The organism is Streptomyces sp. PA03-3a (assembly GCF_033792735.1).
GTDB lineage: Bacteria > Actinomycetota > Actinomycetes > Streptomycetales > Streptomycetaceae > Actinacidiphila.
On the sequence record NZ_JARAVM010000001.1, the window covers coordinates 226,157 to 456,842 of the forward strand.

At 73.0% G+C, this 230,686-nt stretch carries 182 protein-coding genes and 2 pseudogenes; 89 read left to right on the plus strand and 95 right to left on the minus strand.

Translation table 11 applies throughout. The annotated features are described in order from the left end of the window. Nucleotides 1–64: 64 nt before the first annotated feature. From PV342_RS01010 to PV342_RS01025, 4 genes are all read right to left on the minus strand, one after another. Nucleotides 65–958 carry a carbohydrate ABC transporter permease gene (locus PV342_RS01010; protein WP_018563845.1) on the minus strand — a complete coding sequence of 298 codons (894 nt, stop codon included), beginning with the start codon at nucleotides 956–958 and terminating at the stop codon, nucleotides 65–67. A gap of 1 nt (nucleotide 959) precedes the next feature. After that, a complete protein-coding gene (locus tag PV342_RS01015; RefSeq protein WP_018563846.1) occupies nucleotides 960–1,922 on the minus strand; it encodes a carbohydrate ABC transporter permease in 963 nt (320 codons plus the stop codon). 9 nt (nucleotides 1,923–1,931) lie between these two features. Continuing rightward, nucleotides 1,932–3,203 (minus strand): extracellular solute-binding protein, encoded by a 1,272-nt coding sequence (locus PV342_RS01020; RefSeq protein ID WP_360999365.1) that lies wholly within the window; start codon nucleotides 3,201–3,203, stop codon nucleotides 1,932–1,934. 128 nt (nucleotides 3,204–3,331) lie between these two features. Beyond that, a complete protein-coding gene (locus PV342_RS01025) occupies nucleotides 3,332–4,354 on the minus strand; it encodes a LacI family DNA-binding transcriptional regulator (RefSeq protein WP_360999363.1) in 1,023 nt (340 codons plus the stop codon). A 436-nt stretch (nucleotides 4,355–4,790) separates the two neighbouring features. Here PV342_RS01025 and PV342_RS01030 point away from each other — a divergent pair, with 436 nt between their 5' ends. Next, nucleotides 4,791–5,510, plus strand: coding sequence for a GNAT family N-acetyltransferase (locus PV342_RS01030; RefSeq protein WP_500315581.1), 720 nt, complete (start codon nucleotides 4,791–4,793; stop codon nucleotides 5,508–5,510). 337 nt (nucleotides 5,511–5,847) lie between these two features. On the opposite strand, the gene PV342_RS01035 is transcribed toward PV342_RS01030, so the two are convergent. Both PV342_RS01035 and PV342_RS01040 read right to left on the minus strand, forming a co-directional pair. Continuing rightward, the gene (locus tag PV342_RS01035) at nucleotides 5,848–6,639 is read right to left on the minus strand and encodes a class I SAM-dependent methyltransferase (RefSeq protein WP_500315582.1); all 792 of its coding nucleotides are present in this window, start codon (nucleotides 6,637–6,639) and stop codon (nucleotides 5,848–5,850) included. Nucleotides 6,640–6,689: 50 nt separating this feature from the next. Further along, nucleotides 6,690–7,445, minus strand: coding sequence for an SDR family NAD(P)-dependent oxidoreductase (locus tag PV342_RS01040; protein WP_386993802.1), 756 nt, complete (start codon nucleotides 7,443–7,445; stop codon nucleotides 6,690–6,692). Between the two features lie 92 nt (nucleotides 7,446–7,537). Here PV342_RS01040 and PV342_RS01045 point away from each other — a divergent pair, with 92 nt between their 5' ends. Next, nucleotides 7,538–8,179 (plus strand): TetR/AcrR family transcriptional regulator, encoded by a 642-nt coding sequence (locus tag PV342_RS01045; RefSeq protein ID WP_500315583.1) that lies wholly within the window; start codon nucleotides 7,538–7,540, stop codon nucleotides 8,177–8,179. Between the two features lie 16 nt (nucleotides 8,180–8,195). On the opposite strand, the gene PV342_RS01050 is transcribed toward PV342_RS01045, so the two are convergent. The 4 genes and pseudogenes from PV342_RS01050 to PV342_RS01065 form a co-directional block, all read right to left on the minus strand. Beyond that, nucleotides 8,196–9,038, minus strand: coding sequence for an aldo/keto reductase (locus tag PV342_RS01050; RefSeq protein WP_500315584.1), 843 nt, complete (start codon nucleotides 9,036–9,038; stop codon nucleotides 8,196–8,198). Between the two features lie 78 nt (nucleotides 9,039–9,116). After that, nucleotides 9,117–9,814, minus strand: a pseudogene (locus PV342_RS01055) (hypothetical protein). Further along, nucleotides 9,811–10,215 (minus strand): TraR/DksA family transcriptional regulator, encoded by a 405-nt coding sequence (locus PV342_RS01060; RefSeq protein ID WP_500315585.1) that lies wholly within the window; start codon nucleotides 10,213–10,215, stop codon nucleotides 9,811–9,813. Before PV342_RS01060 ends, PV342_RS01055 begins: the two are co-directional and overlap by 4 nt. A 25-nt stretch (nucleotides 10,216–10,240) precedes the next feature. Beyond that, a complete protein-coding gene (locus tag PV342_RS01065; protein WP_500315586.1) occupies nucleotides 10,241–10,540 on the minus strand; it encodes a TraR/DksA C4-type zinc finger protein in 300 nt (99 codons plus the stop codon). Nucleotides 10,541–10,577: 37 nt separating this feature from the next. Between PV342_RS01065 and PV342_RS01070 the strand changes: the two are divergent. From PV342_RS01070 to PV342_RS01080, 3 genes and pseudogenes are all read left to right on the plus strand, one after another. Continuing rightward, a pseudogene (locus tag PV342_RS01070) lies at nucleotides 10,578–11,245 on the plus strand (SecDF P1 head subdomain-containing protein); the annotation flags it as partial. A gap of 226 nt (nucleotides 11,246–11,471) precedes the next feature. Next, entirely contained in the window at nucleotides 11,472–12,296 is an 825-nt protein-coding gene (locus tag PV342_RS01075) for an LLM class F420-dependent oxidoreductase (RefSeq protein ID WP_500315587.1), read from the plus strand. 29 nt (nucleotides 12,297–12,325) lie between these two features. Further along, nucleotides 12,326–12,754: a TIGR03668 family PPOX class F420-dependent oxidoreductase gene (locus PV342_RS01080; RefSeq protein ID WP_360999343.1), complete on the plus strand. Its 429-nt coding sequence runs from the start codon at nucleotides 12,326–12,328 to the stop codon at nucleotides 12,752–12,754. Nucleotides 12,755–12,781: 27 nt separating this feature from the next. Here the strand turns inward: PV342_RS01080 and PV342_RS01085 are convergent, their stop codons facing one another. Together PV342_RS01085 and PV342_RS01090 are read right to left on the minus strand one after the other, a co-directional pair. Further along, nucleotides 12,782–15,295 (minus strand): excinuclease ABC subunit UvrA, encoded by a 2,514-nt coding sequence (locus PV342_RS01085; protein WP_500315588.1) that lies wholly within the window; start codon nucleotides 15,293–15,295, stop codon nucleotides 12,782–12,784. A gap of 130 nt (nucleotides 15,296–15,425) precedes the next feature. After that, nucleotides 15,426–16,301 (minus strand): LysR family transcriptional regulator, encoded by an 876-nt coding sequence (locus PV342_RS01090; RefSeq protein WP_018563859.1) that lies wholly within the window; start codon nucleotides 16,299–16,301, stop codon nucleotides 15,426–15,428. 192 nt (nucleotides 16,302–16,493) lie between these two features. Between PV342_RS01090 and PV342_RS01095 the strand changes: the two genes are divergently transcribed. Further along, complete coding sequence (locus tag PV342_RS01095) at nucleotides 16,494–17,351, plus strand: aldo/keto reductase (protein ID WP_386993791.1); 858 nt, start codon at nucleotides 16,494–16,496, stop codon at nucleotides 17,349–17,351. Nucleotides 17,352–17,402: 51 nt separating this feature from the next. Here PV342_RS01095 and PV342_RS01100 read toward each other — a convergent pair whose 3' ends face one another. Then, nucleotides 17,403–18,170 (minus strand): NPP1 family protein, encoded by a 768-nt coding sequence (locus PV342_RS01100; RefSeq protein ID WP_386993790.1) that lies wholly within the window; start codon nucleotides 18,168–18,170, stop codon nucleotides 17,403–17,405. 282 nt (nucleotides 18,171–18,452) lie between these two features. On the opposite strand from PV342_RS01100, the gene PV342_RS01105 reads away from it, so the two are divergent. Both PV342_RS01105 and PV342_RS01110 read left to right on the plus strand, forming a co-directional pair. Then, entirely contained in the window at nucleotides 18,453–18,872 is a 420-nt protein-coding gene (locus PV342_RS01105; RefSeq protein ID WP_500315589.1) for a hypothetical protein, read from the plus strand. A gap of 170 nt (nucleotides 18,873–19,042) precedes the next feature. Beyond that, complete coding sequence (locus PV342_RS01110; protein WP_400797004.1) at nucleotides 19,043–19,915, plus strand: aldo/keto reductase; 873 nt, start codon at nucleotides 19,043–19,045, stop codon at nucleotides 19,913–19,915. Between the two features lie 71 nt (nucleotides 19,916–19,986). Here the strand turns inward: PV342_RS01110 and PV342_RS01115 are convergent, their stop codons facing one another. Continuing rightward, on the minus strand, nucleotides 19,987–20,433 hold the full coding sequence (locus PV342_RS01115; RefSeq protein ID WP_158689910.1) for a hypothetical protein: 447 nt from the start codon (nucleotides 20,431–20,433) through the stop codon (nucleotides 19,987–19,989). A 69-nt stretch (nucleotides 20,434–20,502) separates the two neighbouring features. Between PV342_RS01115 and PV342_RS01120 the strand changes: the two genes are divergently transcribed. After that, nucleotides 20,503–21,354, plus strand: a complete 852-nt coding sequence (locus tag PV342_RS01120) for a DUF3626 domain-containing protein (RefSeq protein WP_500315590.1) — start codon at nucleotides 20,503–20,505, stop codon at nucleotides 21,352–21,354. Nucleotides 21,355–21,774: 420 nt separating this feature from the next. Beyond that, a complete protein-coding gene (locus PV342_RS01125; protein WP_500315591.1) occupies nucleotides 21,775–22,218 on the plus strand; it encodes an HAD family hydrolase in 444 nt (147 codons plus the stop codon). 283 nt (nucleotides 22,219–22,501) lie between these two features. Here the strand turns inward: PV342_RS01125 and PV342_RS01130 are convergent, their stop codons facing one another. After that, nucleotides 22,502–23,347: a patatin-like phospholipase family protein gene (locus tag PV342_RS01130; protein WP_500315592.1), complete on the minus strand. Its 846-nt coding sequence runs from the start codon at nucleotides 23,345–23,347 to the stop codon at nucleotides 22,502–22,504. A 321-nt stretch (nucleotides 23,348–23,668) separates the two neighbouring features. On the opposite strand from PV342_RS01130, the gene PV342_RS01135 reads away from it, so the two are divergent. After that, nucleotides 23,669–23,956 (plus strand): DUF6480 family protein, encoded by a 288-nt coding sequence (locus tag PV342_RS01135; protein WP_158689911.1) that lies wholly within the window; start codon nucleotides 23,669–23,671, stop codon nucleotides 23,954–23,956. A 45-nt stretch (nucleotides 23,957–24,001) separates the two neighbouring features. Here PV342_RS01135 and PV342_RS01140 read toward each other — a convergent pair whose 3' ends face one another. Continuing rightward, complete coding sequence (locus PV342_RS01140) at nucleotides 24,002–24,970, minus strand: ion transporter (RefSeq protein ID WP_400796987.1); 969 nt, start codon at nucleotides 24,968–24,970, stop codon at nucleotides 24,002–24,004. Nucleotides 24,971–25,735: 765 nt separating this feature from the next. On the opposite strand from PV342_RS01140, the gene PV342_RS01145 reads away from it, so the two are divergent. Continuing rightward, nucleotides 25,736–26,002 carry a hypothetical protein gene (locus PV342_RS01145; protein WP_026251873.1) on the plus strand — a complete coding sequence of 89 codons (267 nt, stop codon included), beginning with the start codon at nucleotides 25,736–25,738 and terminating at the stop codon, nucleotides 26,000–26,002. 267 nt (nucleotides 26,003–26,269) lie between these two features. On the opposite strand, the gene PV342_RS01150 is transcribed toward PV342_RS01145, so the two are convergent. Both PV342_RS01150 and PV342_RS01155 read right to left on the minus strand, forming a co-directional pair. Beyond that, a complete protein-coding gene (locus PV342_RS01150; protein WP_500315593.1) occupies nucleotides 26,270–27,100 on the minus strand; it encodes an SAM-dependent methyltransferase in 831 nt (276 codons plus the stop codon). Nucleotides 27,101–27,173: 73 nt separating this feature from the next. Further along, entirely contained in the window at nucleotides 27,174–28,082 is a 909-nt protein-coding gene (locus PV342_RS01155) for a Sco1979 family transcriptional regulator (protein WP_500315594.1), read from the minus strand. Nucleotides 28,083–28,242: 160 nt separating this feature from the next. Here PV342_RS01155 and lplAB point away from each other — a divergent pair, with 160 nt between their 5' ends. The 4 genes from lplAB to PV342_RS01175 all read left to right on the plus strand — a co-directional run bounded on the left by lplAB (nucleotide 28,243) and on the right by PV342_RS01175 (nucleotide 32,518). After that, nucleotides 28,243–29,307, plus strand: coding sequence for a lipoate-protein ligase LplAB (gene lplAB, locus PV342_RS01160; RefSeq protein WP_392606440.1), 1,065 nt, complete (start codon nucleotides 28,243–28,245; stop codon nucleotides 29,305–29,307). A 138-nt stretch (nucleotides 29,308–29,445) separates the two neighbouring features. Continuing rightward, nucleotides 29,446–30,549, plus strand: coding sequence for an LLM class flavin-dependent oxidoreductase (locus tag PV342_RS01165; RefSeq protein ID WP_500315595.1), 1,104 nt, complete (start codon nucleotides 29,446–29,448; stop codon nucleotides 30,547–30,549). A gap of 40 nt (nucleotides 30,550–30,589) precedes the next feature. Continuing rightward, nucleotides 30,590–31,777 (plus strand): CE1758 family FMN-dependent luciferase-like monooxygenase, encoded by a 1,188-nt coding sequence (locus tag PV342_RS01170; protein WP_406273449.1) that lies wholly within the window; start codon nucleotides 30,590–30,592, stop codon nucleotides 31,775–31,777. Nucleotides 31,778–31,780: 3 nt separating this feature from the next. Then, nucleotides 31,781–32,518, plus strand: a complete 738-nt coding sequence (locus tag PV342_RS01175) for a CE1759 family FMN reductase (RefSeq protein WP_500315596.1) — start codon at nucleotides 31,781–31,783, stop codon at nucleotides 32,516–32,518. A 35-nt stretch (nucleotides 32,519–32,553) separates the two neighbouring features. Here the strand turns inward: PV342_RS01175 and PV342_RS01180 are convergent, their stop codons facing one another. After that, a complete protein-coding gene (locus PV342_RS01180) occupies nucleotides 32,554–32,931 on the minus strand; it encodes a hypothetical protein (RefSeq protein WP_500315597.1) in 378 nt (125 codons plus the stop codon). A 331-nt stretch (nucleotides 32,932–33,262) separates the two neighbouring features. Here PV342_RS01180 and PV342_RS01185 point away from each other — a divergent pair, with 331 nt between their 5' ends. The 4 genes from PV342_RS01185 (at nucleotide 33,263) to PV342_RS01200 (ending at nucleotide 36,134) form a co-directional block, all read left to right on the plus strand. Next, nucleotides 33,263–33,964, plus strand: a complete 702-nt coding sequence (locus PV342_RS01185; protein ID WP_400796959.1) for a TetR/AcrR family transcriptional regulator — start codon at nucleotides 33,263–33,265, stop codon at nucleotides 33,962–33,964. A 137-nt stretch (nucleotides 33,965–34,101) separates the two neighbouring features. Then, nucleotides 34,102–34,635 carry a hypothetical protein gene (locus PV342_RS01190; protein ID WP_400796956.1) on the plus strand — a complete coding sequence of 178 codons (534 nt, stop codon included), beginning with the start codon at nucleotides 34,102–34,104 and terminating at the stop codon, nucleotides 34,633–34,635. Between the two features lie 5 nt (nucleotides 34,636–34,640). After that, a complete protein-coding gene (locus PV342_RS01195; RefSeq protein WP_400796953.1) occupies nucleotides 34,641–35,339 on the plus strand; it encodes a DedA family protein in 699 nt (232 codons plus the stop codon). A gap of 63 nt (nucleotides 35,340–35,402) precedes the next feature. Further along, nucleotides 35,403–36,134 carry a hypothetical protein gene (locus PV342_RS01200; RefSeq protein WP_500315598.1) on the plus strand — a complete coding sequence of 244 codons (732 nt, stop codon included), beginning with the start codon at nucleotides 35,403–35,405 and terminating at the stop codon, nucleotides 36,132–36,134. 16 nt (nucleotides 36,135–36,150) lie between these two features. Here the strand turns inward: PV342_RS01200 and PV342_RS01205 are convergent, their stop codons facing one another. Beyond that, nucleotides 36,151–36,546, minus strand: coding sequence for a DUF2267 domain-containing protein (locus tag PV342_RS01205; protein ID WP_500315599.1), 396 nt, complete (start codon nucleotides 36,544–36,546; stop codon nucleotides 36,151–36,153). Nucleotides 36,547–36,828: 282 nt separating this feature from the next. Here PV342_RS01205 and PV342_RS01210 point away from each other — a divergent pair, with 282 nt between their 5' ends. Both PV342_RS01210 and PV342_RS01215 read left to right on the plus strand, forming a co-directional pair. Further along, entirely contained in the window at nucleotides 36,829–37,185 is a 357-nt protein-coding gene (locus PV342_RS01210; protein ID WP_386993767.1) for a DUF805 domain-containing protein, read from the plus strand. 96 nt (nucleotides 37,186–37,281) lie between these two features. After that, nucleotides 37,282–37,953 (plus strand): ATP-dependent DNA ligase, encoded by a 672-nt coding sequence (locus PV342_RS01215; RefSeq protein WP_500315600.1) that lies wholly within the window; start codon nucleotides 37,282–37,284, stop codon nucleotides 37,951–37,953. Between the two features lie 75 nt (nucleotides 37,954–38,028). Here PV342_RS01215 and PV342_RS01220 read toward each other — a convergent pair whose 3' ends face one another. Then, a complete protein-coding gene (locus PV342_RS01220; RefSeq protein ID WP_361013024.1) occupies nucleotides 38,029–39,480 on the minus strand; it encodes an aldehyde dehydrogenase in 1,452 nt (483 codons plus the stop codon). A gap of 60 nt (nucleotides 39,481–39,540) precedes the next feature. Then, nucleotides 39,541–40,392: an oxidoreductase gene (locus PV342_RS01225; RefSeq protein WP_500315601.1), complete on the minus strand. Its 852-nt coding sequence runs from the start codon at nucleotides 40,390–40,392 to the stop codon at nucleotides 39,541–39,543. Nucleotides 40,393–40,565: 173 nt separating this feature from the next. Between PV342_RS01225 and PV342_RS01230 the strand changes: the two genes are divergently transcribed. Next, nucleotides 40,566–41,111 (plus strand): TetR/AcrR family transcriptional regulator, encoded by a 546-nt coding sequence (locus PV342_RS01230; RefSeq protein ID WP_386994505.1) that lies wholly within the window; start codon nucleotides 40,566–40,568, stop codon nucleotides 41,109–41,111. Nucleotides 41,112–41,138: 27 nt separating this feature from the next. On the opposite strand, the gene PV342_RS01235 is transcribed toward PV342_RS01230, so the two are convergent. The 6 genes from PV342_RS01235 to PV342_RS01260 form a co-directional block, all read right to left on the minus strand. Continuing rightward, nucleotides 41,139–41,399, minus strand: a complete 261-nt coding sequence (locus tag PV342_RS01235) for a response regulator transcription factor (RefSeq protein WP_018560178.1) — start codon at nucleotides 41,397–41,399, stop codon at nucleotides 41,139–41,141. Nucleotides 41,400–41,630: 231 nt separating this feature from the next. Beyond that, nucleotides 41,631–44,507: a SpoIIE family protein phosphatase gene (locus PV342_RS01240; protein WP_500315602.1), complete on the minus strand. Its 2,877-nt coding sequence runs from the start codon at nucleotides 44,505–44,507 to the stop codon at nucleotides 41,631–41,633. A gap of 47 nt (nucleotides 44,508–44,554) precedes the next feature. Beyond that, nucleotides 44,555–44,815, minus strand: a complete 261-nt coding sequence (locus PV342_RS01245; RefSeq protein ID WP_400796931.1) for a hypothetical protein — start codon at nucleotides 44,813–44,815, stop codon at nucleotides 44,555–44,557. A 223-nt stretch (nucleotides 44,816–45,038) separates the two neighbouring features. Beyond that, complete coding sequence (locus tag PV342_RS01250) at nucleotides 45,039–45,692, minus strand: FMN-dependent NADH-azoreductase (protein ID WP_018560175.1); 654 nt, start codon at nucleotides 45,690–45,692, stop codon at nucleotides 45,039–45,041. A 776-nt stretch (nucleotides 45,693–46,468) separates the two neighbouring features. After that, nucleotides 46,469–46,669 carry a hypothetical protein gene (locus tag PV342_RS01255; protein WP_018560173.1) on the minus strand — a complete coding sequence of 67 codons (201 nt, stop codon included), beginning with the start codon at nucleotides 46,667–46,669 and terminating at the stop codon, nucleotides 46,469–46,471. Between the two features lie 214 nt (nucleotides 46,670–46,883). After that, nucleotides 46,884–47,276 carry a hypothetical protein gene (locus PV342_RS01260; protein WP_400796926.1) on the minus strand — a complete coding sequence of 131 codons (393 nt, stop codon included), beginning with the start codon at nucleotides 47,274–47,276 and terminating at the stop codon, nucleotides 46,884–46,886. 382 nt (nucleotides 47,277–47,658) lie between these two features. Here PV342_RS01260 and PV342_RS01265 point away from each other — a divergent pair, with 382 nt between their 5' ends. Further along, the gene (locus PV342_RS01265) at nucleotides 47,659–48,138 is read left to right on the plus strand and encodes a MarR family winged helix-turn-helix transcriptional regulator (RefSeq protein WP_037731965.1); all 480 of its coding nucleotides are present in this window, start codon (nucleotides 47,659–47,661) and stop codon (nucleotides 48,136–48,138) included. 104 nt (nucleotides 48,139–48,242) lie between these two features. On the opposite strand, the gene PV342_RS01270 is transcribed toward PV342_RS01265, so the two are convergent. The 3 genes from PV342_RS01270 to PV342_RS01280 all read right to left on the minus strand — a co-directional run bounded on the left by PV342_RS01270 (nucleotide 48,243) and on the right by PV342_RS01280 (nucleotide 49,977). Then, nucleotides 48,243–48,575, minus strand: coding sequence for a hypothetical protein (locus PV342_RS01270; RefSeq protein ID WP_400796923.1), 333 nt, complete (start codon nucleotides 48,573–48,575; stop codon nucleotides 48,243–48,245). 176 nt (nucleotides 48,576–48,751) lie between these two features. Then, entirely contained in the window at nucleotides 48,752–49,390 is a 639-nt protein-coding gene (locus PV342_RS01275; protein ID WP_400796920.1) for a DUF1345 domain-containing protein, read from the minus strand. 113 nt (nucleotides 49,391–49,503) lie between these two features. Further along, nucleotides 49,504–49,977: a carboxymuconolactone decarboxylase family protein gene (locus tag PV342_RS01280; protein ID WP_018560168.1), complete on the minus strand. Its 474-nt coding sequence runs from the start codon at nucleotides 49,975–49,977 to the stop codon at nucleotides 49,504–49,506. 109 nt (nucleotides 49,978–50,086) lie between these two features. Here PV342_RS01280 and PV342_RS01285 point away from each other — a divergent pair, with 109 nt between their 5' ends. Then, complete coding sequence (locus PV342_RS01285) at nucleotides 50,087–50,821, plus strand: class I SAM-dependent methyltransferase (RefSeq protein WP_400796917.1); 735 nt, start codon at nucleotides 50,087–50,089, stop codon at nucleotides 50,819–50,821. 74 nt (nucleotides 50,822–50,895) lie between these two features. Here PV342_RS01285 and PV342_RS01290 read toward each other — a convergent pair whose 3' ends face one another. From PV342_RS01290 to rpmG, 3 genes are all read right to left on the minus strand, one after another. After that, nucleotides 50,896–53,196 carry an esterase-like activity of phytase family protein gene (locus PV342_RS01290; protein ID WP_400796914.1) on the minus strand — a complete coding sequence of 767 codons (2,301 nt, stop codon included), beginning with the start codon at nucleotides 53,194–53,196 and terminating at the stop codon, nucleotides 50,896–50,898. Nucleotides 53,197–53,477: 281 nt separating this feature from the next. Continuing rightward, nucleotides 53,478–54,653, minus strand: coding sequence for a GTP-binding protein (locus tag PV342_RS01295; protein WP_400796912.1), 1,176 nt, complete (start codon nucleotides 54,651–54,653; stop codon nucleotides 53,478–53,480). 49 nt (nucleotides 54,654–54,702) lie between these two features. Beyond that, nucleotides 54,703–54,867: a 50S ribosomal protein L33 gene (gene rpmG, locus PV342_RS01300; protein ID WP_400796909.1), complete on the minus strand. Its 165-nt coding sequence runs from the start codon at nucleotides 54,865–54,867 to the stop codon at nucleotides 54,703–54,705. 64 nt (nucleotides 54,868–54,931) lie between these two features. Between rpmG and rpmB the strand changes: the two genes are divergently transcribed. From rpmB to PV342_RS01320, 4 genes are all read left to right on the plus strand, one after another. Further along, a complete protein-coding gene (gene rpmB, locus PV342_RS01305) occupies nucleotides 54,932–55,168 on the plus strand; it encodes a 50S ribosomal protein L28 (RefSeq protein ID WP_361013057.1) in 237 nt (78 codons plus the stop codon). Next, the gene (gene rpsN / locus PV342_RS01310; protein ID WP_400796906.1) at nucleotides 55,168–55,473 is read left to right on the plus strand and encodes a 30S ribosomal protein S14; all 306 of its coding nucleotides are present in this window, start codon (nucleotides 55,168–55,170) and stop codon (nucleotides 55,471–55,473) included. Before rpmB ends, rpsN begins: the two co-directional genes overlap by 1 nt. A gap of 64 nt (nucleotides 55,474–55,537) precedes the next feature. Next, complete coding sequence (locus tag PV342_RS01315) at nucleotides 55,538–55,804, plus strand: type B 50S ribosomal protein L31 (RefSeq protein ID WP_400796904.1); 267 nt, start codon at nucleotides 55,538–55,540, stop codon at nucleotides 55,802–55,804. Between the two features lie 160 nt (nucleotides 55,805–55,964). Continuing rightward, on the plus strand, nucleotides 55,965–56,204 hold the full coding sequence (locus tag PV342_RS01320) for a DUF397 domain-containing protein (RefSeq protein WP_391578522.1): 240 nt from the start codon (nucleotides 55,965–55,967) through the stop codon (nucleotides 56,202–56,204). 59 nt (nucleotides 56,205–56,263) lie between these two features. Here PV342_RS01320 and PV342_RS01325 read toward each other — a convergent pair whose 3' ends face one another. Then, nucleotides 56,264–56,419 (minus strand): DUF2283 domain-containing protein, encoded by a 156-nt coding sequence (locus PV342_RS01325; RefSeq protein WP_500315603.1) that lies wholly within the window; start codon nucleotides 56,417–56,419, stop codon nucleotides 56,264–56,266. 464 nt (nucleotides 56,420–56,883) lie between these two features. Between PV342_RS01325 and PV342_RS01330 the strand changes: the two genes are divergently transcribed. Further along, nucleotides 56,884–58,092: an acyltransferase family protein gene (locus PV342_RS01330; protein ID WP_500315604.1), complete on the plus strand. Its 1,209-nt coding sequence runs from the start codon at nucleotides 56,884–56,886 to the stop codon at nucleotides 58,090–58,092. 139 nt (nucleotides 58,093–58,231) lie between these two features. On the opposite strand, the gene PV342_RS01335 is transcribed toward PV342_RS01330, so the two are convergent. Continuing rightward, nucleotides 58,232–59,047, minus strand: a complete 816-nt coding sequence (locus PV342_RS01335) for an NADPH-dependent F420 reductase (protein ID WP_500315605.1) — start codon at nucleotides 59,045–59,047, stop codon at nucleotides 58,232–58,234. Nucleotides 59,048–59,269: 222 nt separating this feature from the next. Between PV342_RS01335 and PV342_RS01340 the strand changes: the two genes are divergently transcribed. From PV342_RS01340 to PV342_RS01360, 5 genes are all read left to right on the plus strand, one after another. Then, nucleotides 59,270–60,697, plus strand: coding sequence for a hypothetical protein (locus PV342_RS01340; RefSeq protein ID WP_500315606.1), 1,428 nt, complete (start codon nucleotides 59,270–59,272; stop codon nucleotides 60,695–60,697). A 75-nt stretch (nucleotides 60,698–60,772) separates the two neighbouring features. Continuing rightward, a complete protein-coding gene (locus PV342_RS01345) occupies nucleotides 60,773–62,026 on the plus strand; it encodes an AAA family ATPase (RefSeq protein ID WP_386994471.1) in 1,254 nt (417 codons plus the stop codon). Further along, nucleotides 62,023–63,282 carry a vWA domain-containing protein gene (locus PV342_RS01350; protein WP_400796889.1) on the plus strand — a complete coding sequence of 420 codons (1,260 nt, stop codon included), beginning with the start codon at nucleotides 62,023–62,025 and terminating at the stop codon, nucleotides 63,280–63,282. The genes PV342_RS01345 and PV342_RS01350 overlap by 4 nt, the downstream gene beginning before the upstream one ends. A gap of 121 nt (nucleotides 63,283–63,403) precedes the next feature. Beyond that, complete coding sequence (locus tag PV342_RS01355) at nucleotides 63,404–64,816, plus strand: APC family permease (protein ID WP_400796886.1); 1,413 nt, start codon at nucleotides 63,404–63,406, stop codon at nucleotides 64,814–64,816. Next, a complete protein-coding gene (locus PV342_RS01360) occupies nucleotides 64,813–65,835 on the plus strand; it encodes an acetamidase/formamidase family protein (RefSeq protein ID WP_500315607.1) in 1,023 nt (340 codons plus the stop codon). The genes PV342_RS01355 and PV342_RS01360 overlap by 4 nt, the downstream gene beginning before the upstream one ends. A 117-nt stretch (nucleotides 65,836–65,952) precedes the next feature. Here the strand turns inward: PV342_RS01360 and PV342_RS01365 are convergent, their stop codons facing one another. Then, nucleotides 65,953–66,426, minus strand: a complete 474-nt coding sequence (locus PV342_RS01365; RefSeq protein ID WP_018560156.1) for a carboxymuconolactone decarboxylase family protein — start codon at nucleotides 66,424–66,426, stop codon at nucleotides 65,953–65,955. A 93-nt stretch (nucleotides 66,427–66,519) separates the two neighbouring features. Continuing rightward, nucleotides 66,520–67,110 (minus strand): flavodoxin family protein, encoded by a 591-nt coding sequence (locus PV342_RS01370; RefSeq protein ID WP_018560155.1) that lies wholly within the window; start codon nucleotides 67,108–67,110, stop codon nucleotides 66,520–66,522. Between the two features lie 180 nt (nucleotides 67,111–67,290). On the opposite strand from PV342_RS01370, the gene PV342_RS01375 reads away from it, so the two are divergent. Further along, a complete protein-coding gene (locus PV342_RS01375; RefSeq protein ID WP_386994465.1) occupies nucleotides 67,291–67,899 on the plus strand; it encodes a flavin reductase family protein in 609 nt (202 codons plus the stop codon). Between the two features lie 98 nt (nucleotides 67,900–67,997). On the opposite strand, the gene PV342_RS01380 is transcribed toward PV342_RS01375, so the two are convergent. After that, a complete protein-coding gene (locus PV342_RS01380) occupies nucleotides 67,998–69,218 on the minus strand; it encodes a threonine synthase (protein ID WP_386994463.1) in 1,221 nt (406 codons plus the stop codon). A 67-nt stretch (nucleotides 69,219–69,285) separates the two neighbouring features. Here PV342_RS01380 and PV342_RS01385 point away from each other — a divergent pair, with 67 nt between their 5' ends. Both PV342_RS01385 and PV342_RS01390 read left to right on the plus strand, forming a co-directional pair. Continuing rightward, the gene (locus PV342_RS01385; protein ID WP_500315608.1) at nucleotides 69,286–69,678 is read left to right on the plus strand and encodes an alpha/beta fold hydrolase; all 393 of its coding nucleotides are present in this window, start codon (nucleotides 69,286–69,288) and stop codon (nucleotides 69,676–69,678) included. 43 nt (nucleotides 69,679–69,721) lie between these two features. Beyond that, complete coding sequence (locus tag PV342_RS01390; RefSeq protein WP_400796870.1) at nucleotides 69,722–70,243, plus strand: GNAT family N-acetyltransferase; 522 nt, start codon at nucleotides 69,722–69,724, stop codon at nucleotides 70,241–70,243. Between the two features lie 3 nt (nucleotides 70,244–70,246). Here PV342_RS01390 and PV342_RS01395 read toward each other — a convergent pair whose 3' ends face one another. After that, complete coding sequence (locus tag PV342_RS01395; RefSeq protein ID WP_386994461.1) at nucleotides 70,247–70,855, minus strand: TetR/AcrR family transcriptional regulator; 609 nt, start codon at nucleotides 70,853–70,855, stop codon at nucleotides 70,247–70,249. Between the two features lie 112 nt (nucleotides 70,856–70,967). Here PV342_RS01395 and PV342_RS01400 point away from each other — a divergent pair, with 112 nt between their 5' ends. After that, entirely contained in the window at nucleotides 70,968–71,993 is a 1,026-nt protein-coding gene (locus PV342_RS01400; protein WP_500315609.1) for a hypothetical protein, read from the plus strand. 13 nt (nucleotides 71,994–72,006) lie between these two features. Here the strand turns inward: PV342_RS01400 and PV342_RS01405 are convergent, their stop codons facing one another. Next, entirely contained in the window at nucleotides 72,007–72,207 is a 201-nt protein-coding gene (locus tag PV342_RS01405) for a hypothetical protein (protein ID WP_158689766.1), read from the minus strand. Between the two features lie 411 nt (nucleotides 72,208–72,618). On the opposite strand from PV342_RS01405, the gene PV342_RS01410 reads away from it, so the two are divergent. Both PV342_RS01410 and PV342_RS01415 read left to right on the plus strand, forming a co-directional pair. Then, on the plus strand, nucleotides 72,619–73,287 hold the full coding sequence (locus PV342_RS01410) for an EamA family transporter (RefSeq protein ID WP_500315680.1): 669 nt from the start codon (nucleotides 72,619–72,621) through the stop codon (nucleotides 73,285–73,287). Between the two features lie 50 nt (nucleotides 73,288–73,337). Next, nucleotides 73,338–75,194, plus strand: a complete 1,857-nt coding sequence (locus tag PV342_RS01415; protein ID WP_400796865.1) for an FHA domain-containing protein — start codon at nucleotides 73,338–73,340, stop codon at nucleotides 75,192–75,194. A 9-nt stretch (nucleotides 75,195–75,203) separates the two neighbouring features. On the opposite strand, the gene PV342_RS01420 is transcribed toward PV342_RS01415, so the two are convergent. Next, nucleotides 75,204–75,551: an ArsR/SmtB family transcription factor gene (locus PV342_RS01420; RefSeq protein ID WP_018560147.1), complete on the minus strand. Its 348-nt coding sequence runs from the start codon at nucleotides 75,549–75,551 to the stop codon at nucleotides 75,204–75,206. 110 nt (nucleotides 75,552–75,661) lie between these two features. Between PV342_RS01420 and PV342_RS01425 the strand changes: the two genes are divergently transcribed. Next, nucleotides 75,662–76,975 carry an MFS transporter gene (locus PV342_RS01425; protein ID WP_400796862.1) on the plus strand — a complete coding sequence of 438 codons (1,314 nt, stop codon included), beginning with the start codon at nucleotides 75,662–75,664 and terminating at the stop codon, nucleotides 76,973–76,975. Between the two features lie 651 nt (nucleotides 76,976–77,626). On the opposite strand, the gene PV342_RS01430 is transcribed toward PV342_RS01425, so the two are convergent. Together PV342_RS01430 and PV342_RS01435 are read right to left on the minus strand one after the other, a co-directional pair. Then, nucleotides 77,627–78,805, minus strand: a complete 1,179-nt coding sequence (locus PV342_RS01430; protein WP_400796859.1) for a GDSL-type esterase/lipase family protein — start codon at nucleotides 78,803–78,805, stop codon at nucleotides 77,627–77,629. 77 nt (nucleotides 78,806–78,882) lie between these two features. After that, a complete protein-coding gene (locus PV342_RS01435; protein WP_400796856.1) occupies nucleotides 78,883–79,452 on the minus strand; it encodes a TetR/AcrR family transcriptional regulator in 570 nt (189 codons plus the stop codon). 436 nt (nucleotides 79,453–79,888) lie between these two features. Here PV342_RS01435 and PV342_RS01440 point away from each other — a divergent pair, with 436 nt between their 5' ends. Beyond that, nucleotides 79,889–80,671, plus strand: a complete 783-nt coding sequence (locus PV342_RS01440; RefSeq protein WP_400796853.1) for a hypothetical protein — start codon at nucleotides 79,889–79,891, stop codon at nucleotides 80,669–80,671. 73 nt (nucleotides 80,672–80,744) lie between these two features. Here the strand turns inward: PV342_RS01440 and PV342_RS01445 are convergent, their stop codons facing one another. After that, nucleotides 80,745–82,871 (minus strand): SpoIIE family protein phosphatase, encoded by a 2,127-nt coding sequence (locus PV342_RS01445; protein WP_500315610.1) that lies wholly within the window; start codon nucleotides 82,869–82,871, stop codon nucleotides 80,745–80,747. A 328-nt stretch (nucleotides 82,872–83,199) separates the two neighbouring features. Between PV342_RS01445 and PV342_RS01450 the strand changes: the two genes are divergently transcribed. Beyond that, on the plus strand, nucleotides 83,200–83,781 hold the full coding sequence (locus tag PV342_RS01450; RefSeq protein ID WP_386994450.1) for a TetR/AcrR family transcriptional regulator: 582 nt from the start codon (nucleotides 83,200–83,202) through the stop codon (nucleotides 83,779–83,781). A gap of 24 nt (nucleotides 83,782–83,805) precedes the next feature. Here the strand turns inward: PV342_RS01450 and PV342_RS01455 are convergent, their stop codons facing one another. The 9 genes from PV342_RS01455 to PV342_RS01495 form a co-directional block, all read right to left on the minus strand. Next, on the minus strand, nucleotides 83,806–83,985 hold the full coding sequence (locus PV342_RS01455; RefSeq protein ID WP_500315611.1) for an SDR family oxidoreductase: 180 nt from the start codon (nucleotides 83,983–83,985) through the stop codon (nucleotides 83,806–83,808). Between the two features lie 126 nt (nucleotides 83,986–84,111). After that, nucleotides 84,112–85,134: a LacI family DNA-binding transcriptional regulator gene (locus PV342_RS01460; protein WP_400796846.1), complete on the minus strand. Its 1,023-nt coding sequence runs from the start codon at nucleotides 85,132–85,134 to the stop codon at nucleotides 84,112–84,114. Nucleotides 85,135–85,197: 63 nt separating this feature from the next. Continuing rightward, nucleotides 85,198–86,226, minus strand: a complete 1,029-nt coding sequence (locus PV342_RS01465; RefSeq protein WP_400796843.1) for an ABC transporter permease — start codon at nucleotides 86,224–86,226, stop codon at nucleotides 85,198–85,200. Beyond that, complete coding sequence (locus tag PV342_RS01470; RefSeq protein ID WP_500315612.1) at nucleotides 86,223–87,191, minus strand: ABC transporter permease; 969 nt, start codon at nucleotides 87,189–87,191, stop codon at nucleotides 86,223–86,225. The genes PV342_RS01465 and PV342_RS01470 overlap by 4 nt, the downstream gene beginning before the upstream one ends. Continuing rightward, nucleotides 87,184–88,800 (minus strand): sugar ABC transporter ATP-binding protein, encoded by a 1,617-nt coding sequence (locus PV342_RS01475; RefSeq protein ID WP_500315613.1) that lies wholly within the window; start codon nucleotides 88,798–88,800, stop codon nucleotides 87,184–87,186. Before PV342_RS01475 ends, PV342_RS01470 begins: the two co-directional genes overlap by 8 nt. Nucleotides 88,801–88,895: 95 nt before the next feature. Continuing rightward, nucleotides 88,896–89,987: an ABC transporter substrate-binding protein gene (locus PV342_RS01480; RefSeq protein ID WP_500315614.1), complete on the minus strand. Its 1,092-nt coding sequence runs from the start codon at nucleotides 89,985–89,987 to the stop codon at nucleotides 88,896–88,898. 140 nt (nucleotides 89,988–90,127) lie between these two features. Continuing rightward, the gene (locus PV342_RS01485; RefSeq protein WP_500315615.1) at nucleotides 90,128–93,439 is read right to left on the minus strand and encodes a LamG-like jellyroll fold domain-containing protein; all 3,312 of its coding nucleotides are present in this window, start codon (nucleotides 93,437–93,439) and stop codon (nucleotides 90,128–90,130) included. 424 nt (nucleotides 93,440–93,863) lie between these two features. Further along, complete coding sequence (locus tag PV342_RS01490) at nucleotides 93,864–96,278, minus strand: glycoside hydrolase family 32 protein (RefSeq protein WP_500315616.1); 2,415 nt, start codon at nucleotides 96,276–96,278, stop codon at nucleotides 93,864–93,866. A 129-nt stretch (nucleotides 96,279–96,407) separates the two neighbouring features. Beyond that, nucleotides 96,408–97,421, minus strand: coding sequence for a carbohydrate kinase family protein (locus PV342_RS01495; RefSeq protein ID WP_500315617.1), 1,014 nt, complete (start codon nucleotides 97,419–97,421; stop codon nucleotides 96,408–96,410). Between the two features lie 262 nt (nucleotides 97,422–97,683). Between PV342_RS01495 and PV342_RS01500 the strand changes: the two genes are divergently transcribed. The 6 genes from PV342_RS01500 (at nucleotide 97,684) to PV342_RS01525 (ending at nucleotide 104,313) form a co-directional block, all read left to right on the plus strand. Beyond that, the gene (locus tag PV342_RS01500) at nucleotides 97,684–98,685 is read left to right on the plus strand and encodes a sugar ABC transporter substrate-binding protein (protein ID WP_433427563.1); all 1,002 of its coding nucleotides are present in this window, start codon (nucleotides 97,684–97,686) and stop codon (nucleotides 98,683–98,685) included. A 3-nt stretch (nucleotides 98,686–98,688) separates the two neighbouring features. Beyond that, nucleotides 98,689–99,684: an ABC transporter permease gene (locus PV342_RS01505; protein WP_500315618.1), complete on the plus strand. Its 996-nt coding sequence runs from the start codon at nucleotides 98,689–98,691 to the stop codon at nucleotides 99,682–99,684. Next, nucleotides 99,681–100,565: an ATP-binding cassette domain-containing protein gene (locus tag PV342_RS01510; protein ID WP_018560136.1), complete on the plus strand. Its 885-nt coding sequence runs from the start codon at nucleotides 99,681–99,683 to the stop codon at nucleotides 100,563–100,565. The genes PV342_RS01505 and PV342_RS01510 overlap by 4 nt, the downstream gene beginning before the upstream one ends. A gap of 50 nt (nucleotides 100,566–100,615) precedes the next feature. Next, the gene (locus tag PV342_RS01515; protein ID WP_500315619.1) at nucleotides 100,616–101,644 is read left to right on the plus strand and encodes a LacI family DNA-binding transcriptional regulator; all 1,029 of its coding nucleotides are present in this window, start codon (nucleotides 100,616–100,618) and stop codon (nucleotides 101,642–101,644) included. A 216-nt stretch (nucleotides 101,645–101,860) separates the two neighbouring features. Further along, nucleotides 101,861–103,291: a cytochrome ubiquinol oxidase subunit I gene (locus tag PV342_RS01520; RefSeq protein WP_400796813.1), complete on the plus strand. Its 1,431-nt coding sequence runs from the start codon at nucleotides 101,861–101,863 to the stop codon at nucleotides 103,289–103,291. Then, nucleotides 103,291–104,313 (plus strand): cytochrome d ubiquinol oxidase subunit II, encoded by a 1,023-nt coding sequence (locus tag PV342_RS01525; RefSeq protein ID WP_386994447.1) that lies wholly within the window; start codon nucleotides 103,291–103,293, stop codon nucleotides 104,311–104,313. Before PV342_RS01520 ends, PV342_RS01525 begins: the two co-directional genes overlap by 1 nt. 266 nt (nucleotides 104,314–104,579) lie before the next feature. Here PV342_RS01525 and PV342_RS01530 read toward each other — a convergent pair whose 3' ends face one another. Then, nucleotides 104,580–109,121 carry a S8 family serine peptidase gene (locus tag PV342_RS01530; RefSeq protein WP_500315620.1) on the minus strand — a complete coding sequence of 1,514 codons (4,542 nt, stop codon included), beginning with the start codon at nucleotides 109,119–109,121 and terminating at the stop codon, nucleotides 104,580–104,582. A 150-nt stretch (nucleotides 109,122–109,271) separates the two neighbouring features. Beyond that, a complete protein-coding gene (locus tag PV342_RS01535; RefSeq protein WP_400796806.1) occupies nucleotides 109,272–110,282 on the minus strand; it encodes a helix-turn-helix transcriptional regulator in 1,011 nt (336 codons plus the stop codon). 608 nt (nucleotides 110,283–110,890) lie between these two features. Here PV342_RS01535 and wrbA point away from each other — a divergent pair. Next, complete coding sequence (gene wrbA / locus PV342_RS01540) at nucleotides 110,891–111,502, plus strand: NAD(P)H:quinone oxidoreductase (protein WP_361004489.1); 612 nt, start codon at nucleotides 110,891–110,893, stop codon at nucleotides 111,500–111,502. A 117-nt stretch (nucleotides 111,503–111,619) separates the two neighbouring features. Here wrbA and PV342_RS01545 read toward each other — a convergent pair whose 3' ends face one another. Both PV342_RS01545 and PV342_RS01550 read right to left on the minus strand, forming a co-directional pair. Next, complete coding sequence (locus tag PV342_RS01545) at nucleotides 111,620–111,925, minus strand: hypothetical protein (protein WP_386994442.1); 306 nt, start codon at nucleotides 111,923–111,925, stop codon at nucleotides 111,620–111,622. Between the two features lie 144 nt (nucleotides 111,926–112,069). After that, on the minus strand, nucleotides 112,070–114,370 hold the full coding sequence (locus PV342_RS01550; protein ID WP_500315621.1) for a SpoIIE family protein phosphatase: 2,301 nt from the start codon (nucleotides 114,368–114,370) through the stop codon (nucleotides 112,070–112,072). A 974-nt stretch (nucleotides 114,371–115,344) separates the two neighbouring features. Between PV342_RS01550 and PV342_RS01555 the strand changes: the two genes are divergently transcribed. Both PV342_RS01555 and PV342_RS01560 read left to right on the plus strand, forming a co-directional pair. After that, nucleotides 115,345–115,788: a VOC family protein gene (locus PV342_RS01555; protein WP_026251197.1), complete on the plus strand. Its 444-nt coding sequence runs from the start codon at nucleotides 115,345–115,347 to the stop codon at nucleotides 115,786–115,788. Between the two features lie 146 nt (nucleotides 115,789–115,934). Continuing rightward, a complete protein-coding gene (locus PV342_RS01560) occupies nucleotides 115,935–117,389 on the plus strand; it encodes a dihydrolipoyl dehydrogenase family protein (protein WP_400796796.1) in 1,455 nt (484 codons plus the stop codon). Between the two features lie 220 nt (nucleotides 117,390–117,609). On the opposite strand, the gene PV342_RS01565 is transcribed toward PV342_RS01560, so the two are convergent. Both PV342_RS01565 and PV342_RS01570 read right to left on the minus strand, forming a co-directional pair. Next, a complete protein-coding gene (locus PV342_RS01565) occupies nucleotides 117,610–118,062 on the minus strand; it encodes a universal stress protein (RefSeq protein ID WP_386994432.1) in 453 nt (150 codons plus the stop codon). A 191-nt stretch (nucleotides 118,063–118,253) separates the two neighbouring features. Continuing rightward, nucleotides 118,254–118,556: a putative quinol monooxygenase gene (locus PV342_RS01570; RefSeq protein WP_018560121.1), complete on the minus strand. Its 303-nt coding sequence runs from the start codon at nucleotides 118,554–118,556 to the stop codon at nucleotides 118,254–118,256. 163 nt (nucleotides 118,557–118,719) lie between these two features. Between PV342_RS01570 and PV342_RS01575 the strand changes: the two genes are divergently transcribed. From PV342_RS01575 to PV342_RS01585, 3 genes are all read left to right on the plus strand, one after another. Continuing rightward, nucleotides 118,720–118,896: a hypothetical protein gene (locus PV342_RS01575; protein WP_400796791.1), complete on the plus strand. Its 177-nt coding sequence runs from the start codon at nucleotides 118,720–118,722 to the stop codon at nucleotides 118,894–118,896. A gap of 80 nt (nucleotides 118,897–118,976) precedes the next feature. Further along, nucleotides 118,977–119,156 (plus strand): hypothetical protein, encoded by a 180-nt coding sequence (locus PV342_RS01580; RefSeq protein WP_400796788.1) that lies wholly within the window; start codon nucleotides 118,977–118,979, stop codon nucleotides 119,154–119,156. 70 nt (nucleotides 119,157–119,226) lie between these two features. Then, nucleotides 119,227–120,078 (plus strand): hypothetical protein, encoded by an 852-nt coding sequence (locus PV342_RS01585; protein WP_500315622.1) that lies wholly within the window; start codon nucleotides 119,227–119,229, stop codon nucleotides 120,076–120,078. A gap of 91 nt (nucleotides 120,079–120,169) precedes the next feature. Here PV342_RS01585 and PV342_RS01590 read toward each other — a convergent pair whose 3' ends face one another. Beyond that, entirely contained in the window at nucleotides 120,170–121,825 is a 1,656-nt protein-coding gene (locus tag PV342_RS01590; RefSeq protein ID WP_500315623.1) for a hypothetical protein, read from the minus strand. A 179-nt stretch (nucleotides 121,826–122,004) separates the two neighbouring features. Between PV342_RS01590 and PV342_RS01595 the strand changes: the two genes are divergently transcribed. Continuing rightward, nucleotides 122,005–123,858 (plus strand): MFS transporter, encoded by a 1,854-nt coding sequence (locus PV342_RS01595; protein ID WP_386994423.1) that lies wholly within the window; start codon nucleotides 122,005–122,007, stop codon nucleotides 123,856–123,858. A gap of 48 nt (nucleotides 123,859–123,906) precedes the next feature. Here PV342_RS01595 and PV342_RS01600 read toward each other — a convergent pair whose 3' ends face one another. Further along, a complete protein-coding gene (locus PV342_RS01600; protein WP_386994422.1) occupies nucleotides 123,907–124,893 on the minus strand; it encodes an ArsR/SmtB family transcription factor in 987 nt (328 codons plus the stop codon). A 94-nt stretch (nucleotides 124,894–124,987) separates the two neighbouring features. Between PV342_RS01600 and PV342_RS01605 the strand changes: the two genes are divergently transcribed. Next, the gene (locus PV342_RS01605; protein ID WP_500315624.1) at nucleotides 124,988–126,475 is read left to right on the plus strand and encodes an alpha/beta fold hydrolase; all 1,488 of its coding nucleotides are present in this window, start codon (nucleotides 124,988–124,990) and stop codon (nucleotides 126,473–126,475) included. A gap of 428 nt (nucleotides 126,476–126,903) precedes the next feature. On the opposite strand, the gene gap is transcribed toward PV342_RS01605, so the two are convergent. Both gap and PV342_RS01615 read right to left on the minus strand, forming a co-directional pair. Continuing rightward, nucleotides 126,904–127,902: a type I glyceraldehyde-3-phosphate dehydrogenase gene (gene gap, locus PV342_RS01610; RefSeq protein WP_400796773.1), complete on the minus strand. Its 999-nt coding sequence runs from the start codon at nucleotides 127,900–127,902 to the stop codon at nucleotides 126,904–126,906. Nucleotides 127,903–128,027: 125 nt separating this feature from the next. Then, nucleotides 128,028–128,978 (minus strand): GlxA family transcriptional regulator, encoded by a 951-nt coding sequence (locus PV342_RS01615; protein WP_400796769.1) that lies wholly within the window; start codon nucleotides 128,976–128,978, stop codon nucleotides 128,028–128,030. 219 nt (nucleotides 128,979–129,197) lie between these two features. On the opposite strand from PV342_RS01615, the gene PV342_RS01620 reads away from it, so the two are divergent. The 3 genes from PV342_RS01620 (at nucleotide 129,198) to PV342_RS01630 (ending at nucleotide 134,265) form a co-directional block, all read left to right on the plus strand. Next, a complete protein-coding gene (locus PV342_RS01620) occupies nucleotides 129,198–129,992 on the plus strand; it encodes an SGNH/GDSL hydrolase family protein (protein ID WP_037731958.1) in 795 nt (264 codons plus the stop codon). Nucleotides 129,993–130,333: 341 nt separating this feature from the next. Continuing rightward, entirely contained in the window at nucleotides 130,334–132,529 is a 2,196-nt protein-coding gene (locus PV342_RS01625) for a TIGR03767 family metallophosphoesterase (protein WP_500315625.1), read from the plus strand. A 308-nt stretch (nucleotides 132,530–132,837) separates the two neighbouring features. Continuing rightward, entirely contained in the window at nucleotides 132,838–134,265 is a 1,428-nt protein-coding gene (locus PV342_RS01630) for a M1 family metallopeptidase (RefSeq protein WP_500315626.1), read from the plus strand. Nucleotides 134,266–134,351: 86 nt separating this feature from the next. On the opposite strand, the gene PV342_RS01635 is transcribed toward PV342_RS01630, so the two are convergent. Then, a complete protein-coding gene (locus tag PV342_RS01635) occupies nucleotides 134,352–138,161 on the minus strand; it encodes a S8 family serine peptidase (RefSeq protein WP_500315627.1) in 3,810 nt (1,269 codons plus the stop codon). A 601-nt stretch (nucleotides 138,162–138,762) separates the two neighbouring features. Further along, on the minus strand, nucleotides 138,763–142,569 hold the full coding sequence (locus tag PV342_RS01640; protein ID WP_500315628.1) for a GH92 family glycosyl hydrolase: 3,807 nt from the start codon (nucleotides 142,567–142,569) through the stop codon (nucleotides 138,763–138,765). 400 nt (nucleotides 142,570–142,969) lie between these two features. Between PV342_RS01640 and PV342_RS01645 the strand changes: the two genes are divergently transcribed. Next, a complete protein-coding gene (locus tag PV342_RS01645) occupies nucleotides 142,970–144,121 on the plus strand; it encodes an SMI1/KNR4 family protein (protein ID WP_500315629.1) in 1,152 nt (383 codons plus the stop codon). 158 nt (nucleotides 144,122–144,279) lie between these two features. Here the strand turns inward: PV342_RS01645 and PV342_RS01650 are convergent, their stop codons facing one another. Then, complete coding sequence (locus PV342_RS01650) at nucleotides 144,280–146,316, minus strand: S9 family peptidase (protein WP_500315630.1); 2,037 nt, start codon at nucleotides 146,314–146,316, stop codon at nucleotides 144,280–144,282. A gap of 282 nt (nucleotides 146,317–146,598) precedes the next feature. Here PV342_RS01650 and PV342_RS01655 point away from each other — a divergent pair, with 282 nt between their 5' ends. The 3 genes from PV342_RS01655 to PV342_RS01665 all read left to right on the plus strand — a co-directional run bounded on the left by PV342_RS01655 (nucleotide 146,599) and on the right by PV342_RS01665 (nucleotide 150,670). Continuing rightward, nucleotides 146,599–148,104 (plus strand): esterase, encoded by a 1,506-nt coding sequence (locus PV342_RS01655; RefSeq protein ID WP_500315631.1) that lies wholly within the window; start codon nucleotides 146,599–146,601, stop codon nucleotides 148,102–148,104. 150 nt (nucleotides 148,105–148,254) lie between these two features. Next, complete coding sequence (locus PV342_RS01660) at nucleotides 148,255–149,139, plus strand: hypothetical protein (protein ID WP_500315632.1); 885 nt, start codon at nucleotides 148,255–148,257, stop codon at nucleotides 149,137–149,139. Nucleotides 149,140–149,761: 622 nt separating this feature from the next. Beyond that, nucleotides 149,762–150,670 (plus strand): GNAT family N-acetyltransferase, encoded by a 909-nt coding sequence (locus tag PV342_RS01665; RefSeq protein ID WP_500315633.1) that lies wholly within the window; start codon nucleotides 149,762–149,764, stop codon nucleotides 150,668–150,670. Nucleotides 150,671–150,860: 190 nt separating this feature from the next. Here the strand turns inward: PV342_RS01665 and PV342_RS01670 are convergent, their stop codons facing one another. The 3 genes from PV342_RS01670 to PV342_RS01680 form a co-directional block, all read right to left on the minus strand. Continuing rightward, nucleotides 150,861–151,253 carry a hypothetical protein gene (locus tag PV342_RS01670; RefSeq protein WP_361013575.1) on the minus strand — a complete coding sequence of 131 codons (393 nt, stop codon included), beginning with the start codon at nucleotides 151,251–151,253 and terminating at the stop codon, nucleotides 150,861–150,863. A gap of 199 nt (nucleotides 151,254–151,452) precedes the next feature. Next, complete coding sequence (locus PV342_RS01675) at nucleotides 151,453–152,172, minus strand: FAD binding domain-containing protein (protein WP_400796737.1); 720 nt, start codon at nucleotides 152,170–152,172, stop codon at nucleotides 151,453–151,455. A 193-nt stretch (nucleotides 152,173–152,365) separates the two neighbouring features. Then, nucleotides 152,366–153,187 carry a siderophore-interacting protein gene (locus PV342_RS01680; protein ID WP_500315634.1) on the minus strand — a complete coding sequence of 274 codons (822 nt, stop codon included), beginning with the start codon at nucleotides 153,185–153,187 and terminating at the stop codon, nucleotides 152,366–152,368. A gap of 102 nt (nucleotides 153,188–153,289) precedes the next feature. Here PV342_RS01680 and PV342_RS01685 point away from each other — a divergent pair, with 102 nt between their 5' ends. The 3 genes from PV342_RS01685 to PV342_RS01695 are packed head-to-tail and all read left to right on the plus strand — an operon-like array spanning nucleotide 153,290 to nucleotide 157,172. Further along, the gene (locus PV342_RS01685; protein ID WP_500315681.1) at nucleotides 153,290–154,138 is read left to right on the plus strand and encodes an ABC transporter ATP-binding protein; all 849 of its coding nucleotides are present in this window, start codon (nucleotides 153,290–153,292) and stop codon (nucleotides 154,136–154,138) included. Then, the gene (locus tag PV342_RS01690) at nucleotides 154,135–155,100 is read left to right on the plus strand and encodes an ABC transporter substrate-binding protein (RefSeq protein ID WP_500315635.1); all 966 of its coding nucleotides are present in this window, start codon (nucleotides 154,135–154,137) and stop codon (nucleotides 155,098–155,100) included. Before PV342_RS01685 ends, PV342_RS01690 begins: the two co-directional genes overlap by 4 nt. Before the next feature lie 5 nt (nucleotides 155,101–155,105). Beyond that, nucleotides 155,106–157,172 carry an iron ABC transporter permease gene (locus tag PV342_RS01695; protein WP_500315636.1) on the plus strand — a complete coding sequence of 689 codons (2,067 nt, stop codon included), beginning with the start codon at nucleotides 155,106–155,108 and terminating at the stop codon, nucleotides 157,170–157,172. Between the two features lie 182 nt (nucleotides 157,173–157,354). Here the strand turns inward: PV342_RS01695 and PV342_RS01700 are convergent, their stop codons facing one another. The 3 genes from PV342_RS01700 to PV342_RS01710 all read right to left on the minus strand — a co-directional run bounded on the left by PV342_RS01700 (nucleotide 157,355) and on the right by PV342_RS01710 (nucleotide 159,987). Then, a complete protein-coding gene (locus PV342_RS01700; RefSeq protein WP_500315682.1) occupies nucleotides 157,355–157,597 on the minus strand; it encodes a GNAT family N-acetyltransferase in 243 nt (80 codons plus the stop codon). 171 nt (nucleotides 157,598–157,768) lie between these two features. Next, a complete protein-coding gene (locus PV342_RS01705) occupies nucleotides 157,769–158,434 on the minus strand; it encodes a nitroreductase (RefSeq protein ID WP_500315637.1) in 666 nt (221 codons plus the stop codon). A gap of 209 nt (nucleotides 158,435–158,643) precedes the next feature. Beyond that, the gene (locus tag PV342_RS01710) at nucleotides 158,644–159,987 is read right to left on the minus strand and encodes a lysine N(6)-hydroxylase/L-ornithine N(5)-oxygenase family protein (RefSeq protein WP_500315638.1); all 1,344 of its coding nucleotides are present in this window, start codon (nucleotides 159,985–159,987) and stop codon (nucleotides 158,644–158,646) included. 82 nt (nucleotides 159,988–160,069) lie between these two features. Between PV342_RS01710 and PV342_RS01715 the strand changes: the two genes are divergently transcribed. After that, entirely contained in the window at nucleotides 160,070–161,017 is a 948-nt protein-coding gene (locus PV342_RS01715; protein WP_500315639.1) for a methionyl-tRNA formyltransferase, read from the plus strand. Next, entirely contained in the window at nucleotides 161,014–161,874 is an 861-nt protein-coding gene (argB, locus tag PV342_RS01720; protein ID WP_400796719.1) for an acetylglutamate kinase, read from the plus strand. Before PV342_RS01715 ends, argB begins: the two co-directional genes overlap by 4 nt. 486 nt (nucleotides 161,875–162,360) lie before the next feature. Here the strand turns inward: argB and PV342_RS01725 are convergent, their stop codons facing one another. From PV342_RS01725 to PV342_RS01735, 3 genes are read right to left on the minus strand one after another with little or no spacing between them, the layout of a single operon-like run. Further along, entirely contained in the window at nucleotides 162,361–163,218 is an 858-nt protein-coding gene (locus PV342_RS01725) for an ABC transporter ATP-binding protein (RefSeq protein WP_386994380.1), read from the minus strand. A 4-nt stretch (nucleotides 163,219–163,222) separates the two neighbouring features. Next, on the minus strand, nucleotides 163,223–164,284 hold the full coding sequence (locus PV342_RS01730) for a FecCD family ABC transporter permease (RefSeq protein ID WP_400796716.1): 1,062 nt from the start codon (nucleotides 164,282–164,284) through the stop codon (nucleotides 163,223–163,225). 2 nt (nucleotides 164,285–164,286) lie between these two features. Next, nucleotides 164,287–165,312: a FecCD family ABC transporter permease gene (locus PV342_RS01735; protein WP_500315640.1), complete on the minus strand. Its 1,026-nt coding sequence runs from the start codon at nucleotides 165,310–165,312 to the stop codon at nucleotides 164,287–164,289. Nucleotides 165,313–165,511: 199 nt separating this feature from the next. Here PV342_RS01735 and PV342_RS01740 point away from each other — a divergent pair, with 199 nt between their 5' ends. From PV342_RS01740 to PV342_RS01750, 3 genes are all read left to right on the plus strand, one after another. After that, on the plus strand, nucleotides 165,512–187,417 hold the full coding sequence (locus PV342_RS01740; protein ID WP_500315683.1) for a non-ribosomal peptide synthase/polyketide synthase: 21,906 nt from the start codon (nucleotides 165,512–165,514) through the stop codon (nucleotides 187,415–187,417). Beyond that, a complete protein-coding gene (locus PV342_RS01745) occupies nucleotides 187,414–187,620 on the plus strand; it encodes an MbtH family protein (RefSeq protein WP_018560086.1) in 207 nt (68 codons plus the stop codon). The genes PV342_RS01740 and PV342_RS01745 overlap by 4 nt, the downstream gene beginning before the upstream one ends. Nucleotides 187,621–187,838: 218 nt before the next feature. Next, nucleotides 187,839–188,849 (plus strand): helix-turn-helix domain-containing protein, encoded by a 1,011-nt coding sequence (locus tag PV342_RS01750; protein WP_500315641.1) that lies wholly within the window; start codon nucleotides 187,839–187,841, stop codon nucleotides 188,847–188,849. 114 nt (nucleotides 188,850–188,963) lie between these two features. On the opposite strand, the gene PV342_RS01755 is transcribed toward PV342_RS01750, so the two are convergent. From PV342_RS01755 to PV342_RS01780, 6 genes are all read right to left on the minus strand, one after another. Continuing rightward, nucleotides 188,964–190,094, minus strand: coding sequence for a DSD1 family PLP-dependent enzyme (locus tag PV342_RS01755; RefSeq protein ID WP_500315684.1), 1,131 nt, complete (start codon nucleotides 190,092–190,094; stop codon nucleotides 188,964–188,966). A gap of 32 nt (nucleotides 190,095–190,126) precedes the next feature. After that, entirely contained in the window at nucleotides 190,127–191,134 is a 1,008-nt protein-coding gene (locus tag PV342_RS01760) for an ornithine cyclodeaminase family protein (protein WP_361009714.1), read from the minus strand. Nucleotides 191,135–191,145: 11 nt separating this feature from the next. Further along, nucleotides 191,146–191,832, minus strand: a complete 687-nt coding sequence (locus PV342_RS01765; RefSeq protein WP_361009717.1) for a helix-turn-helix transcriptional regulator — start codon at nucleotides 191,830–191,832, stop codon at nucleotides 191,146–191,148. Between the two features lie 410 nt (nucleotides 191,833–192,242). Continuing rightward, nucleotides 192,243–193,322 carry an iron-siderophore ABC transporter substrate-binding protein gene (locus PV342_RS01770; RefSeq protein ID WP_500315642.1) on the minus strand — a complete coding sequence of 360 codons (1,080 nt, stop codon included), beginning with the start codon at nucleotides 193,320–193,322 and terminating at the stop codon, nucleotides 192,243–192,245. Between the two features lie 57 nt (nucleotides 193,323–193,379). Then, nucleotides 193,380–195,158 (minus strand): ABC transporter ATP-binding protein, encoded by a 1,779-nt coding sequence (locus PV342_RS01775; RefSeq protein ID WP_500315643.1) that lies wholly within the window; start codon nucleotides 195,156–195,158, stop codon nucleotides 193,380–193,382. Next, on the minus strand, nucleotides 195,155–196,837 hold the full coding sequence (locus PV342_RS01780; protein ID WP_500315644.1) for an ABC transporter ATP-binding protein: 1,683 nt from the start codon (nucleotides 196,835–196,837) through the stop codon (nucleotides 195,155–195,157). Before PV342_RS01780 ends, PV342_RS01775 begins: the two co-directional genes overlap by 4 nt. 250 nt (nucleotides 196,838–197,087) lie before the next feature. Here PV342_RS01780 and PV342_RS01785 point away from each other — a divergent pair, with 250 nt between their 5' ends. Then, nucleotides 197,088–197,213 (plus strand): hypothetical protein, encoded by a 126-nt coding sequence (locus PV342_RS01785; RefSeq protein ID WP_500315685.1) that lies wholly within the window; start codon nucleotides 197,088–197,090, stop codon nucleotides 197,211–197,213. Then, nucleotides 197,204–197,455, plus strand: coding sequence for a hypothetical protein (locus PV342_RS01790; RefSeq protein ID WP_500315645.1), 252 nt, complete (start codon nucleotides 197,204–197,206; stop codon nucleotides 197,453–197,455). The genes PV342_RS01785 and PV342_RS01790 overlap by 10 nt, the downstream gene beginning before the upstream one ends. Before the next feature lie 429 nt (nucleotides 197,456–197,884). Here PV342_RS01790 and PV342_RS01795 read toward each other — a convergent pair whose 3' ends face one another. Next, the gene (locus PV342_RS01795) at nucleotides 197,885–198,469 is read right to left on the minus strand and encodes a hypothetical protein (protein ID WP_500315646.1); all 585 of its coding nucleotides are present in this window, start codon (nucleotides 198,467–198,469) and stop codon (nucleotides 197,885–197,887) included. After that, complete coding sequence (locus tag PV342_RS01800; protein ID WP_500315686.1) at nucleotides 198,453–198,887, minus strand: substrate-binding domain-containing protein; 435 nt, start codon at nucleotides 198,885–198,887, stop codon at nucleotides 198,453–198,455. Before PV342_RS01800 ends, PV342_RS01795 begins: the two co-directional genes overlap by 17 nt. A 300-nt stretch (nucleotides 198,888–199,187) precedes the next feature. Between PV342_RS01800 and PV342_RS01805 the strand changes: the two genes are divergently transcribed. After that, the gene (locus tag PV342_RS01805) at nucleotides 199,188–200,030 is read left to right on the plus strand and encodes a phosphotransferase family protein (RefSeq protein WP_400796680.1); all 843 of its coding nucleotides are present in this window, start codon (nucleotides 199,188–199,190) and stop codon (nucleotides 200,028–200,030) included. A 16-nt stretch (nucleotides 200,031–200,046) separates the two neighbouring features. On the opposite strand, the gene PV342_RS01810 is transcribed toward PV342_RS01805, so the two are convergent. The 8 genes from PV342_RS01810 to PV342_RS01845 all read right to left on the minus strand — a co-directional run bounded on the left by PV342_RS01810 (nucleotide 200,047) and on the right by PV342_RS01845 (nucleotide 211,299). Next, the gene (locus tag PV342_RS01810) at nucleotides 200,047–200,298 is read right to left on the minus strand and encodes a YciI family protein (protein ID WP_400796678.1); all 252 of its coding nucleotides are present in this window, start codon (nucleotides 200,296–200,298) and stop codon (nucleotides 200,047–200,049) included. 110 nt (nucleotides 200,299–200,408) lie between these two features. After that, nucleotides 200,409–203,396 (minus strand): glycoside hydrolase family 2 TIM barrel-domain containing protein, encoded by a 2,988-nt coding sequence (locus tag PV342_RS01815; RefSeq protein ID WP_400796675.1) that lies wholly within the window; start codon nucleotides 203,394–203,396, stop codon nucleotides 200,409–200,411. Between the two features lie 68 nt (nucleotides 203,397–203,464). Continuing rightward, nucleotides 203,465–206,194, minus strand: coding sequence for a glycoside hydrolase family 38 N-terminal domain-containing protein (locus PV342_RS01820; protein ID WP_500315647.1), 2,730 nt, complete (start codon nucleotides 206,192–206,194; stop codon nucleotides 203,465–203,467). Between the two features lie 75 nt (nucleotides 206,195–206,269). Beyond that, complete coding sequence (locus PV342_RS01825; protein ID WP_051102105.1) at nucleotides 206,270–207,076, minus strand: carbohydrate ABC transporter permease; 807 nt, start codon at nucleotides 207,074–207,076, stop codon at nucleotides 206,270–206,272. 62 nt (nucleotides 207,077–207,138) lie between these two features. Further along, on the minus strand, nucleotides 207,139–208,089 hold the full coding sequence (locus PV342_RS01830) for a carbohydrate ABC transporter permease (RefSeq protein ID WP_386994358.1): 951 nt from the start codon (nucleotides 208,087–208,089) through the stop codon (nucleotides 207,139–207,141). Nucleotides 208,090–208,096: 7 nt separating this feature from the next. After that, nucleotides 208,097–209,434, minus strand: coding sequence for an ABC transporter substrate-binding protein (locus PV342_RS01835; RefSeq protein ID WP_400796669.1), 1,338 nt, complete (start codon nucleotides 209,432–209,434; stop codon nucleotides 208,097–208,099). A 277-nt stretch (nucleotides 209,435–209,711) separates the two neighbouring features. Continuing rightward, entirely contained in the window at nucleotides 209,712–210,716 is a 1,005-nt protein-coding gene (locus PV342_RS01840; RefSeq protein WP_391578596.1) for a LacI family DNA-binding transcriptional regulator, read from the minus strand. A 181-nt stretch (nucleotides 210,717–210,897) separates the two neighbouring features. Beyond that, nucleotides 210,898–211,299: a MarR family winged helix-turn-helix transcriptional regulator gene (locus PV342_RS01845; RefSeq protein WP_018560072.1), complete on the minus strand. Its 402-nt coding sequence runs from the start codon at nucleotides 211,297–211,299 to the stop codon at nucleotides 210,898–210,900. Nucleotides 211,300–211,506: 207 nt separating this feature from the next. On the opposite strand from PV342_RS01845, the gene PV342_RS01850 reads away from it, so the two are divergent. The 11 genes from PV342_RS01850 to PV342_RS01900 all read left to right on the plus strand — a co-directional run bounded on the left by PV342_RS01850 (nucleotide 211,507) and on the right by PV342_RS01900 (nucleotide 222,365). After that, nucleotides 211,507–212,280 (plus strand): RNA polymerase sigma factor, encoded by a 774-nt coding sequence (locus PV342_RS01850; RefSeq protein ID WP_500315648.1) that lies wholly within the window; start codon nucleotides 211,507–211,509, stop codon nucleotides 212,278–212,280. A gap of 202 nt (nucleotides 212,281–212,482) precedes the next feature. Continuing rightward, on the plus strand, nucleotides 212,483–213,631 hold the full coding sequence (gene tal, locus PV342_RS01855) for a transaldolase (RefSeq protein WP_500315649.1): 1,149 nt from the start codon (nucleotides 212,483–212,485) through the stop codon (nucleotides 213,629–213,631). After that, on the plus strand, nucleotides 213,628–215,178 hold the full coding sequence (gene zwf / locus PV342_RS01860; RefSeq protein ID WP_500315650.1) for a glucose-6-phosphate dehydrogenase: 1,551 nt from the start codon (nucleotides 213,628–213,630) through the stop codon (nucleotides 215,176–215,178). The genes tal and zwf overlap by 4 nt, the downstream gene beginning before the upstream one ends. Beyond that, nucleotides 215,175–216,209, plus strand: coding sequence for a glucose-6-phosphate dehydrogenase assembly protein OpcA (opcA, locus tag PV342_RS01865; RefSeq protein WP_392606158.1), 1,035 nt, complete (start codon nucleotides 215,175–215,177; stop codon nucleotides 216,207–216,209). The genes zwf and opcA overlap by 4 nt, the downstream gene beginning before the upstream one ends. Next, the gene (gene pgi / locus PV342_RS01870) at nucleotides 216,202–217,851 is read left to right on the plus strand and encodes a glucose-6-phosphate isomerase (RefSeq protein WP_018560067.1); all 1,650 of its coding nucleotides are present in this window, start codon (nucleotides 216,202–216,204) and stop codon (nucleotides 217,849–217,851) included. Before opcA ends, pgi begins: the two co-directional genes overlap by 8 nt. Before the next feature lie 89 nt (nucleotides 217,852–217,940). Continuing rightward, the gene (gene gnd, locus PV342_RS01875; RefSeq protein ID WP_400796654.1) at nucleotides 217,941–218,828 is read left to right on the plus strand and encodes a phosphogluconate dehydrogenase (NAD(+)-dependent, decarboxylating); all 888 of its coding nucleotides are present in this window, start codon (nucleotides 217,941–217,943) and stop codon (nucleotides 218,826–218,828) included. An 88-nt stretch (nucleotides 218,829–218,916) separates the two neighbouring features. Further along, on the plus strand, nucleotides 218,917–219,588 hold the full coding sequence (locus PV342_RS01880) for a histidine phosphatase family protein (RefSeq protein ID WP_386994339.1): 672 nt from the start codon (nucleotides 218,917–218,919) through the stop codon (nucleotides 219,586–219,588). A 187-nt stretch (nucleotides 219,589–219,775) separates the two neighbouring features. Further along, nucleotides 219,776–220,603, plus strand: coding sequence for an SDR family oxidoreductase (locus tag PV342_RS01885; protein WP_500315651.1), 828 nt, complete (start codon nucleotides 219,776–219,778; stop codon nucleotides 220,601–220,603). A 123-nt stretch (nucleotides 220,604–220,726) separates the two neighbouring features. Next, a complete protein-coding gene (gene nthB, locus PV342_RS01890) occupies nucleotides 220,727–221,392 on the plus strand; it encodes a nitrile hydratase subunit beta (protein ID WP_400796648.1) in 666 nt (221 codons plus the stop codon). Then, the gene (gene nthA, locus PV342_RS01895) at nucleotides 221,389–221,988 is read left to right on the plus strand and encodes a nitrile hydratase subunit alpha (RefSeq protein ID WP_392606144.1); all 600 of its coding nucleotides are present in this window, start codon (nucleotides 221,389–221,391) and stop codon (nucleotides 221,986–221,988) included. Before nthB ends, nthA begins: the two co-directional genes overlap by 4 nt. Then, complete coding sequence (locus PV342_RS01900; protein WP_500315652.1) at nucleotides 221,985–222,365, plus strand: nitrile hydratase accessory protein; 381 nt, start codon at nucleotides 221,985–221,987, stop codon at nucleotides 222,363–222,365. Before nthA ends, PV342_RS01900 begins: the two co-directional genes overlap by 4 nt. A gap of 31 nt (nucleotides 222,366–222,396) precedes the next feature. Here the strand turns inward: PV342_RS01900 and PV342_RS01905 are convergent, their stop codons facing one another. Beyond that, nucleotides 222,397–224,640, minus strand: a complete 2,244-nt coding sequence (locus tag PV342_RS01905; RefSeq protein ID WP_500315653.1) for an ATP-binding SpoIIE family protein phosphatase — start codon at nucleotides 224,638–224,640, stop codon at nucleotides 222,397–222,399. A gap of 236 nt (nucleotides 224,641–224,876) precedes the next feature. On the opposite strand from PV342_RS01905, the gene PV342_RS01910 reads away from it, so the two are divergent. Continuing rightward, nucleotides 224,877–225,782 (plus strand): NAD(P)H-binding protein, encoded by a 906-nt coding sequence (locus PV342_RS01910; RefSeq protein WP_400796638.1) that lies wholly within the window; start codon nucleotides 224,877–224,879, stop codon nucleotides 225,780–225,782. A gap of 498 nt (nucleotides 225,783–226,280) precedes the next feature. Beyond that, nucleotides 226,281–228,251: a multicopper oxidase family protein gene (locus tag PV342_RS01915; RefSeq protein WP_500315654.1), complete on the plus strand. Its 1,971-nt coding sequence runs from the start codon at nucleotides 226,281–226,283 to the stop codon at nucleotides 228,249–228,251. 70 nt (nucleotides 228,252–228,321) lie between these two features. On the opposite strand, the gene PV342_RS01920 is transcribed toward PV342_RS01915, so the two are convergent. Next, nucleotides 228,322–229,677, minus strand: a complete 1,356-nt coding sequence (locus PV342_RS01920; protein ID WP_500315655.1) for a mycothione reductase — start codon at nucleotides 229,675–229,677, stop codon at nucleotides 228,322–228,324. A gap of 155 nt (nucleotides 229,678–229,832) precedes the next feature. Further along, entirely contained in the window at nucleotides 229,833–230,435 is a 603-nt protein-coding gene (locus tag PV342_RS01925) for a CGNR zinc finger domain-containing protein (protein ID WP_500315656.1), read from the minus strand. Nucleotides 230,436–230,686: the final 251 nt, after the last annotated feature.

A 230,686-nucleotide genomic window follows, 5' to 3' on the forward strand; every position in this document is an offset into this window, starting at 1 on the left:
GGTCAGGCGGTAGGGCACGGTGGTGGAGCCGGTGGAGCCGGTGGTGCGGTCGTTCACAGCGAGTTCAGCCCTTCGTGGCGGAATCGAGGTCGGTGGAGTTGAAGCGGCTCTGGAAGACGAGGTACAGGGCCACCGCGGGCGCGGCCAGCACGCAGGCGCCGGCGAGGATGGCGCCGAACGGGTTGGCGGCGGAGGAGGAGACGGTGCTGATGTAGTTGGCCAGCGAGACGGCCAGGGGCTGCATGTCCTGCTCCTTGGTGACCAGGAACGGCCACAGGAACTCGTTCCACGGTCCGGTGAAGCTCAGCAGCACCACGGAGGCCAGCGCCGGCTTGCACAGCGGGATCGCGATCCGGAACAGGATCTGCAGCTCGCCCGCACCGTCGATGCGCGCGGCCTCGAACATCGCCTGCGGCAGCTGCAGGAAGAACTGCCGGAAGATGAAGACCGCACTGGTGTTGATGGCGAACGGCAGGATGATCCCGATGTAGGAGTCGGCCAGCCCGTAGTCGCGGACGATCAGCACGTACAGCGGGATCATCAGCAGCTGGAACGGGATGACCTGCACCAGCAGCACCAGCGCGAAGGTCGAGCCCTTGCCCCGGAAGTGGAGCCTGGCCAGGGCGTATCCCGCCAGCAGACCGAAGACGGTGGTGCAGACGATCACGCCGCCGGTGAAGATCCCGGAGTTGATCAGGGAACGGCCCAGCGAGATGGCCGAGTTGATCTCCGCGTAGTTGTGCAGGGACAGGTTGCCCGGTCGCGGGAAGGCCCCGGCGGGACTGCTGTCGGGCTCGCGCTGCAGCGAGCCGACGAGCATGTAGTAGAAGGGGAAGAGGAAGGCGAAGGCCCCGGCGAGCAGCGCCAGCCGCGACAGGATCCGGCGCGCGCGGGAGTGCGCGTGCGGGCCGTGCCCTGCCGGGCGGCGGCGGTGCGCCGGAGCGTGGACGTCGGTCATGTCAGTCCCTCTCCAGCACTCGGCGGTAGACGAGGGAGATGCCGGTGATCAGCACGACGAGGATCACGCCGATCGCCGCCGCCTCGTCCGGGTGGCCCTGCTGCAGACCGCGCTGGTACATCAGCAGCACCGGTGAGGTGGTCGCCCCGTCGGGTCCGCCGCCGCTGGTCAGCAGGTAGGGCTCGGTGAAGAGGTTCGCCCCGGTCACCGTCGCCAGGACCAGTACGAGCAGGGTGGCGGTGCGCACCGCCGGGACGGTGATCGACCAGAACATCCGCACCTTGCCCGCGCCGTCGAGCGCGGCGGACTCGTACAGTTCGCCGGGCACGTTCTGCAGCGCCGACAGGTAGAGCACGATGAAGAAGCCGAGCTGCTTCCAGGCGACGAACAGCGCGATGGTCGGCATCGCCAGATGCGAGTTGACCAGCCACGACGGGTCCGGTGCGAGCGGCCCGAGCGCCTTGTTGACCAGGCCGTTGGAGTTGAACAGGAACAGCCACACGCCGACGACCGCGACGCTGGCGGTGATGTACGGGACGTAGTAGGCCGTGCGGAAGAACGTGCGGGCCCGCAGCTTGGAGTTGAGGGCGGTGGCGAGCACGAGGGACGCCGCCACCGTCAGCGGAACGTTGATGACCAGGAAGACCGCGATGTTGAGGAACGACCGCCACACGTCCGGATCCGTGAGCACGGAGGTGTAGTTGGCGAACCCCACGAAGGGGCGGTCCACCTGGGCGCCGGGCGCGGCGAAGAAGTAGTCGTGGAAGGAGATCCACACCGCGAAGCCGAGCGGGTACAGGAAGATCGCGGCCAGGTACAGGATGTACGGGGAGACGAAGGCCAGGCCGATGGGCTGCCGGCCCGCGAACCGCGACCTGCGCGGCCGTGGCCCGCGGTCGGTCCGGGGGCGGGCCCCGCCCCGGGCGGACCCGGGGCGGAGGACGTCATGGTGCGTGGAGGACATGGCCGTGACTCACTGCTTCGCCAGGCCGTCGACCTTGCCCGCGGCCTCACGGAAGGCGCTCTCGACGTCGCCCTTCCCGAAGATCACGGACTTGGTGTAGGCGTCGCGGAACGTCTGCCAGATCTCGACGGAGTTCGGCACGTTCGGGGCCTCGACGGTGCGGTCGGCCTGCTCGGCGAAGGTCTTGTAGTCCGGGTGCGAGGCGAAGTAGTCGGGGTACGCGGCCGCGAGGTCCTGCCGCATCGGCATCTGGCCGGTGGCCTCCAGCAGCTTGCCGTCCTGCTCCTTGCTGGTGGCGAACTTCAGCACGTCCCAGGCCGTGCCCTTGTTCTTGCACGCGGTGAACATGCCGATCGACTTCTCGTCGCTGAAGGTGCCCTTGGCCTCGGCGCCGGTGGCGGTCGGCACCGGCACGGCCCCCCACTTGACCTTGTCGCCGTAGACCGAGACGGCCCACGGGCCGACGATCGCCATGGCGGACTTGCCGTCGGCGAAGGCGTCACCGTTGTACTGCTCGTTGGGGGCCAGGCGGTCCGCGTACATCGTCTTCCAGAACTCGGCGGCCTTCACTCCGTCGGGCGAGGCGAACTGGGCCTTGCCGTCCTCGACGAGCTGCTTGCCGGTCTGGGCCGCGAAGAGCGGGTAGAAGTCGAACCAGGACTGGTAGAACTCGGAGGTGGGCGCCGGCCAGATGGCGGCGTGCACACCGCCCTTCACCAGGGCGCGCGAGGTGGCGAGGAAGTCCTGGTAGGTGGAGAGCTTGGGGTGCTCGGCGTCGAGCCCGGCCTTCTTGAACAGGTCCTTGTTGTAGAAGATCATGACGGGGTTGCTCTTCCAGGGCATCTGGTAGTGCTTGCCGTCGGGCGACGCGTACTGGGAGAGCCGTTCGCCGGTCCGCTCCTCGAGGTACTTCTTCCCACCCGGGAAGTCGTCCAGGGCCACCAGGCCGCCCTGCTTCTGGAAGCCGGGCACGGCCGCGGGGGCGGTGTTGAGGATCAGGCACGGGGCGTTGCCCGCCGTGATGGCCGCGCCGATGACCTCCTCGGAGCTCTTGCCCGCGGGTATCTCCTGCGCCTTCACCTTCTCGTCGGGGTGGGCGGCGTTCCAGGACGCGACCATGCTCTTGCCCCAGGCGACCTCCTGGGCGTTGTTGGAGTACCAGACCGTGATCGGCCCGTGGGCGTCGCCGCCCGCGGCGGAGTCCGACCCGCCGCTGCCGCACGCTGCGAGCGGCACGGTCAGGGCGACGGCGGAGAGGACGGTCAGGACGGTTTTCTTCATTGCGGTGGCTCCGTGTTCTCAAGGGGTGGGAAGCGGCCGTTCCGGGGCGTCGTCCTGCCTCGGTGACGGCCCTCCGGGGAGCGGAGAACGTCGTGGGCGCGACGGGCGCGCGTCGGGGGGTGGGGTGGTCAGGGGCGGGCGGGGGCCGGGCCCGTGGAGTCGCGCACCATGAGCGCGGCCGGGTCCAGTTCCACGTGCGGGGTGGTGCCGTGCTCGATGGTCTCGATGAGGGCACGGGTGGCGGCCCGGCCCCAGTTGGCGGCGTCGGCGCGGCAGGTGGTCAGCGAGGGCCGGGTCCAGGAAGCCAGCGGTACGTCGTCGAAGCCGACCACCGACAGGTCGTCGGGCATCCGCAGGCCGGCCTCCTGCGCCACGGCCATGCCCGCGGTCGCGGAGAGGTCGTTGGCGTACACGATGGCGGTGGGCCGGTCGCCCCGCGTGATCAGCGCCTGCGTCGCGAGCGCGCCGCCCTCGGCGGTGAAGCCGCCCGGCAGCACCGGGCCCTGGGGCAGGCCCGCCTCCGCGAGCGCGTCCCGCCAGGCGCCGAGCCGCCGCTGGGCGTGCAGGTACTCCTCGGGGCCCGCGACATAGGCGATGCGGCGGTGGCCGAGTCCGACGAGGTGGCGGACGGCGCCCGCGACCACCGGACGGTCGTCCAGGTTGACCGTGGCGATCCCCTCGACACCCTCGTCGGCGCCGACGGCCACCGCGGGCAGGCCGAGTTCCCGCAGCAGCTCCGGGCGCGGGTCGCCCACCCGCAGGTCGGTGAGGAAGACCCCGTCCACACGCTGGTCGTCCACCAGGCGGCGGTAGGTGTCCATCTCGTTGCGCGGGCTCGTCACGTGCAGCATGAGGCCGTCGCCCGACTCGGATATGACCGACTCGATGCCCGCCATGAAGGCGGGGAAGAAGGGGTCGGTGCCGATCAGGTCGGGTTCGCGGGTCAGGACCAGGCCAACGGCCCTGGCGCGCCCGGTCGACAGCGCGCGGGCGCTGCGGCTCGGCGTCCAGCCCAGCTGCCCGGCCGCCGCGCGCACCCGTTCCTGGGTCGCGGCGGCCACGCCGGGGCGGTCGTTGAGAACGAAGGAGACCGTCGCCCGGGACACACCCGCCAGTTGGGCGACATCGGCGATCGTGGGGCGTCGGGCCATGCGGACTCTCCGTGTACGGCGGCGGAAGGAGGCCACATCCGCAGCCGCAGGTTCCGTCGACCGGCGTGCCCCCGCGGGGGCACGCCGTCCGGCGGCACCTTTGGCGCCGGAGGCAGCACGTTCTGGCACTCGCATACCGGGGCAACCAACGCGAAAGGATGATGTCATCTCGCGTTTGAACCGGTTTAAACGAGCGATGGGGGAACCATGAACCCCAGAGGGCGGAGTGTCAAGGGGCTGCTTTCGGTTGGGGAGTTGTATATGGCAAATGTGCCGATAAGTCTGAAATGCCGATATGCCCTGCCGTCACCGCGCACCGAGTGGGCGGCGACGCAGCGTCACGGCCCGTGAGGCCACGGGTGCGCCGTGCCGGGCTGCTGTTACCGTCTGGCCGACCCCGGGCCCACGGCGGACGGAGAGAACGACGGCAACGGATGTGTTCCCCGACACGGTCCTGCACACCGAGCGATTCGTCCTGCGCCCCTTCACCCCGGACGACGCCCACGACACATGGGCAAGCTGCGTGGACCCCCTCACCCAGCGGTGGCTGCCCCTGCCCCGGCCCTACACGCCCGAAGAGGCGATGGCCTGGTGCACGACGGGCTCCCACGCCCTGCGCGCGTCGGGCGACGGCATCCACTTCGCCGTCGCCGAGCGGGACGGCGGACGGCTGGTGGGCACCGTCGGTCTGAAGCGCACCGACTGGCGGGTGCGGACGAGCGAGGTGGGCTACTGGGTCTCGCCCTGGGCGAGAGGACGCGGAACCGCCGCGGAGGCGACCCGGGCGCTGGCGGCATGGCTGCTGACCGAACAGGGCTTCCACCGCCTGGAACTGCGCGCGGCGACGGGCAACACCGCGTCCCAGCGCGTCGCCGCGAAGGCCGGCCTGCGCCGTGAAGGCGTCCTGCGCGACGCGGGCTTCGTGCACACCGGCCGCGTCGACCTCGTCGTGTTCTCCCTGGTGCGCGGCGACCTGGCGGCCGCGCCGGCGGATGATCGGAGCGCGGCCGTGGACGGGGTCGCCGACGGAAGCGGAACTGGATGTGATGGCGGAGCGCGCCGCGAGTGCGTCGCCCGGCCCCTGGAGACCGCTGCCGCAGACCCGGGCGGGGAGCGACGGGGCGGGTTTCCTGCGAGGCGGGGCGGCCGGTGGTGAGGGCGGCGACGAGTGGCGTCTCGCCGGGGTCACCGCCGGGCGTGAGGTCGCCGGCCCGGACGAACGGATCGACGCCGAGCCCGACTTCGTGGCCGCCGCCCGCCGGGACGTGCCGCGGCTGGTCGCCGAGGTGCGCCGGCTGAGCCGCGCTTGCGGCGGAGAACTCCTGAAGGCGCCTCAGGCCCCCGCCGCGTCATTGCGGTGGGGGCCCGACTCATGGCGATGAGAACTCCGGCAGGGAGAAGCGGAGCCCTCCGACTGCACCACCGTCCAGCCTGGTCGCGGGACCGCGTAGGCGCATGTCGCGCTGGGCCGGACGGGTGATGTCCCGGCAGGCCTAGAGCGGTGACCGGCCCCAGGCCATGAGCATGCCGGGAGGCAGGTCGGCGCACTCCGGGGACTCCAAGTGACGCACCGCCTCGTCGACGAGGGTGTCGTCGACGAGGCCCGTGGCGATCATGGTCGATCGGCTCCGGTCCAACGTCTGTGCCCAGAACCGGCTGATCGCGCTGCCCGGCACGAGCGGCGGCACGTAAATCTCGGCCGCCACCGATCGCAGCCCCGCCGCCCTGAGCATCCCGGGGTAGCGGGGCACCCAGGAGACGTCGGTGCCGATCGAGTCGCGCAGCCCCCGCCACATCGCCCGCACGGCCAGCGTGAACGGCGTGTCGGGGGCGTCGGCGGTGGTGAGGTCGACGGCGTCGCAGACCACCAGGACGCCGCCGGGGGCGAGCAGGCGGCCGAGCGTGGCGATCACGCGTTCCGGCGACGGCAGGTGCATCAGCACGAACCGCGCGTGGACGAGGTCGAAGCGCCCCGGTGGGAAGCCGTCGGCGGTGACGTCCGCCTGGCGCACCGTCAGGCCCGGCGTGGGGCGTGCCGCAAGGAAGCGCACGTCCCGGTCGACGGCGAGCACCTCGGAGACCCCGGCCTCGCGCAGCAGCCTGCGCGCCACGGTGCCCGTGCCGGCGCCCACGTCCAGACAGCGCCATCCCGGACCCGCCCCGAGCTGCCGCAGGCGGGCGAGTGTCGTGTCGTCGAACGTGGCGGCGGCGAGGTCGACTCGGCCGCCCTCACCTGCGTCCTCGGGGCGGAAGAAGCACTCCCCGTAGCGACCGGCGCTCGTCATGCCCTCATTGTGGCAACGGGCGGGCGTGGCCACACCTTGGCGCCGGGACGCTACACCGCGGTGTACCCGCCGTCGACGGTGAGTGTGGCGCCGTGGATCTGCGAGGCCTCGTCGCTCGCCAGGAACACGACGGCCGAGGCCACCTCCGCCGGGGTGCCGGCGCGGCGCGCGGGCATGCGGGAGACGATCGGGGTCAGGTGCTCGCCCATCGCCGCCACCTTGTCGGTCAGGGTGGGGCCGGGGGCCACGGTGTTGACCCTGACCCCGTGCGGGCCGTACTCCGCCGCCCACGACGTCGTCAGCGAGTGCACGGCCGCCTTGGTCATGCTGTAGAGCGCCGAGTTCGCCGAGCCCCGCATGCCGTTGATGGACCCCAGGTTGACCACGGCGCCGTGTCCGCGCTCGGCCATCGGCGGCGCCAGCAGGCCGGTGAGCAGGAACACCGACCGCACGCTCACCGCCAGCGCCTGGTCGACGGTCTCCTGCGGGACCTCGGCGGTCGGCGTCGGCGTGAGCAGGAGCGCCGCGTTGTTGACGAGGACGTCGATCCGTCCGCCGGCCGCCGTGAGCGCGCCGGTGGCGAGGCGGCCGACGGCGTCGGCGCCACCCGACAGGTCGGCGCCGACGAACGCGGCCGAGCCGCCGTCCTTCTCGATGCGTGCCACCACGTCGGCGCCGCGGGCCTCGTCGCGTCCGCTGACGACGACGAACGCGCCCTCGGCGGCCAGGGCCGCCGCGATGGCGGCGCCGAGGCCTGTGGTGGAACCGGTGACCAGGGCCGTCCGCCCGGTGAGTCGCTGGGTCATGTGCCGTGCCTTTCTCCGTGAACCGGCTGGGAACGGCCAAGGTGCCACCCGAAAAATGGACCTGCAAGTCCAGAAAGTGCCACGATGGAGGCATGGCACCACGACTCACGGCCAAGGGCGCCGCCACCTGGCAACGCATCGTCGAGGGGGCCGCGGAGCAGATCCGCGAGCGCGGCGCGACCGAGACCACCCTGGACGACATCCGCGCCCGTACGGCCACCAGCAAGAGCCAGCTCTTCCACTACTTCCCCGGCGGCAAGGAGGAACTGCTGCTCGCCGTCGCCCGGCACGAGGCCGGCCGGGTGCTCTCCGACCAGCAGCCGCACCTCGGCGCGCTCACCTCGCGGCAGGCCTGGTACGACTGGCGGGACGCGGTCGTCGACCGCTACCGGCGGCAGGGGCAGCAGTGCCCGCTCGGCACGCTCGTCTCGCAGCTGAGCCCCGCCACGCCCGGGGCGCAGGCCGTCACCAGGGAACTCCTCGCGTCCTGGCAGGCCCAGATCACCAGCGGCATCCGGGCCATGCAGGAGAAGCGGGAGATCTCACCGGAACTGGACGCCGACCGTGCCGCGGCCGCTCTGCTCGCGGGCATCCAGGGCGGGGTCTCGATCCTGATGTCGACGGGATCGCTCACCCACCTTGAGGTCGCCCTCGACCTGGGCATCGAACGGCTCCTCGTCGCACCCGCACCGGTCCCCGCACCCGCACCGGCGCACGTACCGCCGGCCCGCTGACCCGGCACGGCGCCGCTCAGAGGACCTCCAGCGGCACCGGCCCGTGCGGCGGCGGGAAGGCCGCGTCCAGCGCCGCCAGCGCGTCCGGGGGAAGCCGGAGGTCGGCCGCGGCGCGGTTCTCCCGTACGTGTTCAGGCCGCCCCGAGCGGGGGATCGCCGCCACGCCCTGCTCCAGCACCCACGCCAGTGCGACCTGGGCGGGCGTGGCGCCGAGGCCGTCCGCCACGGCCCGCAGCGGTGCGGACCGCAGCAGCCGGCCCCGCTCGACGGGGGAGTACGCCATCACGCCGGCCCGGTTGCGCCGGCACCAGGGCAGCAGGTCCCACTCGATGCCGCGCCGGGTGAGGTTGTAGGGCACCTGGTCCACCGCCACCGCCGACCCGCCCGGGACGGCGACCAGTTCGGCCATGTCCCGGGCGTCCAGGTCGCAGACCCCCCAGGTGCGGATCCTGCCCCGTGCCATCAGCTCGGTGAACCCGGCGAGGGTCTCCTGCAGCGGATGCCGTCCCCGCCGGTGCAGCACGTACAGGTCGAGGATGTCGGTGCGGAGCCGTCGCAGGCTCGCCTCGCAGGCGGCGACGACACCACGGCGGTCGGCGTGGTCCGGGAGCACCTTGCTGACGAGGAAGACCTCGGTACGGCGTCCCGCGATGGCCTCCCCCACCAGTTCCTCCGACGCGCCGTCGCCGTACATCTCCGCGGTGTCGACGATCGGCATGCCCAGGTCCAGACCGAGCCGCAGGGCGGCGATCTCCTCGCGGCGGCGACCCGGGTCCTCGCCGAGGCGCCAGGTGCCCTGGCCGAGCGCGGGGATGTCCCGCGAGGAGAGCCGGACCGTACGCATCGACGCTGTCGCCATCCCTGCCTCCCCGGCGCGGCACACCTTCAGGCCACCACCCCGCATCCGGACCCGCAACCCGGTGGAGGGCGACGGACGCTACTCCGGAACCGGCAGGCGGGCGTCGCCCGTGGACGACGGATGGCGGCGGGCGGATCCGAGGAGTTCGGCGGCGCCCCGCACCGCCGCGGTGTCCGGTGCCGGTGCGACCTTGACGGCCACGTCGAGCCGGCGCGCGAGACGGTGGACGAACTCGGGGCGCAGCGCGCCGCCGCCGGCCAGGAGGACGCCCCGCGCCGGGAGGGACGGCGCGGCCGCCGTCCGGTCCTCGTCCGGCACGGACGCCACCACGTCTCCGTGAACCGCGCGCCGGCGTCCACCACGAGCAGCGGGCGGGACAGGTCCTCACGGGCCGCCACCGCCACCGCCCGCGCCGTCGGCACGGTCAGCACGGCGCGCGGCCGCAGGACCTCGACGGCGGCCCGTGCCGCGGCGCGGTAGGCCACGCCGTCCAGGACGGGCGCCGTCAGCACCACCAGCGGACGTTCGAGAGGGGGCGGCCCCTGGCGGAGCATCCGGTCGAGCGTCCGGGCGGTGCCGGCGACGTCGATGGCGCGCCGGCGGACGGGGTGGAGGGCGCCCCGGCCCTGACCCCGGCCCCGGCCGGCGTCGGGGAACGTCACCGTGGGGACGTCGAGCACCATGCCCTCGCCGGGCGCCCAGACCCGTGTGCGGGCGCTGCCGAGGTCGACGGCGAGAGCCGTCCATCGGGCCTCCTGCGGCCACGGCGCGCTCATTCCCCTGCCCCCCTCGCCTGCCGGCAGCGGCCGCAGTAGCGGGCCTGGGGGACGACCACCAGGTGGGTCAGCGGGATGGGCCCGCGGCACAGCGGGCAGATCCCGTACCGTCCCTGCCGCATGTGTTCCAGGGCCGCCTCGACGTCGGCCAGCACCATCCGGGCGGAAGCGGTGAGCGCGGCGCGGACCTCCTCCCGGGCCGCCGCCCGTCCGTCCGCCGCCCGTCCGTCCGCCGCCCGTCCGTGCGGCGGCCGGTGCGCGGGGGCCGGTACGGCCGCGCCGATCTGCCGCAACTGCTCCCGGCGGAAGAGGCGTTGCTCGTGGAGGCTCGCGCGCAGGGCGGCGAGGTCCTCGGCGGACAGATGCGCGGCGCGCTCGTCCGAGGTCCGGTGGTTCACCACGTCACCTCTCTCCCGCTGCCTCGGATCACGCGGCACGGCGCCCGCACGCCACGCAGCGCCGCGCGTACGGGAGGATCTCCAGGCGCTCGGCAGGTATGGGCCCGGCGCAGTCGGGGCAGACCCCGTAACTGCCGTCCTGGAGGCGCGCGAACGCGGCCTCGGTTTCCGCCAGCACCCGCTGGACGGCCTCCTTCTGCACGACCATGACGTGGTCGTCCGCCGCCCAGCCGGCCTCGGCGACGGCGCGGAGCTGGGTCAGCCGGGTGACGCGCTCGTGCTCGAGCCGCTGACGGGCCCCCGCGCCGCATGCCGCCGGGCCGCGCACCGACTGTGCCGCACCCGCACGGACGTGGCGCGACGCCGTGCCGGTCCGCCTCGGGCTCGACCTGCGCGGCGGCACCCAGATCGTCCTGGAGACCCGCTCGACACCCTCGGCGCCCGCCGGCGCCGAGGCCACCGCCCGCGCCGTCGAGGTGCTGCGGGGCCGCATCGACGCCCTCGGCGTCGCGGAACCCGCCATCGCGCAGTCCGGTGATCACCGGATCATCGTGGAACTGCCCGGCGTCGAGGACCCGGCGCAGGCCGCCGCCGTCCTCGGCCGCACCGCCCAGCTCACCTTCCACGCCGTGCTCGGCACGGCCGGCGACGCCTCCGCCCCGCAGTCCGGGGATCCCTCGGAACGCGTACTCGCGGACGAGTCCAGCCGCTGCGGCTCGGTGCCGCCTCGCTGACCGGCGGGGACGTCGAGGGCGCGCACGCCCGGTTCGACCAGGACACCGGCGCGGGCTGGACCGTCGAACTCGACTTCAAGGGGGAGGGCCGGGACAAGTGGGCGCGTCTGACCGGGGAGGCGGCCTGCCGCCCGGCGGGCGACCCCGCCCGCCGCGTCGCCATCGTCCTGGACGACAAGGTGATCTCCTCCCCGCAGGTCGACCCGTCGGTGGCCTGCGGGACCGGCGTCACCGGCGGGTCGACGCGGATCACGGGCACCTTCGACGACGGCGAGGCCCGCGAACTGGCGCTGCTGATCAGCACCTGGTCCTCCGTCTTCACCGCGGCGCCGCTCGCCGTGGAGCTGCACCTGCGCGAGCGGGCGCCGGTGGCCGCGCGCCGCGTGGCGGCCGGCTGAGCGGGCGCCCGGCCCGGCGGGGTCCGGTATCGATGCTCCGCCCGGGTGGTCGGGGGCGCACGGCCCTCCGGGCGGGGTAGGCAGCACAGCGGGGCCAGTCCTCGCCGCCGCAACCCACGGAGCCGTCGTGAAAATCGGGATCTCGACCTTCATCACCGACCAGGGCATCCGCCCCGCCCCGCTCGGGACCGCCCTGGAGGAACGGGCGTTCGACTCGCTGTTCATCGCGGAGCACAGCCACATCCCGGTGCGCCGCGAGAGCCCCTATCCCGGGGGCGGCGAACTGCCGGAGATGTACTACCGCACCCTCGACCCCTTCGTCGCCCTGTCCGTGATCGCCGCCGTCACCCGGCGCCTGCTGCTGGGCACCGGGATCGCCCTGGTCCCGCAGCGCGACCCGATCCAAACGGCCAAGGAGGTGGCCTCCCTCGACCTGGTCTCCGACGGCCGCGCCGTCTTCGGTGTCGGCGTCGGCTGGAACCGCGAGGAGATGCGGAACCACGGTGCCGACCCCACCACGCGGGGTCTGCTCACCGACGAACGCCTGCGGGCGATGCGCGAGCTGTGGACCGCGGACCAGGCCGAGTTCCACGGCCGGTTCGTCGATTTCGACCCCGTCTTCGCCTGGCCCAAGCCGGTGCAGCGGCCGCACCCGCCCATCTACGTCGGCGGCGGCGAGGGCGGGTTCCGCCGGGTCGCCGAATTCGGTGACGCCTGGATCGCCAACAGCGACGGGCCGGACGACCTCGGCCCGCGCATGGAGCGGCTGCGCGAGGTCGCCGGACGGGACGTGCCCGTGACGGTGTACGGGGTCCGCGGCGGCGAGGAGCACCTCGAGGGCTACCGGCGGCTCGGCGTCGAACGGGTCCTGCTCTACCTGCCGACGCTGCCCGAACCGCAGGCCCTGGAGCACCTGGACCGACTGGCGGCGCTCGCCGACCGGTTCCGCTGACCGGCGGGCCACGACGAGGGGAGGGCCCGATGCCGGTCCTGACGGGCGGCGAGGCGCGCGAGCGCTTCGCCGCGGCACGTGTCGCCCGCCTGGCCACCACCGACGCGTCCGGGACACCGCACCTGGTGCCGGTGGTCTTCGCCGTGGACGGCGACACGGTCGCGCTGGCCGTCGACCACAAGCCCAAGCGGACCACGCGCCTCAAACGCCTGGCCAACATCGAGGCCAACCCCGCGGTCTGCCTGCTCGCCGACCACTACGACGAGGACTGGGATCTGCTGTGGTGGGCCCGCGCCGACGGCACGGCCCGTGTCCTCCCCCCGGCCGGCGGATCCGCCGCGGCCGACCGCCTCGTCGCCCTGCTGACCGCCAGGTACGGGCAGTACACCGGCCGTCCGCCGGAAGGGCCGGTGGTGGAGGTCTCCGTACGGCGCTGGAGCGGCTGGCGGGCCGGGTGAGCCCTGGGCGGGCCGGGCGCTGAGCCGTCAGCCCGCCAGCCGGCGCGCCAGGTAGGGCGCCGTACGGCTCCCGTCCGACTCGGCCACCTGAGCGGGCCGCCCGGTGGCGACGACGCGGCCGCCCGCGTCCCCGCCGCCGGGTCCCAGGTCGACCACCCAGTCGGCGCCCGCCACGACGCTCATCTCGTGCTCGACGACGAAGACCGAGTGGCCCGCGTCGACCAGCCCGTGCAACTGCCGCATCAGCAGCTCCACATCGGCGGGGTGCAGCCCGGTGGTGGGCTCGTCCAGCAGGTACACGGTGTGCCCGCGGCGGCCGCGCTGCAGCTCGGAGGCGAGCTTGATGCGCTGCGCCTCGCCGCCCGACAGTTCGGTCGCCGGCTGCCCCAGCCGCAGATAGCCCAGCCCCACCTCCTGCAGGGTGCGCAGGCTCCGGGCGACCGGGGGGACGTCCGTGAAGAAGCCGGCCGCCGCGTCCACGGTCATGCCGAGCACCTCCGCGACGTTCCGTCCCCGGTAACGGACGGCCAGGGTCTCCTCGTTGTAGCGGTCCCCGTGGCAGGTCGGGCAGGGCGCGTAGGTGCCGGGCAGGAACAGCAGCTCGACGGCGACGAACCCCTCGCCCTGGCAGGTCTCGCAGCGGCCGCCCGCGACGTTGAAGGAGAACCGCCCTGCCTTGTGGCCGTGCCGCCGGGCGTCGTCGGTGGCCGCGAAGAGCTTGCGCACCGCGTCGAACAGGCCGGTGTAGGTGGCGAGGTTGGAGCGCGGGGTACGGCCGATGGGCTTCTGGTCCACCCGCACCAGGCGGTCCACCACCTGCAGCCCCTCCGCCAGGACCCCGGACGCCGGCCTGGCGCCGGTGCCTTCCCACGCGTCGGCGTCGTCGCCCTCGCCCGCGTCCGCGGGATCCGCCGCCCCGTCCGCCGTGCCGGCCGGCCCCAGGTGTTCGGTCAGCACCGCCGCGAGCACGCCCACCAGCGTGGACTTGCCCGAACCCGACACCCCCGTGATCGCCGTGAACACCCCGAGGGGCAGCTCGACGTCCACGCCGCGCAGATTGTGCCGGGTGATGCCCCGCAGGCCCAGCCATGACGACGGCCGCCGTGCGGTGCGGCCGGCGGCCGGATCGGGTCCGGAGGCGAACAGGAAACGGCGGGTGGCGGACTCGGCGACCGCCTCCAGCCCGTCCACCGGGCCGCTGTAGAGCACCCGGCCGCCGCGCTCGCCCGCGAGCGGCCCGACGTCGACGATCCAGTCCGCGCGGCGCACCACGTCCATGTCGTGCTCGACGACGAACACCGAGTTCCCCGCCTCCCGCAGCCGCACCAGGACCGTCAGCAGCGCCTCGCTGTCCGCGGGGTGCAGCCCGGCCGACGGCTCGTCCAGTACGTACACGACCCCGAACAGGCCGGAGCGCAACTGGGTCGCCAGGCGCAGGCGTTGCAGTTCGCCGGGGGAGAGCGTCGGCGTCGTGCGGTCCAGGCTGAGGTAGCCCAGGCCGAGTTCGGTGACGACCTCGATCCGGGCGACGAGGTCCGCGCAGAGCGTCGCCGCGATCCGGCGCTGCGGACCCTCGGGCAGGTCGTCCACCGCGCCCCGGGCGACCGGGCGCAGCACCTCGGCGAGCCGCGCGAGCTGCATCGCGTTGAGTTCGGCGATGTTCCGCCCGGCGAAGGTGACGGCCAGCGACTCCGGACGCAGCCGGCTGCCGCCGCAGTCGGGGCACAGCGAGCTCTCCAGGAACCGTTCCGCGCGGGCGCGCAGCGCCGGGCTCTTGGAGTCGGCGAAGGTGTGCATCACATAGCGCCGCGCGCTCTGGAAGGTGCCCTGGTACGGGCGCTGGATCCGGCCGGCCTCGCGGACCGGGTGGACGGTCACCACCGGCTGCTCGTCGGTGAACAGGATCCACTGCCGGTCCCCCGGGGACAGGTCGCGCCAGGGCCGGTCGACGTCGTACCCGAGGGTGCGCGTGACGTCCCGCAGGTTCTTCCCGTGCCAGGCGCCCGGCCAGGCGGCGATCGCCCCGTCGCGGATGCTCAGCGAGGGATCGGGGACCATCAGCTCCTCGGTGGCCCGGTGCACCCGGCCCAGCCCGTGGCAGACCGGGCAGGCGCCCGCGGCGGTGTTGGGCGAGAAGGCGTCGGAGTCCACGGATTCCGCGCCCCGCGGGTAGCGGCCCGCGCGGGAGAAGAGCATGCGCAGGGTGTTGGACAGGGTCGTCACGGTGCCCACGTACGAGCGGGAGGTCGGTGCCCCGCGGCGCTGTTCCAGCGCGACCGCCGGGGGCAGCCCCAGGACGTCGTCGACCGCCGGGGCGCCCACCTGGTGGATGAGCCGCCGGGCGTACGGGGCGACGGACTCGAAGTACCGGCGCTGCGCCTCGGCGTAGATCGTGCCGAACGCGAGCGAGGACTTGCCCGAGCCGGAGACCCCCGTGAACACCGCCAGCGCGTCCCGGGGGACGTCCACGTCGACGTTCCGCAGATTGTGCTCGCGGGCGCCGCGCACCCGGACGTACGGGTCGTGGGCCGAGGTGTTCATGCCCCTCCGGGGAACGGGCCGGCGGTACGGGACGGGCGCGCGGCACCGCGCCCCCGGCACCAGTGTGCGCGCGGGCGCGGGCGCCCGCAGGTCCACGGCGGGGCCGCCGGTGCGGGCGGGAAGGGCGACGTCACGGCAGGTAGGACAGCAGCTTGCGGGCGGCGGGGGAGACCCGGTCCTCCTGGGGAAGGGCGGCCGACACCTCCCAGATGTGGTCCTCGGCGCCCGCCAGGCGCACGGTGCGCAGGCCCGCGGCGTGCTCCTTGCGGGCGATGGGCTGCGGCACGACGGCGATCCCGAGGCCGTGGTGGACCAGGTCGATCAGGCTGTGCACGTCGTTGACCTCCAGGGCGACCCGGCGCTCCACACGGTTCGCCGCGAAGGCCCGGTCGGTGAGGCCGCGGGCACCCCAGTCGGGATGGAAGTCCACGAACTCCTCGCCGCCGAGATCCGCCCAGCCGGCCGTCTCCGCCCCGGCCAGCCGGTGCCCGGGATGGCACAGCAGGACCATCGGGGCCCGGGTGATCGGCCGCAGCCGCACCCCCTCGGGCGCCTCACCGCTCAGTGCCGTGAACGCCACGTCCAGTCGGCCGCTGGTGATGTCCTGCACCAGGGCGGCGGACCCGGCCTGCCGCAGCCGGACCTCGACACCCGGGTGCCGGGCGCGGAAGCGGGCCAGCAGTGCCGGCACGTCGACCCCGGCCAGGCATTGCTCGGTGCCGATGGTGAGCACACCGCGCATCAGGCCCTGCACCGCCGCAACCGCCTCCTTCGCGGCCCGTACGCTCGCCAGCGTGCGGCAGGCCTCGTCCAGCAGGGCCCGGCCCGCCGCGGTCAGCTCCACGCTGCGGGTGCTGCGCACGAACAGCGGCGTTCCGAGCTCCTGCTCCAGGGCCCGCACGGAGGCGGACAAGCCCGACTGGGAGATCATGAGGCGCTCGGCGGCGCGGGTGAAGTGGTGCTCCTCCGCGACCGCGACGAAGTACTCGAGATGGCGTAGCTCCATGATTCAGAAGCCTAGCTCCTGAATGTGTTCGCTTTCTTCTATTGGACGTGTGGGCGCAGCTCCGGCGAGGCTTGTTCCCGTGCCCGCACGGCCGCGGCCCGTATCCGGTCGTGCCGGCACGCCATCAGTGCGCAACCAGTGCGCCGTCGGTACGCAAGAGCCGAGACGCAAGCCGAGAAAGGCCACGGACACATGCAGACTCGCCGCATCGGGGACACCGAGGTCAGCGCGATCGGCCTGGGCGGCATGCCCATGTCGATCGAGGGCCGGCCGGACGAGGCGCGGTCCATCGAGACCGTCCACGCGGCCCTCGACGCCGGTGTCACCCTCATCGACACGGCGGACGCCTACCACCTGCACGCCGACGAGGTCGGCCACAACGAGGCCCTGATCGCCAAGGCGCTGGCGTCCCACGGACGCGGCTCCGAGGTCCTGGTCGCCACCAAGGGCGGTCACCTGCGCCCCGGCGACGGCCGCTGGACCCTCGACGGCTCTCCCGAGCACATCAAGCGGGCCTGTGAGGACTCGCTGCGGCGGCTGGGCGTGGAGGCCATCGGGCTGTACCAGTTCCACCGCCCCGACCCCAAGGTCCCGTACGCGGAGTCCGTGGGCGCGGTGCGCGACCTGCTCGACGAGGGCAAGATCCGCATGGCCGGCGTCTCCAACGCGAACCCGGAGCAGATCCGGCAGGCGGACGAGATCCTGGGCGGCCGTCTGGTCTCCGTGCAGAACCAGTTCTCCCCGGCGTTCCGCTCCAGCGAGCCGGAGCTCGAGCTGTGCCACGAGCTCGGCATCGCCTTCCTGCCGTGGAGCCCGCTCGGCGGCATCTCCCGGGCCGGCGAACTCGGCTCGGCCTACGCGCCGTTCGCCCGGGTCGCGCAGACCCACGGGGTCAGCCCGCAGCGCGTGTGCCTGGCGTGGATGCTCGCCAAGTCCCCGTACGTGATCCCGATCCCGGGCTCCAGCCGCCCGGAGACCATCCGCGACTCGGTGGCCGCGGCGGAACTCGTGCTCACCGCCGAGGAGATCGCGGAGCTGGACGCCGTCTGACGCGGCCGTGCCCGGGGTGGGGCGGTGCGCCGCCCCGTCCCGGCGCACGCGTCAGGCGTTGGGGTCGAACGGGATGCCCGCCGGCTTGGCCTTCGCCAGGTGGTCGTTGAAGTTGCCGTCCTTCAGCCCGAAGACCGCGCTGCCGAAGTCGGCCTGGCTCAGCTTGTCGCGCAGGCCCGCGGGGTAGCCGTTCCAGCCGATCAGGTCCGGGAACTGCCAGCCGTGGTAGTGGTTCTCCGGCGGCTCGTCGTTGGTGTTGGCGGGACGGAAGCAATGCGTGCTCACGCCGTCCTTGTGGTAGACGACCTTGGGATGGGTCCCGTCCCAGCGGATCTGGTCGCGGCCGTAGACGTTGAAGTTGCCGTGCGCCGAGGTGGACACGTACTGGGCCTGGTCGTCCTTCACCCAGACCACGACGTGCTCCCAGTCGTGGCGGTGGCCGCCGAGGCTGATGCCGGGTATGGCCTGGTCCTTCTCGAAGTAGAGGCCGTAGATGACGGCGCACCAGCCGTTGTTGCACTTGTAGCGGGCGTAGCCGTTGGTGTTGTCCAGATCCGACTGGTCGCGGCAGTTGCCGTTGAGGGCGCCGGTGGGGTTCAGGCCCGGGTTGATGGTGCCGTCGGGGCCGATGGCGGGGGTGGCGTAGCAGCCGTCCGTGTCGTAGTCGAACGCCGGCTGGAACGTCTGCTCCAGGCCGTCCGCGTTGGCGGGCAGGGCGGTGGGCGGGGCGGCGAACGCCGTCCCCGGAAGGGCGATCACCAGCGCGACCGCGCTGCCGACGACAGCCGGGACCCTGCCGATACGCGAGCTTCTCTTCACTTGCTTCCTCCAGGTCGACCGCGGTGGGGGCGTGCACGGCCTGATTGACATGCCCGGATCAGCCTGGCCGAACCGCGACGACGTGTCGAGCCTCGTCGGATGTCTCCTTGATGAAGCGTCAGCCAATAGTGGGGACAGGCCTCTTCGGGCGTGCCGTCCGGAGACTGTCACCGCCGGGTACCGATCAGGCCCGCTCCCGGGACGACGCGGGACAAGCGCGGGACGATGCCGTCGGACGGCGGCGACGGACGCCGTGGGGGCGTCCCGGAGGAGGGGGAAACCATGAAGTACGCAGTGCCCGCGACCCTGTTGCTGTTGCTCCTGATCGCCTGCGGGGGCAAGGGTGCCGAGGCCGGCGCGGGACCGTCGGCCAGTGCACCGGCGCCGGACGCGAGCGCGAGCGCGTCGCGGAGCGCCTCCGCGGCAGACCCGTCGCGCGGCGGTGAGGCCAACCCGGTCGACGCCGCCTCGTTCTGCGCCTTCCTCACCGATGAGCGGTCCAAGGTGGAGGACGTCGGCTCCGGCGTCGGCGCCCAGGCCGCGCTGGCCATCGACCTGGCCACCTGGCTCGCCGACCACCCGGAACAGCAGCCGCGCACCGCGGCGGACTTCGACGCCGCGGCGCTGGAGCGCTGCCCCGAGGCCCGCGAGTCGATCCTGGCCGCCACGGACCACGACAGCCTCAAGGAGGCGCTCGGCTGACGGGCGCGTCGGTACGGCGGTCCGGGCGGGCCCGGGCACGCCCTTCAGGCGTCCCGGTCGGGCGGGGGGTGAGGCGACGCGGCCGGTCGGCGTAGCCCGCCGCGCGGAGAGCGGGCCGCGCGTCGAGGCTGGTGAGCAGCCGTCCGCCCGCACGACCCCGAGGAGACCCCATGACATCCATGAGCGCGGGGGCCGACGCCCACGAGTCGGGCACCTTCGAGCTGGGCGGTGATCTGCCCGTTCACCGTCTGGGGTACGGGACGATGCAGCTCACGGGGGAGGGGGTCTGGGGCGATCCCCCGGACCCCGAGGAGGCCGTACGGGTTCTGCGGCGCGCGGTCGCCCTCGGTGTCACCTTCATGGACACCGCCGACGCCTACGGCCCCTTCACCGCCGAGCTGCTCATGCGCAAGGCCCTCCACCCGTATCCGCCGGACCTGGTGATCGCCACGAAGGCGGGCTTCGCCCGCCCGGGGCCCGGCGAGTGGGTCGCGGTCGGGCGGCCCGCGTACCTGAGGCAGCAGGTCGAGCTGAGCCTGCGCCATCTGGGCGTCGAGCGCATCGACCTGCTGCAGCTCCACCGCGTCGACCCCGAAGTGCCCATCGCGGACCAGGTCGGCGAACTCGCCGCCATGCAGCAGGAGGGCAAGATCCGGCACATCGGGCTCAGCGAGGTGACCACGGCCCAGATCGAGGAGGCATCGAGGACCGCGACCATCGTCTCCGTCCAGAACCGCTACAACCTCGCCGACCGCGCGTCCGAGGACGTCCTCGCCCACGCCGAGCGAAACGGCATGGGCTTCATCCCCTGGTACCCGCTCGCCACGGGAGGACTGGCCCGCAAGGGCGGTCCCCTGGACCGGATCGCCGAGGAGCACGGCGCCCAGCCGTCCCAGCTGGCCCTCGCCTGGCTGCTGCGGCGTTCACCGGTCATGCTGCCCATCCCGGGCACGTCGAAGGTCGCGCACCTGGAGCACAACATCGCCGCCGCGGGCATCCGGCTCACCGACCAGCAGTACGAGGAGCTGACGGCGGCGGTCTGACAGGCGTACGCGCAGGCGACGGCGCCCGATGGCGCGGGTACGCCGCCATCGGGCCGCCGCAGCGGGTCCCGTCAGGAGTCCTGGGTCTTCAGGCACTGCGCCTTGGGGTCGTGGGCGTCGATCTCGCCGCCGAGGTTCAGGACGCTGGCCTGGAGTTCCTCCTCGTCGTCCGGACCGTCGGACCGCGTGGTGCCGGCCTGCAGGTCGGCGAGGTCGAGGCTTGCCGAGGTCTGCTGCGCCACCCGGGAAAGGCCCAGAGCGAGTTCCTGCCAGTCGGAGTCGAGACGCGCGGCCTGGGCGGCCTGGCGGGCGCTGTCCTCGAGAGCGGGTACGACCCTTCGGTGGGCCGTCTTCCGGGCGTCCGCAGTGCTGAAGTCCGAGGTGAGGAACATCTCGTAGTTCGCGCACGCCTCACGGGCGAGTCCGCGTGCCCGGTCGGCGTCGCCCGACCCGCAGGCACCGACCGAAGCCGCCGCGGCGAGGACGAGGGCGCATGCCCTCAGGGATGATCTTTGCATGGTGCCATCATTCCTGTGGTCGGGGATATGCACGTGCGAACTCCCCGATTCCCGCGCCACACTGCGGGGATGACGTCTGACACCGACGCCCTGACTCCGCGGGAGCGGGCCCTGCGCCATGTGGCGGGGCTGTCGTCGGGGCCTCCGGTCGATCCGGCGCTGCGCGTGACGCTGAACTTCCACCCGGACCGGGCGGCGCGGGGCGAGACGGTGCTGGAGGCCCTGGCCGAGGCGGGGGTCTACCTCTCGCAGTTCGCCACGGGGACGAGCAACGGCGGCCTGACCGCCCGCCCGGGCGGCGACCGGTGGCGGTGGGAGAGCCGCATCTTCGACGGGGCGTACGACGCCGCGCCCGCCGCCGAACGCCCCGTGTACGGGGCGCTGGACTTCCGCCGCAGGACGGTCGGCGCCGCACCGCGCTTCGGCTCCGCCCACTTCCGTCTGACCGCCCGGGCCTTGGCGCGGACGACGTTCTGCTACCCCGACAGTTACTTCGAGCCCTCCGACTTCGGCGTCGCGGAGCGCATGGGGCTGATCGCGCTCGCCCTGGCCGACTCCAAGGACGCCCTCGACGACTACATCGAGGCGCAGGTCCACGGCCCGGTGCGCCTGGACGGGGTCGTCGAGGCGCTCGTCCTGGACCCCTGCTACCGGGGCACGGCCGTGGAGGCGGCCGCCCGGCGGCTGCCGTGCCCCCTGGAGTGGCACGGCGGCTTCCGGCTCACCGTGGAGGAGTTGCGCCTCAGGCCCGCGTACCGCGGTCAGGAGTACGTGGACCTGGGCGCCCGGATCGCGGTCGGCGGAGTGCTCGACCCGCGCGCGATCGGCCTGGCGGCCGCCACGGGGCGGCACGACGCGCAGGCACTCAAGAAGGTGTGGCACTGCGTCGCCCGCTTCGGGGCGGCCACCGCCGCAGGCTGACGCCGTGGGCAACGCGCCGAAGGCCGGGGCGTCCGGTGGTTCAGGCGGAACAACTGCGGTCGGCACGGGACCTGGTGGAGGTGGCAGGACGACGCCGCTTCGCCCGGAGCCGGGGTGCGTGCGGTAGGAAGATCGAATGACACACGCTCCCGTCTGCGGTCCCGAAGGTCCCCTGCGCGCCACGGCTGCCGCCCGAGGGCGGCTGCCGGTGCGCGCCGTGCTCTTCGACTTCTCCGGAACCCTGTTCCAGATCGCCTCGTACGCGGACCGCATCCGCGCCGCGCTCGGACGGTCCGTGGACGGAGCGGAGATGGAGCGGCTGCTCGACGGGCTGGAGGCGGGGCTCGCGGACCCCGAGGTGGTGCGCGCGCAACCGGGGCGGGACGTCTCCTCCAAGGCGCACCGTCACGCCTTCACGACGTGGTACGCCTCCGTCCCCGCACTCGCGCCTACGCCGACGCGCTCTACGACCAACTGCGGGCCCCCGCCCACTGGGTGCCGTACGCCGACGCCGGGGCCACGCTGGAGGCACTGCGGGACGCGGGTATCGCCCTGGGCGTCGTCAGCGACGTCGGCTGGGACCTGCGGCCGACCTTCGCCCAGCACGGGCTCGACCACCACTTCTCCGCGTGGGTGCACTCCTACGCGTACGACACCGAGAAGCCCGACCCCGTCCTGTTCGGGCACGCCTGCGGAGCGCTGGGCGTGGACCCGGCCGAGACGCTGATGGTCGGTGACCACCCCGCCAAGGACGGCGGCGCGGCCGGCACCGGGCTGCGCGCGTACGTCCTGCCCGCCGGCGCCGCCCCCGGCGCGCACCGCGGCCTGGACGCGGTGCTCCGGCTGGCCGGGCTTCGGCCCTGAGCGGGCGGTGCGGGACGCGGGCCGGTGCTTCTACCAGCGGTGCCACACCGCCTTGGGTGCGTTGTCGCGTGTGGTGGAGTCATCGTCTCCCGAGATGCGCTCACCCGGCTCACGACCCGCGTATTAGGGCGGTGGGACGACCGGCCGGGGCCGTGGCAGCAGGTCATCTCACGCCCCGAACTTCAAGGTTACCGAGGCTGAACCAGTGGGGCTGTGCCGTTGCTCAGCCGGGTCTGGCGGATGGGCAGGTCTCGGCGGGGCCTCCGCCCGGCCCGCCGGGCGGTCACGCCCGGGTCCACCGGAGCCGCAGCTCACGGCCCTGCGCCCGGCCGGCCTCGGCGGCGGGGCGGCGGGTGGCCGGGTCGAGGGGGTTCGTGCCCATCGCCGCCACTGACGCGTCGTCCGGTCCGACGACGGCGACCTCGGCGCCGGCGGCCCGCAGTTCCGCCACGGCGAGCTTCAGGGGGTGTTCGCTGGGGAAGAGCTCCGTGGCCCCCATCGGCACGATCGCCAGCACGCGAGAGGCGCCCCCGGCGTAGTCCGCGTTCGCGGCGGACCGTACCCCGCCGTCCACGAAGCGGCGACCGTCGATCGTCACCGGCGGCCAGATGCCGGGCACGGCGCAGCTCGCGGCGACGGCGTCCACGAGGGCCACCCCGGACGAGCTGTCGAAGACGCGCGGCTGCCCGGTCTCCGCGTCCACGGCGACGATGCGCACCGTCCGGGACGCGGGCCAGTCGTGGGAGGGGAGTCGGGACTCGATCACCCGCCGCCGTTCCGCCTCCGGCACGGTCTCGGCGCCGAGGGCGTACCGGCCGACCGCGCGCCGCATGCCGGGGACGGAGTCGATGCCCTGCAGGACGTCGGCGATGCCCGCGCCGAAGTTCGCCAGATCCACGTCGGCCATGATCTCGGCCGACTGCAGCTCCGGCTCGGTCTGCCGGGCGTAGAGCTCGGCCGGCGGCAGCCCGCTGCCGAGTTGCGCGGCGACCGTCGCCCCCGCCGACGTCCCGACCAGCACCCCGGCACCCGTCACGTCCTGCCCCGCGTCCGCGAGCCCGGTCAGCAGTCCGGTGATCCAGGCGATCCCGGCGACACCGCCGCCACCGAGCACCAGTGCGTCGGTCATCTTCAGTGCTCTCCCTCGGTGTTGCCCTCGTGAGCCCACCCCTCATCCTCTCCCATCCCGAAGGGTTCGTGCGGCTTCGCGAGGGGGACGAGTGCCGCCGGCCACCATGGGTGACCATCTGCTGACGCGCTTCGACGGGGGGTGTGAGCCCACTGAGCGTGGAACTCTTCGTACGGATATAAGATGAATTGCCCGGGCAGTGGACAGCGGAGCCCTCCGCGGATCGCGACGAGGTTCCGGAGCGTGCCGGCTGCCGCCGCCCGACGTGACGCCGTGCGGAGCGATCCCGTGTCCGCCAGAGGAACGTCCGGAGTGGTGAGCATGTCCGACACACTGATCCGTCCCCGGCCGTCGATCGGCCCCACGATCGGCCCGGGCTTCGTCGCCGCGGGCGGCGCCGCCGAGCGGCCCGCGCCCGCCCTGCGCCCGCACCGCGCCCGGGTGGCGCCGACTCCGACGCCGCCCTGCGAGGAGAGCACCACCGCGGGGATCTCGTACGCCGAGCCCCCCGAGGTCCCGAAGGCCTGGGAGGTCGTGGCCCTGGTGGCCATCTTCGCCGTCACGCTCCTGATCGCCGTGGGGTTGTTCGGCCGTGTCCTGACGCTCTGACCCCACCGGGGCCCGACGCAGGCGCCTGGCGTGCGGCGCGGGGACTCAGGTCGGTGCCGGTGACCCGGCCGGGCGCGCGCCGGACGAGGCGGGCTCGGGGGGCGGGACGGCCGCGGCGGTGACGGCTTCCGGGCCCGCGCTCCGTGCGCCGACGAGTGCCAGCCCCTCCTCCAGTTCGTCCAGGGCCCGCCGGGCGGTGGCGATGCGTTCCCGCAGGTCGCATGCCGGCTCTCCGTCTCCGTCAGCCGTGCGGTGCGGTGTCTCGCGCTCGCGCTCGTGCTCAAGCTGCCTGGCCTCCTCCAGCGAGCTGATGACCACGCCGATGAGCAGATTGACCAGGACGAACGAGCCGATCAGCACATACGAGGCGTAGTAGAGCAGGCTCCATCGCGAGATCTGCAGGCCGCCGTGGACGGCGTCGCCGATGCCGTCCAGGGTGATCAGGAGGAAGAGCGACAGGGCGGCCCGCCCGATGGACCCGTAGTGCTCGGGATCGGCGTCGGCGAAGAAGACCCAGCCGGTCATGGCGTAGACGTACAGCAGCATGGTGCCGACCAGCAGGAAGCTGAGCGTGCCCGGCAGGCTCTTGCCGACGGCCACGATGATGATGCGCAGCTGCGGCAGGAAGCGGGCCGCACGCACGACCCGGGCCAGCCGCAGCAGCCGCAGCACCGTGGCGTTCTCGCGCGCGAAGGGCAGGTACGCCAGCGTCACCACGGCCAGGTCGAAGAGGTTCCACGGGTCGCGGAGGAAATCCCGGGGGCGGTCGGCGTGGGCGCAGGCCCGTAAGACGACCTCGGCGGTGAAGACCGCGAGGAAGCCGTGCTCCACCAGCTTCAGGGAGTCGTGCCAGCGCGCGGTGATCCCGTCGTACGTCTCGACGCCGAGGACGGCCGCGTTGGCGAGGACGAGGGCGAAGACGGTGACGCCGAACCACTCGGAGTCGACGACGTCACGGCAGCGTACGGCGAGCGCGGCACGGCCTGGAGGAGGATTGGCGATCTGTTCGGCCATGTGCGTGTACCCGGTCCTCCGCTGCCGCCTGCCTGTTGACCCGACTGAAGTGGATCTTATTCGGACAGGCGGGCCGAGGGGCCCGGGAAGCGGCGGAACTGCCCTGTAAGAGTGGGTGGTTCGGCCCTGAGTGTTCCGCGTCGTGCCGCGCGCGGGCCGGCGGACCCCGTGCTCAGGCGGCCGGGGGCCCGCTCCGCCGGAGATCCGCCGGAACCGGGGCTTCGGCACCCGGCACGGGCGGTGGCGCGGGGTGCTGGCACGCGGAGCACACCTGGTGCCCCCGCGCCGTGATCCGGGTGCCCCACCCGAGGCGGAACGGGCAGTCGCGCGCCGAGGCGGGGTCAGGGTGCGGGACGGCGGGAGCGGAGTGTGCTCCGTGGGGCATCCGGTACTCCTCGAGGTGCGCGAAGAGCGGGCACGGCTTGCAGCCTTAGGGGCTCTTCATCCAGGTGTGAACGAAATCTTCCATTCGGTACAGACGTCCTGCGTCACGGAAGGGGAACCGTCGGTGACACCCGCCCTCGGCGGTCCCGCCCCCGGGACGGGAACGACCGCGTCCACCCGGCGGTTGCACCTCACGCGGGTGACCGGTGGCGGGAGTACGCCGCCTGGCGCCGTGGGGGCCGCGCAAGCGTGCGGTTCCCACGCGGACGCCGGCGACCGGCGACCGGCACCCGCCTGCTTCCCGGGCCGGTCCGGCTCCCTGCGGGCCGGCCCGAGCCGTGCCCCGGGGGATTGTCGGTGCCGGGTGGCACCGTGGAGGCCATGGACGAGCTGATGCGACCCAGGGTCTACGGTGCCGACGTCGACGATCCGGATCCGGGTCCCCGCCCCGGGCACCTCTACCGGGAACTGGTCGGCGGCCCGCTGGACGGGCTCCTGCTCGACGTGACCGGCTGGACGGATTCGCAGCACTCGGCGGGTGCCGAGCTGCGCACCGACGTCGGCCGGTTCGGCCCGGGCGGCCGCGCCCGGTACGCCCCTCGCGCGGAGGACGCCGTCCACTGGGACTGGCGCGGCGACAGCCGCTGACGGCGCGCTCGCTCCCGGCGCCCCGGACGGCCCGTCACACATGTGTCCATCGTGCTTCGTTGCGCGGGAACCCGGGTGGGTCAGTCCGGCTCGCCGGATCGCGTCGTTGGGTGTCTGATGAACACAGCGGACCCGGGGCCCCGGAGTGGCCCCCGGCGGTCCCGGGCCGCTCTTGCCGCCGTGCCCGGCGGTGCGGGCCACCGGCGCGCGCCCGTCGCGGAGTTGACGTGCGCGTGGGTGAGGCGGACGGCAGCGAGGAGCCCGCTGCTACGGCTTCCGGGCCAGCCCGGCGGCGATGAGACGTTCCCAGACGGTGAGTTCGCGCTCGGCGTCGCCGATGCGGGAGACGCCGTCGCCCGGGTCCGGGCGCCACAGCGACGCGGGGACGATGCCCGGCTCCAGGATCTCCAGGCCGTCCAGCAGGTCCTCGATCTCCTTGTCGGTGCGCCACCGGCCGCGGCCGAAGGTCTGCTGGAGGATGCGCTCCGCCTCGGCGGTCTCCGGGTTGTGGCCGGACCGGAAGTGGCTGACGAAGAAGTAGCTGCCGGAGGGCACTTGGTCGCGCCAGTAGTCGACGATGCCCGACGGGTCCTCGTCGTCGTTCACGTGGTGGAGGATCGCGCTGAGGACGACGGCGACGGGCTTGTCGAAGTCGATCACCTCGAGGGTGTCCGGGTGGTTCCGGATGACCTCGGGTTCGCGTATGTCGGCCTGGATGACCCGGGTGTCGTCGTTCTGCTCCAGCAGCGCCCGGCCGTGGGCGAGGACGATCGGGTCGCTGTCCACGTACACCACCGTGGAGCCGGGCACGTGCCGCTGGGCGACCTGGTGGACGTTGTCCGCGGTCGGCAGACCGCTGCCCAGGTCGACGAACTGCCGTACACCGGTCGTGGTGGCGATCTCCCGGATCGCCCGGATCAGCGCCGCACGGTTGGCGAAGGCGATCGCCACCGAGCCGGGCAGGTCCTTCTTGAACACGTCGCCGATCTCGCGGTCGACGGCGTAGTTGTCCTTGCCGCCGAGCAGGTAGTCGTAGACGCGCGCGATGCTTGGTTTGGTCTGGTCGACCCAGGAGACGTCGTCCGTCATGACATCCATCCTTCTCCGCGATGACGCCGGGCAACCGTCATCCTAGGGAAGGTCGCGCGCGGTTGACCCACGGCGGCGGTGCTCAGCCCAGCCGGTCGACGAGCCGGGTCAGGATCCGGCCGGCGTTGCGCGGCGGCTGCGACTCGGCCGCCAGCCGGTCCATGACGGTCAGGTAGTGCTCGACGTCGTCCTGCTTGTCCAGGTAGAGCGCGCTCGTCAGCTGCTCCAGGTAGACGATGTCGGGCAGGTCGGGCTCGGAGAAGCGCAGGATGGTGACGGGGCCGCCCGCGGCGGCCAGACCGCCGATGTCGAACGGGGCGATCTGCAGCGTCACGTTGGGGAGGGCGGCGACCTTCATCAGGTGCTCCAGCTGACCCCGCATCACCTCGGCGCCGCCGAGCGGCCGGTGGAGGCAGGCCTCGTCGAGCACCACCCACAGTTGCGGCGCGTCTTCCTTGGAGAGCAGCGCCTGACGGGTCATCCGCAGGTCGACGCGGCGGCTGATCTCCCGCTCGGAGGCGCGGGGGTGTCCGAGCCGGGTGACGGCCCGGGCGTACGCCTCGGTCTGCAACAGGCCGGGGACGAACTGCACCTCGTACGTGCGGATGGTGTGCGCGGCCTCCTCGAGGCCGATGTGCGTCTCGAACCAGCTCGGCAGGACGTCGGCGTACTGGTGCCACCAGCCGGGGTTGTTGGCCCGGCGGGCCAGCGCCAGCAGGTCGGCGCGCTCCTGGGCGTCGGTCACGCCGTACAGGGTCAGCAGGTCGGCGACGTCGCGCTCCTTGAAGCCCACCCGGCCCAGCTCCAGGCGGCTGATCTTCGCGTGCGACGCGCGGATCGCCTCGCCGGCCGCCTCGCGGCTGATCCGCCGGGACTCGCGCAGCCGGCGCAGCTGCGTGCCCAGGACGATGCGCAGCACGGTCGGTCCCCCGCGCTGCGCTGCGAGCGGTGAACCGGTGGCGGGCTGGTGGCCCGGCCGGGCGGCAGTCATGTCGGATCCCCCTGAACGACTGGTTGCGGATTCAGTGTTCCATCGCCGGGCCCCTCAGTACAGGCACATCCGCCCCGTGGCGGAGCGCGCCGCGCCCGTCCCGCCCGCGCCCTGCGCCGTCGCCGGGACTAAAGAGACGGCCGGGACGGTTGTCGTCGTCATGCACGGTGAGTACAAGGTGCCCGGTGGGAAGCTCGTGGTCGTGGACCTCGACGATCACGACGGGGTGCTCCGCAACGTCCGGGTGGCCGGCGACTTCTTCCTCGAGCCGGACGAGGCGATCTCCGCCATCGACCGCGCGCTCGAAGGCGCCCCCGCCGACACCGACGCCGCCGGCCTCGCGGCCCGGATCGAGGCGGCCCTGCCCGAGGGGACGGTCATGTACGGCCTGACCGCGGAGGGCGTCGCGGTCGCCGTACGGCGGGCCCTCGCCCAGGCCACGGACTGGACCGACTACGACTGGCAGCTGATCCACCAGGCGCCGCAGTCCCCGGCCCTGCACATGGCCCTCGACGAGGTGCTCACCGCCGAGGTCGCGGCCGGGCGCCGCCCGCCGACCCTGCGGGTCTGGGAATGGGGCGGCCCGGCGGTCGTCATCGGCAGCTTCCAGTCCCTGGCGAACGAGGTCGACGCCGACAGTGCCGCGCGCCACGGCCTGACCGTCGTACGGCGGATCTCGGGCGGCGGCGCGATGTTCGTGGAGCCCGGGAACACCATCACCTACTCCCTCTCGGTCCCCGCGTCACTGGTGTCGGGGCTGTCGTTCGCCGACTCCTACGCCTACCTCGACGACTGGGTCCTCGACGCCCTTGGCGACATGGGGATCAAGGCCTGGTACCAGCCGCTGAACGACATCGCCACCGAGGCCGGCAAGATCGCCGGCGCCGCGCAGAAGCGGGTCGTCGCCCCGGACGGCGGGGCGGGGGCGGTCCTGCACCATGTGACGATGTCCTACGACATCGACGCCGACAAGATGCTCGAGGTGCTGCGCATCGGGCGGGAGAAGATGTCCGACAAGGGCACCCGCAGCGCCCAGAAGCGCGTCGACCCGCTGCGCCGCCAGACCGGGCTGCCGCGCGAGGCGGTCATCGACCGCATGATCGAGTCCTTCCGGGCCCGGTACGGCCTCACCGACGGAAGCGTCACGGCCGAGGAACTGGCCCGTGCCGAGGAACTCGTCGCCGCCAAGTTCGGCTCCCCGGAGTGGACCGCCCGGGTGCCGTGACCCCGCCCGGGTACCGGCGGGACGGGCCGGGCCTCGGCTTGTGAGCCGCGTCCCGGGCGCGGATCACATGGCCACCCACTTGTTTGACGAGTCAATGATGTGCATATTCTTGACACGTCAAACACTTGGAGGTGCGCCATGGAGGCGGAAGCGTCGTTCCCCGTCGTCATCGGCATCGACAGCTTCGGGGACGTCACCAAGGACGCCGCGGGACGCCCCCACGGTCACCCCGAGAACCTCCGCGCGCTGGTCGAGGAGGGCGTGGCGGCGGAACGGGCCGGGCTGGACTTCTTCGGGCTCGGGGAGCACCACATCGAGGAGATGCCGCTCTCGGCCCCCGACCTGGTGCTGACCGCCGTCGCGGCACGCACCTCGCGGATCCGGCTGGGCTCCGCCGTCACCGTGCTCAGCTCCGACGACCCCGTGCGCGTGTTCCAGCGGTACGCCACGCTCGACGCGCTCTCGCAAGGGCGTGCGGAGGTGATCCTCGGCCGCGGGTCGAGCAAGGAGTCCTTCCCGCTGTTCGGCTTCGACCTCGCCGACTACGAGCGGCTCTTCGAGGAGCGGCTGGAGCTCTTCGCCGCTTTGCGCACCGAGCGCCCGGTCACCTGGTCGGGCACGACGCGGGCCGCGCTGCCCGGACTCCAGGTGTTCCCGCGCACCGCCTCCGGCGCCCTGCCGACGTGGGTCGGCGTGGGCGGCAGTCCGGCGTCGGTCGTCCGGGCGGCCAGGTACGGGTTCAACCTCATGCTCGGCGCCATCGGCGGCAACCCGGCCCGCCTCGCACGGCTCACCGAACTCTTCCGCCGCTCCACGGCGGAGGCGGGGTACGGACCGCGGCCGATCGGCCTGCACTCGCCGGGGCACGTCGCCGCGACCGACGCACAGGCGAGCGAGGAGTACTGGCCGTACTACGAGAGCTTCATGCTGGAGGCCCGCCGCGAGCGGGGCTTCCCTCCCATCACCCGCGCGTACTACGAGCACGAACGGGCCTACGGCTCGCTCTACGTCGGTTCGCCCGCGACGGTCGCCCGCAGGATCGTCAGGACCATGCGCGTCCTCGGCGCCACCCGGTTCGACCTCAAGTACGGGATGGGCCCGATGCCGCACGCGCACCTGATGGAGAACATCCGGCTCTTCGGCACCGAAGTCGCCCCGCGCGTAAGGGCGGAGCTCGCCTCAGGGGCGACGCGGCAGCCGGACGCGCCCACCGGCGTGCACTCCCGGACCGCGGACTTCTGAACCTCCCCCCATCCTCCGCACACCAGAAGGACGAACCACCATGCAATTCGGCATCTTCGGAGTCGGCGACGTCACGCGGGACCCGGTCAGCGGACGCACCCCGAGCGAGGCGGAGCGCATCGACGCGATCGTCCGCATCGCCCGGCGCGCGGACGAGGTGGGCCTGGACGTCGTCGCCATCGGCGAGCACCACAACCCGCCGTTCATCCCGTCCTCGCCGACCACGATCCTGGCCCACATCGCGGCGCTCACCGAGCGGATCACACTGAGCACCTCCGTGACGCTGATCACGACCAACGACCCGGTGCGCATCGCGGAGGAGTACGCGATGCTGCAGCACCTCGCCAAGGGCCGGGTCGACCTCGTCCTCGGCCGCGGCAACACCGCCCCGGTCTACCCCTGGTTCGGGCAGGACATCCACAAGGGCGTCGAGCTGGCCCTGGAGAACTACAACCTGCTGCACCGCCTGTGGCGCGAGGACGTCGTGGACTGGGAGGGCAACTTCCGCTCGACCCTGCAGGGCTTCACCTCCACCCCGCGCCCCCTCGACGACGTGCCGCCCTTCGTGTGGCACGGCTCCATCCGCACCCCGGAGATCGCCGAGCAGGCCGCCTACTACGGCAACGGCTTCTTCGCCAACAACGTCCTCGCGCCGTACGGGCACTTCGAACGGCTCGTCGCCTTCTACCGGCAGCGGTTCGCGCACCACGGCCACGGCACCCCGGAGCAGGCCATCGTCGGCCTCGGCGGCCAGGTCCACATCGCCAGGCGCTCGCAGGACGCGGTCGCGGCGTTCCGCCCGTACTTCGAGGGGTTCCCGCTGTTCCGCGGGAGCTCGCTCGACGAGTACCGCAAGCTCACCCCTCTGTCGGTGGGCAGTCCGCAGGAGGTCATCGACAAGACGATGGACTTCCGGGAGCGCTTCGGCGACTACCAGCGGCAGTTGTGGAACGTGGACGGCATGGGCCAGCCCCTCGAGGCCGTGCTGGAGCAGGTGGAACTGCTGGCGACCGAGGTGGTGCCGGTGCTCCGCAAGGAGATGGCCTCGCTGCGCGCCCCGGGCGTGCCCGACGCCCCCACGCACGCCGGCCTGGTGCGGGCGAAGTACGGTGACGCACGGCCGCGGCAGCCGCGGCCCAACCCCAACCGGGGGGACAACGTCACGGGCGCCTCGCCGTACCAGGACGGCGATCCGTCGGTCGGCGCGCGACGGCCCCTGGTCGGCTGAGCCATGAGCACCGAAACCCGGGCCGGCGACGTGTCCGCCGAAGGCCCGCTCACGCTCGTCGTGGTCGACGCGGGGGTGAGCGACCCCTCCTCGTCGAGGCTGCTCGCCGACCGCATCGCCCACCGGGCCGTCACCGCGCTGGGCGAGCAGGGCCGCACGGCCACCACCCGCTCGATCGCACTCGGCCCGCTCGCCGTCGACATCGCCCGCGCGATCGTCTCCGGACATCCCGGTGAGAGCCTGCGGGCGGCGATCGGCGAACTGGCCGCCGCCGACGGTGTGATCACCTCGACCCCGGTCTACACCGCGGGGGTGAGCGGCCTGTTCAAGTCGTTCTTCGACGTCCTGGACGACGACCTCGTCGTCGCCAAGCCCGTCCTGCTCGCCGCGACGGCCGGCAGCCCGCGTCATGCGCTGGTCGTCGAGGACCAGGTCCGCCCCATGTTCGCCTACCTGCGCGCTCTTTCCGTCCCGACGTCGGTCTTCGCCGCCCCCGAGGACTGGGGCGCGTCGGCGCTGGGGGACCGCATCGGCCGGGCGGCCGTCGAACTCGCGGCGCTGATGGCCAGCGGCGTCGGGGACGCGATCGCCGACCGGGCCTGGTCCGGCTACCGGCACCGGTTCGACGGCAACGCCACGCGGGCCGAGCACACCGCCGCCGAGGTCGACTTCGACACCCCGCTCATGCGCCTGGCGGCCGGGGGAGCCCCGTTGCGGAAGGACGCCTCCTCCGGCTCCTGAGCCGCCGCCCGCGGTCCGTGGATGCCGGTGTCCCGTCAGGAGCGGTCCGCGATCGGGCCCTTCGCCGCGGCGGGTTCGGCCGCGCCCCGGCGGGGCACCAGCCACGCGGCGAGGACCGTGCCCACCCCGGCGACGCCGAGCGCGGCGAAGCCGCAGGTACCCGGCCTCGGCGGACGGCCCGCCGTCGCCGGCGCGGGCGCCGACGATCCCTCCAACGACCGCCGCTCCCAGGGCGCCGCCGACGGTGCGGACGTTGGCGCTGACCCCGGCCGCCGCGCCCGTCTGAAGGCGGTCACGACCCACGTGAGGTGCGTCTGTGTGGTGCCCGGCTCCTTCCGCAACCGGGGCAGCACCGGGTTGCTCAGGGACTGCGGCAGGGCGAAGGCGAAGCCGCCCAGCAGGACGACGGCCACGATGGCGCGAGGCCGAGCGGGGCGCCCCGGGCGCGGGGAACGAGGGGAACGAGGGGCTGTGCGTGCTGGCATGGGGGCCTTCCCCGGGTTCCAGGACCACCCCTACAACCCGGACTTCCTCGACACACACGCTCATGACCTGGGTCGCGGCACGGACGAGCCGCCCGCGCGTCTTCGTCCGACGACGGTACGGCCGGACGATAGGCGCACGACCGGCCCCGCGGTCCCCCGGCGAGGAGCCGGGGGCCGATCGCCGGCTCCGCGCCGGTGCCCCGCCCGGACCCCGCGCTGCTCCATCCGGAGAGCCCTCTCCGCTTGGTAGCCTGGATGTATGGCAGCGACCGAGAGCCCCCGATCCGCCGAACGGGGACTGCGCGCGGACGCGCTGCGCAACAGGCGGCGCATCGTGGCCGCCGCGCGCCAGATCTTCGAGGAGCGGGGTCTCGACGCGCCGATGGACGAGGTCGCCGAGCGCGCCGGAGTCGGCGCGGGCACGCTCTACCGGCGCTTCCCGTCGCGCGAGGAACTGGTGGAGGCCGCCTTCGCGGAGGAACTGACGCAGGTCGGGGCCATCGCCGAGGAGGCGCTGCTCTGCGAGGACCCGTGGACGGGTTTCAGCACGTTCGTCGAGCGGCTGTGCGGCGCCATGGCGGCCGACCGCGGCCTCAGTGACCTGCTCGTCCTCAGGCTCCCCAACTCGCGGGTCGCCGCGGGCTCCTGCGAGCGCCAGAACCGTGCCGTGGCCGAACTCGTGCGCCGGGCACAGGAGGCCGGGGTCCTGCGGGAGGACGTCGTTCCGGAGGACGTCCTGCTGTTCCTGATGGCCAACGCGGGCGTCATCGAGGTGACCCGGGGCGCCGCCCCGCACGCCTGGCGGCGCCTGGTGGCCTTCCTGCTGGAGGCCTGCAGGCCCGTCCACGCGGGGCCCCTGCCGGCCGCGCCCACCCCGCTGCAGACCGAACGCGCGCTGCTGGGGAACGCCGAGGCCAAGGGCCTGCGGGCGCCGGGCCGCCCGGTTCACGGCCCCGGCTGACCGTATCGCCGGGCCGGCGGGCGCTGTTAGGTGCGTCACGGCGGAAATAAGTGGAGAGCCACGTCCGGTTGCCTGATCGGAAGACGATCTCGACGCGCCGCCGTGGCGACGCTGAACCGGCTGATCAGGAGGCCGCGGTGAACCCATCCCCATCCGCGAGTGATGGCTGGACGGCGCTGGGCCAGGACGCGGCACACGCGCTCGACCGAATCCACGCCGTGGCCCCCTGGCCGCTGATGGCGGTGACCCTCCTCTGGCTGGCCAACCGGCATCCCGCGGTCTACGTCCGGGTCGCCGTGGCACTGCTGCTGTCCAGCGCGGCCGGGCTCGCGCTCTCCGCGTCGATGGGCCGCGTGCCGGTGCGCGGGACGTCCCCCGCCCGTGACTACCTGGCGGACTACTTCGCCCTCCCCGGTGCCGGGGCGGGCTGGTACCTCCTGACGGCGCTCGCCGTCGTCGCCACCGTTCCGGCCGCCTGGGCGCGGATCGCCGTGGCGGCGGTCGCCGCGTCCTCGGTCGCGGCGGCGGTGGCGACCGCCGACGACCCGGTGGCCGGCTTCCTCCTCGCCGCGGGCGTGCCGGTGCTCGCCTGGTTGACCGCGCGCCTCGTGCCCTACCGGCGGCGGGTGCGACGCGCTCCCGAAGCGGCGCCGCTGCGGCAGGCGGGCTGACGGCCATGCACCTGGACGGCTTGATCGAGGCGGCCGGATGGTGGACGTACGCCGTCGTGTTCGCCGTGACGGCGGGGGAGACCAGCGCGTTCGTCGGTCTGCTGCTCCCCGGGGAGACGGTCATCCTCCTGGCGTCTGCCATCGCCGGCCGGGGGGACCTCAACCCCCTGCTCCTGGCCGCCGTCGTGGTCACCGGCGGCATGCTCGGTGACAGCCTCGGCTTCGCGCTGGGACGGCACTGCGAGCGGCACCCGGGCAGCCGCATGCACCGGATACGGCCCGACAGCCGGACCGGACGCGCCCAGCACTTCCTGGTGCGGCACGGCGGGGCGGCGGTGTTCACCGGTAGGTTCGTCGGTTTCGTCCGCACCTTCCTGCCCTTTGTCGCGGGCGCCTCTGGCATGCCGTACCGCCGCTTCTTCCTCTACAGCAGCGCCGCGTCGCTGGTCTGGGGCGTCGGCAATGTGCTGCTCGGCTACTTCGCCGGTGCAGCCGCCACCGAACTGCTCCACCGGGCGGGGCTCCTGGCGATCCCCGTGCTCGTGGTCGCGGGCGCCGCCGCGCTGGTCGCCACCCGCCTCCTGGCCCGGCGCCGCCGCGGGGCCGCGCGTTCGGCGTCACGGATCGTGGCGACGGGCGGTGCCGCCAAGCGCGCGCCGGAACAGGACCGGGCAGGCGCGTACACCTCCGCACGGGAGTCCTGAGCCCGGCCCGTGGTCCGCCGCCGTGCCGCGCGTCGCGCGATCGCCCTGGCTAGGATCCCCAGCGTGCCCGAGACCGAGACCGTGACGGCAGGCGAGCGCCCCGACCTTCGGGAGCAGGCGCGGGCCGCGCTCTGGGGCGGGTGGCCGGAGTTCATCCTGCACGCCCCGTCCTCGGCGGAGTACCGCCGCCGGGCGCGGGCGTACTTCCCGCGGTTCGACGTGCTGCTGCTGGACGGCGGCGAGGTGGTGGCCGGCGGAGCCGGGGTCGCGCTGTGCTGGGACGGGGAGGCAGGCACGCTGCCCGACGGGTACGACGCCGCCATGGCCGCGGCGGTGACCGGGCACGAGGCCTGCGTCGTGCCGGACACCCTCTGCGTCATGGTCGCGGCCGTGCGTCCGGACCGCCTCGGCGGCGGACTGGCCGCCAGGGTGCTCACGGCGCTAGGCGACCGCGCCGGGGAAGCCGGGCTGCGACGCGTGATCGCGCCGGTGCGGCCCACGCTCAAGGCACGGTACCCGCTGACGGCGATGGAGGACTTCGCCGGCTGGACCCGCCCGGACGGCCTGCATCTCGACCCCTGGATCCGCACCCACCAACGGCTCGGAGCGACCGTCCTCGCGGCCGCGCCGCGCTCCATCACCGGCACCGTGGCCGAGTGGGAGGCGTGGGCGGGCATGGCCTTCCCGCGGACCGGCGGCTACGTCGTCCCGGGAGCACTCGACCTCGTGGAGGTCGACCGTGAGCGGGACCGGGGCGTCTACGCCGAGTCCAACCTCTGGATGCGGCACCTGTAGCCCTCGCGGGCCTCCGTCAGGCGGCGCTGACGAGGTCGTTGCGGCCGAAGAGCGGGGCGTAGTCGCAGGGCAGTTGACGGAGGACGCGTGTCGTCAGGTCGCGTCCGGCCAGCCGGGCGACCACGGTCAGCACGGTGCAGCTGTCCCAGCGTGCCGTGGCCGTGGTGCCGCCGGAGCGGGCGGCCAGGTCCTCGACGAAGGCGCCGCAGGTGATGGGCCTGATCTCCGGGATCTCGGCGGTGAAGACGAGCGCCGCCTCGACGGGCAGGCACGCGGCAAGCGCGACGCGTTCGTCGCCGATGAGCCGGCGGCCCAGGGCGGCGAGCACCGCGCGCACGGCCTCCTCGGCCCGCTCCCGAGTGGGGTAGACGCCGTCGTACCGCACCCGCTCCAGCATGTGGTCGAACGTCATGGACGCCGTGGGCCGACCCGGTTGGGGCTGGGGGGACATCGGAGGACCTCCGCGGTGGGTGTGCGTGCCGGCCGGTTAATCCGGCTGTTCGCGCCGCGCCTACCCCGAAAGCGGCGGTGTATGACTGCCGGACCCCCATCGCGGCGGTACGAGCGGAACATCATGAAGCGGATCAAGGACTTTTACCGCCGGATATCTTGACCCGTGCACTACAAAATCGTACATTCCGCCTGCCCGACCGCACCGGACGGGCCTACGGTCGTCGACCTTGGGGGGTTCCGTATGCACTGGTACCTGGACGTGCTCAAGCAGTACGCCGTCTTCGGCGGACGCGCGCGCCGCACCGAATACTGGATGTTCGCGCTGGTCAACCTGGTGGTCAGCATCGTGCTCCTCTTCGTGGGGCGCGCCATCGGCTTCGACTACCTGCAGTCGGTCTACGCCCTCGCGGTGCTCCTGCCCACCCTCGGGGTGTCCGTCCGCCGCCTGCACGACACCGGGCGTTCCGGTTGGTGGCTGCTGATCGGCCTGGTGCCGATCGTCGGCGCGATCGTTCTGCTGGTCTTCTTCTGCATCGAGGGCGGGCCCTCGGAGAACCAGTACGGCGCGAACCCGAAGTTCGCCGGCACACCGGCATGACCTCCACGCGGCCCGCTCCCGGCCGGCCAGGCCGGGGCGGGTCCGCGACGCCCGGGCCGTGCGGTGTTTGATTCGCCGGTCGGGGGGTGTGGGGGGATGCTGGTGTATATGGGTACGCGTGTTCCTGCGGATTCCGTGGTTCGGGCCGATCTGCCTGCGTGGTCGCCGATGCTGGCGGTGGCGGGGCCGTTGCCGGGGGCGGCGGCGGAGGCGGAGTACGGGTTCGAGCCGTTGTTCAACGGGGCGCGGGTGCTGGTGTATCTGCCGGGGGACGGGCGGGTGCGGTTGGTGTCGGGGATCGGGCAGGACGTGACGGCGGGGTATCCGGAGTTGGAGGGGTTGGCGGGGGTGTTGCCGCCGGGTCTGGTGGGGGTGCTGGACGGGGAGGTGGTGGCGTTGGGGAAGCATGGCGGGGTGTCGGTGGAGCGATTGCAGCGGCGGATGAGTGTGCGGCATCCGGCGGCGGTGGCGGAGGCCGCGGCGGCGATGCCGGTGCAGTTGGTGGTGTACGACATCTTGCATCTGGGGGAGCCGGTGTTGCATTCGCCGTTCACGGCGCGGCGGGCGTTGCTGGATGATCTGGGGGTGTCGGGGCCGCATGTGGTGGTGCCGCCGTACTGGCCGGCGATGGCGAGTGAGGCGTTGCACTACATCCGGCAGGAGGGGTATGACGGGGTGGTGGCCAAGCGGTTGACCAGTACGTATCTGCCCGGTCGCCGCAGCCGTGACTGGATCAAGGTCAAGAACCTCCACGCCGACGGCACCTGACCCCCGCTCGCGCCGCCGCGGCCGGTGACCGCCGGGCCCGGGGCGCGCCACACCGTCCGGGCCCGGCCCGCCCCGTCACCGCCGGCGGGTGATGGTCTTGTACTCGACGTAGCCGGTCAGGCCGACCGCGCCGTACTCGCGGCCGACGCCGCTCGCCTTGTGACCGCCGAACGGGCCGTCGAAGCTCATCGGGGAGCCGTTCAGGGTGACGGTGCCGGTGCGCAGCCGGCGGGCGACCGCCAGTGCGCGCTCGGGGCTCGCGGTCCAGACGCCTCCGGACAGGCCGTACTCGGAGTCGTTGGCGATGCGCACGGCGTCGTCCTCGTCGTCGTAGGCGATCACGACCAGTACGGGGCCGAAGATCTCCTCCTGGGCGATGCGCATGCCGTTGTCGACGTCCGCGAACACGGTCGGGGTGACGTAGTAGCCCTGCTCCAGCCCGGGCGGCACCTCGGGGCCGCCGGTGACCAGGCGGGCGCCCTCCTCGATCCCCAGCCTGATGTAGTCGATCACGCGCTGCTGCTGGTCGCGGCGGATCATGGGACCGATGAAGGTGTCCGGCTCAGAGGGGTCGCCCACCTTCAGCGACTCCACCATCTCCTTCAGGGCCGTGACGACCTCCTCGTAACGGCTGCGCGGCGCCAGGATCCGGGTCTGCAGGATGCAGGCCTCGCCGTTGTTCGCCAGGGAGCCGAAGCGCAGCCCCTGCATCACGGCGGGCAGGTCGGCGTCCTCCAGGACGACGGCCGCGGACTTGCCGCCCAGTTCGAGGCTGATCCGCTTGAGCTGCTCGCCGGCGATCGAGGCGATCCGCCGGCCGGCGCGGGTCGACCCGGTGAAGGCGATCTTGTCGACGTCCGGGTGCGAGACGAGGTGCTCGCTGGTCTCCCGGTCCGCGGGCAGGACGCTGAGCACGCCTTCGGGAAGACCCGCCTCGTGGAAGAGGTCCGCCAGCAGCATCATGCTCAGCGAGTTCTCCGGGGAGACCTTCAGGACCACGGTGTTGCCCGCCAGCAGGGCCGGGGTGAGTTTCGCCGTGGCCGCCGAGAAGGGCGAGTTCCAGGGGATGACGGCGGCGACCACGCCGATGGGCTCGCGCCTGACGACGGTGTCGAAGTCCACCGAGGGGTCGGAGGGTTCGAGGACCTCCTCCCAGCCGAGCTCCGCCGCGGCCTTGAGGTAGGCCGCGACCTGGCGGGTCAGGAACGGCTGGCCGGCCCTGGTGAACCAGCCCGCCGAACCGTTCTCGGCGGATATGGCCGCGGCGATCTCGTCGGACCGGGCCTCGCGCAGCGCGTTGACCCGGCGGATCACCTCCTGCCGCTCCTTGGGGTCGGTGCGCGGCCAGGGGCCGTGGTCGAAGGCCTCGCGCGCCGCGGCCACGGCGGCGTCGACGTCCGCGTCGGCCGCCTGGGCCACCCGGCCGAGCACGGAACGGTCGTGGGGGGAGCGGATGTCGAGGAGGAGGTCCGGGTCACTGGGGGTCACCCAGGAGCCGCCGATGTAGAGCCTGTCGCGAATGATCATCAGTCATGTCCTTCCGGTGGGGGCGAGGGAGTGGGAGACGGCGGGGGCCGGGCCCGGGGGTCAGATGGAGCGGGGTACGGCCGGGTGGTCCGTGGAACGGCTGACGTCCGCCCACGTCCTGGCCTCCGCGAGCCGGGCCTCCTCGGCGCTCAGCGCGATCTCCAGGGCGTCGCTGCCGAGCAGCAGGCGGCGCGGGGGCTCCTCGGCGCCGACGACGTCGACGATCGCGCGGGCCATGCGGGCCGGGTCGCCGGGCTCGTGGCCGCTGTAGGCCGCGAACCGCTCGCCCCACAGCCCGACGGTCTGCCGGTAGTCGGCCGTGATCGGGCCCGAGGTCAGCGCGGCGCCGGCGGCCCAGCCGGTGCGGATGCCGCCCGGCTCCACGATGGTCACCTTGATGCCGAGCGGGGCCACCTCGTTAGCGAGGACCTCCGAGAAGCCCGCGACGGCGAACTTGGCGGTCTGGTAGGCGCTGAGGCCCGGCGTGCCGCCGACGCGGCCCCCGATGGACGAGATCTGCACGAAGTGTCCCGAACGCCGGCCGCGCAGCACGGGCAGCGCCGCCCGCGTCACGTTGACGACCCCGAAGAGGTTCGCCTCGACCTGCGCGCGGAACTCGTCCTCCGGGAAGTCCTCCACCGTGCCGTTGGTGGCGTAGCCCGCGTTGTTGACCACGACGTCGAGGCCGCCGAAGCGCTCGACCACAGCCGCGACCACGTCCCGGGCGCCGGAGGGCGAGGTGACGTCCAGCGCGAGGCTCTGCAGGCGCTCGGGGTGGGCCTGCGCCAGTCCGGCCAGTGCCTCCGGCCTGCGCGAGGTCACGGCGACCTGGTCCCCGGCCTCCAGCGCCGCAACCGCGAGGGCCCGGCCGAGACCCTGGGAACCACCGGTGATCAGCCACGTACGTGCCATGGAACGTTCCTCCTGTCCTGTGACGAGCGCTCCCGGGCCGATAGGTGGAACCGAGATCACTGTGGAAGCTCGTCGACTAACTGCAACACCAATGTAGCACTGATGATTGCTGATGCTGCGGTAGTGATGGTGATGTACGTCTAACTGCGACTCGCTGTTATCATGTCGCCATCATGAGAGCTGATGCGGCACGTAATCTCGCAGTGGTCCTGCGCACCGGGGCTCGGCTGCTGGCCGAGGACCCGGGCACCTCGATGTCGGCCATCGCCACCGCGGCGGGGGTGGACCGGACGACCGTCCACCGCCGCTTCGCCACGCGCGAAGCGCTGCTCAATGCGGTCTTCCACGCGAAACTCGACTCCGCCGAGCGCGTCCTGGACGAGGCGCGGCTGATGGAGGCACCCGTGCCCGTCGCCCTGCACCGCTACGTGGAGAGGATCGTCCCCGTCAGCCGCGAGTGGCCCGTCGACACGCGCCGCATGATGCGGCAGGATCCCGACGCGGACCGCCGGCGCGCCGAGCAGAGCGCGCGGCTGGACGCCTTCCTGCGGCGCGCCGCCGACGAGGGGTATCTGCGTCCCGACGCCTCCCCGGAGTGGGTGAGGGCGACCCTCGACCAGCTGGTGGACACCGTCGCCCACCGCTTCCCCGACGTGGAACCGCCGCGGGCGGCCGACCTCGTGGTGGACACGTTCCTCAACGGTTTCGGCCGGTCCTGACCTCGCGGGCGGACGGGGCCGTACGGCTCACAGTCCGAGTGCGATGGCGGTGCGGGTGAGTTCGGCGGTGCTGTGGATGCCGAGCTTGGCGCGGATGCGGCGGAGGTAGGCGTCGACGGTGTGCTTGGACAGTCCCATGTGGCGGGCGGTCTGGAGGTAGGTGCGGCCCGCGGCGATGTGGCGGAGGGTCTCGCGTTCGCGGGGGGCGAGTTCGGGGAGCCCGGTGCCGGTGTCGGCACCCGTCTCGGCGTCGGTGTCGGCGGGGGGCGTGGCGGGTGCGGGGCTCATGGGGGTGTCCTTCGGCGGGGCGGCTGTCGTGGCTGCTCGCGCCCTCGGAAGCGGGAGATGGATGTCCGTTTAGGGCGTTTTGCCCTACATCCACCACCTTCGCGCTGTGGCGTCTTCGCCCTGTCCGCCGACTGTCACAGACGTGTCACATCGCGGCCCCCGGCCGGCGGCCCCGCCACCACCGCCCGTGCGGTGCCGCTGTCCGCGAAGGGGAGCCGGACCGCCGGACGGTCACTCGAGGGGCGGTACGGCGTCCAGGTCGAACGGCTGCGGCGACGGCACGCGGACGTCGGGGTCGGGCAGTTGCTGTGCCGTCCAGATGCACTTGCCGTTCGGGGTGTAGCGGGTGCCCCACCGCTGGGACAGGGAGGCGACGAGCTGCAGTCCCCGGCCGCCCTCGTCGGTCTCGGACGCGTGACGGATGCGGGGCATCGTCAGGCTGTCGTCGGAGACCTCGCAGACAAGGTCGATGTCCCGCAGCAGCCGCAGTGCCATCGGGCCCCTGCCGTGGCGCACGGCATTCCCCACCAGCTCGCTGGCGAGCAGCTCCGTCGTCGGGGTCAGCTCCTCCAGGCCCCAGGCGGCCAGCTGGTCCCGGACGTGCCTGCGGGCGATCCCGGCCGCCCGCGGGTCCTCGGGGAGCGGCCAGCAGGCCATCCGGTCCTGGGCGAGCGCGTGGACGCGGGCGACGAGGAGTGCGATGTCGTCGCTGGTGGTCCGTCCGACGGGGAGCAGCCCCGAGATGAGGGTGTCGCAGAGCGTGCCCAGGTCGGCGCTGTCCGCGTCGGCCAGGAGCCGCGCCAGGTCGCCCAGGCCCTCGTCGATCTCGCGCTCGGAGGACTCGACCAGCCCGTCGGTGAACAGCACGAGCATGCTCTCCTCGGGGATCTGCAGCTCGACGCTCTCGAACGGCTGCTCGGCCGCCCCCAGGGGAGGGTTCGGCGCCGCCTTCGGGAAGCGCACGGTCCCGTCGGGATGCACGACCGCGGGCGGGGGGTGCCCGGCGCGCGTGACCGAACAGGTGCCGGTGGTCGAGTCGTAGAGGACGTACAGGCAGGTCGCGTAGGAGTCCGAGCCGAGTCCGCCGACGATGTCGTTGAGATGCCCCATGATCTCGTCGGGGGGCAGTTCGAGGCCGGCCAGGGTGTGCACCGCCGTACGCAGGCGCCCCATGGTGACCGCCTCGGACAGGCCGTGACCCATCACGTCGCCGATGACGAACGCGACCCGGCCGGCGGACAGCGGGATCACGTCGTACCAGTCGCCCCCGACGTCCGCGCCCTGCTCGGTCGGCAGATAGCGCGCGGCGAGCTCGCAGGACGGCAGCGCGGGCAGTTGCTGGGGGAGCAGGGCGCTCTGCAGCTCCCGGGAGCGGGTGTGCTCGGCGTCGTAGAGTCGTGCGCGTTCCAGGGCGTGGGCCACCAGGGCGCTGATGGCGCTCAGCAGGGTGCGCTCCTCGTCCGTCAGGCGCCGCGGCTGGTCGAAGGCGACCACGCAGACGCCGAAGGTGAGCCCGGAGGCGGTCAGCGGCAGGAAGGCCCACGATCCCTTCCCCGACAGGTGCGGGCGGTCCGCCATCGCGGGGTAGCGGGCCGAGTACTCCTCCGCGGAGGAGACAAAGACCGGCCCGCTGGTCGAGATCGCTTCCCACACCGGGTCGTTGGCGCCCCGGGGACGGCCGTGGAGGTTGTCGAGGAAGGACTGGGGGTAGCCGACCGACCCCACGTTGTAGGCCCTGCCGTCCTCGAGCGCCTGCACCAGCAGCCCGGTGGCGGCGAACGGCGGCAGCACGCGCTGGGCGACGGCGTCCACCACGTCGCGCGAGGTCGTCGCCTTGGCGAGGGCCGCGGTGAGTTCGGCGATCCGTGCCGCGCGTTCGCCGGCCGCGCGCTCTGCGGCGGCGCGTTCGGCCTCGTGCCTGCGCCGCTCGGTGACGTCCGTGAAGTAGAGCGTCACTCCGTCGGGCAGCGGGACCAGCCGGACCTGGTAGCAGGAGTCCGTGTCCGGCATCCGTACGTCGAAGCTCGTGGGCGCCGCCTTGGCCGCGGCCTCCCGGCAGCGGGACTCCAGCCCGGGGACCTGCCGCACCGAGGGCAGCGTCCAGAGCACCCGGCCGAACAGCTCCGCCTCGGAGGAGCCGAGCACGTCCTCCGCCTCCATGTTGACGAAGGTGATCCGCCAGTCCTCGTCGGCGGAGAGGAAGCCGTCGCTCATGTACCGCAGCGCGCGGCTCAACGCGTCGCGCGCGGACCGGGACTCGTTGCTCTCCCACGCCGTGCCGATCATCCGGTACGGCTCGCCCCTGTCGTCCAGGACGACCTTGGCGCGGGTCTCGGTCCACCCGTAGCTGCCGTCCGGGCGGCGCACCCGGTACTCGGCCTCGAACACGCCGTGGTCCCGGATCGCCTTCTCGGCGGCGGCGAGCGTCCAGCGCAGGTCGTCGGGGTGCACGACCTTCATCCAGCTCTCGACCCGGGGCACGAAGTCGGCGGGATCGGTGCCGTAGACGGCCATGGCCGCGTCGTCCCAGGCGAGTTCGCCCGTGCGGATGTTCCAGTCCCATGTGCCCACCTCGACGGCCTTCAGGGCCTGCCGCAGCCGGCTGCCGCTGGGTTCCTCGTGTGTGGGGCGGGTCGGGGGCGGGGCCTGGTCCACGCGTTCCTGCGCCCAGGCGGTCACCGCCTCGAGGAAGCGCCACTGCTCCTCGGTGGGCTCTCCGGCCGGGCCGGTCACGACGGTCAGCGACCCCACCGAGCTCACGCCGTCCGACAGCGCCACGGACGCCAGCCCCGTGCCGGGCCACCCCTTCCCCGCCAAGGGCCGGACCGCGCCCGCAGAGCCGTCGGCCGCCCACACGCGCCCGCGCCGCCGCACCGCGCGGGCCGGGACCGCGGGGCTCTCCTGGTCGATGATCTCCCATGGGCGTACGGACCCCGAGGACAGCCCGACCGTCGACACCAGGCGCAGCGCCGACATCGGCCCGCACAGGTGGACCGTGCCGCCCAGCCCGTCCAGCTCGGCGACCGCGTGCTGCAGTGCGAGCCGGAGCACCTCGCCTTCGGCGATGCCCTTCTCCACAGCGGCGAGCAGCGCCAATCGGTCGTTCACCATGTAAATGTACATTTCGTGAGGAAAGCTGGCAGGCGAGGCAGGCCTTACCTCGTAGCCCGGTTCCGCCCGGGTTCCGGCTCGCCGTCGGGCCGCGGGCCGCGCGAGGGTTCCCCCTGGACGTGCAGGCGGAAGAGGGCGTGCAGTACGTCGTCCGACATGCCGGCCAGGACGGCCTCCGGTGTGGTGGCCATCGCCTGCGCGAGGTCGTCGACCAGGTGTGCCAGACCGTCGATGACGGTCTCCTGAGCGCCGGAGGCCGGGCCGGGGGCGGCGGGGCCGTGGTGGGTGGTCGTCTGGTTGCTCATGCGCATCTTCCGAACGGGGCGCGGTCGCCGCGGCGGGAGGCCGTGCGAGGTGTGCTGGACAGGGTCAAGGCTGCGTCAACGCGGCGGCGCCGGCCACGGAACGCTGTTCCTATGCCTCCCGGTACCAGGCCCGGCGCGAGCCGGCCGTGTCCTGCCCGTCCCCGGTGGGGCAGCGGCGGACAGGGGCAGGACACGGGCGGGGCGCGGGCAGGACGGGCAGGCGTCAGGCGGCCCTGACGCGCTGCGCGACCTCCTTGCCCTTGGTGGTCGCGTCCTCCAGCGCCCGGGCCCAGGAGGCCTCGGCCAGCGGGACGAGTTCGGCCATGGCCGGGTTCGACGCCGCCGCGGTGAGTTCGGGGACGATGAAGTCCAGCTCCAGGCCCATGTACTCGCCGAGGATGGCCCGCAGGTAGTTCTGGACGTACTCGGAGGACTCCCGCGGGGTGCCGGGCGCGTACGAGCCGCCGCGGCTGGCGATGACGGTGACCGGCACGCCCTTCACGCTGGACGTGTCACCCGTCGTGCGGCCGACCATGAGGACGTGGTCGATCCAGCTCTTGAGCGTCGAGGGGATCGTGAAGTTGTACATCGGGGCGCCGAGGAGCACGGCGTCGGCCCGCTCCAGCTCCTCGATCAGGGTCAGCCGGCCCGCGAAGGCCGCTTCCTGCTCGGGCGTGCGGGACGGGGCGTCGACGAACGCCGCGGAGAATCCGTGCACGTCGAGGTGGGGAAGCGGGTCCGCGGCGAGGTCGCGGTAGAGCACCGTGCCGTCCGGGTGCTGCTCGCGCCAGGCGTCGCGGAAGGAGAGCGCGACGGTGCGGGAGCGGGAGTCGGAGCCCGGGTGGAGGGAGGAGTCGAGGTGCAGCAGGGTGGCCATGTGAAGTTCCAGTTGCGTCAGGTGGGTTCGTGTCCCCGTGGGGCGGCTCCCCGGCGTCATGGCGCCGGGGAGCCCGGTGGCCCGCGTCGCCGGGGGGTGCGAGGTGCGGGTCCCACGTCTCCACCGTGGAGCACCCGGCTGCCGCGACCCAAAGAGGGGATTAGCCGCTAACTTTTGGTAAGTGGGGTGGTGTGCGGCGGCGAACCCATCCGGACGGATGGGGAGTTGACATGCGAAGAGGGCGCCTGCCCGAGCTGCAGCGGGGGCGCCGGAGGGGGCGTCGGCGGGGCGGCGGATCGCCGCGTCGTTCGCGCGCGTGGGGGCGTGCCCCGGTGTCGCGCCGGACGGCAACCGGAGCCCCGACCGCGCGTTCGGCCGCCGGATGGCCGGCGCGCAGCGATCCGAAGTCGTCCGCGACGACGTTCACGGGGTGCGGATCGCCGTGGAGGCGGACCGGACGGAGCCGGTCCGTGAGGCTGGGGGCGGAGGCGGCGCCGAGTCGCCGCCCGGACGCGCGCGGCGGCGCGGCGAGGGGTGCGGGCCGTCTGCCGGGGCGTGTGGTGCGCGCGGGCTCGCGGCCGGCTCGCCCTGCAGGCGCCGGACTCTGTTGTCCCGTACGGGGGCGGCCCGGTAGGGGCGGAGGCCGGCGAGGTCCGGGAGCGGGTCCGGCGCTAGGGCGCGGACCGGCGGTTCGTCGGCGCCGGAGCCGGTCACGGAGCTCGGGGCACGGAGCCCGGGCCGGGGAGCCCGGTGACGCGCGGCGGCGCCGGGGTGGTTCAGTCCTGGCCGGAAGCGTCCAGAGGGCGGCGGTGGGTGCCCATGCCCGGGGCGCCGATGGAGGCGAGGTCCTCGCCGGCGGGCCGGCCGCGGTGCCGTCCGGTGCCGGAGGCGGTGGCCGGGGTCTGCCGGCGCCGCATCGCCACGAAGGCGCTGGTGAGCAGTCCGCCGGACTTCGTCGTCGGGATGGCCTTGAGCATGGTGCTTGTTCTCCGGGTGTTTCGGTGTGCCGGCGGGATCAGCGGGATCAGCGGCATCAGAGGAGGAAGGGGAGCGGGAGCCGGCCGGTGCCGGGCCGTGCGAGGACGGTGCGGCTCGGCACCGGTGCGGCTCCCTGCCCTGGCGGACGGTGCGTGGTCGTCCGGTCGCCGGGGCGCGCGTGGTCCGGCGGGGTGTGCCGGATGCGGTCGCGCCTCAGCGGACGGGTCCGTGGCCGTAGGACTGCCCGTAGTCGTCCCACTGCCCGTGGCCGTGGGACTGCCAGACGGTCACCCAGTGGCCGTGGGTCCAGCGGGCCAGGCGGTGGCCGTCGAAGCGGTAGAGCTTGCCGTCGTACCCGTGCCAGTACTGCACCTGGTGGTGGCCGTAGTCGTAGTGGTGGCGGGTGATCTCGTTGTTCCAGCGCCGGTCGTCGTTCCCGGCGCGGTCGCCGGTCCTGTCCCATGCCGTGTTGACGGACACGGTCTGCCGGTCCTGGCCGGAGGGCCGGGGAGCGGCCGAGGCCGAGCCGGTGGCTCCGAGCAGGGCGGTGCCGGCGAGTGCCACCGAGGCGGTGGAGGTGGCGATGATGCGCGTCCACTTGTTCATGACTGGTCGTCTCCTTGTTGTGCCCCTGTGTGGGGGCGTCGGACGACGGTCCGGCCGGTGGGCCGGTCCCGGTCGTGCGGAGCGATTCCGCGGGGCCGCCGGGGCGGGGCTCCTGGTTCGCAGGCGCTGGATCCGCTGGGATCGGCGTCGCTGTGAATCGCTGGTGAATGGAACCTAACAGATGATTGAGGAGGGTCAATCATTTGAGGGATGTGACGATCGCCTCGGGCAAGGAATCCGGAGAAGTGGAATAACTTGGGCCTGAGGTCCGCCGGAGCTGCGGCGGATTGTCCGTTCATGGGTGGAACGTGTGCACCGGAATCGTTGAAGGTCATGGATTAACCACCCCTCACGATGGTTGGTGGCGCGCTATGATGAGTCCATGGCAGTGAACGAGATCGCGATTGAGGGTGCTGCAGGCGGCGACCCGCTGGAGCAGCTCGGTTTCCTGCTGGCCCGGCACGGCGCCATCGCCGACAGCCGCGTCCGGCGCGCCTTCGGCTCGTGCGGCCTGGCGCCGCGGGCCGGAGCCACGCTGATGCTGCTCGGCGGGTGCGGGTCCATGGGGCAGCAGGGTCTTGTCTCGGCGCTCGAGGTGGATCCGAGCGTCATGGTCGCGATCCTCAACGACCTGGAGTCCGCGCAGCTCGTCGAGCGCCGCCGCGACCCGGCGGACCGGCGCCGTCACATCGTCGCCATCACGGACCGGGGGCGCGGCGTCCTGGCCGAGGCCCGGGCCGCGGTGGACGAGGTCGAGCGGGGGCTCTTCGGCGATCTCTCCCCGGAGGAGGTCACGGTGCTCCGCGGGCTCCTGGCCCGGGTGCGGACGTCGCCGGGCGAGGAGTTCTGCTCCGAGGGGTGACCCCGGGCTCCGTTCCGGCGCGCGTCCGTGCGCCGGAACGGGAACAGCACCTCCGGTGGCCGGAGGTGCTGTGGTCTTCGGGTCGGCGGGAGGTCGCCGGACCCTCAGTCGAGGATCACGCCGTTGTTGATGGTGCCGTTGTTGACGTTGGTTGAGTTGTTGTTGCCGACGACGATGATGATGCTGCCGTTGCCGCTGCTGTTCGGTCGGTTGCCGCCCTGGTTCCAGCGGCCGTTGTCCCGGTCCCGGTCCCAGTCGCCGTGCCCCCCGCCACCGCCGTGCCCGCCGCCCCTGCCGGAGGTCTTCGCGGCCGCGGCGTGCGCCTCGGACGGTGTGGTGGCGGCGAACGCGGTAGCGGGGATCAGTGCGCCTCCGGCGGCCAGGGTGGTCGCGGCGGTGAGGGTGACGAGGCGCTTGGTGAGGTGGGTGCGGGCCATGGTCGTCGTCCTTCGGGAGCGGTGGTGGAGGGGTTCCGGCGGTGTCCGGTGGGTTGCCCCTGGGGGGCGTGAACCCGATGCCTCCAGTAAGCCGGGCGCAGCGCCCGGCGTCATGTCGCTGCAATTCGGGACTTGACATGAATTCCGCACCCGGGGTACAAGCCCGCGGGTCGGCGTCAGCCGGTGACCATGCCGGCGACCAGGTTGATGGTGGTGGCCAGGATGCTGGTGCCGAAGACGTACGACAGCAGCGAGTGCCGCAGCACCGTGGCACGGATCGCCGGGCTGGAGACGTCCGTGTCGGAGACCTGGTAGGTCATGCCCAGGTTGTAGCTGAAGTAGAAGAAGTCCCGGTACGTCGGCGGGTGCGGGGAGTTGAAGTCGATCCCGCCCGTCGGGACCGCGTGGTACAGGTAGCCGTAGCGCGCGGCGTACATCAGGTGGAGCGCCGCCCAGGCCATGAACACCCCGCCCAGCGCGGTCGCCGCCGCGGCGTGATCCCTGTCGGAGCCGCCGCGCAGGAGCAGGACGACGATGGCGAGCAGCCCGCACAGGGCCGCGCCGACCACCACGAGTTCTTCGACGACCGGCCGGAAGTCCTCCCGCCGCGCGTTGCGGTGGGTGGCGGCCGCGTCCATCGGCCACAGCACGAGCCAGCCCGTCACGACGAACACCGTCTCCGTCGCGGCGATCCCGGCGAGCACCCCCAGCGACGCGTCCGACAGGACGCCGCCGACGAGCGCGCCGGCGGCCGCTCCGACGACGATCGCGCCTGCCAGTCGGGGGACCGCCGAGAGCGGCAAACCGGTGCTCATGCCGCATCACGCTACAACCCAGCCCCCATGGTTCACGGCAGCGGCACTTGGCACCGCGCGAAGGGGCGGCCGGCGGTGCCCCGGCCCGTGGGCACGGGCCGGGGCGTCCGTCCTCAGCCGAACTGGCCGGGCCGGTAGTCGCCCGCGGGCTGGCGGTTGACGACGTTGACGCGGTTGTAGGCGTTGATGACGGCGATGAGGCCGATCAGGGCGACGAGCTGGTCCTCGTCGTAGTGCTTGGCGGCGTTCGCCCAGACCTCGTCCGTCACGCCGCCGGCGGCGTCGGCGATGCGCGTGCCCTGTTCGGTGAGTTCGAGGGCGGCGCGCTCGGCCTCGGAGAAGACCGTGGCCTCGCGCCAGGTCGCGACGAGGTTCAGGCGCACCGAGGTCTCACCGGCCGCGGCCGCCTCCTTGGTGTGCATGTCGGCGCAGAAGGCGCAGCCGTTGATCTGGCTGGCGCGGATCTTCACCAGTTCCTGGGTCGCGGCCGGCAGCCCCGACTCCGCGGGCACCTTGCCCGCCGAGTTGAGGTGCTTGAAGAACCTGAGCGCGAGGGCGTTGCCGAACAGGTTCACGCGGGCTTCCATGGCGGTCTCCTCCTATGTGGTGACGGTTACGCAGCCATGACGGACGGGCCGGTGGAAATGTGACGTCCACGGATGTGACACGGGTCCCACCCCGGGTAGCGTCGCCCCCATGGCCGACGAGGAATTCCGGGACCCGCGGCTTGCCGCGCTGTACGACGCCCTCGACGACCCCGGCCGCGGCGACCTCGACGCGTACACCGCGTTGGCGCGGGAGTACGAGGCGCGCCGGGTCCTGGACATCGGCTGCGGAACGGGGGTGTTCGCCCTGCGCCTGGCCGGGCTCGGCATCGAGGTCGTCGCCGTCGACCCGGCAGGGGCCGCCCTCGACGTCGCCCGGGCCAAGCCGGGCGGCGAGCGGGTCCGGTGGATCCACGGTGACGCGACAGAGCTGCCGCCGCTGCGCGTGGACCTGGCGACGATGACGGCCAACGTCGCCCAGGCGATCGACGACCCCGGGGCGTGGCGGGAGACGCTGCGGGGGGCGTACGAGGCGCTGCGGCCGGGCGGCCGTCTGGTGTTCGAGACCCGGGACCCGGCGAAGCGCGCATGGGAGGGCTGGAACCGGGAGGCGTCGCACCGGGTCGTGGACGTGCCGGGCACCGGACCGGTGGAGTACTGGGTCGAACTGCTCGACGTCAGCGGGCCGCTGGTGACGTTCCGTTGGACCTACGTTCTGGCCGTCGGCCGGGAGACGCTGACCTCGACCTCCACCCTCCGGTTCCGCCGGCGGGAGGAGGTCGAGGCGGCGCTCACCGCGCAGGGGTATGTCCTCGACGAGGTGCGGGACGCCCCGGACCGGCCCGGCCGGGAGTTTGTCTTCCTCACGCGCCGTCCGGAGGCGTGACCGGCCCGCACGGGCCTGACGCGTACGGCCGCCGGTGGAGCCGGCGGCCGTACGGAGGAGGGCGGCGCGGACGATCAGCGCTTGCCGAAGACCTTCCTGGCGGAACCGAGGTCCATGAAGACCGTCTCTCCGGTGGCGTCGGCCAGGCCGTCGTTGTCGGTCACGGCGTAGACGTGGCCGTCACCGCCCACGGTGAGGCCCTCGAGCTTCTCCTGCGTCCACCCCTTCGTCGCCCGCAGGTCGGGCAGCACGTCGTGGGCCAGCGTCTTGGGCAGCACCTGGAGCGGTCCCGACGGGGCGGCGGACTTCGGCATGTCGACCGTGTACACCCGCTTGATCCTCGCGGCGGGGCCGTTCAGCTTGTCCCGCTCGATCAGGGCGAGCTTGTCGCCGACCGCCGTGATCTCGGACAGGCCGATCCAGTCGCCCGGGGTGTCCGTGGTGCCGATCCGGTAGCCGAACCAGCTCCACGTGCCCGACGCGACGTCGTAGCGGCCGATCCGGACGACCCCGGCCGGGTCGCCCTTGACCTCGCGCTGCAGGGTGGCCCAGACCACCTCGCGGCCACCCCGGTCGGTGGTGGCGGTGACGCCCTCGAAGCCCTGCTTCGCCAGGCCCGCGGCGACGTCGGCCGGGAGCGGGACGACCTGGCGGGTCACCCCGTCGCGGTCGAGGCGGACCAGCTTGTTGCCGTCGCCGGTGGCGCCCTCGACGGCGAGCCAGAAGCCGCCCTGCGGACGGGCGTGGATGCCCTCGGCGTCGTAGCCGACCGGCTTGCCGTCGGCGTCCTTGACGGTCAGGGCCCGGGTGATGACCGCCGGCTGCCGCGAGGTGTCGATGGTCATGATCTTGGTGACGGAGTACGCCGCGTCGGTGACCGTGTACAGCTCGTGCGGCCTGCCGGGGACGGCGGACAGCGCGCCGAGCGCACCCCAGCCGATCGGCGAGCCGTCGGAGTCCGTGGCCGAGACGACGCCCGGGAACGAGGGGGTGCCCTCGCCCAGCCGGAACAGGCTCACCGAGGCGCGCACGTTGACCGAGGCGTCGTCCTCCTCGCCGGAGACCACGAGCAGGTCACGCGACGGGATCGGCAGCAGCCCCTCAGGGCCGTTGGTGGTGGCCAGCATCTGGCGGAAGACCGGGGCGGTCGGGCGGCTGACGTCGTACACGGCGACGAAGTTGCTGCGCTCGGAGCCGACGAAGGCGTACCGCACGCCGTGGAAGGTGGCGACGACCACGCCCTCCGGCTCGGTGCCCTTCTTGGCCGCGCGGTCCTCGTTGTGCAGGCCGTAGCGGACGGCCAGGCGCTCGAAGCTGTTGCCCGCGTCCCAGACGACCTTGCCGGTGCGGCTGTCGAAGACGGTCCAGCCGCGCGTGCCGCCCTTCCAGTCGCCCTCGTTGGCGGTCGCGAAGTAGCGGTCGTCGATCCAGTTGACGGCGTCGGGCTCGCGCCGCACGTCGGTGATCGAGCCGCTCTGGTCGATGACGCCGTCCTTGACGGTGTCGATGCCGCGGACGGTGGCCGTGCCGGCGGTGAAGGCCTTGGTGATGCGGCCCGTCGGCAGGTCCATCAGGACGACGCCGTTGTTCTCCTGCAGCGTCACGGCCAGCTGGTCGCGGCCGTTGACGGCGACGTACTCCGGCTCCGGGTCGGTGGGCTCCACGATCCCGGCGGCGGACAGCACGCGCAGCGCGGTGCCGTCGGGGCGGGTCAGCGGCACCGCCCGGGTGCTCCAGTGCTGCGGCGCGGCGCCCTTGAGGTCGACGATCTGCACGAAGCCGGCCGGGGCCTGGGGCAGGTCGCCCTCCTCGCCGCCCGGCGGGGTCGCCTCCTCGTCGCGCTCGTTCTCGATCGCGATCGCGGCGTACCGCTTGTCCTTGGTGACGGTGATGGAGTCCGGCTGACCGCCCAGGTCGAAGCTGGTGACCCGCTTGCGGTCGCGCAGGGATATGACGTCGAGACGCCCGGAAGGCGTGGAGTAGCCGCTGCTGGTGTTCACCACGACCAGCACGTACTGACCCACCACGGCCACGGAGGTCGGCTCGTCCTCGGCGTCGCCCAGCTCCGCCAGCGACAGCGTGCCGATCCCGCGTGGGCTGCCCGGGTCGGCGATGTCGAGGAAGCCGATCCGGCGCGCCAGGGCGTCGGTGTAGACCAGGGTGCGGCCGTCCTCGCTGACCGCCGAGATCTCGGCGACGGTCGCCGTGGCCGGGTCCTCGCCCGCGGGGCGGTTCTGGAAGACCGGGTACGTGGCGGTGCGCTGGAAGGTGGGCGTCACGTGCGGGTGGTGGGCGCTCGCCGGGCTCGCGGCCACCAGCGTGCCGGCGGCGACGGCCGCGGTCGTGAGCGCGGCGTAGGTTCTCTTGGGGAGCATCGTCTCTCCGTTGCGCTGCGGTCGGAAAGGCGATCATCTCGCCGCCGGACCAGCGCGATCGGGCCCACAGGTGAACAACCGGCGAAGATCGCCCGCACGGTACGACCGGAGTGCCCCGGTCCGTACGCATGCGGGGGCGGCCGGCCCGTCAGGCGGTCCCGCCCGGCGGCGACGCGGCCTCCGCGATGTCCAGCCGCGCCTCCTCCACGTCCAGCAGGGACTGCACGCGGCGCAGCACGGTCGTCATGGTGCTGTCTCCGGTGGTCGTCGTGGGGTGCGGTTCAGGCCGCGTGGTCGAGGAAGCCGTCGAACGCGTGGGGGAGGCGGCGCCAGCCGTCCGGACCCGCCGCGTACTCGGCGTCCGTGAGCAGGCAGCGGTCGAGGGTGGCCACGAGTCCTTCGCGGTCCAGGCCGGGCGAGGTGAAGGTGAGGTGCTGGCCGCGGTCGCCGTGCTCCGGGTGCCAGTCCAGGGCGGCCGCCACCCGCCGTTCGGGCGGCACGATCTCCCATGCCGCGTCGGGGAGCGCGGCGAGCCACGGCCCGACGTCCTCGATGCACAGCGCACCGCCGGCGGCCTCCCAGGAGAGCAGGGTGTCGGGGTGGTCTGCCAGCCAGAAGCGGCCTCGGCTGCGCGCGGCGGCGCAGCTGAGGTCCTCCAGGGCCGCGTGCAGCCGGCCGGGATGGAAGGGCCGGGCGGAGCGCCACACGAGGGTGGCGACGCCGTGGGCGTCGGCCTCCTGGGGCAGCAGCGCACAGGCTGGATGCTGCCGGGCCGCGGCCGCGGCGACGTCGAAGCCGGACCGCGCGGCCGGGGCGAGCCGGCCGGTACCGATGGTGACCTGGCGTGCCGTCGGGTGGAGCTGGGTGAGCAGTTCGACGTCGCCGGGGTCTGCGTCCTCGCCCGGCGCGAGGGCGAGGACGCCGGCGTACTCCAGTTGCCTGGCCAGGGTGTCGGCGACCGTGCGGTGGTCGCCCGGAGCGAGGGCGAGGCCGTGTTCGGCGAGGTCGTCGCCGCAGCCGATGTGGTCGAGCAGGAGGGCGGGGTCGACGCAGGTGACCACCCCGGCCGCCGTCAGCAGGCTCCCCGAGAGGGTGCCATCGGGCAGCCGGGTGCCGACCAGGACCTCGGCCATCGCCTGTGGCTCCACCGAGTCCCACAGCTCGACGACGGCGAGCCGGCAGGACGGGTCCGCGGCCAGCGCCAGCAGTTCGGGGAGCAGGTCGGCGCGGAGCGCGCAGCAGGCGCAGTCGTTCACGAGTTCGGTGTCGGTTCGGGAGAGGACACCGGCGCGGTCACTGAGGATCCGCCGGACGGGTCCGCCGACGGCGGGCCGCAGGTCGTGGTGGAGGGCGAGGGCCCCGGCGGTGGAGTGCAGGAGTTCGCGCACCGCGGCCCGGCGGGCCTCGGCGTGCAGACCGCCGACGAGGACGACGGGCAGCTTGGGGCTGCTGTCCACGGGAGGTGCCTTTCGTGTCAGGGGTCGAGCGGGTGGGAAGGGGGGCGGGTCAGCGTTCCTCGCGGAACTCGACGTGGCGCCGGACCACGGGGTCGTACTTGCGCAGGACCAGGCGGGCGGGGTCGTTCCGGCGGTTCTTGCGGGTCACGTAGGTGTGGCCGGTCCCGGCGGTGGAGCGGAGCTTGATGACGGGGCGTAGGTCGGTGCGTGCCATGCCGGGTACTATACAGAACTGGTTTTCATTTCCAATAAGCTCTGAGCCGACCGAACGGACCGACATGCCCGCACACTGCCAACTCACCGGCCGCAAGCCCGGCTTCGGCAACTCCGTCTCGCACTCCCACCGGCGCACCAAGCGCCGCTTCGACCCGAACATCCAGCACAAGCGCTACCTGCTGCCCAGCGAGGGCCGCACCGTCCGGCTCACGCTGAGCGCCAAGGGCATCAGGACGGTGGACCGCATCGGCATCGAGAAGGCCGTCGCCGTCATCCGCGCCCGGGGAGGGCGGGTCTGATGGCCAAGGCCGGGAAGATCGCGAAGAACGAGCAGCGCAAGGCCGTCGTGGCGCGGTTGGCCGCGCGGCGCGCCGAACTGAAGGACGTCCTGCGCCGCCCCACCGCCACCCCGCAGGAGAAGGCCGCCGCGCGGCGGGAGCTGGACCGGCAGCCTCGTGACGCCAGCGCCACCCGGGTCCGCAACCGCGACACCCTCGACGGTCGGCCCCGCGGCCACCTGCGGGCGTTCGGCCTCTCCCGGATCACCATGCGCGCCGAGGCGCACGCGGGCCACCTGCCCGGAGTGCGCAAGGCCTCCTGGTGACACCGCCCCCCGGAACACCGCACCACCGGCCCCCGCGGCCCGTACGACACCTCACGGAGAACCCATGAGACCCGGCGTCCACCCGGACTACCGTCCGGTCGTCTTCCGCGACCGTGCGGCGGACTTCGCCTTCCTCACCCGCTCCACGATGACCAGCGAGAAGACCGTCGTCTGGGAGGACGGCAACACCTACCCCGTGGTGGAAGTGGAGATCTCCTCCGCGAGCCACCCCTTCCACACCGGCACCGCCCGCGTGGTGGACACCGCCGGCCGCGTCGAGCGGTTCCGGCGCCGCTACGGGAGCGGGGGCACGGCACCCGGCGGAAGCTGACGCAGGCCGCTGCCCCACGGCGGCGCTCCGGGACCGGCCCTGCCGGTGCCGGAGCGCCGCCTCACGCGCGCATGCGGCAGCGCGGGAGCGCGAGATGCACACGAGGCCCAATAGAGCGACGCTGAAAGGGGGAGTCCATCCGACAGCGACAGGAGATCCGATGATGGACGCGGGCAAGGCCGAGTTGTACGCGATGGACCTGACCGGTGCGGACTGGGTCGCGAGCAGCCACTCCAACAGGTGGGACAAGACGTGCGTGGAGGTCGCGGACCTCGGCGGTGGAGCGGTCGCCGTCCGCGATTCGCAGAACAAGGAGCTGCCGCCGCTGCGGTTCACCGCGCGGGAGTGGGCGGCGTTTCGACTGGGAGTACGTGACGGCGAGTTCGGCTGGGGACCTTGAGCCTCTTCCGGGCTGACGCACGTCGCACCGCGGTCGCCGCCAGGGCGGTGCCCCACTGATCAGGAGCCTTCGGTGTCCTGCCGCTCCGCGGACCGGAGAAGGTACGCGGGCAGCTTCGAACCGGCGGCCGGCACTTCGATGCCGATGAGGCGGCCCTGCTCGTCGAAGTCGAGGGTGATCGTGCCGTCGACGTCGACCGGATCGCAGGGATGCACTGGGCATGTGCGCGGACCTCACGCGGTCCTGCGGTTCGGTGAGGTACACGTACGCCGCGTTCACTTGTCCTGTCGCAGGTCACTCTGACCTTCGCCAAGTGGACGGGATTTTCTGCAATCGTTTGCCGGCTGGCGCTGTCCGGGCCGACGCCCCAGGTCGAAGGGGCGAAGTGGTGGTGCCGGTGATGCGGGTGGTGCCGCAACGGAGTTCACGTGGCGAGCCGCCAACTTTCCCGGCCGGCCGGCGTTCGTGATTGCCGACGGCTCGGATCCTGGCGTGGGTGGGGTTCACCGCCCGCTTGCCCCGCTGGGAACGTGCTCCATGGGCCCCGGTCAGGCACCCGGTCGTCCCCCGAGCTCCCTGACTTCCGCCGCCCTCGATGTGAGCGGAGTTCGTTGCGGGGGTGGCGCGCGGCGCCCGCGTTTCCAACACTGGTGACGTACAGGCGACGGGGGGCGCAGGCATGGCGACGCACGCAGGGCGGGCGCAGGCACCGTTGACGGAGCGGCGGCCGGAGCTGGACGCGATCCGGATGCTGGTCGTGATCGGGCTGGTCTTCTTCCACTCGGCGCTCGTATTCGCCGCCGACGACGACTACTACGTCAAGAACGCCGAGACCACCGAAGCCATCCTGATCATCGCCGGGTTCGGGGTCGTCTGGGCCATGCCGCTGCTGTTCCTCATCTCCGGCCTCGGTGCCTGGCACTCGCTCCAGCGCCGCGGCGCGGGCGGCTTCGCCGGCGAGCGGCTGCTGCGGCTCGGCGTTCCGCTGGTCTTCGCGACCCTCGTGTTGAACCCGCTGCCGCAGTGGCTGCGGCTGCGCTCGTCCGACGCCGACTACCACGAGTCGTACCTCGGCTTCCTGCCCCGCTTCTACGACGTGCACCTGGATCCCGAAGAGTTCCCCTTCCTCGTCCAGGGCGAGCACTTCGAGACCGGCCATCTTTGGTTCGTCGTGCTCCTCCTGACGTTCTCCCTCGTGCTGGTGCCGTTCCACCGGTGGTTGCCGCGCGAGCGCGTCCGCATCATCGGCGACCGGGTGGCGGAGGCGACCCTGCGCCGGCGGGGCCTGGTGCTCCTGCCGGCCCTCGCCTTCGCGGCGATCTGCGCCTTCGCACGGCTGGAGGAGGAGTACGCGGGCTGGCACCGCTGGTCGTACCTGCTGTTCTTCGTCGCCGGCTTCGTGCTCGCCGCCGACGACCGCTTCCGCACCGTGATGCGGCGCGACGCCGGGATCGCAGCCTGGCTCGGCGCCCTGCTGTTCGCGGCGGCCGGCCCGGGCTTCGCCCTGGCCGACGAGCCCTTCACGGAGATGACCGCCCTGGCCACCGTGTCACGGGCGCTGTTCGGTGCGGCCGGATGGTGCCTGGTGGTCGCCATCCCGGGCCTCCTCGACCGTCGGCGGCCGGAGCAGCCGCGCGCGGCGCCGAACCCGGCCCCGACGACGCGCCGGCGCCTCTATGATTATCTCGCGGCGGCCGTGCTGCCGCTGTACGTCCTGCACCAGCCGATCGTGGTCGCCGTCGCGTACTTCGTGATCGGCTGGTCCGCGTCGATCCTGGTCGAGTACGCCGTGCTCGTGGTGATCGCACTCCTCCTCACCCTCGCCGCGTACGAGTTGCTGGTCCGCCGCACTCGGGCGACACGCTTCCTGTTCGGGATGCGGCCCTAGGGGCTTCCCGAACGTGCCGGTCGCTGCTGCTCGTTGACGGCGCGCCCACCTCCGCCATCGGCCGATCACGGGCTCGTGACCTGTGCGAACGCAGGATCCCGCATGCCCCGCCGGCGGCGGACGCCGCGGGCCCCGGCCTTCAGCGGGTGGCGGCGGCGAGCGCGGCCCGGATCGTGTCGGCGGGCACAGGGACCCCCGCGACCTTCGAGAAGTCGGCCTCGTCGCCCGCGTACGGCAGACCGTAGACCGGGGTGCCGGGCTGGGAGCGCCAACTGTCGGCGAGGGTGCCGTAGTCGACCGCGTCGTAGCCGAGCACGTCGAGGAGGCTCGCCGCGTCCGCGACGGCGGCGGGGTCGTCGCCGGCGATCGGAAGGGCTGTCCGGTCGGGGGAGCCCTTGGGCCGGGCGAGCTCCGCGAGGTGGCGGAAGAAGATGTTGTTGAACGCCTTCACCACGTGGGCGTCGGGCAGGTGGCCCTGGAGCAGCCCGCTCTCCGTGGTCGTCCCGTCCTCGAGCGCGGCGATCCGGCCGTCGCGCTGGGGGTAGTAGTTGCCGGTGTCGATGACCGTCTTCCCGGCCAGCGGGGCCGCGGGGACCTGGTCGAAGGCCCCGAGCGGGATCGTCACCACGACCCAGTCGCCCGCCGCGGCCGCCTCGGCCGGGGTCGCGGCGCGGGCCCGGGGTCCCAGCTCGGCCACCAGGCCGTCCAGGGTCTCCGGCCCGCGCGAGTTGCTGAGCACCACGTCCAGGCCCGCGGCCACGGCGAGCCGCGCCAGGGTGCCGCCGATGGATCCGCTGCCGATCAGTCCGAGAGTCGCCATATAGAGCACAACCCCGTACCTCTCGGTTCTGTTTCCGGCGGGCCGCAAAAAGCGGGCAAAGGCAGCAAGCGAGGGGGCGAATCGGCGCGTCCGCCGGGAACGGACGGGTACGGCGGAAGGCCCCCCTACGGTCATGGGCAAGGCGTCCGCGCCGCCGGGCCACGGGAGGGCGCCCCCTCGCGCCGTACCGGACCGGCTGAGGGCCCGGACCTCGGCGCGGCGCTCCGGCGGGTTGGCCTACGGCACCCGTTGATCCAGGGGGGCCTGACAGATAGTGACGGTGAACGCTATGCTCCCGGCGATGACGACTGAATCCTCTTCCAGATTGGGGGACCCGTCCGCGCAAGGTGAGTGCTGATGCTCACTCAGACCGCGAACGAGGATTCCCGCCTCTCCTTCTGGCTGCGCGTGCGCGAGTTCGCCGTGCCGCCGTCCATGGTCGAGACCGCGACCGCCCGCCGCCGAACCGGTGACTGGGCCGGGGCGTGTGCCGCCGCCAGTATCGACGTCGACCTCGACCTGCGCTCCCTCGCCCGCACCCATGGCAGGGAACTCGCGGCCCGGGTCCGGGCCGACCTCCGCCATCTGGCTCCCGATCTGCTGCGCTGGCACATGCCGCGGGTCGCCCCCGACGGTCTGCTGCGCCCGGCACTGACCATCACCCTGGCCCGGTACGGGGCCTCGGCGCCGGGGGGCGGCGACCGGGTGCACCTCGTGGTCCGGACCCCGCCCGCGTGGGCGGACGGCGGGCAGCGGTTCAGCTTGGCGCTGTGGGACCCGGCCCGCCCCGGGGCGGGCGCCCGCCACCATCCGCACCACCGGCCCCACCGGCGGTTCCGCCTCGATCTGCACCGGCACCTGTGGGACGCGCGCAGAACCGGTGAGCTGCCGTTCCGCGCCGGAACCGGTGGCCGGCGGCCCGTCGATCCGCCCCTCCTCCGGGACCCGGAACCGACCGGGCCACTGCCGCCGCACCAGCGCTGCGCGGTCGACCGGTGGGAGGACGAGGCGCGGATGGTGCTGCGTGCCGAGGGCCGGACCTCCGGCACCGTCACCGTGCGCCTGGGCTCGCGCCACCGGCTGCTCGTGGACGTGACCGGCGCGGACGACGGCGCGGGAGGGCCCACCGCTCGGATCACGGAGGCGACCGGAGCCGGCGGCGGCAACTGGTCCCTGCCGGTGCTGCCGGACGCGGCGACCTGGGTGCCGCCGGATGTGGAACTGCTCGCCGCCGGCCTGATCGCCGCCGACGGACTGCACCCGCTGGTGGCGGCCGCGCTCGTGCCCGGCCACCCGCCGTCCGGGCCGTCCCTGCCGCGGGGCGGGCCGGGACGACCGCGCGTCGTGGAGTGCCGGGGCGCACCGCACCGGATCGGCCTGGTCGACGGTGTCCTGACGGCGCTGGACCACGAGCCGGAAGAGATCCGCCGGGAGGAGTTGCTGGTCGCGCTGACCGGCACCCCGCTGCCGTGCCTGCAGGCGATCGACCGGGCGCACCGGCGTCCGGAGTCCCTCTCCGACGTACGGGCACGCCTGGACCACGGCGACATCGGCGGCGCGCTGGCCGTCGTCGAGGGCCTGCTCGGTCCCGGCGCGGTGCTCCGCGACGGCCCGCTGCGGGACGAACTGGAGGCCGCAGCCCAACGGCGCATCGCCTACGGCTTGTTCCGGGCCGGCCTCGCCGGGCCCGCCCCCGGGCGGGTGCCGCCGCGCGCGTACCCCCCGGCGCTCCGCACCCGGCCCCGCCGCGGCCGTCCCGACCCGCGGTACCGCACCGCCCGCTGACCACGGAGTGTGCGCGGCGTCCCCGCGCACGCCCCTGCACCCCTTCGGCTTCACGAACCCCCGAGGTGATCACCCATGCCCACGCACGCCCGCTCCGTCCTGCCCTCCGACCCGGCCGGCGCACCCCAACTCGACGTCGCCGACGCCCTGTTGACCATGCTGCGCCGCACCACCACCGAACCCCGCCCCGACATCCAGCTGGAGGCCCTCACCCTGGCCGTCGCCGCCGACCTGCCGGTGCTGCTGTGGGGCGAGCCCGGGATCGGCAAGACCGCCGCGCTGACCCAGCTCGCCGCCGCGCTCGACCTTCCGCTGACCACGGTGATCGCCAGCGTCCACGAGCCGTCCGACTTCTCCGGCCTGCCCGTCGTCGGGGACGACCCCGCCGAGCAGGGCGTCCCGATGGCCCCGCCGGACTGGGCCGTACGCCTGGTCCGGGCCGGCCGTGGTCTGCTGTTCCTCGACGAGCTGTCCACCGCGCCGCCCGCCGTGCAGGCGGCCCTGCTCCGCCTCGTGCTGGAGCGGCGGATCGGCGCCCTGCGGCTGCCGTCCGGGGTGCGGATCGTGGCCGCCGCGAACCCCCGCTCGTCGGCGGCCGACGGCTGGGAGCTGAGCGCGCCTCTGGCCAACCGGTTCGTCCACCTCCAGTGGACCCACGACCACGACGTGGTGGTCCGAGGCCTGGGCGGGACCTGGCCCCGGGCGACGCTGCCCCGGCTCGATCCGGGCAGGCTGCCCGGTGCCGTGGACTTCGCCCGGCGCGCGGTGTGCGGGCTGCTCGCCGCCCGCCCCGGCCTGGTCCACCGCCTCCCCACCGGCGAGACCCGCCGCGGCGGTGCCTGGCCGTCTCCGCGCAGCTGGGAGATGACGCTGTGCCTGATCGCCTTCGCGACCGCGGCCGGGGCCTCCCAGGAGGTGCTCTCCCTGCTCGTCCGGGGCACCGTGGGGGACGGCCCGGGACTGGAACTGCTGGCGAGCATCGACCGGATGGACCTCCCCGACCCCGAGGAAGTGCTCGCCGACCCGGACGGTGCCGTACTGCCCGAGCGCGGCGACCTGCGCCAGGCCGTCCTGGACGGCGTGGTGGACGCCGTCCGCAACCGGCCGGAGAAGGCGCGCTGGGACGCGGCGTGGGCGCTGCTCGTCCGGGCCCTGGAGACCGGGGCCCCGGACCTGGTGGTCGTCCCGGCGACCACGCTCGCCTCGCTGCGCCGGGAGGACTGGGACGTCCCCGCGGCCATCGAGCGGCTGGCCGGAGCGGTGTCCCTGTCCCGGCGCGCCGACCGGGCGGCAGAGCGGTCCGGGCTCGTCGCGAAGGCCGGCCGGTGAGCGCGCAGGCGCCGGCGGCCCTGGACCGCGAGAAGCTCTTCGCCGCCCGGCTGTACGCCGCGCGGGTCCGCCCCTACCTGGCGACGGCGCTGTTCGCGCTGCACGTCGTGGAATCCCGGCGGGTGCCGACGATGGCCGTCGACCGGTACTGGCGGTGCTACGTCTCACCGGCGTTCGTGGACCGCACGCCGCTCGAGGAACTGGCCGGGGTGTGGGTGCACGAGGTGTCGCACCTGCTGCGCGACCACCACGGGCGCGGTGACCGCGTCGCACGGCAGCAGGGGCTGGAGGGCCCGGCGGAGCGGCTGCGGATGAACATCGCCGCGGACTGCGAGGTCAACGACGACGCCTTCGGGGAAGGGCTGGACACGCCCCGGGGCGCGGTGCTCCCGCAATCCCTGGGGCTCCCCGAGGGGAAGCTCATGGAGGACTACCTCGGACTGTTCGGGATCGGCCCGCTCACCCAGGACTTCGTCTGGCTGGACTGCGGCAGCGGGGCGGACGGCCTGGAACGCGAGTGGGACCTCGGTCCGGAGGGCGCCCACGGCCTGGGCGAGCAGGAACGCGACGCCGTCCGCTTCCGCGTGGCGCAGGCCGTCAACGGCCGCCCGGGCAACGCGCCCAAGAGCTGGCGGCGGTGGGCCGAGGAGGCGTTCCACCCGCCGCAGCAGTGGCGGGACCTGCTGGGAGCGGCGGTGCGCTCGGCGGCCTCCGGTTCCGGCGCGGGCCAGGACTACAGCTACGGACGGCCCTCGCGCCGGTCAGCCGGCGTGCCCGGAGTCGTCCTGCCGAGTCTGCGGCGCAGACCGCCCCGGGTCTGCGTGGTCATCGACACGTCCGGCTCCGTCAGCGACGCGGAACTGGGCAGCGCGCTCCTCGAAGTGGCCGCCATCTCCCGCGCGGTGGGCGGCCGCCGCGACATGGTCACCGTCGTTCCGTGCGACGCCGCGGCACGGATCGCCCACCCGCTGTGCAGCGCCGAGGACATCCCACTGGTGGGCGGTGGCGGTACGGACCTGCGCAGCGGCTTCGCGCGGGCGCTGCGCACCCGTCCGCGGCCGGACGTCGTCGTGGTGCTGACCGACGGTCAGACGCCCTGGCCACGGTCCCGTCCGGCGTGCCGAACGGTCGTGGGCCTGTTCCCCCGCCGGGGCGCGGGGCGTTCGTGGCGTGAGAACGACCCCGACTACGTGCCGGACACACCCCCGGACTGGGCCCGCGTGGTCGTCATCGGGTCGTCCCGGTCCGCCGGGTGACGGTCGCGGGAGGAGATCTCGTGTTCCGTCAGAATCCCTGTGCACAAGCGTTCCCCTGCGTCGGCCGCGGACCCTAAGATCACCCCGCCAGTCAGGGGACCGCGGCCGCCGGGGAGGCGACGTGAGCGACAGCGCACCTCAAGGGCAAGATCTCGGGAAGTACGGCTACACCCAGCAGTTGGCGCGGTCACTGGGCTTCCGGGACCTGGTGGTCTACGGCCTGGTCTTCATGGTGCCGATCGCGCCGTTCGGCATCTTCGGCGGCGTCTTCCAGGGCTCGGGCGGCATGGTCGCCCTCACCTACGCCATCGGCATGCTGGCGATGATGTTCACGGCGCACTCCTACGCCCAGATGTCCCGGGCCTTCCCGATGGCCGGGTCGGTCTACTCGTACGCGGGGCGGGGCATCGGCGCGCCGGTCGGCTTCCTGTCCGGCTGGATGATCCTGCTCGACTACATCCTCGTGCCGGCCCTGCTCTACCTGATCGCCGCCGTGGCGATGAACTCGCTGATCGCCTCGGTGCCGGTCTGGATCTGGCTGATCGGGTTCGTCGTCCTCAACACCGTCGTGAACTGGCTCGGCATCGAGATGACCGCGCGGATCAACAAGATCATGCTCCTGGCCGAACTGGTCGTCCTCGCGATCTTCCTCGCCTTCGGCGTCCTCGCGCTCATCGGGGGCAAGGGCAACGGCTCCGGCTTCCACGCCTTCTACGACTCCGGCACCTTCTCCTGGTCCCTGATCTTCGGGGCGGTGTCGATCGCCGTGCTCAGCTTCCTCGGCTTCGACGGCATCTCCACCCTCGCCGAGGAGAACCGCGAATCCGCCCGGGCGATCGGCCGGGCCATGGTGGCCGCGCTGCTGCTCGCCGGAGCGCTGTTCATCGTGCAGACCTGGATCGCGGCGATGCTGGTTCCCGAGGTGCCGACGCTGATCAAGGAGGGAGACCCGGACGGCACCGCCTTCTACGATGCCGCCCGGGTCGCCGGAGGCGAATGGCTGGGCACCCTCAGCGCGCTCGCCACCGCCATCGCCTGGGGCTTCGCCAACTCCCTGGTCGCCCAGGCGGCCACCTCCCGGCTGCTCTTCGCGATGGCCCGCGACCGGCAGCTCCCCGCCTTCCTCGCCAGGGTCGACGCCCGCCGCCGGGTGCCCGTCAACGCCACCTTCCTGGTGGCGGTGGTCTCGCTCGGCCTCGGTCTCTACATGAACTCCCGGGACGACGGCATCACGCTGCTCAGCTCGCTGGTCAACTTCGGCGCGATGACCGCCTTCCTGGTCCTGCACGTCTCGGTCGTCGTCCACTACGTCGTGCGCCAGGGCAGCCGCGACTGGTGGCGCCACCTGATCGCACCGCTGATCGGCTTCGCGATCCTCACCTTCGTGGTGGTCAACGCCAAGGTCACCGCCCAGCGACTCGGCTTCCTCTGGCTGGCGATCGGCGCCGTCCTGATGGCGGGTCTGCTCGTCGCCGGCCGGCGCACGGAGATACCCGACGAGCCCACCGCCGCCGAGGAGGCCGGACAGTCATGAACGACATCGACGTCGTACGGCTCCGCCCCACCCCCGAGCAGTACGCCTACGCCTTCGGCGGCCCGCGAGAGCCGCTGCTGCGCGTACGCCCGGGCACGGTCGTGGAACTGTTCACCGAGGACTGCTTCGGCGGTCTGGTCCGCGGCCCCGACGACCTGCCGAGCAAGGTGTGCGAGTTCCCGTACCTCAATCCCGTCACCGGCCCGATCCACGTCGAGGGCGCCGAGCCGGGCGACACCCTGGCCGTCCACTTCGTCGACATCGCCCCCGCCCGCGACTGGGCCGTGTCGACCACCTTCCCCCACTTCGGCGCGCTGACCACCACGCACTCCACGGCGATGCTCCACGACCCGCTGCAGGAGGTCGTCTGGCGCTACGGGATCGACCGCGAGCGCAACAGCTGCCGGTTCCAGGCCCGCTTCTCCGACCACACGGTCGAGCTGCCCCTCGACCCGATGCACGGCACGGTGGGCGTCGCCCCCGCGGCCGGTGAGGTCGTCATGAGCATCACCCCGGGCGCGCACGGCGGGAACATGGACACCCCGGAGCTGCGCGCCGGCACCACCCTCTACCTCGGCGTCAACGTGCCGGGGGCGCAGCTGGCGATCGGCGACGGGCACTGCCGGCAGGGCGAGGGCGAGGTGTGCGGCACCGCGGTCGAGGCCGCGATGGACACCGTGGTGGTGATCGACCTGCTCAAGGGCGGCGCCCCCGCGTGGCCGCGCCTGGAGGACGACCGGTTCCTGATGTCGACAGGGTCGGTACGGCCGCTCGAGGACGCCTACCGGATCAGCCAGCACGACCTGGTCGGCTGGACGTCCACCCTCACCGGCCTGCACCAGCTCGACGCGTACCAGTTGGTCAGCCAGGCCGGGCTGGCGCCGATCGGCAACGTCGTCGACACCAACTACACCGTGGTCGCCAAGCTGCCCAAGACCGTGCTGGGCGGGGCGCCGGCCTACGACGGGCTGCACCGGTCGCTGCGCGAGAAGAGCCTCGACTACCTCCGTACACGCTGAACCGCCGCCGGCGCCGCGGGGACGGCCGGGAAGCGCCGTCCGTCCCCGAACCGCGGTCGGGAACGGTACGGGGACGGACGGCCCGGCCTGGGCGACACCGGCGGCGGGAACCGCAGGTCAGCCGAACATGCCGAGCTGGTAGCCACCGGCCGGCTGCTGGTTGATCACGTTGATCCGGTTGTACGCGTTGATCACGGCGATGAGCGAGATCAGGGCGACCAGCTGGTCCTCGTCGAAGTGCTTGGCGGCGTTCCCCCAGACCGCGTCGGAGACGCCACCGGCGGCGTCGGCGACCCGGGTGCCCTCCTCGGCCAGCTCCAGGGCCGCGCGCTCGGCCTCGTCGAAGACCGTGGCCTCGCGCCAGGTCGCGATCAGGTTCAGGCGCACCGAGGTCTCGCCGGCCGCGGCCGCCTCCTTGGTGTGCATGTCGGTGCAGAAGCCGCAGCCGTTGATCTGGCTGGCGCGGATCTTCACCAGCTCCTGGGTCAGGACCGGCAGCGTGGACTCCGCCAGTACCTTGCTCGCCGAGTTCAGGTGCCTCATGACCTTGCCGGCGAGGGCGTGGCCGAAGTAGTTCACGCGGGCTTCCATGCTGAGCTCCTCTGCTGTGGGGTGGGATTCGCAGTGATGACCGGGCCGCCCCGCCGAATGTGACAGCGGGGCGAACCTGGCGGGACCGTCCGGTCAGGCGCCGACGACCGCGCGTCCCGCGGCGTAGATGCGGGCCTGCTCGGCGACCCGGCGGCCGAGGTGCTCGGCGGTCGCGATGTCGGCCTTGTGGACCTCGTCCGCACCGACGTCGGTGTGCGTCTGGGCACCCGCGCCGAGGTAGATGCCGAGGCGGTTGAGGTCGTCCTCGGAGGCCGAGGTGCTGTTCCAGCCCGGGTGCAGGCCGAGGTTGACCCAGGTCATGCCGTGCTGGGCGGCGAGGATGGAGAAGTACTGCAGGGTGTGCAGCTTGTCGCCGCTCTTGGCACCGGAGTTGCTGAACCCGGCGGCCAGCTTGTTCTTCCACGAGTGGACGAACCAGCGCTTGGAGGTCGTCTCCGCGAACTGGTGGAAGGCACCCGAGGCCGTGCCCATGTAGGTCGGGGAACCGAAGACGATCGCGTCCGCGGCGTCGAGCAGCTCCCACTGCTCCTCGGTGATCTCGTCGACCTTGACCAGGTGGACGACGGCGCCGGCTTCCACGGCACCGGCACGCACGGCTTCGGCGAGGACGGTCGTGTGGCCGTAGCCGGAGTGGTAGGCGATCGCGACGACGGGGGTGGTCATGGACGTTCCTCCTGCGGTGAGCTTTCCGGCCCCTCAGGGAGCCCTCATCCACCAGGACCGAACAGCTCCCACCGCTATGACGCCGACCGGCCGTTTGTGACGAGGAGCACGCCGGGGCCCGACACGCCGGTGACCGCCGGGCGGAAGGGATGGCGGGCGGCGGCCGGGAATACTGCGGCCATGCGCGTCGACTTCGATCCCGAGGCCATGGGCGGCCCCGCCTTCTACCGCTTCCTGACCTCCGTGGTCGTGCCCCGGCCGATCGCCTGGATCTCCACCGTCACCCCGGACGGCCTTTCCGAGAACCTCGCACCGCACTCCTTCTTCAGCATCGCCAGCACCGATCCGCCGATCGTGCAGTTCACCTCGATCGGCCGCAAGGACTCGCTGCGCAACGTCGAGGAGACCGGCGACTTCGTGGTGAACTTCGCCACCGAGGCGCTCATGCCGCTGGTCAACGCCACGGCCACCGACTTCCCGCGGCACGTCAGCGAGTTCGACCACGCGGGCGTCGAGCGCGAGCCCAGTCTGAGGGTCCGTCCGCCCCGCGTCCGCGCCTCACCGGTCGCCCTGGAGTGCCGCTCGCACACCAGCCTGCGGATGGGCAACTCCACCCTCGTCTTCGGGCGCGTGGTGCACGCCGTCGCCGACCGGGACGTCCTGGCCGACGGCCGTCCCAGCGCCCCGCTGCTGCGTCCGCTCACCAAGCTCGGCGCCGACGAATGGGGCACCCTCGGCGAGATCCGGCACCTGAACCGCATCCCGTACGAGGAGCCCGGCCCCCGGTGAGCGCCGGAGGGGAGCGCGGCGCCGATTTACGCCGGCGGCGCCGTCGAACCGCGGACCACCAGGCGGCAGGGCCGCGGTTCTGTCCCGGCGGCGTGGGCTCAGGGGATGCGGTCGGTGAGCTCCAGGACCGGCGGGTCGACCCGGAACGACTCCGGGTACTTGGCCGCCGCCCCGGTGTTCAGCACCACGACCTCCTCGTCCCCGGACAACCACCCCTGCTCGCGCAGGACCCGGACCGCCGACAGGGTCGCCGCGCCCTCCGGGCACAGCAGGGCCCCGTCGGCCGCGGCGCACCTGTCGCGGTCGGCGAGCAGCTCCTCGTCGTCGACGGCGACGGCCCGGCCGCCGGTCTCGTACACCGCGTCCAGGACGAGGAAGTCGCCCAGCGCCTTGGGCACGGTGATGCCGAACGCCACCGTGCGCGCGTCCTCCCACGGCTCACTGGTGCGCTCGCCCTTCTCGAAGGCGCGCACGATCGGGGCGCATCCTGAGGCCTGCACGCTCACCAGCCGGGGCATCGGCCCTTGCAGCCACCCCAGGGCACGCAGTTCGAGCAGGGCCTTGTGGATGCCGATGAGGCCGACACCGCCGCCGGTGGGGTAGACGATGACGTCGGGCGCACGCCAGCCGAGCTGCTCGGCGATCTCCAGACCCATGGTCTTCTTGCCCTCGATGCGGTACGGCTCCTTGAGCGTCGCCGCGTCCATCCAGACGCCGGGCTCGGCGGCGATCTTCTCCGCCACCAGCCGGCCCGCGTCACCGATCAGGCCGTTCACCAGGTACAGGCCGGCTCCCGCCGCGGCGCACTCGGCCCGCGTGATCGACGGCGCGTCCGCCGGCATCGCGATGAGCGCCTCCAGGCCCGCCCGCGCGGCGTAGGCCGCCCACGCCGCCCCCGCGTTGCCGTTGGTGGGCATGGCGATCCCGCGCGCGCCCAGTTCCAGCGCCCTGGCCACGCCGACGGCCGCGCCCCGCGCCTTGAAGCTGCCGGTGGGTATCAGCCCCTCGTCCTTCATCACCAGCCCCGGCACGCCGATCGAGGCGCCGTACCGCGGCAGCGGCACCAGGGGCGTCATGCCCTCGCCCAGGGTGACGACGTGTGCCGGATCGCGTACGGGCAGCAGTTCGTGGTAGCGCCACAGGCTCTGCGGGCGCCCCGCGAGGTCCGCGGGCGAGAGCGAGTCCCGGACCCGGTCCAGGTCGTAGCGGGCGAGGAGCGGCGATCCGCACGCGCACAGGTTCTGCACCCGGTCGGCGTCGTGGCGGCGGCCGCACCGCGCGCACTCCAGATGCGTCAGCGCACTGAATGGCAAGGTCATGCCTCCCTTCATACCTCGCCGGGCGCCTGGGATGGAAAGGCGCCGCCCGGGCGGCGCACGAGGTGCCATGGACGATGTGACGACCGGCCCCCCGCCCGCGGAACGCCGCGAGGGCGAGGTGGTCACCAACGACGGGGTGCGCCTGCGCTGCACGGAGGCGGCCGTCTGGGGCACCACTCGTCCTCGTCCCCGGTTTCGCGCAGAGCGCCGCCGAGTTCGGCCCGCAGATCGACGGGCTGAGCAGCGGCCGCCGCCGCGTGATCGCACCGGACGCTTCTTCCCGCCCGGGACGACCGAGTGGGTCGCCTCCCTCGTCCCGGACGCGCGGGCCCGCGTCTTCTGCGCGGCCGAGGGCGGCAGCCACCTGATGTTCCGGGAGAATCCGGCCCTGTTCAACCGCGTGGTGGCAGGCTTCCTCGACGAGACCGTGACGGGGACCGGCGCTGGGCGACCCGGATAATCCGGGTGCGGCAGGCTCGCCACGCCTGATATCCCTTCGGGCCATGAGTGATCTTGCGACAGCACGGCTCGTGCTCCATCCGATGACCGCCGCCGAGGCCGAGCGCGTGCTGGCGGGCGAACCGGACGACGCTGCCCGCTGGGCGTCCGGATACCCCGCCGAGGGGGATGTGTTCGCCGCCCGGCGCCTGCTGGAGACCTTCGCGGGCCCCGGCGACCCCCGGCCGTTCGGCAACTACGAGATCCGCCGCCGCGAGGACGGCCGGGTGATCGGCGGCATCGGCTTCCACGGCGCCCCGGACGAGAACGGCGACGTCACCATCGGCTACGGCCTCGTCCCGTCGGCGCGGGGCAGCGGATACGCCTCCGAAGCCCTGCGCGGACTGCTGCTGTTCGCGCGGGAGTGCGGCGTCACCCGTGTGAAGGGCGGTGCCGACCTGGACAACATCGCCTCGCATCACGTCATGACCGCGGCCGGCATGCGGCCGGCCGGACAGGACGAACGCGTCAGGTACTTCGCCATCACCTGGACCGGCGCGGGGACGGACACCGACCCGCGGGCCTGAGCGTCACCGGCCCGGGACGGGACCGTGCCGGCGCACCAGGGGCAGGTACACCTCGTCCACGATCTCCACCAGGACGTCGTCCGGCGCCGTGGGCACCCCGCGCACGACGAACTCGTTGCGCAGCAGGACGACCGCCACGGTGGCGACCCTGGGACGGAGCGCCTCGGGAGCGGCCTGACCGCGGGCGATCGCGCGGCCCAGGACCGTCAGCCACGGGGCGGCGACGGCGTCGCCGGACTGGTCCTGCAACTGCCCCAGGAATTCCGCCGCGCCGCCGGCCGCGGCGAGCAGTTCGCGCAGGATCGCGCCCAGGGGCGAACTCCAGTGGCGGTTCGCCCCGCGCAGCAACTCCAGGACGTCCTCCCGCAGATCGCCCGTGTCGGGGAGGGGGACGGACGTCGTCATGCGCCGGTAGGCGGCGATCCCCAGGGCGAGGCGGTGGGGCCAGCGGCGGTAGATGGCGTTCTTGTTGGTCCCGGCCCGGGCGGCGACCTTGTCCATGGTCAGCCCGGCGTAGCCGGACTCCGCGAGCTCGTCCACCGCGGCACCGAGAATCGCCTCCTCCAGGGCCGCTCCGCGCCGGCGCGTCTGCCCCGTGGGGTCCCCTGGCACGGCTCCTCCCCTCATCGGTACGGCACGTACCTTCCGATTCTCCTTTCTGCCCGGGCTCCTCGGCAATTAGGGTACTTGCCGTACCGTAAATCTTCCGTTGAGAGGGCGACGCATGCGCGCCAAGGGCATCAGCTACGACACCGGGTTCGTCTTCGGTGGACAGGTCGGCCACAAGGGGTTCGACCCGGACGTGGTGAAGCGCGAACTGCGCTTGATCCGGGACGAATTGCACTGCGACGCGGTCCGCGTCATGGGCGGCGATCCGAACCGGATGGAGCTCACGGCGGGCCATGCCGCGGACCTCGGGCTCGAGGTCTGGTTCTCGCCGTACCCGCTCGAACTCTCCGAGGACGAGACACTGTCGCTCTTCGCCGACTGCGCCGAGCGTGCGGAACGGCTCAGGCGGCGGGGGGCCGAGGTCGTGTTCGTGACCGGCGCCGAACTCAGCCTGATGAACAAGGGGTTCCTGCCCGGCGACAGCACCGCGGAGCGGGTGGCCTTGCTGGCCCGGCCGGACCGTGCCCGCGAGCACATCGCCGAGGCCGGCGAGCGCGTCAACGCCTTCCTCGGCAAGGCCGTGTCACTGGTCCGTGAGCGCTTCGCGGGCAAGGTCACGTACGCCGCGGTGCCGCTGGAACGTGTCGACTGGACCCCGTTCGACTTCGTGTCCCTGGACCTCTACCGGTCGGCCGCGATCGCCGACCGCTTCGCCGACGGCGTCCGCGACTTCGTCGCCCAGGGGAAGCCGGTCGCCGTCACCGAGTTCGGCGCGGCGAGCTACGAGGGCGCCGGTGACGCGGGCGCGCGCGGGCTGGAAATCGTCGAGTACGACCCGCGGACCCGCGCGCCCCTGCGGCTGAACGGTGCCTACGCGCGCGACGAGGCCGGCCAGGCGGCGTACCTGCGTGAGCTGCTGGAGGCGTTCGACGCCGGCGGTGTCGACACCACCTTCGTGTTCACCTTCGCCCTCCACGACCACCCGCACCGCCCCCACGGCGACCCCCGCGAGGACCTGGACCTGGCGAGCTACGGCGTCGTCAAGGTCCTCGACGGCCGCACCGGCACCGCGTACCCGGGGATGCCGTGGGAACCCAAGGAGGCCTTCACGGCCCTCGCGGAGTACCACCGCGGGCACTGAGACGACGTGCCGCTCAGTCCTGCGGGGGGCGGTTCCGCAGCCGTGCGAGCTCCGACGCCCACCGGCCCCGGCGGTCGCCGACCGCCTCGTCGCCCTCCGGAGCGGGCACCGGCAGCCTGACCGATTCGCAGTACGCCTTCCACGCCTGGTACCAGTTGGGCGCCAGGACGGCGGCGAGCATGATGAGCGGTACGAGCACGGCGGATATCAACACGGCTGCTCCCTTCCGTGCGGCCGTCGCGCCGTCGGGGGCGCGAACAACGGTCGGTGGAAGCTGGTCCGCCGACCGGACCGGATGAGACGGGCTCCGTCCGTTATCGTCCTCGCGGCCGCGTCGAACGCAAATCGAGTGAACCGCCGCCGCCCTTGGCGCACCTGGTCATGCCGCCCTCGCGAGGTCGAGACGAGGGCGGCGGCCCCGCCGCCCCCGATGCTCCGAACGGATGACGCGACGGGACCCCTGGCCAGAGGTCATGGCCGCCGCGGCCGGCCCCCGTCCCGGGTCCTCCCGTCGTCGCGGTAGAGCTCCATCGGGACAGTGGCCCGCATGACGATGCAGACCTCCGGAGACGTCGACCCGGCCGTCCCGGTCCGGCACGCGGGACGCCTCGGCGGGGTCGCGCTGATGCTGGGCAGCGGCCTGTCCAACCAGGCCGGCGCGTCCGTGGCCGCCCTGGCGTTCCCCGTGATCGGGCCGCTGGGCGTGGTGGCGGTCCGCCAGTGGGTGGCCGCGGCGGTGCTGTGCGGGGTCGGCCGGCCCCGGATGCGGTCCTTCACGGCCGCGCAGTGGCGCCGGGTCCTTGCCCTGGCGGTGGTGTTCGCGGCGATGAACCTCTCCCTGTACACCGCCGTCGACCGCGTCGGCCTGGGCCTAGCCGTCACGCTGGAGTTCCTCGGGCCGCTGGCCGTGGCCCTGATCGGTTCGCGCCGCAGAACCGATGTGCTGTGCGCGCTCGCCGTCGCGGCCGCCCTGGTCGTCCTCGACCAGCACCTCGACGCGGCGGCGTGGACGGCCACGTTAGTGATCGTCGCCGCGAACGCGGTCGCGGTCGGCACGGGCGTGCGGCAGACTCCGGGCAACGGGCTCATGCGGATGGGAGAGGACAACACACAGTTTCCACGGACGCGTTGCCCGCGGGCATCTCCGACGGATGACGGAGGCGGCCGGTCCCCCGGGGGCGTAGCCGGCGGCCGTGCGGGGGGTGGTTCCGCGACGTGTCGCGCCGGGGGTGTTTCCCACGGTGGGCGGGTTGGGCAGCCAGGGACTGTGCGTGCGTTCCCCGGGGTTCGTTGACACGAGATGAGGGACCAATGCCTCCTGAGATAGTCGGGCGTCGTGGCACGTTGGCAGGGGAGAGGTTCGGGATCGGCGACAAGCCCGTCACGTTCGGGCGCAAGGCCGGGAACACGGTGGTGATCGCCAGCGTCAGCGTCTCCCGCCTGCACGCGGAGGTGCGCCGCGAGGGTCACGGCTTCGTGCTCTACGACCGGGGAAGCAGCAACGGGACGCGGGTCAACGGGGAACCCGTGACGTCGCACGTGCTGCAGCCCGGCGACGAGATCGCCATCGGCGACGAGACCTTCGGCTTCGAGGCCGCCGACGCGATGGAGACCATCCTCGACCTCTCCCTGCTGGAGGCGCTGATGCCGCCGGCGGAGCCGGAGGAGCCCGGACCGGTGCTGAAGGTGACGGTGGCGGGCGGCGGTCCGGTGGGCCTGGCGTTCGCCCTGCTGCTGGAGAACCTGATGGGCCGGCGGGTCTCGATCACCGTCCACGACAGCCGCTGGACGCAGGAGGGGCACCGCGTCGTCTGGAAGGACGAGGGGCAGGGCAACGTACGGCGGCAGCAGGTCGTGACGGTGCAGAGCCGGCAGTATCTGAACCTGCCCGAGGAGGTGCAGGACCGGCTGTTCACGGAGGGCACGTACACCGAGATGTGGCCCGCGGGCCCGGACTCGATCCGCGGTTTCAACCCGCGCAACATCCGCATCGCCTACGTCGAGGACACGCTGCTGGACCTGGCGAACGACAAGCGCGACCGCATCCGCCTGGTCCCCGCCCGGTTCGACGCGGCCGAGCAGGCGGAGACGGTCGCCCGGGACCACGTCCTGGCGATCTGCGAGGGCGGCCGGTCGCGCACGCGCGAGCACTTCGCCGCCAGGTTCGGGACCCCCGACACGTCGATCTACTCCCTGGACGGGGAGCACCTCCAGGACGTGGTGCTGGGGCTGCGCGTCAAGTCGAGGCTCTCCGACCCCATGACCGTGCTGCTGACCGTCGCGCAGAACCGCTTCCTCCTCAACTCCCTGCGCGGCGAGGGCTTCCTGAACATGCGGCTGACCGACGCCGAGGCGCGCGAGGTGGTCGGGATCGACCCCGTGCGGCAGGTCTTCGAGCAGTGCATCGCCTCCCGCCCCTGTGTGATGAGCCGCGACGGCCACGGCGACTTCCACTGCTCCACCCACAGCACGTTCTTCCTGCCCGCCCTGCTGAGGGGCTCGGCGCTGTGGCAGCGCATCAAGGAGGGCCTGGCGCTCTTCGACGTCGACGAGCAGGACCTGAGCGCGATCACCGCCTTCCGTCTCGACATGGTGCAGCGCCCGCGCTTCACGGCGCGCCTGCACCCGGCGACCGCGGCCGGCCCGGGGACGTACGGGTTCCTGCTCGGGGACGCCGCCAACGCCATCCACTTCTGGCCCGGGCGCGGTCTGAACAGCGGCCTGGCCTCGGCGATCTCGCTCGCCCGCACACTGAGCGGTACCTGGCGCGGCAGGGCGCTGCGCGACGCGGACTTCGTACGGCACGAGGCGGCGATGTCGATGCTCCAGTACCGGCACAAGAGCCGCGCCTGGAACGCGATGATCACCACCGACGAGAACGGGGTGGGCCAGGCGATCAAGGACAAGATCGCCTGGAGCATCGAGGAGTCCGCCGCGGGCAAGCCGGACCGTGCGGCCGATGTCGACGCCCTCATGGAACAGCTCCGCGCGATCCGGGAACGGCTGGCCCCGCGCATCGCAGGGATGCCCGACGACGCCGTCCTGCGCGAGCATCTGGAGACCCTCGGGAGCGAGACGTTGCGCACCCTGCGGGACAGCGGTCCGTGGGACACGGTCAGCGTCGGTGGTGAGGAGGTCGACATCGACATCTTCTACCAGGACGTGCGGGCCGCCTCGCGCACGGCTCCGGTGGGCGGCTGAGCCGCCGGGTCAGAGGTCGATCGGTCCGGGCGGTGCGGCGCCCGGCTCGTCGACGACGGCGGTGATCAACCCGGGGAAGCGGCTCTCCAGGTCCTGGCGCCGCAGGCTGACCAGGCGCTGCCGGCCGTGCGGGTCGTTGCGGATGACCCCGGCCTCGCGGAGCGTCTTGAGGTGGTGGGAGAGCGTGGACTTGGGGATCTCCCCGTTGACGGGCTGGCAGGCCGAGCCCTCCAGGGGGCGGTCGGCCAGGCGGCGCACCAGGTCGAGCCGCGAGGGGTCGCTCAGCGCGAAGAGCACGTCGGTCAGCACCAGGTCCGCGGTGTCGGGGTGCGGCAGCTCCCGGGGGGCTCCAGTCATGGTTCGATAATAGTTGAACAATCGGCGGATGTGTGTTTACCCTCGAACGGTTCGATATTTTTGGAACCGTTCGGAGAACCGATATGCACACCCAGCGCCCCGTGAGGCGGATGCCGCGTCCGGTCGGCTTCTGGTTGCTCGCCGCCACCCTGCTCGCCTTCCTGGCCGCCTCCAGCGCGCCCTCCCCGCTCTACGTGGTCTACCAGCAGCAGTGGGGCTTCTCGTCGATCGTGCTCACCACGGTCTTCGCGGTCTACGTGCTCGCGCTGCTGGTGGCGCTGCTCACCGTCGGAGGGCTGTCCGACCACGTCGGCCGGCGGCCGGTGCTGCTCGCGGCGCTCGTCGTCGAGGCCGCGGCCATGGTCGTCTTCCTCGCCGCGGACGGCGTCGGGGCGCTGTTCCTCGCGCGCGTCCTGCAGGGCGTGGCGACGGGCGCGGCCGCGGGGGCCATCAGCGCGGGACTGATCGACCTGCAGCCGTCGCCCGCTTCGCCCCTCGGCTCACTGCTGAACACCGCGGCCCCGGCCACCGGACTGGCCGCCGGGGCGCTGGGCGCGGGCCTGCTGGTGGAGTACGCCCCCGCTCCCACCCGCCTGGTCTTCGCCCTGCTGACCGCCGTTTTCGTGGTCCTGGCGGCGCTGGTGCTGTTCCTGCCCGATCCCGTCTCGCCGCGCCCGGGGGCCTGGGCCTCGCTGCGGCCCCGGGTGGCCGTACCGGCGCAGGCCCGCCGCACCTTCCTGGCGGCGACGCCCTGCCTCGTCGCCACCTGGGCGATGGGCGGGCTCTACCTCGCGCTCGGCCCCTCCCTGACCGCCGGGGTGCTCCACCTCGGCAGCCACCTGGTCGGCGGCCTGGTCGTGACCACCCTCTTCGGTGTGGCGGCCGTCGCCTCGCTGGTCGTGCGCGACGTGACGCCGCAGCGGATGATGACCGGCGGCTCCGCGGTGCTCGCCGTGGGGACGGGGCTCACGCTGCTCGCGCTCGCCGGGCCCTCGACGGCACTGTTCTTCGTCGGGACCGGGCTCGCGGGCTTCGGCTTCGGCGCCGCCTTCCTGGGTGCCTTCCGCTCCCTGGCGGCACTGGCCCGTCCCACGGAGAGGGCGGAGCTGTTCGCGTCGGTCTACGTCGTGAGCTACCTGGCCCTGAGCGTCCCCGCCGTGCTGGCCGGGCTCGCCGTTCCGTCCTTCGGCCTGCACGACACGGCGACGGTGTACGGCGCCGTGGTGGTCCTGCTCGCGCTGCTGGCGGCCGTCTCGGGAGCCGCCGTGCGCAGGCCCGCGGTCGTGCTTCCGGGCCCGGCCACCTCCGCGTCCACCTCCGCTTCCGCCGCCGCGGGTGAGCCGCCCGCCGTCACCGGCCGGCACTCCGTGCCCGCCGCGGCGTCCGCACCGGCCCCCGGGTCCGGGTCCGGATCGGGCGGCTGACGCCGCTCCGGCCCGGGCCCGGCGCACCCGCCGCGGGTTTCGTGGAGACAGCCCGGCCTGCCGTATCCGTCAGGCGTCCGCGTGCCGGGAACGCAGCCGTACGGGATGGCGGGCATGGGTGCTCCCACGGCAACCCCCTCCACCGCGGAGGGCGCTGGTCGCCGTAGCCGCGGCTGACCGCCCTGCTGGGCGACGGCGTCCCGGCCTACGCGTGGCCGCACGCGGACCGGCGGATCTGGTACGCGGCAACACCGGACCGTATCTGCGGGCCATCGCCCGGCTCACCGGCGTCCGACTGCGCTGGGGCCGCTCGCCGAGGACCCCCGCCCGTCGCGGGACACGGTGCGAGCCGGGCCCCGGAGGCGGACCGGCAGCTCCGTCCTCCCGTTGAGGACGAAGGTCGGCAGGGGTTCCAGCTCCTCCGGCGGCGTCGCCGGCCGGAGGCCGAGGAAGTGCTCGAACAGGGCGGGGAGCGGTCCCGTGTTCGCCGTGTCGCGCGCGGCATGCCGTACCGCCTGCCGGACCCTCCTCGGGCGGACCCGGGATGGCGCTGCCAGGGTGGATCCGGGCACCAGGTGAGGCAGACGATGGGCCGCATGCCGTGATGCGTCGCGTCGATGACCCGCGGTGCCCCCGCCGTCGGCGCGCCGGTCAGCGACCGTCCGCGGCGAAGGGACCGCTGCCGGCGAACACCAGCCGGGCGAAGTTCTCGCCGATGCGCCGGTGACCCGCGGGGTCGGGGTGGACCCCGTCCGGCAGCGGCAGTTCCGCGTAGTCGTCCGCACCGTAGAGTTCGCGGCCGTCGAGGTAGTGCAGGTGGGGATCGTCGGCCGCCCGCCGGGCGACGACCCGGGCCAGCTCGTCGCGGATGACGTTGAGGGTCAGCCGGCCCGCGGCGCGTTCCGCCGGGTCGCCCGTGGCCCTGAACCGCAGGGTGCCGCCGTCGAAGTCCGGTGCCAGCGGGCCCGGGGTGTCCTCCTGGACGGGGCAGAGGACGGGGGAGACCACCAGCAAGGGCGCCGTGGGATGCCCCTCGCGCACGATGTCGAGGAAGCCGTGGACGGCCGGGGTGAAGGCGCGCAGGCGCATCGCGTCGGTGTTGACGATGTTGATGCCGATCTTGAGACTGATGAGGTCGGCCGGAGTGTCGCGGATCGCCCGGGCGGTGAACGGGTCCAGCAGCGCGCTGCCGCTGAAGCCCATGTTCACCAGCTCCACGTCGCCCGCTGCGGCTGCCAGGGCGGGCCAGATCTCCGTCGGATACGCGGCGTTGGAGCCGTGGCTGATGGAACTGCCGTGGTGCAGCCAGACTTTGCGGTCCCGGGGCGACGGCGGCTCGACGGGGGCGTCGGTGCGCAGGGCGATCACTTCGGTGATCTCGTTGTGGGGGAGCCAGATCTCGACCTCCTTGTCCCCCTCGGGCAGTTCGCCGAACCGGGCGGTGCCGGCGGGCCCCTCGTGCAGCTCGGAGGCCTGGGTGACCATGTCGGTGATCTCCCGGACGTTGCCGCCTGCCACCGTGGCCCGCGCGGCGAGCCGGCCGTCGGCCAGCAGGTCGTACACGCCGTCCGCCGGAGGAGGGAAGCCCCGGTAGGCGCGCTTGGTGGGCAGCGTGTCGAGTTCGACGGTGGTCGCCCGGGTCCGGAAGACCAGCCGCACCCCGGACGGTTGCGCCTCCGCGGTGGCCAGTTGCTCGTCGGGGATCTGCCGGCGTGCCGCGGCGGGCAGGCGGTGGGGGAGCAGTCCATGACGGGTGCGCTCCACGTCGACGGCGCCGCGCAGCATGTCCCCGGTGACGGGAGTGGTGATCAGGTTCTCGTTCGTGTGCATGGTCCGGTGCCTGTTCGTGGGCGGTTCGCGGGCCGGGGGCCCGTACGTCGGGTGGGGAAATTCCGGGGTGCGCGCCCTCAGGACGCGGACCGTTCGCGCAGCAGGGCGTCGAGCGAGTCCAGCGCCCACGTCCACGACGCCTCCGCGGCGACGGGCGTGTGGTCGAAGCCCCCCGCCAGTTCGAGGCTGACGTAGCCGTGGAAGACGCTGCCCAGGAGGCGGACGGCGTGCGTCTGATCCGGCTCCGGGATGTCGTAGCCGCGCAGGATGGCCCGCGTCATCTGGGCGTGCCGGACCCCCGCGCCGGCGGCCGCTGTCTGCGGGTCTAGCCTCAGCTGGGCCGCCGCGTAGCGGCCGGGGTGCTCCCGGGCGTACGTGCGGTACACGTTCGCGAAGGCGACCAGGGCGTCCTTGCCCGCGCGGCCGGCCAGCGCCTCGGCGGCGCGGTCGGCGAGTTCCTCCAGGGCCAGCAGGGCGATCCGGGTCTTGAGGTCCTGCGAGTTCCTGACGTGCGAGTACAGGCTGGCGACCTTGACGCCGAACCGCTCGGCGAGCGCCGAGACGGTCACCTGGGTGAAGCCGACCTCGTCGGCGAGCTCCGCGCCCGCCCGGGTCAGGCGTTCCGTGGTGAGTCCTACACGTGGCACAGCACGCCTCCCTCTTCCATAAGTGATTATGCGCATGCCTAAAGCAGTTAGGCAACTCTTCGGCGACCCGAGCCGCCGGCGGGAGCCCTGCGCTGCGAACGGCTCACCCAGAGTGCATCTTGAGTGACCATGTGTAACGGTCTATATGTGCGTCTGGGTTCCGCTGGGTTGAGGGGAATCCCGAACGGCCTCGGCCGTCGTGTGACTTTCCGCCTCGCCCAGGACGTCGAGTTCGGCCGCCCGGAGTACGGCTCACGCCGCACGGCCGGCCCTGGCCTCGTTCGCATCCCCCGCACGAACAACCACAACCACTCGTCAGTACTGCTGAAACGCGAAGGGTCACGACGCGAACGCCGGCCCGTCGTGCCGCGCTGCCGCGCGGCGCCCGGGTAATGGGCACCGCACGGGACCCTTCGGCTACCCGGAAGGAATGGGTGTGAAGGCTCTTATCGGATTGCGCCGGGGAAGGACGCTCGTGGCCGTCGCGCTGGCCGCGATCGTCACCTCGGCCCTCACGGGATCGGTGTCCGCCGTCGCGGACGGACACTCGGGTGACGGCATAGGCGCTGACCACTGGGGTGTCATCACCCGGAACACCATCGGCTCTCCTGTCGCCGCTCTTCGTGACGGCCCGTTCGGCTCGTTCGGCGTCACGGGATCCGCCTCGCGGCCGCCCTACGGCAACGGCAGCCTGGGCATCGAGGTGGCGGACGACTCCACCTCGCTCACCCCCCCGAGCGAGAAGGTCGACTTCGGCAACGAGGTCGACTTCTACGGCAGCCGGGTGCGGGACCTGACCAAGCTCGGGTTCCACGTCTTCCAGACGGGCGAGAACGTGGGCTACGGCGGCATCCGCAATCTGCCGAACATCAGGTTCGAGATCAATCCGCGGCTGCCCTCCCTTCCGGGCGACACCTACTCCACGATGGTCTGGTCCCCGCCCGCCGTCGCACAGGCGAACCAGTGGAGCGGTTTCCTCGACGCCACCACGACAGGCGACTGGTTCCTCAGCGGGAACGAACTCGCGCCCCTGTGCACGCAGTCCAGTCCGTGCTCCTTCACGACGCTGAGGAACGGGCTCCAGCAGGCGACCATCCTCACCGTCGCCGTTGGCAAGGGCCGCGACCACAACTGGGTGGGCGCGGTCGACGGCCTCCGGATCAACCGGTACGTCTACGACTTCGAGGCCGACGGCGTGCGGGCCCGCCGAGTCGGCTGACGACCGGGACTCCTCTCCCGCAAGGAGCCGGGGCCGTCGCCGGGGCAAGGCCCCGGTGACGGCCCGGGTGGCGTCAACCGCCGTCGCGTCGCGCCTGGATGAGCAGCAGCGCGATGTCGTCGCTGCGCGCGGGTGACTGCTCGGCGTGGTGCACCAGCGCGTCGGCGATGTCGTCGACGGTCCCGGTGCCGGCGCGCGCCAGACGTCCGGCGAGCGCGGCGATGCCGTCCTCGATGTCGGCGCCCGGAGTCTCGACCAGACCGTCGGTGTACAGGGTGAGCACCGCACCGGGCGGCAGGGGGATGTCGGTCGGCGGGTAGGTGGCGGCGGGGTCGATGCCCAGGAGCAGTCCCGGTGCCAGGTCGAGGACTTCGACGTGCCCGTCGGGGTGGCGCAGCAGCGGCGGCAGGTGGCCGGCGGTGGCCAGCCGGGCGCGGTGGTGCGCCAGGTCCAGCTGGACGTACAGGCAGCTGGTGAACAGACCCGGGTCCAGGTCGGTGAGCAGGCGGTTGGTGCGGGCCAGGACCTCGTCGGGCGGAGCACCCGCCGTTGCGTGGACGGCCGTACGGACCTGCCCCATCAGTGCCGCGGCACTGACGTTGTGCCCCTGCACGTCACCGATGGCCGCGCCCGCGAGGTGCGTTCCGAGCCGGATGAGGTCGTAGAAGTCGCCGCCGATGCCCATGCCGCGGCCGGCCGGCAGGTAGCGGGCGGCGACGTCCAGGCCGGGCACGCGGGGGAGGGTCCGGGGGAGCAGGCCTTCCTGCAGTCTCTGCGCGAGGCGGTCCTTGGCGTCGTACAGGCGCGCCCGGTCCAGGGCCTGGGCGATCAGGCCGGCGGCGGAGGTGAGGACGGTGCGCTCCTCGTCGGTGAACGGGCGTGGCCGCTCGTAGGCGAGCACCAGCGAGCCGACGGGACGGCCCGAGGTGATCAGCGGCAGGAAGGCCCAGGAACCCATGCCGTCCTGGTGGAGGGCGGGCGGGTACGCCCGCCGGAGCTCCGCGAAGGTCGGGAAGAAGCCGGGGACGCCGGTCGTCATGGCGCGGACGGCGGGGGTGTCCGAGGTCAGCGGGGCCGCGTCGAAGCGCTCCATGAGCTCGGAGGGGTAGCCGCGGTGGCCGATGATCCGCAGCCGGCCGTCCTCCGCCGTCATCAGGGCCAGCGCCTGGGCGCCGAAGGCGGGCAGCAGCTGATCGGCCGCCTGGTCGGCGACGTCGCGCACGCCGATCGCCTCGGTGAGCGTGGCCGCGAGGTGCATCAGGTGGTACAGGACGGCCGCCCGGCCGGGTTCGGCGGGGGGCGCGGGGCGCAGCACCCGCGCGGGGTCGGTGGGCAGGGCGGCGGGGACGATGCGGACGCTGACACCGAAGGAGCCGGGGTAGAGGTGGAAGGACAGGCACGGGCCCGCCGGCGGCGAGGCGGTGAAGGAGGCCGGCTGCCCGCTGATCGTCGCGGCCCGGTAGTGGTCCTCGACGACGGGCTCGTCCAGCCACGGCAGGACCTTCCACAGGCAGGCGCCGAGGATTTCGGTGACGTCAGCGCCGAGGAGGCGGCCGGCCTCGGAGGTGGCGAAGAGGATCCGGCCGTCCAGATCCAGGGTGCAGCAGCCCCCGGGAAGGCGTTCGGCGAAGTCCACCGCCGACTGCGCCTCGGCCGGCCATGCCGCGCGCGGGCGCGGCGGCGGCAGGACGCGCGGTACCCGTGGCGCGGCGAGCGGCCGGCCCTGTTCCTCGGCGTCCCGCAGTAGCGCGAGGAGGTCGCGGCAGGCTGTGTCCACGGCGGCGCGCTCCCTGGGGCCCGGTCGGGGCGGGTGCGTACCGGGCCACTGCAGCACCAGTCCGCCCGGCGTGGTGGTGCCGTCCGTGACCGGGGCGGCGGCGAGCGCGAAAGGGTAGGGCAGCATCAGCGCGAGCCGCGGGTAGGTACGCGCCATCTCCTCCTGACCGCCGACCCACACCAGGCGCCGCTCGCGTACGGCGTCGGCCACCGGCGTGTGGTCGGTCAGCGCCACCCGCGTCCACGGGACGGCGGTCTTCCGGGAGACGCCGCTCAGCACCGCCAGCCGCAGGACAGGCTCCCCGGGCGGGAGCAGGTAGACCGCACCCACGGACGCCTCGCTGTCCCGCAGCGCCCTGGCCAGGACGGTGTCGAGCGACACCGCCCCGAAGCCGGCGGCGGCCGGGGGACCCGCAGCGTCCATGCCCTCACCCTCCTCCGGCGGCGGCGGGGCGGCGGCCCGTCGGCCTCGGGCGTCCGCCCCATCAAGAATTACCCATATGTGCGTTTCGTGTCCCTGGCCGCCGGGCTTCCCCAGGTGTCCCGGGGTGTCGTGGCGGCCAACGTCATCGTCCTCAGGGGCTACGCCCCCGGGCATGCGATGGCCGCTCACCAGAAATGGGATTCCGCCGCCCCCCATGCCTCGCTTCCGTAGGCGGGGGCGTTGGCGTGGCCGGCGGTGATGTGTTCGCCGTCTGCCGGCGGTCGGGGGTAACTGGACTGTTCGTTCCGGATAGGCGTACACTCCGCCCATGGCACGCGTGAGGGAGTTCGACACCGAAAAGGCCGTGGACGCAGCGATGAACGCCTTCCGCGGCAAGGGCTACGAGGGCACGTCGGTCCAGGACCTGGTGGACGCCACCGGTGTCGGCCGCGGCTCGCTGTACGCGGCCTTCGGCAGCAAGGAGGGGCTGTACCTGGCGGCCATGGACCGCTACCGGGAGCGGTACGCGCTGCCCCTGGTCGAGGCCCTGCGCTCCGGCGCCCCCGGTCGTGAGCTGCTCCGCGAGGTGCTGGTCGCCGCGGTCGACGAGATCGCGCGCGACGGCAGCCGGCGGGCCTGTCTGATCGTCGGTGCGGCCATGGAGCGTGTCGCCCACGATCCGCGGGTCGCCACGCACGTGGAGTCCACGACCGTCCTGCTGGAGGACGCGCTGGCGCAGGTCGTCGCGCAGGCGCAGGCCGACGGCCAGGTGTCCGGCAAGCGCGACGCGCGGGACCTCGCGCGCTACCTCGTCGTCACGATGCACGGCCTGCGGGTCATGGGGGCCGTCAACCCCGACCGGGAGGCGCTGACGGCCGTCGTGGACGCGGCCCTGGACGCTCTCGACTGACCCGCCGGCGGCCGTCGCCCGTCCTCATCGCGCGGTGAAGCCGCCGTCGAGGGCGAGCGCGGCACCGTTCACGAAGCCGCTCTCGTCGCTCAGCAGGAAGGCGGCGAAGGCGGCCACGTCCTTCTTCGCGCCCGGCCGTCCGGGGGGATCTGCCCCAGGAACCGGTCCTCGATCTCGGGATGCGCCTGGACGGCCGAGCGCCACAGCGGGGTGTCGATCAGCCCGGTCACCAGCGCGTTGACGCGCACACCCGCCTCGGCGGAGTCGAGCGCCGCGGAACGGGTCAGGCCCGGTACGCGCCGAACCGGCCCGCGCCCGGCGTCCGGCCGGTCAGTGGCCTCGGCCCAGGGTGGACTCGCGGACGACCAGGTCGAAGCCGGGCCGCACGCGGCGCGGCGGGGCGTCCGCCTCCGGTGCCCCGGCCAGCCGCTGCACGAGGCAGTCGACGGCCTGGCGGGCGATGGCCTTCTTGTCGGGGGAGATCGTGGTCAGGGTGATCGTGCCGTAGCGCCCTTCCTCGATGTCGTCGAACCCGACGAGCGCCACGTCCTCCGGCACCCGCAGCCCCCGGGTGGTGAGCACCCGCAGGGCGCCGATGGCCTGGAGGTCGTTGTAGGCGAACACCGCGTCAGGCCGAGCCCCGCGGTCCAGCAGGTCCGCCATCGCCTGGGCGCCGTCGGCCCGCCCGTACCCGGACGCGGTGGCGACCAGGTCGTCGCCGTGCGGCAGCCCGCAGGCGGCCAGTTCCTCGCGCCAGCCGCGCAGTCTCAGGTGCGCGGGCTGCCGGGCGATCTCGCTGCGGGCGCCGAGGAACGCGATCCGCCGCCGTCCCGTCCCTGCCAGGTGCCGTACCGCGCTGCGGGCCGCGGCCACGTTGTCGATCACGATGTGGTCGTACGGGGCGTCGTACTCGCGCTCGCCGAGGAGCACCAGCGGTGAGCTGTCGGTGCGGGCGAGCAGGTCCGGCGTCTCCAGCTCGATCGGCGAGAGGATCAGCCCGTCGATCACATGGGTGCGGAAGCCCTGGGTCACCAGGATCTCCTTGCGCCGTTCGCCCGCGGTGTGGTCGAGCAGCACGGTGTAGTCGTGACGCGCGGCGGCGTCGATGACGGCGCCGGCCAGCTCGGCGAAGTACGGGTTGCCGAGCTCCGGCAGCGCCAGCGCGATGATGCCGGTGCGGCCCTTGCGCAGGTGCCGGGCCGTGAGGTTGGGCCGGTAGCCCAGTTCGTCGATCGCCTGCTGGACCCGCGCGCGCATCGCGGGCGTGACGTGCTGGTAGCCGTTCACGACGTTCGAGACGGTCTTGATGGACACTCCCGCGCGCTGCGCGACGTCCTTGAGGCTGACGCCCACGGCGCTCCCTCCGGGTTGGGCCGGTGCCGGAGGGCCGCGCGCGGTCCACCGGCACCGGCACGGTCATGTGGTGCGCGGACCCCGCGCGAGATACCGCTGGGCCACGACCACCACGATAAGGAAGCCGCCGCTGACCACCGATTGGTACGAGGAATTGAGGGAGCCGATCTGGTTGATGAGGTTCTGGATCACCGCCAGCACCAGGACGCCCCACAGGGTGCCGCTGACCGAGCCCGCACCGCCGACCAGCAGCGTGCCGCCGATGACGACCGCGGCGATGGCATCCAGCTCCATGCCGACGCCGATGATGGTCACGCCGGAAGACAGCCGGGCGGCGTTCAGAGCGCCCGCGAAGCCCGCCAGGAGCCCGCTGATCGCGTAGACCAGCACCCGGGTCCTGGCCACCGGCAGACCCATCAGCGTGGCCGCGTCCGGGCTGCCGCCCACCGCGAACAGCGACTGCCCGAACGACGTCCGCTGGAGCACGAGTCCGCCGGCGGCGAAGAGCACCAGCGCGATCAGTACCGGGTGACCGAACCCGGCCACCGTGCCCTGCCCGAGCTCCGCGAAGGCCGAACCGTGCGGCACCAGATAGGTGTCGGCGCCCTCGTCGGTCAGGGCGAGCAGCAGTCCCCGGGCGGCCAGCAGGCCCGCCAGGGTGACGATGAAGGGGGCCATCCCCACGCGCGCGATGAGCAGGCCGTGCAAGGTGCCGAGCAGACCGCACACCGCGAGCGGCAGCAGCAGCGCCGGCAGCATCCCGTACTGCGAGGCCCACGCCGCGAGGACGCCGCCCAGCGCGAAGACCGAGCCGACCGACAGGTCGATGCCGCCGGTGATGACGACGAGTGTCATGCCGAGCGCCACGATCGCCAGGAACGAGGCCTGGACGGTGACGTTCCGGGCGTTGTCCAGGGTTCCGAAGGACGGGAAGACGAAGGAGGAGATGAGCACCAGCAGCAGCAGGACGGCGAGCACGCCCTGCCGCTGCACCAGTACGGCCAGCCGCCGCCGGTCCCCGGCGCGGGCCGCCGCCACCGCGGGCGGCTCCGGTGCGGCCCCGGCGGAGCGGGGCGTGGTGAGTGACTTCATCGGGATCGACGCTCCCGGGCGACGTAGACGGCGACGAGGATGATGACGGCTTGGGCCATCTGCGCGGTGGAGTCGGGCAGATCGTGCTTCACCAGGGTGGCCCGCAGCAGCTGCATCAGCAGCGCCCCGCAGACCGTGCCGAGGACACGCACGGACCCGCCGGTGAGCGGGGTGCCGCCCACCACCACCGCGGTGATCGCGGACAGTTCCATCAGGGTGCCGAGGGTGGACGGGTCACTGGCCGTCAGCCGGGCGGTGGCCAGCACCCCGGCCAGCGCGGCGAGCACCCCGCACACCACGTACACGCCGATCAGCACCCGCTTCACCGGCAGCCCGGCCAGCCCGGCGGCGGCGCGGTTGCCGCCGATCGCGACCAACCGGCGCCCGAAGGTGGTGCGGTGCACGACCCCGGCGACCAGCAGGGCGAGCGCTCCGGCGATCAGCACGACCACGGGGACGCCCAGGACGTCGTCGGTGCCCAGGCCCAGCAGTCCCGGGTTGGCGATCTGCTTGAGCTGTCCGTCGGCCAGGACCAGTGCCAGCCCCCGGCCGCCCACGAACAGAGCGAGGGTGGCCACGATGGGCTGCAGCCCCACCACCGCGACCAGGCTGCCGTTGGCCGCGCCCACCACCGCCCCGGCGGCGAGCGCCGTCAGCAGCGCGGGCAGCAGGCCGTAGCCCAGGTACAGCGGGAGCAGGGCCGCGGCGAGGGCCATGACCGACCCGACCGACAGGTCCACCCCCTCGGTGCCGATCACCAGCGCCATGCCGAGTGCCACGATCACCACCGGGGCCACCTGGACGAGCTGGGTGCGCAGGTTGGCCCCGGTCAGGAAGTGGTCGGTGAAGACGGCGTTGAACAGGACCAGCACGGCCACCGCCGCGTACACCCCGTACGCCTGGAACCAGGCGGGGGTGGGCAGCCGGGCCGGGCCGCGTCGTACGACCGGGAAAAGCTCAGCCATCGTGCCGTACCTCCTCGTCGTCTCCGCCGCCCTTCGCCGCGGGCGTGTGCGCCGCGAGGACCTCCAGCAGATCCCCCTCGCCGACCCGCTCGCCGGTCAGCTCACCGGCCACCGCGCCGCCGCGCAGCACCACCAATCGGTCGGCGCCCTCGACGAGTTCCTCGATGTCGGAGGAGATGAGCAGCACCGCCAGCCCCTCCTGGGCCAGTTCGTCCACCAGAGCCTGCACCTCGGCCTTGGCACCCACGTCGATGCCGCGCGTCGGCTCGTCGAGGAGGAGCACCTTCGGCTCCAGGCAGAGCCAGCGGGCCAGCAGCACCTTCTGCTGGTTGCCGCCGGAGAGCTCGCCCACCTTCTGCTCGGGTCCGGAGGCCTTGATCCGCAGGCGCTTCATGAAGATCTCGACGACGCGGTCCTGCCGGGCGCGCGAGACGACGCCCGCCCGGGACAGCCGCGGCATCGCGGCCAGCACGATGTTCTCCCGCACCGACAGGCCCGCGACGATGCCCTCCGCCTTGCGGTCCTCGGGGAGCAGGCTGATGCCCGCGCGGATCGCGGCGGCGGGGGAGGGGCGGCCCAGCCACCGCCCCGCGACCGCCACCGAACCCGAGTCCAGCGGCAGTGCCCCGGCCAGCGCCTTGGCGGTCTCGCTGCGCCCGGAGCCGAGTAGACCCGCCAGGCCCAGCACCTCGCCGGGGCGCAGTTCCAGGGAGATGTCGTCCAGGACATGGCGCCGGGTCAGCCCGGAGGCGGTGAGCACCGCCTCGCGGTCGGGGTGGTGGTCCTCGCCGAAGCCGGTCCGCCCGTGCCGGCGCACCTCGGAGACCTCGCGGCCCAGCATCATGGCGACCAGCTGCATCCGGTCCAGGTCCGCGAGGTCGCCGGAGTGGACCAGGCGCCCGTCGCGGAGCACCGTGACCCGGTCGCAGATCCGGTAGAGCTCCTCGAGGCGGTGGCTCACGTACAGGACGGAGATGCCCCGGTCGTGGAGGTCGCCGATGATCCGGAAGAGCGTCTCGACCTCGCGCGGTTCCAGCGCGGAGGTCGGCTCGTCCATCACCACGACCTTGGCGCGCACCGACACCGCGCGGGCCAGCGCCACCATCTGCCGGGCGCCCACACCGAGGCTGCCCAGCGGGTGGCGGACGTCGGCGGTGACGCCGAAGCCCGCGAGCAGCGCCGCCGCCTCCCGGTGCATCCGCGGGAAGTCGATCAGGCCGAGGCGGTTCTTGGGCTCGCGGCCCAGGAAGATGTTCCGTGCCACGCTCATCAGCGGGACGAGGTTGACCTCCTGGTAGATCGTGGCGACCCCGGCGCGCTGTGCGTCGGACGGACGCGAGAACGCGACCGGGCGGCCGTCGAGCCGTACCTCGCCGGTGTCCGGCCGGTGCACACCGGTGAGGACCTTGATGAGGGTGGACTTGCCGGCGCCGTTCTCTCCGACGAGGGCGTGGATCTCGCCCCGGCGCACGGTGAGGGAGACGTCGTCGAGCGCCACCACACCGGGGAAGTGCTTGCCGATGCCGACGGCCTCCAGCACCGCGGGCGCGGCAGGGGCGTCGTCCGGACCGGGCGGCGGTGCGGCGGGTGCCGCGTCGGGGGGTGCCATGGCGGGCCTTCCGTAGGGTCGCGGTGTCGGGGAGCCGGGGAGGGACGGGCCTGCCGCCCGGCCGGGGAGGCGGACCGGGCGGCAGGCGCGGGGGCTCAGTAGGCCCCGGACAGCGAGTCCTTGGCGTTGGCCGCGTCGTACTCGCGGTCGGAGATGATCACGTCCTCCGGGATCGCCTCGCCCGCGAAGAACTTCTGCGCGGTGGCGAAGGCGAGCGGCCCGAAGCGCGGGTTGGACTCGATGACGCCGTTGTACTGGCCGTTCGCCAGCGCCTGCACGGCGTTGCGCGTGCCGTCGATCGACACGATCTTGACGTCCTTGCCGGGCTTCTTCCCCGCCGCCTTGAGCGCGGTGATCGCGCCGAGGCCCATCTCGTCGTTCTCCGCGTAGACGGCCGTGATCCCGGGGTTCGCCTGGATCAGCTGCTCCATCACCTGCTGGCCCTTGTCGCGGGCGAACTCACCGGTCTGCTGGGCGACGATCTCCAGGCCGGGGGCCTGCGCCTTGATCTGGTCGACGAAGCCCTTCGTGCGGTCGGTGGTGACGTTGTTGCCGGAGGCCCCCAGCAGGATCGCGACCTTGCCCTTGCCGCCGGTCACGTTGATCATCTGGTCGGCGGCGCGCTTGCCCTGCTCGACGAAGTCCGAGCCGAGGAAGGCCACGTAGTCCTTGCAGGCGGTGGCGTTGATCTTGCGGTCGATGGTGATGACGGGCACGTGCTTGGCGGCCGCCGCGCGCAACGCGGGCTCCAGGCCGTCGGAGTTGAGCGGCGCGACGATCAGCAGCTGGGCGCCCTGGGCGAGCATGTCCTGGATGTCGCTGATCTGCTTTGGCAGTTGCGACTGCGCGTTGGTGGTGAGCAGCTTCTTGACGCCGAGTTTCGCCGCCTCGTCCTTGATGGACTGGGTCTCCGCGATGCGGAAGGGGTTCGCCTCCTTCTCGGACTGCGAGAAACCGACGACGGCGTCCTTGAGGTCGATCTTGCTCGCCCCGTAGGTCTGCAGGGTGCAGCCGCCGCCGGCCGCGTCGGTTCCCGCGGTCGGCGACTGCACGACCTGGGCGCCCCCGGACGAGGAGTGGGAGGCGCTGCCGGAGCCCTCCTCCTTGGCGCAGGAGGTGGCGGTCAGGGCGGCCGCGGCGGTGAGGCACACGACGGCAAGGAAGCGGGTGGAACGGGAGGTGCTCATGGACGTTCAACTCCTCGGAGAGCGGTGTGCGACCGGATCAGGGGCGGTGCGGTGGTTCCTGCCGTTGTCCCGGGGGGACGGCCCGGGAGGCGGCCCGCCCCGCCCCGTGACGGGACGGGCCGCTCGTGGTCGGTGCTCCGTCAGCGCTTCGCCGGGACGGCGGGTTCGCCCGTCGCCAGCGACGCCACCTCGGCGGCGGTCAGCGCCCGGTCGTAGGCGTGCACGTCGGAGATCGCGCCGCTCCAGTAGTCGACGCGGTTGCCGCCGTACTTGCCGCGGCCGATCACCAGGTGGCCCGAGGGCCCCTCGGCGTTGCAGCCGCGGACGGAACCGGCCTCGCCGCCGTCCACGTAGACGCGCAGCCGGCCGTCGCGGTGGCTGTAGCTGCCCACCAGGTGGTACCAGCGGCCCGCCTCCGGCTCGCCGATGGTGCCCGCGAGGGCCCGGCTGCCGGCGAAGCTGAACGCGAACCGCTTGTCGGCCTGCGAGTACTGCAGGTAGAAGGCGCTGTTGGTGTCGCCGTCGACGGACACCGCCGTGCTGAAGTGCCCCTTGTCGTCCAGCCGGACCCAGGCGGCCACCGAGTAGTCGTGGGTGTCGGTGTCCAGGACCGGGGCGCCGGTGTCGACGAAGCCGGTGCGGCCGTCGAGTTGCAGGGCGGCGCCGCGGGGGCCGGTCGTCCAGCTCGTGCCACCGCTCAGGGTGCCGTCGTGGTCCCCGGCGACGTCCTTCGCGACGGTTCCGGAGCCCTCGTGCAGCGGCCACCAGCCGACGCCGTTCGGCCCCGGCGTGCCGGGCGGCACGTCGGTCCCGCCCGCGGCGGCACCGGCCGCGATGACCTGGCGGTTGACGTCGCGTACCTGCTCCGGGATCACCTTGACCACGTCGCGGTCGTAGGTGAGCAGGCCGTTGAGTTCGCCCTCGACGTCGGTGATCTGCGTGTAGACCGATCCGGACAGGCCGCAGGCGGCCGGGCGGAGGAGCTTGCGCGTGTTCTCCACGTAGGCCGCGGTCAGCTCCTCCTTGCTGTGGGCGGCGTCGCCGTAGTCCTGGCCGCCCGCGGTACCGAGGATGTGGCCGGGGACGAGGTAGGAGTAGCCGCCGTGCTCGCCGTCGACGGCGGCGCGGGTGTCGTCCGGGGCGGGACTGGCCGGGCCGTGGTAGTCGTGGAAGTCGATCAGGTCACCGCGGCCCGAGTCCCCCTTGGAGGCGCAGCAGTTGACGCCGGAGTGGGCGTCCACCAGACGCGAGGGGTCCTGCTGCCTGACGGCGTCGGCGAGTTCGCCGGTGGCCTGCCTGCTCCACTCGCCCCAGCCCTCGTTCATCAGCGTCCACACCAGGACGGACGGGGTGCTGATGTGCTGGTCGACGATCTGGTGGACCTGGTCGACGAAGGCCTCGGTCTCCGGGGTGCCGGCGGCCGCGGTGCCACGGCTGGGCATGTCCTGCCACACCATCAGGCCCAGCCTGTCCGCCCAGTAGTACCAGCGGGCGGGTTCGACCTTAATGTGCTTGCGGACCGCGTTGAAGCCGAGCTTCTTGTGCTGGACGAGGTCGTACTTCAGGGCCTCGTCGGTCGGCGCCGTGTGGAGGCCGTCGGGCCAGAAACCCTGGTCGAGGGTGGCGAGCACGAACACGGGCTTGCCGTTGAGCTTGATCCGGTTGGTGCCGCCGGCCGGGGACACCTCGATCGACCGCATGCCGAAGTAGGAGCGGACGCGGTCCTTGCCGCGGCCGTCGGTGAGGGTGACGTGGAGGTCGTACAGGTACGGGTCGTCCGGGCTCCACAGGTGGGCGCGGGGGACGGGCAGCTGCAGGGCGGTGCCGGCGGCGCCGGTGACCGAGCCGGCCTTGCGCCCCTCACGGGTGTACGCGGTGGCGGTGACCTTCGCGCCCGGTGAGGCGCCCGCGCCCGGACGTACGGTGACGGCCAGCGAGGAGTCCGCGACGTCCGGGGTCAGCACCAGCGAGTCGACCGAGACCTCGGGGACCGGCTCCATCCACACGGTCTGCCAGATGCCCGAACTCGGCGTATACCAGATGCCGCCGGGGGTGCGGGACTGCTTGCCGAGCGCGTAGCGGTCGTCGGTGGTGTCCTTGACCTTCACCAGCAGGGTCTGCGGACCGCGCCCGGAAAGGGCGTCGGTGACGTCGGCGGTGAACGCCTGGTAGCCGCCGGTATGGTGGGCCACCTCGCGGCCGTTGACGTAGACCCAGGCCTCGTAGTCCACGGCTCCGAAGTTGAGCTTCAGCCGGTTGCCGGAGCGGACCCGCCAGTCGTCGGGGACGGTGAAGGTGCGCTGGTACAGCGACCAGTCGTGGTGCCGCGCGACGCCCGACAGACCCGACTCCATCGGGTAGGGCACGACGATGCTGCCGCTCAGCCTGCCCTGGGGGAGTGCGGCGTCCTGTGCCGTCGGCTGGAACTGCCAGGTCCCGTTGAGGTTCTTCCACTTCTCGCGTGTCAGCTGCGGCCGTGGGTAGTCGGGCAGCGGGCGGGAGGGGGAGACGTCCTTGGCCCATCTGGTCTGGAAGTACCAGGTCGAGTCGTTGCGCGCGACGACCGAGAAGGGGCCGAGTTCGCCGTCGGCGGTGCTGATGCCGCCCCTGCCGTCGTAGCTGATCCGTACGTCGGCGTGGAGCGATACCGGCGAGTCGGACTCGGCCGGCTTCAGCACCAGCCGGGTGGGGTGCTCGGGGTCCCGGGAGACGCCGGCGGACCACCGGGTTCCGCCGGACAGCAGGGCGAGGTGCGAGGCCGCGCCATCGGGGAGGGCGGTGACGGGGGAGTCCAGCTCGACGGTTGCGGTGCGGCCGGTGGCGGCGACCGACGCCTCGGCGTCCGCCGGGGCGAAACCGGCCGGCAGATGCAGCGCGGAGTCCGGCACCGGACTGCGGTCGAAGTCCGGCCCCGACCACTCGGTGTGCAGATAGGCGCCGCCGTTGCCCTGGTTGTAGTCGTATGCGAGCTCGTGCAGGCCGGCGGTCAGGGTGATCGGCTGCGAGGTCGTCTGGACGTCCCAGTCGGTGGTCCAGTGGTCGATCACGCTCGCACCGTCCAGGGACATGCGGAAGCCGTTGTCGCCCTTGATGTAGAACGTGTAGGTGCCGTCGGCGGGCACCTCCAGGCGGCCCGTCCAGCGCACGGCGACGTTGTCCGTCGTGCCCGCGTAGGCCCGCAGGGTGGGCAGCAGGTCGTCCACGTGGAGTGAGCTGTCGATCCGGGTGCCGGTGTACTGGGCGAAGTCCAGGGTCGTGCCGCTGGACATCCGGTAGTAGTCGCCGCGCAGGCCCGCGTCGGCGGAGGCGGCGGTGACGTCGGTGGGGACGTCGGTCGTGGCCGGGGGCCGGGCGGACGCCGTGATCGGCGTCAGCAGGGCCGCTCCGAGGAGGAGCGCCACCAGAGCTATCAAGCGAGCAAAGCCGTTGGTACGTCGTCGGCCAGGACTCATGGTGCACCTTCCGTGGGAGTCGTCGACGCCTTGACGGGAAAGTTGCAGGTCAGGAGTGCGTGGTGCCTTGAACCAAGAGCGCTGCGCGCCGGGAACGCGGTTGTACAACGTTGGAAATTCTGGGCGCGGAGAGCATGAAAGCAGGGCCCTGACGCCGTGTCCAGACCCCGCGTCGAACCTCGCCGACGGGCCGCCAGGTCGAGGGTAAACGCGGAGTGCAGCCGTGTGGGTCCGTGCGGGCACCGAACGGAAGGGGATCACGGGGCACGGTGACAGGAATGAAGTGCCCCTGACAAGTAGCGGGTTGTGCGCGGGCGGATGCCGTCACGGCGAACCGGAACGTGTTCAACGTTGGAAAAGGGCACCGCTGAAGGACCGCCCTAGGACAGGCCGCGGAGGCCCGCCCCGGAGCGGTCCCGACGGATCAGCCGATGGTCAGGTTCTGCGCCTGCGTGTTCGCCGCGAAGCCGTTCACCCCGAACAGGCCGGTGGTGTAGGCGTCGTCGGTGGCGTCGATGACGGGATCGGCGGCTCCGCCCAGCCAGACCCGGATGCGGGAACCGTCCGTGCGCACCTTCAGGTGGTAGGTGCGGCCCTCGACGATCTGCGTGGCGTGGGTCGCGATGTCCCGCCCCGGCCGCCACAGCTTGACGACGCCGCTGGTGTCGATGTTCGCCGTGTAGCCCGCCCCGTCGTCGCGGGCCCGGAAGGTAAGACCGGCTGCCGTGCCGTTGGTGACGGACAGGTCCCCCTCGTAGGTGAAGTCGCCGCCCGAGCGGTCGCTGAGGTAGAAGCCGTCCTGCGGCGAACTGCCCCTCAGCCCGGCGGGGGAGACCGTCCAGGTGCCGCCCCGCGGGGTCCACCTGCCGGCGGGGAAGGCCGAGAAGCCGGCCGTACCGGTGTCGAGGTTCTGCACCGTCGCCGTGCCGTGGAAGACGTTCACCCCGAACACGCCGGAGGTGTAGGTCGTGTCGGTGGCGTCGATGACGGGCTGGGTGCCGTTGTCCAGCCAGACCCGGATGCGCGAGCCGTCCGTCTGCACCTTGAGGTGGTAGGTGCGGCCCTTGGTGATCGGCGTGGCGTGGGTCGCGATGTCCCGGCCGGGCCGCCACAGCTTGAGGACGCCGCTGGTGTCGATGTTCGCCGTGTAGCCGGCGCCCTGGGCGTTCGCGCGGAACGTCAGGCCCGCCGCCTGCGCGGTGTCCAGGGTGAGGTCGCCCTGGTAGACGGCGTCACCGCCGCTGCTCGCGCTCAGGTAGAAGCCGTCGCCGCCGACCGAGGCGCGCTTGCCGCCGCTGACGTCCGTCCACGCCCCGCCCGCGGCGTGCCACGGGCCCTTGAGGTTGCTCTCCAGGGTGGACTGGGCCGTTCCCCAGCTGGTGTTGAGCCGGGTGAAGGTTGCCGAGTCCAGCTTCACCCTGCCGCCGACGGCGAAGAGCCGGATGCCCTGGCTGTCGGCCGCCGAGTCGAAGTCGACGTTGTCGGACAACGAGTAGAGCCCGTCGTCGGCGAAGGTCTCCAACTGCCCGCGGTCCACCAGCAGCCGCATCGTGACCTTGCCGTTCCGCGGCTTGAGCGGCTTGCCGCGCAGGGTCTGCGCCCTGGTGTCGTAGACGACACTGCGGTCGGCGGTGCCGTCGGAACGGGCGTGCAGGTCGAAGCCGAACTGCGTGGCGGTGGCGCCCTTCAGGTCGAACTGGGCGGTGATCTCGTAGGTGTCGGCCTTGACGTCCCCGAAGAGGTTGCCGCCCTTGGCCGCGTCGACGGTCTGGTTCTTCCAGCTCCGGGTCTCCGAGCCCAGCAAGGAGAGCTCGGCGACCGGGGTCCGGGTGATCCGCGGCCCGTCCGGGGTGCTGACCAGGCCGAGGGAGACGGGGAAGGTGGAGTTCCCCGTCCAGGTGCTGCCGCGGTTGCCTCCCTGCCAGGCCATCTGCACGGTGCGGCCGTCCGGCGTGTCCGCGAACGTCTGGGCGGCGTAGAAGGTGCCCCCGGCGTACGTGGTGCCCAGGTCCATCTGCTGCGGGCCGGTCCAGTCGGTGCGGAAGGTCGTGCCGTCGAAGGAGCCGACGACGTACTGGCTGGACGCGGAGGTCAGGACCCACCGCTGCTGTCCGGTCCTGCCGTCCAGGGCCAGGGGGTACATGTCGGGGCACTCGAAGAGCCACGGCGCCCCGAAGCGGCTGGCGAAGGTCCAGTCGAGCAGGTTCGGGGAGGTGTAGAGGTCGACACCGTTGCCGCCCTTGTTCGACCAGACGACCATGGCCCACCGCTTGCGTGCCGCGTCCCAGAACACCTTGGGGTCACGGCTCTCGACGGGTATCTCGATCTGCTTGCGGCCCTTGTCGTACGCCTGGAACGTCCGGCCGTTGTCGTTGCTGTAGAAGATGCTCACGCCGTCGGTGTTGGAGAACACCACGATCGGGTCCAGGGAACCCGTCTTCAGTCCGGAGGTGTTGTCCTTGTCCACGACGCCGCCGCCCGAGAAGAGCGTGCCGGGGTGGACGCCGGGTTCGAGCGCGATCGGCTTCTGGGTCCAGTGCACCAGGTCGGGGCTGGTGGCGTGGCCCCAGTGCATGGTGTCCCAGTCCAGGCCGTGCGGATTGTGCTGGTAGAAGAAGTGGTAGAGCCCGTTGGCGAACACCAGGCCGTTGGGGTCGTTCATCCAGCCGGCCTGCGAGCTGAAGTGGAACTGGCCGCGGAGCGGCTCGCTGTAGGTCGTCGCCGGATACGGGAATTCCGCGTAGTCCCCCACGGTCCCGGCGACCGCGGGGGTGCCCGGCAGTATTGCGGCCAGGCTCGCGATCAGGGCGACGAGCAGCGCCCCGACTCTTCGACGCATGTGAACCCACTCTCTGCACGCCGGTGATGTCATCGTTGACATATGTCATCGCTGACATCCGATCGATGACCGATGATGGGCCCCCGCGGGGGAGCCGTCAACGCCCCGCACAGGATCGGCCGCGTCCCGTCAGGTCCCCGGACGGACGGTCAACTCGACCTCTTCCGCATTCACTTGGTCGGCCCACGGCGGGTTCGGCCCCGGGGCGGCGCAGGTCAGCGCGGCCACCCGGGCCGCGTATGCGCAGGCCGCCGTGACGTCCTCGATCCGCAGGCCGTCGAGCCGGCCGCCCAGCAGCCCGCTACCGCCGAGATGGTGCAGCAGCCCCGCCGTGAAGGAGTCCCCGGCGCCGACGGTGTCGACCACCCGCGCCGGCACACCGGGCACGGAGATCCGCCTGCCGTCGAGCGAGGCGAGGACGCCCCGCGCGCCGCGGGTGACCACCACCAGCCGGGCGCCCGCCGCGTGGAAGCCGTCGCAGGCCTCTTCGGGAGGGGTGCCGGGAGCCAGTACGGCGAGGTCGTCCTCGCTCAGCCGGAGGATGTCCGCCGTCGCGCACCACGTCGGGATCCGGTCGCGGTAGACCCGCGGATCGACCAGGGCGGGCCGGACGTTGGGGTCGATGCTGACCGTCGCATGCCGTCGCGCCCCCGCCAGGACCTCCTCCACGAGAGCGGCACCCGGCTCCCTGACCACGGCGAGCGAACCCGAGTGGACGCAGGCCGGGTCGCCGAGCGCGGGGCGGCCCAGCTCCTCGCGCGTCCACTGCCAGTCCGCTGTGCCCTCGGCGTGGAAGGAGTAGGCGGCCTGCCCGTCGCCGTCCACGTCGGCGACCGCCAGCGTGCTGGGTTCGGGAGCGGCCGGGGCGGCCGACAGGTCGACGCCGGACTCCAGCAGGTGGGCGCGGAACAGCCGGCCGAAGACGTCCCCGGACAGCCGCGCCAGCAGCCGGGTCGGTGTGCCGAGGCGAGCCAGGCCCACGGCGGTGTTGGCCGGGCCGCCGCCCGGCAGGACGCGCAGCCGCAGCCCCTGCGCGGCGTCCGGGGAGCGGCCGTGCGCACCGGACGGGAACCGCCCGTCGCCGGGTTCGGGGAAGGCATCGGCGACGCACTCTCCGATGACGGTGACCTGAGGCGGCTGCATGGGGAGGTTCCTCCAGGTGGGGACGGGGACGCGGGCCGGATCCCGGCGGCGGCCCGGGGCGGGATGCGGGGGTGGGCTCTGCGGGTCGCCAACGGGCTTTCACTGCAGGGGCATTGACGTTGCCGGAGCGGGAGTCCATCATCCTCCGCAAGCGGTGTCAACGATGACATGTGTCAACGTTGGCACTCTCCTGGCGAGATCCCTTCGCCGTTGTAGCGCCATACGGCTGTCCCCGCTCACTGCATCCCCGTAGGAGTCGCAGATGTCCCGTAGAGCCCGTCCGGTCCTCGTCATCGGCGCCGCCGGCCTCGCCCTGTCACTGGCCGCGTGCGGTTCCGGTTCCGGCGGCGGCTCCCCGTCCGGGGGCAAGGTCAAGGTCGGCCTGATCACCAAGACCGACACCAACCCCTACTTCGTCAAGATGAAGCAGGGCGCGGAGCAGGCCGCCAAGAGCGAGAACGTCGAACTGACCACCGCGGCGGGCAAGTTCGACGGTGACAACGCCGGCCAGGTCACCGCGCTGGAGAACATGGTCGCGGCCGGCGTCAAGGGCGTGCTCATCACCCCCAACGACTCCAAGGCCATCGTCCCCGCGATCGCCAAGGCACGCGCCAAGGGCGTGCTCGTCATCGCGCTGGACACCCCACCCGAGCCGCAGGACGCCGCCGACGCGCTCTTCGCCACCGACAACGTGAAGGCCGGCGAGTTGATCGGCGCGTACGCCAAGGCCGCGATGGCCGGCAAGACGCCGAAGATCGCCACGCTGGACCTCGCCCCCGGTGTGTCGGTCGGCGTGCAGCGCCACGAGGGCTTTGTGAAGGGCTTCGGCGTCAGCGCCTCCGACCCTTCGATCGTCTGCTCCCAGGACACCGGCGGCGACCAGGCCAAGGGGCAGACCGCCATGGAGAACTGCCTGCAGAAGGCGCCGGACGTCAACCTGGTCTACGCCATCAACGAGCCCGCCGCGCTGGGCGCGTACACCGCCATCAAGGCCAGGGGCCGCGAGAAGGACGTCATGATCGTCGCCATCGACGGCGGCTGCACCGGCGTGCAGGCGGTCAAGGACGGCAAGATCGCCGCGACCTCCCAGCAGTACCCGCTGAAGATGGCCGCCGACGGCGTCAAGGCAGTGGCCGCGTTCGCCAAGAACGGGAAGAAGACCAGCGGCTACACCGACACCGGCGTCACCCTGATCACCGACAAGGTGCAGCCGGGTACGCAGGCCGAGGACACCGGCTTCGGCCTGCAGAACTGCTGGGGCTGAGCCGTGACCGCATCCACCTCGCTCCCCGCCGTGGGCAAGGAACCGGCGGTGCTGCGCCGGTTCCTCACGGCGCCCGCCGCGGGACCGTTCGCCGCCCTCGTCATCGCCTCGGTGTTCTTCTCCCTGGCCACCGACCAGTTCCTCTCCGGCGGCAACTTCTCGCTGATCCTCCAGCAGGTCATGGTCGTCGGCACGCTCGCCATCGGCCAGACACTGATCATCCTCACCGCCGGCATCGACCTGTCGTGCGGGGCGGTGATGGCCTTCGGCGGCATCCTCATCGCCAAGCTCGCCGTCCAGGGGCCGCTGCCGCCGCTGCTCGCCATCGGCCTGGGCATCCTGGTCTGCGGAGTGTTCGGTCTGGTGAACGGGCTGCTCGTGCGGACGGTGCCGCTGCCCCCGTTCATCGTGACGCTGGGCATGCTCAACGTCGCCTTCGCCCTCACCCACATCTACTCCGACGAGCAGACCGTCACGGGCCTCCCGGAACCGCTCACCGCGCTGGGGCGCACCTTCCCGCTCGGGAGGACGGACGTCACCTACGGGTCGCTGGTCACCGTCGCCCTCTTCCTGGGCTTCGCCTACGCGCTGAGCAGCACCGCCTGGGGCCGTCACGTCTACGCCCTCGGCAACAGCGCGGAGAGCGCGCGGCTCAGCGGCATCCGGGTCTCCCGGCTGACCGTCGGCGTCTACGCGGTGGCCGGGCTCGTCTACGGGGTCGCTGCACTGCTGCTGGTGTCGCGGACCGGGGTCGGCGACCCCCAGGCGGGGCAGACCGACAACCTCGACAGCATCACCGCCGTCGTCCTCGGCGGTACGAGCCTGTTCGGCGGCCGGGGCACCGTCCTCGGCACGTTCGTGGGCGTGCTCATCGTCGGCGTCTTCCGCAACGGCCTTCAGTTGATGGGCGTCTCGTCCGTCTACCAGACGCTGGTCACCGGCGTGCTGGTGATCCTCGCGGTGACCCTCGACCAGCTCTCGCGAAAGGGGACCCGATGACCGGCCCCGCCCCCCACGAACCGGCACCCCCCGCGCCGGAGACCCCCGCGCCCGCCGCAGGGCCCGAACCCGTGCTCAGCGCGCGCGGCCTGGTCAAGCGCTACGGCCACGTCACCGCCATCGACCACGCCGACTTCGACCTCATGCCGGGTGAGGTGCTGGCCGTCATCGGCGACAACGGCGCCGGCAAGACCAGCCTGATCAAGGCGCTCACCGGCGCCCTCGTCCCCGACGCCGGCGAGGTCCGGCTGCACGGAAGGCCGATCAGGTTCGCCGGGCCGCAGGACGCGCGGGCGCACGGCATCGAGACGGTCTACCAGGACCTCGCCGTCGCCGCGTCCATGGACATCGCCTCCAACATGTTCCTGGGGCGCGAGATCCGCCGCGCCGGTGTGCTCGGCTCGGTGTTCCGTCTGCTGGACAAGAAGGCGATGCGCCGTCAGGCCGCCGACCACATGGCCGCGCTCAAGGTCGGCGTCGGCTCCATCACGCAGCCGGTGGAGACGCTCTCCGGCGGCCAGCGCCAGGCCGTCGCCGTCGCCCGCGCCGCCGCCTGGGCGCGCAGCGTGGTGGTGATGGACGAGCCGACCGCCGCCCTCGGCGTCAAGGAGTCGGGGCAGGTCCTCGACCTCATCCGCCGCGTACGGGACAAGGGCATCCCGGTGATCCTGATCAGCCACAACATGCCCCATGTCTTCGAGATCGCCGACCGCGTCCACGTCCACCGGCTCGGCAGGCGGGAGGCCGTCATCAAGCCGTCGGACTACTCCATGGCCGAGGTGGTGGCCATCATGACCGGCGCGCTCGGCGTGCGTCCGGACGGCGGTACGGTCGTGGCGGACAGTGACGCAGCCTCGGCCGCGGGGGTCCTGGGGAGCTGACCGACGCGCCCCGGTACCCGCGGGGCCGACACACGGAGAAAAGGTGGTCCATGACAGCGACCCGCAGACCGACCCTCGCCGACGTGGCCCGCGAGGTGGGTGTCAGTGCCAAAACGGTCTCCCGGGTGCTGAACGAGGACGGACCCAGCTCCCCGGAGACCAGGAGGCGGGTGCTGGAGGCCGTGGCGAAGCTCGGTTTCCAGCCCAACCTCATGGCCAGGAGCATGCGGGTGGGCGGCCCCGACACCACCGTGGGGCTCGTGGTGCCTGACCTCGGCAACCCGTTCTTCGGCGCCGTCGCGGGCGGGATCGAGGACGCCGTGCACGGCCGCGGACTGACACTGCTGATGGGCTCGTCGGACGACGACCCGGAGCGGGAGCACGCGCTGATCCGCACCTTCCTGGCCCGCCGGGTCAGCGTGCTCATGGTCGCGCCGGCGGTGGGCGCCGACCACGCCCACCTCAAGTCCCACCGGGCCGCCGGGATGCCGGTGGTCTTCCTCGACCGGCCCGGCAACGGCCTCACCACCGACACCGTGGTCAGCTCCAACCGGGCCGGCACCCAGGAGGGCGTCGCCCACCTGATCGCCGGCGGACACCGCAGGATCGGGTTCATAGGCGACCTGCCGGCCCGGCTCTACACGCGCCGCGAACGGCAGGCCGGCTACCGCGCGGCGCTCGCGGAGGCGGGCCTGCCCCACGACCGCGGCCTCGTCGCCGACGCGCACGACCCGGCTGGCGCCGCCGAGGCGACGGCCCGGCTGCTCGCCCTGCCGGATCCGCCCACCGCGCTGCTGTCAGGCAACAACGTCATGACGATGGGGGTCATGACCGAGCTGTCCCGCAGCGGGCGCAAGGACGTCGCGGTGGTCGCCTTCGACGACGTCCCCATGGCCGGCATCCTCGAACCCGCGCTCACCGTCGTGGCCCAGAACCCCGTCACCATGGGCGAGTCGGCGGGCGCGGCGGCCCTCGAACGCCTCGGGGGCGACCGCGGCCGCGCCCGTACGATCCTGGTCGACACCCGGCTCGTGCCGCGCGGCTCGGGCGAGCTGCCCCCACCCGCACGCACCCGCTGAGCGCCGGCCTCCGCGCTGCGCGGCGGACGGGTGACCGGGAGCCCCGCCGCCACCGAACGGGTTGCCGGCCCCGCCCGCAGTGCGCATTACCACCCATACCGACCGTTGTGACCTAAGGTGATCGTCCTGTCGCGAAAGGGTCGTGGTCGATGTGATGGCGGTGGCGAACACGGGCGGTCCGGGCCGGAAGCCCCCCACGGACGGACGGTGCGGACGGTGACGGGTGCCTGGGACCTCCTGGCGCAGGGCCTGACCTCGGCGGGCGAGCCCGACCAGTTGCTGCCGGCCCGTCAGCAGATGGCGTTCACCCTGGGCTTCCACATCATCCTGGTGCCGTTCGGTGTCGCCCTCACCGCGCTGATGCTCATCGCGAACCACCGCGGTCTGCGCCGCGGGGACGCCGACGCCCTGCTGCTGGCGCGGCGCTGGTCGAAGGTGGCCGCGGTGCTCTTCGCCGTGGGGGCGATCACCGGCACCGTCCTCTCCTTCGAGCTCGGCATCCTCTGGCCGGGCCTGATGCGCGGGTACGGGCCGGCGTTCGGCTTCCCGTTCGCCATCGAGGGGCTGTTCTTCTTCCTGGAGGCGATCTTCGTCTCCCTCTACATCTACGGCTGGGACCGGCTCTCGCCCTGGGCGCACTTCTGGACGGGCGTACCGGTCGCGCTGTCGAGCATCGGCGGCGCGGCCGCCGTCATCGCGGCCAACAGCTGGATGAACCAGCCCGGCGGCTTCACGATGCGCGACGGGAGGATCGTCGCCGTCCGGCCCGCTGAGGTCTTCTTCAACGGGGCCTTCCTGTGGGAGTTCCTCCACATGCTGCTCGCCGCCTACATCGTCGCCGGCTTCGCGGTGGCGAGCGTCTACGCGGTGGGCATGCTGCGCGGCCGCACCTCCCGCTACCACCGCACCGGGTTCCTCATCGGGTTCGTCACCGCCGCCGTCGCGCTGCCCGTGCAGGTCCTGGTGGGCGACACCATCGCCCGGTACGTCTACCAGGCCGAGCCCGCCAAGTTCGCGGCGATCGAGATGCTGCCGGACACCGGCACGCACGTCCCCGAGACGCTCGGCGGCGTGCTCGTCGACGGGAAGGTCCGCTACGGCCTCCCCGTACCGGACATGGCATCCCTGCTGGCCGGCTTCCACCCCTCCACCGAGATCAAGGGCCTCGACGCGATCCCCGCCGACGTGCGCCCCTCGGACCGGATCGTCAGCACCGTCCACCTCGCCTTCGACGTCATGGTCGGGCTCTCCTTCGCGCTGCTGGCGCTGGCCGTGTGGTTCGCCTGGCTGTGGTGGCGGCGGCGCCCCCTGGACCGGCAGCGGTGGTTCCTGCGCTGCTGCGCGGTCAGCGGGCTCGCCGCCGTGGCCTGCCTGGAGAGCGGATGGGTCGTCACCGAGGTGGGCCGCCAGCCCTGGACCGTCGTCGGCCACCTCCTCACCCGGGACGCGGTGACCACCCAGGGCAACCTGTGGCCGTTCTTCGGGTCGGTCGTCGTCATCTACGCGGCGGTGGGCGCCGGCGCGGTGACCGTGCTGCTGTCGATGAAGCGGCGCTGGCGGGCCGAGGGCGACGACAGCGTGGACGTCCCCTACGGCCCGCGCACCGGCCCGGAGCCCGTCGGCGCACGCGCCGGGACGGAGGAGTGATGCCCGACGCCGTCGCCGCCTTCCTCTTCCTCGGCGTCATCGCCTACTGCCTCTTCGGCGGCGCCGACTTCGGCGCCGGGTTCTGGGACCTCACGGCGGGCGGGGCCGCACGGGGCAGAGGCCCCAGGCACCTGATCGACACCTGTGTCGGCCCGGTGTGGGAGGCCAACCACACCTGGCTCGTCTACTGCCTGGTCTTCCTCTGGTCGGGGTTCCCGGCCGCGTTCACCGCCATCACCACGACCCTCTACATCCCGCTCGGCATCGCCGTCCTCGGCATCGTGCTGCGCGGCGCCGGCTTCGCCTTCCGCAAGGTGTCGCTGCGCACCCCCGAACAGCGCCTGTACGGCGTGGCGTTCGCCGCGTCGTCCGTCCTGACCCCCTACTGCTTCGGGTCGATCGCCGGGGGCATCGCCTCCGGGCGCGTCCCCACGGCGGGCAACGGGGACGCCGTCACCGGTTGGCTGAACCCGACCTCGGTGCTCGGCGGTGTGCTGGCCGTCCTCGTCTGCGCCTACCTCGCCGCGACGTACCTGTACGTGGCCGCCCGTCAGCAGCGCGACCACACCCTGCAGCGGCACTTCCGCGGCAGGGCCCTGGTCGCTGCCGTGCTGACCGGGGCCGTCAGCGTCGCCGGTGTGTTCGTCCTGCGGCACGACGCGCCGCACCTGTTCCGCCGGCTCAGCCATGGCGCCCTGCCACTGGTGCTGCTGGCCGCCCTCTGCGGGATCGCGACCATCGTCATGGTGTGGCGTGAGCGGACCCGGTTCCTGCGCGGGCTCGCCGCGGCGGCGGTCGCCCTGGTCGTGCTGGGCTGGGGCGTCGCCCAGTACCCGTACCTGCTCGGCACCCATCTGGAGATCGACGCGGCGGCGGCCCCGGAGGCCACGCTGGCGGTGACGATCGGAGTCGCCGTGGTGGCCGGACTCCTCATCTTCCCCTCGATCGCGCTGCTCTTCCGGCTCGCCAACCGGGGCAGCCTGCGGCCGCCGGACCAGGAACCGGCCGAGCCCGGTCCCTGAGGGCGCGTGGTGGGAGCGGGGCCGGGTGATCGGCGACGCCGGGTGTGGACCGGGCCGAACGGTCGGAGTCGGCCGTGAGGGGGAAGACGCGTCACGGCAGCGGGTGTGCCTGCCCGGTCGGGGTGGCCGCGAGGGCCCTTGTTCGCGATCACCTGCGGCCCGAGGTGCACGCGCACGCAGACGCGTCGCCGCGCCGTCGCCAATAGGGCGGGGGTACGCAGCCCGGCCGGCGTACCCCTTGGGGGCACGCCGGCCGGGCTCACCGGTCAGCCGGTGACGCCGAGCACGGTCTCGCCGGAGCGGCCCGCCCCGGTCCCGGTCACCCGTACCGTCAGCGTCCGGTCGTGGCCGTGCGGGACGGGGACGAACGCGTGGGCGAAGCCGCCCGCCGTCGCGCGGCCGGAGCCGACGACCCGGCCGTCGAGCAGCACGGTGAAGCGCTCACGGGGCGACAGGCCCGCCGCGGTGACCGACGCGGTGCTACCCGCGGCCGCCTCCCGGGGCGTGGTGTCCACGACGAACACCGGCCGGGAACCCGAGCCGCGCACCGGCTGGAGGTCCGCCGCGGTCACCGGCGGCACGATGATCCGCCGCACCGCCAGGGCCTGGAAGATCGGGCCCTGGACCTCGTAGTACGCGGTGGCCCACAACGGCCGCCCGGCGGGCACGGTGACGGTCCGCGAGACGGGCGCCCCCTCCTGCGCGCTGCGCGGGACGGGGATGCGCTCGTCGAGGAGGAGCGACGTGCCCGCGTAGATCTCCGGGCCCTCGCCGACCGTCAGGGCGAATCCCCCGCTGTACGCCGCGGGACGGTTGGTCACCGTCATCTTCAGTGATGCGGTACCGCCTTGCTGCTTGGCCGAACCGCCACGCTGGAAGGTCGTGTAGAACGGCTCCACCATCGCGGGGCGGCCGGTGAGCCCGGCGCGGTCCTTGTTCCGGTAGGTGGCCACGGTCGTCCCGTCGATCACGAGGTCGAGGCGGTCCACCCCGGTCGTGTCGTAGGAGCGGGTGAACGTGGACTCCGGATCGGTCTGCAGGGTGGCGAGGACCAGGTCGCCGTTGGTCAGCTTGTAGCGCAGCGTCGGGAAGACCGGCACCTCCGTGTTGTTGGTGTAGTTCACCTGCGCGGTGTGGGCCGCGGAGCGGTCCTCGGTGATCGACGCGCTGCTCGCCTTCACGGCTTTCGGGGTCCACGTCAGGGACGTGCTCTGCCCGGGCCGGCCGTGGCCCGCGACCACGGCGAGCGTGGCGGTGAGCTTCTCCGGCCTGGTCTCGACCGGCTCGGACTTCCAGGCGTACCAGCCCAGTTCACCGGCGTCGACGGCGAGGGTCCGGCTCAGGTAGGTGCCGGACGCGCCGCGGACGGTGATGCGCACCGCGCCCTTGCCCCGGACGGCCGTGGTCATGGCGGCCAGCGGGTTGCCGTCGAAGGCGTGGGCGTCGGAGTGCTCGGAGTCGCCCAGGACGAGCTGGGCGACGGTGAAGGAGCCGCCCGCGCTCCGCTTGCCGTACCTGACCTCCAGGGTCTGCCTCCCGGTGGTGATGTCGGCCGGCAGGGTGACCAGGCGGCCCACACCGCCCTCGTCGGTGGTGCGGCCGCTCGCCAGCACCCGGTTGGTGCCCTTGACCCGGATCTGGAAGTCGACGGCCGGGGTCAGACCCTTCGCCACGACGACGGCGGACTGGCCGGGTACGGCGTAGGCGGGCTGCACGGCGACCGAGGGACGGGTGCCGGGCGAACCGCCGGGCGGGCCACCGCGCGGGTCACCGGTGACGGTCACGTAGGTGGTCCGTCCGGTGTCCCCGTAGGTGACGCGGCCGAGGTACACCGCTCCGGCCCGCAGGCCCTTCCAGGACAGCGTGACCGGCGTGGTGCCGCCCGCCCGGAGGGGCGCCGTGGCGGGCTGCGCGCTGAACGAGCCCTCGGCGCCCTTGTCGTTCAGCGAGAAGCTGGTCACCGTGAAGCCGAGAGGTCCGGACCCGGCGAAGAAGTCCACCTCGACCTCGTACAGACCGGGCTCGGGGTCCTCCAGGTCGAGCTGCTCGTCGGCGGAGTCGGTGGCGGCCCGCTCGACCAGCGCCGTGTCGCCGTACTGGTTGAGCCGGTACACCGACAGGTCGAGGTCGGCCGAGTCGTCGGCGGCGTCGAGGGCGAAGCGGGCGTGCCGCGTCCCGGCGGGCACCTCCACGACGTGGGTCCGCGCGGGACCGCCGACGGTCCCCGAGTCCTGGACCCGCAGGCCGCGGGAGAGCCCGGTGAGGTCCAGCGGCACGTCGCGGTCCTCACCGCCCTTGAGGGTCACGGTGGTCCGGCCGGTGCTGCCCGTGGCGGAGACCGCCGTGGGCGCCACCAGGGTCACCGGTCGTACGGCGAGCGCGCTGCGAACGCTCTGCCCGCCGTCGCGCCAGGTCAGGTACCCCGTGGCGTACTCGCCCAGCGGGGCGGTGGTCCGGGTGAACGTCACCTTGAAGGTCCTGGACTGCCCCGCCGCGGTGAACGTCAGCGACCGAGGCTCGACGACGGTGTCCACGCCGGGGATCCGCACGGGGTCCGCGGTGAAGGTGCCGGGCCCGGTCGAGGTCACGGTGCGGGTCACGGTCTGCCGGCCGGCCAGCGAACCGACGCCGATCGACGCCAGGTTGAGGTCGGACGGCGCGGGGGCCGTGCGGTCGCCCTTCACCGCGGCGACGTACCGCTCCCAGTCGTCGGGACCGTTCAGGTACAGCAGCCCCGGGTGCAGGTAACGGGTCGCGTCCACCTGGCCGTTGCCCTGTGCGAACACGTCCTCCGACGCCTCTCCCGCCCCCGTCACCGTGGGCCGGGTGGTGGTCATCAGCGCGGACTTGATCTCGGCCGGGGTCGCCTGCGGGTGCAGCCCCAGGTAGAGCGCGCCCAGACCGGCCACGTGCGGGGAGGCCATCGAGGTGCCCGACATGAAGGTGAAGCTCGGCCGCCCGCCCGCGGCGTTGGCGCCGTCGGCGAGGACGGCCACGCCCGGCGCCGCGAGGTCGGGCTTGATCAGGTCGCCGCCGTCGGCCTGGACCGGGCCGCGCGAGGAGAACCCGGCGATCTGCGGGACCGGCGCCGACGCCAGGTGGTGCGGGTTGCCGTCGACCAGGGTCGCCGTGGGCGCCTCGGAGGCGGCGTAGGAGAGCAGCGCGTCGTAGCCGTCCGCGTCGACGGCGATCGTCGGGACGGCGTGGGTGTCGAGGTCCGTCGAGTCCGGCGAGGGGTTCACCAGGACCATCCCGATGCCGCCCGCGCGCTTGACCTCGGCCGACTTGGCGGCCCGGTCGTACGTGCCGCGCTCGCACAGCACGATCGCGCCCTTGACCTTGGCGCCGTCCAGGTTGTCCGGGCCGCACAGCTGCGGCCGGACGGAGATGTCGGTGCCGGCGCCCGAGGCGGCCACCAGCCGGCCGGTCACCTTGCGGCCGTCCGCCGGGAGCGAGACGGACGCGCCCAGCACGTTCTGGCCGTCGCCGAGCTCCACCGTGGCCTCACGGGTGGGCATGGTGCTCGCCGCCGCGGTGGTGATCCACGGCGAGGCGTTGTCGACCGTGCTGTCGCCGGGGCCGGAGTTGCCGCCGGCCGTGGCGACGAAGATGCCGCCGGCGGCGGCGTTGCGGAACGCCTCGTCGACGACCGAGTCGGTGGTGAGGGCACCGCCGGCCGAGCCGATCGAGTAGTTGATCACGTCGACGTTGTCGGCGACGGCCGCGTCGATCGCGGCGAGCAGGTCACCGGTGGCGCAGCCGTCGTCCGTGGTGTCCTTCGCGTCGGGACCGCTCCAGCAGGCCTTGTAGGCGGCCACCTTGGCGGCCGGCGCCACGCCGGAGACCTGTCCCATCGGCACGCCGCCGAGGTCGGCCTCGACACCGTTGGCACCCGCCGCCGTGCTGGCGGTGTGCGATCCGTGCGCCTCGCCGTCACGCGGCGAGAGGTACTCGCCGATGGAGGGGCCGCCGATGTGGGTGGCGCCGAAGTTGTCGACGAAGTAGCGCGCGGACACCAGCTTGGTGGAGCAGTCCGCGGCGGTGAACTGGACGCCCGCGGCGCAGGCACCGGTGAAGGTGCCGCCGTCCGCCTTGCGGTAGGTGACGACGGAGCCGTCCAGGTACGGTTCCTGGCCCGGCGCGGTGCCCAGCGGCGCACCGGAGAACGAGGGGTTCTCCGGGGCGATGCCGGTGTCGATGACGCCGACCACCACGCCCTTGCCGGCGCCTTCGACGCCGCCGTTGCCGGCCCACACCCCGCTCTTGCCGCTCAGGCCCAGGTAGTCGGTGGAGTTGACGGCCAGCGGCTTGCGCAGGTCGTCCTTGACGACCGACACCACTGTGGGGTCTGCGCGCAGTTCGTCGACCTGCCGCGGCTGGAGCTCGGCCGTGAAGCCGTTGAGCGCCGCGGAGTACGACGAGATCACGCGGGCGCCCACCGTGCGGGCCGCGTCGTCCTGACGCGAGCGCAGGTAGGTGCGGTAGGCCTTCACGGGGGCCGAGCCGGCCTTCAGGCCCTCGCCGTCGCGGGGCGCCGTGCGGGCCTTGCCGGCCACACCGCCGGTGTAGGCCGCCGCGGCCGGTTCGCGCAGGGTGACGATGTACCGCCCGGCGGACGGCTGTTCGCCGGAGCCCGGGTCGTGCGCGCCGAACGGCGCCGGGACGGCGGGTGGGGTCGGGACCGGGGCCGCGACGGCGGGCGCCGGGGCGGCGGCGCCGAGGACCGTCAGGCTGACGCCGGCGACGAGGGCCGCGAAGGATCGCGGTATCGCCGAGCGGCGCGCAGGAGGATGGGCAGGTGGTGCCACCAAGGCTCCTTCGTCAGGGGGTGGCCGGGGAGGTCCGGCCGAGTGACACGCCGTTCGGGCGTACACAAGTTCTAGCCGGGTGATCCTTTGGTGACCAACGTCCTACGCTGCCGAAACCGGCCAGTGGCCAGAAAGGGCCACCGGTCCCGGTCAGATCCAGTTGCGGCGGGCCGCGGCGACGCCCGCGCCGAACCGGTTGGTGGCGCCGAGCTCGGTGAACAGCTCCTGGATCCTGCGGCGCAGCGTCCGCGGAGAGATGCCCAGCTGGCGGGCGATCGCCTCGTCCTTGACGCCGGCGGCGAAGAGCGCCAGCAGCTTCCGTTCCTCGTCGGTCGGCCTGTGGGACCGGTCCGTTCCGGGCGCAGGCGCCTCCGGCGGCGCTGCGGGCAGGGTGCCCGATCCGGGCTCGCCGGTCAACGGGGAGGCGACGGCCCAGTAGTTCTCGAAGAATTCGCCCAAGGTCGCCAGCAGCGGAGGGGATTCGGTGTACAGGTACTCCGCGCTTCCGGCCGACAGGCTCAGCGACACCATCGCGGCCGAACGGTCGGCCATCGCCAGCTTGACCGGCAGCGCCGGTACGACCCTGGCCTCCTCCCCGCGCGACACGAGGCTGCCCAGTTCCTGCCATCCGCCGTCGGCCTCGAAACTGGCGGCGGCGTAGACCGCGCGCACCCGCACCCCGCGCCGTACCGCCGCCTCGTCCAGCGGCTCGTTCGGGGCGAGCAGGAACGGCGGGCGATCCAGGGCGCACAGTTCGCTCCGCGCGGCCTGCTTGAGCCGGTAGTAGCGGTCCCCGACGGCCTCCAGGCCACTGATCACCGCGGTGCCGGGACCACCGTCCCCGGCCCTCCTCGCCGCGTCGAAGAGCGCCCCGAGCGGGCCGGCCGCCTCGCGCACGGCGGCCAGCTGGCGCTCCCGCGACTCGACCAGCGCGCGCAGCGCGTGCCGCGGGTCCACGGTGAAGAACTCGCCCGAGGAACGGCGGCTCATCAGCCCCGCGTGGTGCAGCCGTTCGAGGACCGCCAGTCCCTCGGCCGCCGGCACGCCCAGCGCGGACACCACGTCGTCGACGGTCGTGCTGTCGCGGGACAACAGGAGGCGGTAGGCCCGCTCCGCCACCGTGTCCACCCCGACCCACGCGAGCGGTGCGTCATTCTCCACCAGAGCATCCATTCCTGCCGTTCATATGGCCGACGCGATGGAACCAAGAACGGGCGGCAACTTCAACGCGGCGGCCTGACGCACGGCTGCAGGGTTGCGAGGGTATGCGGACAGGGGAGAGCGGCGGTGAACGCGCGATGAAGAGTGTCCGGCCGGATTCGGCATCGTTCCGTGCGGGTGACGCCGCCCGCCTGCCGTGCGAGCGGTGACACCTCCCGGCGGCTTCGTCCCTCCGCCGTTCCGGCCGGTGGCGGCCCCGGCAGCCACCGGGTGCGAGGTCGCGTCACCGCCCGGACCCGACATCGTCGCGGCCCCGGCTCCGGGCGCCCTTTCGGGGGCAGCACGAGGTGCCCGGGGGGCCCGCCGAAACGGACGTCCGGGCCCCGCACCCCGCGCCGCGCACCCCGCGTGGCGCGGTGTACTGCGGCCGGCGCAGGGGCGCGGAAGCGGACCGGGTGACATTCGTCGCACGGGCTCCGGTGGACAGCGGCGCCCCAATGTTGTTTATTCTTCAACCAGTGAAGCGCGGCCCGCCCTCACGGGCCGCGGGATCCCTTGGATCGTGCACCCCAGACGCGTGGGGCAGGTCCTCCTTGAAAGGAACCACCTTGTCGATCAAGCTTGCGATCGTCTACTACTCCTCCACCGGCACCATCACCGAGATCGCGAAGGAGATGGCCGAGACCGCGGAGAAGGCCGGCGCCGAGGTGCGCCTGCTCAAGGCCGCGGAGCTCGCCCCGCAGGCCGCGATCGACTCCAACCCCGCATGGGCCGCCAACCACGCCGCCACCGCGGACATCCCCGTGGCCACCCCGGCCGACGTCGAGTGGGCGGACGCGGTCATCTTCGGCACCCCGACCCGCTTCGGCAACATGTCCTCGCAGCTCAAGCAGTTCATCGACACCCTCGGTGGCCTGTGGGCGCAGGGCAAGCTGGCCGACAAGGTGTACAGCGCCTTCGTCTCCACCGCCACCTCCCACGGCGGCCAGGAGTCGACCCTCCTCGCCCTGTACAACTCCATCCACCACTTCGGCGGCATCGTCGTGACCCCCGGTTACACCGACCCCGCCAAGTTCGTCGACGGCAACCCCTACGGCACCTCCCACGTGGACGCCCAGGGCAACAACCCCGTCAACGACACCACCCGCACCGCCGCCCGCATCCAGACCGAGCGCGTCATCAAGCTCACCGCCGCGCTGAACCGCGGCCTCGCGGGCTGATCCCATGCCGACGGCGCGCCCGCTCGACCGGTGGGTCGCGGGTGCGCCGTCAGTTCACTCGGCGGCGTCTCCTCCTTGTCGTGCCGGAGGCGCCGCCGACCCGTACCCGCGTCGTCGTCAGGCGCGGGAGCGGGTGAGGTAGACCCACCCCAGCGGGTTCCACCGCAGGCGCCGCACCTCGACGCCGTCCATCTCGGCGTCGTCCTCGCGCGCCCGGCGGGAACGGGGGAGCGAGGCACGCGCCATCGCGATCGCCACCGCGTCCTCGGCGTCGGCGGCCTCTCCGACGACGAAGAACTGCCTGCCCACCGAGCCCCGGGAAGTACGGAAGCGGAACCCCACGAACCACCGGTCGCGGCCCGTGCTGCCGGCGTTCTCGCGGACCTCGGCGGTCATGGGGTGACGGTTTCCGATGCCGGTCATGGTGGGGTTCCCCGCTCCTCGACTGATGGGCTCGACGTGACTCAACCGTGACATCGCTGACATTTTGCGAACAGGGGATAAAAGCCTCCCCCCGGTGTCGGGAATACCCCCCGGCCGAGGGCACCGCGGCTCCTGTCCGGCCGGTCAGCGGCCGTCCGAAGGCGCCCCGAGCGGTTGCTGGGCCCACACCGTCTTCCCCCGGGCGCGCCGGCGGACGCCCCACTGGTCCGCGATGCCCGCGACGATGAACAGCCCGCGCCCGTTCTCGTCGACGGTGCGCGCGTGCTGCACGTGCGGCGCGCCGGCCGCGCCGTCGCTGACCTCGCAGGTCAGCATCTGCTCCAGGATCAGGCGCAGTTGGAGGGGCGGCGCGCCGTGGCGGACCGCGTTGCCTACCAGTTCGCTGACGATGAGCTCGGTGGTGAACGCCGTCTCCTCGGCCACACCCCAGGCCTCCAGCTGCCGTCGCGCCGCCGCGCGGGCGATCGGCGCGGCCTCGGCGCCCGCCGGCAGCGCGCGGGTCATCACCCGGTCCGCGGGCAGCGCGACCGTGCGGGCGAGCAGCATCACCGTCTCGTCGCTCGCACCCGAGGCGGTGAACGCGGACCCGATGGCGTCGCACACCTCCGGGAGGGACCGCGCCGCCGCGCCGTCCAGCAGGGGGCGCAGGGGAGCCGACGGTGCCAGGACCCGCTCCGCGAACGAGGTCGTCGCCATTGCCAGGGTGCTCCCCGCGGGCAGGCCGACGGTGGTCGCCGGGAAGGGGGCGTCGGCCGGTCCGCTGAGCAGGGGACCCGACGGGACGGCCAAAGTGGCCGGCGTGCCGTCCGGGAGGACCGCGACCGGCTCGGGCAGGCCGGCCCGGGCGATGGTGCAGGTGAGATCCACCGGGTCGTACACGGCGATGGCGCAGCCGATGTCCAGCGGCTCGCTGTCCAGTTGCGGCAGCGCGGCGGACGCCGCGGCGAGACGCGCGGCCGTCTCGCTCAGCCGGGCCAGCAGTTCGTCCGGCGGCAGGTCCAGGGCGGCGAGCGTGTGGAGGGCCGTCCGGACCAGGCCCATCGTGATGGCCGCGACGATCCCCCGCCCGGCCACGTCACCGACGACCAGCGCGGTCCGCGCGCCGGGCAGCGCGATCGCGTCGGACCAGGCCCCGCCGCCCTCCGGGCCGGCTTGGTGCAGCCGGGAGACCTCCACGGTGGGCCGTCCCGCAGGCTGCCCCGGGAGCAGCCTGCGCTGCAGGGTCGAGGCGATGATCCACTCACGCATGTACTGCCGGGCGTTCTCGATGCACAGGGCGGCGTGCGCGCACACGGCGGAGGCGACCCTCAGGTCGTCCTCGTCGAAGGGCTCGCGGTCCTGCTCGCGGTAGAAGCTGACCACGCCCAGCGCATGGTCGCGCAGCGTCAGCGGGGCCACGATCAGGGAGTGGGCCCCGCTGCCCAGGATGGCGTCCGCCCGGGCCGGGTCGGCGGCCAGCCACGGGGCGTGCTCGTCGATCGGCACCAGGCGCGCCCTGGCGTCGGCAAGGACGTCCGCGAACGGGGTGGCGGGCGGCAGGGGACGCACCTCGCCCACCGGGTACGCCGACAGGCGGCCCCGGAACGCGGCCCGCCGCAGTGGAACGTCCCGGTGGACGGGCACCTTCGGCGGTTCCTCCCCGCGGACGACGTCGTCGACCATCTCGACGACCGCCGTGTCGGCGAGGGCGGGCACGACCGCGTCCACCAGCTCCCGGGAGACCAGCCCCACGTTGGGCACCTGCCCCACCCGGGCGCGGACCTGCTCCATGAGGTCCAGGCGGTCCCGCGCCTTCTCCCGGTCGGTGACGTCCACCGCGGAGGTCACCAGTCCGAGCGTGTCTCCCCCGGAGTCCTCCAGGCGGAAGTAGCAGACGGAGCGGCTGCGGTACCCGCGCCGCTCCGGCGTCCCGGGGCCGTGGACGATCCGGTCCAGGACCGGTTCCCCGCTCTCCAGGACCCGCCGTGCCACCTCGGCCTCCTCCTCGGGGCGGTCGAGGTCGTACACCTCGGTGAAGTGCCGCCCCAGCGGGCTGCCGGCGCGCGCGCCACGCGCCGTGCCGAAGGCGGCGCTCATGCGGACCACACGCAACCGGCGGTCGAGGACGAGCAGTTCCACGGGAGTGTGGGCGAACACGGTCCTGAGGACCGCCACGTCCTGCCGCGACAGCGCCGGGTCACCCGTCGCGCACACCCGCCACAGCACCGAGGCGCCGCGCAGCACCGGCTCGATCCGTACCGACACCCCGCCCGGCGGTCCCGCGTGCGGGTGTCCGGCGTCCATGGCGGTCGCGCGCAGGAGCGCGCCCAGGGACCGGCCGACGGCCTCCTCGGCCGGGCGTCCGAACAGCTCCTCGGCCGGACGCCCCCATTCGACCACCCGGCCGTCCTCGCCGACGAGAAGCAGCACGTCACCGCTGGGCATGGACCACGCACCTCCGGCTCCATGCCTGCCCGCGCGGTGCCCGCGGCAGGCCCGCCCGAGTACCGGCTCCGCCGATCGGCGCAGCCCTCCCGGGCGCTCCCCGTACGCGCGAGCACCCGGAAGGGCCGGCCGCCCGGGCTCGGCCGCGGTGTACGGCGATCGTCCGCTCGGCGGTCATGCCGTTGACGGTCACGCGCAGACCGCGGTGCCGGTGCGCAGCGCCTTGAGCGCACCGGTGGCGGGGTCGTAGGCGACGACGGGCGCCGGGCCACCGGGACGGTAAGGGTGCCGTCCTGGCTGATCGTGGCCGAGGCGCGGCCCGCGCCGCCGACGGTGAGCGTGGCCGGGGCGACGATGTCCACCGCGCCGGTGCGGGCGTGCACCTCGGCGCGCAGCCAGGACCGGAGTCGCCGGAGGGGACGTCGAGCGGGTCGGCGACCCGGCCGTGGCGCGGGTCGACGCCCAGCATCCTCCAGCCGGTGAAGCCGCCGTTGTCGGGCGTGCTCGCCGGGTTCTTGCCCGAGTGACGCTGTGGCCGCCGTCCAGTTGACGTGCCGTCGGTGTCGCGTTGCCGTGAAACGGTGGTGATCCGGGATGCGCAGTGTGAACATCCGTCACCGCCGCCGCTGTGAGCAGCGGCGACGTCCGCGAGGCGGCGTCCACGCCGTGCCCGGGGCCGGCGGGCGGGGTGAGGCGCGCGGGAACGCGTGGCGGGCGCCCGGGGTCACGGCGTCCCGGGGGTTCCTGGCGCGGGGGCGTCACAGCCGGTGGGGTCATCCCGGTCTTCTCCACGGGTGAGCGCGCGGAGGGAGGCAAGTGCTTGACGAGTCAAAAATTATCCCGGACGGCCCCGGCAGGGCATGCTGGAGGTCCGCGCGTCACCGCCTTGACAGGTTACGTATCGCTGGGCCATGCTCGTCACCAGTCAAAGCGGTGACGAAGTGCGGAACTGCTCGCAGAACTGGGAGAACGTGATGGAACTGAAGCTCGAGGTTGTGGTGCTGCCCGTGTCCGACGTGGACCGGGCGAAGGACTTCTACGCGGCGCTGGGCTTCCGGCTGGACGTCGACTACGTCGGCGACGACGGATTCCGCGTCGTCCACTTCACACCGGACGGGTCCGGGGCCTCGATCCTCTTCGGCGACGGCGTCACCACCGCCGCCCCGGGCTCCGTGCAGGGCCTCCACCTGATCGTCGAGGACATCGTGGCGGCCCGCGCCGAGCTGGCGGCCCGAGGCGTCGGCATCAGCGAGGTCTTCCACGACGCGGGCGGCGTCTTCCACCACGCCGGCGAGACCGCCCGGGTCGCCGGTCCGCACCCCAAGCGCGCCAGCTACGGCTCCTTCGCGACGTTCACGGACCCCGACGGCAACGGCTGGGCGCTCCAGGAGGTCACGGACCGCCTGCCGGGACGCTGACCCCTCCCTCCCCGACGACCCACCCTCCCCCGAGCCCCCGCGGTGCCGCGGATCCCCCCTCCGCGGCACCGCGGGCCCCTGATCGGGTCCCCTCCGGCCACCTTTGGAAGCAGGTTATGCAGACCGACGGAATGACGGGTCAAGCGATGAGCGGTACTTCCCGGGAATACGACGTCGTCGTCATCGGCGGCGGACCGGTCGGCGAGAACGTCGCCGACCGGACGAGCGCCGCCGGACTGGCCACGGTGCTGGTGGAGGGCGAACTGCTCGGCGGCGAGTGCTCGTTCTGGGCGTGCGAACCCAGCAAGGCGCTGCTGCGGCCCGTGGTGGCACGGGCCGACGCCCGCCGGATACCCGGCCTGCGGGGCGCGGTCGGCGGACCGCTGGACCTCGCCGAGGTCCTCGCCCACCGCGACCGGCTCTCCGCGCACTGGAAGGACGACGACCAGGTGGAGTGGCTGGACTCCGTCTCCGTCGACCTGGTGCGCGGCCACGGCCGCCTGGACGGCCCCCGTCAGGTGGTGGTGGACACGCCGGACGGCGGGACGGTCCGGCTCACCGCGCGGCACGCCGTCGTCGTCGCCACCGGGACCACGACACGGCTCCCCGGCCTGCCGGGCCTCGCCGAGGTCCGTCCGTGGACCAATCGCGAGGCGACGAGCGCCATCGAGGCGCCGGGCCGCCTGGTGGTGGTCGGGGGCGGCGTCGTAGCCGTCGAGATGGCCACCGCGTGGCAGGCGCTCGGCTCCGAGGTGACCATGCTGGTGCGGGGGAGCGGCGGACTGCTGCCCCGCATGGAGCCGTTCGCCGGCGAGATGGTCGCCGGCGCCCTGCGCGAGGCCGGTGTGGACCTACGGCTCGGCGCCTCGGTGACCGCCGTGGCCCGCGACGACGGCCCGGACGGTCCCGTACGCGTCACGCTGGCGGACGGCGGGACGGTGGTCGCCGACGAGATCCTCTTCGCGACCGGCCGCGCCCCCCGCACCGCGGACCTCGGCCTGGAGACGGTCGGCCTGACCCCCGGCGACTGGCTGACCGTGGACGACACCTTCCTGGTGACGGCCGTCGCCGGCGGCTGGCTGTACGCGGCGGGCGACGTCAACCACCGCGCCCTGATGACGCACCAGGGCAAGTACCAGGCCCGCATCGCGGGTGCGGTGATCGGGGCGCGGGCCAAGGGCGAGCCCGTCGACGACCGCAGATGGGGCGCCCACGTCGCGACCGCCGACACCGAGGCCGTGCCGCAGGTGGTCTTCACCGACCCGGAGGTGGCCTCCGTCGGCCTGACGACCCGTGAGGCGGAAGCCGCGGGACGGCGTGTGGACGTCGTGGACTACGACTTGGGGCGCCTCGCCGGCGCCGTGCAGTACGTCGAGGACTACCGGGGCAGGGCCCGCGTCCTGATCGACCCGGACCGCGGCACGGTGGTCGGCGTCACCTTCGTCGGCCCAGGGGTGCAGGAACTGCTCTACTCGGCCACTGTCGCCGTCGCCGGCGAGATCCCGGTCGACCGGCTGTGGCACGCCGTCCCAGCATTCCCGACGATCAGCGAGGTCTGGCTGCGCGTGCTGGAGACCTACCGGGACATGCGGAAGGCCTGACGCCACGGCGAACGCCGAGGACCCGCCTCCCCTCGGGGGAGGCGGGTCCCGACGGCGTGAGGTCAGCGGTGGTGGCGGCCGACGGCACGGAGCACCGCGCCGGCCATGGCTCCTCGCCCCTGGCGTTGGGGTGCGCGGGCGCCGCGGCGCTCGCGGGGGCGAGGGCGCGGACGCGGCCCGTCCGGCTCACCGGAGCCGGACGGGCCGCGAACGGGGCGGGTCAGACCTCGGAGTCGGCGCCCTCGGCCTGCTCCTCGGGGACGAGCAGCACCGCGATGCGGCTGGCGTGGGCGACGGCGTCGCTGACGCGGGGGTTGAAGAAGGCCGCGACCGAGCCGCGGTGATGGGGGCTGAGGACCAGGAGGTCCGCCTTGAACTGCTCCGCTGCGGCGGAGATCGCGCCGGCGACCTCCTGCGTGGTCACGTCGCGGACGACCTCACCGTCGGCCTCCTCGACACCCAGGCCGCGGAGCGTGGCGACGGCCGCGTCGACGACGGCGCCGGCGTCGGAGTCCTCTTCCAGGTTCATGACGGTGTCGAAGGCGACCGCCGAGGCGAGCACGTGCACGACGTGCACCGCGGCGCCGGTCAGCCGGGCCATGTCCCCGGCCGTGCGCAGGGCGGGCTGGGCGAAGGGGCTCGAGTCGACGGCAACCAGAATGCGCTGGTACATGGATACCTTTTCTCTTCTTGCGGCTGAACAGGGTTCGCGGACTCAGTAGAGGCCCGCGCCGGTGGAGCTTTCCTGACCAGCGCTGATGTACGGCGTGAATATTCCGTTCACAGTGTGCGCCGACCCTGGACGCCCTCCGAGGCCCGGGGGGGGTGCCCCCGGGCCTCGTCCCTGGCGTACCCTTCGCCCCGTCAGCCGGGCAGCTTCGCCGCGAGCACCTCGACCGGGGTGATGACGGGCGGTGCGGCGAACACTTCGTCGCCGAGCGCCTCGATGCGCTGCCGCACCTTGCCCCGAAGGTGCGTCTCGCGGTCCTCCTCGGTCTCGAAGGCGTCGAAGATGCGGAAGGAGGAAGGTCCCAGGCGGAAGCCGAACCAGGTGAGCGTCCCCGGCTCCGCGTCCACCAGCGTCTTGGCGTCGACGAGGAAGCGGGCGACGTCCTCCTCCCGCCCCGGTCGGGCCTCGAACTCCACGAAGAATCCGTACGCGGGCATGGCGGTGCTCCCGGTCGCCGGTGGGACGGCCCCTCGGGGCCGCTGGTGAGGGCGACGCTACCCGGCCGTCGCGGCGTGTTCCGCGAAGCCGGTCCGGTGTTTCGGCCCGTTGCACGAGTCTCGGGCCTGCCGGACCGGGCGGGTGCCCGGCTACGCTCGAGTCGTGAAGAGCGAGCCTCACGACACGTCCGGCCCCGGCCGGCGCCGGCCGGGTCAGGCGGCCGCACTCACCGCGTGGCTGACGGTGATCGGGCTGATGGTGATGGGCGTCCTCGCCCTGCTGCTCTGGCCCTTCGGCCTGCTGCCCGATGTGAGCCTGCTGCCGGTCGGGACCCCCTGATCGCAGGTGGCGGTGTCGTCGGCTCGGACCGTGAGCGTCCTCGCCGGTGGGTCCCGGCCGCCGCGGCCGGCATCTGCGTCGTGGCGGCGACGGCAACGCTCGGCGCCACCGTGGCCCGGCTGGTGTCGCCACCCGCCGCGGACCTCGGTCCGCACGTCGGCATCATCCTGGGATTCCCGCCCGCCGCGGCCGTGTTCACCTGGGTGGGCAACCTGGGGAACCCGCCCGCCCCGCCCGCCGCGGCGGGGCCGGACGCCTGACGGAACCCGTTGCCGGGGCGGCACGTCACATCGGCGGGGTCCGAGGGGGCCCGCTGCCCGGGGAGGCGTCATGAGACCGTTCGTGCTGGTGGGAGTCGTCTGCCTGGTGTGGGGATCCGCCGGTTGCGGGTCGCTGACGGTGTCCGGAACGGACGGCAGCGCCGACGCCGCCGCACGCATGCGGAAGGTCGCCGAGGCCTGGGAGGGCTCGGAGGCGGCGCGATCCTGGCGCGAGGGCTTCTACCCGCTGGAGGACGTCGTCCGCCTGCCGGACAACGCGTTCCGCACCGACACCGACAAACTGGCCTACCTCGCGAGGAACTTCGAGCACCGCGGACCGCTGCCCCGCACCGAGCGGGAGGGCCGCATCCGCTGGGCGGACGGCACGTCGAGCCCCGTCACGCCGATGACGGCGCGGGAGACGTACGACCTGATCGACGACGGCCCGCAGGGCCGCGCGGACCCGTTGACCGTCACGAAGGCCACCTTCGGCGAGATGACCCTGCTCACCAGCCGCGGCCGGGCCCGCGTCCCCGCCTGGCACTTCACGCTCGAGGGCTACGACACCCCGCTGGTGCGCGCCGCGGTCGACCCCGCGCGGCTGCCGCGCTCGCCGATCGCCGCCCTTTCCGAGGCCACCGACGACGGGTGGCGGCTGTACGGGCTGCGGAAGGTCGCCGGGGACGGCCGGAGCGTCACCGTCCTTGCGGGGCACGGCGGCTGTGACGACGGTCCGGCCGTGGAGGTGCTGGAGACCCGTGACAGCGTGGTGCTCCGCGGCACGGTCCCCGGCAGGGACGACGGCCTGTGCACGAAGGAGCTGCTCATCGAGCCGGTGACGGTCCGTCTGGACCGGCCGCTCGGCGGACGGCTCCTGCTCGACTCCTTCACCGGCGCGCCCATGGCGCTCGCCGGGCGGTAGACCTTCCGCCGCCCCCCGCGGTCACCCCTGTACGACGACGGCCGCCGCGCCCCGAGGGGTGCGGCGGCCGTCGCGTAGTGGCGGTGCGGCGTCAGGCGGCGCTCCTGCGCCGTACGAAGACGATGATCACGGCGCCCAGCCCGAGGGCCAGCAGCGCGGAGCCGCCGAGGAGCAGTGCGCCGCCGGCGCCGGTGAAGGCGAGGCCGCCGCCGGAGTCACCGCCGGAGGACGAGGTGGCGTCGCTGCCGGACGTACCGGTGGAGCCCGCGGTGTCGTCGCCGGAGGCCGTGGGGTGCGGGGTGGCCGACGGTCCGCCGGAGGACCCCTGCGATCCGTCGCCGCCGCCGGTGGCGTTCAGGACGATCCAGGCGGTGTTGTTGGACTGGTTGGGCTCCACCGGGTTGTCCCACGTCGGCAGGGCGACCTTGCCCTTGGCGTTCTTCACCACCTTGTCGATGCGCAGCTCGAACGGGAAGCTCAGCTTCGTGTTCTCCAACAGCGGGGTCTCCACCCAGCACAGGTAGCCCTTGACGCCCTCCTCGATGGTGGTGAGGTTGCAGTGCTCGGGGCTCTTGGTCACCTTCGCGCCCTCGGGGACGGCGACCGAGAAGGCGATCGACTCACCGCCGCTGCGCAGCGCGCTCAGCCAGGCCGGTCCGTCGTTGCGGAAGCCGATCTCCGCCTTGACCGTGTCGCCGGCCTTGTCCTGGGCGGAGGCGCCGGTCAGCACCAGGTCGTACGTGTTGGTGGTGGGCAGGTCGAGATCGGAGTAGCGGGCGTAGTCACCCGCGGAGGCGCCGGGAAGCTCCTCGAGGGTCAGCGGCGCCCCGGTGCCCGGCGTGTAGCCGTCGTTCTCCAGCAGCGCCTCGGCCTTCTTCGCGCCGACCGCGGAGAAGCCGTAGGCGAAGCCGTCCCTGAGGGCGAACGCGGCCGTCTTGACCTTCAGCGGTTCGGACAGGGTGTAGGCGGTGCCCGCCTTGTACGTACCGGGGAAGGTGCAGATCGCGTCGGTGCCCTGGTACAGCAGCGACCCCTCGGTGGTGTGCTTGTAGGCGCAGTTGCCGTAGCTGTCGGGGAAGCTCAGCCCGCGCGAGCCGTGGAAGTGCAGCACGGTGCCGTCGGCCGCCATGCCGCCGACGTTGCGGAAGCCGACCGGTGCCTCGTACGTGTCGCCGGCAGCGAAGCCCTTGGGCTCGGACAGCTTGCGGCCCCGCAGTTCCGGGCCGCCGACCAGCACGTCGATGGTGAGGGGCGCGAAGTCGACGCCCTCGCCCTCGCCGGTCACCTTGATGGTGCCGAAGTCCCCGGCGGCGCTGTCGGCGTCGATGTCGAGGCGGATGCCGCCGATGCGGTTGTAGGCCTCCCCGGCGTTGATCTCGTAGCGGTCGCAGACGGCGGTCAGGCCGGTCGCGTCGCAGGGAAGTTTCACGGCGGCGACGCCCTTGAGGCCGCTGGCGTCGATCTTGATCGTGTACGGGCCCTGGTGGACGACCGGGATCACCCCGTCGTCGCCGGGCTCGTCACTGCCGGGCGCGGCAAGACGCAGTACGACCTGCGGCTGGCTCGGATCGTCGTCGTCACTCTGGAGCGAGAGATCCACGTGGTTCTCGCCGGTGATCGCCACCGGCAGCGGGGCCCCGTCCTCGGCGAACGCGGTGGAGGCGGGGCCGAAACCGGCGGCCAGGGCGGTGGCCGCCAGGAGTCCGATCGCTGCCCGGAAGACGGATCTGCGGACGGGACGTCTCATCAACGTGTCCTTGTCGGATGTCGGAGTCTGGGGGGTGCGCCGTCCTGGGCACACGCCGGTCAGACCTGCCGGACACCCTCGGCGTTGTACACAGGAAGATCACAGAGGCATCACAGTTGGGGCTGCTGTGCCCCCAGGGATCCCTTTACGTCGGGACCAAAGGCAGATAAGCCGGTCAAATGCATGTTTTACGGCTTCCGGCCGGCGGAATAGTTGCCTCGGCATACGGGGTTGCACTCCCTGTACACCGCACGCACGACCGTCACCACGGTCCTACCTCTGCCCGGAGGCCTCATCCCATGGCGCTCACGACAACCGATCTGCCCGCCCGGAGACCCAGTGGGGCGGTCGTCCCGGTACTCGCCTTCGTGGGCATCGTTGTCGCGGTCATGCAGACTTTGCTCGTCCCGGTCATCAAGGACCTGCCGCAATTGCTGGACACCGCGCCGAGCAACGCGACCTGGGTGCTGACCTCCACCCTGCTCGCGGGCGCCGTGGCCACCCCGATCATGGGCCGCCTCGGCGACCTCTACGGCAAGCGCCGCATGCTCATCGGCAGCCTCTCGGTCATGGTCGTCGGCGCCGTGATCAGTGCCGTCACCAGCGAGCTGCTCACCATGATCGTGGGCCGTACGCTGCAGGGCTTCGCCATGGGCGCCATCCCGCTCGGTATCGGGCTCATGCGCGACATGCTGCCGCGTGAGCGGCTCGGATCGGCGATGGCCCTGATGAGCTCCTCGATCGGCGTCGGCGGTGGCCTCGCGCTGCCCGGGGCGGCGCTGATCGCCCAGCACGCGAACTGGCACGCGCTCTTCTACGCCGCGGCCGGCCTCGGGGTGCTCGCCATCGTGCTCGCCCTGGCCGTCGTGCCGGAGTCCACGATGCGCGCCAAGGGCACCTTCGACCTGCCCGGCGCGCTCGGCCTGTCGGCCGGGCTGATCCTTTTCCTGCTGCCGATCACCAAGGGCAGCGACTGGGGATGGTCGTCCGGCACCACCCTCGGGCTGTTCGGCGCCTCCGCCGTCGTCCTGCTGCTGTGGGGCGTGATGGAGCTGCGGGTCAAGGCCCCGCTGGTCGACCTGCGCACCACCGCCCGCCGCGAGGTGCTGCTCACCAACCTCGCCTCGATCATGGTCGGGGTCAGCTTCTACGTCGTGTCCCTCGTCCTGCCGCAGCTTCTGCAACTGCCCACCGCCACCGGTGCCGGACTCGGCCAGTCCATGGTCGTCGCCGGTCTGGCCGTCGCCCCGCTCGGCCTGACCATGATGTTCACCGCCCCGGTCTACGCCCGCCTGTCCGCCCGCTTCGGCCCGAAGACCACGCTGATCATCGGCCTCCTGGTGATCGGCGCCGGGTACGGCGGCGGCATCGGGCTGATGGACGCCGTCTGGCAGACGATCCTCACCTCGGTGATCCTCGGTGCCGGCATCGGCCTGGCGTACTCCTCGCTGCCCGCGCTCATCGTCGGGGCGGTGCCGGCCTCCGAGACGGGCGCGGCCAACGGCCTCAACACCCTGATGCGGTCCGTCGGCACCTCGGTGTCCAGCGCGGTGATCGGCATGGTGCTGGCCAACAGCGCGGTGGAGGTGAACGGCGTCGCCGTCCCGACCATGCACGGCTTCCGCCTCTCGTTCCTCATCGCCACCGGCGCCGTCCTCGTCGGCCTCCTGCTCGCCTTCGGCCTGCCCGGCCGGCGGACCGGGCTGCGGCTGCGGGCCGGCAGCGAGGAGCAGGCCGCCCCGGCGCCCGCGGAGCAGGTCCTGAGCGGCTTCCGCGGCCGGGTCGTGGGATCCGGGGGCGCTCCGGTAGCCCGCGCCAAGGTCACCCTCATCGACCGCCGCGGCCGGCAGGCCGGCGCGACGCTCTCCGCGGAGGACGGCAGCTACGCGCTCGCCGTCCCGGCCGCGGGCCCGTACGTGCTCGCCGCCCTCGCGACGGGGCACGGCCCCCTCGCCTCGGCGGCCACGCACGCCGGGGACGAGCGGCTGGTCGACCTCGACCTCGCGCTGCCCGGGGAGACCGTCCCGGCGTGACCGGCGCGTGCCCCCGGCCCGCCGTGCGCGGGCCGGGGGGCACCGGGATCAGTTCCTGCCCGTCAGGCGTGATCCGGCGGGGGTACGCCGGTACAGCACCGTCCGCCCCGACCGGGCACGGGTCACGAGCCCGGCCCGGTGCAGCACGCCCAGGTGGTACGAGACCGTCGCCGCACTGAGGAAGTGGCGCGCCGCGAGCTGCGTGGTGGACGCCGGCCGCGCCAGCGCCCCGAGGAGCCCCGCCCGGGTGGGACCGAGCAGCCCGGCCAGCTCGGCCGACGGGGGCGCCGGTGCGGCGGGCCGGTCCCGCACGGGATAGGCCACCATCGGCGGCCGCCGTCCGCCGGGCACCGGGTCCACGACCACCGCCGGCTCGGTCGCCACCAGCGACGGCAACACGATCACCAGGGGAACGGGGATCGCCACCGTGAAGCGGCTGTCGACGCGCAGCGTGCCGCCGGCCCACCTGATCCCCGGGTGCAGCGAGTTGAACAGCCCCGCGGCGCCCTGCCGGGCCAGCACCCCCGCGCACCGGTCGACCTCGGCGTCGAGCGCGGCCTTCGCGTCGGGCCAGTGCGGGGCGAAGGCGAGCTCCCAGTACCGCCGCAACTCCTCCGCGGCCTGCCGGGCGACGTGTCCGCCGCCCCGCGTCATCGCGCGCCGCACCCCGGGCGGCAGCTCCGCTCCGGCCAGCCCGTTGCGGGGGCGGCCGTTGCGCAACGCCTCCAGCTCGTCGAGGACGCGGCCGGGCGGCGTGGCACGGACCCGGTCCAGTTCCTCCTCGACGGTGGGCGAGGGGCCGGACGGATGCGGGCTGAGGAAGTCCGGCAGGTAACCGCCGCCGTCCAGGGCCAGTTCGGACAGCAGCGGCAGCCGCGCGCGGCGCAGCACACGGCGGGCGCGGGTCACCCACGGATCGGCTTCCGGATCCCGGCGCAGGCCCCAGGGCAGCAACGTCGCGGCGACCTCGTGCAACGGCGAGACCACGAAGCGGGAGCGTGCCAGCCCGGCGGCGTCCACGGTGAGTTCGATCATCCTTCTGCCTGCCGTCCTTGCCCCGGGTTGCTTTCGAACGTGCTCGAATCGTGGCACGGACTCTCGCTGTGGCGAGCCCTGTTGGCGCAGTCTGATGGCCGACGGACGACAGGGGCTCGAAGGACACCGGAAGACGGGGGTGCGTGCGATGCGGGCGCTGCGCAGGGCCGGAAGGGCACGGGGGACGCAGAGGTCCGGAGCACGCGCGGCGGTGGCGCTGGCCGCCGCCGGTCTGCTGATGGTGTCGGGCACCTGTACGTCGTCGGCCCAGGACCGGGGCGCCGCGGGGCCGTCCGGGGGGAGCGGGGGGCTCTCCGGCACCGCGGCGTGCCCCGGCCTGGAGGGCTTCAGCTGCGCCACGCTGACGGTTCCGCTCGACCACGGCGGCACGGTGCGGGGCCGGCTGGGCCTGAAGGTCGCCATGGCGGACAACGCGAACGCTCCCAAGGGCGTCCTGCTCTTCCTCACGGGCGGCCCCGGGCAGCCGGGCGTGCCCTTCGTGGAACGGATCGCCAAGGCCATGGGGCCGGTGCTCGAGGACTACCGCCTCGTCATGATCGACCAGCGCGGCACCGGCGGCAACGCCCTTCAGTGCCCCGAACTGCAGGCGCAGATGGGGTCGTCCGACCTCACACCGCCCACCGCGGGCGCGGTACGGGACTGCGCGGCTGCCATCGGCCCCGACCGCCGCTTCTACAGCACCGGCGACACGGTCGCCGACCTGGAACTGCTCCGCCGCGCACTGGGCGTGCGGAAACTGACCCTCGACGGGGTCTCGTACGGCACGTACACCGCCGAGCGGTACGCCCTGGCCCACCCCGGGCGCGTGGCCCGGTTGGTGCTGGACTCGGTGGTGCCGCAGACGGGTTACGACCCGATGGACCTCGCCGCCATGCGGGCCGCGCCGCGCGTGCTGACGGACGCGTGCGACAGCATCGGCTGCACCACGGACCCGGCGGCCGACCTCGCCGAGGTCGTGGACACCTACGACAACGGCGTCGACGTGCTGGACGCCCTGACCACCTGGGGGTTCGTCGACGCGGACTACGCGGAGATGATCGACGCCCTCCACCAGGCCGCCGAGGGGGACCCCGGACTGCTGGGCGGCCTCATCCAGGGCGTGCGGCAGGGCAGCGCCGCGAGCGCGGAGGAGCTCAGCCAGGGACTCCACGCCTCGACGCTGTGCCTCGACGGCCGCTACCCCTGGGGCCGGTCGGACGCCCCGCTCGCCGGCCGCCGTGCCGCGCTGGAGAAGGCGGGCGCCGAACTCACCCCGGCCGACCACGGCCCCTTCGACGCCGCCACGGCGACCGGACTCGGCTCCATGCTCAGCTGCCTCGACTGGCCCCGCACCCCAGCCCCGCCCCTGCCCGCCGCGCACCGCCGCCTCCCCGGCGTCCCGGTGCTGCTGCTCGGCGGCGACCGGGACCTGTCGACACCCGTGGAATGGCTGTACGACCAGAAGAAGCTGACCCCGGGGGCCCGGGTCGTCGTGGTCGCCGGCGCCGCCCACTCCGTCCAGAGCCGCGCCGCGAGCGACGAGGGCCGCCGGGCGGTCCACGACTTCCTGCTCGGACGGTGACGGCCGCGCGGGCCGTCCCCGGCGCCGTGTCCGGAGATCCGGATGCGGCGCCGGGGCCGTTCGCGGCCCCCTGCGGCCCGTGACCGAGCCGCGAGGCCGCGTGCGGGCGGTAGCGGGCGGGGCGCTCAGCCGTGGGGGTGGTCCGGGGCGCCGTGGATCCGGCGGGAGCCGCGGGCGTCGTCCGTCCAGCTCGGGCGCGTCCCGAGGAAGGAGAGGTCCACGGCGGAGGGCTCGGCGGAGTCGCGGAGGCGTTCGCCCTCGTCGCGGGTGAGCCGGGTGTACCAGGTCGTCAGATCGTGACCGCCGCCCGACCGGCCGGGGAACTCGTGGAAGCGCCGGCTGCCGCCGGTGAAGCGGCCCTGGTACCGGCCCTTCTCCTGACCGAGGCCGCTGCGGGGCCGGCACGTGCCACCGGCCCCTTGCGACGCTCAGGCGCGGGCGAGGAGTTCGAGGGTGTCGACGACGCGGTTGGAGAAGCCCCACTCGTTGTCGTACCAGGCCACGACCTTGATGTGGCGGCCCTCGACGCGGGTGAGGGCGGCGTCGAAGATCGACGAGGCCGGGTGGCCGGTGATGTCGCTGGAGACCAGCGGCTCGGTGGCGTAGTCGAGGACGCCCTTCAGCTTGCCCTCTGCGGCGGCGCGGTAGGCGTCCAGCACCTGCTCGAGGGTCACGTCGCGGGAGACCGTGGTGTTGAGCTCCACGATCGAGCCCACCGGTACGGGCACACGGATCGAGTCGCCCGAGAGCTTGCCGTCGAGGTTCGGCAGCACCTTGCCGATGGCCTTGGCGGCCCCGGTGGTGGTGGGGACGATGTTCACGCCGGCGGCACGGGCGCGGCGCATGTCGCGGTGCGGGCCGTCCTGGAGGTTCTGCTCCTGGGTGTAGGCGTGCACCGTGGTCATGAAGCCGTGCTCGATGCCGGCCAGGTCGTCCAGCACGGACGCGAGGGGGGCCAGGGCGTTCGTGGTGCACGAGGCGTTCGACACGATGACGTGCCGGGCCGGGTCGTACTCGTCGCTGTTGACGCCGTACGCGAGGGTGACGTCCGCACCGTCGGAGGGGGCGCTCACCAGGACCCGCCTGGCCCCGGCGTCCAGGTGCGCGCGGGCGGCCTCCGCGGAGGTGAAGCGGCCGGTGGACTCCAGCACGACGTCGACGCCCAGTTCGGCCCACGGCAGCTTGGCCGGCTCGCGCTCGGCGAGCACCTTGATCCGGCGGCCGTCGACGACCAGATCGGAGCCGTCCACCTCGACGGTGCGGCCCAGCCGGCCGAGGGAACTGTCGAACTTGAGCAGGTGCGCGAGGGACTCGGGCGCGGTGAGGTCGTTGACGGCGACCACTTCGAGGTCGCTGCCGCGCTCGACGAGGGCGCGGAGGGTGTTGCGTCCGATGCGGCCGAATCCGTTGACGGCGATGCGGGTCATGGGGGGTTCCTTTCGTTGCCGTCTCCATGCTCCGCGGCGGTGCGCCTCTGCGGCAGTGGCCTGAACGACAGTGTGCGCAAGGATCTCGCCAGAGGTTTCGCCATCGTCCGCAAGGATCCCGCCACTCAGGCGGAGAAGGTGTTCCGGTACTCGGTGGGGGAGGTGCCGAGGATGCGGTGGAAGTGCAGGCGCAGATTCGCGCCGGTGCCGAGGCCGACGCGGTCGGCGATCTGCTCCACGCCCAGGTCGGTGCGTTCCAGCAGTTCGCGGGCGAGGTCGACGCGGGCGCGGAGCACCCACTGCATCGGCGTGTAGCCGGTGTCCTCCACGAACCGCCGGGAGAAGGTGCGCGCCGACACCCGGGCGTTGCGGGCGAGGGTGTCGAGCGTGAGTGGTTCGGCGAGGTGCGCCAGCGCCCACTCGCGGGTGCCCGCGAACAGGTCGCCGAGCGGCTCGGGCACGCTCCGGGGGACGTACTGCGCCTGGCCCCCGCTGCGGTAGGGCGCCGCCACCAGTCGCCGTGCCACGTGGTTGGACAGGCCGACGCCGTGGTCGCGTCGCACCAGGTGCAGGCACAGGTCGATGCCGGACGCCGCTCCGGCCGAGGTGAGCACGTCGCCCTCGTCCACGAACAGCACGTTCTCGTCCACCCGTACCAGGGGATGCCGCTCGGCGAGGGCCTTGGTGTAGTGCCAGTGGGTCGTGGCCCTTTTGCCGTCGAGCAGGCCGGTCGCCGCCAGCGCGAACGCCCCCGTGGAGATGGCCGCGAGGCGGGTCCCGCGTTCGTGGGCCGCCATCAGCGCGCCGACGACGGACGCCGCAGGTGCGGTGCCCGCGGGCTCCCGGTAGCCGGGGATGAAGACGGTGTCGGCGTCCTCGAAGGCCTCCAGGCCCTCCGCCACGTGGTACGACAGCCCGTCGCCGCCCGTCACCAGCCCGGGTGCGGCGCCGCACACCCGCACCTCGTAGGGCATGCTCGGCCGGCTGGAGAACACCTGCGCCGGGATCCCGACGTCCAGCGGCTTGGCGCCCTCCAGCACGAGCACGACGACGCGATGGTTCTTCCCGCGGTTCAACGGGCCTCCTCCGGTTCTCCCGCCCGGTGGCGCGGCCGGCCACCACCGCAAGCATCCTGCCATCGACCGCCCGGCGCCCGCCCGGCCCGGAGGCGGCGGTGAGGCGAACGCGGGATCTACGCGCGAAGAAATTTTAACATTTCATTGTCATGAACACTTCCCTTCAGGCCGGTTCCGGGGCTACCAAGTGGTGGTCAACTCTCCGCCCAGGGAGGTTCCGTGAGACGCACCACGTCGTTGTCGGCCCTGACCACCCTGATCGTCACCTTGGCCCTCGGCCTGTTGTGGACCACCCCGGCACACGCCGCCGGACCCGCCTACGTCGCGCTGGGGGACTCGTACGCCGCCGGCAACGGCGCGGGCAACTACGACAGCGCGAGCGGCAGTTGCCACCGGAGTCTCAGCGCGTACCCGTACCTCTGGAAGAACGCCCACGCCCCCTCGTCGTTCGCCGACACCTCCTGCTCGGGTGCGGTGACCACGGACGTGACCAACAACCAGCTCGGCCCGCTGAACTCCGCCACGGGTCTGGTCTCCCTGACCGTCGGGGGCAACGACGCGGGCTTCTCCGACGTCATGACGACCTGTGTGATCGGCTCCGACACCGACTGCGTCAACCGGGTCAACCAGGCGGAGAACTACGCCCGCAACACCCTGCCCGCCCGGCTGGACGCCACCTACAACGCGATCCGCGCCAAGGCCCCCAACGCCAAGGTCGTCGTCCTCGGCTACCCCCGCGTGTACACCCTGAACGTCCTGTGCGTCGGCCTGTCCGACACCAAGCACCGCAAGATCGACGAGGCCGCGGACGTCCTCGACGGTGTCATCGCCGCCCGGGCCGCCGCCCACGGCTTCGTCTTCGGGGACGTCCGGGGGACCTTCAACGGCCATGAACTGTGCTCCGGCGACGACTGGTTGCACTCCCTGGTGGTCTCGCCGAGCTGGGAGTCCTACCACCCCACCGCCAAGGGCCACGCGAGCGGTTACTACCCCGTCCTGAACGCCAACAGCTGACCGCCCGCCCTCCCGCACCCCGCGGGGCCGGCCCCGTCCGGCTCCCTCCGGCGACCCCGTACGGCCACGCCCCAAGGCCCGTACGGGGTCGCGTCGTTGCCGTACGCCGCCGTCGCCCGTCATCACCGGAAGGTGGAGGAGAGACAAAGTGGATGAGTGGCTGTACCACTCCTTGCGGACCGGACCCTCCCTTTGCCAGGCTTGGCGGGCCCGGTCCCGCGCTCCACGGCCGGGTGGTTCGCGCGCCTCCCTCGTCCCCCCTCGCCATGCCGTGCTGCCCGCGCACGGCGGCTGACGACCGAACAGGATGCGGAATGTCTCTGACGCGCCGAAGAATGCTGATGGCGACCGCCGTGAGCGTGGTGACCGCCGCCGTCGCCCCGGGCGGCCTCGCCGGCCTCGCGGCCGCCGCCCCACGGACCACCGCCGCCGACGGTTCCGTACCGGGCCTGTCGACCCTGGACCGCACGCTGCTGCGCGGCCCGGACCTCGGATCCGGCTACCGCGGGATCGTCGCGGGGCCCGGCGAACCCCACCTCGTCCGCAAGGACCTGGCCAACGTCACCGCGCCCACGGTGACCCGGTCGCTGATCGCCTTCGCCCAGATGTCCGACCTGCACATCGTCGACGACCAGTCACCGCTGCGCGTCGAGTGCCTCGACCGGCTGGCCGACTACGGCCCACCGCACTACAACTCCTACCCCACCGAGTCCGCCTACCGGGCGCACGAGTTCCTGTCGACCCAGACGACCGACGCGATGTGCCGCGCCGTCCGGCAGATCGGCCGCGGGCCGCGGACCGGCGCGCCGCTGGCCTTCACCGTCGTCACCGGTGACGCCGTCGACAACTGCCAGTACAACGAGACCCGCTGGTACATCGACCTGCTGGACGGCAACACCGTCACCCCCGACTCCGGCAACCCCGCCCTCGACGAGAGCGTCGGCAGCGGGCGGTTCGGCGACGACGTCCACTACTGGCACCCGCAGGCCCGGCAGAGCCCCGCCGACAACAACGAGCTGGCCGGCTTCCCCCTCGTGGCCGGCCTGCTCACCGCCGCCCGCAGGCCGTTCACCGCGGGCGGGCTGCGCATGCCCTGGTACGCCGCCTACGGCAACCACGACGGCCTCGTCCAGGGCAACGTCGCACCGGACGTCCTGCCGTTCGACCCCCTCAAGAGCATCGCCACCGGCTCCACGAAGATCACCCAGATCGAGGGCGTCCCCGACGTCTTCGACAACGGGCCCGCCTACTACATCGAGCTGCTGACGGACATCATCACCGGCGACTTCACCCTCGACACCGAGAAGGTCACCGCCGACCCCGCGCGACGCCTGCTGGAGCGGCGCGAGTTCGTCGCCGAGCACTTCCGCACCACCGGTGCCCCGGCGGGGCACGGCTTCACCTCCGGCAGCGACCGGGCCTACTACGCCATACCCTCCGGGCCCTCCGACCTCGTCCAGGTGCTCGTGCTCGACACCACCAACGCGAGCGGCGGCGCGAACGGCGCCCTCGACGAGGCGCAGTGGGAGTGGCTGGACGCGCAGCTCAGGGCGAACAGCTCCCGCTACGAGACGGACCGCGCCAACGGCACGGGTCCCGGCACCGTCGTCACCCAGCCCGGGGTCAAGGACAAACTGATCGTCGTCTGCTGCCACCACACGCTCGACTCGATGGACAACACCGACGACGACTCGCCCTACAGCGGCGCCGACCTGCGCGACAAGCTGCTGCGCTTCCCGAACGTCGTGCTGATGGTGGACGGCCACACGCACACCAACAACATCACCGCGCACAAGCCCGCCTGGACCTCCGCGCTCAGCCGCGGCTTCTGGGAGGTGAACACGGCCTCGCACATCGACTGGCCCGTGCAGTCCCGGATCGTCGAGATCGCCGAGGGCGGCGGCTACCTGTCGATCTTCACCACCATGGTCGACGCCGACGCGCCGCTGTCGTTCGGCGGGGACACCGGCACCCCCGCCGCTCTCGCCTCCCTGGCACGCGAACTCGCCGCCAACGACATCCAGTCCGTCGGCCGCGGTATCGACCTGCGGCGAGGTGCGCCCGCCGCCCGCAACACCCAACTGCTGCTCCCGCTGCCCTTCGCGCTGCCCACCGGCGCCGGCACGCCCGCGCCCGACTGGCCCCTGCTGCAGCAGGGCCAGAGCGGCACCCGCGTCAGGGCGCTGCAGTACCTGCTGAACGCCCGCGGGATAGGGCTCGCCGTGGACGGTGTCTTCGGCATCACGACCGCCGCCGGGGTCCGCTCCTTCCAGACCGCGCGCGGTCTGCCCTCGAACGGCGTCGTGGATCCCGCGACCTGGCAGCCGCTGGTCCTCGTGGGGCTGGGGCAGGGCGACTCGGGTCCCGCGGTCTCCGCCGTGCAGTACCTGCTGAACAGCCGCGGAGCGGGACTGACCGTGGACGGCGTCTTCGGCACGGCGACGGACGCCGCGGTGCGCTCGTTCCAGTCCGCCCGAGGCCTGCCCGCGGACGGCACCGTCCGGACCGGGTCCTGGCTGAACCTGCTGGCGCCCTGACGGCACGGGGCGGTACCCCGGTGCTCCGGTGCCGGGCGTGCCGGGGTGCCGCCCCGTCCCACGCCGTCGTTGCGGGCCGGTGGACACGCGGACCGCCGGTGAGGACCGGCCCAGGTCGGTGCTCCGATGCCCGCGGGAGACGGGTTTGCGCGTCAGCGCATGCCGTATCGCAACAGAGACGACGCACGCACCTTCCACAGTGGATGCCGACCGCGGCGCCGACCGGCGCCGCCTGAGCATCCGAGCGTCGAGGCGCGTCCCGTGCGCCCGGCCGGCAAGGAGACGATGTGCGAAGGAAGACTTCGGCGTTGACGGCGACCGCTGTGACGGCGGCCCTGGCCCTGGGCGCGTCGGCGCCCGCGAGCGCCGACGCCACCGCGCCGGGTGATGCCCGGCCGGGGGCCGAGAGCGCGGGTGATCGTCTCTTCCCATACCTCGGCAACGGCGGCTACGACGTCGAGTCCTACGACGTGTCATTCGACTACCGGCCGGCCTCGACCACGATGCGCTCCGCGGTGCGCATCAGCGCGTCGGCCACGCAGGAACTGTCGGCCTTCAGCCTGGACTCCGCGGGGCAGACCGTGCACACCGTGGCGGTGGACGGCCTGCCGGCCCGCTTCGCCGTGCGCGGAGAGAAGCTCCTCATCACTCCGCGGTATCCGATACGCAAGCGGGCGCGCTTCCGTGTCGACATCCGCTTCACGACCGACCGGGCCGCCCGGATACCCTCTCCCGCGTCGCCCGGGAGTCCGTCGAACCTCGACGCCTGGTACAACAAGGACGACGGGTTCGCGCTCTTCGGCCAGCCCGACCGGGCCCACATGTTCTTCCCGATGAACGACTACCCGGCGGACAAGGCCAAGGCCACCTTCCGCGTCACCGTGCCGAACGGCCTGCAGGTCGCCGCCAACGGGACCCTCCGCTCCCGCACCGCGTCCGCGGGGCGCACGACGTACGTCTACGGCACCCGCGACCCCATCCCCACCCAGGTGGTGCAGGTGGCCGTGGGCCACTTCAAGCGGATACGGCAGACCGGGCCCCACGGCCTGCCGCTGAACAGCCATGTCACGACCGGCTCCTACGACAGGGCCAAGCCGTTCGTCGACCTCGTCCCGTCGCAGATCGCGTGGGTGGAGCGGGAGATCGGCGCCGCGTACCCCTACGAGGCCTACGGCGTGCTGGGGGTGAAGGGCGGATACGCGGCGGCGTTCGAGTCGGCGGGCCTGTCCACGTTCAGTGCGGAGGCGGGGCTGACCAAGCCGGAGGAGACACCCACCATGGTGCACGAACTCGTCCACCAGTATTTCGGCGACGCCGTCTCGGAGAAGAGCTGGGACGACATGTGGATCAGCGAGGGCCACGCGACCTACTACACCCTCCGCTACAAGGACATGCTCGGTCTCGAGCCCTACGCCGAGGCGGTCCGGCGCGCCTACGTGTACGACGAGGACAACCGCGGCATCACCGGTCCTCCCGGAAGGCTGAAGGACCCCCTCGACGTCCTCGGCAGCACCAACGCCCCGGGCTTTCTCATGCTCCACGGGCTCCGGCTGAAGGTCGGCGACGCCGCCTTCCGGGCCATCGAGCGGGCGTTCTTCGAGAGGTACCGCCACAAGGCGGCCTCGACGCAGGACTTCATCGACGTGGCCGACGAGGTCTCCGGTCGTGACCTGGCCCCCTACATCCGGAGCTGGATCTACGGAGACAAGACCCCGCCCATGTCCGCCGCCTCCTGACGCAGGCACGGCGGACGGCACGCTTCCCCGGGAACCGGTGGGCCGCCCGACGCGCAGGGCGTCGGGCGGCCTTTCGCACGCGGACGCTACTTCAGGCCGAAGGCCCGGTTGACGGTCTGGGTGACGCCGCCGCCGTTGAGCTGCTTGGCGGTGACCCGGACGGACACGTAGTCCGCGCCGGCCGGCGCGTGGAGCCGCGCCTGCCAGGTGCCGTTGGCAGCCTTCAGGTCCTGCGTACGCCAGGAGGCCCCGTCGTCGTAGGACACCTCGAGCCTGACCGAGGAGACCGCGTCCTTGGCGCCGCCGGCGGGGACCACGGGCTTGACGGAGAACACCGACGTGCGCTTCGCCCGGCCGGCGAGGTCCACCTCCGTTCCGTAGTCGAGTTGGACCAGGGGGAGGGCCTGGTTGTCCGCTGTGCCGGACTGGAAGGTCCACTCGGTGTGCGTGGTGGTGGAGTAGGGGGTGACGTCGGTGTTCCCCTGCGCCTCGACCACGAGCCGGTAAGGAACCTTCCCGGGGGCCAGGTCGCCCACTCCGAAGTCAGGGAACGGGCCGCCCTGCAGCAGCTTCCTGTCTCCCTGGTAGAGGGCGAAGTCGCGTGACATCAGACCGGTGTCACCACTGTGGGCGGATCCTCCGTCACCGAAGGCGGTGATCGTTCCCGCGATGACGTCGCCGACTCGGTGGGGAAGCTGGAAGCTGAGCAGGCGCGGCCGGATGAGGGGGCCGAACCAGTGCTCGCTCTGCACGCTGCCCGGCCGGTAGCCGACGATGTCGGTGAAGGCGGACAAGCCGTCGGCGACGCCGGCGTACTGCTGCCATTTCACGCCGTCGCCCGCGGACACCCAGTCGGTGCGGGGGCCTGGTGCAACCGGTTCCCGCGGGAACGGCGGTACGCGCGTCATCCCGGGCTGATTGGCGTAGGGGTAGGCGGCCGGCCAGTGCTCGTACGAGGGGCTGTCCTCTCGGCTCTCCTTGATCTGCCCCCCGGTGGGCGAGGTGAAGACGTTGTCGATCCGCGCGAGACTGCCGGGGTCCGTCGCCGCGGAGGGGTCGTCCGGTATGCCGCCGTGGTGGTAGTCGGCCAGGTCGTACAGGTACCGCGGAGAAGGATGGGCCTCGATCGCCAGCGTGGTCCTCCCCGGGGCCGTGATCCTCCTGATCAGGTCCGCGCCCTCGTCGACGGTGAGCGAGGCGACCGGAATGGGCCCGGCCGTGCCGTCCTGGTTGCCGTACCAGTCGCTCAGCCGGCCGTCGGCGTTGTTGACCACCAGGAGCATCGCCGCTCCCGCGGCGCGGGCGGCCGCCGCCCGGTCCGCGGGGGCCACCCACGCGTCGGCGCGGACGACCACGGCCTTGCCGCGGGCCGACAGGCCGGCGTAGTCGGCGGGCCTGCCGGTGCCTGCGAACACGGCCTCGACGTGCGAAGTGCCGTCCTGGAAGGGAGCGGAACCCGGCTGCACGAGTACGGTGTCGTCGAGGCTGCGCCCGCCGTAGGTGATCTTCAGCGGTGTCTGCTTGGCGCGGATCCTGGTGGTGAAGACGAAGCTGCCCTTCTTCACCTTGCCCTTGGTGGGAAGCGCCCACAGGCTGTCGTACTCGGGCGAGAGCATGATGATCTCGTGCAGCGCCTGACTGTCCATGGGCGTGGGCTGCGACGAGGTGAAGGAGCGGTACAGGTCGATCCTGCTGGTGGTGACGGCTGTGGGCTTGGGCGTGTCCACCTTCACCTGGCGGATGCCCGACGCGTCCAGTTCCACCTCACGGTCGGACCTGAGGTCGACCTCGGGCGCGGTCAGTACGGCGTAGCCCAGCGAGTGCGGGCCGTTGCGTCCTTCGACGTCGAGGGTGGAGACGACGGTGTAGGAACCGGGGGCCCAGCGGCTGGTGAGCCTGCCGTCCGGGGCCCACATGACGGAGGTCGCCCCGTCGGCGCCGGTGATCTCGACCTCGCCGCTGACGGGCTTGCCGGCCTTGTCCTTCAGGCGGACCGTCAGGTCGTACTTCTCGGACTCGACGGACATCCCCACGGCCGTGCGCACGCCGCCGGCAGTGGAACGCGCGGTGACGTGGGCGGCGTACTGGCCTGCCGCGAGCCCCTTCGGGTCCGCGACGAGCTCGACCGCCGCAGTGCCCCGGGCCGGGACCGTGACGCGGTCGGCGGCCAGTGTGAACACCCCCGCGGGCGACGCACCGCGGTCCACCGCGAGTCGCAACGTGATCGCGTGTTCCGTGGTGTTGGTGTAGGTGATCTTCCGCTTGACCGGAGTCCGCTTCTGGTCCTTGCTCCAGCGCACGAGTCCCATGTCCACGGATCCGGTCGCCAGGACCTGGTCCCGCAGGTAGGCGGCGGCGACGTCCAGGCGGCCGGCGCCGGCCTGATAGGGGGTGTAGGCGGGGGTCGGCGCGCTGGTGCTCATCAGCGCGTCCTTGATCTGCCGCCCCGTCCACCCCGGGTGCTTCTGGGCCAGCAGGGCAGCCGCCCCGGTCACATGGGGCGCCGCCATGGAGGTGCCACTCGCGGTGATGTAGTAGCCCTCGCCCTCCGTCATGTACTGCGAGCGTGCGGCGAGCACGTCGATGCCCGGCGCGGTCAGGTCCGGCTTGAGGCCGTCGTCCTTCAGCCGGGGTCCGGCGCCGGAGTTCCAGGCGAGGACGTCGGAGGAGTCCACCGAGCCGACGGTCAGGGCGGCGTCCGCGGTGCCCGGCGCACTCACGCTGTAGGGACTGTTACCCGCGTTGCCCGCGGCGATGACGAACAGCGCGCCCGTCTCGGCACTCAGCTTGTTGACCGCCTGGCTCACCGGATCGTCCTGGGTGTGCCACGCCGCCGTGCCCAGGCTCATGTTGATCACCTTGGCGTGCTCGGTCCGAGCCGCCCATTCCATGCCGGCGATGATCCCCGAGTTGTAACCCGTGTTGTCGTCGCCCAGGACCTTGCCCACGATCAGGTCGGCGCCCGGGGCGACTCCCTGTTCCTTCCCGCCGGAGGCGGCGCCGGTCCCGGCGACGGTGGAGGAGGTGTGGGTGCCGTGGCCGTTGCGGTCGAGCACCTCCTGGCCCTCTACGAAACTGCGGGACGCCACGACGCGCTTGAGCAGGTCCGGGTGGGTGGGGTCCACTCCGCTGTCCAGAACGGCGACCCGGACTCCGGCTCCCGTGCCACCGGCCTTCCACACCTGGGGGGTGCCGATCTGCGCGTTGGTCTCCGCCATGGTCGCCTTCGCCTTGGCGTCGAGCCACACCTCGTCGACGCCGGCGGCGAATGTGGGGGCGTCCGCATCGTCCGGGCTCTTGGCGGTCCGGGCCGCCGACCCGGCGGAGTCCTGCCCGGCCACGTCGGTGAGCGCGTTCCAGAAGGTGGCGGCCTTCGACCGCTGGGCCCTGACGGCCGCTCCCTTGATGGAGGGAAGTTCCAGCGTGGCCGTCGCCCCCGGCAGAGCCGCACCGGACGGCGGCGCGTCCTCGCCGGCACCGCTCTTGCGAGCGGTCGCGCCGCCGGACTGGGTGATGATCAGGGGGAGTGCGCCGATGTGGGCGTCGTCGTAGCCCTGTGCCACCAGCTGCGTGATGTTGAAGAGCTGCCTGTCGAGCCGACCGGTCGCGATGTAGGCCATGGCCTGATCGGGATACACGTAGGTGTCGCCGTTCTCGACAGCGACACGGACCGACCCTCGGGCTCCTGCCGCGCGCTGCACGTCTTCCACCGACACCGCGCCGCGCGGTCCCTGAAAGGCCTTCACCTTGTCGCCGGTGATCAACGTGACCGAGACCGGCTTGCGCTGCGAGTCGCCCTGTCCGGCCGCGGCGCCGTGCAGGGGCTGTGAGGCCGAGGCACTGGACGCCGCCGGAGCGGCTGTCAGGCCGGCGACCACAGCCGCTGCAAGCGGCACCGCAAATCTTCGGGATATAGGAAGCCGCACGTACCCTCCTGGGTTTGCTGATTGCCCCGAATTTGATCACCGATGGAGCGCGGATGTAAAGTGCTTGAATTCGCGCTCAATTGCCGCTAGCTTCGGTGCGGCTGTCGACCGCTATTCGCCGGGTTTCCCCGGGCGTGGGCGTTGCCGTCCAGAGCCGGAGAGGCATGCACAGGCCTTGTTCCGCAAGCGAACACGGTCTGATGCAGGAAGAGTTGCGAGCCCAGTGCCGATGAACGGCCACCTGACTCACTGTCGCCCTCGAACGGAGGGCGATCGGCGGACGCACGCCGCTGACTCACTCGTGCATGGCGGCGGGATTTCTTAACATTCGCGAAACCTGTTGGCGACGGTTCATGTGCTGAGTAATTCCGGATTCCCGATTGTTGTGCCGGATGGCGCAAAGGTGCGCGATGTCTGATGTGAATTCAGGGGAGGCCCCGCATTGCGGCGATCGACTGTTATGTGGGATGTGCTCGACTCCGTCGTCGCCGCCCCGGCCGCCGACCCGCGGGGAACGACGAGGGCGGGCGCGGAGTCCACTCCGCGCCCGCCCCTTCGCCATGGATGTGGATCAGCCGAGCAACTCCACCTCCGCCAGGGTCGACTCGGCGTCCAGGACCAGGCGGTACCGGGCGTAAGCGCCCGGTGCGGCGACCGAGAAGGCCCGGGTCTGGCGGTCCCAGGTGAAGGACTCACCGGAGCGCTTGTCGAGGGTCTTCCAGTGCCTGCCGTCCGAGGAGCCCTGCAGCGTCCAGCCGGTGGGCGCCTTGGCGCGGTCCGCCGACGAGGTCAGCGTGTACTGGACGGCCTTGGTGCGTCCCTCCACCGGAAGGTCCACGGTCGTGACCGCGGCGTCCGTCGCCGAGGTGTTGTCGAACAGCGCGCCGTCGCCCTTGATGACGTCCGCGCGGGGCGCGGGAGCCTTGTCGTCCTGGGTGATCGACACCGGCGCCGCGTTCTTGCCGGTGCCCCAGGACGAGGGCTTCGGGCCCATGTCGAACTCCAGCACGCCGCCCTTGGCGAGCAGCGAGTGCGGCAGCGAGGTGGACTTCCAGGAGCGGCCGTTGACCTTGAGCCCCTGCACGTACACGTTGCGCGTGCTGTTCTTCGGTGCCTTGACGACCAGGTCCTTGCCGTTCTCCAGGTGGACGGTCGCCTTGGTGAACAACGGGGAGCCGACGGCGTACTCGCCGCTGCCCATCACCAGCGGGTAGAAGCCGAGCGAGGAGAAGAGGAACCAGGCCGACTGCTCGCCGTTGTCCTCGTCGCCGTGGTAGCCCTGCCCGATGTCGCTGCCGGTGTAGAGGCGGGAGAGCACCTCGCGGACGTTCTTCTGCGTCTCCCAGGGGCGCCCGGCCGCGTCGTACATGTACGTCACGTGGTGGGCCACCTGGTTGGAGTGCCCGTACATGCCCATCCGCACGTCCCGCGCCTCCGTCATCTCGTGGATGACGCCCCCGTAGGAGCCCACGAACTCCGGCGAGGCGGTCTCCGGGGTGGCGAAGTACTCGTCGAGCTTCTTCGCCAGGCCGTCCCGGCCGCCGTACAGGTTGGCCAGACCGCGGCTGTCCTGCGGAGCGGTGAAGGCGTAGCCCCAGCCGTTGGTCTCGGTGTAGTCGTAACCCCACACCCGCGGGTCGTACTTCGCGGAGTCGACCCGCCAGTTCCCCTGGGTGTCACGCCCCTGGAAGAAGCCGGCCTTCGAGTCGAAGAGGTTGACGTAGTCCTGCGCGCGGTTGAGGAAGTACTCGGACTCCTCCTTGTAGCGCTTCTTGCCGGTCTTCGCGTAGAGGGTCTTGCCCATCTGGGCGATGCCGTAGTCGTTGAGGTACCCCTCCAGCGCCCACGACAGGCCCTCGTGGGTGTCGGTGCTCGTGTAGCCGAGGAAGGGCGAGGTGGCCATGCCCTTGCGGCCCACGCCCGACTGCGGCGGGACGACCGTCGCGTTCTTCACGGCCGCGTCGTACGCCGCCTCGGCGTCGAAGTCCACGCCCTTGACGTAGGCGTCGGCGAAGGCCACGTCCGAGGACGTGCCCGTCATCAGGTCCGCGTAGCCGGGCGACGACCAGCGCGAGGTCCAGCCGCCGTCCTTGTACTGCTGCACGAAGCCGTCGACCATCTCGCCGGCCTGGCTTGGCGTCAGGAACGAGTACGCGGGCCACGTGGTCCGGTAGGTGTCCCAGAAGCCGTTGTTGACGTAGACCTTGCCGTCCACGATCTTCGCCCCGGTGTGGGTCGGGGTGTCGGGGCCGGGCATCGCGGAGAACGGCGACGCGTACTGGTACTTCGAACCGACCTTCTCGAAGCCCGAGTTCGGGTACAGGTACAGCCGGTACAGGCTGGAGTAGAGCGTCGTCAGCTGGTCCGGCGTGGCGCCCTCCACCTCGACGCGGCCCAGCAGCTTGTCCCACTGCCTCTGCGCGCGCGACTTCACCGTCTCGAAGGAGGTGCCGTCCGGTATCTCCTGGCGCAGGTTGTCCTTCGCCTGGTCGATGCTGATCAGCGAGGTGGCCAGGCGCAGCGACACCGTGCGGTCCTCGCCCGCGTCGAAGCGCAGGTAGCCCTTCACGCCGCTCGACGTGCCCTCGGTGACGGGGGCGTCGAACTCGCCGTACAGGAACAGGCGGGTGGCGCCGGTGGACAGCCCGGACTTCACGTCGGAGTAGCCGGTGAAGGTGCCGGTGTCCTTGTCGAGCGTCAGGCCCGCCTGCTCGGTGACGTTGTCGAAGAGCACGCTCGCGTCGGCACCGGGGTAGGTGAAGCGCAGCACCGCCGCGTGGTCGGTCGGCGCCATCTCCGTCTTGAGGCCGTTCTCGAACTTCACCCCGTAGTAGTAGGGGCGGGCGGTCTCGTTCTCGTGCCGGAAGGGCAGCGCCCGGGCGCCGCGCGCCGTGTCCGGGGTGCCGGAGGCGGCGGACGGCATCACCTGGAAGGTCTGCCGGTCGCCCATCCAGGGGCTGGGCTCGTGGCTGGCGCTGAACGCCTGGATGGTGGGCAGGTTGTCCGAGTTGTTCGCCTTGGCGTAGTCGTACAGCCAGTTGAGGGTGCCCGCGTTGGTCACCGGCGTCCAGAAGTTGAAGCCGTGCGGGACGGCCGTCGCCGGGAAGTTGTTGCCGCGCGAGAAGCTGCCGCTGGAGTTGGTGCCGCGGGTCGTCAGCGCGTAGTCCGACTTGTGCGCCTTCGGCTTCTGCGGCGGCAGCGGCTTCAGCGCCACGTCGTCCAGCCAGCCGCGGAACTTCGCCGGGCCCTTGGGGGAGTCGTACGCCACCAGGATGCGGTCGACGGTCTTGCCGGCGGCGACCGATCCGATCCGCGAGGAGACGTCGTTCCACTGGTTCACGTAGAGGATCTTGGCCGCGCCCTGCCCCTGCGGGGTGAGGGCGAAGCCGTGCTGGTCGGTGGCGCCCAGGCGGCTGAGGTAGGTGCCGTCGGTGAAGACCAGGTCGACGGAGACGTTGGTGGCGTCGTAGTCGCGGTCGCCGTCCGCCATCGAGGGGTAGATCCGGTACGACAGCGCGGTGTCCCGGCGGACGGGCACGTCGACGTCGAAGACCTTGTTGTACGAGTACGCCCGGCCTTCGCCGGTGTGACGGCCCGCGTACCGCAGCGCCCGCGTACCGGTGAAGCCGGCGCCCGACTTCGCCGTCGGGGAGCCGCTCGGGCCGCGGTCGACGAGCGTGAGCATGTCCTGCGGCACGGGGTCGCCGCTGCTGCCCGTCGACAGCTGCAGGTCGGCGAGCTGCGTGATGCCCGAGGCGCCGTTGTTCCTGGTGATGTCGATCCGGAAGTGCTGGTACTCGGCGGGCTCGGCGAGGTCGTACGACTTCGTCTGGAACCGCTCGGGGAAGGACTCGCCGGAGCGGGTGTCCAGGGTCTTCCAGTCCTTGCCGTCGGTGGAACCCTGCAGGGTCCAGTCCCGCGGGTCGCGTTCCGCGGCGTCGTTGGCGGACGTCAGCGCGTAGTTGACCACCTTCGCGGGGCCGTCGAGGTCGAACTCCACCCAGCCGGTGGGCTGGAAGACCAGCCACTTGGTCCCCGGCTCGGCGTCGACGAGGTTCTCCTTGACCTCGCCCGAGTCCGCGTACTCGCCGTTGGCGCGGATGTCGGTGACGTGGTCGTTGAGGTTGCCGGGAATGCCGGTGCTGTAGCCACCGTCCACCCCCGAGGCCCGCTTGGACCCGTCCGCCGCGGTGTCCACCGTGTTGCGCCAGTCGACCGCCGGATCATCCGACTCGAACGACGACGCGAAGGTGTCGACGTGCGGCTTGGTTTCGGGAACGGCGACCGCCGCTTGCTGCGTGGCCGCGGCCAGAGCGAAGGCGGTCGCCAACACGACCGCCGAGGAACTCCATCTGTGCCGGGCAGCTCTCTGCTGCATATGCGCGAGCACCCCTTCTGCGCCTAGACAACGTTGTCAAGTTCGCTTTGCAAGGGCTAGTAGGGGGTCAAGGCACCGGTGGTGTCAAGGGTGTTGGTGTGACTTTCGGACCGGCTGGGTTCGGTTGTCCGGTCATGTCCCGGCCCCTCGGCAGACGACGGGCCTCGGCGCGGCCCGGACGGGACGCCGTCCAGGGACGGGAGCCGGCCTCCCGAGAGGGCGCCGTCCGATCCGGCGCGCTCGTTGTGACTTACCGTTTCGCCCGGCGCTTGAGCCTTCGAGTCGGCGAGCCGAGCGGGAGACCTGGTGGGCACGGCACCGAACGGGGCCGGCGGGTCGCCCGCTACCGTGGCCGGCAGGCGGCGCTCAAGCTGTCAGTGTCCGTCTCTAGGCTCAGCTCATGAGAAGAGACCCGGTCCGGGAGTCGTGGGACCGCATCGACGAGTGGCTGCGCGAGAACGCGCCTCGCACCTTCGCCACGCTTGGGCCGCCCGCGGAACATGAGGAGATAGCAGCAGCGGAGGAGGAACTCGGCGTCACCTTCCCTCCTGATCTGGTCGCGTCACTGCTCCGGCACAACGGGGCTCTGGACGGCGCGGAGGCTTTCCAGTTCAGCACGCATGACCGGCTGCTCTCCGTGAGCGAGATCGTCGGGGACACCAGGTTCATGCGCGCCATCGCCGAGGGCCTGGACGAGGAGGAGGCCGAGTACTACTGGCTCGACACCTACCTGAAGTTCGGTTCCTACGGGGTGACGGCCGACGGTCTCACGATCGACTGCCGCCGGGGGCAGGACTCCTACGGTGCGATCGGACGCTTCTTCGATGAGACCGGCACCGACTTCGGACGGGCCGACTCGCTGGGCGCGTATCTCGCAGAGCTTGCCGACCGGCTTGAAAGCGGCCGGGACGGGGGTGCTGTCACGTTCAACGGCCGACTGCTCTGGGAGCGGGCCGGGCCCCTCGGACCGGACTGGGGCAGCGCCGACGACCCCCTTCCCCGACGGGACGAGCAACTGCCGGAGCTGGACCTGTCCTGCAGGCCCACCGATGTTCTGCATGTCGTCCACCTCGACGGGCTTGAGGAACTCGGTGCGCTGCTCGCGATCCTGCCTCGTGAACAGGTGGCCATGGCAGCGCGGAAGCAACTGCGCAGAGTGGCTGTGGAAACGGGCCTGAACAAGTACCCGGAGGTCAGGTCGGTCCTGGACGCGCTGGACCGGGGCGAAGCCCCACCAAGCCCGGAACAGGCCAACCCGCTGGGCCTGCGACTTCGCACGGTGATCGCGCAGGCGAACACCCGGCGGGACGCTCCTCGTAGGTGGGCTGCGGAGAAGATGGTGCACGGGATCTGGGGCTCGCCCTACAGGTCCGTTTGCGAGAGCGCGAGCATCCGCGGCCACTTCACTGTCGACTGGCGTACGGATCTGCACGAGGACCTGGGCAGTACGCCACTGCCATCGATCCCTGATGACCGCTTCTGGGGGACCCTGCGCAATCCCGCCATCGACTCCACGTGGCATGCGGCTCAATACGCCCAAGACCAGGGCTGACCCCGGGGCTCCGGTTCCACCTGAGCGGTCCATTCGGCCGGCCCCGCCTCAAGGACCGGACCGGCGCCCGGCACGCCGGATGACCGTGGACGCGCCGGACGCCGCCGCCGGGGCCCGGACCGGACCGGCCCCGGCGGGGCGGGTGGGATCGGGCGGCGTCAGACCAGGTCCGGGCGCTGCCACTCCTCGCCCAGGACGTGGTGCGCCAGGAAGCCCAGCACCGTGGCGTACCACAGGCGGACGTTGTTGGGCTTGACGATCCAGTGGCCCTCGTCCGGGAAGTACAGGAACTTCGCCGGGACCCCGAACCGCGCCAGGTCGTTCCAGAGCGCCAGGCCCTCGCCGATCGGCACCCGGTAGTCCTTGTCGCCGTGGATCACCAGCATCGGCGTGGTGATCTGCGCGGCCCGCAGGTGCGGCGACTCGCGCTCGTACCGCTCGGTGGTGACCAGCGGGTCGCCCTGCCGCCGCATCCAGTAGGCCGGGAAGTCGGTGACCTGCGCGAAGCTGTACATGTTCCACAGGCTCGCGTGGGTGACGATCGCCTTGAAGCGGTCGGTGCGCGTGGCGATCCAGTTGGCCATGTAACCGCCGTACGACCCGCCCATCATCGCGGTGCGCCCGCCGTCCAGGTCGTCCCGCAGCAGCGCGGCGTCGGTGAGCGCCATGACGTCGTCGTACGGCGCGCCGCCCCAGTGCGCCCAGCCGCGCTCGTGCATGTGCTGCCCGTAGCCGGTGGACAGTGCCGGGTCCGGCAGCAGCACCGCGTAGCCCGCGGCTGCCGCCACCCACGGGTTCCAGCGCCAGTGCCAGGCGTTCCAGCTGGTCTGCGGGCCGCCGTGCACCCACAGCAGCAGCGGGGCCGGGGTGTCGGCGCCGGCGCCCTCCGGCAGCACCAGCCAGGCCCGCAGCGCCGTCCCGTCGTCGGCGGTGGCGTGCACCTCGGTGAGGCCGCCCGGCAGGGCCGTGTCCTGCCCGGGGCAGGGGAGCGCAGCGGGCTGCTGCCCGGCGGTCGCGGCGTCCAGGCGCACGGGCAGCGGGGGGCTGTCGACCGCGGAGCGCAGCGCGTACACGGTGCCGCCGTCCGGGGCGACCACCACGTCCGAGTACGTACCGGAGGCGGTGAGCGCGAGCAGTTCACCGCTGCCGGTGGAGAGCCGGAAGACCGGGCCGTGGCCGCCCTCGTCGGCGGTGAAGTACACCACCGGGGCGCCGTCCCCACCGGGGACCGGGGAGACGACCGGCGCGCCCGGCCACTGGCCGAAACCGGGCAGCAGGTCGCGCCCGGCGTCCCGGTCGTCCGTGGCGCTCGCGAGCCACAGCGTGACGTCACCGGGGGCGTCCCAGGTGACCCGCTGCCGGCGGGCGCACACCAGGTCCCGGCCGTCCGGGGTGAACGCCGGGGCGCCGAACTCCGCGTCGGGGGACTCCAGCATCCGCAGCGGCTTGCCCGTCTCGGCGTCCGCGACGACGACCACGGAGCGGAGTTCGTCGGGGAGGGTGCCCACCGCCGTCGCGTACGCGACCAGCGAGCCGTCGGGGGAGAGCGCGACGCCCTCGGCGAAGGCGGCGCGGCGCGCGCCGCAGTCCGTGGCGGCGGGGTCCTGCGCGGTGGCGTCCGCGACGGTGAACGCGTGCGGGACGCCGGGGCCCAGGTCGTGGTCCCAGTGCCGCACCGGCACCGACTCGTGCAGGATCGCCGAGACCTTGGCCTTCCGGCGGGCCTCGCGCAGCCGCTGGTCCTGCTCGGCGTCCGTCGCGCCCGGCAGCAGGGAGGCCCCGAGGGCGATCCGGGAGGAGTCGGCGGCCGTCGCGTACTCGTCGATGCCGCCGGCCCTGGCGAGCAGTTGTGCCGCCTCGCCGCCGCCCGCCGGCAGGCTCCACAGCGCCGCCTCCTGCCGGTCCTCCTCGCCCTCGCCGGGGTCGGCGGCCGGACGTGAGGACAGGAACAGCAGGGTGCCGTCGGGCAGGAACCGGGGTGCGGACTCGCCGCGCCCGGAGCGGGTGAGCCGCCGGGCCGGGCGCTCCCCGGCCGGGTCCACCTCCCACAGGGCGCCGATGAACCGGGTGCGGTCGGCGGAGAGCTCCTGAACCGCCGTCACCAGACGGGTTCCGTCGGGTGACAGCGCGAGCGAGGAGACGCGGGGCAGCGCGAGGAACGCCGCCAGGTCGTGGAACGCAGTGGATTCGGGCATGAGGATCATCCTGAATCCCGAGGGCGGCCCCGCACCAGTGGCCCCGGCGGCAAATCGCGGTCAAAGACGCAGGCAGGGCCCGCCCGGCGGTCCCGCGCGCCACGGGCCGACGGCCCGGGCCCGGAAAGCGGTCCCCACGGCCGCTACAACCCTCCGCGAACACCAGGTGTCTTGTGGGTGACGGAACACCGGGCGTTGCCGGCCGGAAGGCATCCGGCCGCGGTTGACGACGCGGCCGCGGAGGACGGCGAGGGCAACCCAGGAGACCAAGGAGGTTCTTCTGTGCGTCACATCAAGAGCGCGGCCCTCATGGCCGCGGCACTCCTCACCCTCGGCGGCGGTGCCCTGCTCACGGCACCCGCCGCACAGGCGGAGGTGCCGTTCCCGTCGATCGGGTGGCAGCAGCGCAACTGCGACTTCGACGGCAACGGCCACGACGATGTGCTGATCGGCGCCCCCGGCGCCACCGTGTCCGGGGCCAAGGGCGCCGGATACGTCACCGTGCAGTACAGCGGGCCGGGCGGGCTCAGCACCACCAAGCGGTCCGTCCTCAGCCAGAGCACCTCGGGCGTCGCGGGCGCCGCGGAGGCCGGCGACGGCTTCGGACGGGCCGTCGCCACCGGAGACCTGGACAACGACGGCTACGACGACGCGATCGTCGGCATCCCCGGCGAGGACTTCGGCGCGCTCTCCGACGCCGGCGGCGCGGTCGTCTTCTGGGGCTCCCCGACCGGACTGCACGGCGGCGACAGCTTCTGGCTGGAGGACCCCGACCAGCCGCGGGCCGGCGCGAACTTCGGGCGTGCCCTCGAAGCCGCACGCTACTTCGCCCCGGATCCCTCGGACCCCGACGCCAACCTGCGCGACAGCATCGCCGTCTTGGAGAACGACTCCCTGCTGTTCTTCACCGCGGAGCCGGGAGCGGCCGCCGCACCGCGGCTGCGGCAGGCGGACCGGGGAGTGCGCGCCCTCGAACGCACGGCACAGGACACCGGCCTCGCCCTGCGGAGCCTCAGCCACGGCAACTACAACGAGGACCCCTGGGCCGACCTGGCGATCTCCGGGGTGACCACGGGCGACCACCCCGGGGTCGGCGTCACCCAGGTGCTGCACGGAGCTCCCGGCATCGACGACCTCGCGGACGGCGGTACCTTCGAGGGCGGGCCCGCGGTCGTCTCCAGCGACTTCAACCAGGACGGACAGGACGACCTGGCCATCGGCGACACGGGCACCGGCTCCGCGCTCGGCGGATCCGTCTCCGTCTACCTCGGCAGGGGCGACCTCTCGGGCCTGAACCCGACCCCGGCGCAGACGTGGACCCAGGACTCGGCGGGCGTTCCCGGTGTCGCCGAGGCCGGCGACCGCTGGGGCGCCGAGTTGTCCTCCGGCGACACCAACGGCGACGGCCACCCCGACCTCGCCATCGGCGCCCCTGGTGAGGACATCGGCTCCGTCGCCGACGCCGGCGCGGTCTGGACCCTGCGCGGCGCACGGGGCGGCCTCACCGCGACGGGAGCGCGCAGCTTCGACCAGAACACCGCCGGCATCCCGGGCGCGGCGGAGGCCGCCGACCGCTGGGGCGGCCAGATACGGCTGATCGACGCCGACAAGGACGGCCGTTTCGGCCTCATCGCGGCGGCCCCGGGCGAGAACACGAACGACGGATTCGTCTGGGTCGTCCCCGCGTCGTCCTCCGGCCTGGTCGCCAAGGGCACGTGGACGTACAACGGCGCGACCCTCGGCGCGCCGACGGCCGACGCGCAGTTCGGCGCGGCGATCGACGAGTAGGCGAACACGGCGGGCGGCGTGTGGCGCCGCACCCGGGAGGACCGGGTGCGGCGCCACACGCCCGCACGGACGCCGTCGGGCACGCGCTGCCGGAGGACGCGGCGGTCCCGTCGGCCCGCGGGTGCCGCGCCGGCGGCTACCATCACGCGCATGCCGATACCCGAGGGGAGCGGTCGCGCCGAGCGGGCGGAGCCCGGCCGGTGGCGCGTCACCGTGGTGGACCGTCACAGTGCGGTGGGGCGGCCGCCGTACCTGTCGCGGCCCGACGGACGGCCGCTGGCGCGGCGCGACGACCTGCGCATCCACGGGGCGACCGGGGAGGTCAGCTGCGTCGACGTCTCGGGACGGACGCGCTGGACCCATGCCTTCGACGGACGCCCCAACGCCGCCCACGTCTCCGGGGGCAGGGTGCTGGTCACCACGGACTCCCTCGAGTACACGCCGTGGGGGTTCCTCGGCCCGGCCCTCCTGCTCGACCTGGCGGACGGCACCCTGGTCGCCGAACTGCGCGGGGAGCGCGGCGCCGCGCTGCGCGGCGGTCGCTTCCTGCTCGGCCTGGAGGGCTACGACTTCTTCGACACCTGGCAGCACGACCGCGACGGAGCCACCGTGGACTCGTGGCGCACCTACGGCCACTACGTGGTCGGCACCGGCGTCCGTGTCGTCGAGGCCGACCGGAGGCATCCCACCGAAAGCCGCGTGGTGCGCCTGCTGCCGGGCGGTGTGATCGAGCGCGGCCCACGGCTCACGGACTCGGTGGCGCCGCGGCCGGTGGTGCTGGAGGACGGCACGATCCTGGTGCTCGACGCCGGGGTGCTCCGGGCCGTCGACCGCAGCCTGGCCGGCACCGTCCTCGCCGAACTGCTGCCGGTCGCCGCCGACAACACGTCCGGCCTCATCAGCGAGTTGCGCCTCGACGGCGGGCGTCTCACCGCGGTCATCGGCGAACCCGGGCCGGGCCGGCCCACCACGTACACCGTGCACACCTGGACCCTCGCCCTCCACCGGCGTGACGCGCCCACGAGGCGCACCTGACCGACCGCGCGCGCCACCCGATCTCCGCCGTTTCGACGGCGAAGGTCGGAGTGCCGGCGCCCGGACGGAAAGCGGTCCGCCGTCGGTCACGGACGACGACCGGTACTTCTCCGGGGACGCGCGGCCAGTTCAGGCGGGATTCACCTCGCCGGTGATCTCCCGGAGAGTGGAAGGCAGTGGGGGGACACAACTGATGTCCAGGTTCCGGGGGTCGTCGTTTTTGCTGCCACGATGACTGGAGCCCCCGTCCATCCGATGAGCGCGCTATGAAAGGCGGCCGTCCGATCCCGGACGGCCGCCTTTTCCTCTCCGGACCACCGACCGCGGTGCCGACGGCTGCGCCGTGGCGGGGAGTGGCCTCGTCAGCGGGCGGGGTGAGGCCGCCGGAGGCGAACCGCGCGCGTCTCGACCGAGTGCGCCGTGCCTTCGGCCGAACCGCCGTTCGGCGGCGGGCCGTCGGGGACCGTCGCAGGCGATTCGATCGGCTGTTACGCTGCGTTCGCGCCCTCGATCGCGACAGGAGGTGGGAACCGTGAGCCAGCCGACTCTCATGTGCTCCCACCCCGTTCCGAGGGCGCCGAGGATCTGAACGGGAGCGCGTCACCACCCGGAAGGACCTCGCGTGACCGATCTGGTCATCCGCCCCCTCGCCGCAGGCGAGGAAGCACTCTTCGAATCCCTGCCCGATCCCGGCCTCGTCGGTTTCGCCGCCTTCGGCGACACCTACGGCGGGATGGCCGCCGCCGGTGAGTACCGCCCAGAGTGGACCTGGGTGGCCCTGCGCGACGGCGTCGTCGTCGCTCGCGCCGCGTGGTGGGCCGGGCCGCAGGACGACAAGCCGCTCGCCCTGGACTGGTTCGACTTCACCGACGCCGGTGCGGCCGTGGAACTGCTCCGCACCTCACCGCTGCGCGCCGAGTACTCCCTCAAACTCCCGCCCGGCTGGCGTGACGTCCCCGCGGTCCGCGAGCACGCCCGGGCCCGGATCGACGCGGCCGTCGCCGCGGGGCTGTCCCCGCTCGTCGAGCGCTTCCGCTACCGCTGGACGCCGGAATGCGGCGTGCCCGCGCGTCCGGGCCGGCTCGAGTTCCGCCCCGAGCCGGACGACGCGGAGATCCTCGACGTCTTCCGCCGCATTCACCAGGGCAGTCTCGACGCCCATGTGCGCCGTACCGTCGCCCGGTCCGGGCTGGAGGCGGCCGCGCGGGAAGAGCTGGACTATCTGCGCTGGTTGCCGAGCCCGCGCGAGTGGTGGCGTCTGGCCTACGACGGTGCCGGGGACCTCGTCGGCCTGAGCGTCCCCGGCCGCCACTACGGGGATCCCCTCATCGGCTACATCGGCGTCGTGCCCGAGTACCGCGGCCACGGATACGCCTACGACCTGCTTGTCGAGGCCACGCACAAGCTCGCCGGCGAGGGCGTGGACCGCATCGTGGCGGGGACGGACCAGGCCAACACCCCGATGGCAGCCCACTTCGCCAGGGCCGGCTACCCGATCGCCCAGGAGCGTATCGACCTGGTCTGGCCCTGACCCCGCCCGCCGGCAGGCGGGGTGCGGGACCCGGGCGCACGACCGGGTTCCGCACCCGGCATTCGCGCGCCGCCGAGGCCCGGCGCGTCCGGCACCGGAAGGCGGTCGTGGCGGCCGTGGGCGCGATGGCCGGGCGCCTTTTGCCGCCAGCCGGCGGCTGACCCCGCCTGCCCGCCTCACCCGCCGGCGGTCAGAGCTCCGCCTCGCAGGCCTCCAGCCTGCCGAGCAGGCTCGCCAGGGCGCCGTTCCACCGCGGGGTCCCCCGCTGTTCCGCGAGGAGGGCGCGCAGCGCACGGACCTCCTCGGCGGCGAAGGACTCGTGACCGGGGTTGTACTCGAACTGCAGGAACGCGACCTGCAGCTCGAAGTACCGGGAGGGGTCCGCGTCGTGGAGCCAGCGGTTCAGCGCCAGCGCCGCGGCGCACTCCGCGCGGGCGCACCGGAGGCCGACCGACGGCTCCACGACGAACTCGACCGTGGTGACGCCGTCGGGTGTGATGAGGCACATCCGCGCCGGGTCCGCCCCGTTCCGGACCATGCCCAACGCGGCGCCGCGCCGCGGGTCTTCCGGCGTGTCATCCATCTGCTCTCTCGTCTCTTCCGATCCGGTGGGGGACGGGCGGGCCCCGCGCCGGTCACCGGCGCGGGCCCTCGCACACATCAACAACCGGGAAGGCCCGGACATACCCGATGTGACGCAAGAGATCTCGCGGATTCCTCGCGGATTGCTCGCGGAGTCCCCGCGGGGACTCCGCCCGGACCGCGAGGGCCGCCGGGCGGGCTCAGGCGCCGGGGAGCCGTCCGGCGAGTCCGGTGACCTGCCGGCCCACCACTTCCCACGCCTCGGGGTGGAGCGTGGCGAGGTCCGTCTCCCGCAGTGCGTGCAGGGCCGCTTCGGTGTCGCCGTCGAACGGCGCGCTCGCGCGGAGCACTTCGTGGCCGTCGCGGACGGCGACCCGCAGGAGGCGTCCGTCGTCCGCGGTGTGCACGGCGGTGGCGACGACGAGGGGCGGGGGCCCGCCCGCCTCACCGGGCAGCTTGTCGTAGGCGCTGACCAGCGGCTCCCGCCAGCGGATGCCGAGCAGGAGGTGCTGCTTGGCCACGGCCTCGGCCAGATCGGTCTCATGGGTCCGGTCCGGCTCCAGGGTGATCGCGCGGGAGTCGAGGACGAGGGCGGCGGGCAGCAGGCAGCGCAGGGTGCTGCCGACGAGGTTGCCGCCGACGGTGGCCGTCCGCCGCACGGCGCCGGTGCCCACACCGGCGGCCGCCCGCCGCAGCACCTCGGGAACCCGTTCGTCGATCCGGTTCAGCACCACCGCCGCGCCCAGCGCCTCGCGTTCGATCGCGTTGGCCTCCGGAAGGTTGCGCAGCGACATGGCCCGCTCGGGGAACCCGTCGCGCTGCCAGGTGGCCCAGACGAGCGTCGCGCCGCCGACGGGCACCGCCCCCTGGGCCATGAACTCCTGTGCTTCGGGTACGGACGTGGGCAGATGCAGCAGCACGGGAGTCGACCCGCCTTCCGGGAGCCGGCGACCGGACGCGAACGTCCAGGTCGCATGATCGCTGGCGCTAGGCATTCTCCCCGTCCACGCGGGAGCGCGTACAGGGCTCAACCGTTCCCCTTGTGCGCCCTCCGTGCGCGAAGTGCCTCCCGCGCGCGGGTCCGGGGCGACGCGGGCTGCCCCGTGGCGGCGGTCAGGCCTCCGCGTGGCGTGCCTCGTGCCGCCAGAAGCCGGAGAAGGTGATGCGGTCCTTGGGGAGGCCGGCGCGGTGCAGGTGCCGGCGGCCCTTGGTGGCGAGGCTCTGCTCGCCGACGACGAAGGCGTACCCGGTGGCGTCCGACGGGGTGTGCCCCCGCAGTTCGGCCAGTGCGACGGAGCCGGGGACGGCGTGGGGGTCTTCGCGTACGACCCAGGTGACGGCGATCCCGGCGGGGGCGTCGAGGTCGCGCCGGTCGTCGGGGGTGGGGACCTCCTGGATCAGGCGGCCCACCGTGTCGCGGGGGAGGGAGCGCAGGATGCCCGTGGCGGCGGGCATCCCGCTCTCGTCGGCCACGACGAGGACCTCGGAGGCGTCCTCCGGGCAGTCGAACATGACGCCCTGGTCGAGGAGCGCCAGCGCGTCCCCGGCCCGGGCGCCGCAGGCCCATATCGCGGCACGGCCTTCGAGTCCACCGTCCGGTGCGCGGTGCACGACGAACTCGATGTCCATTTCGGCCGTTTCCGGACGGAACGCGGCGACGGTGTAGTTGGAGTAGTGGGGACGCTCGGCCGCGGGGATGGCGAGGTAGGGCTGCCACCACCGGGCGCCGGAGAACTCGGGCAGCCGCAGGGCGTCCTGGTGGGGGAGTTGCATGAAGAGGCGGAACCAGTGGTCGTAGCCCATCCACGGGAAGTCGGCGAGGTCGGCGCCCGTCACGGTCACACGGTGCAGGGAGGGGGTGACCCGCTCGGTCCTGACGACCTCGGCGCGGAACATCCGGGGGTTCTGCGGCATGAGCCGCGGGGTCATCGCCATAAAGGAAGGTTAGCCTAAGTTTATCGGAGTGAAAGGGGGGTGGTTCGGGCAATGGTTAGGTTAGGCTAACCTTCGTTTGTGAGTTCCACGGAAGAGACTGTCATGGCCTCCGGCGTGCGCGGTCACCGGCTGACGGCGTACGAGGTGACCGTGTCGTACGACGGGGTCGACGTCGTCCACGACGCGGCGATCACCCTCCGGCCCGGTGAGGTGACCGCCCTCGTGGGCCCCAACGGCAGCGGCAAGTCGACGCTCCTGCGCACGGTGGCACGCCTGCAGCGTGCCCGCCGCGGCACGTTGACGATCGACGCGCACGACGGGACCGCCGCCGACGGGCTCGCCCTGACGGCGCGTGAGTTCTCCCGACAGGTGGCCCTGCTGACGCAGGGACGCCCCACGCCGAGCGGGCTGACGGTACGTGACGTCGTGGAGTTCGGCCGCTACCCCCACCGGGGCCGCTGGGGCCGCCCCGACCCGGACGGGCCGGCCGCGGTGGACCGCGCGCTGTCCATGACCGGTGTCGCCGACCTCGCCGCCCGCGGCGCGGAGCACCTTTCGGGCGGCCAGCTCCAGCGCGTCTGGCTCGCGAGCTGCCTCGCCCAGGAGACGGGGGTGCTCCTCCTCGACGAGCCCACGACCTACCTCGACCTGCGCTACCAGGTCGAACTGCTCGACCTGATCCGGGACCTGGCCGACGGCCACGGCATCGCCGTCGGCGTCGTCCTGCACGACCTGGACCAGGCGGCCGCCGTGGCCGACCGGATCGCCCTGCTGCGGGCGGGCCGGATCGTCGCCGACGGCCGCCCCGAGGACGTGCTCACACCGCAACGCCTCACCGACGCCTACGGGATACGGGTCGACGTCGACACCGATCCCCTGACCGGCCTGCTGCGCACCCGCGCCGTCGGCCGCCACCACGCACGCAACGAAAGGCCCGTCACCACCCCATGAGACGCTCCATCGTCATCACCGCCGCTGCCGCCGCACTCGCCCTCGCGGGCTGCGGCACGACCGAGCCGGCCGCGGACAGCGCCGCCAAGGACACCAAGGGCATCACGCTCACCGACGCGAGCGGGGCGAAGGTCACCCTCGACGGGCCGGCGAAGAAGGTCGTCGGCACGGAGTGGAACGTCGTCGAGTCCCTCGTGACGCTCGGGGTGGACCCGGTCGGTGTCGCCGACGTCAAGGGCTACACCACCTGGGACACGGCCGTCCCGCTGAAGAACCGGCCCAAGGACATCGGCACCCGCGGCGAGCCCAGCATGGACACCATCGCCTCGCTCTCCCCGGATCTGATCGTCGCCACCACCGACCTGCCGGACGCCGCGGTCAAGCAGCTGAGGAAGATCGCCCCGGTCCTCGAGGTCCGCTCCGCCGACGCGGCCGACCCGGTCGGGCAGATGAAGGAGAACCTCGACCTCATCGCCGAGGCGACCGGCACCACCGCCGAGGCCGACGAGGCGAGGAAGGCCTACGACACCAAGGTCGCCGAGGGGAGGAAGGCCCTCGCCGACGCGGGCCTGGCCGGCACGCGGATCGCGTTCGCCGACGGATACGTCGCCTCCAACCAGGTCTCCGTCCGCCCCTACACCGCCGGTTCCCTGATCGGCGGCGTCAACACGGCGCTCGGCCTGGAGAACGCCTGGAAGATCGAGGGCGACAAGGACTACGGCCTGGCCGCCACCGACGTCGAGGGCCTCACGGGCCTCGGCGACGTGGAGTTCGCCTACATCGGCAGCGACAGCGAGGGCGACGTCTTCGCCGACGACCTCGCCGAGAACTCCGTCTGGACGTCGCTGCCCTTCGTCGAGAAGGACAAGGTGCACCGGCTGCCCGACGGCATCTGGATGTTCGGCGGCCCGCAGTCGATGGAGGCGTATGTCGACGCCCTCGTCGGCGCCCTGACGAAGTAGCGCTCGTGGCCGTCACCGCAACGACCCCCGCCGCCCGTTCGCACGCGGCCGGCTCCCGGACGGGAGCGGCCGCGGTGACGGCCGCGCTCGTGCTCCTGGTCGCCGCCCTCGCGGTCGTCGACATCACTCAGGGCACCGCCGCCGTCGGCCCCGCCGAGGTCTGGAAGGCCCTCACCGGCCGGGCCGCCTCCGGCGACGCGTCCGTCGTGGTCGCCTCCCGCCTGCCCCGCATGACCGCCGGCCTGCTGGTCGGCCCCGCCCTCGGCATCGCCGGGGCGGCGCTGCAGGCGGTGAGCCGCAACGTGCTCGCCGCGCCCGACACGCTGGCCGTCAACGCCGGTTCGTACCTGGCCCTGGGCGTCCTCATGGTCACCGGGACGTCCCTGCCGTTGCTCGCCTCCTCCGGCGTGGCCTTCGCGGGCGCACTCGCCACCGCCGCCGTCGTCCTGTCGCTGTCCGGGCTGGGCGCCGGGACCGTGCGCCTGGTTCTGGCGGGCAGCACGCTCACCCTCGGCCTGACCTCCCTCACCGAGGGGCTGATCCTGCTCTTCCCGCAGCAGACCAACGGCCTCTACCAGTGGAGCCAGGGCAGCATCAGCCAGAACGGCTTCGACGGCGTCGTGCAGATGGCCCCCGTCGCCGTGGCCGGCGCCGCCGGACTGCTACTGGTGGCCCGCCGCGTCGACGCCCTGGCACTCGGCGACGACGCCGCCCGCGGCCTCGGCGTCCCCGTCCGCGGCACCCGGATCACCGTCGTCGTGTTCGCGTCGCTGCTGTCCGCCGCGGCGGTGACCCTCGCCGGGCCCCTCGGCTTCGTCGGCCTGTGCGCGCCCGCCCTCGTACGGCCGCTGGCCCGGCGCTTCCGCACGCTGGTGCGCACCCGCTCCGCACTGCCCGTCATGGGCCTGACCGGCGCGGTCCTGGTGCTCGGCGCGGACGTCCTGCTGCGCGCCGTGGTACCGGCGCAGACCGCCGTCGCGGTCCCCACCGGGGTCGTCACGAGCCTGGTCGGCGCGGTGTTCCTGGTCGTGATGGCGCTGCGGGCCCAGGACTCCGCGGGGGTGGGAGCCCCGGACCGGATGCGCATCCCCGGCCGCGCGGCGTTCCTGGTGACCATGGTTCTCCTCGTCGCCGTACTGGTCGGGCTGACCGTCGCCGGAGTCCTGCTGGGCGACACCAAGCTGCTCCTGGGCGACGTCGCCAACTGGACGCAGGGCAGGGCCGGTCAGGCCGTCTCCTTCGTCCTCGACACCCGCGTGCCGAGGGTGCTCGCCGCACTCCTGGCGGGGGCGGCGCTCGCCCTGTCCGGCACGCTGGTGCAGGCCGTCACCCGCAATCCCCTCGCGGAGCCCGGCATCCTCGGCGTCTCCGGCGGCGCCGCGCTCGGCGCGGTGCTGCTCGTCACGACGGTCCCGGTCGCCGGCGCGTGGAGCGTGGCGGCGGCCGCGTTCGCGGGCGCCGCGGTGACCGCGGTGCTCGTGTTCGGGCTCTCGGCGCGGGGCGGCTTCCAGCAGACCCGGCTCGTCCTCGTCGGCGTCGGCGTGTCCGCGGCCACGACGGCGCTGATCAGCCTGCTGATCGTTCTCACCGACCCGTTCAACGCGACGAAGGCGCTCACCTGGCTGTCCGGCTCCACCTACGGACGGACCGTGCCCGACGCGCTGCCCGTGGCGGCCGCCCTCGTGCTGGGTCTCGCCGTCGCGGTCGCACGGCGCACCGAACTCGACCTGCTGTCGGTCGACGACGACACCCCGGCCCTGCTCGGACTGCGCCGCGGCCCGGCCCGGCTCGGCTTCCTGGTGACGAGCGTGCTGCTCACCGCGACGGCCGTGGCCGCGGCCGGCACGATCGGCTTCGTCGGGCTCGTCGCCCCGCACGCCGCCCGGGCCCTGGTGGGCCGCCGGCACGTCCGTGTCGTACCGGTCGCGGTGCTCCTGGGCGCCTCGCTGGTCTGCGCGGCGGACCTCCTCGGACGTACCGTCATCGCCCCGGCCCAGATCGGCGCGGGCCTGATGACCGCCGTCATTGGCGCGCCGTACTTCCTGCACCTGCTGCTGCGTACGCGGCGTTAGGTGTACCGCCCGGTGAGGACAGGGCGGCCCGCCGCCGCCGCACGAGTCGCGTACGGTCGAGCGGGAGGCCCCAAGTCCTGCTCCGCGGCGATCAACGGGTGTGGCTCTTCTGTGGGAGCTGTCGAAGCTGGGAACTCACCTGCAGAAGAGCAAACGAAGCCGGCCAAGCACCGGCCCGGGCGTCAGGTCCTCGGCAGTCCGCCCACCCACCAGCCGTGCGGCTTGCCGTCGTTGGCGATGCCGCGATTGCGCAGTGTCCCTTCGACGGTGAAGCCGAGTTTCTCGGCGACGGCACGCGAGCCGGTGTTCCCGGCCATGGCCCACCACTCGATGCGGTGGACGTCGAGGGTGGTCCAGCCCCACTCGCACAGGGCTTCTTCACCGGCTCCGGGACGGAGACGGGGCGGCGCGGGTGCGGTGAGCAGAGCGCCTCGGCGACCACGGCCCGGGGCGCCCGGTGGCTGACGGCCAGGACCTGCGGGCCCGCCTCCGGGCGCAGCCGGAAGCCGCGGCGGATCCGTTCGAGGACCCGCTCCCGCGTTCTGCTGCGAGGGTGGCGCAGGGGATCCGCCCCGTGGGTTTCGACCGCCCGGCGGTCACACTCCGATGAAGCTCACTGTTTCCGTAAGGTCCGCCCGCCCGGTGCGCACCCGTGGCACGCCTTCCTTCTCGAATCCCACCGAGACACCGCAGAACAGTACGAGCCCGCCGTCGGCCCCGACCGTCTGACGGACGGTCTCGCGGTACATCGTCCACATCACCTGGGGGCAGCTGTGCAACCCTTCCGCCCTCAGCAGCAGCATGACCGTCTGCAGGTACATCCCGGCGTCTCCCCACTGTCCGGGCCCCATCGTCCGATCGACGTAGCAGAACAGTACGACCGGCGCCCCGAACGCGTCCGAGTTCAAGGCGGCGATCCTCCTGGGCCTTTCGGGGTCGTCGCGCTCGATACCCAGTGCCGTGTGGCGCTGGGCGGCCGCGGCGGAGAAGCGTTCCAGAAACGGCGAGGTCAGTTCGGCCGGGTACATCGGATACTCCCGCTCATCACCCGGGTCTCCCGCCCATGCCCTGGCCGTCGCGCGCCCCTTCAGTTCGGCCAGGGGCTCGCCGGCCACGACGTAGACCCGCCACGGCTGGAGGTTCCCGCTGGACGGAGCCCGCGCCGCCGCAGTCAGCACTCGTTCGAGTGTCTCCCTGGAAACCGGCTCCTCGCTGAAGGCCCGAACGGCCCGGCGGCTGTTTACGGCTTCGTACACATCCACGTCGTCCCGTCCTCCCGCTCACGCGTCCCGGGTGCACTCGCCGCCGTCCACGGTGCTTGGAGCACGTCCGACGCGGCGCGGTCTGCCGCCCGACGGTACAGGGCTCGGTCAACGCCCGTCCTCGCGGCCGAGCGTGGCCGCGAAGCCGTGGCAGGAGTCTTCGCAAGGACTGGATGGCCGCCGGTCGTCCGGCGGCCATCAAACACGGTTCAGGGGCGGGCCGCGGCCGTCGCGGCCGGCTCGTCCTGACGGGCGGCGAGCGAGGCGACGATCTCACCGGCCCGGACGGCGGTGGTGGACAGCAGAGTGGAGGTCAGCCCGTGCGTGTGCTCGGTGCCGCCCTGCACATAGATGCCCGCCCGCACCTCGGGGGCGACCGCGACGCGGTGGTCGCGGCCGACGCGGAGTGCGTCGCCGTCGTCGCGCAGGCAGATCTTGGCGGACTCCCCGAGGAGGGTGCCGACGTCCTGCGAGCGGTAGCCGGTCGCGTGCACGAGGACGTCCGCCTCCAGGACGTGCCGCTCGCCGGTCGGCAGGAACTCCACCGTCACGTCGAGGCCGTCGTCCGTGGCGCTCACGTCCCGGATGCGGGAGACGTTGAGGAAGCGCAGCCGTTCCCGGCCCTGCACCTTCTCGCGGTACGAGGTGGCGTACAGGGCCTCGATGAGCTCCATGTCGACCACCGAGTAGTTGGTGCTGCGGTGGTAGTCGAAGAGGGACTGCTTCACCTCGGACGGGGAGCCGAAGTAGAGGTCCACCGCCTCGGGGTCGAAGATCCGGTTGGCGAAGGGGCTGTCGTCGGCGGGCGTGTAGCCGTACTTGGCGAACACCGCGCAGATCTCCGCGTCGGGGAAGGCGCGGTGCAGGAAGTCGACGGCCTCGGCCGCGCTCTGCCCGGCGCCCAGGACGACGGCGCGGCGCACCGGGGCGCCCGTCGCGGTCAGTTCGGCGACCCCGGGCAGCAGCCGGCTGTTGTGCCACACGCGGTCCGACAGCTCGGTGCCCGGCGGCAGATGCGGCTCGAGCCCGACGGCCACGCTGATGTTGCGGGCCCGGTGGGTGAGCGTGCGCGTGGGGTCCTCGGGGTCCCGGCACGTCACGTCGAGGTGGTCGACCTCTCCGTCGGCGCCGCGGACGGGTGCGACCGACAACACCTCCGAGGAGTAGTCGACGACGGGGGCGACGCGTGCGGCGGCCCACTCGAAGTAGTCGTGGAACTCGACGCGGAGCGGGAAGAGGGTCTTCTGGTTCAGGAAGTCGACCAGCCGGCCCTGCTCGCGCAGGTAGCACAGGAAGCTGAAGTCGCTGGTCGGATTGCGCATGGTGACCAGGTCCTTGAGGAACGACACCTGCATCGTCGCGTCGTCGATGAGCATGCCGCGGTGCCATCCGAAACGTGGTTGCCGTTCCAGGAAGCGGGCGTTGATCCGCCGGGAGTCGGGGACTTGTGCGTTGTGCTCCTCGATGGCTATCGCCAGAGCCAGATTTGACGGCCCGAACCCGATTCCCAGGACGTCGTGGATGGTGTCCGGCTCACTGAGCGGTGCTGTCACCGTTGCATCGCCTCCCTATGCGCCCCACATACTAGATAAGGTAAGCCTAACCTTGCAATAATCACTGAAGGGGAGGCCGCCCATGCGGGTCGTCATGTTCGGTTATCAGACCTGGGGACACCGGACGCTGCAGGCCCTGCTGGAGTCGGATCACGAGGTCGTCCTCGTCGTGACCCACCCCAGGAGTGAGCACGTCTACGAGAAGATCTGGGACGACTCGGTGGCGGAACTCGCCGAGAAGCACGGGGTCCCCGTGCTGCTGCGCAACCGTCCGGACGACGCCGAACTGCTGGAGACCATCAAGGCCGCGGCACCCGACATCATCGTCGCCAACAACTGGCGCACCTGGCTGCGGCCGGAGATCTTCGACCTCCCGCCGCACGGCACCCTCAACGTGCACGACTCCCTGCTCCCCGCCTACGCGGGCTTCTCCCCGATCATCTGGGCACTCGTCAACGGAGAGGAGCGGGTCGGCGTCACCGCCCACCGCATGGACGGCGAACTGGACGCGGGCGACATCCTGCTGCAGCGCTCGGTGCCCGTCGGCCCCGACGACACCGCGACCGACCTCTTCCACCGCACCTGCGACCTGATCGCGCCCCTCGTACACGAGTCGCTGGACCGGATCGCCTCCGGCCGCGCCGAGTGGACGCCGCAGGACCGCACCCGCGCCAGCTTCTTCCACAAGCGCTCGGTCGAGGACAGCCGCATCGACTGGACCTGGCCCGCCGAGGACCTGGAACGGCTGGTACGGGCGCAGTCCGACCCCTACCCCAACGCCTTCACCTACCACCGCGGCGAGCGCATCAGGATCGTCTCCGCCGCCGTCTCGCAGGCCCGCTACGGCGGCACCCCCGGCCGCATCTTCATCCGCGAGGGCGACGGCGTCGTCATCGTCGCCGGCGCGGACGCGCGCGGCGGCCACCGCAAGGGGCTGCTGGTGCGCACCGTCCGCACGGACGACGGCACCGAATACGCGGCCTGCGACTGGTTCCGCACCATGGGCGGCTACCTGACGACCCGTCCGTGACGACCGCACTGGCCGCCCCCGGGCCGCTGCCCGCCCTGCGCGCGCTCGGGGGCCGCACCGTCGTGGTGAAGGTGGGCGGCAACGCCATGGGCGACGGCTCCCTGCTGCGCACCTTCGCGCAGGACGTCGTCCGCATCCGGGAGGCCGGGGTGCGGGTCGCGGTGGTGCACGGCGGCGGCCCGCAGATCAGCGCCCAGCTCGACCTGGTGGGCATCGAGGCCCGCTTCGTGGGCGGGCTGCGGGTCACCACCCCCGAGGTCCTGGATGTCGCGCGGATGGTGCTGGCCGGCAAGGTCCAGCGGGACCTCGTCGGGCTGCTCAACGAGCACGGCCCGTACGCCGTGGGCCTCACCGGCGAGGACGCGCACACGCTGACCGCGGTGCGCCGCTACGCCGAAGTCGACGGCGAGATCGTCGACATCGGCCTCGTCGGCGAGGTGACTGAGGTCAACACAGCCGCCGTGGACGTGCTGCTGGAGCACGGCCACATCCCCGTCGTCTCCTCGCTGGGCCGGGGCACGGACGGCCAGATCTACAACGTCAACGCGGACGCGGCGGCCGGGGCCCTGGCCGCCGCGCTCGACGCCGAGGCGCTGGTCGTCCTCACCGACGTGCCCGGGCTGTACGCCGACTGGCCACGCCGGGAGCGGGTCCTGGACCGGCTCACCGCCGCCGAACTGGAGGCGATGTTCCCGGTGCTGGGCGGTGGCATGGTGCCGAAGATGGAGAGCTGCCTGCGGGCGGTGCGGGCGGGAGTCCGCAGCGCCCGCGTACTCGACGGCCGTGCCCCGCACGCGCTGCTGCGCGCGCTGACGGCGGGGCCGGGCGGCGCAGGTACGACCATCCTTCCCGGCTAGGCCGCGCAGGTTCGCCGGGGTGGTGGCCGGGCCGCGGCTGCGCGTGCCCGTCCGCCCCGGCGGACGTTCCGGAACAGGTGCGCCGGCCCCTGTCAGCCAGTAGCCCTCGTCTCCCGGCCCGGGCGGGATGCGGCCCCCGTCGGCGGCGAGCCGGGGGCTGGGTCTTCTCGGTGTCCGCCCGGCCCGCGCGTGTGGTCGCCTCTATCAGAAGGGGGCGTGAGGGGCCGAAGCCGTGAGGACGCGTCGGGCGGTTCGGTGAACGTCACGTGCGCGAGGGACGTGGGCGCCCCGGTGATCGACGCATGGAGAGGCGTGATCTCCGCCGCCGACTCGGCCTTCTGCCGCGCCGGGACGGTGTTCCGCGTCGTGACGACGTGATGGACGGGCGTGGGCGGCTCCGATCAGCCGCGTGAACGCCCGTGACACGGCAGGCCGCAGCCGTGGGCGCCACAGGCCGGGGACTGCGGCCGCCGGGCCGCCTCGGAGTCACTCGGCGGCGACGGGGACCGCCTCGTGGTGGCGGCCCATGGGGATCACCAGCGGGGTACCGCTGACCGGGTCGGTGGTGACCTGGCAGCGCAGGTCGAAGACGTCCGCGACCGTCTCCGCGGTGATCACCTCGTCCGGCGGGCCCTCGGCGGCGATCCGCCCCGCCTTCATCGCGATGACGTGGTCGGCGTAGCGGCAGGCCTGGTTGAGGTCGTGCAGGACCATCACCACCGTGCGGTGCTCACGGCGGTTGAGGTCGGTGACGAGGTCCAGGACGTCGATCTGGTGGGCCAGGTCCAGGTAGGTGGTCGGCTCGTCCAGCAGGAGCACGGGGGTGCCCTGGGCGACGGCCATGGCGATCCAGGCGCGCTGGCGCTGGCCGCCGGACAGTTCGTCCACGGGCCGGTCCGCGAGATCGGCCATGCCGGTGGCCGCCAGTGCCTCGTGGACGGCCAGCTCGTCGGCCTTGGACCACTGCCGCCACCACGTCTGGTGCGGCGAACGGCCGCGGCTGACCAGGTCGATCACCGTCAGCCCCTCCGGTGCCACCGGCGTCTGCGGCAGGATGCCCAGCTGCTGGGCGAGTTCCCGGGTCGGCACCGTCCGCAGGGCGCGGCCGTCCAGCTCGACGACACCCTGGCGGGGCGCGAGCAGCCGGGCCAGGGCGCGCAGGAGGGTGGACTTGCCGCAGGCGTTGGCGCCGACGATGGCGGTGATGCGGCCGGTGGGTATGTCGAGGTCGAGGTCCTCGACGACCAGCCGGTTGTCGTACGCCAGGTGCAGTCCGCGCGCCCGCAGGTCGGGTCCGGTGGCGGTGGGGGCCGCGGCGGCGGGGGCGGGGTCGGTGGTCGCCATGGGTTCAGCCTCCTGAGCCCGCGCGGTTGGCGCGGATGAGCAGCCAGAGCAGGACCGGCGCGCCGATGACGCCGGTGACGATCCCGACGGGCAGTTCCGTGCCGGGAATCGCTTCACGTGCGATGAGGTCGGACCCCAGGACGACCAGCGCGCCGGTCAGTCCCGAGGCGACCAGGGGCGGCCACGCCGTGCCCGCCATCCGCTGGGCGATCTGCGGCGCGGCCAGCGCCACGAAGGCGACCGGGCCCGCCGCGGCCGTGCCGAAGGCGATCAGCCCGACGCCGAGGAGCAGCAGGGCCAGCCGCACCGGCTGCACGGCGGTGCCGAGACCGGCCGCCACGTCGTCGCCGAGCTGCAGGATCCGCAGCCGGCGGCCCATGCCGAGGGCGAGCGGCACGAGGACGGCCATGGCGACCGCGAGCTGCGTGACCTGGTCCCAGGTACGGCCGTTGAGGTTGCCCACGAGCCAGCCCAGGGCGGCCTGCGCCTCGAAGCGCTCGCCGCGCGCGACCAGGTAGTCCGTGGCGCTGGTGCACATCCAGGACACGCCGATGCCGACCAGGATGATGCGGTAGCCGGTGGCGCCACCCTTCCAGGCCAGCGCGTAGACGAGCAGCGCCGTGACCAGCGCTCCGAGCAGGCCCAGTCCCTGCGTGCCCAGGCCGCCGTCCCAGCCGAGCACGATGCCCGCGACCACGGCGGTGCCCGCGCCCTCGGTCAGCCCGATCATGTCGGGGCTGGCCAGCGGGTTGCGGGTCATCGTCTGGTAGAGCGCGCCGGAGATGCCGAAGGCGATGCCGACCAGCAGTCCCACGAGCGCGCGGGGCAGCCGCAACTCCCTTACGACGAGCACCGTTCCGGGGTCGCCGGCGCCGGTAAGGGCCTTGACCACGTCGGTGAACCCGATGGGGTAGTCGCCGAGGGTGACGCCCCAGCAGAAGAGCAGGAACACCGCGGCGAGCAGGCCGGCGCACAGCGCGACCAGTCGCGGCCGGAGCACTCCGGAGACCGGCGGGGCCGCCAGGCGGAAGGGCCGGCGGCCGCGGAGGGGGGCGAGGGCGGTCACGGTCAGACCTCCGCGAGTTTGCGCCTGCGGACCAGGGCGATGAAGAACGGGCCGCCGATGAAGGCGACGAGCACCCCGGCCTGCACCTCGGTGGGCCGGGCGACGACCCGGCCGAGGATGTCGGCGGTGAGCAGCAGGCACGGTGCGAGCACCGCCGACAGCGGCAGCAGCCGGCGGTGGTCGGGGCCGATGCCCGCGTACTGGGCGAGCACCCGGGCGACGTGCGGCACCATCAGGCCGAGGAAGACCACCGGGCCGATCACGGCGACGGACGCGCCGGTCAGCAGCATCACCGCGATGACTCCCTGCAGGCGTACGAGGCCGAGCCGGCGGCCGAGCGAGGCGGCCACATCGTCGCCCAGGGCCAGGCTGTTGAGCGCGGGGGCGGTGGCGAGCGCGAGCACCGCGCCGACCGCCAGGAACGGCAGGATGCCGCGGACCACGGCGGCGTCCTGGTCGGCCAGGGTGCCCGCGGACCAGAAGCGGTAGCGGTCCAGGGCGTCGGGGTCGGTGAGGACGATCGCGTTGGTCAGCGAGAACAGCAGGAAGGTGACGGCGATTCCGGCCAGCGCGAGTTTCACCGGTGTCGCGCCCGAACGGCCCGTCCGGCCGAGCAGGAACACCAGCACGCTGGTGCCGAGCGCGCCGGCGAAGGCGAACCAGATCGTGCCGTACAGCGAGCCGATCCCGAACAGGGCGATGGCGAGGACGATCCCGAAGGACGCGCCCGCGCTGACGCCGAGGATGCCGGGGTCGGCGAGCGGGTTCCGGGTGAGGGCCTGCATCAGCGCGCCGGACAACCCCAGGGCGGCTCCCGCGGTGAGACCGAGGACGGTGCGGGGTACGCGGACGGTCCAGACGATGTTGTCGACGAGATCGCTGGAGGGGTGGCCGAAAAGCGCCCGGACGACCTGGTCCGGGGGGATGTCGACGGCACCCAGCCCGATCGAGAGCACGCACAGCGCCACGAGGGCGGTGGCGAGCAACACGACGAGCAGGGCTGGGCGCGGGCTTCTGCGCGCGGTCACCGGCCTGGCTCCACGGCCACCATCCTTAGGTTAGGCACACCTTAACCCTACCGCCGTGAGCTGTGCGGCGTGCCCCGCGGGGAGGGCTATCAAGTTAGGTAATGCTTACCTTAATATGGCGACCGGTCGCGGCTCGTCCGAGTCGATCCGCACGTCTGGGGAGGCACGGGCACCTGTGTCGGGTAACGAAGAACTGGTGATGACGGCAAAGGACTTCTGGCGCGAGACGCTGATTCCGCTCGCACAGGAGACCGTCCTCCCCCTCGACCTCCCGTTTACGCAAGACCCCGCGGGACCCACCGCCGTCCGCTCCCGCGCGCTGCCCGGCACGGCCGCGGCGGAGGAACGGCACCTGGCGGCGTACGTCGCCCTGCTCCACCACTACGGCGGCGGCGGCGCCACCGATCTCGTCCTCGCCCACGACGGGCTGCCGCTGCGCGTCGCCCTCACGGCGGACACCACCTTCGCCGGGCTCACCGCGCGGGTCTCCGAGGCCGCGGAGCGGGCCCGCGCCCACCGCGTCCCCGCCGACGCCCTCGCCGCCGAACTGGGCGCCGCGGCGACCCGCGGCGGCGGTCTCCTCTGCAACACCGGCTTCGCCGCGGGCGACTGGGCTGGCGGCCCTCTCGACCTCGAACTGCGGGTGACCCCCGGCGAGGTCCACGCCTCGTACCGGCCCGGCCTCTTCGAGGCGCCGACCGTCGACCGGATCCTCGGTCACTACGCCACCCTGCTCGCCGACGCCACCGCGGACCCCGGCCGCGCCGTCGGGGACCTCGTGCTGCTGGACGGGCCGGAGCGGCACCGCGTCCTGCACGAGTGGAACGACACCGGGCACGACGTCCCGCTCGCCACCTGGCCCGCCATGTTCGCCGAGCAGGTCCGCACCCGGCCTGACGAGACCGCCCTGGTCTTCGAGGATGTCCGCCTCACGTACGCCGAACTCGACGCCCGCGCCAACCGGCTGGCCCACGCCCTGACCGCCCGGGGCGCCGGCCCCGAGACGGTGGTGGCGCTGGCCGTGCCGCGCTCGGCGGAGCTCATCGTCGCCGAGGTCGCGGTGCTCAAGTCCGGCGCCGCCTACCTGCCGGTCGACACCGACTACCCCGCCGACCGCGTCGCCTACATGCTCACCGACGCCGCCCCCGTCTGCCTCCTCACCACCGCCGAGGTCGCCGCGGAGCTGCCCGGCGAGGTGCCCACGCTGATCGTCGACGCCCCGGACACCGTCGCCGAACTCGCCGGGCTGCCAACCCACGCCCCCGACCTCGGCGGCCGGCTGACCGTCGCCAACGCCGCCTACGTCATCTATACCTCGGGCTCCACCGGCCGTCCCAAGGGCGTCGTCCTCTCCCACGCGGGTGTCGCCAAGCTCGTCGCCACCCAGAGCGAGCGCTTCGGCATCGGCCCGCACAGCCGGGTGCTGCAGTTCGCCTCCCCGAGCTTCGACGTCGCCTTCTGGGACCTGTGCCTCGGTCTGCTCTCCGGCGGACGGCTCGTCGTCGTGCCCTCGGAGCGCCGCGTTCCGGGGCCGGCGCTCGCCGACTACGCGAACGCCAACGGCATCACCTTCATGATCCTGCCGCCCGCGCTGCTCGCCGCCATGCCCGACGACGTGCACCTGCCCGCGGAGGCGACGCTGCTCGCCGGAACCGAGCGGGTCTCGCCCGAACTCGTCGGCCGCTACGCGCGCGGCCGCATGATGTTCAACGCCTACGGCCCGACCGAGGCGACCACCAACTCCACCCTCGGCCTGTGCGACCCCGACACCCCGGCCGGCACCATCGTCCCCATCGGCGTGCCCGACCCCGGCACCCGCGCCTATGTGCTCGACGCCCGGCTGCGTCCGGTCCCGGCGGGAGTCGCGGGAGAGCTCTACCTCGGCGGCGCCGGGCTGGCCCGCGGCTACCTCGGGCGCCCCGACCTGACGGCCGAGCGCTTCGTCGCCGACCCCTTCGGCGAGCCGGGGGAGCGGCTGTACCGCACCGGCGACCTTGTGCGCTGGAAGGCCGACGGGCGGCTGGAGTTCCTCGGCCGCGTCGACAGCCAGGTCAAGATCCGCGGCTTCCGCATCGAGCCCGGCGAGATCGAGTCCGTGCTGCGCGCCCACCCCGCCGTCGCCCAGGCCGCCGTCGTCGTCCGCGAGGACCGGCCCGGCGACCGGAGGCTGGCCGCGTTCGTCGTGCCGTCGCTCGACGGCGAGGCCGAGGTCGCCGAGTGGAAGGACCTGCACGAACTCCTCTACTCCGCGGCGGGCTCCGAGGGATTCCAGGAGAACTTCGCCGGCTGGAACAGCATGTATGACGGGCTTCCCATCCCGCTCGCCGACATGCGCGAGTGGCGGACGGCCACCGTCGAGCGCATCGCCGCGCTCGAGCCGCGCCGCGTCCTGGAGATCGGCGTCGGCAGTGGCCTGCTGCTGTCCCGCCTCGCCCCCGGCTGCGAGGCGTACTGGGGCACCGACGTCTCCGAGGAGGCCGTCGCCGCGTTGCGCGCCCAGATCCGCGACGTGCCGGAACTCGCCGGGCGCGTCGAACTGTCGGCCCGCCCCGCACACGACACCACGGGACTGCCCGAGGGGCACTTCGACGTCGTCGTCATCAACTCCGTCGCCCAGTACTTCCCCGGCGCGGACTACCTCGAGGACGTGCTGCGCAAGGCCGCCGCTCTGCTCGCGCCCGGCGGAGCCCTCTTCGTCGGCGACGTCCGCAACCTGCGTCTGCTGCGCACCCTGCGCGCCGCCGTGGAGAGCCGGCGCGGTGCCGGGAACGCCGATGGCCCCGACGACAAGGAGGCGCTGCGCGCCGCCGTCGACCGGTCGGTGGCCTGGGAGGGCGAACTCCTCGTCGACCCCGACTGGTTCGCGGGCCTCGACGGCTTCGCCGCGCAGGTGCGCGTCAAGCGCGGCACCCACCACAACGAGCTGACCCGCTACCGCTACGACGTCGTGCTGCGCCCGGCGGCGGACGCCGCCCCCGACGGGGGCGAGGAGATCGCATGGGCCGCCCTCGGCGGCCTGGACGCCCTCGACGCCCGGCTCGCCGCGCGCCCGGAGCGGCTGCGCGTCACCGCCGTGCCCAACGCCCGCCTCACCGAGGACCTCGACGCCCTCGCCGTCCTCGACGACAGCAGCCGCGCCGACGGCGCCGGCAGCGTCGATCCCGAGTCGCTGCACGAACTCGCCGCGCGGCACGGCCTGTCGGCCGCCGTCACCTGGACCGGCGACGCCGACGACGGCAGCGTCGACGCGGTCTTCGTCCCCGAGGGCGCCGACCCCGGCGAGCTGTACCGGCCGGGCGGCGGCCGCCCGCCCGCGAACCGGCCCGCCCCCTTCCGGGACGTCACCGCGCTGATGCGGACGCTGCGCGCGCACGCCGCCGAATTCCTGCCGGAGTACATGGTCCCCGCGGCCCTCGTCCCCCTGGACCGCCTGCCGGTGACGCCCAGCGGCAAGCTCGACGGCGCCGCCCTGCCCATCCCCGACTACGCCGCCCTCAGCTCGGGCCGCGCCCCGCGCGACGCCCGCGAGGAACTGCTGTGCGCCCTGTACGCACGGGCCCTCGGCGTGCGGACCGTCACCATCGACGACGACTTCTTCGCCCTCGGCGGCGACAGCATCGTCGCGATCCAGCTGCTCGTGCTCGCCCGCCGCGCGGGGCTGCGGCTCACCCCGCGTGACGTGTTCCGGCACCGCACCGTCGCCGCGCTGGCCGAGGTCGCCCAGGAGGGCGGCCCGGACGACGCCACCGCCACGGACGTGGACGCGCCCCTGGTGTCGCTGACGGACGCGGAACTGGCCGCCGTACGCGACGACCTGACGGCCACCGTCGACGAGGTGCTGCCGCTCGGCCCGCTGCAGGAGGGCTTCTTCTTCCACGCCCTCGTCGACGGCGCCGACCACGACACCTACGTCGTCCAGCAGGCCGTCGAGCTGTCCGGCCCCGTCGACGGCGCCGCGCTGCGCCGCGCCATGGAGCGCCTCCTGGAGCGGCACGCGCCGCTGCGCGCCTGCTTCCGCCAGCTCCCCGACGGCCGGCCCGTCCAGGTCGTCACCGGCGGCGCCGCGCTGCCCTGGCGCGAGGTCGACCTGTCCGCCCAGGGAGACGGCGTGCGCCGCAGCCTCGCGGACGCAGTCGCCGCGGACGAGCGGTCCCGGCCCTTCGACCTCGCCCGGCCGCCCCTGCTGCGCTGCGCGCTCGTCCGCCTCGGCGCGGACCGCAGCCGCCTGCTGCTGACGTTCCATCACATCGTCGCGGACGGCTGGTCGCTGCCCGTCCTGCACCGTGAGCTGATGGCCCTGTACGCGGACGCCCCGGCGCCCCTGCCCGAGGTGCCCGCCTACGCCGGCTACCTGCGCCGTGTCGCCGCCGCCGACCGGGTGGGCGCCCGCGCCGCGTGGCGTACCGCGCTCGCCGGGCTGGAGGGCCCGACGCGCCTGGTGGACGCGCCCGCCGACGGCGGCCCGGTGGAGCCCGCGCAGATCCGCGTGGAGCTCTCCGAGCGCGTCACGGCCCGCCTCGCGGCCCGTGCCCGGGAACTCGGCGTCACTCTCGGCACCGTCGTGCAGGGCGCCTGGGGCCTGCTGCTGGGCCGGCTGACCGGACAGCAGGACGTCGTCTTCGGCACCACCGTTTCCGGCCGCGACGTCGCCGTCGACGGCATCGACTCCATGGTCGGCCTCTTCATCAACACCCTGCCGACCCGCTTCGTCTGGGAACCGGCCACCGGCCTCGGCGCCCTGCTGCGCCGCCTCCAGGACGAGCAGAGCGCCCTGCTGGACCACCAGCACCTCGGCCTCGCCGAGATCCAGCGTGCCGCCGGGCACGCGGGCGGCGGCGAACTCTTCGACACCCTCGTCGTGTTCGAGAACTACCCCGCCGAGACCGGACTCGCCGACCCCTCGGGCACCGTGCGCGTCACCGGCCACGCCTTCCACGACACCGTGCACTATCCCCTCGCGCTCATCGTGAAGCCGGGCCGCCGCATGGAGCTGGGGCTCAAGCACCACGCGCGCAGGATCGACGCCGACGCCGTCCGCGCCCTCGGCGCCCGGCTCACGCTGCTGCTGGAGGCGATCGCCGACGACCCCGGCCGTCCGGTGGCCTCCGTCGACCTGCTCACCCCGCGCGAGCACGACACCGCCCACCTCGAAGGCGCCGTCCGCGCCGTCCCCGTCACCACGCTGCCCGCCGCCATCGCCGGGCAGACCGCCCGGACGCCCGACGCGACCGCCGTGGTGTACGGCGACACCACCCTCACGTACGCCGAACTCGACGCGCGCGCCGAGGCGCTGGCGGAGCGGCTGCGCGCCGGCGGCGCGGGCCCCGGGCGCTTCGTGGCCGTCGCCGTCCCGCGCTCGGCGGAGCTGATGGTGGCGCTGCTCGGCGTCCTCAAGTCCGGCGCGGCCTACCTGCCCGTCGACCTGGACTACCCGGCGGAGCGCGTCGCCTACATGCTCGCCGACTCCGGTGCGGCCACCGTCGTCACGACGGCGGCCGACGCCCCGCGGCTGCCCTCCGCGGAGGGCCTGACGCCGCTGCTGGTGGACGCCCCCGCCGAAGACGTCCGGGGCACCGGTGCGGGCGACGCGGCGGGGCCCGATGACCCGGCGTACCTCATCTACACCTCCGGCTCCACCGGGCGCCCTAAGGGCGTCGTCGTCACCCACCGGGCCATTGTCAACCGCCTCGCGTGGACGCAGGGCGAGTACGGCCTGACGGCCGACGACCGCGTGCTGCAGAAGACCCCGTCCAGCTTCGACGTCAGTGTGTGGGAGTTCTTCTGGCCGCTGTGCGAGGGCGCCGCCGTCGTCCTCGCCCGGCCGGACGGGCACCGCGACCCGGCCTACCTCGCCGGACTCGTCCGCGAACAGGGCGTCACCACCATGCACTTCGTGCCCTCCATGCTGGAGGCGTTCCTGAGCACCCCGGAGGTGACCGCCGACGCGTCGTGGGCGGCGGGCCTGCGCCGCGTGCTCAGCAGCGGCGAGGCCCTGCCCGGCGGAGCCGCCGCGCGCTGGACGGCGCTCACCGCAGTGCCGCTGCACAACCTCTACGGGCCCACCGAGGCCGCCGTCGACGTCACCCACCACCCCTTCGACGGCGCTCCGGACACCACCGTGCCCATCGGGCGCCCCGTGTGGAACACCGGACTGCGGGTGCTGGACGCCTGCCTGCACCCGGTACCGGAGGGCGTGCCCGGCGAGCTCTACCTGACGGGCGAGCAGCTCGCCCGCGGCTACCACGGCCGCTCCGCGCTCACCGCCGAGCGTTTCGTCGCCGACCCGTACGGCGCGCCGGGCACCCGCATGTACCGCACCGGCGACCTCGTGCGCCGCCGTGCCTGGGGGTCCCCCCGGCCGGAGGCTGGGGGAGTCGTGGAGTACCTGGGCCGCACCGACCGCCAGGTCAAGCTGCGCGGCAACCGCATCGAGCCCGGCGAGACCGAGGCCGCCCTGGTACGGCTCCCGGAGGTTGCCCAGGCCGCGGTGACGGTGCGCGAGCAGCGCCTCGTCGCGTACGTCGTGCCGTCCCACGGCGCCCGACCGGACACCGCCGCGCTGCGCGCCGCCGTGGCCGACGTGCTGCCCGCGCCGCTCGTCCCGGACGCCTTCGTCGTGCTGGACGCGCTGCCGCTCACCCCCAGCGGCAAGCTCGACCGCTCCGCGCTGCCCGCGCCCGAGGCCGAGCGGGCCCCCGCCCGCGCCCCGCGCACCGACCGCGAGCGGACGCTGACCGAGGTCTTCGCGGCCGTCCTCGGCCTGCCGGACGCGGGCCCCGACGACGACTTCTTCCTCCTCGGCGGCGACAGCATCAGCTCCATCGGCGTGGCCGGCCGCGCCCGCGCCGCCGGTCTCGAACTGACCCCGCGCGACGTCTTCGAGCACCGCACCCCCGCCGCCCTCGCCCTGGCCGCCCGCACCGGCGCGGCGTCCGTGGACCGCCCCGGGCCCGTCAGCCCGGAGCTGACGCCCGAGGAGACCGAGCGCGTCCAGCGCACCGCCGGGGGAGCGGTCGCCGGGATCTGGCCGCTCGCCCCGCTCCAGGAAGGCCTGTTCTTCCACTCCGCCTACGACGACGCCGCCCTGGACGTCTACACCGTCCACGAGACCTTCGACTTCGCCGAGCGCCTGGACGAGGGCCGGCTGCGCGCCGCCGCACGCACCCTGCTCGCCCGCAACCCCGGGCTGCGCGCCGGATTCACCAGCGACGGACTGCGCCGGCCCGTGCAGTTCATCGTCGCCGAGCCCGAGGTGCCGCTGGAGACCGTCGACCTGTCCGCCCTGCCCGCCGCCGAGCAGGAGGCGCGGCTGCGCGCCCTGATGGACGAGGAGCGCACCCGCCGCTTCGACCTGTCCGCGCCGCCCCTCTTCCGCATGCTGCTCGTACGCCGCGGCGCGGAACTCGGCGACCGCCTCGTCATCGGCCGCCACCTGATCCTGTGGGACGGCTGGTCCGCCTGGCTCTTGCTCGACCAGCTCTTCGCCCTCTACGCGACGGGCGGGGACGACACGGGCCTGCCGCGCCCCGGCTCCTACGGCGACTACCTGGCCTGGCTGGGCACCCAGGACGACGCCGCCGCGACCGCCGCCTGGCGCGCCGCCCTGGCCGGCCTGGAGGAGCCCACCCTCCTCGTGCCGGCCGTCGCCGACGCCGGCCTGCAACCCGTCATCCCCGAGCAGCTGGACGCCCTGCTGCCCGCGGAGCTGGGCGACCGGCTCCGCGAGCGGGCCCGCGCCCACGGCCTCACCCTCAACACGGTGCTCAACGCCGCCTGGGGCCTGGCCCTGGCCTCCGCGACCGGCCGCACCGACGTCGTCTTCGGCACCACCGTCGCGGGCCGGCCCACCGAGGTGCCGGACGTCGAGAACGTCATCGGCATGTTCCTCAACACCGTTCCCGCCCGCGTCGCCCTCGACCCGGAGGAGACCGTCCTCGACCTGCTGCGGCGCATCCAGGGCGAACGGCTGGAACTGATGCCGTACGAGTACCTGGGCCTCGGAGTGCTGCAGGCCGAGACCGGCCACCGGCGGCTGTTCGACACCCTCTTCGTGCTGCGCAACAACGACACCGAGGACCGGCTGGAGCGGCTGCGCACCGAGTACGGCGCCACCGCCGTCGCCAACGTCGACGCCACGCACTACCCGGTCAACCTGATCGTGACGCCGGGACAGCGGGTCCTCGTCACCCTCGCGCACCGGCCCGACGTCGTCCCGCACGAGTCCGCCCGCGCGCTGCTGGACCGCTTCACGCTGCTGCTGGGGCGCATGGCGGAGGACCTGGCGGCCCCCGTCGGGCGTCTCGACCCGCTGCTGCCCGCCGAACACGCCGCCCTGGAGCGGGAGTGGGCCGGCAGCCGGGTTCCCGAGCCCGCCGAGACCGTCGCCGACCTCCTCACCGCGCAGGCAGCCCGGACCCCGGACGCCACCGCGCTCGTCTTCGGCGAGCGCACCCTGACCTACGCCGAGCTGGACGCGGCCGTGAACCGCACGGCCCGGCTGCTGCTCGCCCGCGGCGCGGGACCGGAGAAGGTCGTCGCGCTGGGCCTGCCGCGCTCCCTGGACATGGTCGTGGCCCTTTTCGCGGTGCTGCGCACCGGCGCCGCATACCTGCCGCTGGAACTGGACCACCCCGCCGACCGGCTCTCCCTGATGCTGGAGGACGCCCGCCCGCTGCTGCTCCTGACGAACGCGGCCGTCTCCGCCACCCTGGACGCCGGCACCCCGCGCGTCCTCCTCGACGACCCGGCCGTCGCCACCGAGCTGGCGGAGCTGTCCGGCACCCCCGTCGAGGTGCGCTTCAGCCTGGAGCACCCCGCGTACGTCATCTACACCTCGGGCTCCACCGGCCGCCCCAAGGGCGTCGTCACCCCCTACCGGGGCCTGACGAACATGCAGCTCAACCACCAGAAGGAGATCTTCGAACCGGCGATCGCGTCGGCCGGCGGGCGGCGGCTGCGCGTCGCGCACACCGTCTCCTTCGCCTTCGACATGTCATGGGAGGAACTGCTGTGGCTGGTCGAGGGCCACGAAGTGCACGTCTGCGACGAGGAGCTGCGCCGTGACGCCCACGCCCTGACCGCGTACTGCGAGCGGCACCGCATCGACGTCGTCAACGTCACCCCGACCTACGCCCGGCTGCTCATCGAGGAGGGGCTGCTCGAAGGGCACGTCCCGCCGCTGGTGCTGCTCGGCGGCGAGGCCGTCCCCGAGACGGTCTGGACCCGGCTGCGCGACACAGAAGGCACCTACGGCTACAACCTGTACGGCCCGACCGAGTACACCATCAACACCCTCGGCGGCGGCACCCACGACAGCGCCACCCCGACCGTCGGCCGCCCGATCCGCGGCACCCGCGCCCACGTCCTCGACGCCTGGCTGCGCCCGGTGCCGGACGGCGTGCCCGGCGAGCTGTACATCGCGGGCATCGGCCTGGCCCGCGGTTACCTGGACCGGCCGGGGCTGACCGCCGAGCGGTTCGTCGCCGACCCCTTCGGCGAACCCGGCGAGCGGATGTACCGCACCGGCGACCTCGTGCGCCGGGCCTGGGGGTCCCCCCGGCCGGAGGCTGGGGGAGGGAACCTCGACTTCCTCGGCCGCACCGACGACCAGGTCAAGATCCGCGGCTACCGCGTCGAGCCCGGCGAGATCGAGAGCGCCCTCAGCCGCCACCCGCGCGTGTCGCAGGCCGCCGTCGTCGTCCGCGACGACCGGCTGGTGGGCTACGTCGTCCCGGCCCCCGCCGACGCCGCCGAGCGCGAGTCCACCGAGCGCGCCCAGGTCGGCGAGTGGCAGGAGATCTACTCCGACGAGTACGAGGAGATCTCCACCGCCGTCTTCACCGAGGAGTACGCGGGCTGGGACAGCTCCTACGACGGGCAGCCCATCCCCTTCGACGACATGCACGAGTGGCGCGAGGCCACCGTCGCCCGCATCCGCGAACTGCGCCCGCGCCGCGTCCTGGAGATCGGCGTCGGATCCGGCCTGCTGCTGTCCCGGCTGGCCCCGGACGCCGAGGCTTACTGGGCCACCGACTTCGCCGCCCCCGTCATCCGCAAGATCGGCGAGGAGCTGCGGCGCGACCCGGAGCTGGCGGCGAAGGTCGAGCTGCGCTGCCGGCCCGCCGACGACCTGGAGGGGCTGCCCACCGGGTACTTCGACACGATCGTCGTCAACTCCGTCATCCAGTACTTCCCGAGCGCGGCCTACCTGGAGTCGGTCGTGCGCGGCGCCATGGAGCTGCTCGCCCCCGGCGGCGCGCTCTTCGTCGGCGACGTCCGCAACCTGCGGCTCGCCCGCACCTTCCACACCGAGATCCAGCGCGCCCGGGGCACCGGCCGAGCGGACTTCGAGCGGGCCGTGGAACGCGGACTGCGCCTGGAGAAGGAACTCCTGGTCGACCCGGACTTCTTCGCGGACCTCGGGTACGGACTCGACCTGCGCACCAAGCGCGGACACCACCACAACGAGCTGACCCGCCACCGCTACGACGCCGTGCTCTACCGGGCGGAGCCCTCCCTCCGGCTCGGCGACGAGCCGGAGGCGGCCTGGTCGACCGGGCTTCCCGAGCGGTTGCGCGAGGAGCGCCCCGAGCGGCTGCGCGTCACCGGCGTGCCGGACGGCCGCGTCCGGCCGGACGGCGTCGACCCGGAGGCCCTGCACGACCTGGGCGCCGGTCTCGGCTACCGCGTGCTCACCACGTGGGGTGCCGAGACGGGCAGCTACGAGGCCGTGTTCGTCCCCGCCGGCGCCACCGGCACGACCGCCGGGCTGTACCGGGCGGGCGGCGGCAGCGCACCGTACACCAACGAACCGGCGGCGGCCCGCGACGCGAGCGCCCTCGCGCGCGTGCTGCGCGAGGACCTGAAGCGCGAACTGCCCGAGTACATGGTCCCCGCGGCCTTCGTCACCCTCGACCGGCTCCCGATGAACGCCAACGGCAAGCTCGACGTCCGGGCGCTGCCCGACGCGGAGCCGGCCGTGGCCCTCGGCGGCGGACGAGGACCGCGCACCCCGCAGGAAGAGGTGCTGTGCCGCCTGTTCGCCGAGGTGCTGGGCCTGCCGGCGGTGGGCGCCGAGGACGGCTTCTTCGACCTGGGCGGCCACTCGCTGCTCGCCACCCGCCTGGTCAGCCGGGCCCGCACCGAACTCGGGGCCGAGCTCGCCATCCGCGACCTCTTCGAGGCCCCGACGCCCGCCCTGCTCGCGGTCCGCGCGGACGCCGGACGGCCCGCGCGGCCCGCGCTCACGGCGGCAGCCGAAAGGCCCGGCCTCGTGCCGCTCTCCGCCGCGCAGCGCCGTCTGTGGCTGGTGGAGCGCCTCACCGGCGGCGGCGCGGCGTACAACTTCCCCCTCGTCTTCCGGCTGCGGGGCGCTCTCGACACCGACGCGCTGCGCCGGGCACTGGGCGACGTCGCGGGCCGCCACGAGGCGCTGCGCACCCTCGTCGGGGAACAGGACGGCGAGCCGTACCAGCGGATCGTCCCCGCCGGCGAGGCGCTGCCGGAGTTCACCGTCGCCGAGTGCGCCGGGTCCGACCTCCCGGGGCTGATCGGGTCCGCGCAGCGCCGTCCCTTCGATCTTGCGACGCAACTGCCGCTGCGCTGCGAGGTGTTCCGGGTCGGTGCGGACGACCACGTGGTGGCCGTCGTGCTGCACCACATCACCACCGACGAGTGGTCCGACCGGCCCTTCATGGCGGACCTGACGTCCGCCTACGCCGCCCGCGTCGCGGGCTCCGTCCCGGCCTGGCGGCCGCTGCCCGTCCAGTACGCGGACTACACCCTCTGGCAGGAGCGCCTCCTCGGCACGGTCGGCGGCACGCAACTCGACTACTGGACCGAGCGGCTGCGCGACCTGCCCGAGGAGCTGAGGCTGCCGCTCGACCGGCCGCGTCCCGTCGCGCCCACCGGCGCCGGGGCGATCGTGCGCGGCGAGGTCCCGGTCGGCCTCGGCCGGGAGCTGCGGGAGCTGTCCACCGCCACCGGTACCAGCATGTTCATGCTGTTCCAGGCCGCCACCGCCGCTCTGCTGCACCGCCTCGGCGCGGGCGAGGACGTGCCGCTTGGCGCGCCCATCGCGGGCCGCACCGACAGCGGCCTCGACGACCTGGTCGGCTTCTTCGTCAACACCCTGGTGCTGCGCACCGACCTGTCCGGCGACGCGCTGACGTTCCGTCAGCTGCTGGGGCGGGTGCGTGAGTCCGCGCTGGCGGCGTTCGAGCACCAGGACATGCCCTTCGACCGGGTCGTGGAAGCAGTGAACCCGCCGCGCGCGGCGGGCCGCAACCCGCTGTTCCAGGTCATGCTGGGATACCACCACCGCCCGGACGGCGACCCCGACGTCTTCGGGCTGCCCACCGAGTGGTTCGACATGGACACCGGCACGGCCAAGTTCGACCTCGACTTCACCTTCGTCGACCACGGCGAGGCGCACCCGCTGGCGCTGCTGCTGGAGTACGCCACCGACCTGGCCGACGAGGCCACCGCCGCGCTGCTCGTCGCCCGGCTGGTCCTGCTGCTGCGGCAGGCCGCGGCCCAACCCGACCTCCCACTCGCGGAGTTCGACCTGCTCACGCCGGCCGAGCACGAGGCCGCGGCCGTCGCCTGGAACGACACCGCGCGGCACCCCGCCGAGACCCGCGCGGTGCCGGAGATCCTCGCCGACACCGTCCGCGCCCACCCGCAGCGGACGGCGCTGGTCACCGCCGAGGGCGCGCTGACCTTCGCCGCACTGGGCGAGCGGGTCGACGCCATCGCCGGGCTGCTGCGCGGTCACGGCGCCGCCGAGGGCGCCGTCGTCGGCCTCGCGCTGCCGCGGCACGCCATGGTCCCCGCGATCCTCGGCGTGCTCGCCTCCGGCGCCGGCTACCTGCCGCTCGACCCCGCGCTGCCCGCCGACCGGCTGGAGTTCATGCTCCGCGACACGGCACCGGTCTGCCTGCTGACCACCGCCGAACTCGCCGAACACCTCCCGGCCGTAGGGGGCGTCACACGGTTGCTGCTCGACGGCCCGCTGCCCGACGGCCCGCCGTCCGGGGCCGAGTCCGCGCGCCCGGCCGGGTACCCGGCGCTGAGCGCCGCGTACACGATCTACACCTCCGGCTCCACCGGCACCCCCAAGGGCGTCGTCGGCACCCATCAGGGCCTGTCCAACCTGTACGGCGCGCACCTGCGCGACATGATCGAGCCGGCGGTCCGCGCCACCGGCCGCGAGGCGCTGAAGGCCGCGCACACCGCCTCGTTCAGCTTCGACGGGTCATGGGACCCGCTGCTGTGGCTGCTGGCGGGCCACGAACTCCACGTCGTGGACGAGGCGATGATGCTCGACCCGGCCGGACTGCCGGCCCACCTGGCCGAGCACGGCGTGGACTACGCCGACTTCACCCCGACCTACCTGGGCGAGCTGATGCACCACGGCTTCCTCGCCCCCGGCGGCTACGCGCCCGCCGTCCTCACCGTCGGCGGCGAGGCCACCCCGGCCCCGCTGTGGCGGCGGCTCACCGCGCTGCCCGGCACGGTCGTCCACGACCTGTACGGGCCGACGGAATGCGCCGTCGACGCCTACGGCCGGCACGGCGGGCCCCCGGAGTGGGCGGCGCCGCTGGACAACACGCGCGCGTACGTCCTCGACGAGCGGCTGCGCCCCGCACCGCTCGGCGTGCCCGGCGAGCTGTACCTCGCCGGTGCGGGCCTGGCCCGCGGCTACCTCGGCCGCCCCGGACTGACAGCCGAGCGCTTCGTGGCCGACCCGTCGGGGGAGCCGGGCGACCGCATGTACCGCACCGGCGACCTGGCGCGCCGCAGGGCCGACGGCTCGTTGGACTACCTGGGCCGCACCGACGACCAGGTCAAGATCCGCGGTTTCCGCGTCGAGCTCGGCGAGATCGAGTCCGTCCTGACCGCGGGTCCCGGCGTGTCGGCGGCCGCCGTCCTCGTCCGCGAGGACACCCCCGGCGTGCCGCGCCTGGTCGCGTACGTCGTCCCCGCCCCCGGCCACGAGCCCGACCCGGCCGCGCTGCGTGTCCGCGTCGCCGCCGCGCTGCCCGACCACATGGTGCCCGCCGCGTTCGTCGCCCTCGGGGCCCTGCCGCGTACCGTCAACGGCAAGCTGGACCGCGCCGCGCTGCCCGCGCCCGACCTGTCCGCCGCCGTCGGCGGCCGCCTGCCCCGCACCCCGCGTGAAGAGCTGCTGGCCGAGCAGTTCGCCGCCGTGCTGGGCCTGGAACGCGTCGGCATCGACGACGACTTTTTCGTGCTCGGCGGCCACTCGCTGCTCGCGATGCGCCTGATCAGCCGCGTCCGTACCGCGCTCGGCGCCGAGGTGACACTGCGCGCCGTCTTCGACGCGCCCACCGTCGCCGGCCTCGCTGCCCTGCTGGACGGCGAGAGCGCGGTGGAGCGCCCGCCGCTGGTCGCCGGCCGTGCCCTGCCCGAGCGGCTGCCGCTCTCCTCCGCCCAGCACCGGCTGTGGCTGCTGCACCAGGTCGACGCCGCCGACCCCTCCTACAACCTCCCGGCCGCCTGGCGCCTCACCGGCGCTCTCGACCGCGCCGCCCTGGAGGAGGCGCTGAACGACCTCGTCGCCCGCCACACGACGCTGCGCACGGTCTTCCCGGCCGTGGACGGCGTGCCCCACCAGCGCGTCCTGGCCCCCGAGCAGGCGCGGGTGACCCTCGGCGGCGCGTCCCCTGACGAGCTGCCCGGGATCGCCGCGCGGCCGTTCGACCTGGAGCGCGAACTCCCGCTGCGCGCCGCGCTGTGCGCGACCGGGCGGGACGAGCACGTGCTGCTGCTGGTGCTGCACCACATCGCCACCGACGAGTGGTCGGACCGGGCGCTGCTCGCCGGCCTCGGCACCGCCTACGCCGCGCGCGCCGCCGGGCATGCCCCCGACTGGGCCCCGCTGCCGGTGAGTTACGCCGACTACACCCTCTGGCAGCGCGAGCTGCTGGAGCACTCCGGCGACGATCTCCTCGCGTACTGGACCGAGACCCTGCGCGGACTCCCCGAGGAACTGGCGCTGCCCACCGACCGGCCGCGCCCCCAGGAGTCCTCGCACACCGGCGGCACCGTGGGCTTCACGATCCGGCCCGAACTGGAACGCGCCCTGCGCACGCTCGCCCGCCGCGAGGGCGCCAGCATGTTCATGGTCTCCCAGGCCGCCGTCGCCGCCCTGCTCCACCGGCTCGGGGCGGGCGACGACATCCCGCTCGGCGCGCCCGTCTCCGGACGCGGCGACGAGCGCCTGGAGGACCTGGTCGGCTTCTTCGTCAACTCCCTCGTGCTGCGCACCGACCTGTCCGGCGACCCGGGCTTCGCCGAGGTGCTGCGCCGCGTCCGCGCCGCCGACCTGGCCGCGTACGAGCACCAGGAACTGCCCTTCCAACGCCTGGTCGAGGCACTCAACCCGGGCCGCTCCCTGGCCCGCCACCCGCTGTTCCAGGTGATGGTCGTCCACCTCGCCGAGCGCGCCGGCGCGCCCGTGCTGCCGGGCCTCACGGCGCGGCCGGAGCCGTTCGCCCAGGACACCGCCAAGTTCGACCTCAGCTTCGACTTCGTCGAGCGGGGCGAGGGCAACGGCATCCAGGGCTGGATCGAGTACAGCGCCGACCTCTTCGACCGGACCACCGCCGAACTCCTCGCCCGCCGCATGGAACGCCTGCTGGAGCAGGCCGCCGCCGAACCCGAGCGGCCGGTCGGGCACCTCGACGTAATGGACGGCGGCGAACGCGCCCGCGTCCTGGGGGAGTGGAACGCCACCGGCCACCCCGTGCCCGGTCTCACCCTCCCCGAGCTGTTCCGCGCCCAGGCCGCGGCGACCCCGTCCGCGCCCGCGCTGCTGGTGGAGGACGCCGCCGTCGGGTACGCGGAGCTGGACGCCCGCGTCGAACGCCTCGCCCACGTCCTCGCGGGCGCCGGCGTCGGCCCGGAGACCACGGTGGCCGTGGCGCTGCCCCGCTCCGCGGCCCTGGTCGTCACAGTGCTCGCCGTCCACCGCGCGGGCGGCGCCTACCTGCCCCTGGACACCGGCTACCCCGCGGAGCGGCTGGCGTTCATGCTCGCCGACGCCCGCCCGGCGTGCGTGGTGACCGCCGAGGGCGTGACCCTGCCGGACACCGGCGCGCCGCGCCTGGTGGTCGACGCCGACGGGACCCCGGCGGCGGACGCCCCCACCGCCCCGCTCCCGCGGGCGTACGACCCGCGCCGGCCCGCCTACGTCATCTACACCTCCGGCTCGACCGGCCGCCCCAAGGGCGTCGTCGTACCGCAGGAGGGCATCGTCAACCGCCTGCTGTGGATGCAGGACACCTACGGCCTGACCGCCGAGGACCGCGTGCTGCAGAAGACACCGGCCGGCTTCGACGTGTCGGTCTGGGAGTTCTTCTGGCCGCTGGTCACCGGTGCCGCACTGGTCGTGGCGCGACCCGAGGGCCACAAGGACCCCGCGTACCTGGCGCGGCTCATCCAGCGGTCCGGCGTCACCACCGCGCACTTCGTGCCGTCGATGCTCCGCGCCTTCCTCGACGAACCGGCCGCGGCCGGCTGCACGGGCCTGCGCCGCGTGATCTGCAGCGGCGAGGCGCTGCCCGCCCCGCTCGCCGCCCGCTTCCACGAGGTGATGGGCACGGCCGCGCTGCACAACCTGTACGGCCCCACGGAGGCGTCCGTCGACGTCACCGCCCACCAGGTGGTGCCGGGTGCGACCGCCGTCCCGATCGGCCGCCCGGTGTGGAACACCCGCGCCCTCGTGCTGGACGCCTCACTGCGCCCGGTTCCGCCCGGCGTACCGGGCGAGCTGTACCTCGCCGGCGTCCAGCTGGCGCGCGGCTACCTCGGCCGGTCCGGCCTGACCGCCGAGCGCTTCGTGGCCGACGCGTACGGGGAGCCCGGAAGCCGCATGTACCGCACCGGCGACATCGCCCGCTGGAACCGTGACGGGGAGCTGGAGTACCTGGGGCGCGCCGACGACCAGGTCAAGCTGCGCGGCTTCCGCGTGGAACCGGGCGAGATCGAGGCCGTACTGACCCGGCACCCCGCGGTCGCCTCGGCCACCGTCCTGCTCCGCGACGAGCGCCTGGTCGCCTACGTCGTCCCCGCCGCCGGGCAGGAGCCCGACACGGCGGCCCTGCGCGCCGACGCCGCCGCCGCGCTCCCGGAGCACATGGTGCCCGCCGCCTTCGTCGTCCTGGACACCCTCCCGCTGACGCCGAACGGCAAGCTCGACCGTGCGGCCCTGCCCGCGCCGGACTTCGCCGCCCAGGTCACCGCGACCGCGCCGCGCACCCCGCTCGAGGAGCGCATGTGCGAGCTCGTCGCGGCCGTCCTCGGCCTCGAACGCGTCGGCGCGGGCGACGACTTCTTCACCCTCGGCGGGGACAGCATCGTCGCCATGCAGCTCGTCGTCCGGGCCCGCGCCGCCGGGCTGACGATCACGCCGCGCGACGTCTTCCGCCACAAGACCCCCGCGGGCCTGGCGGCCGTCGCCTCCGACACCGTCCGCCCGGACACGGCGGCCGGCACCGAGCTGCTGCCCGGCCTCACCGACGCCGAACGCGCCGAACTCCGCGGCGCCGGAACGGCCGAGCCGCTCCCGCTCTCCCCGCTCCAGGCCGGTCTGCTCTTCCACGCCTCCTTCGACTCCGGCGACCAGGGCCCCGACGTCTACACCGTCCAGGTGTCGTACGACATCGAGGGCGCGCTCGACCCCGAGCGGCTGCGCGCCGCCGGGCAGGCCCTCCTCGACCGGCACGAGAGCCTGCGCGCGGGCTTCCGCTACCTCTCCTCCGGCCGCCCCGTGGCCGTCGCGCCGCGCTCGGTGCCGCTGCCGTGGCGCCACGTCGACCTGACGGCCGTCGCGGACTCCGAGGCGGAGTGGGAACGCCTCCTCCTGCAGGAGCGCCGCCGCTTCGACCCCGCGGAACCGCCGCTGCTGCGGCTGCTGCTGGCGCGGACCGGCGACGGCGGGCACCGCCTCGTCCTCTCCCACCAGCACCTGCTGCTCGACGGCTGGTCGGTGCCCCGCCTGATGGCGGAACTGACCGCCCTCCACGACGGTGCCACCCCGCCCGCCACCGCCCCCTACCGCGACCACCTGCGCTGGCTCGCCGGGCAGGACACGGCGGCCTCCGCGGCCGCCTGGGCCGCGGCCCTGGAAGGACTGGAGGAGCCCACCCACCTGGTGCCCGCCGACACCAACCGGGCGCCGGCCGTGCCGCGCACCCACACGGTGGAGGCGGACGAGGAGCTGACCCGGGCGCTCGGCGCGCTCGCCCGGCGCCGCGGCCTCACCGTCAACACGCTCGTACAGGCCGCCTGGGGGGTCGTGCTCTCCCGGCTGACCGGCCGCGACGACGTGGTGTTCGGGGCCACCGTGGCCGGACGCCCGCCGGAGCTGGACGGCGTCGAGTCCATGATCGGCCTGTTCATCAACACCGTGCCCGTCCGCGTCCGGCTGCGCCCGCGGGAGCCGGTCGGCGCCCTGCTGGACCGCCTCCAGGACGAGCAGTCACGCCTGCTTCCGCACCAGCACCTGGGCCTGGCCGACATCCAGCGCGGCGCCGGGCTCGGCGACCTCTTCGACACGCTGGTGGTCTTCGAGTCCTATCCGGTCGCGGAGGACACCGGCGCCATCGACGAGGCGGCCCTGCGCCTGTCCGTGCGCGAGCACGAGGACTCCACGCACTACCCGTTCGCCTGGGCCGTCGAGCCCGACGAACGCCTGCGCCTCACGGCCGAGTTCCGCCCCGACCTGTTCACCGCGGCCGCCGCCCGGCGCATCGCATCGGCCATGCTCCGCGTCCTGGCGGCGATGGCCGCCGACCCGGACACCGCCGTCGGCCGCCTCGACATCCTCGCCGACGCCGACCGCCGTCTGCTGTTGGAGACCTGGAACGACACGGCCCTGCTCCCGCGGGCCACCGACGCCACCGTCCCCGACCTGTTCGCCGCGCGGGCGGCGGCGTCCCCGGACGCGGTCGCCGTCACCGACGCCTCCGTGACGTGGACCTTCGCCGAACTCGCCGCGCGCACCGGGCGGCTGGCCCGCGTGCTGGCCGGCGCGGGCGCGGGCCCCGAGGGGATCGTGGCGCTGGCGCTGCCGCGCACCGCCGACCACATCACGGCGATCCTCGCCGTCATGACGGCGGGCGCCGCCTACCTGCCCATCGACCCCGACCTGCCCGCCGACCGCGTCCTCGACATGCTCGCCGACGCCGGGCCGAGGCTGATCCTGACCACGCGGGAACTCGCCGCGTCCCTCCCCGGCACGGACGTCCCGGTGCTGCACCTGGACGCCCTCGACGGGCTGCCCGAGGCGGCCCCGCAGGCCCCGGCCCCCGACCACCCGGCATACGTCATCTACACCTCCGGCTCGACGGGCCGCCCCAAGGGCGTCGTCGTCACCCAGCGCAGCCTCGCCAGCCTCTTCCACAGCCACCGCCACGACCTCCACGACCGCGCCAAGGAACTGACCGGCCGCCGCCACCTGCGGGTCGGCCACGCCTGGTCGTTCTCCTTCGACGCCTCCTGGCAGCCGCAGCTGTGGCTGCTGGACGGGCACGCGCTGCACATCGTGGACGACGAGACGCGCCGCGACGCGGAGCGCCTCGCCGCCCTCATCCGCGCCGAGGGGCTGGACTTCATCGAGGTGACCCCGTCGCTGCTCGCGCAGATGGCCGACACCGGCCTGATCCAGGACGGCCACTGCCCGATGGCGGTGGTCGGCGTCGGCGGCGAGGCCGTACCCGACGCGCTGTGGTCGCGCCTGGCGGCGCTGGAGTCCACCGAGGCCTTCAACCTGTACGGGCCGACCGAGGCCACCGTCGACGCCCTCGTCGGACGGGTCGCCGACAGCGACCGGCCTGTCGTCGGCCGCCCGGTCCACAACACGCGGGCGTACGTCCTCGACGCCTCGCTGCGCCTGGTGCCGCCCGGCGTCACCGGCGAGCTGTACCTGTCCGGTGACGGGCTCGCCCGCGGCTACCTGGGCCGCCCGGACCTGACGGCCGAGCGCTTCGTCGCCGACCCGTACGGGGAGCCGGGGAGCCGCATGTACCGCACCGGCGACCTCGCCCGGTGGACCGAGGAGGGGCAGCTGGAGTACGCCGGCCGCTCCGACGACCAGGTCAAGATCCGCGGCTACCGGGTCGAGCTCGCCGAGGTCGAGACCGCCCTCGCCGCGCACGACTCCGTCGCCCAGGTGGTGGTCGCCGCACGCGAGGACCGGCCGCGCGTGCGTCAGCTCGTCGGATACGTCGTCCCCGCCGAGGGGCGCGCCCCCGACCCCGCCGCGCTGCGGGCCCATGTGGCGGCGAGCCTGCCGGAGTACATGGTCCCGGCCGCCGTGGTCGTCCTGGAGCGGCTGCCGCTGCTGTCCAACGGCAAGCTGGACCGCAAGGCCCTGCCCGCCCCCGACTTCACCGCGGGCACCGGCGGCCGCAGGCCCGGCAACGACACCGAACGCACCCTGTGCGGCATCGTCGCCGAGGTGCTGGGACTGCCCACGGAGGCCGTCGGCACCGCCGACGACTTCTTCGCCCTCGGCGGCGACAGCATCGTCGCGATGCAGTTCGTCAGCCGGGCCCGTGCGGCGGGACTGCGGATCACCCCCCGGCAGGTCTTCCAGCACCGCGACGTCGCCTCGCTCGCCGAGGCCGCCGTCCCGCTCTCCGGCGACGAGCTGGTCCTTACCCACGACGACGGCACCGGCCTCGTCCCGCTCACCCCGATCATGCACGCGCTGCGCGAGCGCGGCGGCCCCATCTGGGGATACCACCAGGCCGCGCTCCTGCAGACCCCGGCGGACACGGACGAGGACGGCCTGCTGGCGGTCCTGCGCGCGGTCGCCGACCGGCACGACATGCTCCGCGCCCGCCTGGAACGCACCCGCACCCGGCCGTGCTCCGAGGGCGAGCGCGGCGAGCGGTGGGCGCTGCGCGTGCCCGCCCCGGGCACCGTCGACGTGGCGTCCTGGCTCGCCCGCGCCGACGTCGCCGGCGCGGACGACGCCGGGCTGCGCGAGGCGATCTCCGCCCACGCGGTCACCGCGCGGGCCGGACTCGACCCGGAAACCGGCGACATGGTGCGCGCGGTGTGGTTCGACGCCGGACCCGGGCGCCCGGGACGGCTGCTGCTGCTCCTGCACCACCTCGTCGTCGACGGCGTGACCTGGCGCATCCTGCTCCCCGACCTGGAGACCGCCTGGGCGGCCGTCGCCGCGGGCCGCACACCGGAACTCCCCCCCGTGGACGTCTCCTTCCGCCGCTGGTCCGAACTGCTCACCGCCCGCGCGCAGGACCCCTCCCGCGAGGACGAACTGCCCCGCTGGACCTCGGTCCTCGCCGACGGGGCGGGCCTGCCGCTGGCCCGCCCGCTGGACACGGAACGCGACACCGTGGAGAGCACCCGCTACCTGACGCTGACCCTGCCCGCCGACATCACCGGACCCCTGCTCGGGCGGGTGCCCGCCGCGTACCGCGCGAGCGTCAACGACGTGCTGCTGACCGCCTTCGCGCGGGCCGTCGCCGACTGGCGGACCAGGGTGCTCGGCGCGCAGCCCGGCAGCGCCGTCCTCGTCGACCTCGAAGGCCACGGCCGCGAGGAGGAACTCGCGGGCAACGCCGATCTGTCGCGCACCATCGGCTGGTTCACCAGCGTCGTCCCCGTCCGCCTCGACCCGGGCCCCGCAGGCCTCGACCCCGACGAGGCCGTCGCCCGCGTCCGCGAGCACCTGACCGCCGCGCCCACCGGCGGCGTCGGACACGGCCTGCTGCGCCACCTCAACCCGGTCACCGGGCCCGAACTGGCCCGGCTCGCCGAACCGCAGATCGAGTTCAACTACATGGGCCGCTTCGACGTCCCCGAGGCCGCCGACTGGTCGTACGCGCCGGAGGGCGACGCCGCCGACCTCGACGCCGACCCCGGGATGTCGATGTCCCACGCCCTCACCCTCAACGCCCTCACCGAGGACCGCCCCGGCGGCCCCGAGCTGAGCGCCCACTGGGCCTACGCCGGCGAACTCCTCACCGAGGAGGCCGTCCGGGATCTGGCGCAGACCTGGTTCCGGGCCCTTGAGGCCCTGGTCATACGGAAGGAAACCACCCGATGAGCAGCAACCCCTTCGAGAACCCCGACGGCGTCTACTCCGTCCTGGTCAACGCCGAGGGCCAGCACAGCCTGTGGCCGGACTTCGTCGCCGTCCCGGCCGGCTGGACGGTCGCCCACGGCCCGGCCGGCCGCCAGGAGTGCCTGGAGTACGTGGAGACCCACTGGACGGACCTGCGCCCGAAGAGCCTCGTCGAGGGCCGCTGACGGTCGACGCACGTCGAAGGGGCCGCCCCGCGCACCGCGGGGCGGCCCCTTCGTGCCCCTCGTGGGGCGCTCTGCGACGCCGCCCCCGGCCGGGAGGAGTACCAACGGAATACATGCTCAAAGTTCGGCAAAACCATGAAAAATGGATCATTTACCGCAGTACGGTGGGAATCTGCCGTCCAATGCAGGCTCCGCGACCGGTTCAGGAGGAAGCCCGCGTGGCAGATCGACTTGACGTGGCGTCGCTGGCTCCCGGTGATCGGGCGAATGCGATCCGTGAACTCTCGGGGTCCGTCGTCAACGGCCGCGCAGAGGTGGACCTTCCGTCGGACCCGAATCGCCAGCAGGCCTACGCGACCACCAGTGCGCTCGGGTCGGTGAAAGTCTCGGAGATCGGCTGGAACGTGACCCGTATCCGGCGCACTGATGCCCCGGTGGACGGGTACATGGTGCCGCAGATTCTCGTCTCCATCCGGGAAGCGGGGGTCTCCCAGTTCCACCAGGCGGGCAGGCACGGAGTGATAAGGGCCGGGGATCTCATGGTGCTCGACAATGCGAAGCCCTACGAGGTCCTGTTCCACGGCCCAGTACGTGGAGTACTCGTGAGCGTTCCCACGCACATCCTGGGGCTGCGGCCGTCCCTGCTCGATCGGATCACGGCTGGTCCACTCAGTTCGGAGCGACCGGCCGTGGGCGCGACAGCAGCGTTCTTCACCCGGCTCGCTCGTCATCGGGGCGCTGCCGGCAAGGCTGATACCGCCCTGTTCACGGAGCCCAGTGTCGACCTGATCAGGGCTGTGGTCACCATGGTCCTGTACGGGGACGACCTGACCAGAAGGCTCCTGAACGACACACTTCTTGAGCGTGTTCAGGAATACGTGCGCCTCCATCTGGCAGACCCCGATCTGACCGCTGAGCGAATCGCAGCCGAGCACGACGTTTCCGTACGCTGGCTCTACCTGACCCTGTCCCGAGCGGGAATCACCCTTGGTGAATGGATCAGGACCCAGCGCCTCGAAGAATGCCGGAGGGAACTGGCTTCGCCAGTGCATCAGTTCATGACGATCGAGGCCATCGCCCACCGGTGGGGGTTCGCCGGCGCATCCCACTTCAGTCGCGTCTTCAAGGCGGCGTACGGCGTGAGCCCCCGCGACTTCCGGTGGGGTCGCAGTGGGCTTTCACCGGAGACGAAACTTCCCCGGCGGAGCACTTTGGACGGACCACCCTGACCGTGCCGGTTCCGGCGCGCCGGATCGTCGCCTCGTCCGCGTGCGCGTACGCCTCGAAGCGGCACGGCGGCCCCGGCGGACTCCTCGGGTGAGGAGGGATGGGCCCGGGGCAGGTCACCAGCCGGTGATGCGGGGCCAGCGCGCTTGGATCACCGGGGCGGGCTCCGTGCCCTTGCCGCTGTCGACGACGTGGTAGCCGTGGTGCTGGGCGGCGGTGGCGCAGGCGTGGTTGGGCAGGATGCGCAGCCGGGTGCCGACCGGCAGGTCGGGCAGGTCGGTGCCGTCGCGGGCGGTGAGGGTGCCGTGTTCCTGGCTGGCGGCCGTCATGACCAGGTTCGGGATGAGGTGGCCGGCCACGTCGGTGACCAGGCCGTAGCCCTGGTCCTGGGCCTGGGCGGCGGTGCCGCGGTCGCGGGACATGGCCATCCAGCCGCCGTCGGTGACGATCCACCCGTACTCGGGGCGGTGGCCGATGACGGTGACGACCACCGACAGGGCGAGGTCCTGCACCTGGCAGACGTCGAGGCCGGCCATCACCAGGTCGAAGAACATGTAGTTGCCGGCCCGCAGTTCGGTGACCCCGGTGAGGTCCTCGGCCGCGTGCGCGGTGGGGGTGGAGCCGACGCTGACGCAGGCCACGGGCATACCGGCCGCACGGAGACGCTCGGCTGCGGCAACCGCGGTGTCACGTTCGTTCTGTGCGGCCAGGCGCTGTTCTTCGGCGCTGTAGGCGAAGTACGACTCGCCTGCGTGGGTGAGCACGCCGTCGAGGCAGGCCGCGTCGTGCAGGATGCGGCCGATCCCGGTGAGGGCGGGGTCGTCGGGCTTGAGGCCACCGCGGTGGCCGTCGCAGTCGATCTCGATCTGGGCCGGGACGGGCAGGCCGGCCTGACCGGAGGCTTCCGCGACGAAGACGGCCTGCTCGATGCTGTCCAGCAGGACCCGCACGGTCACGCCGCGCCGCAGGAGAGCGATGACGCGGGGGAGCTTGTGAGGATCGATGCCGACGGCGTAGGTGATGTCGGTGTAGCCGCCGTCGGCGAACGCCTCGGCCTCGGCGAGGGTGGAGACGGTGATGGGACACGTGTTGCCGTCGTTCAGGAGCGCGGCGACGTCGAGGCTCTTGGCTGTCTTCATGTGCGGGCGCAGGGTGACCCCGAGCCGGCCGGCCCTGGCCCGCAGGCGTTCGATGTTGCGCAGGCTCTTGTGCACGTCGACAACGGCGAACGGGGTGTCCGGATCCATCAGGGTCTGTGCGGCGGGGGCGGGGGTGGTGGTCACAGGGAGATGTCCATCTTCTTCAGGAGGGCGAGAGCCAGGTAGAGGTCTTGCAGTCCGATCCCGGAACTGTCGAAGACCGTGATGTCACGGTGGTCGGTGCGTCCTTGGGCGCGCTGGGTGAGGACTTCGCCGAGGGGGACGAGGACGGTGTCCTCGGGTGCGTGCTGGCTTTCCCCCATGCGGCGTGCCTGCTCGGGCAGGTCGCAGAAGACCCGTGCGCGGGCGAACAGGGCGGGCGGCAGCTCCCGCTTTCCGGGGGCGTCGGCTCCCATGCAGGACAGGTGCGTGCCGGGACGGACCCACTCGGCTTCGAACAGGGGCGGGTCTTCGGCCCGTGCCGTGGTGGCGGTGACGATCACGTCGGCCCTCGCGCAGGCTTCCTCGGCACCGGCCGCACGTGCTGTGTGTCCCTCTGCGGTCAGTGCGGCAGCCACGGGCGCAGCACGGGCCTTGTCGCGTCCCACGATCAGGATCTCGCCGATCGGCCGGACCCGGGCGACGGCCCGCGCCTCATAGGCGGCCTGATGGCCGGTGCCGAAGACCGCAAGGGTGGCGGCGCCGGTGGGGGCGAGCAGGTCGACGGCGAGCGCGTCGGCCGCGGCGGTCCGGTAGGCGTTCGCGGCACCGAGCTCCAGGACGGCGGCGATCCGGCCGATCCTCTGGTCGAGCAGCAGCACAGTGGAGTGGTGTCGCGGCAGCCCTCGTTCCAGGTTGTCCGGCCAGTAGGTGCCGATCTTCACCCCGGCATGCGTCGCGGACGCGGACGGCTTGAGCGTGAACCGGTTGCGCGGATCGGAGCCGTGCACGGCCACAGAAGGGAAGACCACGCCCTGCGCCGTCGCGGCGAAGGCCGCGCGTGCCGCTTCCAGAGCCAGCTCCTCGTCCACGAGCGCAACGGTCTGTTCCTCCGGGATGAACAGCAGGCCACGGCCTGCGTCCGACGGCGGGCCGGAACCGGGCGGAGAAGCAGGTGCGGGGTGTGCGGCCGGTCCGGTGTCGGTCATGTACTGCCTCTTTACTTGGCGTAGTTGTAGACCGTCGCCCGGGACACGCCCAGCAGGTCCGCGATGGTCTGCGCGGCGTCGCGCCCCTCGAAGTAGCCCTCGCCCTGCAGCTGCCGCACGAGTGCCTTTTTGTCGTCCCGACTCAGCGACCGGGGGGTGGCACCGCGCTCCGCGGCCAGCGCCTCCACAGTTCGGCGCAGCTCGCGCACGTTGCGGTCCCGCAAATTCTCCAGCGGGTGCTCGCGGTGCTCCACATCGGTGGCCACGAGGTTCGACAACGTCAGCGTCACCGGCGACAGGACGGACACGTCAAGGTTCAGGCACAGGGCCGCGATGTACTGGCCCGCGGCGTTCTTGATGCCGATCGACGTGCTCTTCACCGGCCGACCGTCGGGAAACTGGTTGGGGTAGTTCTGGATCACGCTCGGGTACTGCGGATCCGCGATGCGGGCCAGTCCCAGCTCCGTGGCCGAATCCCCGACCTCCCGGCCGGAAAGGTTGTTCTCGATCACCCGAATCGCCTGCTGCGGGTCTCGCAGGTCGTGCAGTACCACCTCACACAGCCCGGGAAACATGCGGCCCAAGGCCACGGCGATCTTCTCCGCCTCGCGGACGAGGTGCTCATCGCCCTCGGTCGCAGCAACGGCCACGGGACCCCTGCGGTCGTCCTCCGGCCCCTCAGCCACGGGATGCTCCATGGTCCGCCCTCCTCCATGCTGGACTCATATTCCACCTTTAGACAATGATGCTAAAGCATGCTCCGAGCCGTGTTCAACCCCGCCGATGAGAGCGATCGCACCTGGGCGTGCACGAGCGGGCTGGGCTCCAGGTCGTCGGCACTCGAGAGCACATCGACTGGGACCGGGGCACCAGCTGGCCGTCCGTGTAGAGGACAAGCTGATCGCCGGGGCGCAAGGGAACGGTGGTCGCTACGAAGGGACGCCGCCGACTCCGAGGGGTGCGGCAGACGGCAGGTCGAGCAGTTCGGGGGTCCCCCGAGGGTGTCAGGGCACAAAGACCGGCGGGCGGTGCGTGCCTGGGCACACACCGCCCGTCGGGGCGTTTCGCGGTCCTGCGGCGCGGTACGGAGCGTCGCGCCGGCGGACACTCAGGACGCGGGCTGCTCCACCTTCGTCGCCGGGTCGCCGTCCACCGCGGCGGCCAGCTGCGGGACGAGGCGGTCCAGGACATAGGGGATGCTCAGCACCGTCGACAGGGAGACCGCGTTGCCGTAGTCGCCGGTCTCCTGGACGAAGACCTCGCGGCCCTCCTTCACGACCTTCAGGTCGGCGTACAGCTTGTCCTTGTGCAGCTTGGCGACGGCCCCGGTGGTGTCCGGCACGATCCACACGGCGACGCCCTGGTCCAGCAGGTCGGTGCGCTCCTTGCTGATGTTGGCGCCGAACTGGTCGCCGATCACCTTGTCCAGGTCCGCCGGAAGCTTCAGCCCGAGGTCGGACAGCAGCCGCGAACGCGCGTCCTGGCTGCCGTAGACGAAGGTGCCCTCGTACGGGGTGGCCATCACCGCGGTGGAGCCGGCGAAGTCGGGGTGCGCCTTCTTGGCCTCGGCGAACTTCGCCTCGACGCCCTCGACGAGCTTGGCGGCCTCCCCGGACCTGCCCAGCGCCTTGCCGATGGTCTGCGTCTGCTGCTGCCACGGGATGCCGTAGTCGTTGAACTCCTTGGGCTGGGCCACGACCGGGGCGAACTTCGACAGCGTGTCGTACTGCGCCTTGGTCAGGCCCGAGTACAGGGCGAGGATCAGATCGGGCTTGAGCGCGGCGATCTTCTCGACCTGCGGCCCGGTGCCGGTGTCCTTCAGGACGGTCGGCGCGGCGGCGGAGCCCAGCTTGTCCTGGGCCCAGGGGCCGACGGCGCCCTTGTAGCCGCCGATCCACTCGGTGGTGCCGACCGGGACGGTGCCGAGCGCGAGGACGGCGTCCTGGTCGGTGAGGCCCACGGTGACCACGCGCTTGGGCTCGGACTTGATCGTGGTGCTGCCGTACTTGTTGGGGATCGTGACGGGGAAGGCGCTGCTCGCCGGCGCCTTGCTGGAGCCGGAGCCGGAGCCCGACTCGGCCTCGTCGGAGGCGGAGTCGAAGGAGCCGCAGGCGGCTGCCGCGCCGACGAGTATCAGCACGGAGGCGAGCAGTCCGGTGATCCGGGTGGCTCTGGTGGCGCGGGGCATCGCGTGATCCTTCTGTTCGTTTCGGTTGTGGACAGGTCTGTGGGTGGCGGCGGCCGGCTACGGCCGGGGGGTGCTGCGGTGCTCCGCCCACGCCTGCCACAGGGCGGCGTACGGCCCCCCTGCGGCGCGCAGTTCGTCGTGGGTGCCGCTCTCGGCGATGCGGCCCTCCTCCATCACCACCACCCGGTCGGCGGCGGCGGCCTGGCTGAGCCGGTGCGCGACGACCAGCGCCGTACGGCCCTCCAGCGCGCGTTCGGCGGCCTCCTCCAGCCGCCCGGCGCCGGAACTGCCGGCCTCCGCCGTCGCCTCGTCGAGGACGGCGACCGGCGGGTCGGCCAGCACCAGGCGGGCGAGGGCGAGTTGCTGCGAGCGGTCCGCGGTCAGCCGGTGACCGCCGTCGCCGACGACGGTGTCCAGGCCCTCGGGCAGCGCCTGCGCCCACCCGAGCGCGCCCACCCGTTCCAGGGCCTCGCGCAGTTCCTCGTCCGTGGCGTCCGGGCGGGCCAGGCGCAGGTCGTCGGCGAGCGGGCCGGAGAAGACGTGCACCTCCTGCGTGACCAGCGCGACCGTGCGCCCGGTCTCCGCGGGTTCGCCGCCGCCGACCTCGACCCGGCCCGACGACGGCCGGTGGATGCCGACGACGATCTTGGCGAGCGTGGTCTTGCCGGCGCCGCTGGCACCGACGAGGGCGACCTTCTCCTTGGGCCGGAGCACCAGGTCCACGTCACTGAGCACCGGCCGCCCCGGGACGTAGGCGTGGCCGACGCCCTCCACGGTGACGCCCGGAACGCCGGGGACCTCCTGCTGCCGTGCGTCATCCGCGGCGGCGGGTGCGGGTTCGTCGACGACCCCGACCAGCCGGGCCAGGGCGGCCGTCGCGGACTGGGCGTCGTCCAGCAGCACCAGCGCGGTGTTCACCGGGCCGAACAGACTGTGGAAGTACAGGGCCGCCGCCGTCGCCGTGCCGATCGACGCGGAACCGCCGCGCACCAGCAGGAAACCGGTGACCAGCACGGCGGCCAGCCCGGTGTACTCGGCCACGTGCAGCCGGCTGTAGAAGCGCAGCACCAGCTGTACCCCGCGCAGCGTCAGGTCCACGGCGGCGCCAGAGCGTTCGGTGACCCGCTCGGTGTGCGCGGCCTCGGCACGGTAGGCCCGCACCGTCGCCGCCCCGCCGATCGTGTCGAGCAGCTGCTGCTGCTGGGCCCCGGTGGCGACGCGCTCCTTCGCGTACAGCGGGGTGGCGTTGCGGACGTACCAGCGCGCGGTGTGCGCCTGCACCGGCAGCGCGAGCAGCGCCGCCAGCAGGAACCGCCAGTCCAGCACCGCGAGGGCGGCCAGCGTCAGCACGATGGCCAGCCCCGACCGCACGAGTTCCGGCAGCGCGCTGCGCACCGCCTCCGCCACGCGTGACACGTCCCGTGTCACCCGGGAGTTGAGGTCGCCGGACCCGGCCCGCTCCAGCCGCTCCAGCGGCAGGGACAGCGCCCGCTCGACGAAGCGCTCGCGCAGTTCGGCGAGCACGGTCTCGCCCAGCCGCGACACCAGCGACATGCCGAGGGCCGTGGCCACGCCCTGCGCCACCGCGACCAGCACCAGCAGCACCACGGGAAGCGTCAGCGCCCCCGCCGGGCGCCGGTCGGTGACCAGGTCGACGATGTGCCCCAGCAGCGGCTGTGTCAGCAGCCCCACCGTGGTCGCCACCACCATCACCACGGCCCCGCCCACGGCCGCCGCCCGGTGCGGACGCAGGAGTTCGCGCACCGCGGCGCGCGTCCGCGCGGGCGTCGCGGTGGGCAGCAGCTCGCGCGCCGCGGATCCCGATGCCGTCGTCATGCCAGTACCGCCGTCCGGTAGGTCGGGTCTCCGTGCACGAGGTCGCCGTGCGCGCCGTCGGCGGCCACCCGGCCGCCGCCGAGCAGGACGACGCGGTCGGCCACGGACAGCAGGGCCGGGCTGTTGGTGACCAGCAGCGTCGTACGGCCCCGGCGGTGCTCGCGCAGGCCCCAGGCGATGCGGGCCTCGGTGACCGCGTCGACCGCCGTGGTGGGGTCGTGGACGACGAGCACCGGGCGGTCGGCGACGAGGGCGCGGGCGAGCGCGACGCGCTGGCGCTGGCCGCCGGAGAGTGAGCGGCCGCCCTCGGTGACCTCGGTGGCGGTGCCCTGAGGCAGGGCCCGGGCGACCTCGTCGGCGCAGGCGGCGGCCAGCGCGCGGTCGCAGGCCCCGGCGCCGCCCAGGTTGTCGGCGAGGGTGCCCTCGAACAGGTCCGCGTCGTGCGCCGCGACGAGGACCGCGGTGCGCAGCCGCGCGGGGTCCAGCTCCGGCAGGGGCACGCCGTCCAGTTCGACGACGCCGGCCTCCGGGTCCGTGGCGCGGCCGAGGCAGGCGAGCAGCGCCTGCGCGGCGGCCGGGTCGGTGCTGGCCACGCCGAGCAGTTCGCCGGGCCGTACGTCGAGGTCGGCGTCGCGCAGCGCGCCGAGGGTGACGCCGCGCAGCCGCAGGCCGCCGAGCACCGGTTCCGGCAGGGCGCGTCCACCGGGCAGCACGTCGGGTTCCGCGGAGAGCACGGCCGCGATGCGACCCGCGGAGGCCCGGCCCTGGGCGAACTCGGCGTTGACCCAGGCGAAGACCTCCAGCGGGCCCAGGAGGAACAGCGCCAGGCCGACCGCCGAGACGAGCTGACCCAGCGTGATGTCGCCGGCCGTGGCGAGCCGTCCGCCCACCAGCGCGACCAGCGCGATGAAGACGCCGGTGAGGGTGAGCACCACTCCGCTCTGCCAGGCCTCGGCGCGCGCCGCCCGCACCGTCGCGCCGAGCGAGGCGCGGCTGGTGCGCCGGTACCGCTCGACGGCGGCGGCCTGCGCGCCGATGCCCTTGAGCACCCGCAGTCCGGCCACCAGGTCGGCGGCGATCCCGGAGGCGTACGCGGCCCCCTCCTGCTCGGCCTCGCTGCGCCGCTCAAGGGGCTTGCTCAGCAGGTGCCCGAGCCAGAGCAGCAGCGGTGTGCCGAGGAGGACGACCAGACCGAGCGGCACGGAGATGCGCAGCAGTGCCACGGCGCTGACCAGGAGTCCGGTCAGGGCGGAGATCCCCGTCATGACGGCCATGTTGACGGCGCCGGCCCGTTTGGCGTCCTCGGTGGCGATGTTCGCCAACTCGCCGGGCAGGTGGCCGCGTTCGGCGCCGCCGCCGGGGTCGAGGACCCGTCGTACGAGGGCGATCCGCAGGTCGTGCGCGGCCTGTTCGGCGGCGCGTTCGCCGGCGCGGGCGCCGAAGCGGAAGCTGAGGGAGAGCCCCACGTACACCACGGCCAGCACGGCGAGCCAGCCGAAGAGGGCGCGCCCGTCGCCGTCGGAGACGGCCCGGTCGATGACGACGCCGATGATGACGGGGACGAGAGCCTCCCCGAACTGATGGCCGGCGCCGAGCACGGCGCCCACGGCGACGTCCCTCCGCCGGCCCCTGACCGTCCGCAGCAGTACATCCCGCCCCGACGGTGCCTTCGTTCCCACCCCGCGAACCCTCCGGTACCAAGCCGACGGCGACCAGCACCCCATGTCTGGAGTTTAGGTAAGGCTACACTAAGTTGTCTCGGGGGTGAGGTCCCCCGGAGGCATCCGGAGCACCGCGGCGGACGACGCGCCGGTACCGCGGCGAAGTGACCTCGGCCGCGTGCGCACCCCACGCTTGACCTCAAGCGCTTGACGTTCCGGAGACTGAGGACGTGGCAATGACAGACGCCCGCGGGTGTCGATCCAGGAAGTGTCGCGACGCAGCGGCCTCTCCGAGCCGACACCGCGCTACTACGAGAAGATCGGCCTCATCGGCCCGGCGCACTGCGGGTGCCGCGGGCGGCGCGTGACCACGGCGTCCGGCGCGTGGTGCTGACCTCCTCCTCCTTCGCCGCCGTCGGCTGCAGCCGCACGGGCGGCGGCGCGTACGACGAGAGCGACTGGACCGACCCCGCGGACGACCTGACGCCCTACATCAGGTCCAAGGCGGTCGCCGAGCGCGCCGCCTGGGACTTCGTGGCGGCTGAGGGAGGGGGCCTCGAACTGGCCGTGATCAATCTTCCGGGGATCTCCGGCCCCGTAATGGGCACGCACCTCTCCGCCTCGTGGCGCTGGTGAAGGCGATGCTGGGAGGGAGCCCTTCCGGTGGTCCTGCCGCAGTACTTTGACGTGGCCGACGTGCGTGACGTGGCGCAGGCCCCTCTGCGGGCCATGACGGAACCGGCCGCCGCGGGCGAGCGGTTCCTCGTCGGCAGCGGCACGCCGACGAGCTTCCCGCGGAGGGCCCGCGTCCTCGCGGAGGGCCTGGGCGAGCGCGCCGCGAAGGTGCCGGCGCGGGAGCTGACCCCGGAAGAGGTGCGGGAGGGCGCTCGCACCGACCCGGCGCTGCGGGAGGCGGCGAGCCCCTGGGCGAGATGCCGGTGCTGCGCACGGACAAGGCGCGCGCGGTGCTGGGCTGGGAGCCGCGCTCCGTTCGGACGACCGTCCTCGAGACCGCCGAGAGCCTGTTCCGGCTGGGCCCGGTCGAGGCCTGACGCTTCGCGAGGGCTAGGTCGGCCAGTTGTAGGACAGGGTGAAGTTGACCACCACGGCGAAGGTCAGGTAGAGCAGCCAGGCGGCGGTCAGCAGGCGGAACAGCCCCATCACGCGCTCGGCGACGGGCACGCCGACCGACATGACGAACTTGCTGAGGTAGACGGCGAAGAGGCCGATGAAGACCAGTCCCACGGGCCAGTCGTCGACGGCGAAGAACACCGTCGCGCCGAGGGCCGAGAGGACCATGTAGGCCACACCGACACCGGCGTTGACGCGTGCGTCGTTGCCGCGGTAGCGGTCCCAGCCGAGTGCGAACCAGTGAATGCCGTACGCCGTGAAGGCCAGGGCGGCCATGTAGAGCGGCGGCTCCTTGAAGACCTCGAACCAGGTGAGGCCCACGAAGAGGATGACGCCGGCCAGGAGCTGGCAGAGGCCCGGCAGCCAGATGCCCCAGACGCCCATCGCCCGGTCGACCTTCTCGTCCCTCTCGGGCCAGCCGAACAGTTCCTGGGAGCCCCAGATCAGATAGCCGGTCGCGAGGCCGAAGAAGCCGAGTGCGAGCGGGGGGTACACCGAAGGTTCAAACATCACGTCCATTAGTCCAGTATTCACCCAAATCGGTTATATTACACATTTCACCCATGGGGTCTGACCTGCGGATTCCGGCGGGCGGGCGGTGACGGACCGGGCCCGCCCCGTCACCTCCCGTGACCTCCGTCGGCACCGGCGCCGTGCTGACCCGGACGACCAGTCGCGTCGTGAGCTCCATCCCCGGCAGGTCGGCCTCCTCGCCGTCGACCAGCCGCAGCAGCGTCCGTGCCGCCATCGCGGCCATGGCCTGCAGCGGCTGGCGGACGGTGGTGAGGGCGGGGGCCGTCCACGATCTCGCGGTCCCGGTTGTTGAGGTTGCCGCTGCCGGTGCAGGCGACGTCGGTGGCCCCGGCAGGGACGGTCCCGCCCGGGTGACGGGCACGTCGCCGAAGCCGACGACGCCGATGTCGCCGGGGACGTCCAGCCCGTCCCGCTGCGTTCCGGGGACACCCTCACCTTCGCCTTCGACTTCCTGCCCGCCGGGTGGACCGCGCCGAACACCCGCGCCGTCTTCCGCCGGGCGGCTCCGGGCCGGTCAGAAACTGCGTTGCCGCGCCCGGCCGAGGTGGAAAGGATGTCCTGCCGGGACGCGAGATTCCCAGGAGGGCACTGTCAGCGCCGGCTCGGCGGGATCGAAGGACTCGATGTGACACCCGGCCTTCCTCAGGACCGCTCGATCGCCCCAGGCGTGACTGCGAGGTGCCGAATCACGAGGGAGGACGTCATGGAGCCGTCGCGACTCCGCCGCGCGGTCCAGGCGGCACGGTCGACCGCTTCGGAGCTGGGCCTGCAGGTCGACGACGTGGCCGTCGTCCACGACTCGGACCGCGTCGCGCTGCGCCTCGTCCCCTGCGGTGTTCTGGCCAGGGTCGCCCCCTCGGGGCATCTGGCCGATTCCGAGTTCGAAGTAGAGGTCGCCCGCCTCCTCGCCGACGTCGACGCTCCCGTGGCCGGGCTCGACCTCAGGGTCGAGCCCCGCGTCCATGTGCGTGACGCCTTCGCCGTCTCGCTCTGGACGTACTACGAACCCGTCGGATCGCCGATCGCTCCGGCCGACTACGCGGACGCGTTGCTGCGGCACCATGCGGCCCTGCGCCGGATCGACCTGGACGCGCCGCATGTCACCGACCGAGTCGCCGCGGCACTGGGAGAAGTCAGCGACCGGGAGCGATCCCCCGAGCTGTCCGGCGCCGACCGGGAACTCCTTCGCGGCACGCTGGCCGGTCTGAGCGCGGCGGTCGGCGTCGACAGGGCCGGCGAGCAACTGCTGCACGGCGAGCCTCATCCGGGCAATCTCCTCAACACAAGGAGGGGCCCGCTCTTCGTGGACCTCGCCACGTGCTGCCGCGGGCCGGTCGAGTTCGATCTCGCCCATGCGCCCGAAGAAGTGGCGGAGCACTACGCGGGGGCCGACCTCGAACTGCTCCACCGGTGCCGCGCCCTGAACTGGGCGATGTTCTCGGCCTGGCGCTGGCGGCGGGACGACCGGATGCCCGACCGGGACCACTGGAGAGCGGAGGGGCTCCGCCGGGTTCGTGCCGCACTCGACCACTGCGGACCGGGCTGAACCGTGGGCATCCGCCTCATACGCGCCCGGCGATCTCCAGCGCGCGTTCCGGGGTGGCGCAGTCGACCACGTAGGAGGCGGTCAGCTGCTCCGTCGCCCCCGTGAGCGGTCCGTCCGCCGTCGTCGTGCCGTCCCGGTGCAGCCGGATCGTCGTGGTGTCCCTGGGGAGGGCGAGTCCGGCGCCGTTCAGCATCTCGCCGGTGCCCGCGAGGTTGCTGTGGAGCCGGACGTGTCTGCGGAACACCTCGGCGCGCTCCTCGGCGGTCATCGCCTCGGTCGCCGCCGGGTCGGCCTACATCAGCACCATGTACGGCACCATGTACGGCATGCCACCACCCCGGCAGAAGGCCGCTCACCGCGGCCTTCTGCCAGGCCGCCTCAGACCGCCGTGATCCGGAGCCTGATCGTGCGGGCCTGCGGGCGGAGCGCGAACTCCGGCCACACGTCGGGCCCGCACGCCCGGGAGCCGAGGCCGTGCTGGGCCGCGTCGACGAAGAGGTGGCTGGTCGACGACTCCGGGAGCTCGAACGGGTGCGCCGCCCGGGCGATCTGCTGCGGCGTGTGACGGCTGAGCGTGAAGCCGGGCAGGCGGCCCTGGACGTCCGGGACGGCCGCGAGGCGCAGCACCGCGGTTCCGCCACTGGTCAGCTCCAGTTCACGCCACCTCGAGCGGTGCCCGGTCTCCTGGGGGCGCGCGTAGTCGACCGAGAGCTCGTCGACACCGGCGGAGAACCGGCCGGTGCGCGCCGCGCGAAGGCTGTCGGGGTAGGACTCGTGCGGTCCGAGGCCGAACCACTCGGCGCCGTCGACCGGAGCGGCGCCGTCGGGGAGGTCGAAGCGGACGCCGATGCGCGGCCACACCGTCGTCCAGCCGACCGACGGCTCGATCTCCACACGCAGTTCGAGCTCGTCGCCCTCCAGGGACCAGACCGTCTCGACGGTCACCGACGACGCGGAGTCCGCCGCGGAGACCCTGGCGACGGTCCGCAGGGCGTCCGCGGCGGTCTCCACCGACAGCAGCCGCGAGGTCAGCCGGTCCAGGCCGTCGCGCCGCCACAGTTCGGCGTTGGAGACCCCGGGGACGTGGGCGTCGCTCTCCTCGGCCACCCCCGAGGTGCCCTCGTCGTTGTCGGTCGGGGCACGGAACAGCTCCAGGCGAGGGCCCGCCACCGGGCGGCCGGCGAGCCGTACGAGGGCCCCTCCGGTGAACTCGGCGACGCCGAGCGTCAGCGTCCCGTCGCTTTGCCGCCAGTCGGCCGGAGGCCGGACGGCGGGCACGGTACGCCGCGCCGAACGGTCCAGCTGGGCGGTCGCGACCACATGCCCCTCGTCCGCCCACGCGGTGCCGGCGGCCAGGACCGCGTCCACGGTGAGCCATGTCTCCGACTCCCCGGACACCTCGATCCGCGGCAGCGGCACGCGCGCCGACCCGCCGGCCGCGACGACGGGCACCTCCAGCTCCCCGGAGTCCACGGGCCTGCCGTCGTGCTCGACGCGCCAGCGGAAGCGCAGGTCGGAGGTGTCCGCCGAGTGCCGCAGATTGGCGACTTCCACCGTCCCGTCGTCACCGTCGTGGAAGGTGAGGCGAAGGGGCTGCGCGACCGCCTTGAACTCATGGAGACCGGGGGTCGGGACGCCGTCGCTGAGCACCATCCCGTCCATCACGAAGTTGCCGTCGTGCACGACCTCCCCGAAGTCGCCGCCGTACGCGTAGTAGGGCGTGCCGTCCGGGGCCGTCGCCCGGATGCCGTGGTCGCGCCACTCCCAGACGAACCCGCCGTGCAGGCGCGGGTGCCGGTGCACCAGCTCCTCGTACTGGTCGAGCGCACCGGGCCCGTTGCCCATCGCGTGGGCGTACTCGCACAGCAGGAACGGCTTGGTTCGCTGTCGCGCACCCTGCGAGGGGGTGCAGCCCTGCAGCGGTGTGCGTGAGCCGTCCGTCCCGATCTGCTCGGTCTCCGCCACCGACGCGTACATGCGCGAGTAGACGTCCGTGTACGCGCCGGCGTGGTCGCCCTCGTAGTGCACGGGGCGCCCCGCGTCGCGGGCGTGCACCCACGCCGACATCGCGGCGAGGTTGCCGCCCGTCCCCGCCTCGTTGCCGAGCGACCACATCACGATGCTGGGGTGGTTCTTGTCCCGTTCCACGGTGCGCCGGACACGGTCCAGGTACGCCTCGCGCCACGCCGGGTCGTCGCTGGGGTTGCCGGCCCAGCTGCCGTCCTTGTCGAAGCCGTGCGTCTCCAGGTCGCACTCGAGGACGACCCAGAAGCCGAGTTCGTCGGCGAGGTCGAGCAGCCGCGGGTGCGGCGGGTAGTGGCTGGTGCGGATCGCGTTGACGTTGAACCGCTTCATCAGGGCCAGGTCCTCGCGCGCGTGCTGCTCGTCGAAGACACGGCCGCGTTCGGGGTGGGTCTCGTGACGGTTCATCCCGTGGAAGACGACGCGCCGGCCGTTGACGAGGAACCGGTCGCCGCGGATCTCGACCGTGCGGAAGCCGGTCCGCACGGTGACGGTCTCCGCGGCCGAGGCCACGGTGACCTCGTACAGCCGCGGCACTTCGGCCGACCAGGGCTCGACGCCGCCGACCTCGAACGGGGCCACCTCGGCGGCGGATTCCCAGACGCGCTCGACGCCGAGTTCGGGGATGCGGAGGGTGATGGGGAAGGCCGCCGCCTGCGCGGTGACCTCCGGGTCGATCCGCCCGCGCCCCCGCTCGAACCCGGTGCGCAGCCAGACGTCCTCGACGCCTCCGGCCGGCCGCGCGATCAGGGTGACGTCGCGGAAGATGCCCGGCAGCCACCACTGGTCCTGGTCCTCGAGGTAGCTCGCCGCCGACCACTGGTGCACCCGCACCGCGACGACGTTGTCGCCCGGGCGCACCGAGGAGGTCACGTCGAACTCGTGGGCGAGCCGGCTGCCGGAGGCGCTGCCGATCTCGTCGCCGTTCACCCAGACCTTGAACAGTGACTCGACCCCGTCGAACCGCAGCACGACCCGTTCGGCCTGTGACCAGTCGGAGGGGAGGTCGAAGTGGCGGCGGTAGTCGCCGGTCGGGTTCTCGTCCGGTACGTGGGGCGGGTCGACGGGGAAGGGGTACTGGATGTTGGTGTAGATCGGCCGGCCGTAGGCCCCGTCGCCCTGGAGCACCCAGTGGGAGGGCACCGGGATGCCGTCCCAGCCGCCGTCGTCGAATCCTTCGGCCGCGAAGTCCTCCGCCGCCGTCGCCGTGGGCGACAGCCGGAACCGCCAGTGCCCGTTGAGGGAGTGGGAGGGGGCGTCGGAGTGCAGCCACGACCGCGCCGGGCGCAGCGCGCCACGCCCTGGGGTGGTGTCCGAAACATACGCGGAGAGCTGGGAGGGCAAGAGGTCACAACTCTTTCTTGGTAGCGGAGGGGGGATCCGGGGTGGGGTCGCGGGCGGGTCCGCGACCGCTACCGGAGCACGATCGTCCGGATCTCCCACGGGCCGAGGGCGAGTTCGAGGCCGCCCTCCGCGGGTTCGGCGGCCAGCGGCCGGCCGAGCAGGTCGACCGTGGTCACCCGGGTGAAGGCGCCGGTGACGCGGGCAGTGGCGCCCGTGCCGCTCATCGCCACCAGCCGCACCTCGGTGCCGGCGCCGAGGCCGTCACCGGTGACGCGGCGCACGGCCGAGACGAACACGTCCGCGCCGTCGACCCGCACGCCGGCCGTGTCGGCGGGCAGCGGCCCCCCGGCGGGCGCGGTGCCGCGGGTGACCAGCACGTCGTTGCGGAACTCCTCGGCCAGCGCGACCGCGTCCGCGTCCTGCCAGCCGCCCGCCGAGGGCACGACGGCGAAACGGTTCTCGATGCGCACCCCGAGGTCCTGAGCCCCCGGCGCGGGGATCTCGCTCGCCGCCGGCTCGTCGCGCAGCGGATGGATGTTGACGCTGATCGAGCCGATCGCGCGCAGCAGGGTGACGGCGAGTTCGGCGCCCTCGCCGGTGAGCTCGTACTCGGTGGCGTGGTCGAGCAGCACGGTGGCCGCTCCGGCCGAGACGAAGGTGCTCGCGGGGAAGGTCGGGATCGGGTACTCGCCCCAGCCGCCCTCGGCGGTGAGCCCGCGCTCGGTGACGGCGAGCTGCCCGGCCGACGCCGAGACGGCCGCCGGCCGGGGGAGCGGGACGTGGAAGCGCAGCCGGTGGTCGGCGGCCTGGTTCAGGAACGAGGTCGTGACGCGCACGAACGGCTCGCCCGCCTGCAGTTCCACCAGGGTCTCGACCGGGGTCGGCACGGTCCGGCCGGCGCGTACGTCGCGGTCGGGGGAGAGCGCGGCGGGCCACGCGTACACACGGCTGATGCGCACCCTCGACCGCAGGGGGCCGTTCTCGAGGAGCTCGACGCCGACCTCCGTCGGTTCCGAGACGAGCAGATCGTGCGCCGGCGGGCCGTAGTTGTAGCTGTCGCCGCGGTCACCGCCGTCGACGAGACGACCGACCCCCCGCAACACGGTGCCGTCCGCCCCGGTGACTTCCAGGGTGCCGTCGGGGGCGATCACGACCTCGACCAGCCCGTTCGACAGCGCCCCGGCCGTCGCCGTCGCCGGCGCGAACGCCATGCCTGGCGCGGCCGTCCGCGCGGCCGGTGCCACCGTGAAGCTCGCGAGCCCGGAGGCGGGGACGGAGACCGGCACCAGCGCGGTCGCCCGTGCCTCCTCCAGCGTCAGCACCCGCCACCCGCCCGGGTGCGCGGCGGCCGCGGCGGCGACCTCGCGGCGCAGGATCAGCAGGTCGAACGGACCGCTGGAGGGCACCTCGGCGAGGTGGAAGACGAGCGACCCCGCGGTGAGCTCGTAGTGGTCGATCTGCCGGCCGAACAACTCACGGCGGTGGATGCGGCGCAGTACGCGTTCGAGCTGCGAGGCGTCCATGCGCTCGTCGCTGAGCACGGTCGGCGCCTGCGCGACCAGCTGCACGGGGTGCTCGGAGCCGTCGGCCGCGGTCACGACCAGGACGGACCCCTCGGGCGGGGCCATGACGTCGACCTCGACCAGCGTCGTGCGGGGGGTGGCCAGCGGGTTGGCGACGAGGTGGCCGTCGGCGGGCACGCGGGCGGCCGGACCGGCCAGCGCCGCGTCCCGGACGGCGCGTGCGGCGTGCGCGGCCTCGGCGAGCCGCGCCTCGACCTGGTCGGCGGTCTCGTCCGTGCCGGAGCCGACGACCGAGTCGTGGGCGCTCGACTCGATGATCTTGTGCCAGGCGAGGGAGAGGAACGGCGAGTCGTCACGTGCCGACCACAGCGCGTTCATCCGCTCGGCATGGTCGACGGTGCGCTCGGCGACGGCCATCCGGCGCTTGAGCCCGCGCCGCACCGAGAGCACGCCCGGCAGGATGTTGCCGCGCACATGGCTGCGCAGTTCGCCGGTGACGACCGCCGGGACCTCGTCGCGCACGTGCTCGCGAATGTACTCGTCGAGCGTGGCGATGGTGATGGCGCCGTCCTCGCCCGAGGCCTGCCGCAGCCACTCGGCCAGCCGCGGGTCCGGTGCGTTGTGGTCGGTGCCCGCCATCGCGAGCACCGGGTCGCCGCCCCACCGCCCGGCCGTCATCTCCGCGTACTCGCCGAGCGCGCGGGCGATCTGATCGGGGACCAGCAGCACGTCGAGACCGTTGTCGTAGCCGTCGAAGAGGAACTCGGTGCGCACCTCCGAGCCGTCCGGTGCGCGCCAGCGGAAGGCGTGGCCGTCGACGGAGCCGGGCACCCCGCGCCACAGCGCCGCGTGCTCGATGCCCGCGCGCGCCAGGATCTGCGGCATCTGGGCGACGTGGCCGAACATGTCCGGCAGGTAGCCGATGGGCATGGAGCCGCCCAGCTCGGCCGCGGCCGCCCAGCCCATCTGCAGGTTGCGGACGATCGTCTCGCCCGAGCAGAGGAACTCGTCGAGCAGGATCAGCCACGGCCCGATCGCGAGCCGGCCCTCGGCGACCAGGGCCGTGACGCGTTCGCGGTTCTCCGGCCGCATCTCCAGGTAGTCCTCGAGCGCGGCCATCTGCCCGTCGACGGTGAAGCGGAAGTCCGGGTTCGTCTCGGCCGTCTCCAGCACGGTGTCGAGGGCGGTGACGAGCCGGTGCCGGAAGACCTGGAAGGGCTCGTACCATTCCCGGTCCCAGTGGAAGTGGGGCACGAAGACGGCGGATTTGGGCATGGGAACGGGACCTTCTGTGCAGGTGGGGCGGCGGGGAAGGGGAGAACCGAGAAGGGGTGGAGGCAAAGCGCGGGGCTAGCGCAGCGAGCCGGCGGCCAGTCCGGTGCGCCAGAACCGCTGGAGGAGGATGAACACGACGATCACGGGCACGATCGAGACCAGCGAGCCGGTGATCACCGACTCCTGCAGCAGAGGCGCGCGGGCGGTCTGGCCGTTCCACTGGTACAGGCCGAGCGTGATCGGGAAGAGCGACTCCTTCTGCAGCATCACCATCGGCAGGAAGAAGTTGTTCCAGATCGCGACGAACTGGAACAGGAAGATGGTCACCAGCGAGGGCGTCATCAGCTTGAACGCCACCGAGAAGAACGTCCGGAACTCGCCGGCACCGTCGAGGCGCGCCGACTCCAGGATCTCCTGGGGGACGGCGGACGCGGCGAAGATCCGGGCCAGGTAGACGCCGAACGGGCTGACGATGCTGGGCAGGAACACCGCGAACCAGGTGTTGACGAGCCCGGTCGCCGAGAACAGCAGGAACAGCGGCAGCGCGAGCGCGGTGGTGGGTACGAGGATCCCGCCGAGGATGACGGAGAAGAGGAACTCCCGTCCCCGGAAGCTGAACTTGGCGAGCGCGTAGCCGCACAGCGCCGAGATCAGGGTCCCCACGGCCGCGCCCAGCACCGCGTAGAGCACGCTGTTCAGCGCCCAGCGCCCGAAGATGCCGTCGCTGCGCGTGAAGAGGGTGTCGAGGTTGCCGAACAGGTCGAAGTGCGAGAACGCCAGGCCGTTGGTGGAGGCGAGATCGCCCTGCGGCTTGGTCGCCGCGACGACCAGGAAGTAGACCGGCAGCAGGAAGTAGACCGCCAGCAGGAACATCAGCGCCATGGCGGCCGTGCGGCTGATCCGGCTCTCGCGGACGGGGGCGTGGGTGCTGGTGGTCCGGTCGCTCACAGTCCCGCCTTCTTCGAGGTCAGTCGCATGAACCCGAAGCTCAAGACGAAGGTGATGACGGCGATGACCACGGAGATCGCCGCCGCCTGCTGGTAGTTGTTCCCGGAGGCCACCGTGTACGCGAGCATGTTCGGGGTGAAGGTGCTCGAGATGTTCGAGGAGATCTGCCGCAGCACGGCCGGCTCGGCGTACAGCTGCAGTGTGCCGATGATGGAGAACACCGTGGTGAGGACGACGGAAGGGGCGATGATCGGCACCTTGATCCGCCAGGCGATCGCCCAGTTGCTCGCGCCGTCGAGCTTGGCGGCCTCGTACAGCTCCTGCGGGATCGACTGCAGCGCCGAGAACATGATCAGCATGTTGTAGCCGGTCCAGAGCCAGGTCGACACGTTCGCCGCCGACCACAGCACGGCGCCCGGACCGAGGAAGTCGGGCTGCAGGCCCACGCCCTTGAGCAGGTCGACCACCGGGCTGAGCTGCGGCGAGTAGAGGTACGACCACATGATCGCGGCGATGACGCCGGGCACGGCGTACGGCATGAAGGCCGCGATGCGGAAGAACGACTTGAGCTTGAGCAGGGGAGTGTCGAGCAGCAGCGCCATCACCAGCGCGACGAAGAGCATCACCGGCACCTGTACGACGCCGAAGAGCCCGATGCGCCCGATGCTGCCCCAGAACTCGGTGTTCCGGAAGACCTGCGCGTACTGCTCGAAGCCGCCGAAGGTGGTGTACGAGGTGCCGTACTGGCCGCCCGTGCGGCGCACCACGAGCAGGCTCTGCCAGAGCGCGTAGCCGATCGGCACCAGGTAGAAGAGGACGAACGGCAGGAAGAACGGGGTCACGAACGCGGCGATGGTGCCCGCCCGGGGGCCGCCGCCGTTGTGACGGCGACGGCGCCCCTCGGTGGTCGCCACCACGCGCGCAGCGCGGGTTGCGAGGTCGGTCATGCCGCGGTCACTCGCCCGCCGCGGCCGGGATCGCCTGGTCCTTCATCGACTTCAGCGCGGCGTCCTGGGCGGCCGTCAGCGCGTCGCCGACGGTGCCGTCACCGGCGGCCGCCTTGGCCATCGCGTCCTGCAGCGCCAGGTTCACCGTCTTCTGGGTCGGGCCCCAGGTGAAACCGGTGTCGATCTTCGTGGAGGAGTCGGCGAAGACGTCGAAGATCTTCTCGTTGTTGTAGTACGGCACACCCTGGGAGAGCGCGGGGAGCGCCAGACCGGCCGTGGCCGCAGGGTAGAGGCCGCCCAGCTTGTTCTCCAGCGCCAGCGCCTCCGGGTCGGTGTTCAGCCAGGTGTTGAACTTGACCGACTCGAAGGGGTGCTTGCCGCCCTTCATGAAGGCGACGGTGGAGCCGCCCCAGTCGCCGGACGCCGCGTTCGTACCCCAGGTCGGCATCGGCACGATGGACCACTTGCCCGCCTGCTTGGGCAGGTTGTCGCGGAACATGCTGTAGCCCCAGGCGGCGCCGACGTAGGTGGCTATCTGGTCCTTCTGGTACGCCGTGTACATCTGCGTCGAGCCGTGGGCGAGGTCGGTCCGCACCAGCTTGGCGTCGATCAGCTTCTGCCAGTAGTCGGCGACCTGCTTGCTCTGCTCGGACTCGACGGTGACGTGCCACTTGTCGCCGGAGTAGGAGTACATCTCGGCGCTGTTCTGCCAGAGGAGCCCGTTGAACCACTCCGCGTTGTTCGGGTCGAAGAACGTCATGCTGAGGTTCGGGTCCGCCTTGTGGAGCTTCTGCGCCTCGGTCGCGTACTCGTCCCAGGTCTTGGGGATCTCCAGGCCGTGCTTCTTGAAGAGGTCGCTGCGCACGTACAGGGCCATCGGGCCGGTGTCCTGCGGCATGGCGAACACCCCGGTGTCGCCGAAGCTCGCCTGCGACCACGTCCACGGCACGAACGCCGACTTGGCGCCGGTGGCCGCCTTGCAGGCGGAGACGTCCGTGAAGGCGTCCTGGCTGCGCAGGTTGGGCAGTTCGTCGTAGCCGACCTGCGCGAGGTCCGGCGCCTTGCCCGCCTTGAGGGCGTTGCCGATGGTGCCGTACTGGTCGTTGGAGATGTTCTTCGTCTCGACCTGGATGTTCGGGTTCTTCTTGTTCCACAGCGCGACGACTTCGTCCATGCCGGGAACGGTGTTCCAGTACTGGAGGGTGACTTTGCCCTTCGCGGGGGCGCAGGAGTCTGCCGATGCGCTGTTACCCGAAGGAGCCGGCGATGAGCATCCGGCGAGTACGGCGATGCTGGCTGCCGCGGCGACGGCGGCGAGGCGGATGCGCGTGACTGTGCTGCTCATGGTTTCCGTTCCGGAGGACGACTAGCGAGGTCGCTAGACGGGTCGACGTTGACACCTCAGGCGGGACGTGCTGCTGAGAAGGGACACAAGCGCAACGGGTTCCGGTGCAAGCACCGGACGCCCGTCGCAAGTAGGGGCAAAACCGGTTGTTCTGGTCCCGTGAGCGTTCACGTGAGCGTTCACGTGAACGCTCACGGGCTGATTGAGAATTGTTCGGAAGTGTGCGCTCCGGTGGCTTCAAGTGTCAAGGGTTTGCGGCGCACACGGGTCCGGGAGGTTAAGCGGAACCGCCCAGCCGCAGTTGCGCCCGGACGACGAGGTCATCGGCGCCGAGCGGTTCCAGCCCGGTCAGCAGGCGTGCGACCTGGTCGATGGCGAGCGCGCCGAGGCGGCGCGTGTCGAGCGCGACGCTGGAGAGCGGGGGTTCGACGAGCGTGCCGAGCTGCAGGCCGTCGAAGCCGACCACGGCGAGGTCCTCGGGGACGCTCCTGCCCAGCCGGCGGGCCTCGCGCAGCGCGCCGATCGCGATGATGTCGTTGAAGGTGAACACCGCGGTGACCTCGGGGTGCGTGCCGAGCAGCTTCCTGAGCGCCGTCCCCCCGCCGTCGGCCGACTGCTGGGCCCCGACCACCCTGTCCGGGGCGATCCCGTGGGCCGCCGCGGCCGTCGCGAACCAGTCGCGCCGCACGCTCGGCTCGGCGCGGCCGTCGTGGTCGAGCATGCCGATGTGCCGGTGGCCTGCGGCGACCAGGTGCGCGACCGCGGTGTGGACGCCCTCCTCGCCGTCGATGCGGATCGAACTGAACCGCCCCGTGGGGTGCTCACGGCCGATGAGCACCACGGGCAGTCCGCGGGTGAAGCGTTCGAGGTCGTGCTCGGAGCAGCTGAAGTAGCCGACGACCGCGTCCACTTGCGAGGCGATCACCTGAAGGGTCCCGAACTCCTCCTCGGCGCGGTCCGCGGTGTCGTAGACCACGACGTGCCAGCCGCGCGCCCGGGCCGCCTCCAGCGCGGCCGCGGCCACCTCGGTGAAGAAGGGGTTGAGCAGGTCGGGGATGACCAGCCCGATCGTGGTGGTGTCCTGCCGGACCAGGCCGCGGGCGAAGCGGCTCGGCCGGTAGCCGAGTTCGCGGGCGGCGTCGAGGACGCGCTGCTTGGTCGCGCCGTCGATCTCGTCCTTGTCGTTCAGCGCCCGGGACACGGTCTGCCGGGACACCCCGGCGGACCGGGCGACGTCATGGATCGTGACCCTCCGGGATTCCGTTCCCGACGACGACACCATCGCGCACCTCCCGATCGTCGCGGGTGCCGGCGCGCCCGCAGGGCCCGAGTATGCACGTCCGGGGCGCGGCGGCGCGAGATCGGGGCACCGTGCGACCGGGCGGGCCGGGGCTCGTCGGCGCGGCCCTGACCTCGGGAAAGGCGGCCTCGGGAAAGGCGGCCTTGGGAGAGGTGGCCTCGGGTCAGGTGGCCACGGCACGCAGCGCCGCGCCGAGGGCCCGGAGGTCGAGACCCGCGAGGTGGTCCAGGAAGTGGCGGCGCATGGAGGCGAGATGGGACGGCCAGGCCTCCTCCAGGCGGGCCAGTCCGGTGTCGGTGAGGACGGCGTTCCAGCTCCTGCCGTCCCGCGCGCCCTTGACCCGCCGGACGTACCCCTGCCCCTCCAGCCGGTGCACCACGCCCGTCATGCCGCTGAGCGACCTCTCGCAGGCGGTGGCGAGGTCGCTCATGCGCAGCTGACGGTCCGGAGCCTCCGAGAGGTGCATCAGTGCCTGGTACTCGATGAGGGGCAGCCGCTGCTCGCGGGCCATGTCGGCGTCCAGCGCGCGGGGCAGGGCGTAGATGACCCGGCTGAGGGACCGCATCAGGTCCTCTTCGTCCGGATGGAGTGAATCCGGGGGCCCTGGGGTGGATTCCGGCGCGTGCGTGGGGTCTGGCATGCCCCCACTTTACTTGCTCCGCGAAGGATATATATTTGCTGCGCGAAGCAATTAGCGCTGGGCCATGCGGTCCGGCGACCCCTGCCCGCACCGCCGGACCGACTCCGCACACCATCCCGGAAAGAGACGCACATGCCTCAGTCGCTGACGAACACCCAGGCCACCGCCGGAATCCGGTACACGGGACCCGGCCCGGGCGGTGGCCGGCACCGGGGCCGGCGCGCCGACGGCGAGCAGTATGGGCGCGGGAGCGGAACGGGGCCCGGCAGCGGCCGGCACCGCAGGAGCGTGCGCGCCCCGCAGGGCCGGCCGGCCGTCGACGGACCGGTTCCGCCCGTCGCTGACGGCGACCCGCTCGGGTTCGCGGCCCGCTTCGAGCGCGATGTGCTCGCCCACCTGGATCCCGTCTACCGGGCCGCGGTCGGCGTCACGGGCGACCCGGCCGAGGCGGAGGAGCTCGTGCTGGAGGTCTTCACGCGGGCGCACGCCGCGTTCCCGCGACTCCTCGACGGCGTCGACCACAGGGCCTGGCTCTACGACCTGCTGGCGACCGCGTTCATCGGCCCTCATCCCGAGGTGTGCGTGCTGCCTCCGGAGTCCGGAGTGTCGCACGCCGTGCGCGCCCTGGCGCTGGACGACTTCGTGCTGCTGCCCGAGGCGGACGTCCGCGCCGCGCTCCTCGCGCTGCCGAAGGAGCAGCGGTTCGCCGTGTACCTCGCGTCCGTCGAAGGTCTCGAACACCAGGACATAGCCGACATCATGGACGTTCCTCCCTCGATCGCGGCGTACTGGCTGTACGACGCGCGGCTGCGGCTGTGGGCGGCCGAAGGTCCGCGTACGGGGGTGTCCGAGGAGGAGTACCTCTCCGCCGGCCTCGTCGGTGCCGGGCACCCCGGCCGCGGGTGACGGACCGCCGTGCGGGGCGGTGTTGCGAAGCCCGGGCGGGTCCGCCCGTCACCCGGGCGATGTGTGATCTTCGCCGCTTCGTCACGATCCCGTGGCCCGGACGGTCATCCCTGCCGGGACGCCCCGCGACCTGCGGAAACCGGGTTCCGGCGGCCGGGAATCGTTTGGGGCCCGTCGCGGTTGATGCGAGCGCAGAAAGAAGATGATCACAGTGAACGAAGAAGCAACCGCAACCGCGGAACCGTTGCAGCGACTGGCCGCCGAGGGAGTCTCGGTCTGGCTCGACGACCTGTCACGCAGACGCATCGCCTCCGGCGACCTGGCCCGGCTCGTCATGTCGGGACGTGTGGTGGGCGTCACCACGAACCCGTCCATCTTCCGGGCCGCCATCGGCTCGGGGGAGGACTACCGGGAGGAACTCGCCGGTCTCGCCGCGCGCGGCGTCACCCCGGACGAAGCCGTCCGCACGATGACCGCCGCCGACGTCCGTGCCGCGGCCGACGTCCTGCGCCCGGTGTACGAGGCGACCGGCGGCCGGGACGGCCGGGTCTCGATCGAGGTCGACCCGCGCCTCGCCCACCACACGGAGGCGACCGTCGCCGAGGCCGGGCGGCTCGCCCGGCTCGTCGACCGCCCCAACGTGATGATCAAGATTCCGGCGACCACGGAGGGCCTGCCGGCCATCACCGAGGTGACCGCTCTCGGCATCAGTGTGAACGTCACGCTGATCTTCTCCCTCGACCGCCACCGCGAGGTCATGGAGGCCTACCTGGCCGGCCTGGAGAAGGCACGCGCGGCCGGGATCGACCTGTCCACCGTGCACTCCGTCGCCTCCTTCTTCGTCTCCCGCGTCGACACGGAGGTCGACCGGCGGCTGACGGAACTGGGCACGGACGAGGCGTCGGCGCTGAAGGGCAGGGCCGCGCTCGCCAACGCCCGGCTGGCGTACCGGGCGCAGCGCGAGTTCTTCACCGGCGACCGCTGGGCCGCGCTCGCCGCGGCCGGCGCCCACGAGCAGCGGCCCCTGTGGGCTTCCACCGGCGTGAAGGACCCGGCGTACCGCGACACGCTGTACGTCGAGGAACTCGTCGCGCCGGGAACCGTCAACACCGTGCCCGAGGCGACCCTCGACGCCGTCGCCGGCCACGGCCGCATCGACGGCGACACCGTCACCGGCCACTACGACCGGGCCCGCGCCGACCTGACGGCCCTGGAACGGCTGGGGATCCCCTACGACACGGTCGTCCGGCAGCTGGAGGACGAGGGCGTGGCGAAGTTCGAGGCGGCCTGGGCCGAACTGCTGCAGGCCGTGGCAACCGCACTGAACGGCAAGGGAGCCGACGCGCGATGAGCAAGGACACGACCGGACCCGGCACCCCGTGGTCCAACCCCCTGCGCGACCCGTCCGACCGGCGGCTGCCGCGCATCGCGGGGCCGTCCGGACTGGTGATCTTCGGGGTGACGGGCGACCTGTCCCGCAAGAAGCTGATGCCGGCCGTCTACGACCTGGCCAACCGCGGGCTGTTGCCGCCGGGCTTCTCGCTCGTCGGCTTCGCCCGCCGCGACTGGGCGGACCAGGACTTCGCACAGGTCGTGCACGACTCGGTGCGGGAGCACGCCCGTACGCCGTTCCGCGAGGAGGTCTGGCAGCAGCTCGCCGAGGGCATGCGCTTCATCCCCGGCGACTTCGACGACGACGTCGCGTTCAAGCAACTGGCCGTCACCGTGGACGAGCTGGACGCGGCCCGGGGCACCAGCGGCAACTACGCCTTCTACCTCTCCGTGCCGCCGAAGTTCTTCCCCAAGGTCGTACGGCAGCTGAAGAAGCACGGTCTCGCCGACGCCCCCGAGGGCTCCTGGCGACGGGCCGTCATCGAGAAGCCCTTCGGCCACGACCTGACCAGCGCCCGTGAACTGAACGCGCTCGTCCACGAGGTGTTCGCCCCGGAACAGGTGTTCCGGATCGACCACTACCTGGGCAAGGAGACGGTCCAGAACATCCTGGCGCTGCGTTTCGCCAACACGATGTTCGAGCCGCTGTGGAACCGCTCCTACGTGGACCACGTGCAGATCACGATGGCCGAGGACATCGGCATCGGCGGCCGCGCGGGCTACTACGACGGCATCGGCGCCGCACGCGACGTCATCCAGAACCACCTCCTCCAACTCCTCGCCCTGACCGCGATGGAGGAGCCCGCCTCCTTCGACGCCGAGTCCCTGCTCACCGAGAAGCTGAACGTGCTGCGCGCCGTACGGCTCCCCGGCGACCTGGGCGCGCACACCGTGCGCGGCCAGTACGCGCACGGCTGGCAGGGCGGCCGCGAGGCGGACGGCTACCTGGAGGAGGAGGGCATCGACCCCGCCTCCACCACCGACACCTACGCCGCCATCAAGCTGGAGATCGACAACCGCCGCTGGGCGGGCGTCCCCTTCTACCTGCGGGCCGGCAAGCGCCTGGGCCGCCGCGTCACCGAGATCGCGGTCGTCTTCCAGCGCGCCCCGCACTCGCCGTTCGACCCGGAGGACACGCAGGAACTCGGCCAGAACGCGATCGTCGTCCGCGTCCAGCCCGACGAGGGCATCACGGTGCGCTTCGGCTCGAAGGTGCCCGGTACGTCGATGGAGATACGCGACGTGACCATGGACTTCGCCTACGGCGAGTCCTTCACCGAGTCCAGCCCCGAGGCCTACGAGCGGCTCATCCTCGACGTGCTGCTCGGCGACGCCAACCTCTTCCCCCGCCACCAGGAGGTCGAGGAGTCCTGGAAGATCCTCGACCCGATCGAGCGGTACTGGGACACACACGGAATGCCGGCGCAGTACGCCGCGGGCAGCTGGGGCCCCGCGGAAGCCGACGAGATGCTCGCACGAGACGGACGGAGCTGGCGCAGGCCATGAGGATCGACCTGACCGACACCACGGCAAGCCACATCAACAAGGCCCTGGTCCGGGGCCGCCGCGCCATCGGCTCCCCCGCCGTGGGCATGGTCCTGACCATGGTCGTCGTGACCGACGAGGAGAACGCCCACGACGCCCTGAAGGCGGCGGAGCAGGCGGCGCAGGAGCACCCCTCGCGCACCCTCGTCGTCATCAGGCGGCCGTCGCGCACCACCCGCCGGCACACGCCCTCCCGCGTCGACGCCGAGGTACGCGTCGGCTCGGACGCCGGATCCGGCGAGGCGGTGCTGCTGAGGCTGTTCGGCGAAGTGGCCGAGCACGCCGACTCCGTGGTCCTGCCGCTGCTGCTGCCCGACGCCCCCGTCGTCGTGTGGTGGCCCGTGGACGGCCCCGACGCACCGGCGAAGGACCCGCTGGGCGCGCTCGCCCAGCGCCGCATCACCGACGCCTACGCCGTCGACCGCCCGCTGGAGCGGCTGGCGGCCCGGGCCGGTGCGTACGCGCCCGGCGACACCGACCTCGCGTGGACCCGGCTGACGCCGTGGCGCTCCATGCTCGCCGCCGCGCTGGACCAGGCAGGTGCCCGGGTGACCTCCGCGGTCGTGGAGAGCGAGGCCGACAACCCCAGCGCCGAACTGCTGGCCCGCTGGTTCGCCGACCGGCTGCGCGTGCCCGTCGAACGCGTCGTCACCGACGGGCCCGTCGTGACCGCGGTCCGGCTGCGCACCACGGACGGCGACGTCCTGATCGACCGGCCCGAGGGCGCCGTGGCCCGGCTGTCCATCCCCGGCCAGCCCACTCGCGCACTCGCGTTGAAGGTGCGCACCACCGCTGAGCTCATCGCGGAGGAACTCCGCCGCCTCGACCCCGACGAGGCCTACGCCGCCGCGCTGCGGGCCGAGGTCAGGGCACCCCGCGCGAAGGCGGTCCCGGCCAAGGCCCCCGCCGCGAAGGCCCGTTCCACGAAGGCCGCTCCGGTGCCGCCGCAGCGCGCGCACCAGCACGAGAACCAGGAGAAGCACGATGCCTGACACACCCAAGCCGAGCCACCGCGCGCAGTGGGCCGCGCTGGCGGAGCACCGCGCCGCCGGCCGGCCGGGACCGCACCTGCGCGAGCTGTTCGCCGCGGACCCCGACCGCGCGCGCCGCTACACGGTGGAGGTCGGCGACCTGCGCATCGACTACTCCAAGAACCTGGTCACGGACGAGACCCTCGCACTGCTGCGCGACCTGGCCGCCGCCACCGGCGTATTCGAGCTGCGCGACGCCATGTTCCGCGGCGAGAAGATCAACGTCACCGAGCGCAGGGCCGTCCTGCACACCGCCCTGCGCGCGCCGCGGGACGCCGTCGTGGAGGTGGACGGCGAGAACGTCGTGCCGCGGGTCCACGCGGTGCTCGACAAGATGTCCGCCTTCGCCGACCGGGTGCGCTCCGGGGAGTGGACCGGCCACACCGGCAGGCGGATCAGGAACGTCGTCAACATCGGCATCGGCGGCTCCGACCTCGGCCCCGCCATGGCGTACGAGGCGCTGCGCCCCTACACCGACCGCTCGCTGACGTTCCGTTTCGTGTCCAACGTCGACGGCGCGGACCTCCACGAGGCCCTGCAGGGCCTCGACCCGGCCGAGACGCTGTTCGTCGTCGCGTCCAAGACCTTCACCACCATCGAGACGATCACCAACGCCACCTCCGCGCGCGGCTGGCTGCTGGACGGGCTCGGCGGGGACGAGAAGGCCGTGGCCCGGCACTTCGTCGCCCTGTCCACCAACACCGGCAAGGTCACGGAGTTCGGCATCGACCCGGACAACATGTTCGAGTTCTGGGACTGGGTGGGCGGCCGCTACTCCTTCGACTCGGCGATCGGCCTCGCCCTGATGATCGCCATCGGCCCGCGGCGCTTCCGCGAGATGCTCGACGGCTTCCGCACGGTCGACGAGCACTTCCGCACGGCGCCCGCCGAGGCCAACGCCCCGCTGATCCTCGGTCTGCTCGGCGTCTGGTACGGCAACTTCCTCGACGCGCAGTCGCACGCCGTCCTGCCGTACTCCCACTACCTGTCCAAGTTCACGGCCTACCTGCAGCAGCTGGACATGGAGTCCAACGGCAAGTCCGTGGACCGCGACGGCAACCCCGTGGAATGGGAGACCGGCCCCGTCGTGTGGGGGACGCCCGGCACCAACGGGCAGCACGCCTACTACCAGTTGATCCACCAGGGCACCAAGTTGATCCCGGCGGACCTCATCGGCTTCGCCCGTCCGGCGGGCGAGCTGAGCCCCGAACTCACCGCCCAGCACGACCTGCTGATGGCCAACCTGTTCGCCCAGGGCCAGGCGCTCGCCTTCGGCAAGACCGCGGACGAGGTCCGCGCCGAAGGTGTGCCCGAGGAGCAGGTCCCGCACCGGACCTTCCGCGGCGACCACCCCACCACCACCGTCCTGGCGACCGAGCTGACCCCCTCGGTCCTCGGCCAGCTCATCGCGCTCTACGAGCACAAGGTCTTCGTGCAGGGCGCCCTGTGGAACGTCGACTCCTTCGACCAGTGGGGCGTCGAGCTCGGCAAGGTCCTCGCCAAGCGCGTCGAACCCGCCCTGACCGGCGACGCCGACGTGCCGGGCCTCGACCCCTCCACCGCGGCCCTGGTGGCCGCGTACCGCACCCTGCGGGGCAACTGACCCGGGGACCTCCACGGCGGCGCCGGCCCGACCCCGGGGTGCGCGCCGCCCGCCGGCCTCACCCGTGACACACAGAAGGAGCACCTGATATGCAACTCGGACTCGTCGGCCTCGGCAAGATGGGCGGCAACATGCGCGAGCGGATCCGCCGTGCCGGCCACACCGTCGTCGGCTACGACCGGGACCCGGACCTGGCCGACGTCGGCAGCCTCACCGAACTGGTCGACAAGCTCGACGCACCGCGCGTGGTGTGGGTGATGGTGCCGGCGGGCGCCGCCACGCAGTCCGTGGTCGACGAGCTCGGCGGCCTCCTGGAGCCGGGCGACATCGTGGTCGACGGCGGCAACTCCCGCTGGACGGACGACGAGAAGCACGCCGAGGAGCTGGCCGCCAAGGGCATCGGCTTCGTCGACGCCGGAGTCTCCGGCGGCGTCTGGGGCCTGAAGAACGGCTACGCCCTCATGGTCGGCGGGCAGGCCGAGCACGTCGAGAAGGTGCAGCCGGTCTTCGACGCCCTCAAGCCCGCCGGCGACTTCGGCTTCGTCCACGCGGGCGCGGTCGGTGCCGGCCACTTCGCGAAGATGGTCCACAACGGCATCGAGTACGCCATGATGCAGGCCTACGCCGAGGGCTGGGAGCTGCTGGAGAAGGTCGACTCGGTCACCGACGTGCGCGAGGTGTTCCGCTCCTGGCAGGAGGGCACCGTCATCCGCTCCTGGCTGCTCGACCTGGCCGTGGGCGCCCTCGACGAGGACGAGCACCTCGACGAACTCAAGGGCTACGCCGAGGACTCGGGCGAGGGCCGCTGGACGGTCGAGGCCGCCATCGACAACGCCGTGCCGCTGCCCGCGATCACCGCGTCCCTCTTCGCCCGCTTCGCGTCCCGCCAGGACGACTCCCCGCAGATGAAGATGATCGCTGCGCTCCGCAACCAGTTCGGCGGCCACGCCGTCACCACCGCGGCCGACAAGGCCTAGTCACCGCCGGAGCCCGCGCCCGTCGGCGCGGGCTCCGCACCGCCTCACCCGCACCCCCCTCCTGCGTGCCGAAAGTGGATGAACGACCATGGGCGACCTGCTCCTGCTCCGCCACGGCGAGACCGCGTGGACCCTGTCCCGACAGCACACCAGCCACACCGACCTGCCCCTGACACCGCACGGCGAGGGCGAGGCCGCCCGCGTCGCCCACCTGCTCGGCGGGCACGACATCGCCCTCGCCCTGAGCAGCCCCCTACGCCGCGCCGTACGCACCGCCCAACTGGCCGGGGTGTACGGTGCCGAGATCGACCCGGACCTGAGCGAATGGGACTACGGGGGCTACGAGGGCGTCACCACCGCGGAGATCCACCGCACCCGCCCGGAGTGGAACCTGTGGACCGACGGTGTGGCACCCGGCCCCACGGACCATCCCGGGGAGAGCCCCGAGGACGTCGGCCGCCGCGCCGACCGCGTGCTCGCGCGCGTCGAGCCACTGCTGCGCGACCCCGGCGCGGGCGACGTCCTGCTCGTCGCCCACGGCCACATCCTGCGCGTCCTCACCGCCCGCCGCCTCGGGCTGCCGCCCTCCGCCGGCTCGCTGTTCGCCCTGGACACCGGCACCGTCAGCCGGCTCGGCACGGAGCACGGCCGCCCCGTCATCAAGGCCTGGAACACCACGGGCGCCCGCGCCTCCGGCGCCCGCTCCGGCACCGTCCCCCCGCAGCGGCGCCCCGCACACGAGAGGTTCCCCGGCGTGTGACGGGGCACCGCCCCGCCGGGAACCGCTGAGGACGGCCGGGCCGAACCCGGACCGAACCCGGGCCGAACCCGGCTCGAGCCCCGCCGCTGCCCGCACGACTCCACGACTCAAGGCTTCCTTCCGTGCCTTCGACGTTTCCGGGAACGGACGGGGCCACCGGCCGTACGGCTGCCCTACCGTGGGGCACGTGAAGGTCCTCATCGTCGGCGGCAGCGGGTTCCTGGGCAGGGAACTCGTACGGCAGGCCGTGGCCGCGGGGTTCGGGGCGGCCGCGACGTACCGCTCCCGTCACCCCGGCGGCGTTCCCGGCGTCCCGTGGCACCACCTCGACCTCCGCGCCCCCGGCGACCCTGCCCGGGTGCTGGCCGAGGTCGCCCCCGACATCGTCGTCAACGCGACCAGCGGGTACAGCGACTGGGAGGTCACCGCAGACGGATCGGTCCGGGTGGCACTGGCCTCGGCGCGACTCGGCTGCCGCCTGGTCCACGTCTCCAGCGACGCCGTCTTCTCCGGGGCCCGGGTCCACTACGACGAGACCTGCCTGCCCGACCCCCTCACCCCGTACGGCGCGGCGAAGGCCGCCGCCGAGACCGCGGTGCGGCTGCTGGTGCCCTCAGCCGTGGTCGCGCGCACCTCGCTGATCATCGGCGACGGCGGATCCGTCCACGAGCGCCTCGTCCACGACCTGGCCGCCGGGGTGCGCGGCGGCGGCCTGTTCACCGACGACGTGCGCTGCCCGGTGCACGTCGTGGACCTCGCCGCCGCCCTGTGGGAACTCGCGGTGTCCGACGCGTCCGGGGTGTTCCACCTCGCCGGGACGGACGCCCTCAGCCGCCACGAACTCGGCGCGCTGATCGCCCGCCGCGACGGACTCGACGCCACCGCCCTGCCCACCGGGCGCCGCGCCGACGGCCCCGTGCCCGGGCCGCTCGACGTCCGCCTCGACAGCAGCGCCACCCAGAGGCTCGTAAGGACACGTCTGCGCGGGGCCCGGGAGTTCCTCGGCCCCCGGTAGGGCGCGGGCCCGACGGTCCATCGGATGGAACCGGGAGGTGCGCGGGCCGTGTCGCCGGGACCGGCGACCGCCCGGGGGGCCAAGCTGGTGTGCCAGTCGTCCCGGCACACGAAAGGGCACGCCATGGAGGGCATCGCCGACATGGGGGGCACCGAGGGATGGGGCCCCGTCCGGCCGCCGCGGCCCGGCGAACCGGTGTTCGCGGAGCCCTGGCAGGCGCGGGCGTTCGCGCTCACGCTCCTGTCCATCCGGGTGGCCGGTTACAACCTGGACGCCTTCCGGCACGCCACGGAACGCCTGGACCGGGCCGCCTACCTGGACGAGGGCTACTTCGGCCGGTGGCTGAACGCCGCGGAGCTGATGCTCACCGAGACCGCCGTCCTCGCACCCACCGCCGTCGAGACCCGTGCCCGCAACCTGCGCGGCGAGCACCTCGTGGAGCCGCCGGCCCCCGAACCGGTCCGCCCCGACTACGCCCCCAGCGCGCCGGGCTCGCTCCGGACCGTCGACACCCCTGCGGCCTTCGCCGTCGGCGAGCGGGTCCGGGCGAGGGACATGTCGCCGCCCGGGCACACGCGGCTGCCGGGCTACCTGCGCGGGCGCAGCGGCGTCGTGGAGCTCGTCCAGCCCTCCGCCCTGCTGCCCGACACCCACGCGCACTTCCTGGGCGAGAACCCGCAGCACGTCTACTCGGTCCGGTTCGACTCCCGCGAACTGTGGGGCCCCGGCGCCGAACCCTTCTCCGTCACCGCCGAGCTGTTCGAGAGCTACCTGGAGACCCCCTCATGACCCCCACCAGCGGTCCCGACGACCGCCTCGCCCCGGCCCTGCGCACCGAGGCGCTCGAGCAACTGCTCACCGAGCGCGGCCTGATCGACCCGGCGGCGATGGACGCGATCATCGCCACCTACGAGACCCAGGTGGGGCCGCTCAACGGAGCCAAGGTCGTCGCCAGGGCGTGGACCGACCCGCAGTACAAGCGCCGGCTGCTCCAGGACGGCACGGCGGCCATCGCGGAACTGGGCTTCACCGGCCCGCAGGGCGAGCACATCGTCGTCGTGGAGAACACCCCCACCACCCACAACGTGGTGGTCTGCACCCTGTGCTCCTGCTACCCCTGGCCGGTGCTCGGTCTCCCGCCGAGCTGGTACAAGGACCCCGCCTACCGCTCGCGCGTGGTGCGGGAGCCGCGCGCGGTGCTCTCCGAGATGGGACTCGACCTCGCCGACGGCGTACGGATCACCGTCCGCGACTCCACCAGCGAGGTGCGCTGGCTGGTGCTGCCCGAACGCCCCGCGGGCACCGAGCACTTGACCGAGGAGGAACTCGTGCCGCTGGTGACCCGGGACGCCATGGTCGGCGTGGCGAAGGTGACGGCGCCGTGACCGCGCCCCTGGACGTCGACGGACCGGCCGCCCCGCCCCGCTCCAACGGCGAGCTGGTCTTCGCCGAGCCGTGGGAGAGCCGCGCCTTCGGCATGGCCGTGGCGCTGCACGAGGCGGGCGCCTTCGCCTGGCCGCGCTTCCAGGCCTCGCTGATCTCCCGGATCCGCGCCTGGGAGGACGGGCGGTCCCCGGACGAGGCCTGGGACTACTACCGGCTCTGGCTGGCCGCCCTGGAGGACGTGCTCACCGAACAGGACGTGGTCCGCGCGGACGAGGTCACCACGCGCGCCCGGACCCTGGACGGCCGCCCCGCGGGCCACGACCACGGGGACCACGGCGGCGACCACCACCACGACGACCACGACCGTCCGCACTGACGGCCGGCCCACCCGTTCCCGGCCGGATCCGTCAGCCGTCCCCCACGGGCAGGTCCAGCGAGACGGTCTTCCCGCGGCCGTTGGGCGAGGTGTTCCACTGTCCGGCCAGGGCCTCCACGATGAGCAGGCCCCGGCCGTGCTCGGCCTCGGCGTTCTGCTCCGCGTCCAGTGCCAGCGGCGAGGGGACGGGCGGGTTGCCGTCGGAATCCCGCACCTCCAGCCGCACGCGGTCCCCGAAGGCCCGCAGCCGGACGTCGACGTCGCTGCCCGCGTGGACGAGGGCGTTCGTCACGATCTCGGACGCGATCAGCTGGAGGGTCTCCGACACGCCGGTCAGCTCCCACGAGCGCAACTGCCGGTCGACGAACGCGCGGGCCGCCTTGACCCCGTGCAGATCGCGGCGCTGGATGTGCAGGCTCGCCGTCCGCGGCGCGCCCCTGCCCACGGCGCCCTCGTAGCGGGCGAGGAGCAGCACCGCGTCGTCGCGCCGCCAGCGGGGGCCGGAGACCTCGGCGACCAGACGGTCGGCCAGCCGCTCCAGGTCGGCCCCGGCCTCCCGGCCGCCGGCGCGGAGCAGTTCTTGGGCGCAGGTGCCGGGGTCGCGGGTGGCGGAGTCGGTCAGGCCGTTGGAGTAGAGCATCAGCACGGATCCCGGCGACAGCGTGTGCTCCCAACTCCGGTAGGGGTGGTGTGTGGTGACGCCCAGGGGGAGATTCGCCGGCGCGGCCAGGGTGTCGACGCCTCCGTCGGGCCGTCGTACGAGTGGCGGGGGATGGCCGGCGAGGGCCACCTCGGCGGTGCCGTCGCCGGTGTCCAGGGCGACCACGCAGCACGTCACGAGCTGCTCCGTGCCGAGTCCGGCGAGCAGCCTGCCCGTCCGGTCGATCACCACGGCGGGCCGGTGGCCCTCGGTGGCGTAGGAGATCAGCGCGGTGCGCGCCTGGCCCATCACGGCGGCGCTGTCCAGGTCGTGGCCCTCCACGTCGCCGACGACGAGCACCATGCGCTCGTCCGACACCTTGATCACGTCGTACCAGTCGCCGCCCACCTGGACGGTGGTAACGGCGGGCCGGTAGCGCGCGGTGGTGGCGAGCCCCGGCAGATCGGAGAGGGCGGACGGCAGCAGCCTGCGCTGCAGGTGCTCCGCGATCTCGCGCTGGCGGGCGCCCAGTTCGACGCGCTCCACCGCCGCTCCCAGCATGCCGGCCATCATGCCGAGCACCGCCCGCTCCTCGGGCGGGAACTCGCGGGGCCCCGCGAACTCGAGGCAGCACACGCCGACGACGTGCGGGTGCACCTCGGACGCCACGGCGACGGGCCTGCCCCCGACGACGAGCGGCAGGTAGGCCTGGCCCGGCGCCCCGTCACCCTGCCCGCCGGAGCCCGCGTCCGGCGGCGGGCCCCCGGGCAGGAAGAGCGCGTGCCCGCGCACGGCGTCCACGGCCGGGGTGCTCGCCCCGAGCCGGGCGCCGTGCAGGGCGCGGACCATCGCGGAGGACGGTCCGCTGTGCCCCAGCACCCACAGCCGCCCCGCACCCACCGAGGCCAGCACCAGGGCCCGGGCGCCGAACGGGGACATGATGGAGTCCCGGGCCGCCGCGACGAGGTGGTCCACCGTCGTGGTCTGGTTGAGCCGCTCGGCGAAGTGCCGCAGGGGGTACATCAGGCTGGCGCCGGCCGAGCCGGGGACGCCGCGCACTCCCCAGCCCGGGGTGCGGATGCTCGAGTGGAACACCGGCGCGAGGGCGGGTGTGGGGCCGGCGACGACGGCGGTGCCGGCGCGTGCGAGCCGGGCGAGGGCCGCGGCCAGTGCGTCCGCGATCTCCTGCAGCACCCTGCGGTCGGTGGGACCGAAGCCGCCGTGGCTCTCCAGGCGCAGCACGGTGAGCGCGCCGAAGCGGTGACCGCCGGCGGTGACCGGGGCGGCCAGGGCCGGGTACGGATACGGCAGGGCGTACGTCTGGTCCGGGTCGGCTGGGTCGGGATCCGGCAGGACCGCCACCTTGCCCGTGGCGACGGCGCGCGTGGACGCCCGAGGCATGTCCATGCCCATCCGGCAGGGCATCGTGAAGCTGGAGGGCGGGCTCCCGGCGATCATCGCCGCCCGTACCTCGGAGGCGTCCCGGCTCAGCAGGTAGACCGCCGCGGACACGGCGTCCATCCGGAACAGGGCCTCACGGACGGCACCGTGCAGGACCTCCTCGAGACCCCTGCACTCGGTCCGTGCGGGCCCGCTTTCGCGGCGGTGTTCTCCGAGCGCGCTGTTGCTCGTCATCGAACGGCTCCCTCCCCACGAGTGTAGGTGCGCGGGAGGCCGGTCGCGCTTGGGCGGGACGCCGCGCCCGCGGGCGCGGCGGTGGCCGCAGCAGAGGCGGCCGCCTTGCCGTCCCATAGATAGGAGCATATGCTCGTAATTGTTGACGGCGGCGCCGCCCCTCGGCGCGTGCGCCAGGGGCACCCGGGGCCGCACCCGTCACCACGAGACCAGCCAACCCAGAAGGAGGCCGCCCGATGGCTGCCGGCAATCCTGTCCTCGTCACCGGAGTAGGCGGCGTGGGCCGTACCGTCCTCGAACGCCTGCGTGAGCGGGACGTACCGGTGCGCGCGATGGTCCGCCGCGACGACGAGCGGGCGGACGCGCTGCGGGCGCTCGGCGCGGAGGTCGTCATCGGCGATCTGACCCGGCCCGAGACCGTGGCGGCGGCGCTGGAGGGCGCGCGGCGGATGTACTTCGCCATGCCCGTCTCTCCCGACCACCTGGTCGCGGCGACCGTGGTCGCGAGCGTCGCCCGCGAGTACGGGCGGCTGGACGCGCTGGTGGGCATGTCGCAGATGACGGTGTCGCAGATGACCGCGACGAGTACGGGGGAGTCCTACCAGCAGCGGCTGCACTGGCTGGCGGAGCAGGTGCTGGACTGGTCGGGCCTGCCGGTGGTCCACGTCCGTCCGACCTCGTTCCTGGACAATCCGCTGTTCACCGCGCTGGCCGCCCGGTCGATCCGGGAGAACGGCACGATCGCCCTGCCGTTCGGCGCCGGGCGCACCTCGCCGGTGGCCGTGGAGGACGTCGCCCGGGTGGTCGCCACGGTGCTGAGCGACCCGGGCCCGCACGTCGGCCGTGTCTACGAGCTGACGGGACCGCGCGCGGTCGACATGACCGAGATGGCCGAGGAGTTCTCGCGGGCCCTGGGGCGTGAGGTGCGGTATGTCGACATGCCGCCCGAGCGGTGGGAGGCCGAGGTGCTCGGCAGGGCCGGACTGCCGCCGCACGTGGAGGCGCACATCGCCACCATGGGCCGGCTGCACCGGGAGAACCGCTACGATCGCGCGTCGCGGGACGTCGAGCGCGTGACGGGCGTGCCCGCCCGCACCGTCGGGCAGTTCGTCGCCGCCCGCCGGAACTTCTACCTGGGCTGAGCCCGTGAGCGGTCCGGCGTCCGGTGGGGGATGCCGGACGGGGGGCGCGGCGTGCCCCGTTCGGCGGGGCCGCCGTGTTCGGTTTGATGGGGAATCAAACTACTTGCACGTACAAGTGATCGAATGTTCTACTTGCTTGACCGAGCAAATAATGCGGGGGGCTCGGCGCACGCTGGGGGATCGCCCGGATACGAGTGCCGCACCGAGGTGGCGAACCCACCGCGAGGATGCGTGCTCCGGGAGCGCCGGACCGACACCACCTTTGTCGGGACCGGCCGGCAGGCCTCGATGTGCCTGCCCTGACGCGGAATGCCGGACGGCCGACAGGCCCGACCGCCTCCGTCCGCTCCGGAAGTCTCCTCAGGCCGCCGGCCGTCCGCTCGGTATCGCCGCCCTGAGGCGTGCGGAGCGCCACTCCCCGGACCGGGGGAGCGCGCGCGTCCCCGCGAAGCCCGGCCTCCCCGCACTCGTGCCACCCAGAACAGGATGAACACTTACATGTCAACGACCAGCAGGCGGACCGTTCTCGGCATGGCCGGGGCCACCGCCGCCGCCGTCGCCGTGGCCGGCACCGGAGTCCTCGGCTCCGCCGGCGTCTTCCAGGGCACGGCGGAGGCCGCCGACGCGCTGCAGGGCGTGAACGAGCCCACGTTCACGACGCTGAAGCCGTTCCGCGACCCGCTGCGCGTCCCGCCGACGCTGCGCCCCAAGAGCCGTGGGATCACGGAGATCGACATGGTCGAGTCCCGGGTCCGGCTGCACTCCCAGATGCCGGCCACGCGGATGTGGACCTACGCCGGCCACTTCCCCGGCCCGACCCTCGAGGTCCGCAGCGGGGAGCGGGTCCGCATCGCCTGGAACAACAGGCTCAAGGGCAGGACGCCGCTCAAGGCGGTGTGGGTGCAGGCGGAGGGCCCCGGCCCCGGTCTGCTGCCCTACAACCGCCCCGGCTCCGAGGGCGCTTCCCCGCGCCCCGAGGTCGAGCGGCTCACCGCGTGGACCACCGTCCATGTGCACGGGGGCCACCAGAACGCGCTGAGCGACGGCGCCGCGGAGTTCGGAGTCACCTCCGGCAACGGGCAGTTGGGCGAGTACGCCAACGACCAGGCGGCGACCCACCTCTTCTACCACGACCACGCCATGGCGGTGACCTCGCTCAACGTCCAGTCCGGTCTGGTCGGCAACTACCTGGTGCGCGACGCGGAGGAGGACCGGCTGGGTCTGCCCCGCGGCGAGTACGAGATCCCGCTGACCATCCAGGACGTCAACTTCGACACCGACGCCCAGGGCCGGCTCACCGGCCAGGTCCTCGCCAAGCGGATCCTGGGCCCCGGCTCCATGCCGATGCCCGGCACCATCCCGCCCGCCCTGGCGAGCCTGGCCCCCTTCACCATGGTCAACGGCGTGGTGTGGCCGTACCTGGACGTCCAGGCCCGCGCCTACCGCTTCCGCCTGGTCAACGTCTCCGGCGCGCGCATCTACCGCCTCGTCGTCGTCGACGAGGAGACCGGCAAGGTCGTGCGCGGCGCCATGAAGCTGATCGGCACCGACATGGGCCTGCTCGGCAAGCCGCAGACGATCGACGAGGCGCTGTCCCTGGCGCCCGCCGAACGCGCCGACGTCGTCATCGACTTCGCGGCCCACCCCGGCCGCAGGCTGAAGCTCGTCAACACGATCCCGGGCCAGACCGCCGGCGCCGACCTGCCGGACTTCCTGATCCCCCACGCCGAGGTCATGCAGTTCCGCGTCGAGAAGAAGCGCCGCGCGCCGCATCCGCTTCCGACAACGTTGTCGAAGTCGTTCCGCCGGCTCAGCCTCGCCGATGTGCCCAAGGACGCCACCGAGCGCTTCGTCCTGCTGGGCTTCGACAAGACCGGCGCCATGCCCCAGATCTGGGAGATGGAGCAGGTCCCGTCCGGCACGGCATCCGGCACCGGCATCGTCACCGTCGACATGCCCGGTGGCACCCGGACGCTGCGGCGCACGGGAACGATGTTCGAGGACACCACCACCTTCTTCGCCGCCGCCGGCACCTGGGAGAAGTGGCACTTCATCAGCGCCGCGCCCGAGGGCGTGCCCATCTACCACCCGATGCACATCCACCTGATGAACTTCCAGGTCGTCGACCGGCGCGCCGTCGACGCCTCCGGGCTGGACTTCGCCACGGCGCGGACGACGCGGCCCATCACCCTCGGCGCGCCGGTTCCGGTGGCCCCCGAGGAGTCGGGCTGGAAGGACACCATCACCGTCAACGCCAACACCCTGGTCACCGTGGCGGGTCGGCTCGCCGACCAGACCGGCAAGGCCATGTACCACTGCCACCTCCTCGACCACGAGGACGAGGGCATGATGCGGCCCTTCGTCGTCATGCCGTCGCCGGTCCACGACATCCACCGGATGCTGATGGACATGGGCCGGGGGATGGACGCGCACGACATGAAGCACATGAGGAGCGGCATGAAGATGTAGCCCGCCGCACGTCCTCGTGACGGCCGGAGCGGTCCCGTCCCGGACGGGACCGCTCCGGCCGGACCTCGGGCTACAGGTCCAGCAGCGCCTGCTCGACGGCCTCGGTGAGCGCGGGGTGGATGTACAGCACGTCCCGGCCGACCTGGTCGGCCGTCTGCCCCAGCGACATGGCCTGGATCAGCGGCTGGATCAGAGTGGCGGCCTGGGGGCCGATGATGTGCGCGCCCAGGATCCGCCGGTCGTGGGGTTCCGCCAGGATCTTCACGAAGCTGGTGGTGTCCTCCAGGGCCCATCCGTAGGCGGTGTCCGCGTAGTCGCGGACGCTCACCAGGTACTCGACGCCCCGGCGGCGTGCCTCCTGCTCGGTCAGCCCCACGCTCGCGATCTGCGGGCTGGTGAACACCGCGTGGGGAGCGACCCTGTTGGACAGGGTGCGCAGGTCGTCCGGGTGGAGCAGGTTGTGCCGTACGACGCGGGACTCGGCGTTGGCCATGTGCTTGAGCTGGAAGTGGTTCACGACGTCGCCGAGGGCCCAGACCCCCGGCACGGACGTGCGGTAGGAACCGTCGGTCACGATGTGTCCGTGCCCGTCCATGTCCAGACCGCCGGCCGCCGCGTCCAGCCGGTCGCTGTTGGGCCGGCGGCCGGTGCACACCAGCAGCATCTCGGCCTGGACGACGTGGTCGCCGTCGGCGCAGGTCATGCTCACCTCGACCCCGCCGGGGCGGCGCTCGACGGAGCCGACGGTGGCGCCGAGGAGGAGACGGTGCCGCCGGGACGCGAGCTCGGTGAAGCGCTCGGACACCTGCTCGTCCTCCGCCATCAGCAGGCGCGGCCCCCGCTGGATGATCGTCACGTCCGAGCCGAACGCGCTGAAGACATGGCCGAACTCGGCCGCGATGAAACCGCCGCCGATGATGGCCAGGGATGCGGGGGCGTCCTCGATCCGCATGACGGTGTCGGAGGTGTGGAACGGCACGGAGTCCAGTCCGGGGATGTCCGGCACGAGGGGCCGTGAGCCGACCGAGACGACGAAGGTGTCGGCGGTGACCCGCTCCGCACCCACCTGCAGTACCTTCGGCGCGACGAAGCGCGCCTCCTCGGAGTAGACGTCGATGCCGTTGTCCCGGCGGTAGTCGACCGCGCTGTCGTGGAGCGGGTCGATGCGCCGGAACACCCGGTCGCGGACGGTCTTCCAGTCGACCGGTTCGACGGTGGCGCGCACCCCGAGCCGTGCCGCCGCCCGCGCCTCCTCGGCCGCGTCGGCGGCGACGACGAACATCTTGCTGGGGATGCAGCCCCGGTTCAGGCAGGTACCGCCGAACCGGCCCGGTTCGACGATGGCGCAGCGCAGGTGCGCGAACTCCTCGCCGAACAGCATGTTGCCGCTTCCCGCACCGAGGACCACAAGATCGTAGTGCGGCATCTGCGCCCACCTTCCGCCGGTCGGATGTCCGGGCCGCGGGGTATGACCCTCCCATGGGGCGATACGCCCGATTTGTTCCCGTTCGGTCCCTGAGGTTCATATCACGGGCACGGGGTGTCGGGGACGCACCATCGGTGCGACACAGCCGGCGGAGGTCAGGCGGACGATTCGGCGGCCTGTTCCTTCCTGCGCCGCCGGTAGGCCCGCATCGACGCGCGGGATGCGCACCTCGGGCCGCAGTAGCCGGCGGAGCTGTTGCGTGTCCGGTCGAAGAAGCAGAAGTGGCACGGATCGTGGCGGCACGCCCGCAGCCTGTCCCACAGCCCCGCGTGGGCGAGCTCGGTGACGTTCGCCAGCACGGTCCCGAACAGTCCGGGGATGCCGGTCTGGGTGCTCGTCAAGGTGGCGCCCGCGGCCGTGACGACCGTGGTGAGCGGGTACCGCGCCGCGATGCCGCGCAGGTGCTCCTCGGCCTGCGCGAGCGCCTCGGGTGTGGTGCTCGGGTCGCCCGCGTGCGCCAGCAGCACGGCGATGAGGGCGTCGCGCAGCTCGCGTGCCCCGGCGGCGTCGGCCTCGGTGACATGAGTGCTCTCCGTGCCCAGGCCGTGCTCCATCAGCCATGCCTGCATGGCCGGGGCGTCCGAAAGGCGCTCGGGGAGCTGCCGGGGCCCGGAGGCGTGCGTGTTGAGGAAGCGCAGGAGTGCGTCAGCGGCCGCCGGCTGGTTCAGCGGACTGCGTTCGGTCGTGGGTGTGGGCATCGTGCGGACCTCCCTTCCCGACCATTCTAGGTCGCTCTCCGTTAGGCGTGTAACGGATACGGTCCTTGCTCTCTTCCCGTGCGGTGAGGTGCGTCACGAAAGTCGAAATTCGGTCATCCGGGCTTTGCGCGTTGTTGGCTAATCGCCTACGGTCATAACCACGAAGACGGGCAGAGCCGCTCCTGGAGCAAGGCTCGAAGCCTTCGGCCGCCCGACCGGTGTCCCGGCGTGCGGCGCCCGTGCGGCCCGCC

Coding starts and splice junctions, on each gene's coding strand:
- PV342_RS01010 (WP_018563845.1), bottom strand. CDS start 958: ATGACCGACGTCCACGCTCCGGCGCACCGCCGCCGCCCGGCAGGGCAC.
- PV342_RS01015 (WP_018563846.1), bottom strand. CDS start 1,922: ATGTCCTCCACGCACCATGACGTCCTCCGCCCCGGGTCCGCCCGGGGC.
- PV342_RS01020 (WP_360999365.1), bottom strand. CDS start 3,203: ATGAAGAAAACCGTCCTGACCGTCCTCTCCGCCGTCGCCCTGACCGTG.
- PV342_RS01025 (WP_360999363.1), bottom strand. CDS start 4,354: ATGGCCCGACGCCCCACGATCGCCGATGTCGCCCAACTGGCGGGTGTG.
- PV342_RS01035 (WP_500315582.1), bottom strand. CDS start 6,639: ATGACGAGCGCCGGTCGCTACGGGGAGTGCTTCTTCCGCCCCGAGGAC.
- PV342_RS01040 (WP_386993802.1), bottom strand. CDS start 7,445: ATGACCCAGCGACTCACCGGGCGGACGGCCCTGGTCACCGGTTCCACC.
- PV342_RS01045 (WP_500315583.1), top strand. CDS start 7,538: ATGGCACCACGACTCACGGCCAAGGGCGCCGCCACCTGGCAACGCATC.
- PV342_RS01050 (WP_500315584.1), bottom strand. CDS start 9,038: ATGGCGACAGCGTCGATGCGTACGGTCCGGCTCTCCTCGCGGGACATC.
- PV342_RS01080 (WP_360999343.1), top strand. CDS start 12,326: ATGCCGGTCCTGACGGGCGGCGAGGCGCGCGAGCGCTTCGCCGCGGCA.
- PV342_RS01085 (WP_500315588.1), bottom strand. CDS start 15,295: ATGAACACCTCGGCCCACGACCCGTACGTCCGGGTGCGCGGCGCCCGC.
- PV342_RS01090 (WP_018563859.1), bottom strand. CDS start 16,301: ATGGAGCTACGCCATCTCGAGTACTTCGTCGCGGTCGCGGAGGAGCAC.
- PV342_RS01095 (WP_386993791.1), top strand. CDS start 16,494: ATGCAGACTCGCCGCATCGGGGACACCGAGGTCAGCGCGATCGGCCTG.
- PV342_RS01105 (WP_500315589.1), top strand. CDS start 18,453: ATGAAGTACGCAGTGCCCGCGACCCTGTTGCTGTTGCTCCTGATCGCC.
- PV342_RS01110 (WP_400797004.1), top strand. CDS start 19,043: ATGACATCCATGAGCGCGGGGGCCGACGCCCACGAGTCGGGCACCTTC.
- PV342_RS01115 (WP_158689910.1), bottom strand. CDS start 20,433: ATGCAAAGATCATCCCTGAGGGCATGCGCCCTCGTCCTCGCCGCGGCG.
- PV342_RS01120 (WP_500315590.1), top strand. CDS start 20,503: ATGACGTCTGACACCGACGCCCTGACTCCGCGGGAGCGGGCCCTGCGC.
- PV342_RS01130 (WP_500315592.1), bottom strand. CDS start 23,347: ATGACCGACGCACTGGTGCTCGGTGGCGGCGGTGTCGCCGGGATCGCC.
- PV342_RS01135 (WP_158689911.1), top strand. CDS start 23,669: ATGTCCGACACACTGATCCGTCCCCGGCCGTCGATCGGCCCCACGATC.
- PV342_RS01140 (WP_400796987.1), bottom strand. CDS start 24,970: ATGGCCGAACAGATCGCCAATCCTCCTCCAGGCCGTGCCGCGCTCGCC.
- PV342_RS01145 (WP_026251873.1), top strand. CDS start 25,736: ATGGACGAGCTGATGCGACCCAGGGTCTACGGTGCCGACGTCGACGAT.
- PV342_RS01150 (WP_500315593.1), bottom strand. CDS start 27,100: ATGGATGTCATGACGGACGACGTCTCCTGGGTCGACCAGACCAAACCA.
- PV342_RS01155 (WP_500315594.1), bottom strand. CDS start 28,082: ATGACTGCCGCCCGGCCGGGCCACCAGCCCGCCACCGGTTCACCGCTC.
- lplAB (WP_392606440.1), top strand. CDS start 28,243: ATGCACGGTGAGTACAAGGTGCCCGGTGGGAAGCTCGTGGTCGTGGAC.
- PV342_RS01165 (WP_500315595.1), top strand. CDS start 29,446: ATGGAGGCGGAAGCGTCGTTCCCCGTCGTCATCGGCATCGACAGCTTC.
- PV342_RS01170 (WP_406273449.1), top strand. CDS start 30,590: ATGCAATTCGGCATCTTCGGAGTCGGCGACGTCACGCGGGACCCGGTC.
- PV342_RS01175 (WP_500315596.1), top strand. CDS start 31,781: ATGAGCACCGAAACCCGGGCCGGCGACGTGTCCGCCGAAGGCCCGCTC.
- PV342_RS01185 (WP_400796959.1), top strand. CDS start 33,263: ATGGCAGCGACCGAGAGCCCCCGATCCGCCGAACGGGGACTGCGCGCG.
- PV342_RS01195 (WP_400796953.1), top strand. CDS start 34,641: ATGCACCTGGACGGCTTGATCGAGGCGGCCGGATGGTGGACGTACGCC.
- PV342_RS01205 (WP_500315599.1), bottom strand. CDS start 36,546: ATGACGTTCGACCACATGCTGGAGCGGGTGCGGTACGACGGCGTCTAC.
- PV342_RS01210 (WP_386993767.1), top strand. CDS start 36,829: ATGCACTGGTACCTGGACGTGCTCAAGCAGTACGCCGTCTTCGGCGGA.
- PV342_RS01215 (WP_500315600.1), top strand. CDS start 37,282: ATGCTGGTGTATATGGGTACGCGTGTTCCTGCGGATTCCGTGGTTCGG.
- PV342_RS01220 (WP_361013024.1), bottom strand. CDS start 39,480: ATGATCATTCGCGACAGGCTCTACATCGGCGGCTCCTGGGTGACCCCC.
- PV342_RS01225 (WP_500315601.1), bottom strand. CDS start 40,392: ATGGCACGTACGTGGCTGATCACCGGTGGTTCCCAGGGTCTCGGCCGG.
- PV342_RS01230 (WP_386994505.1), top strand. CDS start 40,566: ATGAGAGCTGATGCGGCACGTAATCTCGCAGTGGTCCTGCGCACCGGG.
- PV342_RS01235 (WP_018560178.1), bottom strand. CDS start 41,399: ATGAGCCCCGCACCCGCCACGCCCCCCGCCGACACCGACGCCGAGACG.
- PV342_RS01245 (WP_400796931.1), bottom strand. CDS start 44,815: ATGAGCAACCAGACGACCACCCACCACGGCCCCGCCGCCCCCGGCCCG.
- PV342_RS01250 (WP_018560175.1), bottom strand. CDS start 45,692: ATGGCCACCCTGCTGCACCTCGACTCCTCCCTCCACCCGGGCTCCGAC.
- PV342_RS01255 (WP_018560173.1), bottom strand. CDS start 46,669: ATGCTCAAGGCCATCCCGACGACGAAGTCCGGCGGACTGCTCACCAGC.
- PV342_RS01260 (WP_400796926.1), bottom strand. CDS start 47,276: ATGAACAAGTGGACGCGCATCATCGCCACCTCCACCGCCTCGGTGGCA.
- PV342_RS01265 (WP_037731965.1), top strand. CDS start 47,659: ATGGCAGTGAACGAGATCGCGATTGAGGGTGCTGCAGGCGGCGACCCG.
- PV342_RS01270 (WP_400796923.1), bottom strand. CDS start 48,575: ATGGCCCGCACCCACCTCACCAAGCGCCTCGTCACCCTCACCGCCGCG.
- PV342_RS01275 (WP_400796920.1), bottom strand. CDS start 49,390: ATGAGCACCGGTTTGCCGCTCTCGGCGGTCCCCCGACTGGCAGGCGCG.
- PV342_RS01280 (WP_018560168.1), bottom strand. CDS start 49,977: ATGGAAGCCCGCGTGAACCTGTTCGGCAACGCCCTCGCGCTCAGGTTC.
- PV342_RS01285 (WP_400796917.1), top strand. CDS start 50,087: ATGGCCGACGAGGAATTCCGGGACCCGCGGCTTGCCGCGCTGTACGAC.
- PV342_RS01290 (WP_400796914.1), bottom strand. CDS start 53,196: ATGCTCCCCAAGAGAACCTACGCCGCGCTCACGACCGCGGCCGTCGCC.
- rpmG (WP_400796909.1), bottom strand. CDS start 54,867: ATGGCACGCACCGACCTACGCCCCGTCATCAAGCTCCGCTCCACCGCC.
- rpmB (WP_361013057.1), top strand. CDS start 54,932: ATGCCCGCACACTGCCAACTCACCGGCCGCAAGCCCGGCTTCGGCAAC.
- rpsN (WP_400796906.1), top strand. CDS start 55,168: ATGGCCAAGGCCGGGAAGATCGCGAAGAACGAGCAGCGCAAGGCCGTC.
- PV342_RS01315 (WP_400796904.1), top strand. CDS start 55,538: ATGAGACCCGGCGTCCACCCGGACTACCGTCCGGTCGTCTTCCGCGAC.
- PV342_RS01320 (WP_391578522.1), top strand. CDS start 55,965: ATGATGGACGCGGGCAAGGCCGAGTTGTACGCGATGGACCTGACCGGT.
- PV342_RS01330 (WP_500315604.1), top strand. CDS start 56,884: ATGGCGACGCACGCAGGGCGGGCGCAGGCACCGTTGACGGAGCGGCGG.
- PV342_RS01335 (WP_500315605.1), bottom strand. CDS start 59,047: ATGACCGTAGGGGGGCCTTCCGCCGTACCCGTCCGTTCCCGGCGGACG.
- PV342_RS01340 (WP_500315606.1), top strand. CDS start 59,270: ATGCTCACTCAGACCGCGAACGAGGATTCCCGCCTCTCCTTCTGGCTG.
- PV342_RS01345 (WP_386994471.1), top strand. CDS start 60,773: ATGCCCACGCACGCCCGCTCCGTCCTGCCCTCCGACCCGGCCGGCGCA.
- PV342_RS01360 (WP_500315607.1), top strand. CDS start 64,813: ATGAACGACATCGACGTCGTACGGCTCCGCCCCACCCCCGAGCAGTAC.
- PV342_RS01365 (WP_018560156.1), bottom strand. CDS start 66,426: ATGGAAGCCCGCGTGAACTACTTCGGCCACGCCCTCGCCGGCAAGGTC.
- PV342_RS01370 (WP_018560155.1), bottom strand. CDS start 67,110: ATGACCACCCCCGTCGTCGCGATCGCCTACCACTCCGGCTACGGCCAC.
- PV342_RS01375 (WP_386994465.1), top strand. CDS start 67,291: ATGCGCGTCGACTTCGATCCCGAGGCCATGGGCGGCCCCGCCTTCTAC.
- PV342_RS01380 (WP_386994463.1), bottom strand. CDS start 69,218: ATGACCTTGCCATTCAGTGCGCTGACGCATCTGGAGTGCGCGCGGTGC.
- PV342_RS01385 (WP_500315608.1), top strand. CDS start 69,286: ATGGACGATGTGACGACCGGCCCCCCGCCCGCGGAACGCCGCGAGGGC.
- PV342_RS01390 (WP_400796870.1), top strand. CDS start 69,722: ATGAGTGATCTTGCGACAGCACGGCTCGTGCTCCATCCGATGACCGCC.
- PV342_RS01400 (WP_500315609.1), top strand. CDS start 70,968: ATGCGCGCCAAGGGCATCAGCTACGACACCGGGTTCGTCTTCGGTGGA.
- PV342_RS01410 (WP_500315680.1), top strand. CDS start 72,619: ATGCTGGGCAGCGGCCTGTCCAACCAGGCCGGCGCGTCCGTGGCCGCC.
- PV342_RS01420 (WP_018560147.1), bottom strand. CDS start 75,551: ATGACTGGAGCCCCCCGGGAGCTGCCGCACCCCGACACCGCGGACCTG.
- PV342_RS01425 (WP_400796862.1), top strand. CDS start 75,662: ATGCCGCGTCCGGTCGGCTTCTGGTTGCTCGCCGCCACCCTGCTCGCC.
- PV342_RS01430 (WP_400796859.1), bottom strand. CDS start 78,805: ATGCACACGAACGAGAACCTGATCACCACTCCCGTCACCGGGGACATG.
- PV342_RS01445 (WP_500315610.1), bottom strand. CDS start 82,871: ATGGACGCTGCGGGTCCCCCGGCCGCCGCCGGCTTCGGGGCGGTGTCG.
- PV342_RS01450 (WP_386994450.1), top strand. CDS start 83,200: ATGGCACGCGTGAGGGAGTTCGACACCGAAAAGGCCGTGGACGCAGCG.
- PV342_RS01465 (WP_400796843.1), bottom strand. CDS start 86,226: ATGAAGTCACTCACCACGCCCCGCTCCGCCGGGGCCGCACCGGAGCCG.
- PV342_RS01470 (WP_500315612.1), bottom strand. CDS start 87,191: ATGGCTGAGCTTTTCCCGGTCGTACGACGCGGCCCGGCCCGGCTGCCC.
- PV342_RS01475 (WP_500315613.1), bottom strand. CDS start 88,800: ATGGCACCCCCCGACGCGGCACCCGCCGCACCGCCGCCCGGTCCGGAC.
- PV342_RS01480 (WP_500315614.1), bottom strand. CDS start 89,987: ATGAGCACCTCCCGTTCCACCCGCTTCCTTGCCGTCGTGTGCCTCACC.
- PV342_RS01485 (WP_500315615.1), bottom strand. CDS start 93,439: ATGAGTCCTGGCCGACGACGTACCAACGGCTTTGCTCGCTTGATAGCT.
- PV342_RS01490 (WP_500315616.1), bottom strand. CDS start 96,278: ATGCGTCGAAGAGTCGGGGCGCTGCTCGTCGCCCTGATCGCGAGCCTG.
- PV342_RS01495 (WP_500315617.1), bottom strand. CDS start 97,421: ATGCAGCCGCCTCAGGTCACCGTCATCGGAGAGTGCGTCGCCGATGCC.
- PV342_RS01500 (WP_433427563.1), top strand. CDS start 97,684: ATGTCCCGTAGAGCCCGTCCGGTCCTCGTCATCGGCGCCGCCGGCCTC.
- PV342_RS01510 (WP_018560136.1), top strand. CDS start 99,681: ATGACCGGCCCCGCCCCCCACGAACCGGCACCCCCCGCGCCGGAGACC.
- PV342_RS01515 (WP_500315619.1), top strand. CDS start 100,616: ATGACAGCGACCCGCAGACCGACCCTCGCCGACGTGGCCCGCGAGGTG.
- PV342_RS01525 (WP_386994447.1), top strand. CDS start 103,291: ATGCCCGACGCCGTCGCCGCCTTCCTCTTCCTCGGCGTCATCGCCTAC.
- PV342_RS01545 (WP_386994442.1), bottom strand. CDS start 111,925: ATGACCGGCATCGGAAACCGTCACCCCATGACCGCCGAGGTCCGCGAG.
- PV342_RS01550 (WP_500315621.1), bottom strand. CDS start 114,370: ATGCCCAGCGGTGACGTGCTGCTTCTCGTCGGCGAGGACGGCCGGGTG.
- PV342_RS01555 (WP_026251197.1), top strand. CDS start 115,345: ATGGAACTGAAGCTCGAGGTTGTGGTGCTGCCCGTGTCCGACGTGGAC.
- PV342_RS01560 (WP_400796796.1), top strand. CDS start 115,935: ATGAGCGGTACTTCCCGGGAATACGACGTCGTCGTCATCGGCGGCGGA.
- PV342_RS01565 (WP_386994432.1), bottom strand. CDS start 118,062: ATGTACCAGCGCATTCTGGTTGCCGTCGACTCGAGCCCCTTCGCCCAG.
- PV342_RS01570 (WP_018560121.1), bottom strand. CDS start 118,556: ATGCCCGCGTACGGATTCTTCGTGGAGTTCGAGGCCCGACCGGGGCGG.
- PV342_RS01585 (WP_500315622.1), top strand. CDS start 119,227: ATGAGACCGTTCGTGCTGGTGGGAGTCGTCTGCCTGGTGTGGGGATCC.
- PV342_RS01590 (WP_500315623.1), bottom strand. CDS start 121,825: ATGAGACGTCCCGTCCGCAGATCCGTCTTCCGGGCAGCGATCGGACTC.
- PV342_RS01595 (WP_386994423.1), top strand. CDS start 122,005: ATGCATGTTTTACGGCTTCCGGCCGGCGGAATAGTTGCCTCGGCATAC.
- PV342_RS01600 (WP_386994422.1), bottom strand. CDS start 124,893: ATGATCGAACTCACCGTGGACGCCGCCGGGCTGGCACGCTCCCGCTTC.
- PV342_RS01605 (WP_500315624.1), top strand. CDS start 124,988: ATGGCCGACGGACGACAGGGGCTCGAAGGACACCGGAAGACGGGGGTG.
- gap (WP_400796773.1), bottom strand. CDS start 127,902: ATGACCCGCATCGCCGTCAACGGATTCGGCCGCATCGGACGCAACACC.
- PV342_RS01625 (WP_500315625.1), top strand. CDS start 130,334: ATGGCGACCGCCGTGAGCGTGGTGACCGCCGCCGTCGCCCCGGGCGGC.
- PV342_RS01640 (WP_500315628.1), bottom strand. CDS start 142,569: ATGCAGCAGAGAGCTGCCCGGCACAGATGGAGTTCCTCGGCGGTCGTG.
- PV342_RS01645 (WP_500315629.1), top strand. CDS start 142,970: ATGAGAAGAGACCCGGTCCGGGAGTCGTGGGACCGCATCGACGAGTGG.
- PV342_RS01650 (WP_500315630.1), bottom strand. CDS start 146,316: ATGCCCGAATCCACTGCGTTCCACGACCTGGCGGCGTTCCTCGCGCTG.
- PV342_RS01660 (WP_500315632.1), top strand. CDS start 148,255: ATGCCGATACCCGAGGGGAGCGGTCGCGCCGAGCGGGCGGAGCCCGGC.
- PV342_RS01670 (WP_361013575.1), bottom strand. CDS start 151,253: ATGGATGACACGCCGGAAGACCCGCGGCGCGGCGCCGCGTTGGGCATG.
- PV342_RS01680 (WP_500315634.1), bottom strand. CDS start 153,187: ATGGCGATGACCCCGCGGCTCATGCCGCAGAACCCCCGGATGTTCCGC.
- PV342_RS01685 (WP_500315681.1), top strand. CDS start 153,290: ATGGCCTCCGGCGTGCGCGGTCACCGGCTGACGGCGTACGAGGTGACC.
- PV342_RS01690 (WP_500315635.1), top strand. CDS start 154,135: ATGAGACGCTCCATCGTCATCACCGCCGCTGCCGCCGCACTCGCCCTC.
- PV342_RS01715 (WP_500315639.1), top strand. CDS start 160,070: ATGCGGGTCGTCATGTTCGGTTATCAGACCTGGGGACACCGGACGCTG.
- PV342_RS01725 (WP_386994380.1), bottom strand. CDS start 163,218: ATGGCGACCACCGACCCCGCCCCCGCCGCCGCGGCCCCCACCGCCACC.
- PV342_RS01740 (WP_500315683.1), top strand. CDS start 165,512: ATGACGGCAAAGGACTTCTGGCGCGAGACGCTGATTCCGCTCGCACAG.
- PV342_RS01745 (WP_018560086.1), top strand. CDS start 187,414: ATGAGCAGCAACCCCTTCGAGAACCCCGACGGCGTCTACTCCGTCCTG.
- PV342_RS01755 (WP_500315684.1), bottom strand. CDS start 190,094: ATGGATCCGGACACCCCGTTCGCCGTTGTCGACGTGCACAAGAGCCTG.
- PV342_RS01760 (WP_361009714.1), bottom strand. CDS start 191,134: ATGACCGACACCGGACCGGCCGCACACCCCGCACCTGCTTCTCCGCCC.
- PV342_RS01765 (WP_361009717.1), bottom strand. CDS start 191,832: ATGGAGCATCCCGTGGCTGAGGGGCCGGAGGACGACCGCAGGGGTCCC.
- PV342_RS01770 (WP_500315642.1), bottom strand. CDS start 193,322: ATGCCCCGCGCCACCAGAGCCACCCGGATCACCGGACTGCTCGCCTCC.
- PV342_RS01775 (WP_500315643.1), bottom strand. CDS start 195,158: ATGACGACGGCATCGGGATCCGCGGCGCGCGAGCTGCTGCCCACCGCG.
- PV342_RS01795 (WP_500315646.1), bottom strand. CDS start 198,469: ATGGACGTGATGTTTGAACCTTCGGTGTACCCCCCGCTCGCACTCGGC.
- PV342_RS01805 (WP_400796680.1), top strand. CDS start 199,188: ATGGAGCCGTCGCGACTCCGCCGCGCGGTCCAGGCGGCACGGTCGACC.
- PV342_RS01810 (WP_400796678.1), bottom strand. CDS start 200,298: ATGACCGCCGAGGAGCGCGCCGAGGTGTTCCGCAGACACGTCCGGCTC.
- PV342_RS01820 (WP_500315647.1), bottom strand. CDS start 206,194: ATGCCCAAATCCGCCGTCTTCGTGCCCCACTTCCACTGGGACCGGGAA.
- PV342_RS01825 (WP_051102105.1), bottom strand. CDS start 207,076: ATGGCGCTGATGTTCCTGCTGGCGGTCTACTTCCTGCTGCCGGTCTAC.
- PV342_RS01830 (WP_386994358.1), bottom strand. CDS start 208,089: ATGACCGACCTCGCAACCCGCGCTGCGCGCGTGGTGGCGACCACCGAG.
- PV342_RS01835 (WP_400796669.1), bottom strand. CDS start 209,434: ATGAGCAGCACAGTCACGCGCATCCGCCTCGCCGCCGTCGCCGCGGCA.
- PV342_RS01840 (WP_391578596.1), bottom strand. CDS start 210,716: ATGGTGTCGTCGTCGGGAACGGAATCCCGGAGGGTCACGATCCATGAC.
- PV342_RS01845 (WP_018560072.1), bottom strand. CDS start 211,299: ATGCGGTCCCTCAGCCGGGTCATCTACGCCCTGCCCCGCGCGCTGGAC.
- PV342_RS01850 (WP_500315648.1), top strand. CDS start 211,507: ATGCCTCAGTCGCTGACGAACACCCAGGCCACCGCCGGAATCCGGTAC.
- tal (WP_500315649.1), top strand. CDS start 212,483: ATGATCACAGTGAACGAAGAAGCAACCGCAACCGCGGAACCGTTGCAG.
- zwf (WP_500315650.1), top strand. CDS start 213,628: ATGAGCAAGGACACGACCGGACCCGGCACCCCGTGGTCCAACCCCCTG.
- opcA (WP_392606158.1), top strand. CDS start 215,175: ATGAGGATCGACCTGACCGACACCACGGCAAGCCACATCAACAAGGCC.
- pgi (WP_018560067.1), top strand. CDS start 216,202: ATGCCTGACACACCCAAGCCGAGCCACCGCGCGCAGTGGGCCGCGCTG.
- gnd (WP_400796654.1), top strand. CDS start 217,941: ATGCAACTCGGACTCGTCGGCCTCGGCAAGATGGGCGGCAACATGCGC.
- PV342_RS01880 (WP_386994339.1), top strand. CDS start 218,917: ATGGGCGACCTGCTCCTGCTCCGCCACGGCGAGACCGCGTGGACCCTG.
- nthB (WP_400796648.1), top strand. CDS start 220,727: ATGGAGGGCATCGCCGACATGGGGGGCACCGAGGGATGGGGCCCCGTC.
- nthA (WP_392606144.1), top strand. CDS start 221,389: ATGACCCCCACCAGCGGTCCCGACGACCGCCTCGCCCCGGCCCTGCGC.
- PV342_RS01905 (WP_500315653.1), bottom strand. CDS start 224,640: ATGACGAGCAACAGCGCGCTCGGAGAACACCGCCGCGAAAGCGGGCCC.
- PV342_RS01910 (WP_400796638.1), top strand. CDS start 224,877: ATGGCTGCCGGCAATCCTGTCCTCGTCACCGGAGTAGGCGGCGTGGGC.
- PV342_RS01915 (WP_500315654.1), top strand. CDS start 226,281: ATGTCAACGACCAGCAGGCGGACCGTTCTCGGCATGGCCGGGGCCACC.
- PV342_RS01920 (WP_500315655.1), bottom strand. CDS start 229,677: ATGCCGCACTACGATCTTGTGGTCCTCGGTGCGGGAAGCGGCAACATG.
- PV342_RS01925 (WP_500315656.1), bottom strand. CDS start 230,435: ATGCCCACACCCACGACCGAACGCAGTCCGCTGAACCAGCCGGCGGCC.